Raw genomic sequence first — 166,193 nt, 5'->3', positions numbered from 1 at the left:
CTCAAGTCGACGTGCGAAAGTGAGTCGGGCATTCTTATGGGTGTTCATCCGGCTGGGTTCCTGGAAGGTTGGGTGTTTGGCGACTTCCAGTCTCCCAGACTCAGTCCGGATGAACCATCGATACAACCTATTGAAGCTTCACATCTAGCCGGTCGTGCAGATGAATTCGATACCCGGTTCAAATACAGGACTACATATCATTGGTTCGATTGACGCGCAGCGTCATCCTCACACGCCGACGGCGCGACTTCAGGACGTGCAGGAAGCGTTCAGCGCAGCCTCGTCGGTGGACAGCATTTCGGGTACGCATTCACGCAGAAAATCGACGAACGTGCGGATTTTCGCATCGAGATACTGGCGCGATGCGTACAGCGTGTAGACGGTCAGCTTCTGCAAGCGGTAGTCGGGCAGCACGCGCACCAGCGCGCCGCTCGCCAGCGCGGGCAGTGCCGACGACATCGGCAACGAACCGATGCCGAGGCCGGCGCGCAATGCGGCGCCGAGCGCATCGGCGATGTTCACCTGGAAATCCGGCAACGGCAGGTCGAACGTCTCGGGGCCGTCGGGGCCGTCGAGATGCCAGCGATCGCGCGGAAATACGGGCGTGACGATCTGCAGGCACGCGTGGCCGTCGAGCTCGCGCACCGTACGCGGCGTACCGCGCTCCTTCAGATACGCGGGCGACGCGCACAGCACGCTGTGCACCTCGCCGAGCCGCTGCGACACGAGCCCCGAATCGGGAAGCTCCGTCGCACTCAACTGCAGCGACACGTCGTAGCCTTCGTCGATGATGTCGGGCACATGCTGCGACAGCGTGAGCTCGACCGCGACCGACGGATAACGCTGCCGGTAACGCACGACCGCGGGCACCACGTAGGCCTGGCCGAAGCTCGTCGTCGCATGAACGTGCAGCCGCCCGGACGGCTTCGCCTGTGCATCGGCCGCCTCGGCTTCCGCTTCGTCGATATAGCCGAGGATGCGCTGGCAACGGTCGAGATAACGCTGCCCGGCATCGGTCAGTGCGATGCGGCGCGTGCTGCGGTTGAGCAAGCGCGTGCGCAGATGCGTCTCGAGCTGCGCAACCGACCGCGATGCATAGGCCGTCGTGATGTCCAGGCGCTGGGCCGCGCTCGTGAAGCTGCCCTCCTCCGCAACCCGGACGAAAATGCGCATCATCTGTAACGTGTCCATCGACCTGTCCCCGGGATTGAGATCACGTCGCGCCACCGTGCGCCCATGGTGCCGGCGGTTCCGGCGCGGGCCGGTCTGGCGCGAATTGTGCGGAACAGTACAGCAGCGGTGCAGACGTGTCCAGTTCGCCGTACGCGGCATGATCCGGATGCCGAATCGTGTCGCCGAGCCGCCATGCACGCGTCGTCCGGTTCGTGTGCATGACGTCCGGACGCGCCGGCAAGCTAACCGCGCCGAATCGGCAAAAACTACCCGGCGACCACGGTGTCGCCGCACGATTCACGTCATGTATGACGGATCAGGCCGTGGCGGCCGCATCGAACGGATTGCGCAACACGATCGTGTCGTCGCGCTCCGCGCCGGTCGTGATCATCGATACCGGTGCGCCCGCGACCGCTTCGACGCGCGCGATGAAATCCTGCGCAGCGCGCGGCAACGCCGCGCGTTCGCGTACCCCTTTCACAGTGCCGCGCCAGCCGTCGAACCGCTCGTACACGGGTTTCGCACGCGACTGCGCATCGAGGCTTGCAGGCAGATGATCGACCCGCACGCCATCGAGTTCGTAGCCGACGCACAGCTCGATCGACTCGAAACCGTCGAGCACGTCGAGCTTGGTGAGCGCCAGCGAATCGATGCCCGAAATCCTGACCGCCTGACGCAACTGCGCGGCATCGAGCCATCCGCAGCGGCGCGGCCGGCCGGTATTCACGCCGAACTCCTGCCCGCGCGCGCGCAGCGTTTCGCCAGTCGCGTCGGACAGCTCGGTGAGGAACGGGCCGCCGCCGACCCGTGTCGCATACGCCTTGGTGACGCCCAGCACGTGGCCGAGCTTCGACGCGCCGAGCCCCGTGCCGGCCGCCGCCGCCGATGCAACGGTTCCGGACGACGTCACGAACGGATACGTGCCCCAGTCGATATCCAGCATCACGGCTTGAGACCCCTCGAACAGGATGCGCTCGCCACGGTCGGTTGCGTCGTTGAGATCGGCCCAGACGGGGCGGACGAACGGCAGGATTCGCGGCGCGAGGTCGGCGAGCGTCGCCAGCATCGCATCGCGCGAATGCTCGTCGAGCCCCAGGCCGCGGAACCACGCGTTGTGATGGTCGACGAGCACATCCAGTTTGGCGGCAAGCCGGCCCGGTTCCGCGAGATCGCCGACGCGCAGCCCGCGACGCCCGACCTTGTCCTCGTAGGCTGGCCCAATGCCGCGCAGCGTGGTGCCGATGGGCTCGCGGCGCAGACGCTCCTGAGCCTGGTCGATCGCGCGGTGGATCGGCAGCACCAGCGTCGCGTTCTCGGCGATCGACAGGTTGTCCGGCGTCACCGACAGCCCGAGTTCGGCCATCCGCGCGATTTCCGCGAGCAAGGCTTCCGGATCGAGCGCCACGCCGTTGCCGATCACGCCGCGCTTGCCGCGCACGATGCCGCTCGGCAGGAGCGCGAGCTTGTATGTCTTGCCGCCGACGACCAGCGTATGACCTGCGTTGTGGCCGCCGTTGTAGCGCGCGACGAGATCGGCCTGTGCCGCCAGCCAGTCCACGACGCGTCCCTTACCTTCGTCGCCCCATTGGGCGCCCACGACCACCACGTTCGGCATGCTCCGCACTCCATGTGAGAAATTCAGACAATCGTTCGGCCGAGCCGGCCGTTTGTGTGCCATATTGGCGGAGCTTGAGCACCCGATCAAACGATTAAACCTGAACCATCGCGTGAGTAAATATCACGCGAAACGATGCAATGGCCCGACGCCTCCCTCCGTTGAATTCGCTGCGCGCGTTCGAAGCCGCCGCGCGCCACGGCAGCTTCACGCTGGCCGCCGACGAACTGTGCGTGACCCACGGCGCGATCAGCCGGCACGTTCAGCAACTGGAGGCGTGGCTCGGACGGCCGCTGTTCGAACGCCATAACCGGCGGGTCGAGCTGACCGACGCGGGCCGCGCGTATCTCGCCGAGGTCGGTGCGTCGTTCGACCGGATCGCGCTCGCCACCGCGCAGCATTTCGGCCATGCGCAGCAGCGCGTGCTGCGCGTCAGTGCACCTGCTACGTTTTCGCTGCGCTGGCTGGTGCCGAAGCTGTCGTCGTTTCAGGTCGCCCATCCAGCCATCGAGGTACGGCTGTCGACGTCGAACGAGCCGATCGACAAGCTGCGCGACAAGGTCGACCTGATTGTGCGCGGCGGCTCGCAGGCCATCGACGGCTACGTTGCCGAGGAATTCCTGTCGGAAGTCCGGCTACCGGTATGTGCACCGAAACTGCTGGAAGGGCGACCATTGCATACGCCCGCCGATCTCGCCGGCTTCACGCTGCTGCACGCGGCCACTTATCCCGGCATGTGGCCTGAATGGCTCGCGGCAGCCGGACATCCGAATCTCGTGCCGCGCCACTCGCTCACGCTCGAGCATTTCTACCTGACGCTCCAGGGCGCGCTCGACGGGCTCGGCGTCGCGATGGGGCCGATCGCGCTCGTCGCGGACGATATCGCCGAAGGTCGGCTCGTGCAGCCGTTCGGCGAACCGGCGCTGCCGCCGTGGCGTTACTTCACGTACGTCGCCTCCGCACGCGCGAACGACGACGCCGTACGGGCGTTCAAGGACTGGCTGAGGGTGACGGGAAATGCGGCTGCGCCGGGCGGGCGGAACTGACCGCGTCGGTGTACAAATGGCACGCGCCGTGAAATGCAGGAATACGAATCAAATGACGCAAGCGACTGGATTGCGTATTGCCTATTGTCGATAGCGGGATTGCTGCGTTCGATGTGCGCCGTGGAACGGCGACGCATGCGGCAAGCCGCGGATCGATCCGTGGCTTGCCGCCGGACGACGCTTACTGGCTTGCGCCGATGCCGGCTTTTTTCTCCGCGTTCTGCAGGTTCTGCGGATAGTTCGGATCATTGGCCGCCGGCTTGTAACCGGCATCTTCGAGTTTCTTCAGCTCGGCGTTGTTCTTCGCACGCGCAGCCTTGTGCTCTGCCTTGCGCTGGGCCCTGGCCGCCTTGCGTGCCTGGCTCTTCGCTGCCTTGGCGTCCTGTGCAGCGGACGCGCTGGCGTCGGTCTGCGCAAACGCGGGAACTGCCGAGCCGAACAGGAACGCGGCTGCGGTAGCAGCCAACGTGAGTTTTCTGATCTGGATTCGCATCGCTGAACTCTCTTTTCTGGTTTATCACGGATTGAAAGACCATCGAGATACCGCCCCTGCCCCGGTCGGTTGTCATGCCGCATCCGGGACCTGTGCATCATAACCGCGTCGTGAAAAATATGGCGTCAACGTGCAACGGAGTTCGGGGATACACGTATGGGAGAAAACGTGGACGGCACTCGACCGGGACGGTCACTGACAGGACAGGAATTGTGGATCGCGCCATTGCGGAAGCCGGACACCCGCGATGTACCTGCGCCTTGAAGACGCGGACGAGTGATGTATGGAGGTGTGATGCGAAATACCCATGACTGTTTCATAGGCGGGGTTGCCGGCACGCTCACCCTGGACGTGATCGTCATTCGGCCAATCACGATCACCGCGGTCGCAGCAGTCGAACTGTGTGTCACGTTGCCGGTCGACGTGGCTCAAGCGACGGTTCCTCCCATAAATGACCACGATTCGGTGTTACGGACATCAAGGCAAGCACGATTGCATCGTACACAGCGTGTGCAGTTCGATCAGGCAACCCATCGCGGAACTGTGACCCCAGGGGCTGCCTTAGTGGGCAAATACGGTCGCCGTGTGGTCCGTATGACGAAAGGCGTGGACGTTGACAGCGGTGAAGACATCGGCCGGGACCGCTTCACGATTGATTGCGCTGACGGCATCGCGCGGATGTCACCACGGTCGTCGGGCGAATGTGGTCCGTGGAAATGATGTCGCCGTGACGTGTGATCCGGCCGATTCAGCGCAGGAACGCATCGGACGGCGTGTCCGAAACACAGGATTTTCATTCCGCGACCATGGCCGCAACGCATCGTGGCGATGCATTACCGCCCGCACAGCATGCCGATACCTGCGGCCTCGTCAGGCCGGTGGGCTTTTACGAGATCCGAAAGTGTCGGAAGGTGAGAATGTTCGGGATCATCGCTCGAATTCGATTGTGGTGAGCCTCGTGATCCCTCCCATCTTCACGTTGGCTCCCAACGCATGCTGGATCGACCCAGAACCCGGTGAAACGTGCAAATGATGCCGCCCCCTACTTGATCTCAGGAAAGCCGTTCTAGGTCTCTCGTTGTCGACGGGAGGCACAGCATTGATTTTCGGTTGATGGAGCGAAAGGTAGAAAGTTGGACGCCCCCCGGTCGCGGCGAAGCGAGTTGCGTCGATTTCCTCTGTGCACAGCCGACAGGCTAGGTTTGGCCAGAAGCACAAGCCGACGATCGGAGAACTTTCTTCACAGACAAGGAGGCCTGAGTGCAAAAATTCCTTCGCCGGCCGTAGCGGATGATTTCAAACTGCTGTGAACGAAACCGAAGAGATCTATGTTTCCGGTCGCCGATCGACTTTGCCGGTCGATAACGTTCATTCGCGAAGCTGCGGGGACGGTTTTTCGATCCCATAAACGGGAACCTGTACCTGGAAACGGGCAGTTTCCCCCCGTATTTCTCCCATAAGTTTCTACGTTTCAGCCGATGTGAGTATGTACTCACCTCTTCTGAAAGCCTTGTTGGGCCTGGAACTTTTGCAGAACGAGGAGCTAGGTCACTGTTTTCCAAGCCTGAATCGAAGCTTTGAGGTGCTTGCAACACCATAGACGGCTACTCAATGGTAGCGGTTTATGGGGTTCGTCTTTCTGTGGACGCGCACGTGTGTTTACATCTTTTGTTAACGACGTTTACTTCTTTAACTACTTTTAGACGGCTCACAGCCTTATCCCACAAGGGTTTGACAGGTGTTCGGTACCCATTTATGGGAGCACAGGTGTAAGGGTCTGGGGTTTCAGGTCTGTGGATTTGGGGTTTGGGGTACCGAGTTGTGGGGAGTCAGGGTTGTGGATATGGGGCAAGCGTACCCGGTTATGGGAAATCGGCCACCGAACACGTTGGGTAGTCGTCTATGGGAACGCATGTAGGTAGCCTTTTATGGGGCATTTTTTTGATCCCTAGACGCCTGAATGCACAGTGATTTTTCTTGGGTAGCCGGTTATGGGGCGCTTCAAAGGTACCCGGTTATGGGTGCCATCCGGGGCTGCGCGACTGCCTTTTTCCAGGTTTTCCAGTGGTTGGTTCCCATGGACAGGATCGATGGCACGGACAGGTAACCTTTTATGGGGAAAGCAGAGGGTTGCCGTTTATGGGAGCGGTATGTGGCATCCATGCAATCAAGACCGGTTGAAAGGTACCCTCCTGTGGGAATCGATGAAGGTAGCAAGTTATGGGGGGAAAACGAGACTGTGCTGCACGGCACCATGAATGTGCCCAACGATCTCGGTTCTGCACATCTGTTTCCCATGGATGGTTACCTTGGCGAGGGCAAATCCCGTGCCGGGTTTCCGTGACCGGGTATGAAAGGTAGCAGCTTGTGGGAAGCATTTTGATCGAAAGGTAGATGGATATGGGGTCCCGCAAAGATCGTTTGATCGAATATTTTCCTTTTGGATCTGAAGGTTAGCCGAGATAGTGCAAGTAAAGCAGGAACAAGGGCGTTGCCCCTCGCCGCGAAAAGGTATAAAGTCCGCTCTCAACAAGGTGACCTTATCCGGACATTACGATGCCGCGCAAGCCCGCAAGCAAAGGCTCAGACAAACAGGTTTCGTTGTTTCAGACACCCGAGCCTCCCGACTTGCTGCGCAAGGCGGTCCAGGCGATTCATATCGCGCCCAAGTCCGGAAAGATCGGGCTGCAGCAGCGCAAGATGTTCAGCTCGCTGATCAAGAACGCGCTTCGGCAGGAGGCGTTCGAGCCGGGCCGGACGAGCTTCTCGATCTCGATCGCGTCGCTCTCGCACGAGAGCGGGTTGAACAGCAACAACACGAAATACGTGAAGGACACGGTCAACTCGCTGATCAGTACCGTCGTCAACTGGGACTATCTGGCCGCGGATCGATCGACCGTCTGGAAAGCGTCAGGCCTCCTCGCCGGCGCGGAGCTCGAGCAATCGGTGCTGAAGTACAGCTTCTCCGACCAGATTCGCAGCGAGTTGCTCAACCCCGAGATCTACGCATTGATCGATATGCGGATCGCCCGCGAGTTCCGGCGGTCGCACTCGCTCGCGTTGTGGGAAAACACGGTGCGCTACGAAGGAATCGGCATCACCGCGAAGATCCCGCTGCCGAAATTTCGTGACCTCATTCTCGGCCAGGACAAGGCGTCGCAGTCGTACAAGGAATACAAGCTGTTCAAGAGCAAGGTCCTGGTGCCGTGCATTCAGGAGGTGAACGAAGTTTCGGATCACACGCTCGAGCTGATCGAACACAAGTCCGGCCGGAGCGTGGAAGCCGTCCAGTTCAAGGTGACGCGCAAGCAGAGCGCCGATACGGTGGAGGACGGCGACGTCAAGAACGAAGCGCTGGTCGAGGAGGTCGCCAAGTTCGGCATTCCACGTTCGGAAGCGCGCCGGCTGATCACGCAATACGGCGTGCAGCGCATCAAGGCTGCAATTGCCTACACGCTCAATCGGACTACGAAGAAGAATGCGGCGCCGGTCGACAACGTGGCCGCGTACTTCCGCAAGGCGTTGACGCACGGCTATACGCTGGCCGACGGGCAGGGAACGGAGGCGGCCGCACCGGCGAAGGAATCCGCGCAGAGCAAGCAGGAACAGATTCGCGACAAATATCTGGCGGCGAAGGTCGAGGAGGCAGGCGCGTATTTCCGCGAACTGGAGATCGACGACCAGACCAAGCTGATCGAGCGTTACAACGAGACGGTGGCAGGCTCGAAGGATCTGACGCTGTCGCCGAAGAAGAAGGCGAGCAAACTCGCGCAGACCAGTTTCTTCCGATGGCTCGCGCTGGATACGTGGGGCGAACCGACCTCGGACGACTTGCTGGAATTCTTGCTGAAAAGCAGTCTCGCAGGCAACTGAACGAGGCCTCGCAGCCGGGTGCGCGTCGCGTGCCGGACGTCGTCGTCCGGCTTCGCGATGAAACGCGGATGTGAGGCCTTCTGCTTTTCGCGCGTTACTTTTGCGTAGCCGTTGCCAGCTCGGCAACGTACGCGTCGATGACGGTCTTCAGTTTGTCGGCGAGCGCCTCCTGGTGCGATGCGTCGACGCCCTTGAGCTGCAGATCCAGGCGGCCGTCCGGATAGGTCTTCAACTGACCGATCGCTTGCGATTCGAGCGCGAAGTCGTGCCGAACGCTGTAACGGGTGCGTCCTGCCTTCTTGCTGCCGTCGCTCTGCGTACGCAGGAAATTCTCGAGATCACGAACCGATTTTTTCCGGTCGATCACGGCCGTCAGCAGCCGGTCGGCCGTCGGTTCGCCCAGGCGTTCGAAGATCAGCTTCAGGAAATACGCCGCCTGTAGGCCGACCACGTCGTTCGCGCTCGCCATCCGTTCAAGGAGTGTGTTCGGGAGTGCGTTGAGCGACAGCGTCTTGCTGATCGATGCCTTGTCCTTGCCGATCTTTTCCGCCAGCGTGTTCTGGTCGGAAAAGACCTTCTCGTCGAGGAGACGCTTCCACGCGACCGCATCGTCGAAGATCGTCTGGCGTTCGTGGTCGTGGTTCGCGCGATACGCGATCGTGTAGAGCTGCTCGGGCGTGTGATCGGTGCGGAACGTGGCGTTGATGGTTTCGTCGCCGTTGATGCTCGTCGCGCGAAGCCGGCGTTGCCCGTCGATCACGACGAGCTTGCCGGGAAACTCCGGCAGCCGCGTCACCTTGATCGGCTCGATCTGCCCTTCCCGTTTCAGCGTCAGGGCGAGCTCGTGCAGGCTCGACTCCGAGTAGAACACGCGCGGATTGAACGGGTTCGGAATGCAATCCTTGACCAGCACCTTCTGTGGCGCGCCAAGATCGGCCGTACCAGCGGGTGCGGCCGCGGGCGGAGCGCTGGCGGGCGCCGATTCGCCGATGGTGCTCGGTGCGGCCGCCGGTTCGGGCAGCCGCGTTTCGAGCGCCGCATTTTCCTGCGCGAGCCCGCGCAGCAGGCCGGCTGCGAGATGCAGGTTGCCGGTCGGCTTCTTGTCTTTCGAGGTGTCCTTAGCCATGGGCGGCTCCGGTAGCGCGCGTCGACGCGATGTATTGGGCCATTTCCGTGACCAGCTTTTCGATTTCCGCTCGGGCTTCTTTCAGGCCCTTCAGGTACCGATTGTGATGATGGATCGTGGTGCCGAGTGCAAACGTCTGACGGTAGACCTCGCGTTGCGCGATCTGGCTGTCGAGCAGATGCTCCCCTATTTCTTCTGCCCTTAGAATTTTTAAAATTTCTTCACGCATTTTAGTTTTTCCATTAACGCTATTCAGCATTAATGCGGAAGATAGATTTGGGTTACGGACGGATCGCATCGATTCGATCATGCGGATCATCGCGACGGTGCTGTAGAGATCGGCCGGCGACGGCGACAGCGGCACAAGGCAGAAATCGGCAACTTCGAGTACCGATGCGATTCGCGGATCTTCGAGGTTGCCGGGGCAGTCGACGACGATCACATCGAAGTTCGCGTCTTGTTTTTTGATTTCACCGCCAATGCCGCGGCCGGCAGGGGCCAGCGAAAGCACCGTCATCGGCAGCGTGTTCTCGCCGCTCGTTACCCACCGGACGGACGTGCCTTGAGGGTCGGCATCGATCAGGGCGACCTTATTGCCGCCTGCTTCGAACGCAGCCGCGATATTGACGGAGATGGTTGTCTTCCCAGTCCCACCTTTTTGATTACTGACGGCGATCTTGAAAGCCATTAAATTCCTCCACGGAGTTTTGCGTAATATATGCAGTTATTATCTAAATGTCCAGAAAAAGCCGTCGATGCGATGTATGTCTTAGTGACCGATTGGGTTGTCACGTGACAAGTAGCCGAATGGCTAACGAGTCAGCGATGGGCGATGATCGAGTAAAAATAAAATCGACGATCTTGCTCGAAATGCACGTACAAAGATCGCGGGAAAGTTCGACGAGCTTTAACGGTGGTGACGGATTGACGCCTTGGAGGCTGGCCGCTTGATCTTGCGGAGCTCTCGGCAAAACTCTTAGTGACTTCGGTAGGTCGGCTTAGAGAATGTCGTCGGGAAGCTCAGTTGTCACGTGACAAGACGTAGAAATTTGGCACTTTTCGATGCGGTCCGACACCGAGAAATATTTGGGTAGATCGCGGTTACGACATCGGTGAGATCATTTCAATATTTGATCGTTGGTTTCGCACGATTACCTCGCAGCGAGGTGAGTTGTCACGTGACAATCGACCCAGAACGTCCAGCAACGACCGCTCTGAGTCGTTTTTGATCCCTGTTGCGACCAAACCCCGCTGATTGAACAGATAGATCGGTAAAGGGATGATTCGTCACTGTTGGCTCGTCGCGAAAGGCCATTCTCCGGGGCGGTTGTTTACTGAGTTGTTACGTGACAACTGGAGTGTTGTTTGAAGAGCGTGTGTGTCGGATGGCACGTTACCCTGCACGTCGGTCGGCACACACAGTATCGAAGAGTTTGATGCATCGATTGATCGCAGATTCCGCCCCTTCGTCGCCGGCAATCCGCATTCATACCCCTGAAAAACGGAGGGGCCCGCTTTACTGGAACAGCACTCCGAGCGCATACGGTAAGCATCATTGATGTGTCCCCATTTTGAGGGGGACGTTCAGTTGTATTTTCATCGAACGCTAGCCAGCAGGGGAGGGCGAGGCTTTGTCGTGCCTACCCCGTTCCCGCCGGCGCAGTATCAGCGTTTGCGCGACAGCCGTGTGTGCGAGGCTCCGATTTGCGACAAACCTCAGATTGAAGGTCGCGTGATAACTCAAACGGGCCAGATCGTGAAACAATTCCAAGAAATTCGATGCTCGTGGAAGTCCTTATCCAGCAACGAGTTGCGCAATATTCTTCATGTTGTTTCACGCAATATCGACAAGATTGCGCCTTTAAATGGGGGCGCATGATCATTTCGTGCCCCGCGTCCGGCAGCGCGCATAAAGACGCATCGATGTGTATTTATTGATACGTATTATGTAGTGTTTGAGATTTATGTAGCCCGCCCAGGTAGCTGAGACAAATCGAATTTCGCGGATCACATACACCGCGACACGCTGTCGAGTCTCTGATCGGATGTTCGCGCCAATAATCGGCGCGAGTTGTCACGTGACAACGCGCATTGGTTGCTCAACTCGTTGGATTACAGAGTGACGCGAGAATCCCGGCGCCAAAGAATTTTTGGCCGAGCGCTGGGAAGGCCGCCAAGGGACTTGGTCGTTGAAGAGGGGGGCGAAGTCATCACCGGCTCATGAGAGCGGCATGGAACGAACTGCTTGTATCTGTACTTTGCTCGCGAGTTGGGGGAAACATCCGACTTCGAGGGGCAGTCACGCATCACTCGATACTCAATTACAAGTCGCCAGGCGGCCGCCGAGCCGTCAGTCCTGAGTCGGCAAGAAATCGAGAGGCGCGCGTCCCGCTGCAAGCGTGTGACTCGCCCTGACCAAGCGTGAAACCGATCCAACCATTCCGCGGATACCGCCAAAATCGGTATCCTGCATCTTCGGTACGACTCCGGCGATCAGTACGTTGCCGCCACCGACAGAACGACATCCGTTCCGCTGCGCAGGTTATCGATATCTCTTCGCGGCGAATTACCGAACAACCGACTGTATTCGCGGTTGAACTGGGTCGGGCTCGCATATCCAACCCGGAACGATGCCGACGTGGCGTCGAGTCGCTCGGACAGCATCAGCCGACGTGCTTCGTTGAGTCGTATCCATTTCTGGTACTGCAGCGGACTCATGCCAGTGAGCAGGCGGAAGTGGTGATGGAAAGTCGAACTGCTCATCTGAACCTGCGTCGCCAGATCGTCGACTCGCAGCGACTCGTCGTAATGGGTTCGCAACCACTGGATCGCCCGCGACACGCGGTTGCCCTGACTGCCGGCGGACGCAATCTGACGCAGGCGGCCACCCTGGTCGCTCGTCAGCAGCCGGTAGTAGATTTCCCGCTCGACGTACGGAGCGAGAACTGCAATGGCGTTGGGATCATCGAGCAACGCCAGCAACCGGTTGACTGCGTCATAGAGCGGTTCGGTCATATCGCCGACGACGAGGCCGCGACCTGCGGGGGCATCCTCGTGATCCGGTGCGACCTGCGCCATCAGTTCGGCCATGACGCGAAAATCAAGCTTGAGCCCGATCCCGAGAAACGGCGTTTCTCGGCTGGCCTCGATGACCTGCGTTGAACCAGGCAAGTCGAGCGACGTGATCAGAAAACGGTTGGCATCGCATAGATACACATCGCCGCTTTGAATGATCCGCTTCGTGCCCTGGACGACGAGCCCGAAGCTTGGCTCGACCATGCAGTCCATCGGCTGCGTTGGTGTCTCCCTTCGATGGAGGCTCAGGTTCGGAATGGCCGTAGTGAGGTGGTCAACACCGTCTGTCCACCTCGCGACGCGCTCTGCGAGTGTCAGCCGCAGGTCGCTCTCCCGGCTCTGGCGGGTCGGTCGGGGGGAGACGGGGTTGAATGCAGCAATGGTGGCGGCGTCGACCTGTTGGCCGGGGGAGTATGGGGCAGGTGCCGGATGCATGACTTCTCTACTCGGGTAATCGGGTCTACAGGCGGGCCCATCGACATGCAGGTACGCCGGAAACGAGCTTCCCGGAGGCTCGGCGTTGCCGCGCTCCCGGGAAAATGCGCAATGTCCGGTGTACCTACTTCGTCGCTTGCGACGTGCAAAGTGGCCAGCGGCGTGATTTCGTGGCAACGGATGGCGCGCGCTCGTCCACAGTGCGCCACCACCGCTCGCCGCGATGCGGCTCGTCCAGAGCGAGGCGCTCGCCCATCCTGGGCGTCGACAGTTCGACGCCACGCACGATCGCCAGCGCCGTGACGCGCTCGAACGGTTCTTGCCAGCGGTGCATCGCGAGATCGAACGTGCCATTGTGGATCGGGACCAGCCAGCGTCCGCGCAAATCGATGTGCGCCTGCACGGTTTCTTCCGGCTGCATGTGGACGTACGGCCATTGCGCATCGTATGCGCCTGTCTCGATCAGCGTGACGTCGAACGGCCCGAGGCGCTCGCCGATCGTCCGGAAACCATCGAAGTAGCCCGTGTCGCCGCTGAAGAACACGCGCAAGTCGTCGTCGACGATGACCCAGGATGCCCACAGCGTGCTGTTGCCATCAAACAGGCTGCGCCCGGAAAAATGCTGGGCAGGCGTGGCGGTCAGCGTCAAGCCGGCTTCGTCGACACTCTGCCACCAGTCGAGCTGACGGACTTTCTTCGCGTCGATTCCCCACTCGATCAGGCGGTCGCCGACACCCAGCGTTGTCACGAACACACCGGTGGTTGCCGCGAGCGCGAGCACCGTGTCGCGGTCGAGATGATCGTAGTGATCGTGCGACAGGATCACGCCGCGCAGCGGCGGAAGATCTTCGAGTGCGATCGGAGGCGCATGGAAGCGCTTTGGGCCGACGCGACGAAACGGCGACGCGCGCTCGGCAAAGACGGGATCGGTTAGCCAGAATTCGCCGCGCAGCTTGAGCAGCAGCGTTGAATGGCCGAGCCGGTACAGGCTGCGATCGGCGGCCGCGTCGAGTTCCGCCCGGGTCAGCGAATCGACGGGCAGCATCCCTGCGGGCACGGTATTGCGCGGCTTGTTGAACAGCATGTTCCACGCGATGCCGAGTGTCTTGCCCAACCCCTCGGCCGGCCGGGGCGCGACATTGCTGAAGCGCTCGCCATTGTGCTGCGGCGAGCCGCCAGACAGCGTGCGGCCGCGTCGGGCGGCCGCAAAACCCAGAATGCGATGAATCAAAACGAGAGGCGATGCCATGTAGGTTCGTCCGGAGAATAAAGTACACTAAACAGTGTAGTTTATTTTTTGGGTAAGTAAACTACGCGGTGTAAAATTTCCGAATGGATACCAGCACTCCCCCTCAGCGCCTGACCGATCGAAAGCGCGCGGCCATCGTCGACGCGGCCATCGAGGAATTTCTCGCGTCGGGTTACGACGCGACCAGCATGGATCGAATCGCCGCGCGCGCGGACGTGTCGAAACGTACGGTCTACAACCACTTTCCGGGCAAGGAAACGCTGTTCGCCGCGATCCTGCAAAAATTGTGGGATGCGACTCGAACCGGCAGCTCGCCCACCTATCGTTCCGACGTGCCGCTGCGCGAGCAATTGCTCGCGTTGCTGGAGCGCAAAATGCGCTTGCTCGGCGACGAGGCATTTCTCGCGCTCGCACGTGTCGCGATCGGTGCGGCCATCCATTCGCCGGAACGCGCGCGCGACATGGTCGAGCGTCTCGGCGAGCGCGAGGAAGACATGACGGTCTGGGTGCGAACGGCCGCGGCGGCCGGACGCCTGTCGGTCACCGATCCGGTGTTTGCCGCGCATCAGCTGCACGGTGTCGTGAAGGCATTCGCGTTCTGGCCGCAGATCACGATGGGCCAGCCGCCACTCGCGGCGCCGGAGCAACTAAAAGTCGCGGAATCCGCCGCAGACATGTTTCTCGCGTACTACGCGCGACCGGAAGACTCCGACGCATCACGCGCCGCAGCGGACTGATCGTGCATCCGGTCGATCATGCGCGAAGCGAGGCCGGCGCAATGCGCATGTTCGACGCGTGCCCTGGCCCGACGAGCCGGCAAACCGGCAGATCCACGGATGCAGAACCGCCTCATATGATCGCTGGCCATCCAGCGGAACCCGGCGATGCTGCCGGCTTACCTGAAGCCGAACGCGAGTGACGACGCATGAAGACACTGTTGATCGTCTATCACACGATGACCGGAGGCACGCAACAGATGGCCGAAGCGGCTGCTGGCGCGGCGCGTGAGCAATCCGGCGTCGACGTCCGGCTGCAGCGCGCGGACGCGACGAGCGCAGACGATGTGCTGGACGCCGATGCCTATCTGTTTGCGACACCTGAGAATCTCGCGGCGATGTCCGGGCTGATGAAGGACTTCTTCGACCGCTGCTACTACGCGGCGCTCGATCGCGTGAACGGCCGCCCGTATGCGGTGATGATCTGCGCGGGAAGCGATGGACAGAACGCCTTGCGCCAGATCGACCGGATCGCGACAGGCTGGCGGCTGAAGAACGTGGCGCCGGGCCTGATCGTCTGTACGCATGCGCAGACGCCGGAACGCGTCCTCGCGGCCAAGACGATCGACGGCGACGATCTCGCGCGCTGCGCCGAATTGGGCGCAGGTCTTGCAGCGGGACTTGCACTGGGCGTTTTCTGATCACTCAGGCCGCCGACAGCGTCGGCCGGTCGGCGTGAGGCCGGACCGAAGTACGTTCGTGCACATGACACGTGCACACCGGTGCGGTACCGATCCTGCGGTGCGGGCACTGGACTGGCGCGACTGCCTGGCGCTTAGCTGCCTTTTGTTTGCGCCGAAGGCCGGTGGTATTCGGGCCAAAGGCGTTTCACCAGATCGCGCGATGCGCCATATGCATGGCAACTATCGATCTTGAGCGGCTTTCCGTCGCTGTCGCGCTCCTCGAGCGATGACTTCCGCATGCCGACCATTGTCTGATAGGCCGTGGTGGCGATCGGGCCGAGCAATTCCTTCAGGTGCGTGCACGTATCGCACGACGGCAGGCGCTTGCGAACCTCGCTGTTCCAGCCGGCGCCGATGCGTAATCCGACGAGCGCCTGCAGCGAGTCGCCGCCACCCGGACACTGCGCATACGGATGTGACCGGAGGAACGTGGATACGCCGCGGACGATCATGTCGGCGTCGAAGACCAATGTCACGCCGAGGTCGTGGATCGGCGACAGCGCAGCGACCGTCCGGGTGCCGCCCGGCGGTGCGAAATCGAAAGTCTTGCGATCCGCGAGGCAGGCTGTTACTTCGAACTGGCCGTCGCTGCGCCGATAGCCGCGCATGTCGATCTGCCGGTGGTGTATTTCCTCGCGCGTGATGCCGTCGTGCGGGATGTCGTGTGGGGGAACCATGTATCTGCTCCGTTTCGTGCAACCGGTTCTTTTCGCCGGCAAGCGAAATGTCGACGGCTGGCCCGGTGCGCAGCGAAACGGGCCGAGGGATACCGCCGCCGACATCGATCCGGCCATACTACGCACTTTTCGGCATCTTCGTACGCGACGGGATCGATGCGGACGCAACGAGTCGAGTATGGAGATCGATGCGATCGACGGAGGCATTAGCATGTCGCGATACACGCGCCGATCCGTCGCCGGGTGCTTCACATTGGCGCAATCGTCGATTTACACGCAACCGACGGCGCCGCCCGGGATCGCGAATGAGGACCTAGGTTCGCGGCGCATCGATGCGGCACGATCGCGGCGGCGCCGCCAAGGCGGAATACCTCTCGTGGGGCGTCGGCCAGTGCCGCCGCCGGGGCAATCGCGGCGCGCAAGATGGCCCCGATTTCCGCCGACGAAGGTGAACGACGTGACTTCCGGAGACGTATCCATATAATGCGCAACACGACCGTACGGATGCATTTCCGGTACCCCGAATCGGGTCAATGCAGACCAGTGAGTCAACCGGCCGTCGCGCGTACCGGTATACTTCCACTCCTGCCTTGTCCGGCATCGTGGCCGGGTGCCTGAAAACAGAGTGGCGTGCGCGATGCGGCCCCGTAGTGTTCCGCCTCGGCGGCAGACGGGTCGCATGCATGGCGGCGAAGCGGGTGCGCCGCGCGGTGTGACCGCACGAACCACACCTTATATTCCTGGTGGATTGAATTTATGGGTTTTGAACAACTTGCCGAATTGCGGGCGCAGCTCGCAGCGAAGGCCAAGCAGGAGCGCAACGCGAAGCGGCCGGCAGCGCCGGCGGACACCGGCGCGAAGCCGAAGTCCGGCGACCAGCCGCAGCGTGGCGCCAAGCCGGCTGCGGCCGGCGGCAAAGCACCGCATCGCGCGAAGCCTGCATCGGCGAAGCCGTCGGCGCCGGTCGATCCGGTCATCGTTGCGATCGGCAAACTGCAGCGTAAGTTTCCGCGTGCGTTCCCGAAGAATCCGGCCCCCAAAGTGCCGCTCAAGGTTGGCATCTGGGACGACCTCGCGCGCGAAGCACAGGCCGTCGGGCTCAACGAAGCCGAACTGCGCGAAGCGATGTCGACGTGGTGCCGCGGCAACCGCTACTGGTCGTGCCTCGTCGAAGATGCCGTGCGGGTCGACCTGCAGGGCAACGAAGCGGGGCGCGTCACGCATGACGACGCAGCGCGGGCGCGCCGGCTGAAGGCTCGCCGCCCCGGCAAGGGCGCGGCGCAATCCGCCAAGGGCGCGCAGCAGCAGCCGAAGGCCGAGCAGCAGGCCGAGGCGGCCGCCGAGCCGCAACCGGCGAACGTGGAAGCGCAAGCCGACGCAGTGCCGCAGGTCGAGCAGCAAACGGCCGGAAACGAGTAACCGGCAGCGCGCGGCTGCATGCCGCGCGGCGCTGACCCGCATGCACATCGCCTGCGGCGAACGACACGACTGACTGACCTGCCTCGACAGAGGCAGGCCAGGACTCCTCCCACCGGCGCCTGACGCGCCGGGTTCTTATCTATCCCGCCTCGAACAGACCCTGCAACCGGACGAAGAAAGTTCGTCGATCGGTGCTGCACGCGCGATGTCTCGACTGTGTCGTTTGGGCGTGGACGGTACGCATGTCCGGAACGCGACGACGCTTCATCCAGTTAATTCGGTTTCCTAAAATGGCGCAATGCCGGAAGCATCGACACGGCGTGAGCGCTCGCGCCCGGTCGTCCTGACACGTTGACGCGCGATAATCTCGCCGGGGCACGTCGGTTCGTTCGCAAGTTGACGGGTGCGATGCAGCTTGCATTCAGAAAGGTACTGAACGCCAACTGCGACACAACCCGAAGCCGCTACCGGCGCCATTCAACGTCAATCTAGTCCGATCATGCACTCGAGACATTCCGCGATTCTCGTCGCGCTCACCGCTGCCGCGCTGTTCGGCGCCGCGACACCGCTTGCCAAGGCGCTGATCGGCGCGATGTCGCCGTTCATGGTCGCCGGCCTGTTCTATCTCGGCAGCGGCGTCGGGCTCGGTATCGGTATCCTGCTTCGCCGCCTGCACAACCGTCACGCACCGGCCGCAGACGCCGCGCCGCTGCAGCGCGCCGACCTGCCGTGGCTGGCCGGCGCGATCGCGGCGGGCGGGGTGGCCGGGCCGGCCTTGCTGATGCTCGGGCTATCGAGCACGCCGGCGGCGACGAGCGCGTTGCTGCTCAATCTCGAAGGCGTGCTGACGGCCGTCATCGCATGGGTGGTGTTTCGCGAGAACGTGGATACGCAAGTGTTCCTCGGGATGGTCGCGATCGTCGCCGGCGGCACGCTGCTGTCGTGGACGCCAGGTCGGGCCGGTGTGCCGGTCGGCGCGTTGCTGATCGTCGGCGCATGCCTGTGTTGGGCGATCGACAACAACCTGACCCGCAAGGTGGCCGCGAACGATGCGATGGTCATCGCGTGCGTGAAGGGGCTGATTGCAGGGCCCGTGAACATCGGCATCGCGCTGGCGACCGGCGCGACGCTGCCGGCTCTCCCGGTCACGGCCGCCGCGATGCTGACGGGGCTCGGCGGCTACGGGATCAGCCTCGTGCTGTTCGTCGTCGCGCTGCGTCATCTCGGCAGCGCGCGCACGGGCGCGTATTTCTCGATCGCGCCGTTGTTCGGCGTCGTGCTGTCGCTGCTGATTTGGCCCGCGCTGCCGCCCGCGACGTTCTGGATCGCTGCCGCGCTGATGGCGCTCGGTATCTGGCTGCACGTTCGCGAGCGGCATGAACATACGCATACGCACGAGCGGCTCGAGCACACGCACCCCCATCGGCACGACGAACATCACCAGCATGCGCACGACTTTACGTATGACGGCAACGAACCGCACACGCATCCGCACGTGCATCTGCCGATCACGCACAGCCATGCGCATTTTCCGGACATTCATCACCGGCACCGGCATTGACCGCGCCACAAGCGGCGGACGAAGCGGCGCGTAAGGTAACCGTTTATGGGGCGTGCGCTGCATCGCGCTCGCATCTGTTGGCAGCGCTGCCGGGTCGCGGTCGCAACAACGGGGACGAGCCTGGTCTTCGCTCTGGATCAACCGGGGCGGCAATCTGTCCGGATCGATCGGTGCGTCAACCCTGCCGCCTCAGGCTTCGCGCTTGGGCCGGCGCACGCGCGGTCAACCGGTCGTTTGTTCGGGAATGCCGGCTGCGAGCACATCGTCGAAGAGCGTGCGGAAGTTCGCGAGCCGGAAGCGGCGACTGAACCAACTCGTCGCCGCATTGAATTTGCGATGCGGATGGAATTCCGGCAACGGGTCGCGGCGCTCGATGTGTATCCAGCCGCGGTCGTGCCAGGTTTCAACGAACCCCGGTTTTTCGTAGAAGCGGAAGGCGGCTTCGAAGCCGCACGATGGCAGGCTGGGGGCCGCAATGCCGGCCAACGCGGCTTCTTCGGATGGCGATGCGACGAATCGAATCGGCAGCACGGGCTACCGTGGCGACTATCGCGCTTGAGGAAAGCAGGAGCCGAAATCCTCGCAGCCCGGGCACCCTGGCGCCGGGCCCGGCGGCACGTCGAGCGATGCCGCCACTTCCTGCGCGAAAAATTTCTTCCAGCGCAGGTGAGCGACGTTGCGTGCGGCAAGCGCGGGGAAATAGCGACCAAGCATCGCGGATACCGCGTCGCGCCCGTCGAGTCCGAGATCGCGCCACAGATGATCGGGGCGCAGGCAGGCGTGCGCGATGATCGACGCGAGACAGCCGGCGTCGTCGCGGTCGACGGCGGGATTCGCGTCGTCCATCAGCCGCGCGTGCAGCGTCGCGACAAACGCAGCGTGGGTGGATGGCAGCAGCGCTGTCGCGGCCGTCGGCACGAGAGCCGCGGCGTCGGCCGCAGGCAGACGCGGAAACTGCCGCGCCAGCACGGCGGCCAGTTGCGGATGAGACAGGCCGAGCAGCCCGAGTTCGTTGCGGCGCGCACGTGCTGCAACGAGCGTGCCGAACAGGCGTGCGTCGGGCGTGTCGGCGTTTGCGGCTGCGGACAGCAGCGACTGCCGCGCCCGTTGTCGAGCGTCATCGAACGCGGCGGTCATCGTCGGCATCGGCGCGACAGCCGCACGGTGCGATCCGCATGATCCGCACGAATGCGCGGTGCCAAACGGATCGCCATCGCCATCGCGATCGTCACGCGTTCACTCGACGCCGACGATCACGCTCGATGCCTTGAAGATCGCGGACGCAGCCGTGCCGCTCGCGAGGCCGAGGCGATCGACGCTGTCGTTGGTGACGATCGCGACGATCTCGGCGCCGCCCGCGGCCTTGACCACGACTTCCGAATTGACCGCCCCTTTCGTGACCGACGATACGGTGCCCGCGACGCAATTGCGGGCCGACACCTTGCTGCTGTCGACGTCGACCATCACGATGACCGAAGACGCCTTCACGAGTGCGAACGCCTTCGAGCCGGCCGCGAGGCCCAGCGAAGCCGCGCTGCCGTGGGTGATCACGGCGACGATGTCGAGTCCGTCCTGCGTCCGGAGCGTGATTTCGTCGTTGACGGCGCCGGTCTTGACGGCGCTGACCTGGCCGGCGAAATGGTTGCGGGCGCTGGTTCGCATGATGGATCTCCGGAAAATGAACCGCCCGGCGGGCGGCGAGTAAGAGACGGAAAAGTGCGGACGAGTTTACCTTCAATGCCGGCCCAATGCGGCTCGGGTTTGCGATGCCCGGCATTCCGGTTTCGCACGGTCGCACGGCTGCCCGGGGCGCCATGCGTCGGACGCTTCCGGAGAGCCCAGGCTGGCCGCGCGCGCGTCACCCGGCGAGATGATCAGCGAATGGCGCGCGTAGCGCGGCAAACGCGCTCCTAGTTCTTCACCGGCAGGTTACTCGGCTGCGGTCACGGCGGCCGAGGCCGCCGACGCACCGCTTGCGGGTGTCGGCTTCGGTGTCTGTTTCGATATCTGTTTCGACGCGTCGGATGCCGCATCGTCATCCCATCCGCCGCCGAGCGCGAGGAAGAGCCGCACCTGGTCGGCCGCGACCTGGCCTTCGGCTGCCGCCACCTGCGCCCGCACGCTCGTCAGCGTGCGCGTCGCGTCGAGGTCGGAGATGAACGACTCGCGGCCGGCCACATAGAGACGATGCGTTTCGTCGGCGGAACTGCGTGCCGATTCATAAGCCGTGCGCAGTGCTTCCGTGCGCTGCACGTCGGCCGCGTAGGTCGCGAGGCTCGACTGCGTCTCGCGCAGCGCGTTCAGCACGACACCGTCGAAGTGCGCGAGCGCGCCGCCCGTCGCGGCTTCGGCTTCGCGCACTCGCGCACGCTGGCCGTTGACGGGGAACGACCAGCTGATCAGCGGGCCGAACGACCAGCGATTCGTGTTGGACGAGAACAGGTCGGCTGCGACACCGACCGAGCCGGCCGACGCACCGATGCTGATCGACGGGTACAGCGCGGCGGTCGCCACCCCGATGCGCGCAGTCGCGGCGGCGAGTTGCCGCTCGGCTTCGCGCACGTCCGGGCGGCGGCGCAGCAGCGCGGCGCCGTCGCCGATCGGAATCGGCTGGCGCAGCTTCGGCAGGCGCTCGCATTCGGCGACGGCCTTCGGCAGGTCGGCCGGCGAGCGCGCGAGCAGCGCGGCGAGCTGGTATTGAGCGACCTTGCGGCGGCCTTCGAAGCGCGGGATATCGGCGGCGAGGGTGCGCACCTGCGTCACGCCGCGCGTCACGTCGGTCTGGTTGCCGCGCCCGGCATCGCGCAGCCGCTGCGACAGCGCGACGCGCTGCTTCTGCAGCGCGAGCGACTGCTTCGCGATGGCCAGTTCGTCGCCGGCCGAGCACGATTCGACGTACGCGCGCACGACGTCGGCGACGACCGTGATGCGCGCCAGGTCGCCGGCGGCCCTGACGGCCTCGCTGTCCGCGCGCGCGGCTTCGACGCCGCGCCGCAGCTTGCCGAACAGGTCGATCTCGTACGACACATTGATGCCGACCGCGCCTTCGTTGACGACCGGCAGCTTGTTCTCGAGCAGGTATTGCTCGGCCGATTCCTGCGCGCGCTGCACGGCGGCTTCCGCGCCGCCCGAGAAGCCGCCCTGCTGGCTCGCGACTTCCAGCGCCGCGCGCGAGCGCGCGAGGTTGGCCGCGGCGACGCGCAGGTCGGTGTTCGACTTCAGTGCATCGCGCACGAGCGCGTTAAGCACGGGATCGTCGTAGAGCTGCCACCAGTTGCCGGGCACGGCATCGCGCGACACGAGCGTGCCGTTCGCGTCGTCGAGCGCGTGGTTCGCGAGCGGCGCATTCACGTACGCCTGCTGCGGCAGCGTGTAATCGGGGCCGACGGACTTGCACGCGCCGAGTGCCAGCGCAAGCGGTGCGAGCGTCGCGGCGAGGCGCAGACCATGCCGCTTCATTGCGATGCTCCCGTTGCGCTGGCGGCCGTGGCGGAAGCCGTCGAACCCGGCGCGACGGCCGACGCCGTGCCGGCGCCTGCCGGTTTCACGTTGTCGTTGCGGCGCGTGTCGGCTTCGCGCATCGAGACGGTCGCGGTGCGGCCCGCGATCATGCGGAAATCGTCGGGCACTTCGTCGAGCACGACGCGCACCGGCACGCGTTGCGCGAGACGCACCCAGCTGAATGCCGGGTTCACGTTCGGCAGCAGGTTCGCACCCTGCGTGCGGTCGCGATCCTCGATCGCGGCGACGATGCTCTGCACGTGGCCGCGCAGCGTATGCGGTTCGCCCATCACGATGATGTCGACCGGCTGGCCGATATGGATGCCGCGCAGCTTGGTTTCCTCGAAGTAGCCGTCGACGCGGAACGAATTGCGGTCGACGACCGACAGCACCGCGCGGCCGGCCGGCACGTATTCGCCGATGCGCGGCGCGCGGTCGTTCAGGTAGCCGTCTACGGGACTGACGATCGTCGTGCGCTGGAGGTTCAGCTTCGCGGTGTCGAGCGACACCTGCGCATCGGCGACGGCGGCTTCACCCTGTTCGACGCGCGTGCGGCTTTCCTCGACCTGTTCGCTCGCGACCAGGTTGCCGAGCTGCAGGTTGCGCGCGTATTCGCGCTTCGCCTGGGCGAGCGTCGCACGGCGCTGGGCGAGCGTGGCTTCGGCGAGGCGTTCCGCGAGCGTGTAGCGGGCCTGGTCGATCACGAACAGCACCTGGCCGCGCTTGACCTCCTGGTTGTCGGCGACCTGCACCGACGTGATGAGGCCCGCCACGTCCGGCGCGACCTGGATCACGTCGGCGCGCACGTGACCGTCGCGGGTCCACGGCGAGAACATGTAGTAGTTGACGATGCGCCACAGCACGACGGCCGCCACGACGACGACGATCAGGGTAAGCAGGATTTGCCCTGCCGAGAGCCAGGTTTTTTTCACGGTTAGCTAGCCACGAGATGGTGGGAAACGATCACGACGGCGGCAAACACGAACACGTAGATGCCGAGGTCGAAGATCGAACGGTGCCAGACGAGGCGGTAGAAGCCGACGCGCTCGAGCACGGCGCGCACGACGATGTTGATCAGGTAGGCGATCAGCATCAGCACGAGCGGGGCCGGCACGAATACGCCGAAGATGTCGATTTCGCCGATCATGGTCGCGGTCGGAAAGACGGATGGGAAAGCGGGGTCATGCGCGTGCTCCGTCGGGCGCCTGCGGCGGCTGCCCCGCCGCGGCCGGATACAGCGACAGGCGCAGGCCGACGAGCGCGTGCAGCGTGTCGCGCAGCCGGCGATGCGTGACGGGCGTGGCCGGCGCAGCGGGCGCGGCGCCGTGTTCCGCCGGCGTGGCGCCCGGCAGGTTGCGGCCCGCGACGCGCTGCAGCGCGTCGTCGATGGTCGCGAGCAGCGCGGGCGGTGCCGGCTGGCGCGCGTTCGCGGCCGCGCAGCGTGCGTAGTGGTCGGTGACGCCGGCCAGCACGCGGTCGATCGCGTCGGGCACGTCGCCCGACAGCCGGCGGCGCGAGCGGCGCAGGTCGAGCGCATTCAGTGCGATGCGCAGGTCGCGGAAGCTTTCGATCGACGGATGACGGTGATCGTCGGACGCGCCGAGACGCGGCAGCAACTGCGTGACGCGGTCGAGCATCCGTGACGCGTGGTTGCGCTGGTCGTCGAGCGGCTGCGTCGACGCGGAGCGCGCGACGTCTTCCCAGCCCGAGCGCAGCAGGCGCCGCACCGCGAGCTCGGCGCCGAACGGCCGCGTCGCACGCGTCCACACATACGCGAACAGCAGCCCGGCGACGCCCGCGAGGTTGCTGTTCAGGAACACGAAGAAATCGGCATCGTACGCACCCTGGATGCTGATGAAGGTGGCCGTGTTCACGGCGACGAGCATCGTCACCATGTTGAACTGCGGGCGCGGCAGCAGCGTGCCGATCAGGATGAACGGGCCCGCGAACATCACGACGAGCATCGCGAAATCGTGCACGTGCGGCAGCACGACGAACAGGTACAGGCCCGCGAACACGACGCTCGCGGTCGTCGCGAGGAAGAACTTGAACACCAGCGGCGCCGGCTCGTCGAGCGCGGCGAAGAAGCTGCACGACACGGCCACGAGCGTGACGGCCGCGGCGCCGTCGTGCCACCCGGACGCGATCCACAGCCAGCTCGCGAACACGATTGCGGCGGCGACGGTCAGCGTCGAGAACAGCATCATCCCGCGATCGAAGAAGCGCTCGGTGCCGCCGAGCCGCCAGTGCCGGTAGCGCGGCTGCCAGACGCCCGATTCGTTGCCGATCAGCGCGCGCAGCGAGCGGCAGTCCTGCCAGATGTCGATGACCTGGCGCAGCCGCCACAGCGCGTTCGACAGCAGCGCGCCGTCCCAGCTCGCGAGCGCGTCGTCGGCCGGCTGCAGCGCGGCAATCCGTTCGCGCAGGCGCTCCGCGACCGGGTCGTCGGTCATGTCGCCGTCGTTGCCGGCCTTGACCGCCGGCAACGGTGCGTCGAACCATTTCGCGGCATCGGCAAGCAGGTCGTCCAGCCCGGCCGGCCGGATATGCAGGTCGCGCATCAGCGCAATCAACGGATCGGCGAGCGACGACATCAGCGGCAAGAACAGCTGCATCCGGCCCGCGAGCGCCTGCGCACGCGCGAGGATGCGCGGATGCGCATGGTCGTAGCTCAGCTGGCTCAGCAGGAATTCGAGGCCGGTGATGGTTGCCGCGAGCCGTTGCCGGCACGCGGACAGCGCCTTGCCGGCAAGGTGCCCGGACAGCGTCTCGCGGCCGTAGAACGCGGCGTCCTTGAACCACGCATCGGTGCGCTCGATCAGCGTCGGCGCGAGCCGGTTCGGGAAGATGGCGCTGCCGACCACGCTCGCGCAGACGATGCCGAGCACGATCTCCTCGGTACGCGCGATCGCGACGTCGAACACGGTGGACGGATCGGTGACGGTCGGCAACGCGACGAGCGGCATCGTATAGCCGGCGAGCATGAACACGTAGCTGCGCGCGGTGCGGTCGGAGATCGCGAGGTAGAGCAGCGTGCCGCACCAGGTGGCGACGATGATCGCGAACAGCAGCGGCGTCTCGACGAACGGCGGCACGAAGAAGATCGCGGCAGCCGCGCCGAGCGCGGTGCCGAGCGCGCGATACAGCGCCTTCGAGCGTGTCGCGCCGACGAACGGGTTCGACACGATGTAGACGCTCGCCATTGCCCAGTACGGGCGCGGCAACTGGAAATACAGGCCGAGGTACAGCGCCAGCATCGACGCGGCGAACGTCTTGCCCGAGAACAGCCAGTCGCGAAGGCTCGGATAGGTCATGACGTGGCGTTGCCGGTGCGGGATGCGCGCGCGGCGGGTGGGGGCGATTCGGGCGCATTGAATGCGTCGAGCACGCGCAGCGTTGCTTCGAGATCGGCGCGCGTGACACCCTTGAGCACCTGCGCACGCAGCACGCGCAGGTCTTCCTCCATCTTCGCGGTGACCGCGCGGCCGGCGGCCGTCAGCGAGATCGTCTTCGCGCGGCGATCGTGCGGATCCTCGTCGCGGCGCGCAAGGCCGGCCGCGCACAGCTGGTCGAGCAGGCGCACGAGCGACGGCCCTTCGATGCCGACGTGTTCGGCGAGCGTGCCTTGCCGCACGCCTTCGCCGAGGCGCCCGGCGATCAGCAGCGGTGTCGCGCAGGCCTCGGACACGTTGTACGCGTTCAGTACGCCGTCACTGGTGCGGCGCCACTTGCGCGCGGACAGCACGAGCAGGCTGCTGACGGCGAGGCGGAGGTCGTGCAGATTGGTCATGGGCGAGATGATAGGGGCAAAATAATTCGATAGCAAACTATCGTTTTTGTCACCCGTACGACACGTCGCGGCCGGCCCGTCTGAAGCAATTTAGGCGGCGTGCCGGCGGTGGTCAAGCCGCAAGGATGTCGGCCCGGCCCGCGCGCGGCGAGCGCGATCGAATGATCGGACGAAAGCCGTCCGGCGCGGCCACGCGGCGGGGGAGGCGGGTTCGAAGCCGGGAATCTGGAAGGGATTCGGGAAATCCGGCTTCGCGAAACGGCGCGCGGCGTGCATATTGAAGCCGTTGCAAGCCTCCCGGAGATTCCGCACGTGTCCACCCCATCCTCGCAGCCGTCCGCCCCGGCGTCGCTCGACGCGTGGCTCGGCAAGACCGAAACGCTCGGCGACGACATCACCGCGTTCCCGCTGAACGCGCTGGCCGCCACGCTCGACCGCCCGTCGCCCGGCGACGTCGTGCCGCCGATGTGGCACTGGCTCTATTTCCTGCCCGTCGCGCCGCTGGCCGAACTCGGCCCCGACGGCCACCCGAAGCGCGGCGCCTTCCTGCCGCCCGTGCCGCTGCCGCGCCGCATGTGGGCCGGCGGCCGCCTGACGTTCCACGCACCGCTGCGCACGGGACGGCGCGCGATACGCGAATCGACGATCGTGAACCTCGAGGACAAGACGGGCCGCAGCGGCCGGCTCGTCTTCGTGACGGTGCAGCACCGGATCGAGTGCGACGGCGTGCCGTGCGTCGAGGAGGAGCACGACATCGTCTATCGCGATGCGCCGCAGGCGGGCGCACCCGCGCCGAAGCCGATCGCGGCGCCGGCAGGCGAGGCGTGGTCGCGCACGGTCACGGCCGACGCGGTGATGCTGTTCCGCTATTCGGCGCTGACCTTCAATGGCCACCGCATCCACTACGACCGCAGCTACGTGACGCAGGAGGAAGGTTATCCGGGGCTCGTCGTGCACGGCCCGCTGATCGCGACGCTGCTCGTCGATCTCGTGCGCCGCGAACGGCCCGATGCCGCGCTCGCGAGCTTTGCGTTCCGCGCGGTGCGCCCGACGTTCGACGGGGAGCCGTTCACGCTGTGCGGCAAGCCGTCGGACGACGGCAAGACGATCGAGCTGTGGGCGAAGGATCGCGACGGCTGGCTGACGATGCAGGCCACCGCGACCGTTGCGTGACGGGCGCCGTTTCCGTTCGTCCGCGTCGCGGCAGGATCCGTACGCGGACGACCGGTGGTGCCCGCCGCAGCTGCTCGGGCGAGCATGCGGCGGGCCCCGGCGCTCGTCGCGAAACCGCTGTAAGCTGCGAGCAGGCCGCGTGCCGTCCTGCCCGACGGTGCGGTGGGCGGCCGACCCTTCCACCTTCCATGCATCGCATCAGGAGCACGTATCTTGGCCACCTACATTGTGTTTACACGTGAAAGCACGCAGGACCAGCACGAACTCGACGTCTACCAGAGCAAGGTCGGCGCGACGCTCGCCGGGCATCCGGTCAAGGTGCTCGCCGCCTATGGCCCGCAGGAAACACTGGAGGGCGAAGGCCCGGAAGGTGTCGTGATCGTCGAGTTTCCGTCGAAGGAAGCCGCGCACGCGTGGTATCACGGCCCCGAATACCAGGACGTCGTCCAGCATCGTTTCAAGGGCGCGCGCTATCGTGCCGTGCTGGTTGAAGGCGTCTGAACGACCCGCATCGGGCGCCCGGCACGACCATGAACACATCGACTCCCGCCACTGCGACCGTCCGACCGCCGATGGGCCGCGCCACGACCGTGCTGCTCGCGATCAGCGTCGTGCTCTATCTGGTCGCCATGTTCACCGTGCCGTTCCGCACGGGCGCACCCGATCCGCATTCCTGGGCCGACGGCTGGCAGGTGCTGCTGACCGGCTGGATGGGCCTTTTCTTCGGCATCTTCGCGTGGCTCGCGAACCCGCTCGTGTTCGCGGCCTGGTGGCTGATCGCGAAGCGCCGGCGCACGCAGGCGGTCACCCTGGCCGTGCTCGCGCTGCTGTTCGGGTCGAGCTTCCTGACGCAGCATCGGATCGTCGTCAATGAAGCCGGCGGGGTCGAGCCGGTTCATCTCGATGCAATCGGCTACTGGTGCTGGCTCGCGAGTTTCGGCATGGCCGCAATCGGCGCCGCGCTGCTGCCGGGGCGAACCGGGACGCGTGCGGCAGGTTGATGCGGGCGGCCCGCATCAGCCTGCCGCCACCGCTTATCGCACGTGCGGCTGCAATGCGCGCAACCAGTACGACACCGCCACCGCACCGCCATCCGGCGTGCCGATCGCACGCTCGCCGAGATAACTCGCACGCCCCGCGCGCGGCGTCATCTGCGCGGTTTCCTGCGCACCCTGCTCGGCGGCTTCGACCGCCGCCGCCCATGCGCCCGCGGGATCGCGATCGTTGTCGAGCGCCCGTTCGAATGCCGCGACGGCCGGCACCAGCGCATCGAGCATCGTCCGGTCGCCGGCGTGCGCGCCGCCCAGTTCGCTGATCGAGTCCACCGCGCCGTGGAACGCCGCGGCCCAGTCGCGTGCCGACGGCTCGGCGACATCGGCCAGCCGGCGGGATGCGCGCAGCAGCGCGGTCGCGTAGAACGGCCCCGAACTGCCGGCGATGGCGCGGCGCAACGCGGCGCCGAGCGCCGCGAGCACGCCGGCCGGCGAGCCGTACGCGGTTTCCGGCAGCGCGAGGATCGCCTGTGCGGCGCGCAGCATGCTCGCACCGAGATCGCCGTCGCCGGCGGCCGCATCGAGGTCCGTCAGCGTCTGCTCATGATCGATCAGCGTCTGCGCGACCGCATGCAGTGCCGGTTGCAGGCGCGCTGCCCACGCGCGGCCGGTCGCATCGAGCGGCGGCAGCGGCGCTTCTTGCGCAGCGGCCTCGGCCACGCGGATCTGCGTATTGACCGCGCCGCCGCCCGGCCATGCGCGCGCCTGCGTCGGCGCGTCGAGCAGCACCGCGCGTTCGTCGTTCAGCCGCAGCACGGAAATCGAGCAGCCGGGCATGTTCAATGCCGACAGGAACGTGCCGGCCCACGCGCGTGAGACGACGATGCCGCGCCGCGTCAGGTTGTCGTGCGCGGCGCGCAGCACGATGGCGAGTTCCATGTCCGGCGTCGCGCCGAGGCCGTTGACGAACAGCGCGACGCGTTCGCCGCGGTCGAGCACGAGATCGGCGACGATGCTCGACAGCAGCGTGTCGGCCAGCGCATCGGCCGGCAGCGGCGCGCGGCGTTCGACGCCTTTCTCGCCGTGGATGCCGAGGCCGAGTTCGATCTCGTGATCGCCAAGGCTGAAGCCCGACTTGTCGGCGCCGGGGATCGTGCAGCCGTCGAGCGCGACGCCCATCGTGCCCAGCTCGGCCGCCGCGTCGCGCGCGATGGCCGCAACCCGTGCGAGCGGCAGCCCGCGCGCGGCAGCCGCGCCGGCGAGCTTGTGGATCAGCACGGTGCCGGCGATCCCGCGCCGCTGGCCGCGCTCGACGCGGCCGCGCAGCGAGACGTCGTCGGCGACGATCACCGTCTCGACCGGAATGCCTTCCGCGCGCGCGAGCTCGGCGGCGAGCCCGAAATTGAGCCGGTCGCCCGTGTAGTTCTTCACGATCAGCAGTGCGCCGTTCGGGCCCGCGCTGGCGCGGATCGCGGCGAGCACCGCGTCGGTGGACGGCGACGTGAACACTTCGCCGCAGACGGCCGCGCTCAGCATCCCTTCGCCGACATAACCGCCGTGCGCGGGCTCGTGGCCGCTGCCGCCGCCGGAGAGGACGGCGACGGGGCGCTGCGCCGGCTCGGGCAGCGGCTGGCGGACGAGCACGTGCTCGTCGCCGAGGATCGCGACATGCGGCGACTGCCGCGCGATGCCTTCCAGCATTTCTCGGACGACATCGGACGGGCGGTTGACAAGCTTTTTCATGGCGACGGGTTCCGGACGGGTGAACGAGGCACGGCCGGGCCCGCACGGGCGCCGGACGGCCTTTCGTGTTGCGGAGGATCGTGCGTGCGCCCTGTCGCCGGGCCCGGGCGATCATGCAACGGACGACCGGATGCGGGAGGGGAACGAGGCGCGCGCATCGCGCCACGATACATCAGGTTCGAACCCTGCCGCACGGATCGCGGCGCGAAACGCGCCGGAGCGGGGCGGCGGCGTGCTCCCATGCGCGGCTACTTCATTGCCGCGATCTCCTTCGCGCGAATCAGCCTGGCGCGCAGCACGTTGCGGCTGATGCCGAGCAGCCGTGCGGCCTGGATCTGGTTGCGGTGGCTGAATTCGAACGCGACGCGCATCACGGTGTCCTCGATGCGCTCGAACAGGTTGCCGTGATCCTCGTCGAACAGCGCACGCAGCGCGCGTTCGAGTGCAGCCTGTGCGCCGGTTGCCGGGTCGGGTTCCTGCGCCTGTGCATGCTCGGCGGCGGCCGTCGCGTCGGGCGACGCGAGATGCAGGTCGGCCTCCTGCAGTGCGTCGTGGCGGCTCACGAGCAGCGCGTGATGGATCACGTTCTCGAGTTCGCGGATATTGCCGGGCCAGCCGTATGCCTGCAGCCGGCGCTCGGCGCGCGGGTCGATGCTGCGCGGCCCGTAGCCGAGGCGGCTCCGGTAGTCGTCGAAGAAGTGGCGCGCGAGCGGCAGGATGTCGCCGGGGCGCTCGCGCAACGTCGGGACCGCGAGCTGCACGACGTTGAGCCGGTAGAACAGGTCGCCGCGAAACTGCCCGTGCGCGACGGCCTGCTGCAGATCGACATTGGTCGCGGCGACCACGCGCACGTCGATCGGCACGCCCGTGCGCGAGCCGAGCCGCACGACCTCGCGCTCCTGCAGCACGCGCAGCAGCTTGACCTGCATCGACAGCGGCAGGTCACCGATCTCGTCGAGAAACAGCGTGCCGCCGTTCGCGGCTTCGAACCAGCCGGGCTTCGCGCTGAACGCGCCCGTAAACGCGCCCTTCTCGTGACCGAACAGTTCGCTTTCGACGAGCGTCTCGGAGAAGGCGCCGCAGTTCACCGCGACGAACGGCCCGTTGCTGCGGCGACTGAGGCCGTGCACGTGCCGCGCGATCAGTTCCTTGCCGGTGCCGGTTTCGCCGACGATCAGCACGTTCGCGTCGCTCGGCGCGACCAGGCGAATCCGTTCGAGGAGCGCGACCGAGCGCGGATCGACGAACACCTGCGCGCGGGCGCGAATGGACGTCGCCAGCGCGGGCCGGTCGGGCAGCGTGAGCACGGGCGCGGCGTCGGGCCACGCATCGGAAGGGGAGCGGTTCACGAGTAGAAGCCCGGCGTCGGCCAGGTTCGCTTGAGCGCCCATTCGCCGATCTCGCGAATCTTGTACGCGAGCGGATCGTGGAGCGTATGGGTGCGCAGGTTGCGCCAGTGCCGGTCGAGCCGCAGCGCGCCATGCGTCGCGCGCGCGCCGGCGACGTCGAACATGCGCGTGCAGAGATCGAGCCCGGTGCGGGTGGCCGACACCTTTGCAGCGGCCGTGGCGAGCGCGACCTCGCCGCGCTCCGCATGCGTGAGCGCCGCATCGCGCGCCCACGCGGCGTCGAGGCGATCCGCCGCGCGGTCGGCGAGCACGCGCGCGGCTTCGAGCCCGACCCAGAATTCGCCGTACTGGCCGAGGATGTATGGATCGTCGCCGGTGCTCGCGACTTGCGCGCCGGGCCACGGCCGCGCTTCGTGCAGCGTGTAGTGCCGCGCGTCGCTGAACGCGGCTTCGGCGATGCCGAGATACACGTTCGTCAGCACGAGCTGCGCGACGAGCGGGCGCAGGCACGCGAACGGCGTCGACAGCGGGCCGGGGTCCGTCAGCAGTTCGTGTTCCTCGACGCGCACTTTCTCGAACGTGACCGTGCCGCTGTCGGTCTGGCGCTGGCCGATGTTGTTCCAGTCGTCGGCGATCGAGATGCCGCTGCGCTGCGTCGGCACGGCCGCGATCAGGAACGCGCGCGTCTGCGCGTCGTGCGCGGACGCGATCAGCATCTGCGAATCGAGTGCCCCCGAACAAAAGCTCTTCTGGCCGCTGAACTCGTGCCATGCGCCGCGCGAACGGCTGACCGTGCGTTCGTCGAGCGGATTCAGCGCATTGCCCCAGAACCACTGCTGGCGCGCGGTTCGCTCGAACCACGATTCCCACTGCGCGGGCGTGCCGAACAGCCGCACGGTCGCGAGCATCAGGTGATGGAAGCCGAACACGTGCGCGAGCGAACTGTCGGCGGCCGCGAGCACGCGGACCGCGTCGAACGTCGTGCGCCAGCTTGCGCCGAGGCCGCCGTAGGCGGCGGGGATGCTCAACGCGAGGAGGCCGCTGTCGCGCAACTGGTCGCGCTCGGCCTTCGGCGTGCCGCCCTGCTGGTCGCGTTCGGCCGCAGTTCGTGCAAAGCCGGCCGCCAGGCGCCCGGCGGTTTGCAACGCGTCGGGAGGGGCCAGTTCGTCGCGGGACGGCGCGACGACGCGCAGGCTTTCCGCGCGGGGCGATACGGAAATGGATGTCATGGCGATGAATGCGTCGGGTCGCTGCACGAAAACGGCCAGGCTGCATCGGGCGTTACCGACCGGGTGCTGCGTGATCAGCAGAGTGTTCAACGTTTTGCGCAACGCGGGAAACATCGATTTCTGATAACCAATGCCGGATTGCTGCGCTGGACGCTGCGCGCCTGCCGGAATCCGTGCGGAAGCGGAAAAATGCGTCCGCCGCGCACCGCGCTGCTGATTACGCAGCAGTGCATCAGCAGCGCTGTTTCCCCCAGTTCATCGTGCTGCGGAATATGGTTGTGATGCCGTGGCTGGCACGCTTATCAACGTGTGTCGATCGGCGGGTGTGCCACGACAGGCCGTCGATCGCGATGCATTTCGTCATGCAGACGATCGATTTTTCATCGCCTTCGTCGAAATGGCACGCTCCTTGCTGACCCATGACGTGGCGGGTGCATCGGCACCCGATTCGACAATGGGAATGCAACCGATGAGCAATGCAATCAACGTGGTCGCGATATCGGGCGGCCTGCAACGGCCGTCGCGCACGCTGGCGCTGACCGACGCGATCGTCGCGGCACTCGGCGCCGCGCTGCCGATCGACACGCGGCTGATCGAACTCGGCGAGATCGGCAGCCGGCTGGCCGGCGCGCTGACGCGCGCGCAGGTGCCGGCCGACCTCGACGCGCAGATCCGTGCGATCGAGACGGCCGATGCGCTCGTCGTCGCGAGCCCCGTGTATCGCGCGTCGTACACGGGCCTCTTCAAGCACCTGTTCGACCTTGTGCATCACGAGGCGCTGGTCGACGTACCCGTGCTGCTCGCCGCCACCGGCGGCAGCGAGCGTCATGCGCTCGTGATCGACCATCAGCTCCGGCCGCTGTTCAGCTTCTTCCAGGCACGCACGCTGCCGATCGGCGTGTATGCGTCCGAAAGCGATTTCGACCAGTACCAGATCGCGAGCCCGGCGCTGCGTGCGCGCATCGCGCTCGCCGTCGATCGCGCGGTGCCGCAGCTGCGCCCGCATGCGCTTTCCGTCGCGGCCGCCTAGGCCGCCAGCGTTTTCCCTTCCGACCAGGACACACTCATGAGCCATTCCGACTCTTCCGCCGACGGCGTCAAGTTCGCCTACTGGGTGCCGAACGTCAGCGGCGGCCTCGTCGTCAGCACGATCGAGCAACGCACCGACTGGAGCCTCGAATACAACCAGCAGCTCGCACGCACGGCCGAGGCGGCCGGCTTCGAGTACGCGCTGAGCCAGATCCGCTTCACGGCCGGCTACGGCGCCGAATACCAGCACGAGTCGGTGTCGTTCAGCCAGGCGCTGCTGCACGCGACGACGAAGCTCAAGGTGCTCGCCGCGATCCTGCCCGGGCCGTGGCACCCGGCCGTGGTCGCGAAGCAGCTCGCGACGATCGATCACATCTCGAACGGACGCATCGCGATCAACGTCGTGAGCGGCTGGTTCAAGGGCGAATTCACCGCGATCGGCGAGCCGTGGCTCGAGCACGACGAACGCTACCGGCGCTCGAAGGAATTCATCCAGGCGCTGAAAGGCATCTGGACGCAGGACAACTTCACGTTCAAGGGTGATTTCTACCGCTTCAACGACTACACGCTGAGCCCGAAGCCGGTGCAGAAGCCGCATCCGGAGATCTTTCAGGGCGGCAGCTCGCGCGCGGCGCGCGACAACGCGGCGAGCGTGTCGGACTGGTATTTCACGAACGGCAATACGCCGGAGAACCTGAAGGCGCAGATCGACGACATCCGTGCGAAGGCGGCGGCGAACAACCATCGCGTGCGCATCGGCGTCAACGCGTTCGTGATCGCGCGCGATACGGAGGAAGAGGCGCAGGCCGTGCTCGACGACATCATCCGGCACGCGCACGTCGAGGCCGTGCACGCGTTCGGCGATGCGGTGAAGCAGGCCGGCAAGGCGTCGCCGGAGGGGGAGGGCAACTGGGCGAAATCGACGTTCGAGGATCTCGTGCAGTACAACGACGGCTTCCGCACGAACCTGATCGGTACGCCGCAGCAGATCGCCGAACGGATCGTCGCGCTGAAGGCGATCGGCGTCGATCTCGTGCTTGCGGGGTTCCTGCATTTCATCGAGGAGGTCGAATACTTCGGCCAGCGCGTGCTGCCGCTCGTGCGCGAACTCGAGGCTCAACGGCAGGCGGTTGCCGCGTGACGCGGGGGCCGGTGCGCGGCGGGCACGTACACGTGCCGCGCACCGGCCGATCGAAGGGGCGACACCGGCGGTTCTCGCGGGTCGACCCGGTTTGACGTTTCGGATATCGAAACAGGAGGTCGGCGGATGCTTCCCGGCGCTGCCGGCCGGTTCATGAGCTTTGCCGGAATCGACATGTCTACGGAAATCATCGAAGAAAACGTGCAACCGCAAGCGGGCGCCACGCCCGTTCCCGTCATCGGCTCGGATGCCGAGGCACTCGACGTCGCGCGTCAGGTCGCGGCACGGCTGGCCGAGCACGCCGCGCTGCGCGACCGCGAGCGGAAGCTGCCGTTCGACGAGATCGAACTGTTCTCGTCGAGCGGGCTGTGGGGCATCACCGTGCCGCGCGAATACGGCGGCGCGGAGGTGTCGAACGTGACGCTCGCGGAAGTGATCGCGATCGTTTCAGAGGCGGACCCGTCACTCGGCCAGATCCCGCAGAACCACTATTGCCTGATCGAGGACATCCGCCTCGAGGGCAGCGATGCGCAGAAGCGCTTCTTCTTCGATCTCGTCCTGAAGGGCACACGCTACGGGAACGCGTTTTCCGAAGCCGGCGGCAAGAACGTGCTCGATATCCGGACGCGCGTGCATCGCGACGGCGACGCGTTCGTGCTGAACGGCCGCAAGTTCTATTCGACCGGCACGCTGTTCGCGCACTGGATTCCGGTACTCGCGCTCGACGAGTCGGACCAGGCCGTGCTCGCCTTCGTGCGGCAGGGTGCGCCGGGGCTGACCGTCGTGGATGACTGGAGCGGCTTCGGGCAGCGCACGACCGCGAGCGGCACGGTGATCGTCGAGAACGTGCGCGTGAGCCCGTTCGAAATCTTCCACACGCAGCGTTCGTACGATCGCCCGACCTTCGCGGGCCCGTTCGCGCAGATCACGACCGCCGCGATCGACCTCGGGATCGCGCGCGCCGCGCTGCAGGACACGATCGCGTTCGTGCAGCAGCATGCGCGCCCGTGGATCGACAGCGGCGTCGAGCGCGCGAGCGAGGACCCGCTGACGGTCGCGCAGATCGGCGACATCGCGTACCGCGTGCACGCGGCCGAAGCGCTGCTCGCGCGCTCGGGCCGCTTCGTCGACGCGGCGAAGCGCGAGCCGGGCGAGGAAACGGTTGCGCAGGCCGCGATCGCGGTGGGCGAGGCGAAGATCGCGACGACCGAGGTGGCGCTGCTTGCCGCGAGCAAGCTGTTCGAGCTCGGCGGCAGCAAGTCGACGCTGGCGAAATACAACTTCGACCGCCACTGGCGCAACGCGCGGGTGCATACGCTGCACGACCCGGTGCGCTGGAAGTATCACGCGATCGGCAACTACTACCTCAACGGCGTGAAGCCCGCGCGCCATTCCTGGAACTGACCGGCTCGCGCCGGCCGCCGTCACCACCCTCACCATCACCACCACCACCGCCGCGGACGGCACGCACGCGGCGCCGCTTCATTCCTGACGAGGTCAATCGATGAGTCATCCAGCAAGCCCCGCGCAGGCACTGCCCGCGCAGCATGCCGCACCGCCGGCGGGCGGCCTGCGGCGCAACTACCTGAGCCTGCCCGAACTGATTGCGCAGTCGATCGGCCTCGTCGGCGTGTCCGGCGGGATCGGCGTGCTGATCCCCGCCGTGTTCGCGACGGCCGGCAACGGCACGTGGCTCGCGTACCTGTTCGCGATCGTCGCGCTGCTGTTTGCGTCGTGGAGCATCTCGGTGTTCGCGCGCGATTCGGCGTCGCCGGGGGCGCTGTATGCATACGTGTCGGCCGGCATCGGGCCGGTCTGGGGCGCGATCTGCGGCTGGTCGCTGCTGATTGCCTATGCGGTGGCCGCCGCGGGCATCCTGCAGGGGACGATCAACACGTTTCTCGTGCTGGGCCGCGAGACCGGGCTGCTCGGCGGCGCGACGCCGCTCGGCGCGGTGCTCGGGCTCACGGTCGTCACCGCGTTCGCCGCGTGGTACATCGCGTTTCGCGACATCCGGCTGTCCACGCGTTTCACGCTGTTCGTCGAACTCGCCACGCTGTTGCTGATCGCCGTCGTCGTGATCGGGACGATCGCGTTCGGCGGGCATCCGGTCGATCGCGCGCAACTGACGCTCGAAGGCGTGAAGCCGACCCAGCTGCAGCTCGGGATGGTGCTCGCGTTCTTCAGCTTCACGGGGTTCGAGAGTGCGACCGTGCTCGGCGCGGAAGCGCGCGACCCGTTCCGCGCGATTCCGCGCGCGGTGCTGATCAGCGTTGTCGGGCCGGCGATCCTGTTCGTGATCGGCGCGTACGGGATGGTGAGCGCGTTCCACGGGCAGACGCCGCCGCTCGACCGGGTCGACGGCCCGCTCGCGGTGCTCGCGCATCGGCTCGGCGCCGGCTGGGTCGGCGTGCTGATTGACGCAGGCGTGGCGTTTAGCTTCTTCGCGGCGTTCTTCTCGTCGATCAATGCGGCGGCGCGGATCGTCTATACGTTCGGGCGGCAGGGCATGCTGCATGCGTCGACGGGCCACGCACACAAGCGCAATGCGACGCCGCACGTCGCGGTGGCGCTGATCGCGGTGCTGGCGCTGGTCACCGCGCTGGTATTCACCGCGCGCGGCACCGCGCTACTCGATTCGTATGGCTATCTCAGCTCGATTGCCACGTACGGCTGGCTGCTTGCATACGTGCTGGTGGCGATCGGCGCGCCGCTCTATCTGCGCCGCCAGCGCCGGCTTCGCGCGCGGCATGTGGCGATCAGCGTCATTGCGGTCGTGCTGCTCGCGATTCCGCTGGCCGGCAGCGTTTATCCGGTGCCGGAGGGCGTGTATGCGTGGCTGCCTTATGTGTTCGTCGCGCTGCTGGCGATCGGGCTCGGGTGGTTCCTGGTGCTGCGCGTCCGGTTTCCGGAGCGGTTGCGCGAGCTGGAGGCCGAGTTGCTGACGAAGTGACGGGGCGCGCCGTCGGACTTCGGCGCGCCGGTCGGCTGGACGGTGCTTATTCGGTCAAGTCGAAATCTTCTTCGCGGCCGTTCAGTATCGCGGTCAGTGTCCGCAGCCCGGCGTCGAGCTGGTCCATGGTCGGCGCGGCCAGTGCGAGCCTTACCGCGTTCGGTGCATGGCCGGACGAGACGGCAAACGTGGTCGACGGCGTCAGCCCGATGTCGCGCCTGGCCGCGGCCGCGACCAACGCCTGTGAGCGCCAGTGTGCCGGCAAGGTCAGCCACAGGTGGTAGCACTTGCCGTTGGTCCGGATATCGAAACCCGCGAGACGATCGATTGCCAGCGCCTGGCGCTCGCTCGCATCGATGCGCTTGAGTTGCGCGAGCTCGGCCACGGTGCCGTCGCGCATCAACCGCTGCGCGGCCGCGAACGCGAATCCCGAGGCGGTCCACCCGCCCGAGCGTACCGATGCCATGACGCTTTCGCGTAGCCGCGGCGGCGGCACGATGAATCCCAGGGTCATGCCGGGCGTGACCTTCTTGGACAGGCTGTCAATCACGATGCAGGTGTCCGGAGCGAGCGCGGCCAGTGGCGGTTCGTCGCCGAGGAAGCCGTACACGTTGTCCTCGATGACGGGAATGTCGAGCTTTTCGACCACGCGTAACAGTTCGGCGCGACGCGCGGTGCTCATCGTCATGCCCAGCGGGTTCTGGATGGCCGGCTGGATATAGATTGCCGACAGCCTGGCTTCACGGTGCGCCTTTTGCACTGCGTCGGGACGCACGCCGTCGTCGTCCATCGCCAGCGGTACCAGCGAGATGCCCAGTTTGGCGGCGATGCCCTTGATGAACGGGTAGGTCAGCGCTTCCACGCCGCAGCGCCCGCCGGTCGGAACGACCGCGGCCACGGCTGCGGCAATGCTTTGCCGCCCGTTGCCGGTAAACACGAGCTGGTCCGGCGACGGCGACCATTCCGGTTGCGACAGATAGGCGGCGGCTACGTTTCTGATGGTCGCGGTGCCGATACTGGTGGCCTCGCGCAGCGCGGCATCGAGTTCCGCCGGTCGGTGCAATCCGCTCAGGCTTCGTGCAATCAACGCCGTTTGATCGGGGACGCTCGGATAGTTGAACTCGAGATCGATCCGTACGCCACGCGGCTCCCCGGGCGCCGCCGCCCCGCGCCGCGTCTCGCCCGACACGAAGGTGCCGCGGCCGACTTCACCTACCACCAGCCCGCGTCGCAAGAGCTCCGTGTAGACCCGGCCCGCCGTCGATGCGGCGATTGCATGCTGGTCGGCGAAAAGACGCTGGGGAGGCAGGCGATCGCCGGGCGCCAGTGTGCCGTCGGCGATTTGCGCGGCAATCGCGTCGGCCAGTTGCAGATACTCGGATTTGGACATGGATTGCACCGATAACAATGATTATTGCACCGAGGTCAATGTTTTTATTGAACTGAGATATGCGGCGGTGCATTCTGATTTCGTCGAGTCGATTGTACCGGGGCTGCAACGCTTGTACGACTCGGGCGGCAGGCAGCGCACCTGACCGGCGCACTGCATCGCCCCGGCATACCCATTGGAGAGGCAGTATGCATGGAACGCGTTCAACCCTGATCGCTCGCATGGCGGCGACGCAGCTACGGGCCGGCTCGCGGCAGCCCGCCGTGTGGCGTTCCGTGTCGGTGAGTCGGTCATGACGGCCGCACCGGTCGCGGTGGGGCTGCAACTGACGCTGACCACCATCCTGATCGCGTTCGCGGGCGTGTTCGTGATCGCGTTCATGCGCGGCGCATTCGGCGGTGGATTCGCGATCATCGGCATACCGCTGCTGTCGCTCGTGATGGACCCGGTGACCGCCGGCGGTCTGCTCGCTCCGCTGTTCATCGCGATGGATCTGTTCGCGCTGCGGTACTGGAAGCCTTCGACATGGTCGAAGCCGGATCTCGTTCTGCTGCTGCCCGGGCTGGTGATGGGTATCGGATGCGGCTATCTGGCATTTCGGTTTCTCGACCATCGGGCCATCGAACTCCTGATGGCGGCGGTCACGCTGATATTCGTCGGCCTGTGGGTGGCCGGCGGCGCGCAGCTGACGGTCCGTCCGCGTTCGCGACCGAAGGCCGTGACCGCCGGTCTCGCGTCGGGCGTCACGACGATGGTCGCGCATTCGGGCGGGCCGCCGCTCGCGATGTACCTGCTGCCGCTCGGTCTCGGCAAGGAGATGTACGCGGGAACGACGAGTCTTTTCTTTACCGTGGGCAACGCGCTCAAGGCGGTGCCGTGGATGCTGATCGTGCGGCCGACCATGAACGTCTGGGCATTGATGGCGGTCTGCCTGCTCGCCGTTCCGGCCGGCGTGGTATTGGGCTGGCGGCTGCACGGCAGGCTGGACCAGCGCCTGATCTATCGGATCTGCTACGGGTTGCTGGCGGTGACCGCGCTGAAACTCTTCTGGGACGGCGTTTCCGGCTATCTCGCGTGAAGCGGGCGCACTGGCGCCCGTTCCCGGTGCCGGTGCGAAGTTCTTGCGAACGACCAGTAATCAGTAGTGCAGATGTCGTTCATCCGACCAACAGGAGCGTGTATGTCGACTGATACTTCTTTGCGGACGCCGTCGCGGCGTCATTTCATGGGCGTAGCCGCGACCGCCGCGGTGGCAGGTTCGTTGAGCCGCCTCACGTTTGCCGAAACCGAAACCGAAACGAGCCGGGCCGTCGTGGGCGTTGCCCGACCGGCCGGCGGCGACGCGTCCGCCGTGCGCCCGCTGCGGGTGCATGCGCCGGACGTGCAACTTGCCGAGCTGCGGCGGCGGATCAACGCAACGCGCTGGCCCGAACGGGAAGCGGTCGCCGACGCATCGCAGGGCGTGCCTCTCGCGACGATGCAGAAACTCGCGCGCTATTGGGCGACCGACTACGACTGGCGCAAGGTCGAAGCGACGCTGAACGCACTTCCGCAGTTCGTCACCCGGATCGACGGGCTCGACATTCATTTCATCCACGTTCGCTCGAAACATCCGGATGCGTTGCCCGTCATCGTCACGCACGGATGGCCCGGCTCGATCATCGAGCAACTGAAGATCATCGGGCCGCTGACCGATCCGACGGCCCATGGCGGCACGGCATCGGACGCGTTCGACGTGGTGATTCCATCGTTGCCGGGCTACGGGTTCTCGGGCAAGCCCGCTGCGACCGGCTGGGATCCCGTGCGCATTGCGCGTGCGTGGATCGTCCTGATGAAACGCCTCGGATACCGGCGTTACGTGGCGCAGGGTGGCGACTGGGGTAATGCCGTGACCGAGCAGATGGCGCTGATCGCGCCGCCGGAGCTCGTCGCGATTCACACGAACATGCCGGCCACGGTGCCGGACGACATCGCGAAGGCACTCAAGTCCGGTGAGCCCGCGCCCGCCGGTTTGCCGCCGGACGAACGGCACGCGTACGAGCAGCTCGATCGTTTCTACAGGCACGGCCTCGGTTATGCGCAGGAAATGGCGAACCGCCCGCAGACGCTGTACGGCATCGAGGATTCACCGGTCGGGCTCGCCGCATGGATGCTTGACCACGACGCGAGCGGCCTCGCGCTCATCGCGCGCGTTTTCGATGGCCATACCGAGGGACTGACGCGCGACGACGTGCTCGACAACGTCACGCTCTACTGGCTGACCCGCACGGGCGTCTCGTCGGCGCGCCTGTACTGGGAGAGCAAGCTCGAATTCTTTGCGCCGAAGCATGTGACCATTCCGGTGGCCGTGAGCGTGTTTCCGGATGAAATTTACGCCGCGCCGAAGCGTTGGGCGCAGGCCGCGTATCCGAAACTGATTCACTACAACCGGTTGCCCAGTGGCGGGCATTTCGCGGCCTGGGAGCAGCCGAATGCGCTGTCGGAAGAACTGCGTGCGAGCTTCCGGTCACTGCGCTGAACGCATTCGCCCGATCGTATGATTCGCGGATCACGCCACACCTGCCATCCTCGACGCATCGACCACCATCTGCACACCAAGCCCGCCGAGGATGAGCCCCATCGCCCAGCGCTGGGCGAGCAGCAGCGTCGGGCGTCCGTGCAGGAACTTCGCGATGCTGCTGGAACAGATCGCCACCGTCCCGTTCGCGCAGGCGAATGCGGCGATCAGCAGCGAACCGAGAAACAGCGACTGGCCGAGCACGCTGCCGTTCCGGTAGTCGATGAACTGCGGCAGCAACGAAATGAACAGCATCGCGAGCTTCGGGTTCAGCACGCTGGTCGTCGCGCCCATCGCGAGCAGCCGCAGCGGCCGCTCGCTGGGCAACGCCCGCACCTCGAACGGCGAGCGGCCGCCGGGCCTGACGGCCTGCCATGCCAGATACAGCAGGTACGCCGCACCGACCACGGCCAGCCCGCTGCCCGCATAGGGCACGCTCATGAACAGCGTCGTGATGCCGAACGCCGCGCCGAACATGTAGAACAGGTACCCGATCATCACGCCGCCGAGTGAAATGAGCCCCGCCGTGCGGCCCTGCGCGATCGAGCGCGACATCACGTAGACCATGTTCGGCCCGGGCGTGACCGCGAGCATGCCGCCGATGACGAGAAACCCGTAGAGCGATCCGGACGTATGCATGTCTGACGATTCCTGCAACGAGTGAGTGCTGACGGGAGTCATTGTCCGATCGTGGAGGTGAACAGTAAAACGGGATAAACTGAATCGATTGATCAGTTTTTCTGAATACGATGAAAAAGCTCGACCTCGATGTGCTCGCGATGGTGGTGGCCGTCGCCGAATCCGGATCGTTCGCTCAGGGCGCGCAGGCCGTGCACCGGTCGCCGTCGGCGGTGAGCATGCAGATCAAGGCGCTCGAAGATGCGCTCGGCAAGCCCCTCTTCATCCGCGACACCCGCAACGTGACGCCGACCGGCGAAGGCACGATGCTTGCGGAATACGGCCGCCGGATGCTGGCGATGCGCGACGAGGCCTGGGCGTCGGTCGTGCGCCCGGAGATTCGCGGCCGCGTGACGATCGGCGTGCCCGACGACTACATTTCGTCGCTGCTGCCGCAGGTGCTCGGCAAGTTCGCCGCGATGCACCCGCGTGTGGAAGTGCGCGTGATCGGCCAGCCGAGCAGCGCGCTCGTGCCGATGCTGAAGGACAACACGGTCGACCTCGCGTGCCTCACGCGGATCAAGGGCGTGACCGGCGAGCTGATCCGGCTCGAACCGCTCGTGTGGGCCGGGTCGCCGAAACGCAACGTATGGGAGGAGCGGCCGCTGCCGGTAGCCTTTTTCACGCACGGCGGCAGCATGGCGCGCGATCAGGCGGTCAAGGCGCTGAACCGGCGGAAGATCCCGTACCGGATGTCCTACGAGAGCCCGAGCCACCTCGGCCTCCTCAGCATGGTGGAGGCCGGGCTCGCGGTCGCGCCGCTGGCGCGCTGCTGCATTCCCGATCATCTCGTGCAGCTGTCGGAAAGCCACGGGCTGCCGCCGCTGGGCGAACTCGAGGTCGTGCTCGCGCGCAGCGCGCAGTCCGCGCGCCCGCCGTGCGACTACCTGGCCGAGCAGATTCTCGGCGAATGGCGTACCTGAACGCGGGCAGCCCGCCGGCGGCCGAGTTTCAGCACGATTTCAGCAGCCATTCGCGGAACGCGACGAGCGACGGCAGTGTCTCGTTCCCCGGCGGATAGACGAGGTAGTAACTGCGCTGGCTGGTGATCGCGTCGCCGATCGACACGAGTTCGTTGCGGCCCAGCTCGTCTTCCACCAGCACCTTCGGCACCAGCCCGATTCCCATCCCGGCCCGCACGGCCTGGATCAGGTGCGACGTCAGCTCGAAGCTCGGGCCGATGCGCATCTGCCGATGGTCGAGCCGATAGTGCGAAAACCACTCGGCCCACGCCTGCTGGTTGCTCGTCACGCCGAGCAGCGTCTGTTTCGCGGCCCACGCCGGCGAACGCGCGTCGGCCTTGCGGCGGCTGCCGGTGTCCGGCGGCGCGATCGCGATCAGGAACTCGTTGTACAACCGGTGCGCGTGCAGGCCCGGCCAGTCGCCCGCGCCGACGGTGATGGCCGCATCGAGGTCGTCGTTGAGGAAATCGATGGCGCCGATCCGCGAATGGAGGTGCACGGTCACGCCCGGATGCGCGGTGTAGAAGTCGTGCAGGTGCGGCAACAGCCATTTCGAGCCGAACGTCGGCAAGGTGGCGAGCCGCAGCGTGCCGGCGCCCGCCTGGTGGGACATCGCCTGCAGCGTCGCGCCGCGGATGCGCCCCAGTGCGCCGCTCAGCTCGGCGAAGTAGCGGCGCCCGACCTCGGTCAGCTTCACGGAGCGGCCCTCGCGCCGGAACAGCGGCACGCCGAGTTGATCCTCGAGCGTCTGGACTTGCCGGCTGATCGCGCTCTGGCTCAGCGACAGCTCCTCGGCCGCGCGCGTGTAGCTTTCATGCCGCGCGGCGGCCTCGAACACGAGCAGCAGCGACATGGACGGGGTGAGGCGACGGTAATTCATGAGTTTTATGCAATATTCGCCGGGTGAGAATTCGTTTGTTTATCACGGAAATTCCAAAGATACTGGAATTCCCGGTCGCGCGGAAACTTGCCAAAAAATCATGTTTCGGAGCGCGCGAACCGGCCGGCTCCACCCACACTGCGCTTTTGCCCCATGTCGATCGCCTCGTTGCCCCGTCCCGCCAGCCCGCCCGCGAATGCGTACCGTGACTTTCTCGCCGCGCTGCGGGCCGCCGGATTCGCCGGGGAGATCCGCGCGGACCATGCGAACCGGACGGTGCAGGCCACCGACAACTCGATCTACCAGCGCCTGCCGCAAGCGGTGATCTGCCCCGCGCATGCCGACGACGTCCAGCTGCTGGCACGGCTGCTCGCCGAGCCCGCGCATCGCGACGTCGCGGTGGCCGCGCGCGGCGGCGGCACGGGCACCAACGGGCAGTCGTTGACCGACGGCGTGGCCGTCGACCTGTCGCGGAACATGAACCGGATCCTCGAAATCGACGTCGAGCGCCGCTGGGTGCGCGTGCAGGCGGGCGTCGTCAAGGATCAGCTCAATGCGGCGCTGAAGCCGCACGGGCTGTTTTTCGCGCCGGAACTGTCGACGTCGAACCGCGCGACCGTCGGCGGGATGATCAACACCGACGCGAGCGGGCAGGGCAGCTGCACGTACGGCAAGACGCGCGATCACGTGCTCGAACTGGATTTCGTGCTGATGGGCGGCGAGCGGCTGCACAGCGACGCACTCGATGACGAAGAACTGGAGCGCCGCTGTGCGCGGCAGGACCGCATCGGCAAGGTGTACCGCACCGCGCGACGCATCAGCGACGACAAGGCCGCGCTGATCGAAGCGAAGTTTCCGAAGCTCAACCGCTGCCTGACCGGCTACGACCTCGCGCACCTGCGCGAACCCGACGGCCGCTTCAACCTGAACAGCGTGCTGTGCGGCGCCGAAGGTTCGCTCGGCTTCGTCGTCGAGGCGAAACTCAACGTGCTGCCGATCCCGAAGTATTCGGTGCTGGTCAACGTGCGCTACGCGGGCTTCATGGATGCGCTGCGCGACGCGCGCGCCCTGCTCGCGCACGAGCCGCTGTCGATCGAGACGGTCGACTCGAAGGTGCTGATGCTCGCGATGAAGGACTTCGTGTGGAGCAGCGTCGCCGAGTATTTCCCGCAGGACGACGCGCGTCCGACGCTCGGCATCAACCTGATCGAATTCAGCGGCGACGACGCGGACGACGTCGACGCACGCGTGCGTGCGTTCGTCGACCATCTGCGCACCGATACCGGCGTGGAGCGCCTGGGCCACACGCTCGCGGCCGGCGACGACGCGGTGAAGCGCGTGTATGCGATGCGCAAGCGCGCGGTCGGCCTGCTCGGCAACGTGCAGGGCGAGGCCCGCCCGCAGCCGTTCGTCGAGGACACCGCGGTGCCGCCCGAGAACCTCGCCGCGTACATCGCCGAATTCCGCGCGCTGCTCGATGGCCACGGGCTGCAGTACGGGATGTTCGGCCACGTCGACGCGGGCGTGCTGCACGTGCGCCCGGCGCTCGACATGAAGGACCCGAAGCAGGCGGCGCTGGTGCGGCCCGTGTCGGATGCGGTGGCCGAGCTCACGCAGCGCCACGGCGGCCTGCTGTGGGGCGAGCACGGCAAGGGCGTGCGCTCCGAATATGCGCCGGCGTTTTTCGGCGAGCTGTATCCGTCGCTGCAGCAGCTGAAGGCCGCGTTCGATCCGCACAACCAGTTCAACCCGGGCAAGATCGCGACGCCGCCGGATCACACGATGCGGCTGCTGAAGATCGACGAAGTGCCGACGCGCGGCGACCACGACCGGCAGATCGACGAGCGCGTGTGGCAGAGCTACGGCACGGCGATGCACTGCAACGGCAACGGCGCGTGCTACAACTTCGATCCGGACGACGCGATGTGCCCGTCGTGGAAGGCGACGCGCGAACGCGTGCAGTCGCCGAAGGGGCGTGCGTCGCTGATGCGCGAATGGCTGCGCCTGCAAGGGCAGGCCGGCGTCGACGTCGTCGCGGCGGCGCGCGCACGGCAGCCGTTCCTGCGCGGCCTGGCCGGGCGCTGGCGCAACAGCCGCGCGGCGCGCAACGGCGAGGCCGATTTCTCGCACGAGGTGTACGACGCAATGGCCGGCTGCCTCGCGTGCAAATCGTGCGCCGGGCAGTGCCCGGTCAAGGTCAACGTGCCCGAATTCCGCTCGCGGTTTCTCGAGCTGTATCACCAGCGCTACCTGCGGCCGGTGCGCGACTACCTGATCGGCTCGCTCGAATTCACGATGCCGTGGATGGCGCGCGTGCCCGCCCTGTACAACGGGCTGATGCGCGCCGGCTGGGTGCGCACGCTGCTCGAGCGGCACGTCGGCATGGTCGACAGCCCGCTCCTGAGCCGCTTCGATCTCGCGGCCGTGATCCGCGAATGGCGCGTGAAGCCGGCCGACCCGCAGGCGCTCGCCGCGCTGAGCGACGCGCAGCGCGCACGCAGCGTCGTCATCGTGCAGGACACGTTCACGCGCTATTTCGATACCGAGCAGCTGGCGACACTGATCGAGCTGGCGGCGCGCACGGGTTTTCAGGTGTGGCTCGCGCCGCTCGCGCCGAACGGCAAGGCGCTGCACGTGCAAGGCTTCTTGCGCGCGTTCGAGAAGGCGGCGATCCGCAATGCAGGGCAACTGGCGGCGCTGGCGCGCTCGGGTGTCGCGCTGGTCGGCCTCGATCCGGCGATGACGCTCACGTATCGGCAGGAATACCTGAAGGTGACGGGGGTCGCCGATGTGCCGAAGGTGGCGTTGCCGCAGGAATGGTTGTTGCAAGCGCTGCCGGAAGCGGCTGCGGGCGGCGTGCCGCGCGTCGCCGGTTCGTACCGGTTGCTGCCGCACTGCACCGAGAAGACCAATGCGCCCGACAGCGGCAAGCAATGGGCACAGGTATTCGCGCGACGCGGGCTGCGTTTGCAGGTGCAGGCAACCGGGTGCTGCGGGATGTCGGGCACCTACGGGCACGAAGCGCGCAATCTCGAGACGTCGAAGACGATCTATGCGCAGTCGTGGGCGGCGCACGTCGATGCGGCGGATGGGGAGGGCGAGGCGCTGGCGACCGGCTATTCATGCCGCAGCCAGGTGAAGCGAATGTCTTCGAAGCAGGTGCGCCATCCGTTGCAGGCGCTGCTCGATCACGTGCGGGCGGCGGGAGGATGATCGGGCGTCGCATGGCGCGGTGCCCGTGAGACGACTTCCGTTCCGGCGTTGAGCGACAAGCGGCAAGCGTTGAGCCGCTGTCGACGCATGCCCGCGCTCAGGCGTCGGTCTTCGTCGTTTTTCTGGAACGCGGCTTGTCCGCCGCAGGAAATACGCCGCCGCCGCGCGGCCGTTTCGGTTCGATCCGCATCTGCCGGATCACGCGCCGGAAATCGATCTCGTGCGCGGCCAGCGTGCCGATCAGTTTCGCGATGACCGCGAGGTGGGACGGGACGGTGCCCTTGCTCGAATAGTTCGTGATCGAACTTTCGTTCATCCGGATCAGGCGGGCGAACTCGCGCGCCGTCAACTGTGCCTTTCTCAACTCCTGTTGGAATTCCGCATACGCCATTGCGCACATGATGCTTCGTCTCCGTGAATCAGAAATCGGCCCGCGCGGCGCCGGCGCCGACGGGTGGCGTTCCCGTCGTGCCGGCGCCGCGGCGGGTTACATCTTCACCTGGTCGAGGAAGGTCTTCTTGCCGCTCTTGTAGCCGTAGATCGAGATGATCCCGTGCGTCAGGTCGCCCTTCGCATCGAAGGTCGTCGTGCCGATCACGCCGTCGTACTTCGTCGCCGGCATCGCCGCGAGGATCTTCGCCGGGTCGGTCGAGTTCGCGCGCTTCATCGCGTCCACAGCGATGTAGACCGCGTCATACGCGAACGGCGCATCGAACTTGATGCCCTGGTTGAAGCGCTTCTGGTACTTCGCGAGGAAGTCCGCGCCGCCCGGCATCTTCTCGAGCGCGGCGCCTGCCTGCGAGCACAGCACGTTGTCGGCCGCCGCGCCGGCCAGTTCGGCCAGCGAGTCGGTGCACACGCCGTCGCCCGACAGGATCTTTGCGCGCAGGCCGAGCTGCTTCGCCTGCTTCGCGAGCGGGCCGCCGGTGGCGTCCATGCCGCCGTACATGATCGCGTCCGGGTTCTCGCCCTTGACCTTCGTCAGGATCGCGCGGAAGTCGACGGCCTTGTCGTTGGTCGCGTCGTGCGACAGCACCTTCAGGCCGAGCGCCTTCGCCTTCTTCTCGAACTCGTTCGCGAGGCCCTGGCCGTACGCGGTCGAATCGTCGATCACCGCGACGCTCTTCACGCCTTTCGCCTGCGCGTAGCTCGCGAGCGCCGGGCCTTGCTGCGCGTCGGTCGCGACCACGCGGTACGTCGTCTTGAAGCCCTGCTGCGTGTAGGTCGGGTTCGTGGCCGACGGCGAGATCTGCACGATGCCCGCGTCGCTGTAGATCTTCGACGCCGGGATCGACGTGCCCGAGTTCAGGTGGCCGATCACGGCGACGACCTTGTCGTCGACGAGCTTCTGCGCAACCTGCGTGGCCTGGCGCGGGTCGGCCGCGTCATCCTGCGCATCGAGTTGCAGCGTGATCTTCTTGCCGCCGATCGTCAGGCCCTTCGCGTTGATTTCCTCGACCGCGAGGCGCGCGCCGTTCTCGTTGTCCTTGCCGAGGTGCGAGATGCCACCCGTCGTCGGTTCGACGCTGCCGATCTTGACGACCTGGTCGGCCATCGCGCCCGACGCGGCCGCGAATGCGGCGGCAGCCAGTGCGACGGTGATCAGGGGTTTGCAGCGCATGCCGACAGTGCTTCGTTCCATCTGCCATCTCCGATTTGAATGATCTTTCTATTGGACGTCTCGACCGTCCGACGGCGAGGCCGGGGCGATCGGATGAGTCTCCATACCCGTCATGGGTTTCACTTGCATCGTGTCCTGCCCGTCGGCGTGATGCCCGGATGAGCGGCCCGGGGCCTGACAGCGCGCAATTCGTATGAATATATATGAAGCCGATTTTGCGCGCTGCAGCGAATCGCGTCACGGGGCCGGCGCGGCAAGGCCGGCGCCCGAAATCCGAAGGCGCCGGATGCCGGAAATCGTGCGCCGCGGCACGCGATGGATTGCGATTCGCTGTCGACGGCCTTACGGCTGCATCCATTATTCGGCCGGCGGCCGGGGCGAAGCCATGGACACTGATGCGCGGTCAATCCGGAACTGTTCGGTCGATTTGTCTGCACAGTTTGGAACGTTGTGATTGCGCATCCGGTTGAGCTGCCGGGTTTCATCGGGATCGATGCCCTATTTATGCAACTAACGGTCGAGCCCCGGCGGCGCTGGCGAACTGGCGCGAGTCGACAGCCCGCGCCATCCGATCGGCTTTGCAGATGCTGGGGTTCATCCGACCGGTTCGCTTGCGGATCGTCGGGCCGACTGTGCCGGCCCGATGCGGCATTGCGCCTAAGCGCGTCCGCGCAACGCCACGAAGATCACGCCGGCGATCGCCAGCAGGCCGCCGCACACCGTCTCGATTCCGGGCCGCTCGCCCGTCAGCGCCATCGACAGGGCCGTCGCGACCGCCGGCGTCAGATAGAGGAAGTTGGCGGCGCGTGCCGCGCCGAAGTAGCCGAGTGCGAAGGTCCAGGTCGCGTAACCCAGCGCGGCCGGGAAAATGCCGAGCATCAGGACGGCCAGCGTCGTGTCGCGCGATCCGCTCTCCAGCGCCCCGAGCGCGCCGGGCAGCCACGGCGTGAGCAGCAGCGCGCCGGCCAGCAGCGTGTAAGCGGTGCAGGCCAGCGCGCCGTATACCGGAATCAGCCGCCGCTGCAGCACGAAATAGCTGGCCGAACACAGGGCCGCGCCGAGAATCAGCGTGCTGCCCGCGCCGAGGACGAGGCCGCCCGGCTGCCCGCGCGCGATTACCGCGATGCCGGCGAGGCTGACGAGCGAGCCGAGCCAGCCCCAGCGATTGAAGCGCTCGCCGAGAAACACGGCAGCCAGCAGGGCCGTGAAGATCGGCAGGGTGTTCACGATGAAGCTTGCCGCACCGGCCGACACGGTCTGCTCGCCGGTATTGAGCAGCGCGTTGTACAGCGCGATGCCGAGAAAGCCGCACAGCAGGAAGCGCAGCGCATCGCTCCGGGTCGGCACGCGCGGCCGTCGCGCCACCAGCCACGCGACGATCAGCACGGCCGCGGTGGCGAAGCGTGCCGCCGCGAGCTGAAGCGGGGTCAGGCCATGCAGGCCGATCCGGATGAACGGGAAAGCGGACGCCCACGAAACGATCGTGAAGGCGACCGCGCCGGCCGCGACCAGCGGCTGCCGCGCAGCGCGCGACGACGGTGTGGAGAGTGTGTTCATGCGGCGATGATGCGGCGTCGCGAGATGTTAAGCTAGCGCACAGATCAGCATCCGGATATGAAGATGATTCACAGCTCGAGCCGGCGGCCGGTCGGCGCTTCGCCCCGCGCGAAGCGTGGCGCGCCGGCGTTGCCCGCCGCGGCGCCAACGCCGGCGCCGGGTTCGCGGCCGCCGCTCGCGAGCCTGGAGACGGTGTGCACGGTCGCGCGCGAGGGTTCGTTCCTGGCCGCCGCCGACGTCTCCGGCGTGACGCACGGCGCGATCAGCCGGCGGGTGGCCGCCGTTGAAAACTGGCTCGGCCTGAAGTTGTTCGAACGTCATGCGCGCGGCGTGCGCCTGACGCCGGACGGGCAGCGCTTCGTCGGCCGGATCGAACAGGCGTTCGCGATCATCGACAGTGCGGCCGATCAGTGGCGTTCGCCGCGCGCGCCGCGACTGGTCAGGATGAGCGTGGTGCCGGCATTCGCGCAGCTATGGCTGTTCGAGCGGCAGCATGCGCTCGAGAGCGAGGCGCCCGCGTTGCAGATCGAACTCGGCATCGATCTTCGCAACGTGGATATCGCCGGCGGCGAAGCGGACCTGTCGATCCGGTACGGGCGCGGCAACTGGCGCCAGCTCGAAACCCGTGCGTTCATGCCGGAGCGGCTCTATCCGGTCGCGCATCCGCGGCTCGCCGCGCAACTGGCTGCAGAGCGCCGCCGGCGCGGCGATGCCGCGTTGCTCGACATGCCGTTGCTGCACGATTCCGATGTGACCGGCTGGCGCACGTGGTTCGATGCGTTGGGCGTGCCGTTCAAGCCGCGCGCGCAGGATCGCCGGTTCGAGGATTACAACCTCGTGCTGGCCGCGGCCGAGGCCGGGCTCGGGGTGGCGCTGGCGCGCGTACCGCTTGCCGACGCCTATCTCAAGCGCAGCGAACTCGTGCGCGTGAGCCGCCGCGAGGTCGATTCGGTGCTCCGGTATTACTTCGTGCACGCGAAGGGGGAGAATCGGCCGGAGGTGCTGGCGTTGATGGAGCGGATGCGGGCGGCGGTGGCGGCAGGCAACTGAGCGAAATGGAAATGGTCGTGGCGACCCGCCACGGCGGGCCGGCTGCTGCGAAGGACGCGGTGTGCGATTCGAGGCACTAGGCCGGCGGCGCCGGATCGACGACAATGCGTCCGCGAAAAACGATGAGGTGGAGAGATGAACGAAAATCGAAAATGTATGCATCCGTGCGGGTGCAAGCGAGGTCAACAATGAACAGGCCGGACAAATCGTCGAAAGCGCGTGCAGCGCTCGACCAGCTGTTTTCGGGCATGGCGCCCACGGACGAGACGCGCGCATCGCGTCCCGGCAACCCGTTCGAAGCGAACGCAAACGAGGCATCCGCCGGCACGGGCGTGCGCGGCGGGATCGAAGTCACGCTGTCGACCCGGATTCAGCTGCGCGGTTATCCGAATGCGGACGCATTCATGAAGCGCATGGCCGAAGCGTGGGGGCTGGATTGGGGGATGTACGACAGCGTCAAGGCCATCGCGACGCTGCCCGCCGGATGGCGAGCGCGCCGGCTTCCGGAAGTCACGCAGATCGTCGACGGGCACGACGTGCTGCGCGCGGAGAGCAGCCTGCAGGGCGGCGAGATGTCGTACCTGAAAGTGCATCCGCGGTACTACATCGACGCACGCAAGGGGTTCGGCTGGGGCAAGTCGTCGAAGGCGTCCGACGATCCGGATCTCGACGGCCCCGACTGGAACTGCTTCGTGGTCGATCGCGAGAAGTCCGTCGAAGTGCATGAATTGACGACCTCGTCGCTGAAAGCCGACATGGACAACGCACGGGCGACGTTGCTGAAATGGCTGGACGAAAACTATCCGAAACATCGCGATCCGTTCGCTTACTGGACGGATTGCGAACGGGCGTCGTGATGTGGCGTGGCTGCCCGGTTCGGCATCGCGGGCACATGCTGCCTGACCGGCGCCGGAGCGGGGGCGGCACACGCTGCTTCGATTCCTCGGCCGGTTGCGCCGGGGGCGCCAATTGAAACGCGCCAGTGTCGTCCCGATTCTCTGGGCGGCGTTCGCCGCGGCGGTCGGCTCGACCGTCGTCGAACTGCTGCTCTGGCCGATCGCCGGCGATGATGCGATCGGGAACCTGCTGCGCGACGCACGCCTCACGGCCGCCATCGTGATGGGGCGCCGCGTGCTCGACGCGTCCGCCGGCTTCGATCCGCTGGTCATGGCGGTGGCGACCCTCGTGCATATGGTGCTGTCGCTGGTCTATGCGGCCGTGCTGGTGAAAACGATCCGCACCTTGTCGTTCGCGGCCGCGCTACTTGCAGGCGGCGCGTTCGGCCTCATCCTGTACGGCGTCAACCTGTACGCCTTCACAGCGATCTTCCCGTGGTTCGTTCCGGTTCGTGGTGCGATCACGCTGGTGGCCCATCTGGTATTCGGGATCACGGCGGCAGCGGCCTACCGCTTCGCGAGGCGCTAGGCCGGCGCCAGCCGCCAGCCGCCAGCCGCCAGCCGCGGCATCGACTGTCGAAGGTTCCCGCGTTGATCAATCGCACCAGACCCCTGGAATAAGCAGGTGCGCCGCATCGTTTAGCCGGCAGGAGACCCTGTACGTAGCGGCGGCGCGTTACCGCCGCGTGGTGAATCGTGCGTGAGCAATCCGATGTGTCGGGCGCCGTCAGCGGCGCCATGCGATCGAGTGGTCGGGGGCAATCAGGCAGGAGCCGATCATGTGCAACTTGTTTCGATCCGGGATAGGTATCGTCTGTCTCGGCTGTTCCGCGGCGGTCTTCGCGCAAACGTACGACGATCTGGCGGACGACACGGCCAGCTGCCGTGCAGTCGTCGCGCGAGCGAACATCGACGGCACGGACCAGCAAATCGTGGGGCGTGCGTGCCTGCAGGACGACGGCACATGGCAGTTCGTGCAGAGTCCCGATGGTAGTGTTTTATGGTATCCGGCGGTGGACTACCCGTATGCCGACCTGGGGTACTGGGGGCCGCCGCTTTTCATCGGCGCGGGCGTGGGCTTCGTCTTCATCGATCGTTTCCACCACTTCCACCATTTCCACCATTTCGATCCGGTCGTTCACGTCAACGGGATGGAACATCGCCGCTTCGGCGTGCCGACCGGTGCCGGTTTTCACCATGGCGCGTTCCCGGTCGGCGCGCATCGCGAATTCGGAGGAATGCATGGGTTCGGCGGCATGGGCGGGGCGGGGGGCATGCGGCGACATTAGGCTCGCATTTCCGGCTCGATCGTGCGCCTTCTTCCAGCTGCGTCAGGCATGGGGGCGCTTACAGGATCGACGCGAGTCTCGGCACCCGGAGCAGGAGGCCGGCAATCAGGTAGCACGTGACGCAAGCGACACCGCCGGTCACGGCGAATTTCAGGAACGGCGACACCGGCACGGTTCGCCATACGAGGGCGATACCCACCAGCACCGGGGGATGGATGATGTAGATCGTGTACGCGCGCCGGGACAGCGACTGCCATGCGCCCGTCAGTCGATCGAAGCGCCGCTGGAAACGGCTGGCAAGAAACAGGCTCGTTCCCCACGCGACCAGCGGCTCCCAGAATGCGTAGATCACCTCCTGCGGGTGGCCGCGCAATGCAGGAACGTGCTTGGCGAGCAGGTAAGCGACCGGCAGGACAGGGAGTGCCAGCAGAGCGATGCGCCACCACAGTCTGACCTGCCGTGCCGGCAGATGCTCGATCCAGTGCAAGCGCGCGGTCCGGTACCCGGCTGCGTACAACACGACGTAGCTCGCGAAGTAGCCGAGCTGTAGCCCCCATACGTTGATACCTACCGGCCATCGGGACCGCAACGCCAGTGCCGCGATACCCGTGAGCAACGCCGCGGCGGCCAACGTCCTGTCGGACGGAAAGGGGTTCCGGTCGGGGCGGTTCGTATCGCGCGCCACGGTGCGCCGGAAGGCGATGTGCCAGAGTGCTGCAGCTGCGCTGAACATCAGCAGCGCCTCGGCGAACCACATCGGGCCGTTCTCGAACGTGCCTTTCCGCCACAGGCGGCCCAGCGTATCCGCGAACGGGTGGCCTGCGCCCGATTGCGCCAGGGCGATCGTTGCCGGGCCGATCACGAAGCCGTACACCAGCAGAGGCAGGCCGAGCCTGATGAACCGGTCGGCGAGGAAACGGGCGGCGCCCTTTCGATCGATGGATGGCGACGTGTAATAGCCGGCCAGGAAAAAGAACAGGCCCATGAAAAAGGCCTGGTTGATCGCGCAGAAGAGCGTCAGCAGTGCGGATTCCACGGACGGGCGGGCAGCCACCTCGTGGTAGTACCACCCGCCGAGCGCGCCGTATGTGATCGCGCAGTGGTGAAAGACCACCAGCAACGTCAGGCACGCGCGCAACGCGTCGAGGCCGGCGTTTCGATGGACGGCTGCCGCCGTGTCCTGCCGAGAAGCGAAGTCGACCGGGACGTCCTGAGCGCTCATCACGTTGCCTGCGTGGTTGGTCAGCGATGACCCGCCTGGCGACGATCCTGGTCGCGACGACGCATGCGAATCCGGCGGGCGTACAGGTTGGCACCCTACACCGTTGTTCTTACAACCATCCAACAAGCCGCCCCGCCGTTGGCGCGGCGCCCGCTCAGTCGAGCTTGCCGCGCAGGTCGTCGAACGGAATCATCACGTGCGTGCGATATGCGGGCCGCGCTTTCAGCCGTTCGTACCACGCTTGCACGTGCGGCAGGTCCGGCCGGGCGATGTCGAGCTCGAAATAGCGATACAGATGCGTGCCGGCCGCGATGTCGGCGAGCGTGAGCGTGTCGCCCGCGAGAAACGGTTGCCCGGCCAGCACCGCATCGAGCGTCCGGAAGTATTGCGCGCACTGCGCGATGCTTTGCTCGACGCGCGCCGTGTCGCGCTGCTCGGGCGGCGTCCGGTAGAAGCCCCGGAACACGCCGTTCAGGAACGTCGGCTGCAGCGTGGTTTGCGACCAGTCCATCCAGCGGTCGGCGCGCGACTGTTCGGCCGGACCGTCGTGCCAGAAACCGGGGCGCCCGTAACGCGCGGCGAGGTAGCGCAGGATGCTGTGCGATTCCCAGACGACCGTGCCGCCATCGTCGATCACGGGCACGCGCCCGTGCGGGTTCATCGCGAGAAAACCGGGCGTGTCGAGCACGCCGAACTGCCCGCCGGCCGGCACGTGCCGATGCTCAAGCGCGAGCTCGTCGACGAGCCACATCACCTTCTGGACGTTGAATGCATTGCGGCGCCCCCATACGGTCAGCATGCCGGCCTCCTTGTGTCGTGCGGAACTTGAACGCGGACAGTGTAAACGCCGCAGGCGCGCACCGCGGTGCGCGCCTGCCGGCTGTCGTCCGTCGCTGTCGTCGCCTGGCGGCGACGCGATCAGAACTTGTGGCGAATCCCGACGATCGCGAGTTCCTGCGTATCGGTGCCGGAGTTCACGCCGTACGAGCCGACCGACGCGGCGGCCTTCACGACCGCACCGTTCGCGTTGAGCGTGTTGCCGCTCGCCTTCTGGTAGCCGAACAGCGCATACAGGTCGGTGCGCTTCGACAGCGCGTAGTCCGCGCCGAGGTTGACCTGGTTGTAGTGCGCGGAAGACGGGCCCGTCAGCGACGTGTAGTTGTAGCCGACACCCGCGCGCAGCGCCGGCGAGAACTGCCAGTTGAAGAACGCGGAGCCGTTGTTGAACTTCGCGTTCTGGCTGAACGCCGACAGCGTGTCCGCGCCGTACTGCGTATTCGAATACGCGAGGCCGAAGGTGGCGGGCCCGGCCACGTACTGGCCGGCCACACGCACGATCTGGATCGACTTCGCGCTCGAGAAACCCTGGTTGATCACGGTGTTGAACAGCGTGTCCGAGCTGCTCGACCACGTGCGCACGCCGTTCGTGACCGAGGAGCCGCCGTTCGCGTAGAAGAAGCCGGCGCCGAGCGACAGCGGGCCGTTCGCGTAGCTTGCGCCGAAGCTGTACGTGCGGCCGCTGCCGGTGGCGCCCGCGACGCCGCCGAAGCCGTACAGGCCCTCGAACTGGAAGCCCGAGATCAGCGGGCTCGTGTATTTCACAGAGTTGCTGACGCGCAGGCTGTTGTCGTAGTTGTCGAGGTCGCCCGGCGTCGCGAACACGCCGCCGAAGTAGTTGTCCTGCGTGAGGCCCTGCACGAGGTCGACGACCGGATCGTACTGGCGGCCGAGCGTGACGGTACCGTACGTGCTGCTTGCGAGGCCGACGACGGCCTTGCGGCCGAATTCGCGTCCGCCCTGGCCGAGTGCGCCCGTGCCGATGTTGAAGCCGTTCTCGAGCTGGAACAGCGCGGCCAGGCCGCCGCCGAGATCCTCGGTGCCGCGCAGCCCCCAGCGGCTGCCCGACAGGTTGCCGCTGCTGAACTTGACGAGGCTCGACGCGTTGCTGCCGTTCGCGTTCTGCGCGTTGTGGACATAGGCGATGCCCGCATCGGCGATGCCGTACAGCGTGACGCTGCTTTGCGCGTGGGCGCCGGCGGCGAAGAGCGCGGCCGGCAGCGCGAGCAGTGCGAATGAACGGACTGGATTCATTGTTGGATTCCCCGTTGGTCGATTGGTCTGACGAGTCGGTGAACGATACGGACAGCACATCGTCGAGGGAACCAATAAATTGTCGGATCGTTATGAGGCGGCGCGGAGATGGATGCGCGCGCAACCGGCCGGTGGCCGGTGCATGGAGACGTTATGCGTCATACGCTGGATGAACGATGCGCACATGCGCATCGCGACGTCGGCTGCAGGGCGTTCACTGTGCGCGCGATCCTGCGCGCGGGTCAGTGGTGTTGGTTGCCGGCTCCGAACAGGCGCGGCTGCGCGGCGTTCAACGCGTCGTCCGCTTCCGGCTGCCACGGGAAAACTCCGTCGCGGTCGGGCCACAGCAACTGGACGCACGGGAACGCATCGTTGCCGTAGAACCAGCGGTTCCAGCCGAGATGGGCTTCGTAGTGCGCCTTCTCGACCGGCATCAGCAGCGCGTTCGCGTTGCCGAAGACGGAATCCGTGACCTCGCCGACCGGCGGCGGTGTGCCGGCTGCGACCATCCGGTAGACGTCCCACAGCACGTCATGGACGATGCGCGCCGGCATCGAGAACACGATGAGTTCCGGAAAACCGTGGTTGACCCACAGCCCGGTCGTGAAAGAAAACCCGGGTGCGTCCCCTTCCGCAAACACTTCCGTGCGAAACCACCCGTGCTGACGAATCCGCTGCACGAATCGCTGCTCGTCTTCCTCGAGCACCGAATCGGGCGCGTCGAGCGCGGTGGCGATATCCGGTCGCGTGGTCATGCGGGGCTCCTCGGGTTTGCGTCGGGCGGAGGGAAGCCGGGGGCTGACATCCCGCCGGCGGGAATGCGACCGTGGCCGAACCGGCCGGCGATCGCCGTGCGCCATGTTGCCACAGCGGTCCCGCCTACTGCTCCGCCTTCTCCACCTCCGCCGTTTCGCCGAGGAACCCGCCGCTCTGGTGCGCCCACAGCGCCGCATAGATGCCGCCGGCCTGCAGCAGTTGCTGGTGCGTGCCTTCCTCGACGATGCGCCCTTCGTCGAGCACGATCAGCCGGTCCATCGCCGCGATGGTCGACAGCCGGTGCGCGATCGCGATCACCGTCTTGCCGCTCATCAGGCCGTCGAGGCTGCGCTGGATCGCGACTTCGACCTCGGAATCGAGCGCACTGGTCGCTTCGTCGAGCACGAGGATCGGCGCGTCCTTGAGCATCACGCGCGCGATCGCGACGCGCTGCCGCTGGCCGCCCGACAGCTTCACGCCGCGTTCGCCGACCTCGACGTCGTAGCCGCTGCGGCCGTGGCGGTCGCGCAGCCGGTCGATGAATTCGGACGCCTCCGCGCGCACGGCGGCATCGTGCATCTCGCGCTCGGTCGCGTCGGGGCGCCCGTACAGGATGTTCTCGCGCATCGTCCGGTGCAGCAGCGACGTATCCTGCGTGACCATCCCGATCGCGCCGCGCAAGCTGTCCTGCGTGACGTGCGCGATGTCCTGCCCGTCGATCCGGATCGTGCCGCCGCCCACGTCGTAGAAGCGCAGCAGCAGGTTCACGAGCGTCGACTTGCCGGCACCCGAGCGGCCGATCAGGCCGATCCGCTCGCCGGGCCGGATCGTCAGGTTCAACCCGTCGAACACGGCACGGTCGTTGTCCTCGTGCGCGAACTGCACGTTGTCGAACACGATCCCGCCGCGCTGCACCGCGAGCGGCTTCGCATCGGGCGCGTCGACCACGCTGCGCACCTTCGTCAGCGTATTGATGCCGTCCTGGATCGTGCCGACGTTCTCGAACAGCTCGGTCATTTCCCACATGATCCAGTGCGAATAACTCGACAGGCGCAGCGCCATCGCGATCACCGCCGCGACGACGCCCGCGCTCGCCTCGCCGTGCATCCACAGATACAGCGCGAGGCCGGTCGAGCCGACCAGCAGCAGCGTCGACAGCAGGTGATTGACGATCTCGAACGCGCTGACGAGGCGCATCTGCGCGTCGCCGGTCGCCTTGAACGCTTCCATCGCGCGCCGCGCGTGGTCGGCTTCCCGTCGCGTGTGCGAGAAGAGCTTCACGGTCGTGATGTTCGAATACGCGTCGGTGATGCGGCCCGTCATCAGCGCGCGCGCATCGGCCTGGCGGCTGCCGACGGCGCCCAGGCGCGGCACGAAGAACGCACATGCCGCGCCGTAGCCGAGCGCCCACAGCGCGAGCGGGATCATCAGCCGCCAGTCGAAGCTGGCCGCGAGCGCGAGGATGCCGATCAGGTACGCGGCGACGCCGATCACGACGTCGACCGACATGAACAGCGCATCGCGCACCGCGAGCGCGGTCTGCATGATCTTGGTCGTCACGCGGCCCGCGAATTCGTTCGCGTAGAACGACAGGCTCTGGTCGAGCATCAGCCGGTGAAACAGCCAGCGCAGCCGCATCGGGAAGTTGATCGCGAGCACCTGGTGCTTGACCATCGTATGCAGCGCGATCAGCAATGCGCTGCCGGCGAGGATCGCCGCGAAAGCGGTGAGCGTGCCGAAGTGCCGGCTGCCGAAATCCGCCGGCGTCGCGGACGCGAGCCAGTCGACCACGCGGCCCATCATCGCGAACAGCGCGGCTTCGTACGCGGCCAGCGCGGCCGACGTCAACGCGATCAGCAGGATCCAGCTGCGCGCGCCTTTCGTGCACGCCCAGACGAACGAGAAGAATCCCCTCGGCGGCGTGACGGGATCTTCGAGCGGGAAAGTCGGCAGGCGCCGTTCAAACCACGAAAACATTGAAACCTCTCCTTGATGCGGCCACGCCTGCCGGCGCGGCCGTATTGCCTGTTTCAGGTGCGGCGCCTTCGCGGCGCCGCGGTACTGCACACGTGTTCACTGCGACCGGATCCACGCCTCGATCGGGGCGAGCGTGTCGGGCGCATACGCATGGCGGCCGAGCGCCATGTACAGCCATGTCTTCCACGTCGGCCAGTCGGACTCGAGCTGGTAGTCGAACCAGCCGGCGCGCAGCAACCCATGCGTCGCACCGGGCACGACCACCACGCGCCGGTCGGGCCGGTTCGCGAAGGCATGCGTGTAGGCAGTCGCCTCGTCGACCGGATCGACATTGCGATCCTGCGCGCCCCACACGGCCAGCACGGGCCCCTGCATCGCCGCGAGCGCCTGCGACGAATCCTCCAGGTAGTTGCGTGCGATGAAGCCGAAGCGGCGCGGCTCGATGTCGGGGCGCCGGCGCGGATCGGCGGGTATGTCCGTCCGGCCGAAGATTTCGTCGTTGTCGCGTCGCTCGGCGGCCAGTGTCGCATCGATTCGATCCGGCTGCAGGCCCGTTGCCTGGAGCTGCTGCCGCGTCAGGTAGGTGCCTTGCCGCCGCCAGCTGACGGCGCCGCCGACGATCACCGAGAACGCCGGCCGCACCGCATTCGCGACGCGCGGCACGACCCAGCCGCCTTGCGAGAAGCCGAGCAGGCCGATCTTGTGCGCGGGGCCGACGACGGCGCGCACGCGCGCCATCGCGGCGAGCGTTTCGTTTGCACGATCCTGCATCGATTGCGCGAGCCAGTCGCCGCCGCTGCGGCCGGTGCCCTGCTTGTCCCATGCGAACACGCCGATGCCGGCGTCGAGGAGGCTGTTGACGAGCGGCAGCATCGCGTCGTCGGAGAAGCGGGTGCGCGGCCCGTCACCGTGCACGAGCAGTACGATCGGCGCGCCGGGCGCATGGGCCGGCAGCGCGAGCGTGCCGACGAGGCCGGCGCCGTTGGCGCGGAACGTGAGCGACGATACATTCGCGCCCTTCAGCTCGAAGTCGGCGAGGCCGCGCAGCACGAGCGCACCGGCCGCGACGAGCACGAACAGGGCGAGCGCGATGCCGGCAATGACGATTCGTTTCAAGAGGCCCTCGGTACGGTGGCGTGAGCGGATGCCGCAGGCGGCATGTGCGGGGGCACGCTGCCTTGACGCCTGCAGGACGTCGCCACGATAATAGATCGATTAATCAGTCTAATAAAGATTCGAGTCATCGTCGAGTCATCGTCGAGTACGGAGTGCCTGTTGAGAAAGATCGATCCTGAAAGAGTGGAAGCGAAGCGGCGCCAGATCCTGGATGCCGCGATCGACTGTTTTGCGCGCGACGGCTTCCATGCGACGTCCACGGCCGCGATCTGCAAGGCAGCCGGCATGAGCCCCGGCAACCTGTTCCACTATTTCCCGACGAAGGCGGCGATCATCGAGGCAGTCGCGCAGGACGACCAGCGCGAGATGGCCGAACTGTTCGCGCGGTACGCGGACGCCGACGACGCGCTGGCCGCGATCGAGGAGATCGCACTGACGTTGATGGAACTGTCGAGCGATCCCGTCTATGCGCGCATCTGCGTCGAGACCGCGGCGGAGGCGACGCGCAATCCGGACGTCGCCGCGCTGTTCGCGGCGAACGAGGCGCAGGTGAAAGGGCGGATGGTCGCGCTGATCAAGCGCGGTGTGGCGCAAGGGAAGATCGACGCAAGCCTGAAGCCCGATCTTGTCGCGACGTGGCTGCTCGCGCTCGCGGAAGGCGCGGTTGGGCGCGTGGTGTTCGAACCGGGGTTCAAGCCGCGCGCGCATCGGGCGATGTTGCGGACGATCATTCAGCGGATGTTGAAGCCGCAGTGAGGATCGCGGGTCCGGCTTGACGCCCGCCCGGTTCGGGCGCAATGCGCCGCACCGAACCGGATGCGGGCATCCGGCGGCCATTGGCCGGCGAGCATGGACAAGGCGTTCGGTGCACTACGCATTGCGCCCTTAAAAAAGTCCTTGACTGTCTATCTATGAGTAGATAAAGTTCGCTCCATGGAAACGAAACCGACCGTCCGCGAACAGATTCTCGACCATGCGACCACGCTGATGATGCTGCGCGGTTACAACGGCTTCAGCTATCGAGACCTGTCCGACCTGGTGGGCGTGAAGACGTCGAGCATCCACTACTACTTCCCGTCGAAGGACGACCTCGTGCTGGAAGCGGTGGCGGCGTATAGCGACGAAGTCCTCTCGGCCATGCGGGCGATCGATCCGGCGTTGCCGGCCGACGTGAAGCTGAGCCTGTACACGAAGATGTTCGGCCGGACGCTCGGCGACGGCAACCTGATCTGCCTGTGCGGGATGCTCGCGGCCGACATTGAAACGTTGCCGGAGAATGTGCGACAGGCGGTGCAGGCGTTCTTCAAGGCCAACGAAAGCTGGCTGGCGGAATTGTTGAAGCAGGGTGCGCGGGAAGGCACGCTGCAGTTCAGCGGCGAGCCCGAGACGGCCGCGCGCACGTTGTACGCGGCGTTCCAGGGCAGCGTGCTGGCCAGCCGGCTGTTTCATACACGGGCGCGCCTCGAAGATGTCGAGGCCGTCTGGAAAAAGCGGTCCTGACGGAGCGCGCATGCAGTGAGGCGGTTCGCCGCCTTTTTATTGAATCTCACTGTCTATCTATAGGTAGATAGAGTTCTGGCGCAGATGGCTCGACCATCTGCATTTTTGGGGATGTTTATCTATCTATGAGTAGATAAATAAACGCGATGCGGGCAGCAAGGCTGTCGGCACGCGGTCCCCGGTTCGAAGGCTGTTTCATTCATTTGCTGAAAAGGAGTCTGTCATGTCGATCGAAAAAGTGCTGTACCGCGCCCATGCAAAAGCCACCGGCGGCCGTGACGGCCGTGCCACGGTGCCCGAGAGCAACCTCGACCTGAAACTGACCACGCCGCGCGAGCTCGGCGGCGCGGGCGGCGCAGGCGCGAACCCCGAGCAACTGTTCGCCGCCGGCTACAGCGCGTGCTTCATCGGCGCGATGAAGTTCGTCGCGGCCCGCGACAAGATCGCGATGCCCGCGGACGCTTCCATCGAAGGCAGCGTCGGCATCGGCGCGATCCCGAACGGCTTCGGCATCGAAGTCGAACTGACGATCTCGCTGCCGGGCCTCGATCGCGACATCGCGCAAACGCTGATCGACCGCGCGCACGTCGTGTGCCCGTATTCGAACGCGACGCGCGGCAACATCGACGTCACGCTCACGCTTGCCTGATCAGTCGCACTGCGAATCATCCATCGTCATTTACCGCCTGAAGCCAAGGAACACCATCATGAAGATCGTCAAGCCGCTGCTGATCGCTGCCGCCGTCGCCGCTGTACTGTCCGCCTCGACCACCGCATTCGCCGCCGGTGCCGATACCGTCCGTCCCGATACGGCGACGAGCACTTTCCTCGCCGCGCTGAACGGCCAGAAGGGCCCGGGCCTCGAAACGCTGAGCCCCGCGAAGGCGCGCCAGGTGCTGGTCGACGCGCAGAACGGCACGAAGGTCGATCTGTCCGGGATCGACGTGTCGAACCGCACGATCGAACAGGACGGCCTGTCCGTGCCGGTCACGATCGTCCGCCCGCAAGGTGCGACGGGCACGTTGCCGGTGTTCGTGTTCATCCACGGCGGCGGCTGGGTGCTCGGCGATTTTCCGACGCATGAACGCCTCGTTCGCGATCTCGTCGTGCAATCGGGGGCCGTCGCGGTGTTCGTGAACTACACGCCGTCGCCGGAAGCGCATTACCCGGTCGCGATCAACCAGGCGTATGCGGCGACGAAGTGGGTGGCCGCGCACGGCGCGGAGATCGGCGTCGACGGCAGCCGCCTCGCGGTGGTCGGCAACAGCGTCGGCGGGAACATGGCGGCCGTGGTGGCGCTGATGGCGAAGGACAAGGGTGGCCCCGCGATCCGCTTCCAGGGGCTGATGTGGCCGGTCACGGACCACAACTTCAACACGGGTTCGTACAACGCGTATCAGCAAGGGCACTTCCTGACGCGGCCGATGATGAAGTGGTTCTGGGATGCCTATACGAAGAACGAAGCGCAACGCAACGAGATCTACGCGTCGCCGCTGCGCGCAAGCACCGCGCAGTTGAAGGGCCTGCCGCCCGCGCTGATCCAGGTCGCGCAGTTCGACGTGCTGCGTGACGAGGGCGAAGCGTACGGCCGCAAGCTCGACGCGGCCGGCGTCGATGCGACGACCACGCGCTACGACGGCACGATCCATGATTTCGGTTTGCTGAACGCGCTGGCCGGCGACGCGCCGACGAAGGCCGCGACGAAGGCGATGGCGAATGAACTCGCGACGCGACTGAAGTAAGCGACGGGTTCGCACTCGCGCTGCCCGTGAGGCCGGGCAGCGTAAGTGCATATGACGACGAGGCGGGCGCATGCCCGCCTTTGTTGCGTGCGGCGCGTGAACCGGGCGAACGTGTCGGCCTGCAACCCGCACGTCCCGCACGCCCCGATCGCCCGCGATTTTTCGTCCCGGTTCGGCAGCACGAGCTCCGTCGCGAATCGCGCCGCATCGTCGGCTTCGCGTGGTGCTTCACGGCGTGCCCGCGACCACCCGCATCGTTGGCCCCGGCGCCCGCTGGGCCCCGCGCCGCGGGCATTGTTGGTACGATCGCGCGTATCGTCCACGCCGGCGCCGCAAGCCGCCGGCCATCGGTCGCGCGGCCGTACGACAGCGCGGCCTCGTTCGGGAGAAGCGTTTCATGCTGCAGGCGTTCGCGGTCTTGCTGACCTTCCAGTGTCTCGGGGAAGGCGTGTCCTACCTGTTCGGCCTGCCGGTGCCGGGCCCCGTGATCGGCATGCTGCTGCTGTTCGGCTTCGTGATGCTGCGCCCGCAAGTGGCCGACACGATCGAGCCAACCGCGCTCGAGCTGTTGCGCCACCTGTCGCTGCTGTTCGTGCCGGCCGGCGTCGGCATCATGGTGTCGGCCGATCGCGTGCGCGGCGATGCGCTCGCGGTCGTCGTCGCGCTGGCCGTCAGCACCACGCTCGCGATCGCCGTGACGGCGCTCGTGACGCGTGCACTGCTGCGGCGCCAGCGGCGCGCGGGCGATGCGGTGGAGGGCACGCAATGACGGCCTTCCCGAAACTCGGCGCGATCTGGGTCTATCTCGCCGCGAGCCCGCTGCTGGGCCTGACCATCACGCTGATCGCGTATCTGTTCGCGCAGGCCGTCTATGCGCGGGCGCGCTTCAACCCGCTCGCGAACCCGGTGCTGATCGCGGTTGCGCTGATCGTCGTGCTGCTGACGATCACGCACACGCCGTACCCGACGTATTTCGAAGGCGCGCAGTTCGTCCACTTCCTGCTCGGCCCCGCGACCGTCGCGCTCGCGCTGCCGCTGTACCGCCAGTGGTCGAAGCTGCGCCGCGCCGCGGTGCCGCTGCTGGTCGGCCTGCTCGCGGGCTCGCTGACCGCGATCGTGTCGGCGGTGGGCATCGCGGCGCTGTTCGGGGCGTCGCACCAGACGATCGCGTCGCTCGCGCCGAAATCGGCGACGACGCCGATCGCGATGGCCGTCGCGGCGGAAATCGGCGGGATTCCGTCGCTCACCGCGGTGCTCGTGATCTCGACCGGGATCTTCGGGGCCGTGTGCGCGCGCGGGATCCTCAACGCACTGCGCGTCGACGAACCGGCCGTGCGCGGGTTCGCGCTCGGCGTCGCGTCGCACGGGATCGGCACCGCGCGCGCGTTCCAGGTCAGCGAGGAGGCCGGCGCGTTCGCCGGGCTCGGGATGGGATTGAACGGCGTGCTCACCGCCTTCGTCGTGCCGGTCCTGCTGCCGGTGCTGTCGCGCTGGATCTGAGCGCCGGCCGGGCCAGGCCTGGTTATCGGTTTCCCTGATGGCGCGGGCGACGCGCCGGAACGACGGCGTACGCGGTGCCCACGTATCGTTGCCGTTATCGGGAGAATTCAGGAACGCACAAGGACAAGTACATACTGTTCGGCTAACGTTGCATCGGCGCCGTTGTCGCAAGCGGTCGTGTGCGCGCCGGTGTTCTATCCACAATCAACAATCGACAAGGAGGTCCGGCCATGAAGAAGTCTCGCGTGGTTTCGGTGGCAGTGGCAGTAACGGCGTCGTTCGGTCTGCTGTTGGCAGCCGCGCCGGCGGCATATGCGCAGGATCCGGCGTCCGCGCCGACGCAGAAGCAGATCGACAAGGCGCAGAAGAAGGCGGCCCGCAAGGCCGCCCGGGCGCGTCACGCGTCGGACCTGAAGGCGATCGGCACGGGCAGCGGCTACCGGCTGACCAACGACCAGAGCAACTACCCGCAGAACGCCGCGCAGAAGGCGCCCGCGACGAAGGCGGCGCCCGCCGCTCCGGCGTCGGGCCAGTAACGGCCGGGCCTGGGCACAGCGCATACGGCGCCGGGTCGACCGGCGCCGTGTGCGCGTGTGCGGGGCCGCGAAGGCGGCCTGTTACGACGCGAGCTTGCTGGCGAGTTCCGCGACGTGCTTGCCTTGATAGCGCGCGATGTCGAGCTCGTTCGCGCTCGGCTGGCGGCTGCCGTCCGCGCCCGCGAGCGTGGTGGCGCCGTACGGCGTGCCGCCGGTGATTTCGTTCATGTTGACGAGGCCGCTGCACGCATACGGCACGCCCACGATCACCATCCCGTGGTGCAGGAGCGTCGTGTGGAACGACGTGATCGTCGTTTCCTGGCCGCCGTGCTGCGTGCCGGTCGACGCGAACACGCTGCCGATCTTGCCGACGAGCGCGCCCTTCATCCACAGGCCGCCGGTCTGGTCGAGGAACGTGCGCATCTGGCCGGCCATGTTGCCGAAACGGGTCGGCGTGCCGAAGATGATCGCATCGTAGCCGGGGAGTTCGTCCACGGTCGCGACCGGCGCAGCCTGGTCGACCTTCACGCCGATCGCCCGGGCCTGGTCGACGGGAATCGTTTCCGGCACGCGCTTGAGCGTGACCTCGACGCCGGGCACCGATTTCGCGCCTTCCGCGATGTGCTGCGCCATCGTTTCGACGTGCCCGTAGGACGAGTAATAAAGAACGAGTACCTTGGCCATGTTGCGAATCTCCGATTAAAAGGGCCCCGCGTTCAGCGGGGCCCGGTTTCCCGAACGGGCTTTATGCCCACTCGGCCGTTACTTCGACCGGACGCAGGTCGAACACCAGCACTTCGGCATCCTTCCCGTCGGCGAACGTCAGCGTCCGTTCGTCGCGGATGCGCACGCCGTCGCCTTCGCCGAGCGTCACGCCGTTGACCGACACGCTGCCGCGTGCCACGTGCACGTACGCAAAGCGGTCCGGCGCCAGTTCCAGCGTCGCGCGTTCGGCGCCGTCGAACAAGCCCGCGTAAATCCGCGTGTCCTGCCGGATCTTCAGCGAACCGGCGTCGCCGTCCGGCGATACGACGAGGGCGAGCTTGCCGCGCTTGTCGTCTGCGGTGACATTCGTCTGCTGATAGCGCGGCTCGGCACCCTTCTCGGCCGGCCCCACCCAGATCTGCAGGAAGTGGACCGGCAGTTCCGGCGAGTGGTTGAACTCGCTGTGGCGCACGCCCGTGCCCGCGCTCATCAGCTGCACGTCGCCCGGCACGATCACCGAGCCGGTACCCATCGAGTCCTTGTGTTCCAGCGCGCCGTCGAGCACGTACGACAGGATCTCCATGTCGCGGTGCGGGTGCGTGCCGAAGCCGCGGCCCGGCGCGACGCGGTCGTCATTGATCACCAGCAGGTCGGAGAAGCCGACTTGCTTCGGATCGTAGTAATTCGCGAACGAAAACGAATGACGGGAGCTGAGCCAGCCATGCTCCGCACGGCCACGTTGGTTTGCTGCACGGATTTCGATCATGATTTTTGTTCCTCAAGACGCCGGACCTCGGAAGTGGGACCGGCCGTTCGTTGAGGTGAATCTTAGGTCAATCGATTTGACAAATAAATGGCTGTAGAGATAATGACTGTCGCTATGGAGTGGACAATATGGAAATCAACGACCTGAGGATCTTCGTCGCGACGGTCGATGCGGGCAGCTTCACGGCGGCGGCCGATCAACTGATGCTGTCCAAGCAGTTCGTCAGCCGGCGCACGATGGCGCTGGAGGCGTCGCTCGGCGTGCGGCTGTTGCACCGGAACACGCGCAACCTCGCGGTGACCGAATCGGGGCAGGAGTTCTATGCGCGCGCGCAGCGGATCCTCGCGGAAATCGCCGACGCCGAGCAGGCGATGTCGGTGCGCAGCACCGAGTTGCACGGGTCGCTCAAAATCAGCGCGCCGCTGTCGTTCGGGATCACGCACGTGTCGCCGCTGATCGCCGAATTCCTGTCCGCGCACCCGGCCGTGCGGCTGAACCTCGACCTGACCGACCGGCGCGTCGACCTGATCGGCGAGGGCTTCGATCTCGTGCTGCGGATCGGCTCGCTCGAGGATTCGACGTTGATCGCCCGCCCGCTGGGCGCGTGGCGGATGGTCGCGTGCGCGAGCCCCGCCTATCTGAAGCGGCAGGGCACGCCGCAGACGCCGGCGGATCTCGCCGGCCACACGTGCCTGCTGTACGGGCGCGAGCGGCGCATCGGCTGGGAATTCCGCGTCGACGGCGCGGCGCGCACGTTCGACGTGCAGGGGCCGCTCGTCGCGAATAACGGCGAAGTGGTGCGCGACGCGGCGATCGCGGGGCTCGGCATCGCGCTGCTGCCGCACTTCATCGTCGGCGCGGCGCTCGACAGCGGCGCGCTCGTGCCGGTGCTCGACGCGTATGCGCCGTCGCCGATCACGCTCAACGCGGTGTTCCCGCAGCATCGGGAAGGATTCGTCACGCTGCGCACGTTCATCGGGTTTCTCGCGGAACGGCTCGGGGAGGCTGCGCCCGCGGCGAAGGGCGGGGCGGGCCGGGCGCGGTAGCGGGCCGGTTTGCGGGGAATGGAGGCTTTATTCTCCGCATGATTTGCGGAGAATGTTGAGCCATGCGGTGAATCGGTGGGATAATCTCCGCATCATGAGCGGAGATTACACCTTCATCTGGGCGTCGGCCGACTGGCCCGCATGGCGCTTCGACCTGCCTGCACTGGCAACGCCACTCGCCGACGTCAGCCGTGCGCAAGGCATGCTGGCCGGGCGGCTGGCGGACGTCGGCCTGGCGCTGCGCGACGAGGCCAGCCTGGCCGCGCTGACGGAGGATGTCGTCAAGACCAGCGCGATCGAGGGCGAAAGCCTGAACGTGGCATCGGTGCGGTCGTCGATCGCACGTCGGCTCGGGGTCGATATCGGCGCGCTGGCGCCGGTCGACCGCCACGTCGAGGGCGTCGTCGACATGGTGCTGGACGCGACCACCCATGCGGCGGCGCCGGTCACCGAAGCCCGTCTGTTCGGGTGGCATGCGGCGCTGTTCCCGACCGGCTACTCGGGGATGTCGCGGATCACGGTCGGTGGCTGGCGCACGGATGCGACCGGGCCGATGCAGGTCGTGTCGGGGCCGATCGGCCGGCAGCGCGTGCATTTCGAGGCGCCGCCCGCCGCGCGCCTCGCCGACGAAACCGGGCGCTTTCTCGCCTGGCTCAATGCCGCGCCGGTCGAGCCCCTGCTGATCCGGGCCGGTCTGGCCCACCTGTGGTTCGTCACGCTCCATCCGTTCGACGACGGCAACGGCCGCATCGCGCGCGCGCTCGGGGATCTGGTCCTGGCGCGTGCCGACCGCAGTCCGCAACGCTTCTATAGCCTGTCGGCGCAAATCCAGCGCGAGCGCAACGCGTATTACGACGTGCTGGAGCGTACGCAGCGCGGTTCGCTCGATGTCACGGAATGGCTCGCGTGGTTTCTGACCGCGCTCGGCCGGGCCATCGATCACGCGCATGCGACGCTCGATGCCGTTCTGGTCAAGGCGCGCTTCTGGCAACGATGTGCCGGCGTCGCGATGAACGAGCGTCAGGCCAAGGTCATGAATCGCCTGCTCGACGGCTTCGAGGGGAAGTTGACGAGCACCAAGTGGGCGGCGCTCGCGAAGTGCTCGCAGGATACGGCGCTGCGTGACATCACTGAACTCGTCGAGCGCGGCGTGCTGCAACGCTCGTCGTCCGGCGGCCGGAGCACGAGTTACGAGCTGGTGCCGTTCGACGGCTGACCGCTGTATTGCGTCGGCCCGCAGATCCGGAAGGCCGGCAGGCGCCACAACGCGATCACGCTGTGCGGCCTGTGCAAGGGGCACCACGCGAGCCGCGGGCTCGATTGATCGTTGCGTGCGCATCGATCATTTCAGTCGATGCCGCCATGCAAGCCGCATTGCGCGACGGTTGCGCCGACATCGAACGTCGATTGATCGGCGTCGCGCATTCGGGTTAGGCTTCGGCGAGCCACGGCATGCGCTCCATGCCGGGCCGGGCGTTTTTACCCCGAATGCCGCGTGCAGGTAGCTTCTACAGGCGCGCGATCCAGCGACGATCCAAGCCGATGATCCTCCAGAACCAATTGAATGCTCGCGTGAAAACCGCGATTTCCGCCGGCGATGCATTGCACATGCGTGTGCGATCCGTCGCGGCGGCCGCGCTGCTGACGCTGTTGCCGACCGCCGCGCACGCGGCCGGCTTCGACTGCGCAAAGGCCGCTTCGTCAACCGAGAAGACGATCTGCGCGGATGCCGCGCTGTCGAAGCTCGACGGCGACCTCGCGGCGGCGTGGAAGCAGGCGCTCGCGAAAGGCGGCGATACGGCCGCGCTGAAGGCCGCGCAACTGAAGTGGCTCAAGCAGCGCGACCGGTGCGGCGCCGACGAATCGTGCCTCGGCGACCGCTACCGCGAACGGCTCGCGAGCCTGAACGGCAGGCCGCTGGCCGCCGATCGCTGGCAGCAGACGTGGTACATGAAGAGCGCCAACCCGTCGTTCGGTGGCGTGCTGACGTTCACCGGCACGCCGCCGCGACTGCATTTCGAGCTGGCCGGCAACAATGGCGCGAATACGGGCGGGCTCGACGGCGACATCGTGCTGCACGGCGACGTCGGCACCTACCGCAAGGACAAGTGCCGGCTCGAGTTCGAACGGAAGGGCGGACGCGTCGGCATCACGCAACACGGCGCGGATTCCGACTGCGGGGCCGGCATGGGTGTCTTCTACGGCGGCGAGTACTTGACTGCGTCGCAGTTCCAGGCCGCGCCGGCGGCCGACCTGCTGAGCCTCGAGGTCGTCGCCGACCCGACGCAGAACGCGACCGCGCACAAGCTGCTCGGCGCCGATTACCAGACGCTCGTCGACACCGCCAATTACAGCACCGACGAAAAGGACCTCGACGGGCTGAACGCGCACGTGACGTCGTACTGGGTGCGCGGCATCGCGACGACGAACGCCGCGATCGTGATGCGCCGCGGCAACGATCTGTGGATCGGGCTGCTCGTGTTCGACGCGCAGAGCAACGTCCGGATGCGCTATTACTCGAACGTGCCCGCGTGGAAGAAAACCGTGCCGAAGACGATCCAGGCGTGGCACGACAATCTCGACAAGACGCTGCCGGTCGACGTGATGCAGTGACGAGTGGGCCGGGCAGCCGAAGCCGCCTGCCACGGCTTCATTTCTTTCCCGCTGCGCGCGCGTGCGCCGGTGGCGCAGCCGATCCCCGCGTACGCAATTCGGGCAGGACGGCATGACCGGGCCCCGTCGCGCCGTTCTCGAGCGCATCGAGCAAGGCCTGTGCGGCCTGGCGCCCGATCGCGTCGGTGTCGACCCACATCGTCGTCAGCGGCGGCTGGATTTCGCGCGCGAGCGCGACGTCGTCGAACCCGGTGATCGACAATTGCGCGGGCACGTCGATGCCGAGCGCCTGCGCCTCGAGCAGCGCGCCCAGCGCGAGCGCGTCGTTCCCGCAGATCACGGCTGTCGGCCGCGTCGCCGCATCGCTGTTCGCGATCGCGCGCAGGCTCGCCCGCCCGAAGGCGATCGTGGCCGCGCCCTCGTGCTGATGGACGGGACGCACCGCGAGCCCGCGCGCGGCGAGCGTGTCGTGAATGCCGCGCAGGCGGGCCTGCACGCGGTCGTTGTCGGCCGACGGCTGCATGATGATCGCGAAATCGCGATGGCCGAGATCGAGCAGGTGGGTGGTGAGCCGCGCGAATGCCGCGCGGTTGTCGAAGCCGATGCAGCAGTGCGGGCTGTCGTCGCGATACGCATAAGTGACGACGTACGGCACGCGGTGCATCGCAAGGAGTTCGAACAGTTCCGGCGGATACGCTTCGCCGACCAGCGACACGGCCTCCACGCCGCGCGACAGCATCGCGCGCACCTGGGCCAGCGCCTGCGCGGGATCGTAATTCGAGCAACCGAGGAACAGCGTGATGCCGTGCTCGGCCATGACCGTCTGCATGCCCGCGACCTGCGACGCGAACACCTGGTCGTCGAGTGTCGGAATGATCGCGCCCGTGATGTGGGTGCGCGTGGACGCGAGCGCGCGGCCCGCCGCATTCGGAATCCAGTTCAGCGCGCGCGCCGCGTCGCGCACGCGCTGCTGCACGTCGGCCGACACCTTGCCGGGATCGTTGTACACACGCGAGACGGTCGCGGTCGATACGCCGGCCAGCTTCGCGACATCGCCGAGCACCGAGCGGCCGCTGCCGCGGCGCGCCCGGGGCGCGCCGGCACGGGACGGAGGCGTGCTCATCGGCCGGCTCCCGGCGGGGCGGCAGTGACGGCGCCCCGCGTTGTCAAATGCGTCATTGTTTACCCTCGATTCGTGGTGGCGCCGCTTGCATTCCCGCTCGACCCTGTGAGAATGTAAGCGCTATCTTGGCGTGCTTCCGCATTATGTCAGACACATATTCTATCCATATCGTGAGATTTTCATCGACGACGGCCGATTCGGCCATTTTGTCCGCTGCGAATGTAAGCGATTACATTGCAAAATGAGCGATATCCTTTCACCGCGCATCGCCGTCGTCGGCAGCGTGAACATCGACCTCGTGACGCGCGCGCCGCGCCTGCCGGTGCCGGGCGAGACGCTGCTCGGCACGGACTTCCAGACCGTTCATGGCGGCAAGGGGGCGAACCAGGCGGTCGCGGCCGCGCGGCTGGGCGCGTCGGTCGCGATGATCGGCTGCGTCGGCGACGACGCGTTCGGTGCGCGCCTGCACGATGCGCTGGCGGCCGAACGCATCGACGTGACGCACCTGGGCCGGATCGGCGGCACGGCGACCGGGGTGGCCACGATCACGGTCGACACGGGCGGCGCGAACAGCATCGTCGTCGTGCCCGGCGCGAATGCGCGCCTCGACGCCGACCGGATCGACGCGGCGCGCGATGCGATCGCCGAGGCCGCGCTGCTCGTGTGCCAGCTCGAAGTGCCGGTTGCCGCCGTCGCGCGCGCCATCGCCTGTGCATCCGCGCACCACACGCCGGTGCTGCTCAACCCCGCGCCCGCGCAGCCGCTGTTCGACGCGCTGCTGGCACGGGTCGACTACCTCGTCGTCAACGAAACCGAAGCCGAATCGCTGACCGGCATCGCCGTCGGCGACGACGCATCGGCCGTGCGCGCCGCCGATGCGCTGTGCGCGAAGGGCGTCGGCAACGTGCTGGTGACGCTCGGCGCGCGCGGCGTCTGCTGGCGCGGCGGCGCCGGTAACGGCCGCCTGCGGGCGATGACGGTGGCCGCCGTCGATACGACCGCGGCCGGCGACACGTTCGTCGGCGGATTCGCGGCCGCCCGCGCGGGCGGCGCGTCGATGGACGACGCGATCGGCTTCGGCCAGCGCGCCGCCGCGATCAGCGTGACGCGCCACGGCGCGCAGACCTCGATTCCGACGCGCGACGAAGTGGCGCGCCTCGAACCCTGAATGCCGCATCAGACGGACAGGCCGGAACCGGCCGATACCAGTGACATGGAGACAACCGCAATGAACGAAACCCCGACCGTCCCGCCCGCACCGCCGCGTATCCGGCGCGGGCAACGCATCGCGCTCGCGCTGTTGATGGCGAGCGGCATCGTCAACTACCTCGATCGCGGCACGCTGGCCGTCGCGAGTGCGGCGATCCGCGGCGATCTCGGCTTGTCGCTCGCGCAGATGGGGCTGCTGCTGTCGGCCTTCTCGTGGAGCTATGCGCTGTGCCAGTTTCCGGTCGGCGGGCTCGTCGACCGCATCGGGCCGCGCCGGCTGCTCGGCGTCGGGCTGATCGTCTGGTCGTTCGCGCAGGCGGCGGGCGGCATCGTGTCGACTTTCGGCTGGTTCATCGTCGCGCGCATCGTGCTCGGCATCGGCGAGGCGCCGCAGTTCCCGTCGGCCGCGCGGGTGGTGAGCAACTGGTTTCCGCTGCGCGCGCGCGGCACGCCGACCGGGATCTTCAACGCCGCGTCGCCGCTCGGTACCGCGCTCGCGCCGTTGCTGCTGTCGATCCTCGTCGCGTCGTTCGACTGGCGCTGGGCGTTCATCGCGACGGGGGCGCTCGGCCTCGTCGTCGCCGTCGTCTGGTTCGCGCTGTATCGCGATCCGGTGCGCGCGCAACTGTCCGCCGCCGAGCGCAACTACCTCGATGCCGACGCGCAAAGCGTGGCCGCGACACCGAAACTGACGTTCGTCGAATGGCGCAGCCTGTTCTCGCACGGCACGACCTGGGGGATGCTGATCGGTTATTTCGGATCCGTGTACCTGAACTGGGTCTACCTGACCTGGCTGCCGGGCTACCTGACGATGGAACGCCACATGAGCCTGATCCGGACGGGCTTCGCCGCGTCGGTGCCGTTCCTGTGCGGGTTCGTCGGCTCGCTGGTGGCCGGCTGGGTGTCGGACCTGATTACGCGCCGCAGCCGTTCGCCGGTCGTGAGCCGGCGCAATGCGGTGGTGGTCGCGATGCTCGGGATGGTCGTCTTCACGATCCCGGCCGCGCTCGTGCAGAGCAACACGGTGGCGCTCGCCTGCATCTCGGTCGTGATCTTTCTCGCGAACGCGGCGTCGGCCTGCTCGTGGGCGCTCGCGACGGCGGCCGCGCCGCCGAGCCGCGTCGCGTCGCTCGGCGCGATCCAGAATTTCGGCGGCTTCGTCGGCGGTGCGCTTGCGCCGATCCTGACGGGCATCATTGCGCAGAAATGGTCGTTCGTGCCGGCGCTGCTGACCGCGGCGGCGATCGCGTTCGCGGGTGCGATCGCCTATCTGCTGCTGGTGCGCAAGCCGATTCCCGAGCAGGCCGCGAACGCCGCGCCCGGGCCGTTGCCCGCGTGAGCCTACCCCCCGCATTCACTGAAGCAAGGAGAAACAGATGCAACAGCAGCAAGCGAACGTGACCATCGAAGGGATCGTCCCGGTGATGCTGACGCCGTTCGACGATGCCGGCGTGATCGACTACGCAGGGCTCGAGCGGCTGATCGAGTGGTATCTCGCGCACGGCGCGGATGCATTGTTCGCGGTCGCGCAATCGAGCGAGATGCAGTTCCTGAGTCTGGCCGAACGCGCGGAGCTCGCGCGCTTCGTGGTCGAGCGGGTAGCCGGGCGCGTGCCCGTCGTCGCGTCCGGGCACATCAGCGACGATCTCGACGCGCAGGCCACGGAGCTGTGCGCGGCGGCCGAATCGGGCGCGCAGGGCGTCGTGCTCGTGACCAACCGCCTCGATCCGCAGCGCCAGGGCAGTGCCGCGTTGCTCGACCACCTTCACCGGCTGCTTGCGCGATTGCCGTCGGACCTGCCGCTCGGGCTGTACGAATGTCCGGCGCCTTACCGGCGGCTGCTGTCGGATGACGAACTGCGCGCGTGCATCGACACGGGCCGGTTCGTGATGCTCAAGGACGTGAGCTGCGACCTGGAAACGGTGAAGCGGCGGGTCGCGCTCGCCGAGGGCTCGCCGCTGAAGATCCTCAACGCGAATGCCGCGATCGCGCGGGATGCGATGAAGGCGGGTTCCGCCGGCTTCAACGGCGTGTTCACCAACTTTCATCCGGATCTGTACCGGTGGTTGCGCACGCAAGGGGATGCGCATCCCGAACTGGCCGACGAGCTTTCGACGTTCCTGGTCGTCTCGGCTGTGTCGGAGGCGCTCGGGTACCCGGCGCTCGCGAAGCTCTATCACCAGCGGATCGGCACCTTCGCGTCGATCCGCTGCCGTGCGATCGACTACGACGTGCGTGAACGATTCTGGGCACTCGATGCGGTGCTCGACAAGATCGTGGCCGGCACCGAGCATTTCCGTCGTCGGATCGCTGCGCGATAGGGTATGTGGTGTGCCGTCCGTGTTCTGCGGTGCGCGACGGCATCGCGTGCCGTGCAGGCGGATGCTTGCGCGTGCGGGCGTCGGGAGGCGCAGGGCGGCGCACGGTGGCTGCAAGCACGGTCGGTTTGTCGCGATGCGTTGCGTTGTGTACGCGTCGCGACAAGCGGTGTTGGTGGCGTATCCGCGATCGCCGATGATGTGAACCCGGCGCGTGCTCGGCCCCAACGTATGGCGCGGCGAATCCATCGGCGTTTCTATGCTGTCGAGGGCGGCAAGGGTACCTGTCGCGGCGGGGCCGCTGCATTCGTCGACGGTCAGCGTTGCCCGTCGTCATGAATGACGATGGGCTGTCGATACGGCACCGACGCGCGGTCCCACCTTCATCCATTTCATCGCACTATCCCGTCGGCGAGCCGCGAGCCGCGAGCCGCGAGCTGTGAGCCGCGAGCGCCGAGCCTCAAGCCTCAAGCCTCAAGCGCCGGTGCCGAGCCAAGCCAAGCCAAGCCAAGCCAAGCCAAGCCAAGCCAAGCCAAGCCAAGCCAAGCCCCAACCGCGCCGCCGCCGCTCGTCCGTCCGACGCGTTGCGTCCCGCGATCTGCCGCCACCGGCTGACCGGTGCATGTTCACATCGGGCGACAAAAGCACACAAATCTGATCATCCCCCCTCATCGTTTCTTGTAACGATTCGTAATATCGCGCCGCCGAGCGCTTTTCCCGACGAACCGTTGAATCCGCATCCGCTTCCCATGCAACACGTCACGACGACAAGCCAGCCACCGATCCTGGCGGCACCGGTAGATCCCATGCTGCATGCCGTGATCGATGAGGTCGTCCACCGGAGCGTGTCGGAAGCGACGACGCGCAGCGGCTACATGCGATGTGCCGACTACGCGATCGTCGGCGCGCAGGTGCTGACGCTGCTGACCGGCAAGCCGTACCGGCCGTTCGCGGGTGGGGAGGTGCTGGATTTCGGCGGCGGCAACCTGTATGCGCTGTGCACGACGCGCGAGCGGCGCCGCACCGCGCGGCACCTGTCGCAGCTCGCGAGGTATCACTGCTGGATCGAGGCGCGTCATGCCGATATCGGCGGCCGTGCGCGCAAGGAAATCGTCGATTTCACGCTGCGCCACGACGAGACCGTGGCGAGCCATCTGGGGATGCCGTACGCACGTGCGTACCAGGCGTATTTCTGGGGCTGGGACGACGAGCACGCGGTACCGGCCGAACTGCACGGTCATCCGGTCTTCGCGAAACAGGGCCCCGTGTGGCGCTGGGCGGAGCGTGAATGCACGTCGCTGCTGCGCGCATACGAGCGCGAACGGCCAGGCTATTTCGGGCGTCAGGTGTCGCGTGCGATCGATTTGTTTGCCGATCGCGTCGAAGGTCTCGGCTGACGGCACGGCCTGCCGTGACGGAGCGAACCGCGGAAGGGCGCCCGGCGCATGCTTGCGCACCGCCGGCGTCTGCGTGATGTGCCCAGGCGGGACGCCGTGCGCGGCGGCGCGAGCCGGTCGATCCATTGACCGGCAGCCGCCGCCGCGATCATCCGGCGGCCCGGGCGCGCATTACTTGTTCGCCAGCGTGCCGCTGCTGTTGGCGCCGCCGAACAGCCGCGTCAGGTATTGCGTGTTGGAATTCATCTTGGCCATCAGCGTGTTGAGCGCCGTGAACTGCGCCTGATACTGCTTGGTCAACTGCGCGGCGTAGTCGGCCAGATCCGTCTGCTGCTGCGTGACACGCTTCAGGTTGGCGCTCAGCGCGTTCGTGCGCACTTCGATCATCCCGCCTTTCTTCGTGAAGGGCGCGATCTGGTCGGTCAGTTGCTTGCCCATCCCGTTCGTCGAGTTGAACAGGCGCGCGACCCCTGACGGGTTGTTGGACAGCGCACTGTCGAGCTTCGCGCTGTCGGCCTTCAGCGTGCCGTCCTTCTCGAGCGAGATGCCGATCGCCATCAGGTTCGTGTGTCCGTTGCCGTTCTCGTTCACGACACCGCGCGCGACGATCGACGCGAGCGAGTTGCGGATCGTGTTCAGCGTCGAATCGCCGATCAGCGCACCCTGTGAACTCGCCCCTTCCGTGTAGCTCGACAGCGCGCCCATCGTCTTGACGACGGTGTTGTACAGGTTCACGAAGTTCGTGATCGTGGCCGCCTGCGACTTCGTATCGGTGCTGACCGTCAGCGTCTGCGTGTCGGTCGCGCTGACCGCGGCCGCCGACAGGTTCAGCGTGACGCCGCTCAGCACGCCCGACACCGTGTTGCTCGCGCTGGTCGACGCGATGCCGTTGAGCGTGAACTTCGCGTCCTGCGCGACGGCGCTTTGCCGCCACGCGGCCGCGCTGTTCGCCGATTCGATCTTCGACGCGCCGCCCGTCGTGTCGGCCGTCGACGTGACGCCGAGGTTCGACAGCCCGTTGTCGTTGGCCACGTTGCCGACCGCGACGCTGATCGCGTTCGCCGAGCCCGTTTTCGTCGACGCGAGCACGAGGTGCGCGCCGTCGGTGCCGTTGATCACGGTCGCGCTGATCCCCGGGTTGTTCGCCGCGGAGTTGATCGCGGCCGCGATGCCCGACAGCGTGTTGTTCGTGCCGGTGACGTCGACCTTGAACGACTGGCTGCCGAGCGACAGCGTCAGCGTGCCGGTGCCGAGCGCCTTGCTCCCGTCGAAGCCCGACGAAGCCAGTGCCTGCGCGGTCGCGGTCTGCGTGACGCCGATCGTGTAGGTGCCGGCCACCGCGCCCGCGCCCGCCGTCGCGGTCAGGCCCTTGCCGCTCGCGACCGCGGTGAACGTCGACTGCAGCCCGCCATTCGACAGCGAGGCGAGGCCCGCCTCGAGCGCACCCAGCGCCGACGACAGCGCGCCGAATGCGGAAATCTGCGTCGTGCCGGTGGTCTGCGACGCGGCGAGCGCGGCGGCCCGGCCGGCGGTTTTCGCGTTCACCAGCGTCTTGACGAGCGTGCCGACGTCCATCGACGGATTACCGGTCGAGCCGTTGATGATCGATTGCGCCGCCTGTTGCAACAGGCTGTTCGTGTTCGCGCCGCTGGTCACGGGCGTGTTCGTTGCCATGGGTGGTCTCCGGTTGAATAACGATCCCGTGACGAGCGGCTGCCGGGTCGGCCTGCGGCGCTTCGAAGGCAGGGCGCGTCCGGCGCGACGCGTTCCCGGGGTTCACGGGAGTGTCGGGAAAACGTAAGGACGTGCGCTATCGTATATTTAAATCGGTATTGCTTGGTAATTTTTTGTAATGCATGTTGAGAAAAATGCAGGCGGGAACGGGGTGTTTGAGTGAGGGCTAAAGGTCTGCGATTTTTTGCCGTAAACACACCGTTTTGGCTGTATTTATTCAAGCATTTTTCACGGTGTTGAAAACTGGCAAAGGGCGAGAAGGATTGGTCGAGGTTTTGCGCTGATTCTGCTAAACATCGGATCGATCGACGGTGTGTGGAAAGGGTGTTTCCCGGTCGATGACGGGCTGAAATCCTTGTCTGACGGACGACATGCGTCACCGGCGATTCCAGTCCGCCTGCCCGCGAAACGTTTTCGCATTGCGGATGTTCGTTTCCGGGCCATGAGATTTTTTATGAAACAGAATGCCCGGTCGATTGCAATGCGGGTCGAGTTGCGGGAATCAAGTCGGCCTTTGTGAATCGATATTGAACCCGCCGTTTAATGACAGGTTCGATATGCGCGGTTGTGACCGATTTGTGTCAATTGAAGCCGAAAATATCGATTGAATACGGTGGCCTGAAAGAAGCAGAGCGTTTCCGTGTTCCGGAAACATTGAGCGGGTTGATTTGCACTGCCTGCCGACCTTTGCCTGTCGGCGTGTTTACCTTCGATTGTCCACTTGAACGGGACAGCGAATCCTTCTTTGGCGGATTGATGATTCCTGGCGAGACAGTAGACTGCACCCGTGCTTCGCCAGAACCGATCGGAAGCGCGCCGGGAACGGCGCAACCCGACGGATTCTTCGGCGGCGAGCCCTCCGGCCTGCTGTCCGATCGTGCGAGGAGTGATTCGGCGCCTCCCGGCACCGGATGCATCAAACCGTCAATTCAAGGGTGATATTGCTATGCGTTACGTTTCGCTGGAGTCGAAGAAGGACGAGCTGCTGCTGGCGGCTCGCGTGCTGTTGATGATCCTGTTCGTGCTGTTCGGCTGGCAGAAGCTGAACGGCTTCTCGGGCACCGTCGCGTACATGGCGTCGACGGGGAACCCGGCGCCCGAACTGGCCGCGGTGATCGCGGTGGCGGTCGAGCTGGTCGGCGGCCTGCTGATCGCGGCCGGCTTCTATACGCGTCCGCTCGCACTGGTGTTCGCCGCCTATACGCTCGCGACCGCGCTGATCGGCCATCGCTACTGGGCGCTGCAGGGGATGGAGCAATACATGGCGATGATCAACTTCTACAAGAACGTGAGCATCATCGGCGGGTTGCTGTTGCTCGCACTGACCGGGCCGGGGCGGTATTCGCTCGACCGGAAGTAAGGTGGGGCGGCGTTTCCGTTCGGCTCGGAGCCCGGTGCACGAAAGTGCGCCGGGTTTTGTTTTTGTGGGCGGGGCGTGACGTGTGGCGTGGGTGCTGCGTTGCCAAACGAACAGGTTCCGGACATGATTGCGCGTGCACAGTGACGCTGTTCACGCCGCGTTGACTCAGGTGTTTTCGCATCGCGTTTCAATGTGCTGCCCATGTTCTGCCCTCGCATTCGGACGATTCCGGTGACGCGCGCGAGGCCGCAGCGCACACGCATTGCTGCTTGCAATGCGTATCGGCAGCGACCGGGCGCACGACCGCGGCGTCTCGCATAAATCGTCTGCTTCAGGACATTGCCGACGGAGAACGACGACGTATGAGTCCGGAAGACTTGCTGTCCTACTACGAACGGGAACTAACCTTCCTGCGGCAATACGTGCGCGAGTTCGCCGCGCGCTATCCGAAGATTGCAAGCCGGCTGTCGCTGACCGGCGGGATGGACAGCGGCAGCATGGACCTTCACGTCGAGCGTCTGGTCGAGTCGTTTGCGTTGATGGCGGCACGTACGGCCCGCCATATCGACGACGACTATCCGCGGTTTACCGAGGCATTGTTCGAGACGCTGTACCCGCACTACTTGCGCGCGTTTCCGTCATGTTCGATCGCGCACTTCGAGATGGATAGCGGCCGGGCGGCACAGATGTCCGCCGCCGTCACAGTGCCGCGCGGTACGCAGCTTTACAGCCGGCCGCTCAACGGATCCAAGATATTGTTCCGGACTGCGTATGACGTCACGCTTTCGCCGTTGCAGCTGACGGGGGCGAAGTTCCGCTCCATAGCCGACGTGCCGCGCACGTTGCGCCTGCCTGCCGGTGCGACGGCGCTGATCTCGCTGACGTTCGCGATTCAATCCGCCCATCTGTCGATCGCCGAGCTGAACGTGGATTCGATACGGCTCTACACGCAAGGCGCGCCCGGCTTGACCGCGGCGCTTCGCGACGCGCTGTCGATGAAGGCGTTGCGCGCCTATGTCGAGCCGGCTCACGGCGGCCGGTGGATCGAACTCGACGGTACGCCTTGCACTGCGGCAGGCTTGGGCCGTGCGGACAGTCTCGTCCCGTATCCCGAATCGGCGGACCCGGCCTACCTGCTGCTGACGGAGTTTTTCGCGTACCCGGAAAAATTCGGCTTCTTCGACTGCGATCTGCGTCAGGCCGGCCGACTGGGCGGCAGGCAGTTCGGCATTCATGTCGTGTTGAAGGACATTCCGGCCGAATCCGCCGCCGCGCAGGTACTGGCGGCGCTCGACGCGAGTCACCTGGTGCCGGGCTGTACGCCCGTCGTCAACCTGTTCGAGGCGGTGGGCAAACTGGGCGAGCGATCGAGCACGTCGGACGCTGCCGACGCATACGCGCTGGAGGCGGATGAGCAGAGTGCCCATGCGTGCACGATCTATTCGGTGGACTCGGTCGCGCAGGTGAAGGCGTCGCCCCAAGGCAACCAGGCCGTGGTGCTCGACCCGCTGCATTCGCTGCGCCATGGGCGGCATGCGGGGGCGGAGGCACTCTACTGGCAAGCCGTCCTTAATCGCCGGGCGACGCCGGGCAGTCCCGGCGAGGACGCGACGCTGACGTTCGTGAGCGGTGACGTCGAGCGCCGGGCGCCGCCACCGGCACTCGACATCAGGCTCACCTGCAGCAATGGCGATCTGCCCGAGCGGCTGGGTTACGGATCGCCGATGGGAGACCTGATGATGGAAGGCGGCAGCCTTGCGCGGCGGATTACGTTGCTGCACCGGCCGACCCGGTCGTTGCATCCCCGGCAGGAACGCGGGGCGCAGTGGCGACTGATTTCGCAACTGTCACTCAATGCCGTGTCGTTGACGGGTGGCGCGGGCCCTCTCCGCGACTTGCTCGCGCTGCATGATCTGCAACGGTCGACCTCATCGGTCCGGCTGATCGACGGCGTCGTGAAGCTTGCGCAGAAGGCAGTGACGGCGTGGGTCACCGAGCGAAACTTCGCGGGTATCGTCCGCGGTATCGAGCTTCACCTGACCGTCGACGAAGACGCATTCGTCGGCACGGGTACCGGCATTCATGCATTTGCGCAGGTCGTGGACAGGCTCCTGCGCCTGCACGTGACGACGAGCAGCTTCACCCAGTTGATCGTCTTCTCGAGCCGTACCGGTGACATGTTGCTGCGCTGCCCGCGCCGCGCCGGCAACGGATTCCTGACTTGAGCGCACCTGTGTACCTGCGCCGGTGCCGCCACGCATGAAGAAGGCGGTCTTCCGTCACGCATGAGCCGAGCCGCCGGCCGCGTCGGGTGCGATGTCATGGCTGACGACGATCGCGCCGCGCATCAGCGGATCGCTGATCGAAACGGCCAGCGTTGGCCGTTGCGCATCGACTGCGTGAGCACTGGCGGCGGCGATCAGGCCGAGCGCCAGCGCGCCGCCGCCATCGCCATTCGCGATGCCAAGGTGACGGCAACGCAGCCGGACGTCGGGGTCGTCGGGCCACGTGCGCTGCGCCGCATCGCCGATCTCCGTGCGACGGCTGCTGCGTTGGTCCGCGTCGCTCACCAGTGCGCAGCCGGTCATGGCCGGTTCGGCGTCCGACATGCGGGCGACGGCCTGCCGAAGCAGCCCGGCCACTGTCTCGCCGTCGGGCTGCCCAGTCGACGAGCGCTGTTCGGCGGTCACGAGCCGATGAATCAGCGGCGCGCCCGGCGTGCCGGCCGACATCGGCAGCGCGAGCAGGAGTGCGCACGCGCCTTCGCCGAGTACCTGGCCGTCGGGGCGATTGTGCGCGAACAGCCGGTCGGCATGGGCGAGTGCGGTCACCGTCGGCTGGCTTAACGTCGAATCGCACGCCAGTACGAGATGTCGGGTCGTCGCGTGCGACCGGTGAAGCGCGACGTTCAGCGCATCGAGCGCGGCGAGTGCTTCAACCGGATGCGCAATGAAGGTGACTTGTGCCGGCTCGACGGTCGGCCGCCAGCGACCGCGTTCGAGATGCCGGTCGAGCCAGGCCGTGAGTGCCGGCGCATCGGCGCGCCAGCGCTCGGGCAGCAGAAGGTGCAGCGCAAATGGCGGTACCGCGCCCTGCGACGTCACGCCGGGCGGCGTGACGGGCGTGGTGGCATGGCGTGCCATCAGCTCGTCGATCGCTTCGGCTACCAGCATCATCGCGCGGCGCTGCTCGTCGTTGTCGCTTGGCATGACGTCGAGCGACAGCATGCCGTCGTCAGGGGCGTCGCTCCAGATCGACGCGGCCGTGGCCGCGAACACCTTCGTGCCGTCAGGTCGCTGCAGCGTCGGGTGCAGGCCGACGACCCGCCCGTCGCGGGCAAGCGCGAGCACGTCCTCGGCATGCATGCCCGCCGGCAGGCGCAGGCTGGCGTCGAGCAGCGCCATCGTCCACGTGAGCGACGGATCCTCGGCAGCCGCTTCGGCCGGCACGCCGGAAGCTTGCGGTCCGGGCCTCGGTGCCGGGCTCGGCACGGGTGCGAAGCCCCTGCGGAGGCTGGCCACCCCGATGACGAGCAATAGCGGCACCCCGACGCCGCCCATGAACAGTTCCTTCAGGCTCGGCACGTGGCCGGTCGCTTTCCAGTACGCACCGGCCATCAGCCAGACGGAGACGAACGCGGCGGCCACCCGGACGGCCGCGCGAACCGGCGATCGCCCGCCCGGGCGATCAGCCGGAGAGTCGGGCGCCGTGCTCATTCGCTGCCGGTATTCGACTGGCTGGCGATCAGGATCGCGCCGCACTGCGTCTTGTGGCCATCCCGGGCGACGGCGCGACTTTCGATAATCGCGGTGTCGTCGCCTTCAGCGATGAAATTGACGCCATGAAGCGGGCAGGTAACCGTGTCGTCGCGACGGGCAATTCCCTTGCCGTCGATTTTGGCAATGCCTGACGCACTGGTCACGACGCCGCCGTGGCTGTGTTTGTCCCCAAGAACAATAAACGGGCGCGTCATATTGAGGCCTCCTGCTGTTTTTGAATATGCCGCTTCGAGCGATCGGTATTTAATTCGAGGTTTACGACGACCGATGGATGGTGGTCGGTAATTAATGCTGTTTTGTGGCGGCTCCCACCGCTGAATACGTCCGGCACACGCCGGATCGAGGGAGAAAGGCAAATCAGGGTTGGTGTGCCATTCTATCCGAGTTCCAATCCGGGGTTGGCACTTGCTATCAAGCTGATGATATTCTAATTGCCATGGCGCCATAAAATAGGGTTGCATCATTTGGCGCAGAATGATTTTACATTTTTATGTCATTTTAAAAACGAATGCCGGGCCAGGTTCATTGGTATTCGTTGTCGCAGTTTCGAGAGAATAAGTTTTTGCGCCGCGGCACACTTAATAGAAAAACGTAACAGGTGAGAGAGACCCGCATGGATGTCAATTCGCAACTGTCGTCTCTATTCAGCGCTTTGAATCGTCTTCACGTACTTGACGGGCCGGGTTCGATCTCGTCCTTGCAGATCGAGCGCTGGAGTGGCCGCGAAGCGCTTTCGGACATCTATCGCTGGGACGTCTACGCGCTCGCCACCGATCCCGGGCTCGACCTCGATGCGATGGTCGGGCAGCGCGTGACCCTCACCACCACGCTGGCGAACGGATCGGCCACGATCCGCAGCGGCCTCGTGGCCGAAGCCGGATGTGTCGGCTATGACGGCACGCTGGCTCGCTATCATCTGCAATTGGTGCCGTGGCTGGAGGCGCTCGCGCATGGCCGCGATCAGCGTACGTTCGTGAACCGGACTGTCGCCGAGGTGCTCGACACGGTGTTCGCGGCCTACCGCGGTAGCGCCAGCTGGCGTTGCACCGCCGATGCCAGCCAGCGTATCGATGCGCTCGGGCCGTGCGAATACCGCGTGCAGTACCGAACCCACACGCACCTCGACTTCGTCCGTCACGTGCTGGCGGAGGCCGGGCTCGGCTTCTGCTTCGTCGAGGACGACGACGCGCCGGCGGGCCATACGATGCTCGTCTTCGACGACAGCGCACAACTTCCCGAGGATGACACCTCGCGGCGTCTCGGCGGCCTGCCGCTTCGCTTGAACGGCATGGCGGTCGGCACGGGCGACGTGATTCTGGGCATGGGCCAGGTCGTCTCGCTGACGGCCGACCGGCTGACGCTGATCAGCAGCGACTATCGCGGCAACCAGTCGGTGACGGCAACGGCGAGCCTGGGCAGCCCGGCCGGCTTTCGCGAGCTGTACGACGACGTCGGGCCGGAAGCGTTCACGACGCTGCGCGCGGCCGAGTACACGGCGCGCCGGCAGGCCGACGCGATCCTGTCCGAGGCGCGCTGCTGGGCGGGCTGCAGCACGCTGCACACGGCGCGGGCCGGACGGGCGCTGCGCGTGGCGAACGCGCCGTGGACGCAGATGCGCGGCTCAGCGGAAACGCCGGACACCTTTCTCGTCACCGAAGTGACTCACGTCGGCATCAACAACCTGCCGCGTACCATGATGGACGCGCTTCAGCAGACGCTCGGCACGCTGCCGCAGGACGATCTCGATCCGCGCGTGCTGAAGGAAGCGGGTATCGGCGGTTACGCGAACCGTTTCACGGGGGTGCCGCGCGAGCAGGTCTGGCGCCCCACGCTCGAGGACGGGACGGGCCAGCGGCTGAATCCGGTGCCGACGGCGCTGGGCGCGCAATCCGCGATCGTGGTCGGCCCGCAGGGCGAGACGCAGCCGGGCGCCGCCGGCCCCGTTCATACGGACGCGCAGGGCCGGTTGAAGCTGCGCTACCACTGGCAGGCGGACGGCGACACCGGAAGGGTCGCGACACGCGCGATGCAGCGTCTGGCCGGCGACGGCCACGGGTTGCAGCAGACGCAGCGGATCGGCCACGAAGTGCTGGTGCAGTTCATGAATGGTCTCGTGCATCGGCCGGTGATCCTCGGCGGCTTGTTCAACGGCCGTGGCGAAGGTGGCGAATCGCCGACGCCGGGCGGCGAGACGGGCCAGCCGCTCGACGAGTCGATCTACGCAAAGGCGGCCGATCACGTGCCGAGCGCGCAGGGCAATCAGGTCGGCGGTTACAGCCCGGCATGGCACGGCGGCGGCGCGGGCGCGCAGCGGCACAACCATGCCGGCGCGTTGTCCGGCTTCAAGAGCCAGGGATTCGACACGCAGGGCCACAATCAGCTGGTGATGGACGACAGCGACGGCATGGGGCGCCTGCAGATGGCGACGACGCACGCCGCGACCCAGCTCAATCTTGGCCATCTGCGTCACCAGGCCGACAACTATCTCGGCAGTTTTCGCGGCCAGGGTGTCGAGCTGCGTTCCGACGCCTATGGCGCCGTGCGTGCGACGCGCGGCGTCCTGATCTCGAGCTATGCGCCGGATCCTGCGCAACCCGCCGGTGACGTCGCCGCGCTGAAGTCGTTGCTGGCGCAACAGGTGGCGCTGGCGCGCACCTTCGACAAGGCCGCCGACACGCACCGCACGTTGCCGCTTGCCGCGCAGCGTGGCGTGCGCAAGGCGGGCCGGTCGTCGCTCGACGGCGAGGCCGCACCGCTCGACGCGCTGTCGCGCAGCCTGGCGACCACGGTGAGCGCGAACGGGTTCGAGCAGGCCACGGCCGATGCCGCGCGCCGCGGCACCGGCAACGCGCTGCCGCATACGGGCGACGCGTTGCTTGGCATCGCCGCCCGCGGCGGCCAGGGGCTGTTCGCGGGCCAGGCGCTGCAGTGGGCCGCCGGTGAAACGCTGACGGTCGGCAGCGGCGGCGACACCAACCTGGCGGTCAGCCGGTCGTTGCGGGTTCACAGCGGCCAGGGCATCGGCTGGCTGGCCGGCGCGAACGGGACGGGCGCGGCGAGCGACGCCGGCCTCAGCCTGGTCTCGGGCAAGGACAACCTGGATCTGCAGGCGCAGCACGGCACGCTGGCACTGCGCGCGAAGGACGACCTGACGGTGGCCGCGACGAAGAGCGACGTCGAACTGGCCGCCGGGCAGGCATTGCGGCTCGCCGTGAGCGGCGGCGCGTCGCTGCTGATCGAAGGCGGCAACGTCACGTTCGAGTGTCCGGGCAACCTGACGGTTCACGCGGCCGACCATCAGTTCCAGGGGCCGACCGACCTGGACAAGGCGAAGGGCGCGTGGGGCGATCATGGGCTTTACAACGAGTACTACTGGCTGCGCGACGCGCAGACGGGCAGCGCGGTGAAGGGGCTGCCTTACCGGATGGTCGGCCCGAATGGCGATGCGCTGGCTGCACGCAGCAGCGCCGGCGACGGCCGGACGGCGACCTATTCGACGAAGGCCGCGGCGAAACCGATCCGGGTCGAATACACCGGCAACGAGGACATCGATCATGGCTGGAGCTGATACGGTCGCCGTCCCGAAGGTGCTGACCCAGACCGACAGCACGCCGATGGCGCAACAGGACGGGCATGCGGTCGCGGTCGATCTGGTCAGGCTCGTGGAGTACACGGTCAATATCCGTTCGTTTCATCCGAACAAGAAGTTCGAGCGGTTGGGCTTCCGCTTTCACGGCGACACGCGCGGCTTTTCGCTGGGGGAGAGCTTTCACCCGAGCTACCTGGCTCGCCAGACCGGCAAGGTGACGTCACGCGTGTGGCAACTGTACTCGTGCAATCTGGCGGCAGGCAGCAAGGACAAGTTCCAGGACCGGCTGAGGCGCTCGAAGTACGCGGCGTCCAACACGTCCTCGGGGCCGTGGTGGGCCTCCGACGGCCCGGAGCCCTATACGGAGAAGAAATATCAGCCCGATGGAACCGCCGATGCGAACGCGTTCGAGCAGGGGCATGCGGGGGAGCAGATTGCCGAAGTGACGTCGTGGTACGGGGGCAAGAATTTTGCGTTCCTGGGATCGCGGCTGGACTGGAATACGCTTCACACCACCGTCGTTCCGACGCTCGATGCGCGCGGGCATCTGTGGATCAGGGTCGAGCGCGTGCGCCGCTGGATGGACATCTGCATGCTGGTCTATGGCGACGGGTTCCCCAACTGCGAATCGTTCATCGAGGATCCCGCGGGCAACAAGCTGTTCCTCGGTACCCACGTGCGGATCGGCACGCCCGCCACCCATCTCGCCGGCGACAACAGGCGCATCATGTTTGCCAACGTATTGCGGGTGGAACTGACGCTCGACGGCAACTTCGGATCGAAACTGTGGATCTTCACGCAGGCTCTCGGCGGTACGCCCGACCGGCGCGACGACTATCCGGCGATCGGCGACATCAAGACCGCGCCGGGCACGCCCGCCCGCCGCATGAGTGACCCGGATCCGTCGGCATGGTCCGGCGTGCCGGGCGACGGGCCGCCGGTCATCCTGCCGGGCATGGACGTCGTCGCGTGGCCGGCCGATCCGATCAGCAAGATCGGCGACGGCGTGAGCGGCGGCCTGGGCAAGCCTTTGCATATTTCCGCCTACGAGGACGTGGGGGCTGTCTGGCAACGTCTGCAGGACAGCTTCAAGCGACCGCCGGCCACCCGTGACACGACCGTTCAGGCCTGGAATGACTATCACCTTCATCGAAACCCCAACGAGGGCCGCGCGCCCGATAGCGAAGACCTGGATCCCAAGCTATGGAAGAAGTAGTGCCACCGCCATCGGGGCGTCGCGTGAGGTGGCGCTACGTCGTGTTGCTCGCTGTCGTGCTGCTCGCGGCAATCGTGTTCGGACTTGATAGGAGTCGGCGCATGCCATTGATCTACGTGATTCCGGAGGGCTATGTCGGCCCGGTGGTCGCATTGTTCGACCAGCCCGACGGTGTCGAGCCGCTCCATGCGAAGGAAGGGCTCGAGGTGCGTGTGCCCGCGAACGGCATCGTCAAGATAAAGGGCAACCCGAAGCTGGGCCATTCGGAGGCGTTCCCGAAGAGCACGGTGGTGTTCGAGCTGGAGAAGCGCGATGGCAGCCGCGAGGTGCTCCAGGAAGCGATCAACCCGTGGCAGGAGTACGACCGGAACGACGATCCGCACTGGAAGGTCGGCATTCGCGATGCGCAGGGAAATCTGCGCACCATTGCCGTTTCCGACCGGAAGGACGGCTTCGTGTTCGACGATTTTCCCGACCCGGATCGCAGCCGCGTCATGGTTTTCTGGCACGAGTCCTGCCAGGACCGCGTGTTCGGGCCGGAGTCGGACGCGTATCTCGCCGGCGAAAAGTCCGCCGAGGAACTGCACGTTCCGCCGTGCGGCGAGTTCGTGGTGGGTGCCTTCGATCACATCCGGCAGTGGCCGGAATGGATGTTCCTGCGCGGCAAGGGCAAGCAGGAAAAATCCGGCGTCAGGAATCCTACGTACAGCTCGATCCAGGAACTGGTCGACGAGGCGAATGCGCGGGCTGCCAGAAAGAAGACCGACGCGATCAACTGAGCGAATCCGCGTGACCGGCAACGGGCATCGCGGCCGGTGTGACGCAAGAGGACGGAATGGACATTGCTGCTGCATTGAAGGGCTATTCGCAAGCGACTCGCCAGATCCAGGTCGATACGGCGATGCCGGGCGCATTCGCGGTCGAGCGGTTTCACGGCCGGGAAGCGATGGACGAGTCCTTCCGGTTCGAGATCGACGTGCTGTCGAGCGCGTCGTTCCTCGACCTGAATCCGCTGCTCGGCACGGCGATCCGCCTGCGCCTCGCGACCGGCGCGGGAGAGCGCTGCTGGAACGGGTACGTCGTGCGGGCCGCGTACAGCGACAGCGACGGCGAGATCACGCGCTATCGGCTGACGATGGCCTCCTGGCTCGAATTGCTCCGGCTGCGCCGCAATTGCCTGTATTTCGTCGGCCTCGATACCGAAGGTATTTGCGAGCGCGTGTTCGGCGACTATCCGGAGGCGCGTCGACGCTATGAACTGAAGGAGCCGTTGCGTACGTTCGATCTGCGTGGCCAGTATCGCGAAACCGACTTCGACTTCGTGACGCGCCAGTTGTCCGAGGCCGGCCTGTCGTTTCGCATCGAGCACGCGCAGGACGCGGGCGAGAAGCCGTCCGGCGACCATACCGTCGTCGTGTTCGACCGGCGCGCCGAACAGCCCAAAGGCAGCACCGTCGCCTACAACCGGCAGGACGTGGGCGACCCCGACGGCGTGATGACCTATTTCACGACGCGTCACCAGATGGTCCCGGATCACGTTACCGCCGCGAGCTGGAAAGCCGGCAATCTCGTCGCGCTCGCCGGGCATGCCCAGGCCGAGGCCGATCGCGACGCGCCCGTCATGCCCGTACGCGAAGTGCTGGACGCGCAGCGCGCCGGCCGCTTCGAAACGTCGGACCAGGCGCAGCGCTACGCGTCGCAGCGTCTCGACGCGCTGCGCCTGTCGAAGCGGATCCACTATGGCGCCGGATCGTCGCGCACGCTGGAGATCGGCAAGGTTCACACGCTGACCGGCTACCCGGACGGAACGGTGTCGTTCGTCCCGCTGACGCTCGAGCACGAGGCGGTCAACAATCTCGGCGCCGATATCGCGCAGCTGCTCGAACACGGCGAGCTGGAGCAGGGGCTCTATCGCAACCGCTTTGCCGCGGTGCCGCCCGGCGTGCCGATCGTGCCGCCCTATCGCGACCGGCCGGTCGTGCAGGGCGTGCAGACCGCGACCGTCGTCGGCGAACCGTCGAACCGGGTGAGCAGCACGCGCGACCACCAGGTGCGCGTGCAGTTTCCGTGGATGCGCGGCACGGCGCCGCTACCCGGCGGACTGACCGACACGGCAAGCCGGTCGAACCCGCAGGGGCATGCGCCCGGCGACCATCGATCCGGCGTGGTCGCGCGCATCGCCGAGCAATCGGCCGGCCCGAACTTCGGCCACAGCTTTACGCCGCGCGTCGGCGCGGAAGTCCTGGTCGGCTTCGACTCGGGAAATATCGACATGCCGGTCGTGCTGGGCCAGCTGTACGGCGGCCGCGTGCAACCCCCGTTCGCGGCCGGTGAAGGCAGCAGCGCGAATCACGCGGGCGTGCTGACCGGCATGCAGACACAGAAGCTCGACGGGACAGCGGGCAGCCGCTGGGTGATGGACGATTCGTCGGGCCAGTTGCGTCATGAACTGGGCAACAGCGTCGCGAACAGCCGGCTTGCGCAAGGCTATCTGGTCGATCAGCAGGGCGCGGTTCGCGGCGCCTATCGCGGCGAAGGATTCGATCTCGCGACCGAAGGGTGGGGCGTCGTGCGCGCGGGCGAAGGCGTGCTGGTGTCGGGCACCGCGCGCACGGAAGCGGCTTCGACGCAAATGGACCTGGGAGAGAGCGTTGCCCAGTTGAAGCAGGCGGTGAAAACCGCACAGGGGCTCGACGAATCGGCTGCGCGCGCGGGCGCTGGCCGGCTGACGGCGAACGCCGCGCAGTCGGATTTCCTGAAGGCGATCGATCCCGCCCAGGACGGCAAGTACACGGGTGCGGTGAACGGGCAGAGTGCGACCAAACCGGCCGCCGGCGGAGCAGGCGGCAGCGGGGACCCGGTCGAACGGTTCGCGGTGCCGGCCGTCGTGCTGGAGTCGCCGCAAAACGTCGTGATGAGTACCGGCAACAGCGCGGTGTCCTATGCGGAACAGCACGTGCATCTGACCGCACAGGGCGATGCGCACCTGGCCGCCGGCGCGACGGTCGCCGGCGCGTCCGGCGATGCGGCGAGCCTGTATGCGGCCGCGGGCGGGATCAAGGCCGTGGCCGGCCACGGGCCGCTCAGCGTCGAGGCGCATGCGTCGTCGATGCAGATCCTCGCGGACCAGTCGGTGCGCATCACGTCGTCGGATGACCGGATCGACGTGCTCGCGAAGGATGCGATCGTGCTGCAGCAAGGGCCGAGCCGGATCACGCTGAAGGGCGCGGACATCCTGGTCGAGACGCCCGGATCGTTTTCCGTCAAGGCGGGCGCCCATCCGTTCATGGGACCGGGTGCGCAGTCGCCGGTGCTGCCGGCCCTGCCGATACCGGTGCCGCTCTCTCTCTACGACGAGCAACTGCGATTCGTCAACGAAGATGGCGTGCCGCTGTCGAAGGTCGCCTATCAGTTGAAGCTGGCCGACGGCACCACGGCGTCGGGCGTGACCGACGACGCGGGCAGGACCGAGCGCGTGGCATCGGCAAGCCCGCTGGGGATCCTGTCCGCGCTGCTGACGCCGACCCAACTGGTGGACTGCTGCGGGCGCACGTCGGGCACGCCGCCACCGCCGGTCGAGGTCAAGATCAAGGGCGTGCAGACGAACCAGTTTCAGTTGGGCGAATCGGAGAAGTCGGTGACGGTCAAGGGACACGATCGGCCGTTGACGGCGGGCGAGATCGAGATGGCCCGGACCGTCTTCAAGGACGGCATCGATTACGACAAGGTGCGGGTGCACCGGGGGAGTTACTTCTGGTTCGACATGCAGCGCAAGAGAACCGCAGTCACCCCTAACGGGCACATGTATTTTCGCGACGAGGACTTTCTCGAGGACTTCTCCGCCGAATCGGTGGCGGAAGGCGACAAGTCATGGTTCATGCACGAGATGACGCACGTCTGGCAATACCAGCTCGGATATTCGGTGCGCTGGCACGGGTTGACCGTCACCATTCGCGGCGAGAGTGCCTATCAGTACACCATCACGCCTCAGAACGTTTTTCACGACTACAACATGGAACAGCAGGGAAACCTGGTCGCAGATTATTTCGCGATTCATGTGCGCAAGACATACCAGGCGATCGGGCACCGCGGATACGTCGGGTCGCCGGAAGAACTCAACTGGGTGCTCGCGCCATTGCTTCGGGATCCAAAGAATGCGGACAATTTGCCGAAGTAGCGAGACAGGCGCCGTCGCGCGGTGGTGATGTTTGAATTCCTGATCAACTCGAGTGGCTTCAATGCCACGATGAATGGATTCGAAGCATGAGGAAAATTTTGTTGGGCAGTGCGGTGGCATGCATATCGAGCCTGGTTTTTACCGCCTGTGCGGTTGCCACGTCGCACGGTCCGATTCGCCTGGACATCAGGCAGATCGACGGAAAGCCGGCTGCTTGCCTGCCGGCAAGTGACGACACGGGTTCCGACCCGATCCAGATCCGCGGGGTCGATGTGACGAGACAGACCGGCCCGGTCAGTCCCGTTGTCACGTATTGGGCGCTGGAGGTTCCGGGGAGTGCGCCGCCGGTTTATCTGAAGCGAGGCGAGTGTCTCGTCTATGGCCAGACCGTGGCCGGTGCGGTTGTGCGTGCGGCGCCGAGGGCGCTGGACATCAACAAGTTCTACAGCATCTCGATCGTACCGGGGGGGGACTATGGCCCGGTGTACAGCTCGGCGTTTTGCGTGATCAGGCAAGCGGGGGGCGGTGTCCGCATTGCGACGCCGGGGCAGGAGGGGAACCCGTGCGCGTCGGCAGGACACTGAGCGGTGCAACGGGCTCCGAGTCGTGGCGTACCGGCCGCGGATGATGACGCGGCCACGGTCGTGCCGAGCGCCGTTGCCGGGTTTCGATCATGGTGATGTCGGGCCACCACGAGTGCTCGATCACGTACTTGTGCCGTTCCGGGAGGATCCAGGGAATGCGGACACGCTTCCGAAGCAGCGCGCCGGGCCTGCTCGCGTCGCTGTCGTGCGCTGTCGCGCGCGATGGCAGCGTCGGAGGCGCCCGTCGAACCGGAGATCAGGCAGGTCGACGGAAACCCGGCCGCCTGCCTGTGAGTGACGCACGGGCCACGGGCAGAAGGCCTCATCCGGATCCGCTCGGTGGGTGTCGCCAGACCAACCGAACCGGCGAGTCCCGATGTGACTGCCCGGTGGTTCGAGATGCCGGCCGGGGCCGAACCCGTTTACCGGAGGCCTGGCGAGTGTCTGGTGTACGGGCAGACGGTGAAGGGTGCAATCGTTCGCACGCCGCCCAGACCGCTGGATCTCGGCCGGCCCTGCTCCGTCTCGATCATTCCGGGCGGGGATTCCGGCCCGGTTTATGGCGCGGCGTTCTGTGCGCTCAGGCAGGCCGGTGGAGGTGTGCATATCGCAGTGCCGCAGCAAGGCCGGAATCCATGTGCCGTCGCTCAGTGACCGGCTTGCGGGAATGAACCGTTGTCCGTTGGCCACGACACGAGGCGGAGCGAACCGCGTGCGTCGTACCTAAAACGAACCCATTCATGTCGATGAATATGGACGTTCTGAAAAAACTCGCCGGAGGCTGGTCGCAGCACGACCGGTTTCTCCGGGTCACCACGCCGCTGGGCGCGGACGCGCTGGTCGCCGAGAGCCTGCTGGGGTGGGAGGCGGTCGATCACGGCGGCTACCGGTTCCAGTTGACGGCATTGTCGGGAAACGCGGCGCTGCCGCTGGAGCGGCTGATCGGCGCGACGATCCTGATCGAATGGCGGGCGCGGGAAGGCAGCGACGTCCGCCGCCCCGTGCACGGTCACATCATTGCGGCGGAGCGGATCGGCCACAACGGCGGGCTGGCCCGCTTTCGCCTCGAGGTCGAGCCGTGGCTCGCGGTGCTCCGTCAGCGCGTCGATCACTACAATTTCCAGAATGCCAGCGTGCTCGACATCAGCGAGCAGATTTTCGGCTATCACAATGCGGGCAGCGTGGTGCCCGCATGGCGCTGGGCCCTGACCGATCCCTCCAGATACCGCAAACGGAGCCTGACCACTCAGGCCGGCGAATCCGATTTCGATTTCCTGAAGCGCCTGTGGGCCGAGGAGGGCATCTTCTACTGGTTCGAGCATGCCGGTGACGCCCACGCGTCCACCCTCGGCAAGCACACGCTCGTGCTCGCCGATTCGAACCAGCACTTCACGCCGGACAAGCCGAAGGTCATCGGCTTTCACCAGGCGAGCGACGGCGATCCCGCGGGCAGCATCCAGCACTTCATGACCGCACGTCGCTGGCGTATCGGCCGGGTTGCCCGCGCCAGCTGGGATCACCGTACGCTGTCGAACCGGTTGACCGGCGCGCAGGCCGACGGCGTCGCGATGGCCGGCGAAGACCGCGACGTCGCCGGCCCTTACGCGTACCAGACCGCGGCACTCGGCGATCAGCGCGCGCGCCAGCAACTCGACGCGCAGCGCGTCGCCGCGACGTGCAGCGAAGGACGCAGCACCTGCATGACATTGCATCCGGGAATGCGTTTCGCGGTCGACGGGCATCCGGCGCTGAAGGCGTCGGATGCATTCGTGTGCCTGCGCGTTCAGCACAGCGTGCGCGCGAATGTCGATGCCGACGTTCACGCCGCGATCGGGCAGACGCTCGGCGACATACCGCCGATGCTGGATACCGGCGTGAACGAATACGGTGTCGCCGATGCGCTGCACGCCTCGCTCGGCAGCGGGACGCACGACGGCGCGCCGCTGGTGGGCAACGAAGCGGTCTATGCGAACAGCTTCGTCGCATTGCCGGCCGGACAGACGTACCGGCCGCTGATCGACGGCGGTCACGGCGCGCGCTCGCACCCGGTGGTGGCCGTACAGGGCGCGCAAACGGCGATCGTCGTGGGCGCGGGCGATCCGGTTCACACCGATCGCGATCACCGCGTCCGGATCCAGCACCATGCGCAGCGCGGGCAGAAGGCCGCGAGTCTCGCGGATCATCCGCACGTGGCGAACGCGCCTGCCGATCGGAATGCCGGTACATGGACGCGCGTGCTGACGCCGGTCGGCGGCGACAATTGGGGCGGCGTGAGCGTGCCGCGCGTCGGGCAGGAAGTATGGGTCGAATGGCTCGAGGGACAACCGGACCGTCCGGTGGTGGTGGGCTCGCTGTACAACGGCCAGGGCAATGCCGATGCGCAGCACAATGCGCAAGCGGGCGGTCCGGCCGGCAGTACCGGCAATGCGGCCGCGTGGTTCGCGGGCAACGGCCACCCCGCGGCACTGACGGGCATCAAGACGCAGGACCTGAACCTGAGCCAGCAGGGAACGGGCGGTTATCGCCAGTTCCTGCTCGACGACACTGCCGGCGAGGCGAGCGCGCGTCTTTATACGACGGATCACCGCAGCGGGTTGACGCTTGGGCATCTCAAGCAGATACAGGACAACCGGCGGCAGGCCGATCGCGGGTATGGCATGGAGTTGACGACCGACGCTGCCGCCGCATTGCGCGGTGGCTCGGGCATGTTCGTCAGCGCGGCGCGCGGCGTCAGCCAGATGGATGCGAGCGCGTCGGGCCAGGTGCTGACGCAGAACCGTCAACTGCTCGACGGTCTCGCGGAGGCGGCGCGCGCGCAAGGCGCCGAGCCGATGCAGCCCGCCGCGAGCGTCGGCGCCGGGCCGGAAGATACGGGGCACGCGACGGGGGCAGGCGCGTCGACGCAATCGGCTGCCGTGGCCGGGTTGCGGCGGAGCGAGCAGGCGCTCGCCGCGACGCGCGACGGTCGAACGTCCGCCCAGGCCGGCGGTGGCGGCGGTCGCGCCGCGGCATGGTCCAGTCCGCATGTCGTCGCGCACGGCGCGGACGGTCTCGCCGCCGTGACGCCAGGCAGCCAGGTCTGGGTGTCCGGAACCGAGACCGTGCTGAGCGCCGGCCAGGATCTGCAATGGACGGCCAAGGGCAAGACGACCCTGGCAGCGACGCACGGCATTGCGTTCTATACGCAGGGCAACGCCGCGGACGAGCGCCCCGTCGCCGGGCAAGGCATCGCGTTGCACGCGGCCTCCGGCGCGGTGAACCTGCAGGCGCAGAATGCGGGCACGCTCGGCGCGGCCGCGCAGCAGGCGGTCGTGTTGTCGAGCAGCCAGGGCGCGGCGAATCTGCAGGCGCCGAAGCGTCTGCTGCTGAACGCCGCGAAAGCGTACCTGAAGATGGAGGGCGGCAATATCGAGGTCGGCGCGCCGGGGCGGGTGGAATTCAAGTCGGCGCAGCGCGAACTGACCGGGCCGCGCGGCGCAGGAGGGCAAACCTCGCTCGGCAGCAGCAACGCGAAGGATTGCCAGTTGCGCCTGTCGGGAGCGGCCGCGAGCCATGACAGCATCGTCATGCTGCCGGCGGGCTGACGATGGAACGTATCGACTTCGATGGTCACGCGCTCGATGCGCGCCATGTCTTGCTGCTCGACCCGTTGCAGGGCGACGAGGACGCGATGGTGGCGTGGCAGGACTTTCCGTTGCGTGCGCTGGCACCGCCCGGGTTCGACGCGCAGTCGCGGCAGTTGCCGTCCCTGCTGGCCTGGGGCGACTTGAGCGACGCGCAGCGCACGCAGGCGTTGCGCCTGCTGACCGATCGCGACGAGGCGATCGCCGCGTCGTCGTGCGTCGGGCTGCTGCAGTCCGATGCGGTGCCGGCCCATGTGCGCGCGCATCTGCGGCAATTGCTCGTGCCGCATTTTCCCGATGGGGCGCGCGGCGTATTCCGCTTCTACGATCCGGTCGTGTTCCTGCACCTGGGCTGGATGCTCGATGCCGGCCAGCGGTCCGTGCTGTTCGGGCCGGTATCCGTGTGGACGTTCCCGTCGGGCGGTGCGTGGTTTGCGCAGTCGACGCCGTCGCAGGGATCGCATCACGTGCGTTTCGCGCCGGGCGAGCCCATGTGGCGCCGTATCGGGCGTATCGGGGCGGTGCACGCCGTGCTCGAAACCGAGCCCGCGTGGCGCGCCGAGCCGGTGCTGTACGGGCCGCAGGTCGAAGCGTGGCTCGTCAAGGCCGAAGCGCGTGGCCTGAGCGAACGCGACGACCTCGTCGCGTTCGCGCGGCACGGGATGTTGAAGCATCCCGGATTCGATACGCATCCCGAAGTCATTGCCATGTTGCAGCAGTGTGCGGGGCACCCCACCCGTTACCGGCGCCTCACGTCGCTCTGGAGCGATGATGACTGGCAGGCCATCGTTCGGGATCTCGAGCGAGCGGCCGATGCGAAACGCGTTGCACCGGCGAATACCGATCACTCGACGCAAGGAGCGAGTTGATGACGACACCCTGCCCCTTCTGTGAAAAGAAAGGCCTGCCGATCCTGCCGATCCGCTACGGCATCGCACCGACGAAGACGTTCGGGAGCTACAAGGTCCCCCACCAGCCACCCGACGCGACAGCGCTGCTGGGGCCCGCGGAGGTGCCGCTGAACGTCAGCGAGACCCTCTATACGGGGCGCACGTTGCGCCCTGGCTACCTGTACCTGTTCTACGAGACGCACCATTACTGGGAAGCGTACGCCGTCGATGAATCCGGAGTCCTGTCGATCGTGCCGCTCGTAGACGACAGGCCGCCGGGCGGCGAGCGTTTCCACGAGAGCTGCAAACGGGATGCGATCAAGCTGGCCAATGCGTCGGTGGTCACGATCCAGGATCCCGACAGCGCGGGAAAGGTCTGGTTCGGGTTTTCCGATGCGTGGTGGACCAAGGCGATTCGCGACAAGAATGAGAAATTGCTCGCGAGCGAACGGGAGAAGTTCATGCGTCTCGTCGATATCGCCGCCTGGTACAACGACGGCAAGCCCCGGGCGCCGCAACCCGCTCACGCGTTCCAGATCTACCAGGTCGACATGATCGTCGCCGAATATGCGATGAAGCTGGTCGACGAGGTCAGCGCGTTGCGATGGAGCCCGTTCCTGTGTCGCGACATCCTGTCCGCCACGACGCTCAAGACGGTGTGCGACGGGTTGGCGCCCGCGAAGGGGCTGGTGCTGGCGCTTCAGGATCCGGCCGGCATCGCGCAGGAAATTCCGGCGTACATGAATGCGCGATGGGAAGGGTTCTCGGACCAGTGGAAGCGGCCGACCGACCTGGATACCAACCTGACGAACCTGCAGGCCGCGGTCGAACGTCAGGCCGAGATGAATCTGTACAACAGCCGGGTTCGGAAATCGCAGGACGATTACAACCAGCTGGTCAATAGCGGCGGGACGGCTTTCCTGCTCGAAAGTTATCGCAAGCAAATGCAGCCGCTGCTCGACGAGGCCAGGAAAGTGAAGTTTACGGCGGCGGACCTCGAGCACGCGCGCAATGAGGCGTGGGGCAAGTACGACAAGCTGATCAATCGCAACCTGCGCAACACGTATCGGCAGCAGTACGCGAAGGCGTCCGACGAATACGACAACCGGATCATGCGGCCGCTGGCGGAAGCCCACGTGGCGTGGATGCGAAGCGCCGGCATGACGACGGTGTTCGATTACCACTTCGACGCGAAGGACATCAACACCGGGGTCGGCTTCACCGCGCTGTTTGCTGCGTGTGTGATGGGGACGGGCGGCTACGGGCCGTGCGTGAAGCTCTACGACGAATGGTTGAAGGGCGGCATGGCGGCTCACAACCTGATATGGCGATCGCTGTTCTTCAACCATTCCGAACTGAAGGCCCACGCTGCGCAGGTCAGCGGGGGCGCGCAGAAGGACGACGGCAAGACGGCCGATACGGCCAACCATCTGCCGAATCCCGGTAAATGGTCGAAGCTGTTTTCGCTGTACAAGACCGTGATCAGCAAGCTCAAGATGGCGGGGGAAAACGCGTACAAGACCATCGACAGCAAGAATACGCTGCCGGAACTGATCGTGGAGCTCGGGCCGAGGATGGTGGCCGTGATCAAGGGACGCGATCCGGCGTCCGAGGACCTGAAGACGGTACTGGGGATGCACGCAGGCATGCCGGTCCAGCGGTTGCAGGTGGTGGGCACGCGGCGCGACGTGTTCAGCGCGATGCACCAGGCACTGGAAACCCTGCAGCCTGCCGCGAGCGGTCCGGACAAGGCCGATCGGGCGATGATCGTGCAGGCGCGGATGGCCATCCTGGAAGAGGAGGCGAAGAAGGCCGGCTACAGCCTCGACGAGGAAGTCAGGTCGTGGAACCTGCTGCTGGACGCCAGCGAGGCCGACAAGGATGCGTTGTATCGGCTGCCTTCCGACGCGCAGGGCAAGCTCGCGGCCGACCGGGTGCTGTCGCTCGGGAAGGCGCCGGGCGCGGAGGTGGTCACGAAGATACCGGTCAACAGCTATATGGGTACGGTGCTGCGCTATGCGCGGTCGCCCGGCATGCTTGCGTCGGTGTCGCTGGTGTTTTCGACGCTGGGGTGGGCGACTGCCCAGGACGCGATGGGGACGGCGCTGAAGAGCGAGGACGGGCGTGTGGGATGGGCATTCAGGTCCGCGACGGTCGGCCTGGTGGGAGGCACGCTGGATCTGGTCAGCACAGGCATCAAGTCGGCCGGGGTGAGGCGATTGCCGTTGCTCGGGCCGGTGGCGAAGAGTCTGGGGGGCGGGTTTCTGCGCTATGTAAAAGTGGGTGGCGCGGGTGCGAGTGTTGTCGTGATGTGGATTGCAGCGGGTATAGATGCCGTAAGCGCCTGGGAGGCAATCAAAAACAAAGAGTTCGGGATGCTTTCCTTGTATGCGGTACGCGGTGGCCTGGAGGTCGCACTTGCAGTGTCATTGACGCGAGTTTGGATCGTTGCAATCATCAGTGGCGCTGAGGTGGAGGCATTAGGCCCGCCAGCATGGATTGCGACAGCAATCGTTCTGGTGCTTAGCGTGGTGATCGACCTTTTCAAGGATCCGCCCACCTTGACATGGACGCGAAATTGCATGTGGGGGCCGGCCAATAGCTATCAGGATGGCCCGGAGGAGCAAGACAACTTCCAGAAGGCAACAACGGGATAGGCTGTATGAGCGATGAATCGTCGATGAAGGCCTACTGGGGCCAGTTGTTTGATAAGCGCTACTGGCGGGAGGTGGTCATTGGTTTGCCGCCGAGGGATCCTTGGGCCCCGACAGCCGAGATGCTTGCTTACGTCCTCAATAAAGCAAAGCCAACGAAAGTAGATTGCCCACCGGCTTCGCTGGACATGGTAGTCATACGCAACGAAACCTACATGGAAGTAGCCGACAGTCAGTATGCCCGGCGTGGTTTCGGTGGATTGATATTTTCATTGTTTGAATTGCCAATTATTTCTTTCCTGGCTATCCCTTTTTATGGATTTTTGAAATATGAAATAACACTTCCTCTGGTTTTGGCTTCCTTGCTGATTTTTCTATTGTTCGTCCCTTTGTCGATATGGGTGGGATATCAATGGAAGCAAGACATGTTGGGCTACACCTACAAGCCGATTCGGCTGGTGCGCTCGACACGCACGGTTCATGTTTTCCAGCACGCCGGCCCCGGCGGCACCTGGTCTCTGGATTGGGATAAGCTGGTGTTCTGCCTGAAGAAGAGCGGGCTGAACTGGGGTGTGCTCGGCTATTTGCCGGACGAGAACGGTCAGGCGACGCATGCTTTTTATCTCGGCAACGTCATGCCGGTTCACCCGAGCGGTATGCGAGCGGACGAACCGTTGCTTGCACACTGGGAATACTTCCGCCGCTACATGGAGGAAGGGCCGGCGAGTGTGCCTGCTCCGGATTATCTGCTGCCGATCGAAAACCGGCGCGAGCCGTTCCTTTACGGCGTGTACCGCCTATGGCAGATGTTCGGCCCGTTCGCGGTGTTGTTCGCACCGATCACGACGCTGGCGGGCCTGTTCCGCTGGGTGGCCATGCGCATGAGCCGTTTGCCGCGCTGGCCGGCGGAGGTGGTCGCGCAATGCCAGGTGTCCCCGGATGATGCAACCGCGCCGCCCAAGAAGAAAGCGACGGACAACAGCGTGTCCGTTGCCATGGGTGTCGTGCTGATGCTGGCGCTGGACGTCGTGTTGTTCTGGTTGCTGTTTACACGCGTGTTCGAAATCGATCGTCTCTTTACTTGAAGCTCCTGAATTTCGAGCGGCGTCACCGATCAAGCAGACAAAAACGCGGGCACCGACATGAGCGACGACGCATCAGCAAAGGCCTATTGGGGCCAACTGTTCAGCAAGCGCTACTGGCTCGAAGCCGAGTTCGGAATGCTGCCGAAGGAACCATGGGCGCCGACGGGCGAAATGCTGGCGTACGAACTCGGCAAGACGAAGCCAGCACGGATCACGGGGCAGCCGACGTCGCTGGATATGGCCGTGTCGTACAACGCAACCTATCTGGAAGTCGCCGATAGCCGATACATGCGACGCGGCTTCGGCGGGATGGTGTTCACGCTTTTGCTGGCGCCACTTCTGTTTGTCGACATGCTGGTATTGATCTCGGTCTTTACCAACCGGTTCGATTCGATTGCTCTTTCGCTGGTGCTGCTGGCGTTGCTTGTGATAGTCGGCGCCCCATTGCTCCTCATGATCGGCTATCAATGGAAGCAGGACATGTTGAGCTACACCTACAAGCCGATCCGGTTGGTGCGCTCCACACGCAAGGTGCACGTGTTCCGGCATAACGGCCCCGGCGGCGTATGGTCGCTCGATTGGGACAAACTGGTGTTTTGCCTGAAGAAGGGGGGACTGAACTGGGGTGTGCTCGGTTATTTGCCGGACGCGGACGGGCAAGTGACGCATGCGCTCTACCTGGGCGCGGTCATGCCGGTTCACCCGAAGGGTATCGGGCCGGACGAGCCCTTGCTCGCGCACTGGGAATACTTCCGCCGCTACATGGAGGAAGGGCCGGCGAGCGTGCCTGCTCCGAATTATCTGTTGCCGATCGAAAACCGCCGTGAACCGTTCCTTTACGGCGTGCATCGCCTATGGCAGATGTTCGGCCCGTTCGCGGTGCTGTTCGCGCCGCTCACGACACCGGCCGGCCTGTTCCGCTGGCTCGGCATGCGCATGAGCCGTTTGCCTCGCTGGCCGGCGGAGGTGGATGCGCAATGTCGAGTGGCGCCGGAGGACGCAATCGTGCGGCCGGCGAAGAAGACCTACAGCCGTGTTTCGGTCGCGCTGGGTACGGTGGCGATGCTTGCGCTCGATGCGATATTGCTGTGGCTGCTGTTCACGCAGGTGTTCGGCGCCGATCGCCTCCTTGCCCACGGTTCCTGAGAAGGCGGGCATGCAGCCGACGTGTCAGGGGAGTCGACATCGGATGCCTGTTCTTGTATAGATTGGGGAATCCCCGTTCTCCTTTCACAGATGGCTACCGTACCGCAATCGACCGTCCTTCTCATCGGCGCCGCCGGCCTCCTCGGCCGCGCGGTTGCCGCATCGCTGTCCCGCGAGTCTTCGTTAAACCTCGTCGCGACGATCCGCAACCCGCACGGCGCAGGCGCAAAACGCCTTGCGTTGCCGGCGGAAAACCTCGCCGAACTCGACGTCCTCGACGAGCCGGCCCTCGAACACCTTTTCGCCACCCGCCAGCCGGCCGCCGTGATCATCTGCGCGGCTGAACGCCGCCCGGACGTCTGCGAACGCGATCCTGACGGCGCACGCGCAATCAACGTCACCGCCCCAGCGCGCATCGGCGCGCTCGCCGCGCGCCACGGCGCATGGACGCTCGGCATCTCCACCGACTATGTCTTCGACGGCAAGGCCGCTCCGTACCGCGAGGATGCCACCCCGAATCCGCTGAACATCTACGGCCGCACGAAGCTGGAAGGCGAGGCGGCGCTCCTCGCCGCGTCGCCGCTGTCGTGCGTGCTGCGCCTGCCGCTGCTGTACGGCCCGATCGTCGACTGGAGCGAATCGGCCGTCACGAGTCTCGTGCCGGCGATCGCCGCGTCCGCACGGCCGGGCGCCGACGCGGTCGGCATGGACGCCTGGGCGATCCGTTACCCGACCTATACGCCCGACGTCGCGGACGTCATCCGCGACCTGACATTGCGCCATCTCGCGGGTGCGTCGATCACGGGCATCCGTCACTGGTCGGGCGAGGAGCCGATGACGAAGTACGACATTGCGCAGCGGATCGCGGCCGCGCTCGGCATCGAAGCATCGCTCACGCGGATCGACCAGCCGACCGACGCGACGCCGCGTCCGTACGATTGCCATCTGGACGCATCGCGCGTGCGTGCAGCCGGGATCGATCACGCGACGCCTTTCGATATCGCGCTGCGCGCCGTGCTGCGCGATGCGCCGCAGACGCTGTAGGATCGGGCGCCGCGCCGCGCCGCGTGATCCGCAGCCGTCCATGGCGGCAGCCGCGCGCCGGAGGCGGCCCGCGCGCACCGGCCGGCCCATCATCGCCCACCCAGGAGCCCAGCCATGCAACTGAAATGGCTCGAAGACTTCGTCGAACTCGCGCGCACGCGCAGCTTCACCCGCGCGGCGGAGAACCGGTTCGTCACGCATCCGGCGTTCGGCCGCCGTATCCGGTCGCTCGAGGAGTGGGTCGGCGCGCGCCTGATCGCGCGCACGAAGCCGCTCGAACTGACGGCGGCGGGTACCGTGTTTCTCGATGCGGCATCGAACGCGCTCGACGTCCTGCACGGCGCCCGCACGCAACTCCAGGAAGCGTCGCCGGTGCTGGAGAACAACCTGCGAATCGCGACCGGCCGCACGCTCTCGGCCACCTTCTTCCCCGACTGGTACGACGAGACCGTCGCGCGCGCCGGTTTTTTTACGGCGACCGTGTCGACCGGCAGCGCGGAGGAAGCGATCCTGCAGCTCACGGCCGGCGACGCCGACATGCTGATCGTCTATTCGAGCCCGCATACGCGGCTGCTGATCGACCGCGACCGCTTCGACTGGCTGTCCGTCGCGCGCGAAGTGCTGGTGCCGGTCAGCGCGTTCGATGCGCGCGGCAGCGTGCGCTACCGGCTGCCGGCCGGGCAGGCGCCGGTGCCGTGGCTCGCGTTCGCGCGCACGCTGACCCTGCGCGCGGTGCTGGCACGCCATCTCGCCGAAATGCCCGGCCGCCCGACGCTGCGGCCCGTGTACCAGGCCGACTCGTACGAAGCGATCCTCGCGATGGCGCGCCGCGGGCTCGGCCTGGCGTGGCTGCCGCAGCGGCTCGTCGCCGACGACGTGCGGCGCGGCGAGCTCGCGATCGTCGGGGGCGCCGACTGGCAGATCGGCTTCGACATTGCGCTGTACCGGCGACGGAACGACCCGCACCCGGTACTGGACGCGATCTGGCGCACCGCGCCGGCCCGCGACGACGGCGCCGCATAGCCTCCGCGTGCAGCGCCCGCGCGGCCTGCGCGCCGATCGGCACGATTGCGTGCCGAAACGGCACGAACGCCCGCCCCGCGTTGCCTACACTCCGCGCTTGACTGGCCCGAACGGCCGCCGGCAAAGCCGCGCGCCGTCTTTCAAAATCCTGACGGCCAGCATTACCGGAGGAGCAAAGGGATGACCCGCACTACACACGGCGCGACGCCGGCCCCGCATAACCCGTGGCGCGAGATCTGCGCCGCGAGCATCGGCAACGCGCTGGAGTTCTACGATCTGCTGATCTACGGTTACTTCGCGATCGTCATCGGCCAGCTGTTTTTCCCCACGCACGACGCGGCGACTTCGCTGCTGCTGTCGGTCGGCACGTTCGGCATTTCGTTCGTCACGCGTCCGCTCGGCTCGATCGTGCTCGGCAGCTACGCCGACCGCGCAGGCCGCAAGGCATCGCTGACGATGTCGATCGGGCTGATGATGCTCGGCACCGCGATGATCGCGTTCGCGCCGACGTATGCGCAGATCGGCATCGCGTCGCCGTTGCTGATCATCGTCGCGCGGATGCTGCAGGGTTTCTCGACGGGCGGCGAATTCGGCGCGGCGACCGCGTTCATGGTCGAGCAGGCCGATGCGAAGCGCCGCGGCTTCTTCGCGAGCTGGCAGATGTCGACGCAGGGGCTCGCGACGGTGCTCGCGGCCGGCGTATCGGCGCTGCTGAGCCTGCTGCTGACGACCGACCAGCTGCACACGTGGGGCTGGCGCGTCGCGTTTTCGGTCGGGTTGCTGATCGGCCCGGTCGGGCTCTACATTCGCCGCAACATCGACGAACCGGCCGATTTCCGCCGGCTGGGCGAGCAAGGGCGCGCGAAGTCGCCGCTGCGCGACGTGTTCGTGCGCGATCGCGCGAACATGCTGCTCGGCGCGGGGGTGGTCGCGACGGCCACGGCCTTCAACTACGTGCACAAGCTGTACATGCCGACGTACGCGGTCAAGCAGCTGCATATCCCGGCCACGTCGTCGTATCTCGGCGCGGTCGTCACGGGCGCGATGCTGATGGTCGCCGCGCCGGTCGTCGGGCATCTGTCGGACCGTTTCGGCCGCATCCGCGTGATGCTGATCGCACTGATCCTGGTCGGCGTGACGACGTGGCCGCTGTTCGTCATGCTGAACCGCTATCCGACGGTCGAGACGCTGCTCGCGGTCCAGGCGCTGGTCGGCCTGCTGATCGCGGTGAGCCTCGCGCCGCTGCCGGCGCTGCTCGCCGACATCTTCCCGACGAGCACGCGCGGCACGGGCCTCGCGCTGTCGTACAACTTCTCGGTGACGCTGTTCGGCGGCTTCGCGCCGCTGATCGTGACCTGGCTGATCGACGCGACGCACAACAAGCTGGCGCCGAGTTTCTACGTGATGGCGACGGCCGTGCTCGGGATCACGTCGGTGATTTCGCTCGGCCGCCGGATGCGCGGCACGGCGGCCGCCGCCGCGCCATCGACACGCGCGACCGGGGCGTGACGCGCCGGCCGCAAACCCGATTCCGGCGCAGCCGGCACACGCCGGCCGTGCCTTTCCCGAACCTTGTTGAGCCTTTCCGACATGACCACGCTTGAAGCCATCCGCGCCGCCTTGCCGGCCTATCCGATCGAAGTGGCCTTCCCCGACATCTCGCGCTGGCGCGCGGGCAATACGGGCATCGACTATCTGCATACGTTCGACAGCGGCCGGCCCGGCAAGCACGTGATGATCCTCGCGCTGACGCACGGCAACGAAGTCAGCGGCGCGATCGCGGTGGATACGTTGCTGGCCGCGGGCCTGCAGCCGGTTGCGGGCCGGCTGTCGCTCGGCTTCGGCAACGTGGGCGCCTACGAGCACTTCAGCGCGGAGAACGCCGATGCGACGCGCTACCTCGACGAGGACATGAATCGCGTGTGGACGCCGGCCGCGCTCGACGGCACGCGCGACAGCCGCGAGCTCGCGCGTGCGCGCGCGATGCGTCCGCTGCTCGATACGGTCGACCTGCTGCTCGACATTCATTCGATGCACGAAGCGTCCGCGCCGCTGATGATGACCGGGCCGCTCGAGAAGGCGATCGCGCTGGCGGCCGCAATCGGCACGCCGGAGCACGTGATCATTGATCGCGGCCATGCGAACGGCACGCGGCTGCGCGACTACGGCGGCTTCGGCGACGCGGCGAGCGCGAAGAATGCGCTGCTGATCGAGACGGGCCAGCACTTCGCCGCGAGCGCGCGTGACGTCGCGCTCGACAGCGCGGCGCGCTTCCTGCTGCATGCGGGCGTGGTTGCGCGCGACGACGTCGCGGCCTTCCTCACGCAGGCCGTGCCGGTGCGGCAGAAATTCGTCGAGATCACGGAGCCGGTCGTCGCGCGTTCGATGGATTTCCGGTTCTCGCAACCGTTCACGGGGCTCGAGGTGATCGGGAAGGCCGGCACCGAAATTGCCCGCGACGGCGACCATGTGATCGTCACGCCGTACGACAACTGCGTGATCGTGCAACCGTCGATGCGGCATCTCGGCGTGAACGTCACGATGATGCGGCTGGGGCGCTTGCTGGATCGGTGACGTCGCCGGTGGCGGACCGCCGGGAGGCGGCCCGCGCGGTCGCGCTTCTCAGCCGATGCGTGGTGGGCCATGCCGCATGCGATTCACGCATCGGCGAGGGCGGCGCAGACCGAACAGCCAGGGCGCCCGTGCATCGATGTGCTATGCGTGTCGCTTCGGGTTCCACGCCTTGTGTACGAATTCGAGGCGGTTGCCGTCGAAGTCGGCTACGTTGGCGGCGTAGTAGCCGGGGGCGAAGTAGGTACGATCCGCCGGTTTCCCCTCGTCAATCCCGCCGGCCTTGATCGCGGCGGCGTAGGCAGCGTCGACCAGTTCATTGGTATCGCAGACGATCCCGACGTAAAGCCCGGTCTCGCCGGGATGACGTTTGCGCAGCCAGATGCTCGATCCGACTCCCGCTCCCTTGCCGTACACGTCGTCGCCGATGCCGTAAAGATCGGGGACGCTTTCCGGGCCCGAGGCGGAGTCGTAGTTGCCGAAAATGCTCCAGCCGAGCGGCTTCAAGGCTTCAGCGTAGAAGGCCAGTGATTTTTCGATGTCGGTGACTGAGATGTAAACGTGGTCGATCATTGGGCGCCTTCGACGGGGATGGGTACGGTCTGCGCATGGCGATATCCGACAGCCGGGCGTCTGCTCGTGGCCGGGCCCCGACGGTCGCCGACGCAGGGATGCCTGATGCTACGGCCGTGCATGCGCTTTCACAAGCCGCACATGGAATCACGCGCGAGCCTGGCGCAACGAACCGGGCATCCGGCTCGGCGTGAACGTCACGATGATGCGATGGAGGCGACAAACGCCGGACGACGCCTGAATCGCAATGGCAAGCCGGCCGGCTTCGTCGGTACCCGGACGGGAATGGCAGATGGATGAACAGGTAGCGGGCATGCAGGTGCGATGTCGCGCAGTATCGGCACCCCAGCCCGCGGTGGTGCTGGATTCAGACCGTCAATCCAGCACCGGGCTTCACGTATCGATAATCGTCGAGCGCTTCAAGATCGATTAACGAATCGCAAAGCGGGTCGCCGGTGAGCCATTCGCGCAATTATTTCCATAGATAAAAAGATTTCTGTTTTCAGAATATGCCTGGTAAATAATCGAATAAACTTCCTTGGCACTGAACGAGTAGACGCCATCGTTGATCGTCACCAGCAGGTTGCCGGTGGTGTCGGTTTCGATCTTGTCGATCTTGCCGGCTTTGCAAAGCGCCTGTGCGGACGCGCACGTGGAGGCGAGCATCAGTGCTGAAAACAGCACGGTTGCAATCTTCTTCATGACTTTCCTTTGGAATTGAATGAAATGATGCGATCTGACGACGTCGGCCACGTCCGGAAAGACATGTCTGTCCTTCCGGATTGCTGATTCGCAAGCGTCTGGAAATCAACGGGGCCTGGCAAGCTGGAACTTTGCGACAAAGCACGAATGAAATGATTCGTGCTGCGCCTCCGTTACCTCTTTGATTTTTGAATCGCGGTGTTGCGGCGCACAACACAGACTATTTATTTGGGTTTGAGGGCGCCAATCGAATTAATTTATCGTTAATGGAATTCGATAATTTTTGTTTGAATTTGATTTAGTTGAATTCTGGGTGGAGTTGTTTTTATTTTTTGATTGTTTCGATATTCAAATAATCGGCGACGAATATTGAGGCGATGATCGATGGTGGTGCCGGCGCGGCAGGCGAAGCGCATGGGCGTTCATGGGGTTCGATTGATCGAGCGCGGGAGGAATCCCTGGCACGAAGCGACTCGTGCCCGAACGGAAAGGCGCTACACTGCGCGGGTTCCCGGGCACACCGGGCGCGCCGGGGCGTCGGGCACACGGTTTGCCGACACGCGACGATGGTTTCGCCCGCACCCCGGCTCATTCGAACAAATCACGAGAGCAAGAGAGGGCCCATGCTGACACGTCTTCGTATCGGTCTCGATCGTGCGCGCGACCTGCGCGAAGCGGGACGACCGTCTCCCGTCCACCCACGGCCGCAGGCGAGCGAACTGGTCGACCTCAGCGCGCAGCGCGCGATGTGGCGTGTCGCCGTTCCGGGCCAGGCCGACTGCTACATGGCGGCGACGCCCGCCGAAACGGAGCGCTACGTCGTGCATCTCGACGCGCAGACGTTCTACGGCCTGTGGCTCGGCACGAGCCCGAGATTCCCGCAGCCGAACTCGCAGGACTGCGTGCCGCGCCGCGTCATGCCGCTCGACAGCAAGTACGCGTCGGCCGCCGCCGCGTTCCGGGCCGGCCGCCTCGAACCGGTGGCGCTGCCGCCGGTCGGCTACTGGATCGAGGGAGGCGGGTACGAAGTCGCGATGAGCAATGGCATGACGCGCACCTTCTGGCTGCTCGCCAACCGCGTGCGGTCGTTTCCGGTCAGCGTCGACAACGCGACCTGGGCCACGATGCTGAACAACATGGCCGGTGTCGGCGTCGCGCCGATTGCGTACCGCGAACTGTTTTCCCGGCGCGCGTAAGTCGGTCGTCGCGATCCGGCCGCGCCGGATCGCCCCGGTTTGACACGCCGCGTTCGCGGCCTTTAAAGTCGCATCGCGGGCCGGTGGGTCAAGCTCACGCCCGGAACAGGCAGCCGATGTTCCAGGACTACGGGGCTACCCCGTGGATCAGATCGACATCCCGATGCGTCGCAAGGAGCGCCGTTGCGCGTTGCGCAACGTGACTCCTCGCAGTACCCGTCACGTTGGCTCATCGTCCCGCCCATCCTTTTCCATGTCTTCATCCCTGCGCGATACCACCCGCACGATTGCCGAGGCGATGCTGGCCGGTGCGCCCGAACGTGCCGGCGTCCTGTCCCGGATGGCGGCGGTGCTCGGCGGCGCGCCGCCGTGGACTCACGAAGTCGCGGACACCGCGCTCTTACGCTTCGGCGCGCGCTGGGCCGATGTCGACATCGATGCGCTTGCGGCGCACCTCGCCGATGCGCCGCCGTTCGTGCTCGCGTGGTACGGCAGCGACCGGCCCGCCGCGATCCGCGTCGTGCGGCTGCCGCTCGTCCAGCTGCCGTTGCCGGCGCCGCTGGCCGGCTGCGACGTGCCGCAATGGGCGACGCCCGGCGATCTCGCCGACTGGCTCGGCGTGCGCGTGCCGGAACTCGACTGGCTGTCCGACCATTGGCGCGTCGACGCGCGCAGCGGCGCCACGCCGTTGCATCACTACACGTACGTGGCGCACGACAAGCGCAGCGGCGGGTGCCGCCTGGTCGAGATCCCGAAGGGCCGGCTGCGCGAAGCGCAGCGCCGCATCCTGCACGGGCTGCTCGACCGCATCGCGCCGCACGGAGCGGTGCACGGTTTTCGCAAGGGGCACGGGATCGTGTCGTTCGCGGCGCCGCATGCCGATCGCGATATCGTCGTCCGTTTCGACCTCGCGGATTTCTTCGTATCGATACGCGCCGCGCGCATTCACGCGCTGTTCGTCACGCTCGGATACCCGGCCGAAGTCGCGCGCACGCTTACCGGGCTGTGCACCAACCGCGTGCCGTCCGCGCGGCTGCTCGCACCGGATCTGCGCGACCGGTTCGACTGGATCGGCCGCCAGCGCTACCGCGAACGGCATCTGCCGCAGGGGGCGCCGACGTCGCCGGCGCTGGCGAACCTGAGCGCCTTCCGGTTCGACATGCGGCTCGCCGCGCTCGCGCGTTCGCTCGATGCAACCTACACGCGTTATGCCGACGATCTCGCATTTTCCGGCGGCGGTGCGCTGGCGCGCGACGTCGAGCGGCTGCAGGTGCGCGTTGCCGCGATCGCGCTCGAGGAGGGCTTTGCGCTGCACCTGCGCAAGACGCGCGTGATGCGGCGCGGCATGCGCCAGCAACTCGCCGGCGTGGTCGTCAATCGTCATCCGAACCTGGCGCGCGATGAGTTCGATCTCCTGAAGGCCATCCTGACCAACTGCATCCGGAGCGGGCCGGCGGCGCAGAATCGCGATGCGCGTCCGGACTTCCGCGCGCATCTCGCCGGGCGCGTCGCGCATGCGGCCGCGCTGAACGCGGCGCGCGGCGCGAAGCTGCGCACGCTGTTCGACAGGATCGCGTGGGACGCCTGCGACGTCGGTCTGTAAGCGGCTGAAAAGCGATCGACGAGCGGCCGAAAAGCGACCAAAAAGCGGCCGGGTCCGGATCGACGCCGGCCGACGACTTCTGCATCGCGATGCCGTGCACTGCTATCATTCGCGCCATGCCGCGCCAGTGCCTGGTGCGGCGCCTACTTGCCGCAGTCGTTCGCCCGTGCCTTCGTATGCGGCGGGCTGCGCGTTGCCGGGCCGGTTCAGTCTGTCATCGATTGACGCGCGACGTCGTTTAGTGCGTATCGCGCAAGCCACGCCGGCTCAGGCAAACGATACATACATTTGACAGCACCCATCGGCGGAACTTCGTGGTAGGTTCCGCCATCGGAGCTTTTTGCGAAAACATGCCCAAAGAGGATGAATACATGACCCAGGCCCTGCAGGAACTCGAAGCACAACTTCGGGACCTGAATATCAAGCTGTCGGATGCGAAGCAGAAGGAGAAGCAGGCCGCGCTCGCGGCATTCAAGGAACAGGTCGAGCTTTTGGGAATTTCGCAGCAGGAAGTGCTGAGCGCGCTCGGTTATATCGTCCAGCGAAAACGCAAGGCGCCTGCCAAGTACTACGATCCGACGACCGGCCGCTCATGGTCGGGCCGCGGCCCGCGGCCGAAATGGCTCGAAGGCAAGGATCTCGACACGCTCGCCGTCGACCGCGAGGCCAAGACCTGGTGGCCCGGAGACGACCAGGGCTGAAGCCGGCCAGGCTGCCGGACCCTCCGGCGCCCTCCGGCTCGCGCAAGCGGGCCGGCCGGCAACCTGCTCCCCCCCACGTAGTCGTTCATCCGGTGTCCGGCCTGGCCGCGACATCGCCGGCTTCACCGCCGACACCGGCCCGCCGTTTTTCCCTCCCGTTCATGACCCGCAGGTTGCCGCCATGCCGTCCCGCAGGCGGGTGCCGGCGCGCGCGGACCCTCGCCACTGGCCGACCTGCCGGCCCTTCGTTCGCGGGCACAGGCCTTAGAATGTCGCCGGACAATCGTGGCGGGACACCATGGCAGCAAACATGAAATCTCCGACGCTCGGCGGCCCGTCGGCCCCGCGCGTCGAGCAGGTCGGCGCGTACGCGTGGAAAGCGCTGGCCGGATCGGCGATCGGCTATGCGATGGACGGCTTCGACCTGCTGATCCTCGGCTTCATGCTGCCGGCGATCACGGCGGCGCTGCACCTGACTCCCGGGCAGGGCGGCGCGCTCGTCACCTGGACGCTGATCGGCGCTGTCGCCGGCGGCATCCTGTTCGGTGCGCTGAGCGACCGCTACGGGCGCGTGCGCGTGCTGACCTGGACGATCCTGCTGTTCGCGGTCTTCACCGGGCTGTGTGCGTTCGCACAGGGCTTCCGGGATCTGCTCGTCTACCGCACCATCGCGGGCATCGGGCTGGGCGGCGAGTTCGGGATCGGCATGGCGCTCGCGGCGGAAGCGTGGCCGGCCAGCAAACGCGCGCGCGTGTCGTGCTACGTCGCGCTCGGCTGGCAGGCCGGCGTGCTGTTGGCCGCCCTGCTGACGCCGTTTCTGCTGCTGCACATCGGCTGGCGCGGGATGTTCCTGGTCGGCGTGCTGCCCGCGCTGCTCGCGTGGGCAATGCGCAACAAGCTGCACGAGCCGGAAGCGTTCGTGCAGCGCGCGGCGCAGCCGAAGGCCAACGCGTTCCGCCTGCTCGTCGCGGACGGCCGCACCGCGCGCACGAGCCTCGGCATCGTGATCCTGTGTTCGGTCCAGAACTTCGGCTATTACGGGATCATGATCTGGCTGCCGACCTTCCTGTCGAAACAGATGGGTTTCTCGCTGACGAAGTCGGGGGTGTGGACGGCGGTGACGGTCGTCGGGATGATGATCGGCGTCTGGGTGTTCGGGCAACTGGCCGACCGCATCGGGCGCAAGCCGACGTTCCTGCTGTACCAGCTCGGCGCGGTGGCGACGGTCATCGCGTATGCGCAGCTGTCGGACCCGACGGCGATGCTGTGGGCCGGCGTGCTGATGGGCATGTTCGTCAACGGGATGGTCGGTGGCTACGGGACGCTGATGTCGGAGGGTTATCCGACGGCCGCACGCGCAACCGCGCAGAACGTGCTGTGGAACATCGGCCGCGCGGTGGGCGGCTTCGGCCCGGTCGCGGTCGGCGCGCTTGCCGCGCACTATTCGTTCCAGACGGCCATCGCGATGCTCGCCGGCCTCTACGTGCTCGACATGGTCGCGACGCTGTTCCTGATTCCCGAGCTCAAGGGCGTCGAGCTCGAATGAGCGCGGCGATCGCGCGCAATCCAACCCCTTCTCCGGAAACCACGATGCAGCAGAAGAACAGGACGATCGGCGTGATGGGCTCGGGCAAGGAGCCGTGGCTCGAGTTTTCGGAGCCGCTCGGCGCATGGCTCGCGCAGGCCGGTTTCAACCTGCTGACGGGCGGCGGGCAGGGCGTGATGCTGGCGGTCGCGCGGGCGTTCGCCGGCGTGCCCGGGCGGGCCGGGCGATCGATCGGCATCCTGCCGACGCAGGCCGATCCGCTCGCGGGCTTCGTGCCGCTCGACGGCTATCCGCATCCGTTCGTCGACATCCCGATCCTCACGCCGCTGCCGCGCCGCGAGCCGGACGCCGAGCCGCACACAATCAACCGCAACTACGTGAACGTGCTGAGCAGCGACCTGATCGTCGCGCTGCCGGGCGGGCACGGCACGGCCGAGGAGATTGCGCTCGCGCGGCGCTGGCGCAAGCCGCTCGTCTGCTTCGGGCCGGAGGGGGCGTTTCGTGTGCTCGCGGCGGGCGCCACGTGTACGTCGTCGCTCGACGACGTGATCCGGTTCGTGGAAGACGCGTTTTCGGCGGAGCACGCGAAGCGATAGTTCATGCAATCGGCCTCGGTGGAGATCGGACCCGCTCGTGTCCCGGCCGGTCGTCCCGCATGCCGAGTGCACGCTCACTGTCGAATGGCAGCCATTGCATCATGGTCGAGCCGCGCGCAGAGGCATGACCGATGGTCTCGTACCACATCTGGCCCAGGCGCCACGGGGGGGCGCCGGTCGACATGTTGGTAGATGCGGTTCACGTCGTGACGGTGTTCGTGGCGGTGACATGCAACACGGTGGGGCGTGCGGCTCCGGCAGGAGTACCCCTGCCGGGCGAGGCGCCGACCGGCAAACCAGTCCGTCAAGACGTGATTGCCGGTGAAATAAAACAAAGAGACTGATTTTTTAGAATATATAAAAGAGATCCGTTGATTGTTGTTTTTGGCATATCACACCTAGAATAATCCTGGTTAGGGCCTGGATTTTAGATGGGTTGATCGTGTTGATTAAACGGATTGAAAAATGAACGAGATTGTTTATATCGTCGCGGAGCGATCGGGGTACTTTCTCGGTAAATATTTGGGCTGGCTGATATACCCCTATCTCGTGATATTGAAAGGCGGCGCCTGGAATATTCAGCAAAGTTTTGAAGGGCTCGGACTTGTCTCGTCGAATTTTGTCGAGCAGGATGCGCAGGGGCAGGTCGTTTCGAGTTATTGGTCGCCAGGCGAAGCGATGCTGCCGATTCTGGTCGTGCTCTGGATACTCTTGCTGGTATTGGCGTTCCTCTACATCACGACGGGATATGTGCTCGCCAGGAAGAAGGGGGCCCTGGTTGCATTGTCAATTCTTTTGCTCCCGGGGTTGCTGGTACTGCAGGGCTGGTGGCCCTTGATTTCGCTTGTGCCCGATTCGTTCGTCATCGGCGGGAGCGGTGTGCTGGGCAGCGGTTGGGGCATGCTGACGCTGGTAGGCTTAGGGCTGGTCGCGGGATGGTGCGGCGTGCTTGTGCTCATCGACCTCCTGCCGATCGGCGACGGTTTCGGGCATGTCTACGATCATGTTTGGTACGCGGCCGCGTTGCTCGCGGGCATTTTTTTCGTGTTCGACTCGCAAGCGAACCGGCATGTCCAGTCTCTGCAGGAGAGTTCGCGCGATACGCAGAGAGCAAGCGCCTATCTGTTGAAGCAGGCGGAACGGTATGAATCGTGGTGCGCGCAGAACAGGCTGGGGGAGAGCCTGTCATGCCGCTGGGCGTCGAGCTTGCAGCAAACACTGCTCGATTACTCGGCAGAAGATCCGGCTGTCTTTGTCGTCACGGGGCCGCATGCCGCCGCGGATATGTATCAGATCAACGGGCGACGTCTGACACCGGAGCAAATTACGTCATTGCGAAACGAAATTGCGACATACAACGAGGACATGTGTCCTGTTACGCGGATCAACGATAGGGTCAGCGTGATGCCGCCGTCATCGTCGCGGTGCCTGAGAACCCCGATACAGTTCTGCGCGTCGTTTCCCGAACGGCTTGACGGGCGAGACGTCAGGCACGATGCGTTCAATCCGGCATCGCTTGCAAGCGAATGTGTCGTTTCGACACTCGTCGCGTTTCGCGACCAACAAGAGAAACTGCTGACGCAGGTCAACGACGATCGTCGGTCGAAGCACTATCGATGGATCTACTACGTGCTTTTTTCCATTGTCATCGGCGGGAAAATCGCGCTGGCGACGGCCAAGACGGCGGGCTTGAACAAGCGCACGCCGACCGACAGGCGGAGAAGCCTGCACTGGGTTAGTCGTCTCTGGCAGATTTCATGGAGAGGATTGCAGATCATCTGGTGGGTGATCGCAGGGAGCGCGGCGATCTGCGTGGCATTACTGCGATTCGCGATGCCCCGGAGCGGAAAGCGATAAGTCGAGACCAGCTGGCCTTTGCGACAGCCCGATTGACGGTAGCCTTACGCGGAGAGTCGCGCGACCGTCCGTCGCGAAGCCGATGTCTGACGAGGGCTCGTCGGTCAACTGGGGCGGGCGGTCGACGCCTTGTCGGATAGGTCGACTATTCCGCAGCCGATCGGAACAGTGCCTGCGGCGCGAGCCGCCGCAGGCACTGTTCAGTCCCGCGGTGCGACGCTCATCGCCCCGTCTTCAACTGCGCCCACAGCCGGTTCTGCAGCCGGCGAATCTCGGGCGGCATCGGCTTGAGCAGCGTCATCCTGCTCAGCACCTCGTCGGCCGGATACACCGACGGGTCGCGCGCGATCGCGGGCTTCACATACTGGCGCGCGGCCTTGTTCGCGGTCGGATAGAACACCGCGTTGGTGATGCCGGCGTTGACCTTCGGATCCTGCAGGTAGTTGATCCACTTCAGCGCGGCGTCGCGGTTCGGCGCATCCTTCGGGATCACCATCATGTCGAACCACAGCAGCCCGCCTTCCTTCGGGTTCGCGAAGCGGATCTCGTACGGGCGCTTCGCTTCGGCGGCGCGGCGGTGCGCAATGCCGACGTCGCCCGAATAGCCGAACGACACGCACAGGTCGTTGTTCGCGAGATCGTTGATGTAGCCCGACGAGTTGAACTGCGTGATGTACGGGCGCACCTTCTTCAGCACCTCGTACGCCGCGCGGTAGTCGGCCGGGTTCGTGCTGTTCGGGTCCTTGCCCATGTATTGCAGCGTGGCCGCGAACACGTCGACGGCCTGGTCGAGGAACGATACGCCGCAGCTCTTGAGCTTCGCCATGTTGGCCGGGTCGAACACCAGCGCCCAGCTGTCGACCGGCGCCTTGTCGCCGAGCGCCTTCTTCACCGCCTGCACGTTGTAGCCGATGCCGTCGGTGCCGTAGGCCCATGGCACGCCGTACTGGTTGCCCGGATCGGCGTCGGCGACCATCTTCATCAGCAGCGGATCGAGGTTCGACAGGTTCGGCAGCTTCGACTTGTCGAGCGGCTGGTAGACGCTCGCCTGAATCTGCTTGGCCATGTAGTTCGACGTCGGCACGACGATGTCGTAGCCGGAATTCCCCGACATCAGTTTCGCCTGCAGCGTGTCGTCGCTGTCGTAATTGTCGTAACGCACGTGGAGGCCCGTCTGCTTCTGGAAGTTCGGGACCGTGTCCGGTGCGATGTAGTCGGACCAGTTGTAGATGTTCAGTTCACCGGCCGCGTGGGCGGTCGTGCCGGCGGACGCGGCGGCCGACAGGGTGGCGGCGGTTGCAATGCTGCGGGCAAGCGTGCGGATTCGCATGACGAGGTCTTCCATTTTCAGGGCGCGTGTCGATCCGCGATGCGCGGGCCGGTGCGCGACGGTTCATCGGATGAAGCGGGCGTGCGCGAGCACCGCTCGCGGTGAACGAGCGTGGTGCGCGACGATCAGGAATCCGTTCGATTGCGGGCCGGCTCGCACGGAAACGAAGCGCGAGCGGATTCCGTCACCGGTCGGGCGACACGGCGGGCAGGTCGAACGGATGCAGGGAAAGGGGGGGAAGCGCTAAGGCAGCAGCGAGGCCACGTCGTCGGTATGGATCGCGACGTACGCACGCGCGGCGACGGCGTTGTGGCGGCGAACGGAGCGGCAGGACAGGATGGTGTAGATCGACAGATGCAGGCGAGGACTTTGCCAGCCGTCACCACTGTCGTCGGTGGACGCGATCGCGGCGCGCAGGTTTCGCGCATCGCCTCGTCTCCACCGCACCAGCGGGCCACGGAATCTCACGTTTACTCTCGACCGGGTTGTTGAAAGTATTGAACACCTGACGATTCGCCAGCGACTGCCGTTTCAGGCCGCGGTCATCGAATTTGCCGCGATGCGTCATCGGTTTCGAGACGCGAACTGAAAGCTTGGCGGACCGCTGGATCGCCGAAAACATGACGCTTCCGTGAATCATCAGGTAAATCGCTGTAAGGATGTCTCGGGATTTTCCCTAGTGATTCGCAGGCCGATGCAGGCGTTCGGCGTGATCGCGATAACGGATGAACCGCGCACGCGACGCGGCTCGAGCGGTCATGACGGGCGTCAAGTGATGAGAATATTCGACGGCATGCAGCCCGTCGACCTTCAGCCGCCGGATGGCCCGGGCCGGCTGAAGCGCTGCTCGACCACCTCGGTGCCCCATTGCGTGCCCGCGGATTCGCTCGTCAGCGTGAAGCCGAACGACTCGTACAGGTGGCGTGCCGAATCGAGGCCCTTGAACGTCCACAGATAGGTTTCGCGAAACCGCTGTGCGTCGACGAAGCGCATCGCTTCCGTCATCAGGCGGCGCCCGATGCCGGAGCCGCGCAACGCATCGTTCACGATGAACCATCGCAGGTGCGCGACGCCCGTTGCCGGGTCGCCGTCGATCGCGAGCGACGCGAGCGTCCGTCCGTCTTCCTGGCACAGCCAGAGCGCCTTGCCGTCGGCCGGCAGCGCACCGGCGAACTCGGCCAGCTCGGTCGCCACCCGCTTTTCGAAAAAGGCGCCGAATCCCCAGTGTTCCGAATAGAAGCGCGCGTGAAGGCCCGCGATATCGCCGATGCAGCCCGGCTGGTAGCCTTCGCGGATCGATGGCGCATCGGGTGTCGCGGCGCTTGCCCTGGCGGCATTGTCCTGCGCGAGCGCATCGGCATACAGCGCGAGCGAGCGCAGCAGCGCCTGTTGATCCGCCGGCACCATGCGGCGCAACGCATTCGACACTTGATCCGTCGCGAACGCGTCGATTCTTTTCTGGAGCTTCTTGCCGTCGGCGGTCAGGTACAGCTCGGTCGCGCGCGCATCGTCGCTCGACACGCGCCGTTCGACGATGCCGGCCGTCTCGAGCCGCGCGAGTTGCCGGCTCGTGTTCGACTTGTCCAGCCGCAGGATGTTGCCCAGATCGCGGGCGTTGATGCCGGGCGCCATCCCGATCTCGAGGATCGCGTGAACCGCCGAAGGCGCCCAGTCGCTGTCGGCCAGCGTCGCGCGCATGAAGCCGAGCTCGCGAACCAGTTTGCGGGAGAAGTCGCGAAGCTCGAGGATGGTTGCTTCGCGAGGCTTGGCGGGAGCGTCGATGAGGTCCATGGTCAGCCCGGAAAGGTTGCGGATCGCAAGCAATAATAGTTGCGGGTCGCAACTTGATCAAGGCGGATTTTCATCGGGACGCGTCGTGCCGAGCGGTGCTTGCGGGGCCGGCGCCGGCGCGGATCACGGGGACGGATGGGCGGGCGGTGAGTGGTATTGGCGCGGATGGCGGAGTGCCGGGCACCGGACGCATACTCGGTGCATCCGGACGCCCCGCCATGCGAGCGCGGGTGTCGGCCGGTCATCGATCCGCGGCGGCGGACAACGGAGCCCACCATGAACAATCTGAAGCCGATGACGATTGCGTTGCTTGCCGGGTGCGGGATCGGTGCCGGTGCCGTTCACGCGGCCGGCAGCATGGATGCGCCGCCCTGCAGCGCGGCGCATGCGGCGGATCAGGGCGGGATCGCCGCGATGCCTGGCACGTCGGTGCGCAGCTTTTCGACCGCCGGTTGCTCGGGCGCGGTGCTGCAGGGCGACCGGGCCACCGCGACGGTCAACGGCGACCGGATCGAGCTGCGGGACGGCATCGTCTACGTGAACGGCCGTTCGTACGGCGCCGTCACACCGGCGCAGACGGTCGAATACGAAGCCGCGCACGACCGGCGTACGTTGAAGGTCGACGGGAAACCCCGCACGCCGGTGCGCTGAGTACGCGCCCGGGCCCGCGGCAACCGCGCCGCGCCTAGTCGACCAGCGTCAGCCGGCCGTCGCTGAGTTGCACCTCGCGCCCGATCCACGCCGCGTCGACGCGCGGCAGCACGGCCGACGGCTTGCGCAGTTCGCGCAGCAGCGTCGCGCCGTGCGACAGCCGGCCGCCCATGCGCGCGATCACCGCGCGCGCGGCCTGGTACTGCGCGTGCCGGCCCGGGTCGAGCGTGTCTTCCAGCAGGATGTCGCGGCCGAGCACGCCTTGCGTGTGGCCCGGATAGATCATGAAGCCGGCCGCCTCGTCGGTGCCTTCGCTGCCGTCCTGCCAGAAGCTGCCGTTGCGTTCGCGGCGATCGGGATGGGGCGCGAACCATGCGTCGCGGTCGGCGGCCGGCATCGCGTGATGCAGGCGGAAGAACACGCGCATCAGGTTGTCGCGATACCACTCGCGCACCTGCAGATACCAGCCGCGCATGCCGGGCGCGCCGAGCGCGTGGAGCACGCGGACGGGCAGCGGCCAGTCGGGAAACGCCTGCAACGGCAGATCGGCGGGCGCGGGCCGTGCGGTGCCCGGATCGGTTTCCCACGGCAGGCGATGCGGGCTGTTCTCGAGCCGGCCATACGCGGTCGGCGGACGGCCCCAGAGCGCGCCGCCGCTGCTGGCCAGCGATGACGCGATGCACAGGTTGCCCTGCACGACGAACACGTAGAAGCGCGTGAACCAGTCGGCCAGCTGCCGGCCGTCGGCGCGTTGCTCGACGAGCGTCGCGAGTTCCCGGTCGAAGCGCTGCAGGCCGCGTTCGAGCGTCGGCAGATGCCCGCGTGCGGCGCGCAGCATGCGCCAGAACACCGGCAGCGAACGCAGCAGCCGCAGCGGGCGCCAGCGCAGCGGCGGGGTCGCGCCGCCGATCTCGCCGCTGTAGTTGCCGGCCGATACGCCCCAGTCGGCGAGACGGGCGAGGAACAGGTCGTTGTTGATGTACGACGCGCCGCCATAGAGCGCGGTGAATGGTTCGTTGTCCTGCAATACGCGCGCATCCCAGCGCGCCATGATGGCCGGGATGCTGCCGGCCGCGCGCCGTTGGGCGTACTCGACCAGCCGGCTGGGCTGCGGCGGCAGGATCTCGGCGATGTTCGCGGCGGTCAGGTGCCGGTGCCAGCCGTAGCTGCTGATCGGGCGGTATTGCAGCAGCCACAGCTGCGTGCCGTCCCACGCCCATTCGACATCGCCCGGCACGTAGTGGAACGCGCGCAGCACGCGTTGCAGGAAGGTCCACAGTTGCGTCGCGTCCAGGCCGTGCGCGCCCGGGAACGTGCCGCGTTGCCAGGGCTCGCCGAGCCGCGACAGGATCGCGCGTTGCGGGCTGGTCTGGCCGTCGGCGAGCGATTCGAGGTGGCCTTCCACCCATTCGACTTCGACCGCGAGATGCCGCACGAACGCGATGCCCGACAGCACCGGCGTGATGAAGCGCTGTACGACCGTTTCCTCGAGGCCGCCGTCGAGCAGTTCGGCCACGCGCGCGGCTGCCTGCGAGGCCGGTACGCGCAGGAACGTGGTGTGCAGGCCCGCGTTGGCCGCATCGGCCTGGTCTTCGCCATGGCTCGACGAGCGGATCGCCCACTCGGCGTCGGGCTGGCTCGCGAGAAAGCCGGGCAGGCGCGGATCGTCGGCGCGGGTCAGCGACAGCGCGGGCGGCACGGGCAGGCCGGCCATCGTGGCCAGCGCCAGGCGCCCGCCCTTGGTGTGCGCGACGAAGCCGGCGTCGCCCGCTTCGAGCCACTGCGCGAATGCCGCCGGCGCGTCGATCCACGGATAGTGTCCCCAGCCGGCCTGCAGCGTGACGGTGAGCTCGGCGCGCGCGAGGATGGCCGACCATGCGGCGGCCTGGCGCACGCCGAGCACGGCGTCCTGGTCGCCCCACACGAGTTCGATGCGATCGGTGACCCACTCGAGCAGCGGCAGCGCGGTATCGGCGCGCACGAGATCCCAGTGCGGCAGGAACGCTCGGCAGCGCGCGTAGCCGGCGCCCATGCGGCGGTACTGCGCGCGTGTCCAGGTCAGGTTCGAGAACTTGCGGGCGAACAGCGCCGGGTAGTGCGCGAGCAGCCAGTGAATGGTCTTGCGCAGCGGCTTCGGCGCCATCAGTTTCGGCAGGCGCCGTTCCCACAGAAATGCACCGACAGGCGCGAGCAGCACGCTGCGGCCGAAGTGGCCGGGGCGCCGTTGCAATGCGTGCAGCACCAGCAGCGCATTCACGCCGACCGCCATGATCGCGTGGCCCGGTTCGGTCGCGTCCAGCAGCGCTTGCGCATACGCGGCGAGATCTTCGCAGGGCGGCGCGGGATTGTCGCCGAAGCCCGGCAGTTCCAGCGGCACGGGCCGGTAACGGCGGAAGTGGGGCAGCGTGTCGTCCCACCAGTCGGCCGCGCTGCCGTTGCCGGCGAGGAGGTACAGGATCGGTTTGCTCATGGAGGCTTCGTCGGCGGGCGATCGTCGCGGTGGCGCGCGCCCGGTTGGGGCGGCGCGGCCCGCGGATGCCGCTGCGCATGTTTGTGTCGTCTTGTTCGCGTTGGGCCGGTGCGAGTGGAATGGAAGCGTGGCCCCGCTCGGCTTGATGGTTGCGCGCATTCTACTTGAGTCGACCCGGACGATAACCGCCATCTCGAACGCGACGCCATGCAGACGCAGGTCATGCATGACGTGTGCGGGAATGGCCGATGCCGTCAATGAATCCGGCTCGTGATCGTTCGGCGCGAAGGCTTGTGCGGCGGGCCTTTTAACCGCGCGCCCATGGCGCGTTACGTGTCGGACTCGGCGCCGGCGCGCGGCGGGTGCCCGGTCCAGCGTCGATACGCATGGCGGAAGCTGCGCGGCTCGCTGTAGCCGAGACGTTCCGCAATGGCCGCGACCGTCAGCTCCGGATCGTCGAGCATCCGCACCGCCTCGTCGCGGCGCACGTCGTCGAGCAGCGACTGGAAGGTGAGACCGTCCTTGTCGAGCCGACGGCGCAGCGTGCGCTCCGTCAGGTGCAGCGCGTTCGCGAGCGACGTCATCGACTTGAAACGTGTGAGGTCGCGCGCCATCAGCTCCTTCGCGCGATCGGCGAAACGCGTGCCGACCGACGCGGCCCACTGCCGTTCGAGCGCCTCGCACTGGCCGTGCAGCGCATTGAAGCTGACTTCGTTCGCGAGCAGCGGCATCTCGGTGCCGTTCACGGACGTGAACACGAGCCGGTTGTCACCGGCATTGAACGCGACCTTGCAGCCGAAGTGGCGCGTGTAGTCGGCCGCGTTGCGTGGCGTGCGGCGCGCGAGCTGTACCTGCGCGGGCCAGACCGGCTTGCCGACGAGGTCGGACACGATCAGGCGCAGGCTCGACAGGCACATGTCGACCTGGAACACCTCGAGATCGGGCTCGCCGTTGTAGCGGCTGATGGTCACGCTCATGCCGTCCGCATGCGCATCGATACGCACGTCGAAATACAGGCCCATGAACAGCGGAAACTGGCTCATGCACCGGAATGCCTGCATGACGGAGCCGCTGATCAGCATCGCGTAGCCGGCGAGGCCGAGTGTCGATACGTGCAGCCGCGCGCCGATCGACAGCCCGATCGACGGCACGCCGCTGCGCTGCAGCAGGTTGCGGAAGCAGCGCTGCTCCTGGCCGCGATTCACGTGCAGGTTCGGCGACGCGACTTCGTCCGCGCCGAGCCCCGTGCCTTCGAGCAGCGCGGCACCGTCGATGTGCCGCACGCGGCACTCGTCCAGCGCGACCGCGATCGCGTGGACGGTGGCGGGAATGTCCTCCTGGCGTCCGGCCGGGCGCGCGAGGCCGAGCGACGAACGCAGGCTGCGCTCGGCCCGGCTCTGGTTTCGATGAGATCGGGTGTCCATGGTGCTGACGGGGCGGCTGGGTCGCGTAGAACATAGCCGGAATGTCCGCAAAACGCCAGTGCGGCACAGCACCATGCATGACGCGCCGGCGCGATACGCGGCCGGGTGTCCGGAAATATCCCCCGATTACGTCCGCATTTCTCATTCGTGGCGGAATTTTTGGCGCACCACACTTTCTTCCAGTCGTGCGCTGCCGGCCGTGCCGGGCGAACGAGTGTTGAAGCCGTGAACGCCACCTACGTGAGGACAGCATGGACAACGACAGCCCCGGTCGATACGCATCGGCCGCCGCGACACAGGACTTCGCAGCGCACGCGTTTCGCAGCGACGCGGACGATCGCCGCAAACCGCACCTGCTCGGCCTCGCGACGCTGGTGATCTTCGGCCTCGCGTACATGCTGCCGATGACGGTGTTCACGACCTACGGGCTCGTCACGAGCGAGACGAACGGGCACCTGACGGCCGCGTATGCGGTCACGCTGGTCGCGATGCTGTTCACCGCGCGCAGCTATGGCCACATGGCGCGGCTGATGCCGAGCGCCGGGTCCGCCTATACGTTCGCGAGCCGCAATTTCGGCACGTCGGCCGGCTTCATGGTGGGCTGGGCGCTGCTGATGGACTACCTGTTCATCCCGATGATCAGTTACCTCGCGATCGGCATCTACATGAAGCAGATTTTTCCGATGGTGCCGGCCAGCGTGTGGATCGTCGGGAGCATAGCGCTGATCACCGGGCTGAACATCGTCGGCATCCGGCTCGTCAATCGCGTGAACCTGATCCTCATCGCGAGCCAGCTCGTGTTCATCGCGATCTTCGTCATCGCATCGGCGCGGGTCGCGGCAGGCGAAGGGCTGTCGATGGCCGTCGCGTTGCCGTCGTCGGGCGATGCGCGCGCGATCTTCGCCGGGTCCGCGATCCTGTGCCTGTCGTTCCTCGGCTTCGACGCGGTCACCACGCTGTCGGAGGAAACGCGCGAGCCGAAGCGCACGGTGCCGCGCGCGATCCTGCTCTGCACGCTGGCGAGCGGCGTGCTGTTCATGCTGATCGCGTACGTCGGGCAGGTGGTGTTTCCCGACTGGCACGCATTCAAGGATCTCGATTCGGCCAGCCTCGAGCTGATGCGGCGCATCGGCGGCGGCACGCTGTCGGCGTTCTTCGTCGCCGTGTACGTGGCCGGCTGTTTCGCGAGCGCGATGGCCGGGCAGGCGAGCGTGACGCGCGTGCTGTTCGCGATGGGCCGCGACCGGGTGTTGCCCGAACGCGTGTTCGGCCACCTGCATGCGCGGCTGCGCACGCCGGTGCGCGCGACGCTCGCGGTCGGCGTCGTGTCGCTGTCCGCGCTGTTCGTCACGCTCGATCTCGCGTCGACGATGATCAGCTTCGGCGCGCTCGTCGCGTTCGCGGTCGTGAACCTGTGCGTGATGCGCAGTTATCTGTGCCGCGCCGAGCATCGCCGCTTCGCGGGCTGGATCACGTTCGGCGTGATGCCGGCGCTCGGCTTCGCGATGAACGTGTGGCTCTGGTCGGGGCTGTCGCGCCAGACGTTCTACGTCGGCATCGGCTGGCTCGTGCTCGGGCTCTGCCAGCTCGCATGGCTGACGCGCGGCTTCACGCGCCCCGCGCCGACGCTGTCGATGAACTGAATGACCGGGCGCGCCGCGCCGGACCTGAAACCCTGAAGGAGGAGTGAACCATGAACGCTGTTGACGTCAATCTCGATGCGGACCTGCAGGCGCTCGGCAAGCGCCACCTGCTGATGCATTTCACGCACGCCGATGCGTATCGCGACCACGCGCTGACCGTGTTCGACCGCGGCGAAGGCTGCTGGCTCGTCGACCGCCACGGCAAGCGCTACTTCGATGCGCTGGCCGGGCTGTACTGCGTGCAGGTCGGCTACAGCCACGGCGCGGAAATCGGCGACGCGATCCGCGAGCAGATGGTGCGGCTGCCGTTCGCGACCAACTGGGGTGTCGGCCACGAGCCGGCGATCACGCTCGCGCACAAGCTCGCGACGCTCGCGCCGGACGGGCTGAACCGCGTGTTCTTCACGTCGAGCGGCTCGGAGTCGAACGAAGCGGCGATCAAGCTGGTGCGCCAGTATCACCAGTCGCGCGGCGAGCCGCAGCGGCGCAAGTTCATCGCGCGGCGCGTCGCGTATCACGGCACGTCGTTCGGCGCGCTCGCGCTGAACGGGATGACGAACTTCCGCAAGCATTTCGAGCCGCTGATGTCGGGCGTGCGACACGTGGGCAACACGAAACGCTACGGCCGCCCGGCGGGCGAGACGGAAGCGCAGTTCACGCGCCATCTGCTCGACGAGATCGAGTCGCTGATCGTGCAGGAAGGCCCGGATACCGTCGCCGCGATCGTCGTCGAGCCGCTGCAGAACGCGGGCGGCAGCCTGACGCCGCCGGCCGGCTATACGGCCGGGCTGCGCGACATCTGCGACCGGCACGGCGTGCTGCTCGTCGCCGACGAAGTGATCTGCGGGTTCGGCCGGCTCGGCGAATATTTCGGCTCCGCGCGCTACGGACTGAAGCCGGACATCATCACGTTCGCGAAAGGCATCGCGTCGGGCTACGTGCCGCTCGGCGGCGTGATCGCGAGCGACGCGGTCGTCGAAACGATCCTCGACGGCCCGCAGCAGATGTTCCTGCACGGCGCGACTTACGGCGGCCATCCGGTCGCGTGCACGGCCGCGCTCGCGAACCTCGCGATCATGGAGCGCGAAGGCGTGCTCGAGAACGTCCGAACCAACGAAGCGGTGTTCCGCCAGACCCTCGACGGCCTGCTCGAACTGCCGTGCGTCGGCGACGTGCGCGGCGACGGCTACCACTACTCGCTCGAACTCGTGACGGACAAGGCCGCGCGCCGCTGGGCGGCAGGCATCAGCGCGCAGGCGTTCGTGTCGACGCTGCTCGCGCCCGCGATCTTCGACGCGGGGCTGCTGTGTCGCGCGGGCGTCGATCACGAAGGCACGCCGATCGTGCAGTTCTCGCCGCCGCTCGTGATGTCGCGCGACGAAATCGTGTGGTTCGTCGCGCAGATCCGCGACATCCTCGTCGACACCTTCGCGCGCGCGACGCGCTGAGCACGACACCGGCATCCGTCACAACAGGAGCATTCGATGCGAACGTCACAACAGTCCTATATCGACGGCCAGTGGCTCGACCCGGCCGATGCGAAGGCGATCGACGTGATCGACCCGAGCACGGCGCGGCCGTATGCGCAGCTCAGGATCGGCGGCGCGGCCGACGTCGACCGTGCGGTGGGCGCGGCCAGGCGGGCCTTCGACACGTATTCGCGCTGGCCGGTGAGCGAGCGCGTCGCGCTGCTGCGGCGCGTGCTCGAGATCTACCAGCGCCGCTACGAGGAGGTCGCGCGGACGATCAGCCAGGAGATGGGCGCACCGATCGCATTCGCGCGCGCGATGCAGGCGGCGGTCGGCACCGCGCACCTCGAGCAGACGATCCGCGCGCTGCAGTCGTTCCGCTTCAGCACGCAGACCGATTCGCTGCTGGTGTCGCACGAGCCGATCGGCGTGTGCGCGCTGATCACGCCATGGAACTGGCCGATCAACCAGATCGTGTGCAAGGTCGCGCCGGCGCTCGCGGCCGGCTGCACGATGGTGCTCAAGCCGAGCGAGATCGCGCCGTTCAGCGCGATCCTGTTCGCGGAGATCCTGCACGAAGCCGGCGTGCCGCCGGGCGTGTTCAACCTCGTGCACGGTTACGGGCACGAAGTGGGCGACGCGCTGTCGCGGCATCCGGACGTCGACATGGTGTCGTTCACCGGTTCGACGCGCGCGGGTGTCGAGGTCGCGAAGGCGGCCGCCGATACCGTGAAGCGCGTGCACCAGGAACTCGGCAGCAAGAGCCCGAACCTGATCCTGCCCGATGCCGACATCGAGGATGCGGTCACGCGCGGTGCGCGCAGTTGCTTCAGCAACAGCGGGCAGTCGTGCAACGCGCCGACGCGGATGTTCGTGCATGTCGACCACCTTGCCGCAGCCGAGGCCGCGGCGCGCAACGAGGCGGCGCGCACCGTCGTCGGCGATCCGCGTTCGACGGAAACGGGTATCGGGCCGGTCGTCAGCCGCACGCAGTTCGACCGCATCCAGCAGCTGATCCAGTGCGGGATCGACGAAGGCGCGACGCTCGTCGCCGGTGGCACCGGTCGGCCCGACGGGCTCGGAGACGGCTTCTACGTGAAGCCGACGGTGTTCTCGAACGTCACGCCCGGCATGACGATCGCGCGCGAGGAGATCTTCGGGCCGGTGCTGTCGATCCTGACCTACCGCACCGAGGACGAGGCGATCGCGCTCGCGAACGATTCGGTCTACGGGCTTGCGGCATACGTGCAGACGAAGGACCTCGAGCGCGCGCGCCGGGTCGCGGCACGGCTGCGGGTCGGCAACGTGCACATCAACTATCCGGCGTGGAATCCGGCCGCGCCGTTCGGCGGCTACAAGCGTTCGGGCAACGGCCGCGAGTATGCGGAGTTCGGCCTCGTCGAATATCTGGAGACGAAGGGCACGACGGGGTACACGGAAGGCGGCGTGCGCTGACGATCCCGATCGCCCGGGTACACCACGAGACGAATACGTTCCGGCCGGTGCCGACGCCGCTCGCGGCGTTCGGCCGCAACGGTGCGCAACGGCGCGTCATCGGCATTCGCGGCGCGGTAGGGGTATTCAGGCCGCCGCGAAGCAGTCGGCCTTGAATCGACCGCGCCGGCCGACGCTCAGTCCTCTTCGGGATCCGTTGCGGCCGCATCGGGTCCCGCAATGTGAGCGGCGGCCCGCCTGCGGATTTCGGAGTCGAGGATCAGACGCCCGCGCAGCTTGCCTTTCATCCGCTTCACATGCTTGGGGGCCTCGGTCATGTGCTCGACCATCAGCGCCCGCACGCGCTCTGCGTCGCGCTCGCGTGCGGCCTGCAGGATCGCCTTGTGGATCGAAACGTTTGCTTCGCCGAACCGCTTGTGCTCGACGAGCGGCGTGTCGTTCCGGAACTCGATCAACTGCCGGATCATCTCGTTGATCAGCTCGCAGCTGAATCGCAGGAACGGGTTCGGGTTCGCGGCTGCGAGGATGTCGTGGAACGTCGTGTCCTCCTGCCGCTGGCGCAGCATGTGGCCGCGGTCGTGCATACCCGAGCCGCCATCACAACACGCGATGTTCGCCTCCAGCGCCGCGAAGTCGCGCTCGGTCAGGTGCGGCACGGCGCCCGCCGCCAGCTCGGGTTCGAGCAGTTGGCGCACCGTATAGATGTCGTCGATCGTCACGTCCTTGAAGAACAGGTAGTTCTGCAGCAGCTGCAGCGTGCGGTCGAGCGGCACCTCGACGACCATCCCGCCGCCCGTCGGCCCCGTCGTGACCTTGATGAGCCCCTGCACCTCGAGCGACTTCAGCGCCTCGCGGATCGTGCTCTTGCTCACCGCATAGAGCTGCTGCAGCTCGGCTTCACGCGGGAGGCGGTCGCCCGGCTTCAGGTCCTTCTCGGTGATCAGCCGCTTGATCTCCTCGGCGACGAGGTCGGCCCGCTTCGGCTGCTTGATTTCGACTGCGAGGCCCGCCCTGGCTCGGTCCATGACCATCTTCACGACTCCTTTGTCTGACTGCGCGCCGCGTCATCGTCGACGATCCGTTCCGGCGCGAGTACGGAATTTTGCCTGATTGACACTAATTTTGATCAACTCTAGCATCAGGTTCATTCTATTTATCATGATAAATAGGATCAACCGGCGGCGCGCATCCTGCAGGGCGTGGGCACGGTTTGGCAGTCGGTCGCATCGCGTGTGTCCCCCTTTATCAGGAGCGTCAACTTGAATCGCCGAGAACTGTTGAAACTGGCCGCGCTGTCGGCCGTGCCGGGTGCGCTCGGCAGCATGTCGTCCCGTGCCGCGTTCGCGCAGGGTTCGCCCATCCAGCTGGCGTGCCCGGTGCCGATGTCGGGGCCGTTCGCCGCCAACGGCAAGTACGCCGATCTCGGCATGCAGCTCGTCGTCAAGCAGTACGGCAAGGTCCTCGGGATGCCGCTGGCCTATACGGCGCTCGACACCGAGGGCAAGCCCGCGACCGCTGTGCGGCGTGTGCAGGAGATCGCGCAGCAGAAGGGCGTGCGCTTCTTCGCGGGCGGCATCCTGTCGTCCGAATCGCTGGCGATGGGCAAGGAAGTCCAGAAGGCGGACGGCGTGTTCATCACGACGGCCGGCGCGGACGAAATCACCGGCAAGGATTGCAATGCCGCGACGTTCCGCTGGTCGGTGCCGACCTTCGGCGCGATCGAGCAGACCGTGCGCCCGTTGATCCAGATGCTGCCGAAGGCGAAGCGTTGGTACACGATCACGCCGCAATACGTGTTCGGCGACGGCCTGCTGTCGGCCGCGAAAGCGATCTTCAAGGAGAAGGGCATCGAGCATGTCGGCAACAGCTACCACTCGCTCGCAGAGAAGGAATTCAGCGGCTACCTGACGAACGCGGTGGCCGCGCAGCCGGACGTGCTGCTGATCCTGAACTTCGGCTCGCAATCGTCGGATACGTTGCGCCAGGCCGTCAGCTTCGGGATGAAGCGCAACTGCACGATCCTGCTCGCGTGGGCGTCGGGCCTGGAACAGTTCGAGGCGCTCGGGCCGGACATCTGCGATGGCGTGTATTTCGGCGCGCAGTACTGGCACGGGATCGATTCGCCGCTGAACCGCGACCTCGTGAAACGCACGAACGCCGCATTCAAAGCCAACCCGAACTACAGCCTTGCGGGTTCGTACATCTGCTCGAAGATCTTGGTCGACGCGATGTTGAAGGCCGGCAGTGCCGATCCGAAGAAGGTCGTTGCGGCGATGGAGGGCATGAAGTACGACGGCCTCACGGGCCCGGAGGAAATCCGCAAGGGCGACCACCAGGTGCTGAAGAACTATTACCTGCTGAAGGGCAAGCCGAAAGGCCGGATGAAGAGCGCGGACGACTATGCCGACATCGTCAGCTCGGGCCAGTCGTTCCTGCCGATCGACAAGACGGGCTGCAAGCTCGCGTGACGCTATGCATGCGTCCGCGGCCGTCGTGCGCCGCGGACGTCCGTTACCTTCCTTTCTGACACGGAAGCCATGAACGTCTATCTGCTGCAGATCGTCAACGGCATCGGCGTGGGCATGCTGTATTTCCTGCTCGCCGTCGGCCTGTCGATCGTGTTCGGCCTGCTGCGCTTCGTGAATTTCGCTCACGGCGCGTTCTACCTGCTCGGCGCATATCTCTGCTACCAGGCGCTGCAATGGTCGGCGAATTTCTGGGTCGCGCTCGCGGTCGTGCCGCTCGTCGTCGGCGCGTTCGCGTGGATCGTCGAGAAGCTCGTGCTGCGTCACGTGTATGCCCAACAGCACGAATTCCACATCCTCGCGACCGTCGGACTCGCGCTCGTGCTGCAGGAGTGCGCGATCCTCGCATGGGGTCCGCTCGGCGACAACGTGCCGCCGCCCGACGTGCTGAACGGCGTCGTGATCTGGGGCGGCTTCGTCTACCCGAAATACCGGCTGTTCGTGATCGGGTTCACGGCCGTGCTCGCCGCGTTGCTGTGGTGGGTGCTCGAAGGCACGCGGCTCGGCAGTACGGTGCGCGCGGGCAGCGAATCGACGGAGATGGTATCGCTGCTCGGCATCAACGTGACGCGCGTGTTCAGTCTCGTGTTCGCGCTCGGCGCGGCGACGGCGGCGCTCGCGGGCGTGCTCGCCGCACCGATCCGCGGCGTCGATCCGTTCATGGGCATCGAGGCGCTCGGCGTCGCGTTCGTCGTGGTCGTGGTCGGCGGGATGGGGAATTTTCTCGGAGCGCTCGTGGGCGGGTTGCTGGTCGGTATCGTGCAGAGCCTGATGAGCACGCTGTGGCCGGAAGGCGCACGGCTGATGATCTATGTCGCGATGGCGGCCGTGCTGCTGTTGCGTCCGAACGGGTTGCTGGGGAGGGCCGCATGATCGAATCGTCGAAACCGCTGCCGTCGGGAGCGGCAGTCTCGCAGCGCGTGCCTGCATGGCGCTCTGCGTTGCAACGCCCGGAGGGCTGGCTCGCGGTGGCCGTCGTGTGCGTGCTGCCGGTCGCGCTGAGCTCGGGCTCGCTCGCAACCGAAGTGCTGGTGTTCGCGCTCGCCGCGCTCGGCTGCAACCTGCTGCTGGGCTATACGGGGCTGTTGTCATTCGGGCAGGGCATCTTCTTCGGGCTCGGCAGCTACGCGGCGGGGCTGGTGCTGACGCACGGCGTCGCATCGGTGACCGCTGCGCTCGCTGCAGCCACCGTGCTCGGAGCCGTCGCGGCGGCGCTCGTCGGCTGGTTCTCGATCCGGCAGCGTGGCACCTACTTCGTGATGCTGACGCTCGCGTTCGGGCAGCTGTTCTACTTTCTCGCCTACACGACGCCGGACGTCACGGGCGGCGACAACGGGCTGCTCGACATCCCGCGTCCCGCGCTCGCCGCGTTCGGGCATCCGCTCGTTTCACTCGATTCGCCGTGGCGCTACTACGGCTTCGTCGCGGTGCTGTTTGTCGCGGTGTTCTGGCTGCTGTTGCGCGTGTCGCGCTCCGTGTTCGGCCGCACGCTGCTCGCGATCCGCGACAACGAGGCGCGCGCGGCGGCGGCCGGCTACGACGTGAAGCGCTTCAAGCTTGCGGCGTTCGTGCTTTCGGGGGCGGTCACGGGTTTCGCGGGTGCGCTGCACGCGTTGATGACGGGCATCGCGCCGCTGTCGAACATCGACTATCACACGAGCGAAATGATCCTCGTGATGACGGTGATCGGCGGCACGGGCAACCTGTTCGCGTCGGTGCTCGGCGCGGCATTCTACGTGCTGTTCGCGGACTGGCTGTCGACGCTGTGGCCGCGCTGGCTGCTGCTGCTCGGCCTCGTGCTGATCGCGGTCAGCCTGTTCATGCAGCGCGGGTTGTGGGGATTGGGTGAACGCGTCGTGGCGTCGCTGCGGCACGGCGGACGCACGGAGCAGACGACCGAGGAGCGGCAATGAGCGAAGCGATTCTCGAAGCGCGCGGCATCGTCAAGCGCTACGGCAAGTTCACGGCGCTGGGCGGCGTCGATCTGCGGATCATGCCGCGCACCGTGCATTCGGTGATCGGGCCGAACGGCGCCGGCAAGACGACACTGTTCCATACGTTGACGGGCACGCTGCCGATCACGTCGGGCTCGATCCTGTTCGACGGTCACGACGTGTCGCGCGAACCCGATCACAAGCGCGTGCGGCGCGGCATCGCGCGCTCGTTCCAGGTGACGAGCCTGTTTCCGAACCTGAGCGTGCGCGAGAACCTGCGGGTTGCCGCGCAGGGCGTCGAATCGCGGCGCGCGCTGAATCCGTGGACGCCGCCGCGCGGTGCGCTTGCGCACGACGGCATCGTCGACGACGTGCTCGAGCGGCTCGGCCTGCAGCGCTTCGCCGATACGGCGGCCGGCGTGCTGTCGCACGGCCAGCAGCGCCGGCTCGAGGTCGGGATGGCGCTGGCGGCGCGACCGCGCGCGATTTTTCTCGACGAGCCGACCTCGGGCATGGGGATCGACGACCTCGACGACATGAAGGCACTGATCCGCGGCCTGCGCGACGACTACACGGTCGTGCTGATCGAACACAACATGGGCATCGTGATGGACATCTCGGACACGATTACGGTGATGCAGCAGGGCCGCGTACTGGTCGAAGGCAAGCCGGATGCGATTCGCGGCGACGAGCGCGTGCGCAGCGCGTATCTCGGCAACATGATCACGGGAGGCCGCGCATGATGCTCGACGTGAAGGAGGTTCATGCGTACTACGGCAAGAGTCACGTGCTGCAGGGCATTTCGCTGAACGTGAACGAAGGCGAGACGGTGACGCTGCTGGGGCGCAACGGTGCGGGCAAGTCGACGACGCTCAAGACCATCGCCGGTGTCGTGGCACCAACCGGCGGCACGGTGACGTTCGTGGGCCGTTCGCTGTCCGGGCAGCCCGCACACCGGATCGCCACGCGCGGGCTGTGCTTCGTGCCCGAGCATCGCGGGATTTTCCGGCTGCTGTCGGTCGAGGAAAACCTGCTGCTCGGCGCGCGCCGGGATTCGCCGTGGCAGCTCGACGACATCTACCGGATCTTTCCGCGCCTGAAGGAGCGCCGCCGCAACGGCGGTGCGCAGCTGTCGGGCGGCGAGCAGCAGATGCTCGCGATCGGCCGCGCGCTGATGAATCACCCGCGGCTGCTGATGCTCGACGAGCCGGTCGAGGGGTTGGCGCCGGTGATCGTCGAGGAGATCGTCGAGCAGTTGAAGCGGATCAAGGCGGCCGGCGTCGCGATCCTGCTCGTCGAGCAGAACCTCGAAGTGTGCACGCAACTCGCGGACCGCCACTTCGTGATCGAACAGGGCGTGATCGTCTACGAAGGCAGCAACGCGGAATTCGCCGCCGATCACGAGGTGAAGGACCGTTACCTGGGCGTCGGCGTCGCGTAAGCGTCGCGCTCTTTCATTGCGAGGAAATCCATCGATGCAAGTTCAGGATTCGACACCGGGCGTCGCGGCGTCCGGCTTGCGCGTCGACGGCGCGCGGCTGTGGGACAGCCTGATGCGTCTCGCGCGGATCGGCGCGACCGACAAGGGCGGCGTATGCCGCCTCGCGCTCACCGAACTCGATCGCGAGGCGCGCGACCTGTTTGTCGCATGGGCGAAGGAAGCCGGCTGTACGGTGCGTGTCGATGCGATCGGCAACATCTTCGCGCGGCGTGCGGGTGAACGCGACGACCTGCCGCCCGTGGCGACGGGCAGCCATATCGACACGCAGCCGACCGGCGGCAAGTTCGACGGCAACTACGGCGTGCTCGCGGGCCTCGAAGTGCTGCGCACGCTCGACGACGCGGGCGTGCGCACGCGTGCGCCGCTCGAGGTCGCCGTCTGGACCAACGAGGAAGGCTCGCGCTTCGTGCCCGTGATGATGGGCTCCGGCGTGTTCGCGGGCGCGTTCACGCTCGACCATGCGCTCGCGCAATGCGACCGCGACGGCGTGTCGGTACGCGACGCGCTGGTTGCGATCGGCTATGCGGGCCGTGCGGACGGCGGGCACGGCGCGCATGCGGTCGGCGCGTATTTCGAAGCGCATATCGAGCAGGGGCCGGTGCTGGAGGCGCACGACACGACGATCGGCGTGGTCGAGGGCGCACTCGGGCAGCGCTGGTACGACGTGACCGTGCACGGGATGGAGGCGCACGCCGGCCCGACGCCGATGGAATTGCGGCGCGACGCGTTGCTGGTCGCGGCCGATCTCGTGCGTGCGGTGAACGCAATCGCGCGCGCGCATCCGCCGCACGGGCGCGGCACGGTCGGCTGGGTCGACGTGCACCCGAATTCGCGCAACGTGATTCCCGGCCGCGTGACGCTGACCGTTGACCTGCGTGCAGCCGACGACGCGACGCTGGCGGCGATGGATGCGCAACTGCGCGCGGCGTGCGCCGACCTGGGCGCAGCGGCCGACATGCGGATCGACGTCGAGCAGGTCGTGTATTTTCCGCCGCAGCCGTTCGATGCGACGCTGGTCGAGCAGGTTCGCGCCGGCGCGAACGCGCTCGGGCTGTCGTCGATGAACGTGATCAGCGGCGCGGGCCACGACGCTGTGTATCTCGCGCGCGTTGCGCCGACCGCGATGATCTTCGTGCCGTGCAAGGACGGGATCAGCCACAACGAGATTGAGGACGCCGATCCGGTGCATCTGGAAGCCGGCTGCAACGTGCTGCTGCAGGCGATGCTGGGCGCGGCCGGGATCGCGAAGGGCAGTACACGATGAAGATCCTGATCGCCCGGATGAACCACGAGACGAACACGTTCTCGCCGGTGCCGACGCCGCTCGCCGCGTTCGGCCGCAACGGCCCCGACTGGGGCGACGATGCGTATCGCGCGAATCGCGGGATGCGCACCGCGATGGCCGCGTTCCTCGACGCGGCCGAGCGTGAAGGCGCCGGGATCGTCACGCCCGTATCGGCGGCCGCGAACCCGAGCGGGCCGGTCGCGGCCGACGCGTATGCGGCGATCTGCGATGCGATCGTCGCGGCCGCACCGGGTTGCGATGCCGTGATGCTCGACCTGCACGGCGCGATGGTCGCCGAGCAGAGCGCGGATGGCGAGGGCGACCTGCTCGAACGTGTGCGTGCGGCGCTGCCCGGCGCGCCGATCGCGGTTGCGCTCGACCTGCACGCGAACGTCACGCAGAAGATGATCGATCACGCGGACGTGATCGTCAGTTTCAAGACTTATCCGCACGTCGACATGTACGAGACGGGCGAGCATGCGGCGCGCGTGCTGCTCGATCGTCTCCACGGTCGCACCCGGCCCGTGCTCGCGTGGCGGCAGCCGCCGCTGATGACGTCGACGTTGCGCAGCGCGAGCGCGGAAGGCGCGATGAAGCGCGCGGTGGAGGCCGCGCGCGCGGCCGAGGCCGACGGGATGCTCGCGGTATCGGTGCTGCCGGGTTTCTCGCTCGCGGACATTCCCGCGCCGTGCATCAGCGTCGTCGTCGTGGCCGATGGCGACCGCGCCGCGGCCGACGCGGCGGCCGAGCGCATCGCACGGCAGATCTGGGGCGAGCGCGACGAATTCGTCTATCGCAGCGCGTCGCTCGCCGAATCGGTCGCGCAGGCGGCGGCGCTCGCGCGCGACGCGGATCGCCCCGTGCTGATGCTCGATCACGGCGACAACTGCATGTCGGGCGGCCCGTGCGACACGATGGACCTGCTCGAGGCCGCGCTCGGGCACGGGCTCGACGGCATCGTCAGCGGGCCGCTGTGCGACCCGCAGGCCGTCGCCGCGCTGATCGACGCGGGCGTCGGCGCGACCGTGACGGTGCCGGTCGGCAACCGCCTGCCGTCGCACGGCGGCGTGCGGCGCGAGCCGTTTCGCGCGACCGGCGTCGTGCGTGCGCTCACCGACGGCGAATACGTGATCACGGGGCCGACTTACACGGGGCAGCGCGCGTACATGGGCCGCACGGCCGTGCTCGATATCGGCGCGGCCACGCTCGTCATCACCGAGCGTACGCAGGAGCCGTGGGACCTCGGCGTGTTCGAGAGCGTCGGCGTCGATCCGCGCCGCGCACGCTTCCTGCTGCTCAAATCGCGGATGTATTGCCGACCGGTGTTCGTGCCGATCGCGGCCGCGCTGGTCGAGTGCGACAGCCGCGGCGTGACGGGCTCGGACTACGGGCTGTTTCACTACGAGCGGCTGGCGCGGCCGGTGTATCCGCTCGATGATGTCGGCGAGTGGTCGTCCGGCGCGCGACGGACGGGTTGACCGAAACGAACCGGGTGCGGGACGCCGGATTCGGCGGCTTTCGGGCATCATGCGGTGGTTTCGACCCGTCGAGCAGCAGGGTCGAGCCATCCATTGCATCCGCAACCGATCCGGAGAACCGACCGCCATGCATTCGAATCCTTTCCGCCCGCGCAGCGCGCGCCTGCTCGCCGCGCTGACCCTCGCCACGACGGCCGTTGCCGTGCACGCCGCCGACTGGATCGTGTCCGGCAACGACGGCAAGTACCAGCGCGTCGAGGGCCGCGACACCTATCTCGCGTCGCCGCCCGCCGACACGCTGACGCTGCTCGACGCCAGCACGTTCCCGCCGAAGGTCGCGCGGCAGATCGACGTCGAGAACGGCATCCAGGGGCCGCCGCAGGCCGTCGCGATCACGCCCGACGCGAAGCTCGCGCTTGTCGGCGCGCCGACGCGCTACGACACGGCCGCGAAGCAGCTCGTGTTCGACACGTTCCTGCAGGTCGTGAATCTCGACGCCGCGCCGCCGTCGGTCACGCGCATCGAGCTCGGCACGCATCCGCAAGGGATCGCGATCGACCGCTCGGGCAAGCTCGCGCTCGTCGCGAACGTCGACGGCAGCGTGTCGATCCTTCGCATCGACGGCACGCAGGTGACGCTCGACGGCAGCCTGAAGATCGGCAAGAAGCGGCTGGCCGGGATCAGCTTCACGCACGACGGCAAGCATGCGCTCGTGTCGCTGCGCGACGAGCAGGGCATCGCGGTGCTGAACGTCGACGACGGCAAGGTGACCGACAGCGGGTCGCGCCTGAGCACGGGTGTCGCGCCTTACACGATCGACGTGTCGAGCGACAACCGCTGGGCCGTCGTCAGCAACGTGGGGCTGGCCGGGCTGCCGGGTTATACGGGCACGCTCGCGGGCGATGCCGATTCGGTCGCGCTGATCGACGTGTCGCGCGTGCCGTTCCGCACGGTCCAGTACCTGACGGTGCCGTCGCTGCCGGAAGGCGTCGCGATTTCGCCGGACGGGAAGTGGATCGCCGTGCAGGCGATGGACGGTTCGAACCTGACGGCCGACAATCCGGGCCGCCACAAGATCGGCAAGGTGCTGCTGTTCGAAATCCGCAACGGGCAGGCCGTGAAGGTGAGCGAGGTGCCCGGCGGCGAAGCCGCGCAAGGCATCGTGTTTACCGCGGACAGCCGGCACGTGATCGTGCAGTTCAACGTCGAGCGGCAGCTGGCGTTCTATGCGGTGGAAGGCGGCAAGCTGCGCGATACGGGCAAGCGGATCGCGCTGACGGGCGGGCCGTCGTCGCTGCGGACGTTGCCGCGCTGACGCGCACGGCATCCGTTCGTCCCGTTCTTCACGTTCATGCGGCGCCCGGGTTCGCCGGGCGCCCGTCAATGCACCTCCCGGTGCGCCGCCGTTGCAACGCAACAAATGGCGGGAATGCTTACCCAAAGCTGATTAACGCCCGATTGTTTAGTTAAACAAACTGAAAATTCGGGAAACTTCTCGTGGTGAATAAACAGTCGTTACGGCACTGTAAGCCCCTGGGAAGGATGTGACGTTCCCGGAGACAGGGCGGTGAGGCGACGGTTGCGGCAGCAACGATCGTCGCGGGGTATTCGCATGTAACGAGTCAGCGTGACGTCGCCTAGGGGGCCAGTCGACGTCACGCCGCGCGGCATCAATGTGCCGCACGGCGTGCCGGATGATCGCGGCGCCGGAACAATCGTTTTGATTAACGGTACTAAACGAAAAAATGAGACATCCACGACTCTTGCTCGTCGCCGCGCTGACTTGCGCGGCGCTTGCCGCGTGCGGCGGCGACGACGTGAACGGTGTTAAGACGGCCAGCAACGGCGCGGGAGACACGCCGTCGACCGTGCCGCCGACTTCGGAACCGTCCCGGCCGTCGCAGCCCGATCAGCCGGCGCCGCCCAGGCGCACCAACATGCAGCTGACCCGGTTCGTCAATCCGCTCATCGGCACGCAGGTCAACTCGGACTCGGGCTACGCGGGCAACGTGAGCCCGGGCGCGATGGTGCCGTTCGGGATGGTGAATTTCGGGCCCAACACGCCGCGCTACAACTTCAACGGCTCGGGCGGCTACCTGTCGACGGGTGGGGCGGGCGGCACGATCGACTTCTTCAGCGTGACGCACTTGAGCGGTGTCGGGTGCCCGGGGCAGGGCACGGTCGCGATGCTGCCGGCCGATGCGGCGAAGGCGATCGCGTCGGGCGGCCGGCCGACCGGAATCGGGTACAGCTATGCGGATGAAACGGCCGAACCCGGGTACTACAAGGTCCGCCTCGCGAACGGCATCGTCACGGAGCTGAGCGCGACGGCGCGCTCCGGCATCGCGCGCTTCACGTACACGGACAAGGACAAGGGCTTCTTCTCGATCGACGCGAAGCTGAACGGCAACAGCGATTCGGGCAGCACGAAGGTCACCGCCAGCAACGTCGCGCTGGCGCTCGCGAGCGACGGCAGGTCGATGAGCGGGCAGGCCGTCGCGCCGGCGTTCTGCACGCCGTACGGCACGGTGTGGAACGCGCCCGTGTATTTCTACGCGACCTTCGACAAGCCGCTGCGCAAGCAGGCGGGCACGTCGGCGGTGAATACCGTCAGCAACGGCGCGGCGACGCTGCAGTTCGACCTGACCGACACCGACCGCACCGTCACCGTGAAGGTCGGGGTCTCGTCCGTCAGCATCCAGAATGCGCAGGCCAACCTGAAAGCCGAAGGCGAAAAGCTCGCGTTCGACGACGCGCGCAACAACGCGTCCGGCTTGTGGAACGACCGGCTCAACACGATCCAGATCGACCAGGCCGCCGCGCCCGCATCGCTGAACGCGACGCAGAAGGCGAACCTGACGAAGTTCTACACCGCGCTCTATCGCGTGTTCGGCACGCCGACGCTCTACAGCGACACGAACGGCGAATTCCGCAGCATGCGCCAGCCGAAGAACGCGAGCGGCGGCTATCCGGCGTCGGTCGACCAGACCGGCACCGTGCCGCAGCGCGCGACGGCAAAGGTCGGCGACTACGCATTCCGGCGCACCGACGGCTCGCAGGGCGGCGCGGGCAACCACTACACGGGCTTCTCGCTGTGGGATACGTACCGGTCGCAAACGCAGTTGCTGGCGCTGCTCGCGCCAAAGGAAACGAGCGACATGATGCAGTCGCTCGTGGTCGACGGGCTTCAGTGCGGCGCGTTCCCGCACTGGGTCGACGGCAGCGACGACTCGACGCCGATGGCCGGCGACAACGCGCTGAACGTGATCGCCGGCGCGTACAAGTTCGGCGCGACCGATTTCGATCTGGTGTCGGCCGCGCGGCTGACGAAGCAGTCGGTGTTCGATCCGTCGAGTGCATGCAACGACCGCACGAGCGCAGCGGGCCTCGCCAACTTCCTGACGGCCCACTACCTGTCGCAGGGCGACGACGGTCACTCGTCTTCGGCCACCATCGAGCGCGTGCTGAGCGACCGTTCCGCGGCCGCGTTCCTGCAGGCATTGCCCGCCAGCGTGCTGAACGCGCCGTCGGTCGGCGTGACGCCCGACAACATCGGCACGCTGTACACGCGGGCCGGGTGGTGGCGCAACATCTTCGACTACACGAACAAGGTGATCGCCGCGCGCAATGCGCCGCCGGCCGGCTCGGCGCCCGGCACGCTGGGGACGCTCGTGCAGGGTTCGTTCCATGAATCGACCGAGCCGAATTACTTCTGGACCTTCGCGCAGGACTGGAGCGCGCTGATCGACGCGATCGGCGGCAAGCAGGCGGCCGTCGCGCGGCTGAACACGCTGTTTGCGATCACGACGCCGTTCTCGACCGTGCCGGCCTCCGGCGACCTGAACGGCGGCGAATCGTCCACCGGCCTGTACATCGGCAACGAACCGTCGTTCCAGTCGCCGTGGGGCTACAACTGGGCCGGGCAGCCGAGCGGTGCGCAGTACATCCTGCCGATCATCATGTCGAAGGCGTTCACGACCGCGCGCGACGGGCTGCCGGGCAACGACGACATGGGGGCGACGTCGAGCTGGTACGTGTGGGCGGCACTCGGCATGTTCCCGGTGATTCCGTCGGAAGCGGGGCTCGCGCTGTCCACGCCGCAGTTCAGCGGGATCACCGTCTGGTTCGGCAACGGCAAGACGCTGCGGCTCGAAAGCGACAAGCAGGTGGCGATGGACGGTGCGGGGCACCCGTCGTTTGCGTATATCCAGTCGCTGAAGGTGAACGGCGCGGACTACGCGGGCTCATGGCTGCCGCTGGGCAAGATCGCCAATGGCGGCACGATGAGCTACACGCTGTCGGCGGCGCCGACGCAATGGGCGGCCGCCGACAACCTGACGCCGCCGTCCGGGCCGAACGCGGACTATACGCAGATGACGGCCGGCAGTCCGTCGACGGTGATGCGCATGCGCCGGGCCGGCGCGCAGTGAACGTGACCGGCGCGCGCATGGTCTCGCACCGCGCGCGTGCCCGCGACGATGTCGGCATCATCAGGGAGACAACCACATGACGTCGAAAGAACGCCGGAAATTCCTGTCGTATGGCGCCGCGCTGGTCGGCACGAACTGGCTCGCCGGCTGCGGTGGCGACATGGATGCGCCCGCCGGCGCGTCCGGCACGCCCGGCGCCGACGGCCCCGCGACGGTCATGCCCGTCGTGCCGGGTGACCCCGAACACAGCCTGCTGGCCGCGCAGGATCTCACGACGAACTGGACGTTCGCCCCGGCGAGCAGCCTGCCGGGCGCCGGCGGCGCGCAACTGTCGGGCGCGGCCGGCGTGACGGACATGGCGCCGGCGACGGTGCCCGGCACCGTGCTGAACAGCATGATCGTCAACGGCAAGTATCCCGACCCGTTCTACGGCCGCATCGTCACGGACACCATTCCCGACACGCTGAAGGACACCGACTACTGGTACCGGACGACCTTCACGGCGCCCGCACGGCAACCGGGGCAGCGGCTGTGGCTGCGTTTCGGCGGCGTCAACTACTGCGCCGAGGTCTGGCTGAACGGCGCGCCCGTCGGCCGGCTCGAAGGTGCGTTCAAGCAGGGGACGTTCGACATCTCGAGGCTGGTGCCGCAAGCGGGCGGCGCGGCCGGTCTCGCGGTGCGCGTCGTCAAGCCGGATTTCTCGGAAGGGCCGCTGCTGCCGAGCTACGCGAGCGGCGTCACGCGCGGCGGACGCAACGGCGGCCCGACCGGCGTCACGCTGAAGAACGGGCCGACCTTCTTCTGCTCGGCGGGCTGGGACTGGCTGCCGACGATCCCCGATCGCGAACTCGGCATCTGGCAGCCAGTGGCATGGTTCACGACCGGCACGGTGCGGATCGCGGCGATCAACATCGCGCACACGCTGTCCACCGACCTGTCGCACGCCGAGTTGCGGCTCGATCTCGAACTGGACAACGGCTCCGGCGCGGATCTCGTCGCGACCGTCGTCGGCACCGTCGGCAACGGCGCGCCGTTTCGCCACGACATCGCGATTCCCGCATCGAGTACGACGACGAAGGTGTCGCTCACGTCGTCGGATATCGCGGCGCTGTCGATCAGGCAGCCGAGCCTGTGGTGGCCGAACGGGTATGGCGAACCGAACCTCTACGCGGTGACGGTCGGCATCGAGGTGGCGCGCAGGCGCTCGGACGAGCGCACGCTGAAGGTCGGCCTGCGCCGCATCGAATACGTGCGCGACATCGGCATGGGGCCGCAGTTGAGCGTCACGGTCAACGGCCTGCCGATCCTCGTGATGGGCGGCAACTGGGGGCTCGACGATGCGCTGAAGCGCATTCCGCGCGAACGGCTGTTCAACCAGGTGCGGCTCCATCGCGACGCGAACCTCAACCTGATCCGCAACTGGAACGGGCAGAGCACGAGCGACGATTTCTTCGATGCATGCGACCGCTACGGGATCCTCGTCTGGCAGGACTTCTTCTTCTCGACCGAAGGCGACGGGTCGGGGCCGGCCAACGTGCCGCGCGATCTCGACAACATCCGCGACGTGATCGCGCGCAACCGCCATCGTCCGTCGATCCTGCTCTGGTGCGGCGGCAACGAAGGTGCGCCGCCGCCGGCACTCGTCAAGGGGCTCGACGCGCTCGTCGCCGAACTCGACCCGCAGCGCCTGTGCCTCACGAGTTCGGCCGGCGATACGGGCGCCGGCGCGGTGAACGGCTATTCGTCCGGCGGCCCGTACAACTGGGCCTCGCCGCAGGCGGCATTCAGCCGCGGCTACGGCACGACGTCGATCGCGTTTCACAACGAGGTCGGCTCGCATTCGATCCCGACGCTCGAATGCGTCGAATCGATGCTGCCGCCCGGCTCGTACGAATGCCCGGACGACTTCTGGGCCGACCGCGACATGAACGGCAACGGCGCGTACTACCCGTCGGTCGGCAAGCAGGGCGGCGCCGGCTACATCGCGATGACGGCGCAGCGCTACGGCGCGATCCGCAATCTCGCGGACTTCGTGCGCAAGGCGCAGATGATGAACTACGAATGCGTCCGCTCGATCTACGAGGCGAACGCGGCCGTGATGATCGGCCCGGTGGCCGGGAAGATCACGTCGCCGGCCACCGGCGTGATCATGTGGATGACGAACCCCGCGCAGCCGAGCTTCGTGTGGCAGATGTACAGCCACGACCTCGACGTGCATGCGTCGTTCTTCGCGGTGCGGCACGGGTGCCGTCGCGTCAATGCGATCCTCGATGCGAATACCGCCGACGTGACGATCGCGAATCACACGGCGGCGGCCGTCACCGGCCGCGTCGAGATGCGCGTGTACAACCTCGACGGCACGTCGAGCAGCCGGACCGTCGCGGACGTCGGCGGCGTCGCGAAGGCATCCTATCGCGTGGTGGCGAACCTGAAGGCGGCGATGGCCGCGGCGAAGTCGGACGTGTGCATCGTGTCGCTCGTGCTGATCGACGCAGGCGGCAATCCGCTCGCGGAGAACGTGTACTGGCGACAGCGCGACGGAGGCGACGCCGCGTATACGTCGCTCGATACGATGCCGGGCGCGGCGGTTGCCATCGGCGCGGCATCGGCCGAGACCGACGACACGACGACGCGCATCACGGTCGACGTCGCGAACATCGGCACGACGTTCGCGTTGATGACGCACTTGCAGGTATTCGATTCGTCGACCGGTGCGCGCGTGCTGCCCGCGTTCTACAGCGACAACTACCTGAACCTGATGCCGGGCGCGAAGCGGCAGGTCACGATCGATTTGCCGCATGCGAGCGGTGTGCCGGTGCCGCGCGCCGCGCTGTGCGTCGACGGGTGGCGGCTCGACCGCCCGAACTGCAGGCTCGGGCTCGGCGGCGTGCCGGTCGTGTTCAACGAGCGCGCGCTGGCGGTCGATCCGGCGGTGCCGACGTTCGGGGCATGCTGACGGGGCGGCGTGGGCGTGGGCGCGACGCCGTGCAAGCGGCAGCGAGCCGTTCAAGCGCCGCGTAACGGCACGCGGCGTTCGTCGCATGCCCGATCGCCGGCACGCCGTTACGGCTTGAGAAACCTGTCGAGCCAGCGCGGTGTCGCCGCCCGATCGAAGACGACGTGCAGCTCGGGACTGAACGCGCCGTATTCGAGCCCGTGGCGTTGGGCAAGCAGCGTCAGGGACTGCGGCGTGTGAAACGAGATGTGCCCGTTGCGCGGCACGCAGTACCACCACTGCTCGATGCCGCGCTCGATGATCTCCCGGCTGATCAGCGACGTCTGGAACAGCAGCGCGCCGTCGCGTTTCCGGTAACGCATGATCTGGTCGAAGAGGTCGAACGGCGCCGGATGATGCTCGAACACCTCGAACGACAGGATCGTGTCGAACGTGCCTTCGGGCGGAACCGGGTGCGAGAACGGATCGTACGACGTTACGTCCGTGAAGCCGCGCGACGCCAGTTTCCGTTCCAGCAAGCCCAGCCCCGAGCCGAAATCGAGAATCCGGCCTTCCCGCATTTCCGCGAAACTGGTGCAGATCAGGTCGGCATGCTGCTGCGGACGGACCTCGAGATACTCGGGATCGTGGCGCGCATAGTCGGCGTTATAGACATGCTGCGCGAAATCGTCGTGGGTCCAGCTGTCGAACATGGGCGCCCACGTGAAGCCGCATTGCTCGCAAGCATGGTAGTAGACCGGCACGCCCGCATACGGGTCGACTTTCTTCCCGGCAATGAAGTCGGCGCCGCAGCGCGAGAAATCGACCAGCCCGCAGATGGGGGCGCGGGCCGAACACACCTTGCAGGCGAGGGCGGCCGGGTGGCGGTTCGAACCATGATTCAAATTCCGTTCTCCTGGTTGCCGACGAGGCGTGCGCGTGACAGACGGTGCGGGAGAGGCTATCACAGTCGTGCCGGCCGTCGCGACCGGGCGCGGCCGCGTGGCCCTGCGCGCTTACGGACGCAGCAGGTCGAATCCGCCGAACACGACGACACCGCTCAACACGATCATCGCGACGGAATGCTGGCCGAAGTAGAGAATCGCGGCGGCAAGCCACGTCGTGATGCAGAAGGCGCCGATGCGGGCCATCGTGTGTTCCTCGAATGCGTGATGAAGTGAGCGCGCGCCGGACGGCGTTCGCCGCTTGAAGCGGCGAGCGGGGCACGCAGGCGAACGGAAAAAGCGACCCGCGCAGCCGCGACCGCGGCGTCGGCACGTGTCGCGTGCCGCGCCCGGAAGGGCGGGAGTCGATACCGGCGGCGTTGCGCGCTCGCGCCCCGGGGCAGCGGGCGCGCGACTTCCGCCGGCGAAGCCGCGATTTTATCAGCGCTGCGGCGCCGCGAATCTGGCCCTTTCGCGACTAAAACCGGCGATCTTCAGCCAAATCGGTCGGGCCCCGATACTCAAGTTTCGTGTGACGAATGCCGTAAACGAATTGGAAGGCAATTTTGCCCCCCAGCCACGATTCGTTTACCGACACAGGGACCGACACGATGCAGATCGATTTCTCCACGACCACGCGCACCTCGCTGGCGGACGCGAGTCCGGGCGCGAACGCTTCGTCGGCCGCGCCCGCCGCGACGTCATCCACCGATGGCGCGACGAATGCCGCGGGCGCGACGGGTACGACGAGTACGGCAGGCACGTCCGGTGCGCAAGGTTCGACCGGTGCCACCGGCGAAACGCTCGGCGCATCGGGCGCGTCGTCCGACGATCCGGCGGTCGCGCAGCTGAAAGCGTTGATCGACCGGTTGCAGAAGCAACTGGCCACGATCGAGCGCCAGATGGCGAGCGCGGCGCAGCGCGCGAAGGACGACCCGGCCGCGGCGGTCGAACAGCAGTCGCTGAGCGCGGAAGCCGGTGCGATCGCGGGGGCGCTGGCGACCGCGATCGCGCAACTCGCGGCGGCCGTCGAGAAGACGGGCGGCTCGTCGGCGGGCGGGCTGGTGTCGACGCAGGCCTGAGCGGATGCGGCCGCGTCGGCCGCACGCATTACAATCGCAAGCACGTCTCCCTCGACAGGACGGCAGAACGATGCATGCGGAACTCGATGACGACGACCTCGTCCGCTTCGACGCGCAAGGCGGCACGCCGCTGCCGGCGGCCGACGAGCAAGGATGGCTCGAACACGACGGCGCGCGCATCTGGCACGCGTCGTTCGGCCACGGCCCGCCGGTCGTGCTGCTGCACGGCGGCCTCGGCCACGGCGGCAACTGGGGCAACCAGGTGCCGGCGCTGCTCGCGGCCGGCTACCGCGCGATCGTGATCGACAGCCGCGGCCACGGCCGCAGCACGCGAGACGCGCAACCCTATTCCTACGAACGCATGGCGTCGGACGTGCTCGCGGTGCTCGATGCGCTGCACGTCGACCGTGCGCGCTTCGTCGGCTGGAGCGACGGCGCGTGCATCGCACTCGTGCTGGCCGATCGCGCGCCGGAACGTGCGGCCGGCGTGTTCTTCTTCGCATGCAACATGGATCCGGGCGGCACGAAGGAGATCGTGCCGGGCCCGCTGCTCGACCGCTGCTTCGCGCGGCATCGCAAGGACTATGCGGCGCTTTCCGCGACACCGGGCGAGTTCGATGCATTCGTCGCGGCCGTCAGCGAAATGATGCGCACGCAACCGGATTACAGCGCGGAGGATCTCGCGGCGATCGCCGTGCCGGTCACGATCGTGCTGGGCGAGCATGACGAATTCATCCGGCCCGAGCATGCCGCGTACCTCGCGCGTACGATCCCGGGCGCGACGCTGACGATCCTGCCCGGCGTGAGCCATTTCGCGCCGCTGCAGCGGCCCGCGCGGTTCAACGCGGCGATCCTGGCGTTTCTGGACCGGTTGCCGGGGTGACGTGCTCGAGCCTCGTGTTGTCGGCGCCGTGACTCGCTTGTACGGCAACGTCACCGACGTGTCGCGTTCGTGGCAGTGCACTTGACGGTGCTGCCCGACGTTCCCCGCAAACCATCGAGCACGCCGCGACGACGGCAGCGGTCATCCACGCCTTCGCCAATCCCATAAGTTTTTCTTTAGGCTCGATCAACATAACGTCGATTGTTGACGGACGGCTTACAGCGGATAGTCCTGCTTCGGCAGGCCGGCCGCTGCGATTTCCGCATGGCGCGACCGGATCTGTTGTCCACGCAACCATCGCAAATCGAAGGAACCGCAACCATGCGATTCAACGCGACACGCTTCGCCGCGACCCTGCTCGTCGCCGCGTGCGTCACCGCCACGGCCGGCCGCGCGGCCGCCGCTACCCCGGACGACCTCCACGACACCGTGACCCGTCACATCGCGCCGCTGATGAAGCAGTACGCGATTCCCGGCATGGCGGTCGGCGTCGTCGCCGACGGCAAGCCCTACGTGTTCGACTACGGCGTGATGTCGACGCAAACCGGCAAGCCCGTCACCGGCGACACGCTGTTCGAAATCGGCTCGGTCAGCAAGACGCTGACCGCGACGCTCGCGGCCGACGCGCAGGAGGGCGGCGAACTGTCGCTGGCCGATCCGGTCGGCAAGTACCTGCCTGCCATGCAGGGCAAGCCGTTCGGCGTCGTGACGCTGCTCGATCTCGGTACGCACACGTCCGGCGGCATGCCGGTGCAGGTGCCGGACAGCATCCGCGACGACGCGGGGCTGATCCGCTATCTCGACGCGTGGCGGCCCGCGCACGCGCCGGGTACATACCGGACGTATTCGAACGTGTCGGTCGGCATGCTCGGGTGGCTCACCGCGAAGGCGATGCACAAGGATTTCGCGGTGCTGATGGAGCAGCGGCTCTTTCCCGCGCTCGGCATGACGCACACGTACATCAACGTGCCGGAAGCACGTCGGGCCGACTACGCACAGGGTTATACGCAGGACGGCAAGCCGATCCGGATGACGGGCGGCATGCTGTGGCAGCCGGCCTACGGCGTGCGGACCACGGCGGCCGACCTGCTGCGCTTCGTGCAGGCGAACATGGGGCTGATCGAAACCGCGCCGCGCCTGCAGCGCGCGCTCGAACGCACCCACACCGGCTATTTCCGCGCGGGGCCGCTGACGCAGGACCTGATCTGGGAACAGTATCCGTATCCGGTCGCGCTGCCGACGCTGCTCGAAGGCAACTCGATGAAGATGCTGCGCGACGGGTTGCCGGCCTCCGCGATCAAGCCGCCGCTCGCGCCGAGCGCGGATACGTGGATCAACAAGACGGGCTCGACCAACGGCTTCAGCACCTATGTCGCGTTCGTCCCGTCGAAGCGGATCGCGATCGTGATGCTCGCGAACCGCAGCTTTCCGAACGAGGACCGCGTGAAGGCCGCGTACGGGATTCTCGGGGCGCTCGACGGCCGGCGGTAACGTTTCAGCCGGCGGGCCGGTCGTGCCGCACGGCCGGCGTGCCGAGCTGTCGGGAAGGCGACCGATGCGGTCGCGACGAACCCGGACGAACGATGGCACACGGCGGCGATGCCGCGCGGCTGGCGGATCGCCGACCTGTCGTGCAATGCCGCATCGATCGCGCCCGCCCGCCGCTCATTCGGGCGGCTGCTCGTCGTACGCGACGAAGATCTTCCGTGTGCGTTCGACGACTTCCCACGTGCCGCGAAAGCCCGGCGGAATCACGAAACGATGGCCGGCGCGCAGGGTCTTCCGGTTGCCTTCGAGGTCGGTGATCACCGACGTGCCTTCGAGGATCTCGCAGTATTCCGCTTCGGTGTACGCGACGTGCCAGCAGCCTGGCGTGCTTTCCCAGATGCCGGTCGAGAAGCGGCCGCACGGACTCGCGAAGCCGGGGGTGAGCGTGTGCAGCGGATCGCCGGAAATCAGTTTCTCGGGCGATACGCGGTACTGCGTCGGCTCGCCGCCCGGGGCGAACGCGTCGGTGATGGAGGAAACGTCGATCATGATGAGCATGCTTCGTCGGGGTGGATGGATCGGGTGCGCGTGTGGCGCGCCCGTGCGAGGCGATCGCGATGCGTGGCCTCGCGCCCGACATCATCGCAGATCGACGCGCCTGTGCGGGCAGCGGCCGGATCGGACGCCGGGGAATCCCGGCCCGACGCAGCACCGCGCGATCGCGCAGCCGCGACGAACGCTTATGATGGGCGATCGACGCGGTCACGCGAACGCGACACACGAGGAGATCCGGTTGAGCATCACATGGGACGGCATCACGGGCGCCGACGTGCTCGGCGACGCGCAGGTCGCGACCCGGCACGCGCTGGCCGACGCGGCCAGGAACGGCGACTGGGCGACGATGCTCGCGCTCGTCGCGAAGGAGCGTGCGCTCGTCAACGCGACCCGGCTCGGCGGCACGTCGCTTCGTGCGCCGCTGCATCAGGCCGCCCGCGGCGGCGCACCGAAGGAGGTCGCCGCCGAACTGTTGCGGCTCGGTGCGTGGCGCATGCTGCGCGATGCCCACGGCGAGCGCCCGGTCGATATCGCCGGGCGGCGCGGGCATCGGCATCTGGTCGACCTGCTGGCGCCGCAGCCGCGACGCTTCGTACCCGACGCCACGCTGTTCGCCATCCAGCGCCATTTCCACGCGATGATGCTCGGCCGCATCGCACATTTGCGTGTCGACGCGCTGCGCCTGCCCGAACTCGAGCCGCTACTCGAACTCGACGCGCAGGCCGAACGCATGTGGTTCGCGGTGCCGGGCATGTATGGCGGATTCGGCTATGCGCTGCACACGGACGGCGATGCGGCGATGCTCGTGTCCGAAAGCTGGAGCCGCGTGGCCGGCGGCTCGGGCCAGCGGCACGAGATCACCGCGGACGGCTGCACGCTGGTCGACGAGGGGTTCGTCTGACGCGGCCGATCATCCCGTTGCGCTCAAAACTGTTTTCGCGACGCCGCCCTTCCGCGTGCAACGCCGGCCGCCGATACTGCGACGCACGACATTTCGCGAGACGTCTGCCGTACCGGCTGTCTCGCTCTCGGAGCAGCAGATGAAAGGCATCAGAATATTCGTGACGGGCGCGAGCGGCTACATCGGCGGCTCGGTGGCCGCGCGGCTCGTCTCGGCGGGGCACGTCGTCACCGGCTTGACGCGCGACGGCGACAACGCCGCGAAACTCGCGGCGGCCGGCATCATGCCGGTCGTCGGCACGCTCGACGACTCGGCGCTGCTGCATGCGTTCGCGCGCGACGCGGACTGCGTCGTCAACGCGGCGAGCAGCGATCACCGCGAGGCCGTCGAGGCGATCATCGGCGCGCTGAGCGGCTCGGGCAAGACGTTCGTGCATACGAGCGGCACCAGCGTGATCGCGGACGACGCACAGGGCGCGCATGGCGATGCCCCCGTATTCGACGAGACGACGCCCGTCGTCAAACCCGCGAAGGCCGAGCGCCGCGCGATCGACCGGCTCGTGATGTCGTCGGCCAATCTTGGCATCCGTTCGGCCGTGATCTGCAACAGCATGATCTACGGCAACGGCCTCGGCATCCGCCGCGACAGCGCGCAACTGCCGCTGCTCGCGGCGATCGCGCGCGATGCCGGCGCGGCGCGCGTGATCGGCAAGGGGCTGAACCGCTGGTCGAACGTGCACGTCGCCGATGTCGCCGATCTGTATTTGCGCGCGATCGATGCCGCGCCGCCCGGTGCGTTCTACTTCGCGGAAAACGGCGAAGCGTCGTTCGCGGAAATCGGCCATGCGCTCGGCGAGCGGCTCGGCCTGCCGTCCATCGTCGAATGGGACATCGCGGATGCGGCGCAGGCGCTCGGCCATTCGCGCGCGCATTACTCGCTCGCGTCGAACAGCCGCGTGAAGGCGTTGCGCGCGCGGCAGGAACTCGGGTGGGCGCCGACGCACGGCGCGATGCTCGACTGGATTCGCGACGAGATGCCCGTCGCGGCCTGACACGGCGTTGCCTTGTCTGACGAAAAGCGCGCCCGCCCGGGCGCGTTTGCGTATGTGGCCTCCGGCTTCATGCCGGATTGTTCGGACCATATTCGTCGCGAATCATTGAATCGAAATCAACTGTGATTCGCGCGCGCGCCGGCTTATCAAAGCGGCGCGGCGGCACTATCGTGGCGGTTTCTGAAACTGCGGAAGACTGCCGACCATGAAGACGACCCTCGACGAGATGCTCGCGTTCGTGACCATCGCCGATACCGGTTCGCTGACGGGTGCGGCCGACAAGCTGCATCAGCCGACCTCGGTGATGAGCCGGATCCTGAGGCGCCTCGAGGAGAAGCTCGACACGACGCTGATCCGCCGCACGACGCGCCGCCTCGAATTGACCGACGAGGGCAAGCTTTTTCTCGACTACGCGCGCGACATCATCGCGTCGGTCGAATTTGCCGAGGAACAGATCGTCAGCCAGCGCGAGACGCCGTCCGGGCGCTTGCGGATCAACGCGGCGATGCCGTTCATGCAGCACGTGATCGCGCCGATGATGCCCGGCTTCCGCGAAGCCTATCCGGCGATCACGGCCGAACTCCATACGAGCGACGAGATCATCGACCTGCTCGAACAGCGCACCGACGTGGCGATCCGGATCGGCGAGCTGCGCGATTCGACGCTGCATGCGCGCCGGCTCGGCAGCAGCCGGCTGCGCATCCTGGCGAGCCCGGCCTATCTGGAGAAAGCCGGCGTGCCGACGAGCGTCGCCGATCTCGCGAACCATGCGCTGCTCGGCTTCGTGCAGCCGGAAACGCTGAACCACTGGCCGTTGCATACCGCCGACGGCGGCGTGTACCGGATTCATCCGGCGCTGCAGGCGTCGAGCGGCGAGACGCTGCTGACGCTCGCGCTCAGTGGCGCCGGCATCGTGTGCCTGGCCGACTACATGACGGGCACGCATCGCCGCGACGGCAGCCTCGTCGAACTGCTCGTCGACGATACCGTCGAGTTTCGCCAGCCGATTCACGCGGTGTTCTATCGGAACGCGACGTTGTCGTCGCGCATCGTCAGTTTTCTCGACTACTTGAGCGCGCAGTTGAAGGAAGGCGGCGACATCGACTGAGCCGGTACCGCACGCAGCCGGCCAAGCAACATGCAAAAGGGCGGCGGGTTCGAATCACATCGAACCCGCCGCCCTTTGCGTATCGACCGATGCGCGGCAGCGGTCGAACCTGAACCGCGCGCCTACTGCCCCAGCGCAGTCATCAGCCTGACCCGGCCGAGCATTTCCTCGGTGCGCGCCTGCGCGAGCGAATCCTCGGCCGCGAGCAACGAACGCTGCACCTCCAGCGTATCGATGAACGCCGATTCGCCGCTGCGCCACGACCGGTTGATCTGCGTATAGGCGCGGCGCGCGTTCGACACCGCGCGTTCGAGGCGCTCGGTCCGGCTGTGATCGCGGGCGGTGGCGGCAATCGACGTCTCGACGTCGCCGACGGCCGTCAGCACCGTCGAGCGATACGCGGCGACCGCCTGTGCGGCCTGCGCGCGGCGCAACGCGACGACGCTGCGCCGGCGCCCGCCGTCGAACAGCGGCGCGCTCGCGCCGGCGCTGGCCATCCAGGCGAGCGACCGCGCGAGCGTCGCGCCCGAGAAGCCGTCGATCGCCGCACCGAGCACACCGATCAGTTGCAGGTGCGGCTTCAGGTCGGCCTCCGCCACGCCGATCCGTGCATAGGCGGCGACAACGCGCGCCTCGGCCGCGCGCACGTCGGGCCGGCGGCGCAGCAAGTCGGCCGGTGTGCCGACGCCCGGCGCGGCGGCTGTCCACACCGGTTCCGGCGCGGGCGGATCGACGCGCGCGTAGATGGCCTGCGGCGTGGACGCGGTGATGATCGACAGCCGGTGGATCGCGGCCTGCCGCTGAAGTTGCAGCGCGGGCAGCTCGGCCAGCGTCGTTTCCGTCTGTGCGGCGGCGCGGTCCACGTCGGCCACCGGCACGACGCCTGCGTCGAACAGGCGCCGCGTCGATTCCTCGGTGCTGCGCTGGCTCGACGCGTTGGCCTCGACCAGCGCGAGCCGCTGCTCGAGCCCGCGCACCGTCACGTAGGTGCGCACGGTTTCGTCGATCGTCGCGATCCGCACGGCCGCCGCATCGTTCTGCGCGGACGCGATATCCGCATCGGCGGCCGACACGCCCTGGCGGATGCGCCCGAAGATGTCGATTTCCCACGCGAGGCTCGCATTCAGGTCGAACGCGTTGCCGGTCGTCGGCGTATCGGTCGGGAATGCCTGCGAGGCGGAGAGCCGCTGGCGGCCGGCGCCCACGTTCAGGTCGACCGAAGGGAACCACTGCGACGCCGCGCCGATCCGCACCGCGCGCGCCGCGTCGATGCGTGCGACGGCAGCCTGCAGGTCGAGGTTGTTCGCGAGCGCCGTGTCGACCAGCCCGTCGAGGATCGGGTCGTGGAAAGTGTGCCACCACGCGCCGGTGTCGGCGGCCGGGCCGCCGGCCGCGAGATCCGCGTTCGCATAGGTCGCGGCCAGCGGCGGCGGCGTGACGGTGGCGACCGGCGCGCTCGTGCACGCGGTCAGGACGGCCGCCGCGGACAGCGCGGCCACGAGTCGAACGAACTTCATTGCACCACCTCCGTCGCGACGGTCGCGACAGCGGCCTTGCGCAACGCGAGCCGGCGAACCATCACATAGAACACGGGCGTAAACAGCAGCCCGAAGAATGTCACGCCGATCATCCCGAAGAACACGGCCGCGCCGACCGCCTGGCGCATTTCCGCGCCGGCGCCGTCGGAGATCACGAGCGGCAGCACGCCGAGGATGAACGCGAGCGACGTCATCACGATCGGGCGCAGCCGCTGCACGCAGGCTTCGACGACGGCCTCGACGAGTTCGGTGCCGTCGGCCTCCAGCTGCCGCGCGACCTCGACGATCAGGATCGCGTTCTTCGCGGCGAGCCCGACCAGCACGATGAAGCCGATCTGCGTGAGGATGTTCACGTCCTGGCCGAGCGCGCGCACGCCGAGCGATGCGGCGAGCAGGCACATCGGCACGATCAGCAGGATCGACACGGGCAGGCTCCAGCTGCCGTACTGCGCGGCGAGCACCAGGTAGACGAGCAGCACGCACAGCGGGAACACGAGCAGCCCCGTGTTGCCGGCCGTCGTCTGCTGATACGACAGATCGGTCCATTCGAACGAAATGCCGGGCGGCAGCACCTGTTTCGCGAGCGATTCCATCGTCTTGATCGCGAAGCCGGAACCGAGGCCCGGTGCCGTATCGCCGTTGATCTCGGTGGCCGGATACAGGTTGTAGCGCGGCGCGCGATCGACGCCGAGCGTGTCGTCGATGCGCGTGACGCTGCCGATCGGCACCATCTCGCCGTCGCGGTTGCGCACCTTCAGCCGCGCGAGATCGGAAGCGCCGACGCGGAACGGCAGGTCGGCCTGCGCGGTCACGCGATAGGTGCGCCCGACGATGTTGAAGTCGTTGATGTAGGTCGAGCCGAAATACGTCTCGACCGCATCGTTGATGGCCTGGCTCGGCACGCCGAGCATCTCGGCCTTTTCGCGGTCGAGCTCGACGTGCACCTGCGGGCTCGTCGCGGAGTAGGGCGTATAGACGCCGACCATGCCGGGCGTGCGGTTCGCGGCCGCCACCAGATCCTGCGTCGCCTTCGCGAGCGCGGCGGTGCCGAGGCCGTTGCGGTCTTCGAGCCGCATCGCGAAACCGCCCGTGCTGCCGAGGCCCTGCACCGGCGGCGGCATCGCGACGACGATCGACGCCTCGGTGACGGCCGCGAGCCGCTTGCGCATCTCGGCGGCAATCGTGTCGATCGTCAGGCCGCGCGCCTTGCGTTCGGGCCAGGGCTGGAACACCGGGAACAGGCCGGCGCTGTTCGCCGAGTTCGTGCCGGTCGCAGCGTTCACGCCGGAGAACACCGGCACGCGTGCGACACCGGGCACCGACAGCGCGATGTCCTCGATCTTGCGCGCGACGGCGCTTGTGCGTTCGAGCGTCGCGCCGTCGGGCATCCGCACGAGCACGACGAGGTAGCCGCGGTCCTGCGCGGGAATGAAGCCCTTCGGGCTCGACACGAGCAGGTAGCCGGTCGCGGCGATCAGCACCACGTACAGCGCGCCCATCGCCGGGATGATCCGCACGACCTTCCTGACGAGCCGGCCATACGCATCGGACAGGCGCTGGAACACGCGGTTGAACGCGTTCGAGAAGCGCCGCGCGACGCGCATCGCCGGCGCGAACGGCGCGGCCATGCGCGATGCCGGTGCGGGCACGTCGTGATCGCGGGCGTGCGCTTTCAGCATCATCGCGGAGAGTGCGGGCGCGAGCGTCACCGACGTGAAGAACGAGATCGCGGTCGACACGGCGATCGTCACGCCGAACTGGCGGAAGAACTGGCCCGAGATGCCCGGAATGAACGAGGTCGGCACGAACACCGCGCACAGCACGAGCGTGATCGCGAACAGCGCGCCGCCGACTTCCTTCATCGTCAGCAGCGTCGCGTCGCGCGGCCCGGCGCCGGCCGACAGGTGCCGCTCGACGTTCTCGACCACGACGATCGCGTTGTCGACGACGATCCCCACCGCGAGCACGAGGCCGAACAGCGTCAGGTTGTTGATCGAGTAGCCGAGCGCGGCCATCGCCGCGAACGTGCCGACGAGCGACACCGGAATCGACAGGATCGGGATGATCGACGGCCGCCAGCCCTGCAGGAACAGCAGCACGACGAACACGACGAGCACGACGGCTTCGTAGATGGTCTTGACGAGTTCGTGGATGCTGTCGCCGATGAAGGCGGTCGGGTTGTAGCCGATGTTGTAGACGATGCCCTTCGGGAAGTCCCTGGCCAGTTCGGCCATCTTCTTCTCGACCGCATCCATCGTCGCGACCGCGTTCGCGCCGGGCTGCTGCAGCACCTGCAACGCGATCGTCGGGTGGCGCAGCATGTAGCTGTCGGTCGCATACGCGAGTGCGCCGACCTCGACGCGCGCGACATCCTTCAGCCGCACGAGCCGCCCGTCCTTGCCCTGCTTGACGACGATGTCGCTGAAATCCTCGGGGCGCTTGAGCCGCCCTTCGAAGATCAGGTTCGGCTGGAACGCCTGGTTCGTGATCGGCGCCTGCGCGACCACGCCGCCCGCGAGCTGCGTGTTCTGCGCCCGCACCGCGGCGATCAGGTCGCCGGGGCTCAGGCCGAACGACGCGACGCGCTCGGGATCGAGCCAGATGCGCATCGAGTATTCGCGCGCGCCGAGCGGGTTGATGTCGCCGACGCCTTCGATCCGCTTCAGCACGTCCGCGACGTTGCGGATCGCGTAGTTCGACACGTACAGCGGATCGTAGCGCTGGTCCGGCGAGTACAGGAAGATCGTGCCGAGCTGCGTCGGCGACGACTTGCGCACCGATACGCCGCTGCGCTGCGCGGGCTCGGGCAGGCGCGGCGTCGCGAGCGCGACGCGGTTCTGCACGAGCACCTGCGCCTTGTCGACGTCGGTGCCGGGCTTGAACGTCACGGTGATGTTCAGGCTGCCGTCGGACGTCGCCTGGCTGTACATGTACAGCATGTCTTCCACGCCGTTCACTTCGAGTTCGATCGGCGTCGACACGGTTTGCGACACCGTTTCCGCGGACGCGCCCGGATAGGTCGCCTGGATCACGACGGTCGGCGGCGCGATGTCCGGATACTCGGACACCGCGAGCGAGAAATAGGCCAGCGCACCGGCGATGGTCAGCACGATGGACAGGACGATCGCGAGCACCGGTTGCTGGACGGACAGACGGCCGAGGTTCATTGCGCGCTCCCGGTCGTGCCGCTCGCCGCGCGGGCCAACGTGGCGGCTTCGATCGCGCGCGGCACGGCCTTGACCTTGTCGCCGGCCTGCACGCGCTGGAAGCCGTCGACGATCACGCGGTCGCCCGCGTTCAGCCCCGCATCGATTTCGCGCAGGTTGCCGTACAGGCGGCCGGGCGTCACGGGGCGAATCGCGACGGTGCCGTTCGCGTCGACGAAATACAGCACGCGGCGCGTCGCATCGGTCGCGACGGCCGCATCCGGCACGAGCAGCGCGTGATGCGCGACGCGGCTCGACAGATAGACGCGGCCGAACTGGCCGGGGCTCAGGCGCCGGTCCGGATTCGCGACGCGCGCGCGTTGCCGCAGCGTGCCGGTCGAGTCGTCGAGGCGGTTGTCGACGAAATCCATCGTGCCCGTCAGCGACGGCTGCGCATCGCCCGGCAGCGCGATCGCGACCTGCCGCGACGACGCGCTGCCGCCGCTTTTTTGCGCCTCGCGCGTATAGCGCAGGTAGCTTTCCTCGTCGACATCGAAGTAGATGTCGATCGGGTCCTGCGACACGATCGTCGTCAGCACGGTCGCGTCGCTGTCGCCGCCTTTCACGAGGTTGCCCTCGCTGACGCGCTTGCGGCTGATACGGCCGGACATCGGCGCGACGATGCGCGTGAACGACAGGTCGAGCCGCGCGCGTTCGAGCGCACCTTGCGCGCTCGTCACCTCGGCCTGCGCGCTTTGCACGGCCTGCCTGCGCTGGTCGTAGAGGCTCTGCGCGATCGTGTCCGTCCTGATCAGGATGCTGGCGCGTTCGAAATCCTGCCGGCTCAGCTTCAGTTGCGACTGCGCGCGTTCGAGCGTGCCTTGCGCGGCCGTGACGGCCGCTTGATACGGGCGCGGGTCGATGACGAACAGCAGGTCGCCCTTGCGGACGGTCGCGCCGTCCTGGAACGCGACCTTGTCGAGATAACCGCTCACGCGCGGGCGCACGTCGACGGTGTCGACCGCTTCGAAGCGGCCCGTATAGACGTCGACGTCGTTGACGTCGCGCGCGACGGGCGCGCTGACGATCACGTTCGGCGTCGCGGCCGGCGCCTTGTCGTCCGACCGGCAGCCGGACAACGCGACGAGCGCGGCCAGTGGAATGGCGGCCAGCACGGCCGGTCGCGCGATGCGCTTCAATCCTGGATATCGATTCATACGTGTGTGCGAAATATCGAGTGGGGCGCCTGGCGCCGGATGGTGCGCAGTATCCGGCGCGGCGCGCGGCGGATAAACGGATGAAGCGGCATAAGAACTTGTACTGCGCAGTCACGAATCGGCGTACGCGGTGACGATGTGCGAGCGGGTTTCGCGGGGCAGGGCGGGGGAGAAAAAATGCGGCGACGACACGCGGCCCGAATGCCTGTTCAGGCGATTCGGGCCGGCCATGCGGAAGGGCGGGACGAGCGGTGGCGCGTATCGGGAGGCGGGCGCGCTTGCGCGTCGGCGCGGCTCAATGACCGCGATAGATCGAGTCGCGGCCGTTGATCGTCGTCACGCGGCCGGATTCGCCGGCGGTGCGCGCTTCGCTGCCGTAACCGGACGTCGCGGCGGCCGGTGCGGTGCCCGGCGCATTGTGTGCGACGGCGTTTTCACGCACGCGCTTTTCGGCGGCGAGGATCGCGACCGGGTACTGGTTGTGGTCCAGCGCCGGGGTGTAGCCGACGGCCGCGAGGCGCGCCATTTCGGCCTTCACTTCGGCGCGGGTCAGTTGATGGTCGGCCTGCTGCGCGAACGACAGCGCCGGTGCGGAAAGGATCAGTGCGGAAAGCGTGGAAGAAATCAGCGTTTTCATCATGGGTACCTATTAGGTCGAGTGAACCGCAACCACGTCGATGTCGTTGCGAGTGCAGCCAATATAGGTATCGCGGCGCCCGGGAAAAACGGCTGCCGGCCCAAATGATTTTTGATCTGGAATCACGAATCAGGTGTGGATTCGGTCGAAAGCCTTGCCGGTCGGGCGTCCTGCCGGAACGGGGTATCGGGGCGGGGCATCGAGGCAGGCCTTGAAACGGCCATTCAGACCTCCTGGGACTCAAGTGTGTCGAATTCCGTCTTGGACAGACTTAACCGACGTACCTAGACTGAACCCGCTTTCCCTCATTCCCTGGAGAAAATCATGAGTCTCAAAGACAAGCTGCCCGGTAACAAGATCCTTGGTTTCGGTACGGCCCCGCTCGGCAACATGTTCCGCAACATCCCCGACGCGGAAGCCGCGGCCACCGTCGAAGCGGCATGGCAACACGGCATCCGTTATTTCGATTCGGCTCCGTTCTACGGCGCGGGCCTGGCGGAAATCCGCCTCGGCGATGCGCTGGCGAACCACCCGCGCGACGAATATGTCCTGAGCACCAAGGTCGGCCGCGTGATCCTCGACGAAATCGAAGACGTGTCGGCGCGCGATCTCGGCGAAAAGGGCGGCCTGTTCGAACACGGCCGGCCGAACCGCATCGTCAACGACTACACGGCCGACGCGACGCTGCGTTCGATCGAGGACAGCCTGAAGCGCCTGCGCACCGACCGCCTCGACATCGTCTGGGTCCACGACATCGCGCAGGACTTCTACGGCGACGAATGGCTCGCGCAGTTCGAAGTCGCGCGCAAGGGCGCGTTCCGCGTGCTGGGCAAGCTGCGCGAAGAAGGCGTGATCAAGGCATGGGGCCTCGGCGTGAACCGCGTCGAGCCGATCGAACTGGTGCTGGACCTCGCCGAACCGCAACCGGACGGCATGCTGCTGGCCGGCCGCTACACGCTGCTCGACCACGAGCGCGCGCTGCAACGCGTGATGCCGGCGGCTGCCGCGCAGAACGTCGGGATCGTCGTCGGCGGCCCGTACAGCTCGGGCGTGCTCGCGGGCGGCACGCATTTCGAATACCAGAAGGCTTCGCCGGACATTCTCGCGAAGGTCGAGCGGATCAAGGCGATCGCCACGCGCTACGACGTGCCGATCAAGGCCGCCGCGCTGCAGTTCTCGATGTCGCATCCGGCCACCGTCGCGGTGATTCCGGGCGCGAGCCGCCCGGAGCGGATCGCGGAAGACCAGGCAGCGCTGAACGTGGTGATCCCGGCCGACTTCTGGCGCGAAATGCGTGAGCAAGGTCTGATTGCGGCGAACGCGCCGCTGCCGGCCGGTCGTTGATCCTGACGTCAATTCTGAAAGGTGATGACATGGCACAGGCCAATGCAAGCATCGAACTCCCGGCTTCGGCCGGGACGATCTGGCAACTGATCGGCGGCTTCGGGTCGCTGCCCGACTGGCTGTCGTACATTCCGGCCAGCGAACTGAGCGAAGGCGGGCGCGTGCGGCGTCTCGCGAACCCGGCCGGCGAGGCGATCGTCGAGCGGCTGGTCGCGTTCGACGAAGCGCAACGCAGCTACACGTACGCGATCCTCGAAGCGCCGTTTCCGGTCGTGAACTATCGCTCCACGCTGCGCGTGCGCGAAAACGGCCCGAACGCGTCGACCGTCGAATGGTCGGGCACGTTCACGTCGCACGGTGCGACCGACGACGACACCGTCAAGCTGTTCCGCGGGATCTACGAAGAGGGCCTCGCGGAACTGGCGAAGCGGTTCGCGGCGGCCTGACGGCAGCGCGACTCGACGCATCGCATCGTGCGAGCAGGAGCTTGGCGATATCGGGCTCCGTCAGCGCCTTCGTCGCGGGTTCAGGCTCGTGCCGAAGGCGTTGCCATGTTTGCTTCGCATGCGCGACGGCGCCGATGTGCAGGCCCCCCGGCCATCCGCGGCGTTACTTTCCGGCCACCGCGACGACCTCTTCGCCGGTCAGGATTTCGCGGAAGATGCCGACCAGCGGCCGCAGGTTGACCTTGTGCCACGCGGCCCACAGCGGCGTGCGGTAACTGAACCACGGCAGCTCGCGCAGCACGACGCCTTCCGGCACCTGGTGACGCAGGCTCTGCTGGATCATCGTCACGCCGAGCCCGGCGGCGACGAGCCCGAGCGCCGCGAGCGGCTCGGTCGCTTCCACCGAAATGTCCGGCGAAAAGCCGGCTTTCGCGCACGCCGCGACGAACGCGCCGTGACGCGGCGCGCTTTCGTGCTGCGTGACGCCGATCCACGCCTGCGCGGCGAGATCGTCGGCGACGAGCGTTTTTTTCTTCGCGAGCGGGTGCCCGTCGGGCATCGCGAGCAGCATCGGATCGTTCAGTACCCGCATCGAATCGAGTTCGGGATCGTCAGGTGCAGGCGGCTCGGTGACGAGCGCGATGTCGAGGCTGCGTTCGCGCAAGCCTTCGAGCTGCGCGGCGGATTGATAGTTATACAGAGCGATGTGAACGGACGGGCGATCGGCACGCAGCGTCTTCAGCGCGCGCGGCAGCACGCCCGAGTGCGTGGCCGTTTCGAGGTAGCCGATGCACAGGCCGCCTTCGTCGCCGCGGCCGAGCCGGCGCGCGAGCGATTCGAGGCGGTTCGCGTGACGCAGGAACGCGTGCGTTTCACTGAGGAACGTGCGGCCGTCACGCGTCAGACGAATGCGCTGCTGGCTGCGTTCGAACAGCGTCAGCCCGAGCTTTTCCTCGAGCTGCGCGATCTGGCGGCTGAGCGGCGATTGCGAAATGTGCAGGCGTTCGGCCGCGCGGCCGACGTGTTCCTCTTCCGCGACCGCGATGAAATACTGAAGCTGGCGGATGTCGAGCATATAAGACCTTCGGGGACTCAAGTTCGACGAATTATGTCTTGGACAGACTTATGTGTGCAACCTAGACTGGGTTCACTTTCCTGTCAGACCCGGAGCAACTGATGAGTCTCAAAGACACGCTGCCGGCCGACAACCGGCTCGGTTTCGGCGCGGCGCCGCTCGGCAACATGTTCCGCGACATTCCCGACGAAGAAGCGATCGCCACCGTCGAAGCCGCGTGGGCGCGCGGTATCCGCTACTTCGATACCGCGCCGTCGTACGGCGCCGGCCTGGCCGAAGCGCGCCTCGGCGACGCGCTCGCCGGCCATCGCCGTGGCGACTACGTCATCAGCACGAAGGTCGGCCGCATCGTGCTCGACGAAATGGAAGACGCGAAGACCCGCGACTACGGCGAAAAGAGCGGGATCTTCGCGCATGGCCGCGCGAACCGGCTGGTGAGCGACTACTCGGCCGACGCGACGCTGCGCTCGATCGAGGACAGCCTGAAGCGCCTGCGCACCGACCGCCTCGACATTGTCTGGGTGCACGACATCGCGCAGGACATCCATGGCGACGAATGGCTCGCGCAGTTCGAGGCCGCGCGCAAGGGCGCGTTCCGCGTGCTGAGCAAGCTGCGCGAAGAAGGCGTGATCGGTGCATGGGGCCTCGGCGTGAACCGCGTCGAGCCGATCGAACTGGTGCTGGATCTGGCCGAACCGCAACCGGACGGCATGCTGCTGGCCGGCCGCTACACGCTGCTCGACCACGAACGCGCGCTGCAGCGCGTGATGCCGGCGGCTGCGGCCCGCAACGTCGGGATCGTCGTCGGTGGTCCGTACAGCTCGGGGGTGCTCGTCGGCGGCGCGCACTTCGAATACCAGAAGGCGCCGCCCGACATCGTCGCGAAGGTCGAGCGCATCCGCGCGATCGCGGTGCGCTACGACGTGCCGGTCAAGGCGGCCGCGCTGCAGTTCGTGCTCGCGCATCCGGCGACGGCCGCGGTGATTCCGGGCGCGAGCCGACCCGAGCGGATCGCGGAAGATTCAGCGGCACTGACGTTCGATATCCCCGCCGATTTCTGGCGCGAGATGCGCGAGCAGCAGCTCGTCGCGGCCGATGCGCCGCTGCCGATCGATCGCTGAGCGCCGGGCGGCGCGCGATCGTTCAGGCGACGACCGTGTCGGCCGCATCGACCGCCGTGGGCGCTGCCGCCGCCGCGCCCGCCAGCCGCCGGTAACGCGCGAGCGCCCACAGCGGGAAGTACGCGGTATAGCCGTGATACTTCAGGTAGAAGATGCGCGGGAAGCCGGGTGCGTTGTGCGAACGATGCCACCAGAAACCGTCTTCCTGCTGCACCGACTGCAGATACGCGATGCCGCGCTTCACCGAATCGGATTCGCAGTCGCCGAACGCCATCTGCGCGAGCAGCGCCCACGCGGTGAAGTTCGACGTGCTCTCGCCGCCATTGGTGCCGCCCAGCTTCGGGTCGATGTAGCTGTCGTTCGTCTCGCCCCAGCCGCCATCCGCATGCTGCCGTGAACGCAGCCATTCGATCGCGCGTGCGATATACGGCTGCGACTTGTCCTCGCCGGCGAGCGCGAGGCCGGCCAGCACGCTCCACGTACCGTAGATGTAGTTCGTGCCCCAGCGGCCCCACCAGCTGCCGTCGGGCTGCTGCGTGCGCTTCACGTATTCGATGCAGCGCGCGAGCGACGCGCGTTCGTCCGCGCGTTTCGTCACGCCGAAGCACAGCAGCACGCGGCCCGACACGTCCTCGGTCGGCGGATCGAGCAGGGCGCCGTGATCGGCGAACGGGATCGCGTTCAGGTACATGCGGTCGCAGTCGGCGTCGAACGCCGCGAAACCGCCGTTGCGCGATTGCAGCCCGCGCATCCAGTCGAGCGCGCGCGCGACGCGCGGCGCATACGGGTTCGTGCCGTCCGCGTTGCAATGCGTGCGGCCGCGGCGATCGAGCATCGCGGTGACGACCGCGGTGTCGTCGATGTCGGGGTAGTACGGATTCGCGTACTGGAACGCCCATCCGCCCGGCTGGACGTCGGCCGGCGCGTTCTCGATCCAGTCGCCGCGCAGGTCGTTCACCTGGCGTTCGGCCAGCCAGTCGTACGCGCGCGCGATGCGTGCGTCGAGTGCGCGCCGCGCGTCGTCCGGCTCGCCGTCTTCCGGCACCGCCACGCCGCGTGCCTGCTCGAGCGCCATCGTGCTCCACGCGGTATCCCACACCGGCGACAGGCACGGCTGGCAATACATGCTGCCGTCCGGCCGCGTGACCAGCAGCTTTTCCAGCGCGTTCTCGCAATCGCGCCGCAGCGGATGATCGTCCGGGTAGCCGAGCACCTGCATCATCTGGTAGCTGTACACGATCGGCGGGAAGATCCCGCCGAGCCCGTCCTCGCCGTTCATGCGCTCCGCGCACCACGCTTCGGCGTGGCGGATCGCGCGCTGCCGCAGGCCCTTCGGCATCAGCGGCTCGACATGACGCACCGTGCGGTCGAGCGCGAGGAACAGCTTGCGCATGCCGCGCGCGGGCGGGAAGTACCGGCGTTCTTCATCCGGCGGCGTGACGAACAGCTCGCGGATCGAGACGTTGCGCGGATTGCGGGCGCGCGCCTTCAGCGAGCACAGCACGAGCAGCGGCACCATCGTCGTGCGCGCCCAGTACGCGACCTTGTACATCGAGATCGGCACCCACTTCGGGAACAGCACGAATTCGATCGGCATGAACGGCGCCGCGCGCCACGGCACCTGGCCGAACGTCGCGAGCAGGATGCGCGTGAACACGTTCGAGCGTGCCGCGCCGCCGAGCTTCAGGATCGCGTCGCGCGCGCGGACCATGTGCGGCGCGTGCTCGCTGTCGCCGGCCGCCTTCAGCGCGAAGTACGCCTTCACGCTGCACGACACGTCCGGATCGCCGTCGACGTACAGTGCCCAGCCGCCGTGCGTGTCGAGCCGCTGGTTCGCGCGCAGGTAGCGCGCCATCCGCTCCTGGCGGAGGTCGTCGATCTTGTCCATGAAATGCATCATCAGGATGTATTCCGCGGTGATCGTCGCGTCGGATTCGAGTTCGAAACACCAGCTGCCGTCGGGCTGCTGGAGACGCACGAGGGCGTCGCGTCCACGGGCGATGGCGGTGTCGAGCGCGGACCAGGGGGAGGGGGTGGATCGAGTCATGCGGCGGATCATACCATCCAGCCGGAATGTTTATATCGAGACGCCCGGTGCTAACATCCGCATCATGAAAAAGCACCTCGAACCCGCGCCGCACGATGTGGCCGAGCCTGTCGAACCGGCTGCCGTGGCCGGTGCGCGGGCGCCTGAAGCATCGTCGGCGCCGGCCGTCGCCACCGCCGGCGTGCGTCGAAAAAAAGCTCCGGACCAGGTGCGCGCGCAGCTGCTGGCG

Annotated in this window: 142 protein-coding genes (1 of these 142 only partly in view); 87 read left to right on the top strand and 55 right to left on the bottom strand. The window is 66.7% G+C overall.

The window, feature by feature from the left end:
• On the top strand, positions 1 to 213 hold a 213-nt coding region (locus ACTJLD_RS29790), incomplete at its 5' end, for a hypothetical protein (RefSeq protein WP_440660326.1).
• Positions 214 to 249: 36 nt separating this feature from the next.
• On the opposite strand, the gene ACTJLD_RS29785 is transcribed toward ACTJLD_RS29790, so the two are convergent.
• Complete coding sequence (locus ACTJLD_RS29785; protein ID WP_027792207.1) at positions 250 to 1,191, bottom strand: LysR family transcriptional regulator; 942 nt, start codon at positions 1,189 to 1,191, stop codon at positions 250 to 252.
• A gap of 298 nt (positions 1,192 to 1,489) precedes the next feature.
• Positions 1,490 to 2,788 (bottom strand): adenylosuccinate synthase, encoded by a 1,299-nt coding sequence (locus ACTJLD_RS29780; RefSeq protein ID WP_059551834.1) that lies wholly within the window; start codon positions 2,786 to 2,788, stop codon positions 1,490 to 1,492.
• Positions 2,789 to 2,928: 140 nt separating this feature from the next.
• Between ACTJLD_RS29780 and gcvA the strand changes: the two genes are divergently transcribed.
• Positions 2,929 to 3,834, top strand: a complete 906-nt coding sequence (gene gcvA / locus ACTJLD_RS29775; RefSeq protein WP_440660325.1) for a transcriptional regulator GcvA — start codon at positions 2,929 to 2,931, stop codon at positions 3,832 to 3,834.
• A gap of 181 nt (positions 3,835 to 4,015) precedes the next feature.
• Here the strand turns inward: gcvA and ACTJLD_RS29770 are convergent, their stop codons facing one another.
• Positions 4,016 to 4,327, bottom strand: a complete 312-nt coding sequence (locus tag ACTJLD_RS29770) for a hypothetical protein (protein ID WP_021163674.1) — start codon at positions 4,325 to 4,327, stop codon at positions 4,016 to 4,018.
• Positions 4,328 to 4,621: 294 nt separating this feature from the next.
• Here ACTJLD_RS29770 and ACTJLD_RS29765 point away from each other — a divergent pair, with 294 nt between their 5' ends.
• Both ACTJLD_RS29765 and ACTJLD_RS29760 read left to right on the top strand, forming a co-directional pair.
• Complete coding sequence (locus ACTJLD_RS29765) at positions 4,622 to 5,047, top strand: hypothetical protein (RefSeq protein ID WP_440660323.1); 426 nt, start codon at positions 4,622 to 4,624, stop codon at positions 5,045 to 5,047.
• A 1,836-nt stretch (positions 5,048 to 6,883) separates the two neighbouring features.
• Complete coding sequence (locus tag ACTJLD_RS29760; protein ID WP_021163671.1) at positions 6,884 to 8,200, top strand: replication initiation protein; 1,317 nt, start codon at positions 6,884 to 6,886, stop codon at positions 8,198 to 8,200.
• A gap of 94 nt (positions 8,201 to 8,294) precedes the next feature.
• On the opposite strand, the gene ACTJLD_RS29755 is transcribed toward ACTJLD_RS29760, so the two are convergent.
• Positions 8,295 to 9,326, bottom strand: coding sequence for a ParB/RepB/Spo0J family partition protein (locus tag ACTJLD_RS29755; RefSeq protein ID WP_027792202.1), 1,032 nt, complete (start codon positions 9,324 to 9,326; stop codon positions 8,295 to 8,297).
• Positions 9,319 to 10,014, bottom strand: a complete 696-nt coding sequence (locus ACTJLD_RS29750; RefSeq protein WP_011350423.1) for a ParA family protein — start codon at positions 10,012 to 10,014, stop codon at positions 9,319 to 9,321. Before ACTJLD_RS29750 ends, ACTJLD_RS29755 begins: the two co-directional genes overlap by 8 nt.
• Positions 10,015 to 10,962: 948 nt before the next feature.
• Here ACTJLD_RS29750 and ACTJLD_RS29745 point away from each other — a divergent pair.
• The gene (locus tag ACTJLD_RS29745) at positions 10,963 to 11,205 is read left to right on the top strand and encodes a hypothetical protein (RefSeq protein ID WP_138143340.1); all 243 of its coding nucleotides are present in this window, start codon (positions 10,963 to 10,965) and stop codon (positions 11,203 to 11,205) included.
• Between the two features lie 614 nt (positions 11,206 to 11,819).
• Here the strand turns inward: ACTJLD_RS29745 and ACTJLD_RS29740 are convergent.
• A complete protein-coding gene (locus ACTJLD_RS29740; protein ID WP_440660322.1) occupies positions 11,820 to 12,836 on the bottom strand; it encodes an AraC family transcriptional regulator N-terminal domain-containing protein in 1,017 nt (338 codons plus the stop codon).
• A 124-nt stretch (positions 12,837 to 12,960) separates the two neighbouring features.
• Positions 12,961 to 14,085 carry an MBL fold metallo-hydrolase gene (locus ACTJLD_RS29735; RefSeq protein WP_119337925.1) on the bottom strand — a complete coding sequence of 375 codons (1,125 nt, stop codon included), beginning with the start codon at positions 14,083 to 14,085 and terminating at the stop codon, positions 12,961 to 12,963.
• Positions 14,086 to 14,168: 83 nt separating this feature from the next.
• On the opposite strand from ACTJLD_RS29735, the gene ACTJLD_RS29730 reads away from it, so the two are divergent.
• Both ACTJLD_RS29730 and ACTJLD_RS29725 read left to right on the top strand, forming a co-directional pair.
• The gene (locus ACTJLD_RS29730; protein ID WP_059693701.1) at positions 14,169 to 14,822 is read left to right on the top strand and encodes a TetR/AcrR family transcriptional regulator; all 654 of its coding nucleotides are present in this window, start codon (positions 14,169 to 14,171) and stop codon (positions 14,820 to 14,822) included.
• Positions 14,823 to 15,010: 188 nt separating this feature from the next.
• On the top strand, positions 15,011 to 15,502 hold the full coding sequence (locus ACTJLD_RS29725; protein ID WP_060085822.1) for a flavodoxin family protein: 492 nt from the start codon (positions 15,011 to 15,013) through the stop codon (positions 15,500 to 15,502).
• 134 nt (positions 15,503 to 15,636) lie between these two features.
• Here the strand turns inward: ACTJLD_RS29725 and ACTJLD_RS29720 are convergent, their stop codons facing one another.
• Positions 15,637 to 16,221, bottom strand: coding sequence for a DUF2889 domain-containing protein (locus tag ACTJLD_RS29720; RefSeq protein ID WP_440660332.1), 585 nt, complete (start codon positions 16,219 to 16,221; stop codon positions 15,637 to 15,639).
• Positions 16,222 to 16,977: 756 nt separating this feature from the next.
• Between ACTJLD_RS29720 and ACTJLD_RS29715 the strand changes: the two genes are divergently transcribed.
• Both ACTJLD_RS29715 and ACTJLD_RS29710 read left to right on the top strand, forming a co-directional pair.
• Complete coding sequence (locus tag ACTJLD_RS29715; RefSeq protein WP_021163663.1) at positions 16,978 to 17,640, top strand: ProQ/FinO family protein; 663 nt, start codon at positions 16,978 to 16,980, stop codon at positions 17,638 to 17,640.
• Positions 17,641 to 18,139: 499 nt separating this feature from the next.
• Complete coding sequence (locus tag ACTJLD_RS29710; RefSeq protein ID WP_060311411.1) at positions 18,140 to 19,201, top strand: DMT family transporter; 1,062 nt, start codon at positions 18,140 to 18,142, stop codon at positions 19,199 to 19,201.
• A gap of 222 nt (positions 19,202 to 19,423) precedes the next feature.
• On the opposite strand, the gene ACTJLD_RS29705 is transcribed toward ACTJLD_RS29710, so the two are convergent.
• The 8 genes from ACTJLD_RS29705 to ACTJLD_RS29670 all read right to left on the bottom strand — a co-directional run bounded on the left by ACTJLD_RS29705 (position 19,424) and on the right by ACTJLD_RS29670 (position 26,492).
• Positions 19,424 to 19,732: a bleomycin resistance protein gene (locus ACTJLD_RS29705; RefSeq protein ID WP_440660319.1), complete on the bottom strand. Its 309-nt coding sequence runs from the start codon at positions 19,730 to 19,732 to the stop codon at positions 19,424 to 19,426.
• 15 nt (positions 19,733 to 19,747) lie between these two features.
• The gene (locus tag ACTJLD_RS29700; protein WP_321842571.1) at positions 19,748 to 20,338 is read right to left on the bottom strand and encodes a nitrogen fixation protein NifQ; all 591 of its coding nucleotides are present in this window, start codon (positions 20,336 to 20,338) and stop codon (positions 19,748 to 19,750) included.
• Positions 20,339 to 20,437: 99 nt separating this feature from the next.
• The gene (locus tag ACTJLD_RS29695) at positions 20,438 to 20,863 is read right to left on the bottom strand and encodes a TOBE domain-containing protein (protein WP_027792193.1); all 426 of its coding nucleotides are present in this window, start codon (positions 20,861 to 20,863) and stop codon (positions 20,438 to 20,440) included.
• Between the two features lie 267 nt (positions 20,864 to 21,130).
• The gene (locus ACTJLD_RS29690) at positions 21,131 to 22,660 is read right to left on the bottom strand and encodes an efflux transporter outer membrane subunit (protein WP_440660318.1); all 1,530 of its coding nucleotides are present in this window, start codon (positions 22,658 to 22,660) and stop codon (positions 21,131 to 21,133) included.
• Positions 22,657 to 23,634, bottom strand: a complete 978-nt coding sequence (locus tag ACTJLD_RS29685; protein WP_440660317.1) for an efflux RND transporter periplasmic adaptor subunit — start codon at positions 23,632 to 23,634, stop codon at positions 22,657 to 22,659. Before ACTJLD_RS29685 ends, ACTJLD_RS29690 begins: the two co-directional genes overlap by 4 nt.
• A 2-nt stretch (positions 23,635 to 23,636) precedes the next feature.
• Positions 23,637 to 23,849 carry a DUF1656 domain-containing protein gene (locus ACTJLD_RS29680; RefSeq protein ID WP_027792190.1) on the bottom strand — a complete coding sequence of 71 codons (213 nt, stop codon included), beginning with the start codon at positions 23,847 to 23,849 and terminating at the stop codon, positions 23,637 to 23,639.
• A gap of 34 nt (positions 23,850 to 23,883) precedes the next feature.
• Positions 23,884 to 26,016, bottom strand: a complete 2,133-nt coding sequence (locus tag ACTJLD_RS29675; protein WP_440660315.1) for an FUSC family protein — start codon at positions 26,014 to 26,016, stop codon at positions 23,884 to 23,886.
• Positions 26,013 to 26,492 carry a MarR family winged helix-turn-helix transcriptional regulator gene (locus tag ACTJLD_RS29670; RefSeq protein WP_060349515.1) on the bottom strand — a complete coding sequence of 160 codons (480 nt, stop codon included), beginning with the start codon at positions 26,490 to 26,492 and terminating at the stop codon, positions 26,013 to 26,015. The genes ACTJLD_RS29675 and ACTJLD_RS29670 overlap by 4 nt, the downstream gene beginning before the upstream one ends.
• Before the next feature lie 312 nt (positions 26,493 to 26,804).
• On the opposite strand from ACTJLD_RS29670, the gene ACTJLD_RS29665 reads away from it, so the two are divergent.
• From ACTJLD_RS29665 to ACTJLD_RS29655, 3 genes are all read left to right on the top strand, one after another.
• A complete protein-coding gene (locus ACTJLD_RS29665; protein ID WP_334068985.1) occupies positions 26,805 to 27,665 on the top strand; it encodes an FAS1-like dehydratase domain-containing protein in 861 nt (286 codons plus the stop codon).
• Positions 27,666 to 27,878: 213 nt separating this feature from the next.
• Entirely contained in the window at positions 27,879 to 28,166 is a 288-nt protein-coding gene (locus ACTJLD_RS29660) for a DUF1330 domain-containing protein (protein WP_021160733.1), read from the top strand.
• A gap of 29 nt (positions 28,167 to 28,195) precedes the next feature.
• Positions 28,196 to 28,666: a hypothetical protein gene (locus ACTJLD_RS29655; protein WP_176114775.1), complete on the top strand. Its 471-nt coding sequence runs from the start codon at positions 28,196 to 28,198 to the stop codon at positions 28,664 to 28,666.
• A gap of 33 nt (positions 28,667 to 28,699) precedes the next feature.
• Here the strand turns inward: ACTJLD_RS29655 and ACTJLD_RS29650 are convergent, their stop codons facing one another.
• From ACTJLD_RS29650 to ACTJLD_RS29635, 4 genes are all read right to left on the bottom strand, one after another.
• The gene (locus ACTJLD_RS29650) at positions 28,700 to 30,400 is read right to left on the bottom strand and encodes a dihydroxyacetone kinase family protein (protein ID WP_060197418.1); all 1,701 of its coding nucleotides are present in this window, start codon (positions 30,398 to 30,400) and stop codon (positions 28,700 to 28,702) included.
• Between the two features lie 248 nt (positions 30,401 to 30,648).
• Positions 30,649 to 31,791: a sigma-54 interaction domain-containing protein gene (locus ACTJLD_RS29645; RefSeq protein WP_175810968.1), complete on the bottom strand. Its 1,143-nt coding sequence runs from the start codon at positions 31,789 to 31,791 to the stop codon at positions 30,649 to 30,651.
• Positions 31,746 to 32,978, bottom strand: coding sequence for an acyl-CoA dehydrogenase family protein (locus ACTJLD_RS29640; RefSeq protein ID WP_440660313.1), 1,233 nt, complete (start codon positions 32,976 to 32,978; stop codon positions 31,746 to 31,748). The genes ACTJLD_RS29645 and ACTJLD_RS29640 overlap by 46 nt, the downstream gene beginning before the upstream one ends.
• A gap of 232 nt (positions 32,979 to 33,210) precedes the next feature.
• Positions 33,211 to 33,399 carry a hypothetical protein gene (locus tag ACTJLD_RS29635; RefSeq protein WP_185735306.1) on the bottom strand — a complete coding sequence of 63 codons (189 nt, stop codon included), beginning with the start codon at positions 33,397 to 33,399 and terminating at the stop codon, positions 33,211 to 33,213.
• A gap of 48 nt (positions 33,400 to 33,447) precedes the next feature.
• Between ACTJLD_RS29635 and msuE the strand changes: the two genes are divergently transcribed.
• The 4 genes from msuE (at position 33,448) to ACTJLD_RS29615 (ending at position 38,101) form a co-directional block, all read left to right on the top strand.
• On the top strand, positions 33,448 to 34,008 hold the full coding sequence (msuE, locus tag ACTJLD_RS29630) for an FMN reductase (protein ID WP_042975766.1): 561 nt from the start codon (positions 33,448 to 33,450) through the stop codon (positions 34,006 to 34,008).
• Between the two features lie 36 nt (positions 34,009 to 34,044).
• Entirely contained in the window at positions 34,045 to 35,148 is a 1,104-nt protein-coding gene (gene sfnG, locus ACTJLD_RS29625) for a dimethylsulfone monooxygenase SfnG (protein ID WP_027792181.1), read from the top strand.
• A gap of 174 nt (positions 35,149 to 35,322) precedes the next feature.
• Positions 35,323 to 36,552 (top strand): SfnB family sulfur acquisition oxidoreductase, encoded by a 1,230-nt coding sequence (locus ACTJLD_RS29620; RefSeq protein ID WP_042975765.1) that lies wholly within the window; start codon positions 35,323 to 35,325, stop codon positions 36,550 to 36,552.
• Between the two features lie 100 nt (positions 36,553 to 36,652).
• Positions 36,653 to 38,101 carry an APC family permease gene (locus ACTJLD_RS29615; RefSeq protein ID WP_091922644.1) on the top strand — a complete coding sequence of 483 codons (1,449 nt, stop codon included), beginning with the start codon at positions 36,653 to 36,655 and terminating at the stop codon, positions 38,099 to 38,101.
• A 46-nt stretch (positions 38,102 to 38,147) separates the two neighbouring features.
• On the opposite strand, the gene ACTJLD_RS29610 is transcribed toward ACTJLD_RS29615, so the two are convergent.
• The gene (locus ACTJLD_RS29610) at positions 38,148 to 39,491 is read right to left on the bottom strand and encodes an aminotransferase-like domain-containing protein (protein WP_301825022.1); all 1,344 of its coding nucleotides are present in this window, start codon (positions 39,489 to 39,491) and stop codon (positions 38,148 to 38,150) included.
• On the opposite strand from ACTJLD_RS29610, the gene ACTJLD_RS29605 reads away from it, so the two are divergent.
• The 3 genes from ACTJLD_RS29605 to ACTJLD_RS29595 all read left to right on the top strand — a co-directional run bounded on the left by ACTJLD_RS29605 (position 39,490) and on the right by ACTJLD_RS29595 (position 42,009).
• Entirely contained in the window at positions 39,490 to 39,636 is a 147-nt protein-coding gene (locus ACTJLD_RS29605; RefSeq protein WP_440660311.1) for a hypothetical protein, read from the top strand. The two genes, ACTJLD_RS29610 and ACTJLD_RS29605, sit on opposite strands and share 2 nt — an antisense overlap.
• Positions 39,637 to 39,783: 147 nt before the next feature.
• A complete protein-coding gene (locus ACTJLD_RS29600) occupies positions 39,784 to 40,569 on the top strand; it encodes a sulfite exporter TauE/SafE family protein (protein WP_059814847.1) in 786 nt (261 codons plus the stop codon).
• Between the two features lie 102 nt (positions 40,570 to 40,671).
• A complete protein-coding gene (locus tag ACTJLD_RS29595; protein WP_440660310.1) occupies positions 40,672 to 42,009 on the top strand; it encodes an epoxide hydrolase family protein in 1,338 nt (445 codons plus the stop codon).
• A gap of 30 nt (positions 42,010 to 42,039) precedes the next feature.
• Here ACTJLD_RS29595 and ACTJLD_RS29590 read toward each other — a convergent pair whose 3' ends face one another.
• The gene (locus tag ACTJLD_RS29590; protein WP_021160723.1) at positions 42,040 to 42,687 is read right to left on the bottom strand and encodes a LysE family translocator; all 648 of its coding nucleotides are present in this window, start codon (positions 42,685 to 42,687) and stop codon (positions 42,040 to 42,042) included.
• 110 nt (positions 42,688 to 42,797) lie between these two features.
• Here ACTJLD_RS29590 and ACTJLD_RS29585 point away from each other — a divergent pair, with 110 nt between their 5' ends.
• Positions 42,798 to 43,649 carry a LysR substrate-binding domain-containing protein gene (locus tag ACTJLD_RS29585; protein ID WP_027792175.1) on the top strand — a complete coding sequence of 284 codons (852 nt, stop codon included), beginning with the start codon at positions 42,798 to 42,800 and terminating at the stop codon, positions 43,647 to 43,649.
• Between the two features lie 28 nt (positions 43,650 to 43,677).
• On the opposite strand, the gene ACTJLD_RS29580 is transcribed toward ACTJLD_RS29585, so the two are convergent.
• Positions 43,678 to 44,568, bottom strand: a complete 891-nt coding sequence (locus ACTJLD_RS29580; RefSeq protein ID WP_027792174.1) for a LysR substrate-binding domain-containing protein — start codon at positions 44,566 to 44,568, stop codon at positions 43,678 to 43,680.
• Between the two features lie 153 nt (positions 44,569 to 44,721).
• Between ACTJLD_RS29580 and ydiJ the strand changes: the two genes are divergently transcribed.
• Positions 44,722 to 47,781, top strand: coding sequence for a D-2-hydroxyglutarate dehydrogenase YdiJ (ydiJ, locus tag ACTJLD_RS29575; RefSeq protein WP_440660308.1), 3,060 nt, complete (start codon positions 44,722 to 44,724; stop codon positions 47,779 to 47,781).
• A gap of 97 nt (positions 47,782 to 47,878) precedes the next feature.
• On the opposite strand, the gene ACTJLD_RS29570 is transcribed toward ydiJ, so the two are convergent.
• The 3 genes from ACTJLD_RS29570 to ACTJLD_RS29560 all read right to left on the bottom strand — a co-directional run bounded on the left by ACTJLD_RS29570 (position 47,879) and on the right by ACTJLD_RS29560 (position 50,959).
• Complete coding sequence (locus ACTJLD_RS29570; RefSeq protein ID WP_059685469.1) at positions 47,879 to 48,181, bottom strand: hypothetical protein; 303 nt, start codon at positions 48,179 to 48,181, stop codon at positions 47,879 to 47,881.
• An 87-nt stretch (positions 48,182 to 48,268) separates the two neighbouring features.
• Positions 48,269 to 49,423 (bottom strand): branched-chain amino acid ABC transporter substrate-binding protein, encoded by a 1,155-nt coding sequence (locus ACTJLD_RS29565; protein ID WP_440660306.1) that lies wholly within the window; start codon positions 49,421 to 49,423, stop codon positions 48,269 to 48,271.
• Between the two features lie 636 nt (positions 49,424 to 50,059).
• The gene (locus tag ACTJLD_RS29560) at positions 50,060 to 50,959 is read right to left on the bottom strand and encodes a DMT family transporter (protein WP_027792171.1); all 900 of its coding nucleotides are present in this window, start codon (positions 50,957 to 50,959) and stop codon (positions 50,060 to 50,062) included.
• 57 nt (positions 50,960 to 51,016) lie between these two features.
• Between ACTJLD_RS29560 and ACTJLD_RS29555 the strand changes: the two genes are divergently transcribed.
• The 4 genes from ACTJLD_RS29555 to ACTJLD_RS29540 all read left to right on the top strand — a co-directional run bounded on the left by ACTJLD_RS29555 (position 51,017) and on the right by ACTJLD_RS29540 (position 54,194).
• Entirely contained in the window at positions 51,017 to 52,009 is a 993-nt protein-coding gene (locus ACTJLD_RS29555; RefSeq protein ID WP_226187635.1) for a LysR substrate-binding domain-containing protein, read from the top strand.
• 188 nt (positions 52,010 to 52,197) lie between these two features.
• The gene (locus ACTJLD_RS29550) at positions 52,198 to 52,866 is read left to right on the top strand and encodes a hypothetical protein (protein ID WP_027792169.1); all 669 of its coding nucleotides are present in this window, start codon (positions 52,198 to 52,200) and stop codon (positions 52,864 to 52,866) included.
• Positions 52,867 to 52,978: 112 nt separating this feature from the next.
• Entirely contained in the window at positions 52,979 to 53,434 is a 456-nt protein-coding gene (locus tag ACTJLD_RS29545; RefSeq protein WP_440660303.1) for a sodium:proline symporter, read from the top strand.
• Between the two features lie 250 nt (positions 53,435 to 53,684).
• Positions 53,685 to 54,194, top strand: a complete 510-nt coding sequence (locus tag ACTJLD_RS29540) for a hypothetical protein (protein ID WP_440660302.1) — start codon at positions 53,685 to 53,687, stop codon at positions 54,192 to 54,194.
• A gap of 58 nt (positions 54,195 to 54,252) precedes the next feature.
• Here ACTJLD_RS29540 and ACTJLD_RS29535 read toward each other — a convergent pair whose 3' ends face one another.
• The 6 genes from ACTJLD_RS29535 to ACTJLD_RS29510 all read right to left on the bottom strand — a co-directional run bounded on the left by ACTJLD_RS29535 (position 54,253) and on the right by ACTJLD_RS29510 (position 61,356).
• A complete protein-coding gene (locus ACTJLD_RS29535; protein ID WP_440660300.1) occupies positions 54,253 to 55,416 on the bottom strand; it encodes an acyltransferase family protein in 1,164 nt (387 codons plus the stop codon).
• Between the two features lie 154 nt (positions 55,417 to 55,570).
• Positions 55,571 to 56,215 carry a glutathione S-transferase family protein gene (locus ACTJLD_RS29530; protein WP_226255623.1) on the bottom strand — a complete coding sequence of 215 codons (645 nt, stop codon included), beginning with the start codon at positions 56,213 to 56,215 and terminating at the stop codon, positions 55,571 to 55,573.
• A 119-nt stretch (positions 56,216 to 56,334) separates the two neighbouring features.
• On the bottom strand, positions 56,335 to 57,507 hold the full coding sequence (locus tag ACTJLD_RS29525) for a porin (protein ID WP_440660298.1): 1,173 nt from the start codon (positions 57,505 to 57,507) through the stop codon (positions 56,335 to 56,337).
• Between the two features lie 242 nt (positions 57,508 to 57,749).
• On the bottom strand, positions 57,750 to 58,262 hold the full coding sequence (locus tag ACTJLD_RS29520; protein ID WP_060085843.1) for a DUF4262 domain-containing protein: 513 nt from the start codon (positions 58,260 to 58,262) through the stop codon (positions 57,750 to 57,752).
• A 124-nt stretch (positions 58,263 to 58,386) separates the two neighbouring features.
• Complete coding sequence (locus ACTJLD_RS29515) at positions 58,387 to 60,240, bottom strand: ABC transporter ATP-binding protein (protein ID WP_060349528.1); 1,854 nt, start codon at positions 60,238 to 60,240, stop codon at positions 58,387 to 58,389.
• A 96-nt stretch (positions 60,241 to 60,336) separates the two neighbouring features.
• A complete protein-coding gene (locus ACTJLD_RS29510; protein ID WP_440660295.1) occupies positions 60,337 to 61,356 on the bottom strand; it encodes an alpha/beta hydrolase family protein in 1,020 nt (339 codons plus the stop codon).
• A gap of 159 nt (positions 61,357 to 61,515) precedes the next feature.
• Here ACTJLD_RS29510 and ACTJLD_RS29505 point away from each other — a divergent pair, with 159 nt between their 5' ends.
• The 7 genes from ACTJLD_RS29505 (at position 61,516) to ACTJLD_RS29475 (ending at position 66,634) form a co-directional block, all read left to right on the top strand.
• Entirely contained in the window at positions 61,516 to 62,112 is a 597-nt protein-coding gene (locus ACTJLD_RS29505) for a TetR/AcrR family transcriptional regulator (RefSeq protein ID WP_059693653.1), read from the top strand.
• Positions 62,113 to 62,289: 177 nt separating this feature from the next.
• On the top strand, positions 62,290 to 62,856 hold the full coding sequence (locus ACTJLD_RS29500; protein ID WP_027792159.1) for a TetR/AcrR family transcriptional regulator: 567 nt from the start codon (positions 62,290 to 62,292) through the stop codon (positions 62,854 to 62,856).
• Positions 62,857 to 63,079: 223 nt separating this feature from the next.
• Positions 63,080 to 63,505 (top strand): organic hydroperoxide resistance protein, encoded by a 426-nt coding sequence (locus tag ACTJLD_RS29495; protein WP_059678157.1) that lies wholly within the window; start codon positions 63,080 to 63,082, stop codon positions 63,503 to 63,505.
• A gap of 58 nt (positions 63,506 to 63,563) precedes the next feature.
• Positions 63,564 to 64,598 (top strand): alpha/beta hydrolase, encoded by a 1,035-nt coding sequence (locus ACTJLD_RS29490; RefSeq protein ID WP_124535082.1) that lies wholly within the window; start codon positions 63,564 to 63,566, stop codon positions 64,596 to 64,598.
• Positions 64,599 to 64,995: 397 nt separating this feature from the next.
• Positions 64,996 to 65,367: a CidA/LrgA family protein gene (locus ACTJLD_RS29485; RefSeq protein ID WP_027792156.1), complete on the top strand. Its 372-nt coding sequence runs from the start codon at positions 64,996 to 64,998 to the stop codon at positions 65,365 to 65,367.
• The gene (locus ACTJLD_RS29480; RefSeq protein WP_048028849.1) at positions 65,364 to 66,098 is read left to right on the top strand and encodes an LrgB family protein; all 735 of its coding nucleotides are present in this window, start codon (positions 65,364 to 65,366) and stop codon (positions 66,096 to 66,098) included. The genes ACTJLD_RS29485 and ACTJLD_RS29480 overlap by 4 nt, the downstream gene beginning before the upstream one ends.
• 230 nt (positions 66,099 to 66,328) lie before the next feature.
• A complete protein-coding gene (locus tag ACTJLD_RS29475) occupies positions 66,329 to 66,634 on the top strand; it encodes a hypothetical protein (protein WP_027792154.1) in 306 nt (101 codons plus the stop codon).
• An 81-nt stretch (positions 66,635 to 66,715) separates the two neighbouring features.
• Here the strand turns inward: ACTJLD_RS29475 and wrbA are convergent, their stop codons facing one another.
• Both wrbA and ACTJLD_RS29465 read right to left on the bottom strand, forming a co-directional pair.
• Positions 66,716 to 67,318, bottom strand: a complete 603-nt coding sequence (wrbA, locus tag ACTJLD_RS29470) for an NAD(P)H:quinone oxidoreductase (RefSeq protein WP_027792153.1) — start codon at positions 67,316 to 67,318, stop codon at positions 66,716 to 66,718.
• 61 nt (positions 67,319 to 67,379) lie between these two features.
• Positions 67,380 to 68,105, bottom strand: coding sequence for a pirin family protein (locus ACTJLD_RS29465; protein ID WP_059693649.1), 726 nt, complete (start codon positions 68,103 to 68,105; stop codon positions 67,380 to 67,382).
• A 128-nt stretch (positions 68,106 to 68,233) separates the two neighbouring features.
• Here ACTJLD_RS29465 and ACTJLD_RS29460 point away from each other — a divergent pair, with 128 nt between their 5' ends.
• From ACTJLD_RS29460 to ACTJLD_RS29450, 3 genes are all read left to right on the top strand, one after another.
• On the top strand, positions 68,234 to 69,151 hold the full coding sequence (locus tag ACTJLD_RS29460) for a LysR family transcriptional regulator (protein ID WP_021160675.1): 918 nt from the start codon (positions 68,234 to 68,236) through the stop codon (positions 69,149 to 69,151).
• Positions 69,152 to 69,245: 94 nt separating this feature from the next.
• Positions 69,246 to 70,367, top strand: coding sequence for a Fic family protein (locus tag ACTJLD_RS29455; RefSeq protein ID WP_196486122.1), 1,122 nt, complete (start codon positions 69,246 to 69,248; stop codon positions 70,365 to 70,367).
• Between the two features lie 392 nt (positions 70,368 to 70,759).
• Entirely contained in the window at positions 70,760 to 71,764 is a 1,005-nt protein-coding gene (locus tag ACTJLD_RS29450) for a lysozyme inhibitor LprI family protein (protein ID WP_440660290.1), read from the top strand.
• Between the two features lie 37 nt (positions 71,765 to 71,801).
• On the opposite strand, the gene ACTJLD_RS29445 is transcribed toward ACTJLD_RS29450, so the two are convergent.
• Positions 71,802 to 72,887 (bottom strand): LacI family DNA-binding transcriptional regulator, encoded by a 1,086-nt coding sequence (locus tag ACTJLD_RS29445; protein ID WP_027792149.1) that lies wholly within the window; start codon positions 72,885 to 72,887, stop codon positions 71,802 to 71,804.
• A gap of 241 nt (positions 72,888 to 73,128) precedes the next feature.
• Here ACTJLD_RS29445 and rbsK point away from each other — a divergent pair, with 241 nt between their 5' ends.
• The 4 genes from rbsK (at position 73,129) to ACTJLD_RS29425 (ending at position 77,811) form a co-directional block, all read left to right on the top strand.
• Entirely contained in the window at positions 73,129 to 74,055 is a 927-nt protein-coding gene (gene rbsK, locus ACTJLD_RS29440; RefSeq protein ID WP_440660288.1) for a ribokinase, read from the top strand.
• A gap of 60 nt (positions 74,056 to 74,115) precedes the next feature.
• On the top strand, positions 74,116 to 75,435 hold the full coding sequence (locus ACTJLD_RS29435; protein ID WP_060085970.1) for an MFS transporter: 1,320 nt from the start codon (positions 74,116 to 74,118) through the stop codon (positions 75,433 to 75,435).
• Positions 75,436 to 75,472: 37 nt separating this feature from the next.
• Positions 75,473 to 76,417: a dihydrodipicolinate synthase family protein gene (locus ACTJLD_RS29430; RefSeq protein ID WP_440660286.1), complete on the top strand. Its 945-nt coding sequence runs from the start codon at positions 75,473 to 75,475 to the stop codon at positions 76,415 to 76,417.
• Between the two features lie 746 nt (positions 76,418 to 77,163).
• Positions 77,164 to 77,811, top strand: coding sequence for a hypothetical protein (locus ACTJLD_RS29425; protein WP_124814944.1), 648 nt, complete (start codon positions 77,164 to 77,166; stop codon positions 77,809 to 77,811).
• Positions 77,812 to 77,982: 171 nt separating this feature from the next.
• Here ACTJLD_RS29425 and fliD read toward each other — a convergent pair whose 3' ends face one another.
• A complete protein-coding gene (fliD, locus tag ACTJLD_RS29420; RefSeq protein WP_060357854.1) occupies positions 77,983 to 79,485 on the bottom strand; it encodes a flagellar filament capping protein FliD in 1,503 nt (500 codons plus the stop codon).
• Positions 79,486 to 80,130: 645 nt separating this feature from the next.
• Here fliD and ACTJLD_RS29415 point away from each other — a divergent pair.
• The 3 genes from ACTJLD_RS29415 to tssF all read left to right on the top strand — a co-directional run bounded on the left by ACTJLD_RS29415 (position 80,131) and on the right by tssF (position 83,130).
• Entirely contained in the window at positions 80,131 to 80,484 is a 354-nt protein-coding gene (locus ACTJLD_RS29415) for a hypothetical protein (protein WP_322078593.1), read from the top strand.
• A 7-nt stretch (positions 80,485 to 80,491) separates the two neighbouring features.
• Positions 80,492 to 80,905 carry a DoxX family protein gene (locus ACTJLD_RS29410; protein ID WP_027792143.1) on the top strand — a complete coding sequence of 138 codons (414 nt, stop codon included), beginning with the start codon at positions 80,492 to 80,494 and terminating at the stop codon, positions 80,903 to 80,905.
• 377 nt (positions 80,906 to 81,282) lie between these two features.
• Positions 81,283 to 83,130, top strand: coding sequence for a type VI secretion system baseplate subunit TssF (gene tssF / locus ACTJLD_RS29405; RefSeq protein WP_440660284.1), 1,848 nt, complete (start codon positions 81,283 to 81,285; stop codon positions 83,128 to 83,130).
• 54 nt (positions 83,131 to 83,184) lie between these two features.
• Here the strand turns inward: tssF and ACTJLD_RS29400 are convergent, their stop codons facing one another.
• Together ACTJLD_RS29400 and ACTJLD_RS29395 are read right to left on the bottom strand one after the other, a co-directional pair.
• Complete coding sequence (locus ACTJLD_RS29400; RefSeq protein WP_334035270.1) at positions 83,185 to 84,621, bottom strand: hypothetical protein; 1,437 nt, start codon at positions 84,619 to 84,621, stop codon at positions 83,185 to 83,187.
• Complete coding sequence (locus ACTJLD_RS29395) at positions 84,618 to 84,878, bottom strand: PAAR domain-containing protein (protein ID WP_059492511.1); 261 nt, start codon at positions 84,876 to 84,878, stop codon at positions 84,618 to 84,620. Before ACTJLD_RS29395 ends, ACTJLD_RS29400 begins: the two co-directional genes overlap by 4 nt.
• A gap of 419 nt (positions 84,879 to 85,297) precedes the next feature.
• Here ACTJLD_RS29395 and ACTJLD_RS29390 point away from each other — a divergent pair, with 419 nt between their 5' ends.
• The 14 genes from ACTJLD_RS29390 to ACTJLD_RS29325 all read left to right on the top strand — a co-directional run bounded on the left by ACTJLD_RS29390 (position 85,298) and on the right by ACTJLD_RS29325 (position 108,289).
• Complete coding sequence (locus ACTJLD_RS29390; RefSeq protein ID WP_124535069.1) at positions 85,298 to 88,252, top strand: type VI secretion system Vgr family protein; 2,955 nt, start codon at positions 85,298 to 85,300, stop codon at positions 88,250 to 88,252.
• Entirely contained in the window at positions 88,239 to 89,489 is a 1,251-nt protein-coding gene (locus ACTJLD_RS29385) for a hypothetical protein (protein ID WP_059555181.1), read from the top strand. The genes ACTJLD_RS29390 and ACTJLD_RS29385 overlap by 14 nt, the downstream gene beginning before the upstream one ends.
• Before the next feature lie 56 nt (positions 89,490 to 89,545).
• Positions 89,546 to 90,268 (top strand): hypothetical protein, encoded by a 723-nt coding sequence (locus tag ACTJLD_RS29380; RefSeq protein ID WP_224052572.1) that lies wholly within the window; start codon positions 89,546 to 89,548, stop codon positions 90,266 to 90,268.
• Between the two features lie 56 nt (positions 90,269 to 90,324).
• Positions 90,325 to 93,666: a type VI secretion system Vgr family protein gene (locus ACTJLD_RS29375; RefSeq protein WP_124535067.1), complete on the top strand. Its 3,342-nt coding sequence runs from the start codon at positions 90,325 to 90,327 to the stop codon at positions 93,664 to 93,666.
• A gap of 86 nt (positions 93,667 to 93,752) precedes the next feature.
• Positions 93,753 to 94,250 carry a hypothetical protein gene (locus ACTJLD_RS29370; RefSeq protein WP_059489278.1) on the top strand — a complete coding sequence of 166 codons (498 nt, stop codon included), beginning with the start codon at positions 93,753 to 93,755 and terminating at the stop codon, positions 94,248 to 94,250.
• Between the two features lie 740 nt (positions 94,251 to 94,990).
• Positions 94,991 to 97,834: a type VI secretion system Vgr family protein gene (locus ACTJLD_RS29365; protein WP_440660281.1), complete on the top strand. Its 2,844-nt coding sequence runs from the start codon at positions 94,991 to 94,993 to the stop codon at positions 97,832 to 97,834.
• A gap of 2 nt (positions 97,835 to 97,836) precedes the next feature.
• Positions 97,837 to 98,742 carry a DUF4123 domain-containing protein gene (locus tag ACTJLD_RS29360; protein WP_059492506.1) on the top strand — a complete coding sequence of 302 codons (906 nt, stop codon included), beginning with the start codon at positions 97,837 to 97,839 and terminating at the stop codon, positions 98,740 to 98,742.
• A complete protein-coding gene (locus ACTJLD_RS29355; protein ID WP_060349544.1) occupies positions 98,742 to 101,420 on the top strand; it encodes a T6SS effector BTH_I2691 family protein in 2,679 nt (892 codons plus the stop codon). Before ACTJLD_RS29360 ends, ACTJLD_RS29355 begins: the two co-directional genes overlap by 1 nt.
• A 5-nt stretch (positions 101,421 to 101,425) precedes the next feature.
• Complete coding sequence (locus ACTJLD_RS29350) at positions 101,426 to 102,502, top strand: DUF6708 domain-containing protein (RefSeq protein WP_081052582.1); 1,077 nt, start codon at positions 101,426 to 101,428, stop codon at positions 102,500 to 102,502.
• Between the two features lie 57 nt (positions 102,503 to 102,559).
• The gene (locus tag ACTJLD_RS29345; RefSeq protein ID WP_440660278.1) at positions 102,560 to 103,648 is read left to right on the top strand and encodes a DUF6708 domain-containing protein; all 1,089 of its coding nucleotides are present in this window, start codon (positions 102,560 to 102,562) and stop codon (positions 103,646 to 103,648) included.
• 90 nt (positions 103,649 to 103,738) lie between these two features.
• On the top strand, positions 103,739 to 104,692 hold the full coding sequence (locus ACTJLD_RS29340) for a dTDP-4-dehydrorhamnose reductase family protein (protein WP_048029145.1): 954 nt from the start codon (positions 103,739 to 103,741) through the stop codon (positions 104,690 to 104,692).
• Between the two features lie 114 nt (positions 104,693 to 104,806).
• Complete coding sequence (locus ACTJLD_RS29335) at positions 104,807 to 105,715, top strand: LysR family transcriptional regulator (RefSeq protein WP_027792138.1); 909 nt, start codon at positions 104,807 to 104,809, stop codon at positions 105,713 to 105,715.
• Between the two features lie 180 nt (positions 105,716 to 105,895).
• The gene (locus ACTJLD_RS29330; protein WP_060198804.1) at positions 105,896 to 107,224 is read left to right on the top strand and encodes an MFS transporter; all 1,329 of its coding nucleotides are present in this window, start codon (positions 105,896 to 105,898) and stop codon (positions 107,222 to 107,224) included.
• 81 nt (positions 107,225 to 107,305) lie between these two features.
• Positions 107,306 to 108,289 carry a succinylglutamate desuccinylase/aspartoacylase domain-containing protein gene (locus tag ACTJLD_RS29325; protein WP_059489286.1) on the top strand — a complete coding sequence of 328 codons (984 nt, stop codon included), beginning with the start codon at positions 107,306 to 107,308 and terminating at the stop codon, positions 108,287 to 108,289.
• A 141-nt stretch (positions 108,290 to 108,430) separates the two neighbouring features.
• Here ACTJLD_RS29325 and ACTJLD_RS29320 read toward each other — a convergent pair whose 3' ends face one another.
• Positions 108,431 to 108,859, bottom strand: a complete 429-nt coding sequence (locus ACTJLD_RS29320; RefSeq protein WP_027792136.1) for a VOC family protein — start codon at positions 108,857 to 108,859, stop codon at positions 108,431 to 108,433.
• Between the two features lie 292 nt (positions 108,860 to 109,151).
• Here ACTJLD_RS29320 and ACTJLD_RS29315 point away from each other — a divergent pair, with 292 nt between their 5' ends.
• Entirely contained in the window at positions 109,152 to 109,292 is a 141-nt protein-coding gene (locus tag ACTJLD_RS29315; protein ID WP_155253152.1) for a hypothetical protein, read from the top strand.
• Here the strand turns inward: ACTJLD_RS29315 and ACTJLD_RS29310 are convergent.
• Positions 109,289 to 109,561 carry a hypothetical protein gene (locus ACTJLD_RS29310; protein WP_021160117.1) on the bottom strand — a complete coding sequence of 91 codons (273 nt, stop codon included), beginning with the start codon at positions 109,559 to 109,561 and terminating at the stop codon, positions 109,289 to 109,291. The two genes, ACTJLD_RS29315 and ACTJLD_RS29310, sit on opposite strands and share 4 nt — an antisense overlap.
• 623 nt (positions 109,562 to 110,184) lie before the next feature.
• On the opposite strand from ACTJLD_RS29310, the gene ACTJLD_RS29305 reads away from it, so the two are divergent.
• The 6 genes from ACTJLD_RS29305 (at position 110,185) to ACTJLD_RS29280 (ending at position 117,060) form a co-directional block, all read left to right on the top strand.
• Positions 110,185 to 110,757 carry a plasmid fertility inhibition factor family protein gene (locus ACTJLD_RS29305; RefSeq protein ID WP_027792134.1) on the top strand — a complete coding sequence of 191 codons (573 nt, stop codon included), beginning with the start codon at positions 110,185 to 110,187 and terminating at the stop codon, positions 110,755 to 110,757.
• Between the two features lie 253 nt (positions 110,758 to 111,010).
• Entirely contained in the window at positions 111,011 to 112,360 is a 1,350-nt protein-coding gene (locus ACTJLD_RS29300) for a reverse transcriptase family protein (RefSeq protein ID WP_440660275.1), read from the top strand.
• Positions 112,361 to 112,731: 371 nt separating this feature from the next.
• Positions 112,732 to 113,061 carry an H-NS histone family protein gene (locus tag ACTJLD_RS29295; protein WP_027792132.1) on the top strand — a complete coding sequence of 110 codons (330 nt, stop codon included), beginning with the start codon at positions 112,732 to 112,734 and terminating at the stop codon, positions 113,059 to 113,061.
• Positions 113,062 to 113,359: 298 nt separating this feature from the next.
• Positions 113,360 to 114,607: an MFS transporter gene (locus tag ACTJLD_RS29290; protein ID WP_440660273.1), complete on the top strand. Its 1,248-nt coding sequence runs from the start codon at positions 113,360 to 113,362 to the stop codon at positions 114,605 to 114,607.
• Positions 114,608 to 114,651: 44 nt separating this feature from the next.
• Positions 114,652 to 115,203, top strand: coding sequence for a DNA-binding protein (locus tag ACTJLD_RS29285; RefSeq protein WP_440660271.1), 552 nt, complete (start codon positions 114,652 to 114,654; stop codon positions 115,201 to 115,203).
• Positions 115,204 to 115,668: 465 nt separating this feature from the next.
• Positions 115,669 to 117,060, top strand: coding sequence for a hypothetical protein (locus ACTJLD_RS29280; RefSeq protein WP_440660270.1), 1,392 nt, complete (start codon positions 115,669 to 115,671; stop codon positions 117,058 to 117,060).
• Between the two features lie 220 nt (positions 117,061 to 117,280).
• Here ACTJLD_RS29280 and ACTJLD_RS29275 read toward each other — a convergent pair whose 3' ends face one another.
• The 3 genes from ACTJLD_RS29275 to ACTJLD_RS29265 form a co-directional block, all read right to left on the bottom strand.
• Complete coding sequence (locus ACTJLD_RS29275) at positions 117,281 to 118,390, bottom strand: polyamine ABC transporter substrate-binding protein (protein WP_042975491.1); 1,110 nt, start codon at positions 118,388 to 118,390, stop codon at positions 117,281 to 117,283.
• A gap of 243 nt (positions 118,391 to 118,633) precedes the next feature.
• A complete protein-coding gene (locus ACTJLD_RS29270; RefSeq protein WP_081057161.1) occupies positions 118,634 to 118,858 on the bottom strand; it encodes a hypothetical protein in 225 nt (74 codons plus the stop codon).
• Between the two features lie 342 nt (positions 118,859 to 119,200).
• Positions 119,201 to 120,181 carry a bifunctional helix-turn-helix transcriptional regulator/GNAT family N-acetyltransferase gene (locus tag ACTJLD_RS29265; protein WP_440660268.1) on the bottom strand — a complete coding sequence of 327 codons (981 nt, stop codon included), beginning with the start codon at positions 120,179 to 120,181 and terminating at the stop codon, positions 119,201 to 119,203.
• 276 nt (positions 120,182 to 120,457) lie between these two features.
• Here ACTJLD_RS29265 and ACTJLD_RS29260 point away from each other — a divergent pair, with 276 nt between their 5' ends.
• Complete coding sequence (locus ACTJLD_RS29260) at positions 120,458 to 120,832, top strand: hypothetical protein (protein WP_059693619.1); 375 nt, start codon at positions 120,458 to 120,460, stop codon at positions 120,830 to 120,832.
• A gap of 34 nt (positions 120,833 to 120,866) precedes the next feature.
• Here ACTJLD_RS29260 and ACTJLD_RS29255 read toward each other — a convergent pair whose 3' ends face one another.
• Both ACTJLD_RS29255 and ACTJLD_RS29250 read right to left on the bottom strand, forming a co-directional pair.
• Positions 120,867 to 123,302: a PEP-utilizing enzyme gene (locus tag ACTJLD_RS29255; RefSeq protein ID WP_440660266.1), complete on the bottom strand. Its 2,436-nt coding sequence runs from the start codon at positions 123,300 to 123,302 to the stop codon at positions 120,867 to 120,869.
• A 329-nt stretch (positions 123,303 to 123,631) separates the two neighbouring features.
• Entirely contained in the window at positions 123,632 to 124,726 is a 1,095-nt protein-coding gene (locus ACTJLD_RS29250; protein WP_059693615.1) for an AraC family transcriptional regulator, read from the bottom strand.
• Positions 124,727 to 124,977: 251 nt separating this feature from the next.
• On the opposite strand from ACTJLD_RS29250, the gene ACTJLD_RS29245 reads away from it, so the two are divergent.
• From ACTJLD_RS29245 to ACTJLD_RS29235, 3 genes are read left to right on the top strand one after another with little or no spacing between them, the layout of a single operon-like run.
• Positions 124,978 to 126,369, top strand: coding sequence for an APC family permease (locus tag ACTJLD_RS29245; protein WP_175810745.1), 1,392 nt, complete (start codon positions 124,978 to 124,980; stop codon positions 126,367 to 126,369).
• A gap of 50 nt (positions 126,370 to 126,419) precedes the next feature.
• Positions 126,420 to 127,817, top strand: a complete 1,398-nt coding sequence (locus tag ACTJLD_RS29240; protein WP_060349555.1) for an aspartate aminotransferase family protein — start codon at positions 126,420 to 126,422, stop codon at positions 127,815 to 127,817.
• Positions 127,818 to 127,853: 36 nt separating this feature from the next.
• Positions 127,854 to 129,293: an aldehyde dehydrogenase family protein gene (locus ACTJLD_RS29235; protein ID WP_146252985.1), complete on the top strand. Its 1,440-nt coding sequence runs from the start codon at positions 127,854 to 127,856 to the stop codon at positions 129,291 to 129,293.
• A gap of 176 nt (positions 129,294 to 129,469) precedes the next feature.
• Here ACTJLD_RS29235 and ACTJLD_RS29230 read toward each other — a convergent pair whose 3' ends face one another.
• Entirely contained in the window at positions 129,470 to 130,324 is an 855-nt protein-coding gene (locus ACTJLD_RS29230) for a FadR/GntR family transcriptional regulator (protein WP_060170137.1), read from the bottom strand.
• Positions 130,325 to 130,552: 228 nt separating this feature from the next.
• Between ACTJLD_RS29230 and ACTJLD_RS29225 the strand changes: the two genes are divergently transcribed.
• From ACTJLD_RS29225 to ACTJLD_RS29180, 10 genes are all read left to right on the top strand, one after another.
• Entirely contained in the window at positions 130,553 to 131,761 is a 1,209-nt protein-coding gene (locus ACTJLD_RS29225; RefSeq protein WP_027792119.1) for an ABC transporter substrate-binding protein, read from the top strand.
• Positions 131,762 to 131,830: 69 nt separating this feature from the next.
• Positions 131,831 to 132,691 (top strand): branched-chain amino acid ABC transporter permease, encoded by an 861-nt coding sequence (locus tag ACTJLD_RS29220; RefSeq protein ID WP_059693607.1) that lies wholly within the window; start codon positions 131,831 to 131,833, stop codon positions 132,689 to 132,691.
• A complete protein-coding gene (locus ACTJLD_RS29215) occupies positions 132,688 to 133,731 on the top strand; it encodes a branched-chain amino acid ABC transporter permease (protein ID WP_440660263.1) in 1,044 nt (347 codons plus the stop codon). The genes ACTJLD_RS29220 and ACTJLD_RS29215 overlap by 4 nt, the downstream gene beginning before the upstream one ends.
• Complete coding sequence (locus ACTJLD_RS29210) at positions 133,728 to 134,495, top strand: ABC transporter ATP-binding protein (RefSeq protein ID WP_027792116.1); 768 nt, start codon at positions 133,728 to 133,730, stop codon at positions 134,493 to 134,495. Before ACTJLD_RS29215 ends, ACTJLD_RS29210 begins: the two co-directional genes overlap by 4 nt.
• Complete coding sequence (locus ACTJLD_RS29205) at positions 134,492 to 135,193, top strand: ABC transporter ATP-binding protein (protein WP_226230208.1); 702 nt, start codon at positions 134,492 to 134,494, stop codon at positions 135,191 to 135,193. The genes ACTJLD_RS29210 and ACTJLD_RS29205 overlap by 4 nt, the downstream gene beginning before the upstream one ends.
• Before the next feature lie 34 nt (positions 135,194 to 135,227).
• Positions 135,228 to 136,517, top strand: coding sequence for a Zn-dependent hydrolase (locus ACTJLD_RS29200; RefSeq protein ID WP_440660260.1), 1,290 nt, complete (start codon positions 135,228 to 135,230; stop codon positions 136,515 to 136,517).
• Positions 136,514 to 138,016, top strand: a complete 1,503-nt coding sequence (locus ACTJLD_RS29195; protein ID WP_440660258.1) for a M81 family metallopeptidase — start codon at positions 136,514 to 136,516, stop codon at positions 138,014 to 138,016. The genes ACTJLD_RS29200 and ACTJLD_RS29195 overlap by 4 nt, the downstream gene beginning before the upstream one ends.
• Positions 138,017 to 138,143: 127 nt before the next feature.
• The gene (locus ACTJLD_RS29190; RefSeq protein ID WP_440660257.1) at positions 138,144 to 139,331 is read left to right on the top strand and encodes a beta-propeller fold lactonase family protein; all 1,188 of its coding nucleotides are present in this window, start codon (positions 138,144 to 138,146) and stop codon (positions 139,329 to 139,331) included.
• Between the two features lie 430 nt (positions 139,332 to 139,761).
• Positions 139,762 to 142,446, top strand: a complete 2,685-nt coding sequence (locus ACTJLD_RS29185) for a GH92 family glycosyl hydrolase (RefSeq protein WP_124673398.1) — start codon at positions 139,762 to 139,764, stop codon at positions 142,444 to 142,446.
• Between the two features lie 76 nt (positions 142,447 to 142,522).
• Entirely contained in the window at positions 142,523 to 145,402 is a 2,880-nt protein-coding gene (locus ACTJLD_RS29180; protein WP_440660255.1) for a glycosyl hydrolase 2 galactose-binding domain-containing protein, read from the top strand.
• 107 nt (positions 145,403 to 145,509) lie between these two features.
• On the opposite strand, the gene ACTJLD_RS29175 is transcribed toward ACTJLD_RS29180, so the two are convergent.
• Entirely contained in the window at positions 145,510 to 146,286 is a 777-nt protein-coding gene (locus tag ACTJLD_RS29175) for a class I SAM-dependent methyltransferase (protein ID WP_060147466.1), read from the bottom strand.
• A 111-nt stretch (positions 146,287 to 146,397) separates the two neighbouring features.
• On the bottom strand, positions 146,398 to 146,532 hold the full coding sequence (locus tag ACTJLD_RS29170) for a hypothetical protein (protein WP_006767081.1): 135 nt from the start codon (positions 146,530 to 146,532) through the stop codon (positions 146,398 to 146,400).
• A gap of 404 nt (positions 146,533 to 146,936) precedes the next feature.
• Here ACTJLD_RS29170 and ACTJLD_RS29165 point away from each other — a divergent pair, with 404 nt between their 5' ends.
• From ACTJLD_RS29165 to ampC, 3 genes are all read left to right on the top strand, one after another.
• On the top strand, positions 146,937 to 147,407 hold the full coding sequence (locus ACTJLD_RS29165) for a hypothetical protein (RefSeq protein WP_059682918.1): 471 nt from the start codon (positions 146,937 to 146,939) through the stop codon (positions 147,405 to 147,407).
• Between the two features lie 70 nt (positions 147,408 to 147,477).
• Complete coding sequence (locus tag ACTJLD_RS29160) at positions 147,478 to 148,290, top strand: alpha/beta fold hydrolase (protein ID WP_440660252.1); 813 nt, start codon at positions 147,478 to 147,480, stop codon at positions 148,288 to 148,290.
• A gap of 321 nt (positions 148,291 to 148,611) precedes the next feature.
• A complete protein-coding gene (gene ampC, locus ACTJLD_RS29155; protein WP_440660250.1) occupies positions 148,612 to 149,781 on the top strand; it encodes a class C beta-lactamase in 1,170 nt (389 codons plus the stop codon).
• Between the two features lie 174 nt (positions 149,782 to 149,955).
• Here the strand turns inward: ampC and ACTJLD_RS29150 are convergent, their stop codons facing one another.
• Positions 149,956 to 150,327, bottom strand: a complete 372-nt coding sequence (locus ACTJLD_RS29150) for a cupin domain-containing protein (protein WP_021163834.1) — start codon at positions 150,325 to 150,327, stop codon at positions 149,956 to 149,958.
• Positions 150,328 to 150,571: 244 nt separating this feature from the next.
• Here ACTJLD_RS29150 and ACTJLD_RS29145 point away from each other — a divergent pair, with 244 nt between their 5' ends.
• The 3 genes from ACTJLD_RS29145 (at position 150,572) to ACTJLD_RS29135 (ending at position 153,393) form a co-directional block, all read left to right on the top strand.
• The gene (locus tag ACTJLD_RS29145; RefSeq protein ID WP_440660248.1) at positions 150,572 to 151,234 is read left to right on the top strand and encodes an ankyrin repeat domain-containing protein; all 663 of its coding nucleotides are present in this window, start codon (positions 150,572 to 150,574) and stop codon (positions 151,232 to 151,234) included.
• 139 nt (positions 151,235 to 151,373) lie between these two features.
• On the top strand, positions 151,374 to 152,285 hold the full coding sequence (locus tag ACTJLD_RS29140; RefSeq protein WP_440660247.1) for an NAD-dependent epimerase/dehydratase family protein: 912 nt from the start codon (positions 151,374 to 151,376) through the stop codon (positions 152,283 to 152,285).
• A gap of 205 nt (positions 152,286 to 152,490) precedes the next feature.
• Positions 152,491 to 153,393, top strand: a complete 903-nt coding sequence (locus ACTJLD_RS29135; RefSeq protein WP_027792102.1) for a LysR substrate-binding domain-containing protein — start codon at positions 152,491 to 152,493, stop codon at positions 153,391 to 153,393.
• 122 nt (positions 153,394 to 153,515) lie between these two features.
• Here the strand turns inward: ACTJLD_RS29135 and ACTJLD_RS29130 are convergent, their stop codons facing one another.
• The 4 genes from ACTJLD_RS29130 to ACTJLD_RS29115 all read right to left on the bottom strand — a co-directional run bounded on the left by ACTJLD_RS29130 (position 153,516) and on the right by ACTJLD_RS29115 (position 159,934).
• Positions 153,516 to 154,910 (bottom strand): efflux transporter outer membrane subunit, encoded by a 1,395-nt coding sequence (locus tag ACTJLD_RS29130; protein ID WP_440660245.1) that lies wholly within the window; start codon positions 154,908 to 154,910, stop codon positions 153,516 to 153,518.
• On the bottom strand, positions 154,907 to 158,098 hold the full coding sequence (locus ACTJLD_RS29125) for an efflux RND transporter permease subunit (protein ID WP_440660244.1): 3,192 nt from the start codon (positions 158,096 to 158,098) through the stop codon (positions 154,907 to 154,909). The genes ACTJLD_RS29130 and ACTJLD_RS29125 overlap by 4 nt, the downstream gene beginning before the upstream one ends.
• Positions 158,095 to 159,294: an efflux RND transporter periplasmic adaptor subunit gene (locus tag ACTJLD_RS29120; protein ID WP_440660242.1), complete on the bottom strand. Its 1,200-nt coding sequence runs from the start codon at positions 159,292 to 159,294 to the stop codon at positions 158,095 to 158,097. The genes ACTJLD_RS29125 and ACTJLD_RS29120 overlap by 4 nt, the downstream gene beginning before the upstream one ends.
• Before the next feature lie 295 nt (positions 159,295 to 159,589).
• On the bottom strand, positions 159,590 to 159,934 hold the full coding sequence (locus ACTJLD_RS29115) for a DUF4148 domain-containing protein (RefSeq protein ID WP_322072713.1): 345 nt from the start codon (positions 159,932 to 159,934) through the stop codon (positions 159,590 to 159,592).
• Positions 159,935 to 160,255: 321 nt separating this feature from the next.
• Here ACTJLD_RS29115 and ACTJLD_RS29110 point away from each other — a divergent pair, with 321 nt between their 5' ends.
• Positions 160,256 to 161,275 carry an aldo/keto reductase gene (locus ACTJLD_RS29110; RefSeq protein ID WP_060085902.1) on the top strand — a complete coding sequence of 340 codons (1,020 nt, stop codon included), beginning with the start codon at positions 160,256 to 160,258 and terminating at the stop codon, positions 161,273 to 161,275.
• Positions 161,276 to 161,304: 29 nt separating this feature from the next.
• Complete coding sequence (locus tag ACTJLD_RS29105) at positions 161,305 to 161,721, top strand: SRPBCC family protein (protein WP_440660239.1); 417 nt, start codon at positions 161,305 to 161,307, stop codon at positions 161,719 to 161,721.
• 163 nt (positions 161,722 to 161,884) lie between these two features.
• Here ACTJLD_RS29105 and ACTJLD_RS29100 read toward each other — a convergent pair whose 3' ends face one another.
• Complete coding sequence (locus tag ACTJLD_RS29100) at positions 161,885 to 162,796, bottom strand: LysR family transcriptional regulator (RefSeq protein ID WP_021160208.1); 912 nt, start codon at positions 162,794 to 162,796, stop codon at positions 161,885 to 161,887.
• A 101-nt stretch (positions 162,797 to 162,897) separates the two neighbouring features.
• Between ACTJLD_RS29100 and ACTJLD_RS29095 the strand changes: the two genes are divergently transcribed.
• Complete coding sequence (locus ACTJLD_RS29095; protein ID WP_440660237.1) at positions 162,898 to 163,917, top strand: aldo/keto reductase; 1,020 nt, start codon at positions 162,898 to 162,900, stop codon at positions 163,915 to 163,917.
• 22 nt (positions 163,918 to 163,939) lie between these two features.
• Here the strand turns inward: ACTJLD_RS29095 and shc are convergent, their stop codons facing one another.
• On the bottom strand, positions 163,940 to 165,976 hold the full coding sequence (gene shc / locus ACTJLD_RS29090) for a squalene--hopene cyclase (RefSeq protein WP_440660235.1): 2,037 nt from the start codon (positions 165,974 to 165,976) through the stop codon (positions 163,940 to 163,942).
• Positions 165,977 to 166,028: 52 nt separating this feature from the next.
• On the opposite strand from shc, the gene ACTJLD_RS29085 reads away from it, so the two are divergent.
• On the top strand, positions 166,029 to 166,193 hold the 5' portion of the coding sequence (locus tag ACTJLD_RS29085; protein ID WP_124545615.1) for a TetR/AcrR family transcriptional regulator. The gene runs 537 nt beyond the window's last position; the window shows 165 of its 702 coding nt (coding positions 1-165); its start codon is at positions 166,029 to 166,031; the stop codon falls past the right edge of the window.

Source organism: Burkholderia sp. 22088 (assembly GCF_052045915.1).
GTDB lineage: Bacteria > Pseudomonadota > Gammaproteobacteria > Burkholderiales > Burkholderiaceae > Burkholderia > Burkholderia cepacia.
Note: the sequence above shows the minus strand (reverse complement) of the source record. Positions and strands in the feature narration are given on the sequence as shown.

Bases quoted from the DNA above. Each gene is read 5' to 3' on its own strand.
- ACTJLD_RS29235 (WP_146252985.1), top strand. From the start codon at position 127,854: ATGCGAACGTCACAACAGTCCTATATCGACGGCCAGTGGCTCGACCCG.
- ACTJLD_RS29515 (WP_060349528.1), bottom strand. From the start codon at position 60,240: ATGTTTTCGTGGTTTGAACGGCGCCTGCCGACTTTCCCGCTCGAAGAT.
- ACTJLD_RS29140 (WP_440660247.1), top strand. From the start codon at position 151,374: ATGAAAGGCATCAGAATATTCGTGACGGGCGCGAGCGGCTACATCGGC.
- ACTJLD_RS29615 (WP_091922644.1), top strand. From the start codon at position 36,653: ATGAGTCATCCAGCAAGCCCCGCGCAGGCACTGCCCGCGCAGCATGCC.
- ACTJLD_RS29695 (WP_027792193.1), bottom strand. From the start codon at position 20,863: ATGCGAACCAGCGCCCGCAACCATTTCGCCGGCCAGGTCAGCGCCGTC.
- ACTJLD_RS29280 (WP_440660270.1), top strand. From the start codon at position 115,669: ATGAACGAGATTGTTTATATCGTCGCGGAGCGATCGGGGTACTTTCTC.
- ampC (WP_440660250.1), top strand. From the start codon at position 148,612: ATGCGATTCAACGCGACACGCTTCGCCGCGACCCTGCTCGTCGCCGCG.
- ACTJLD_RS29220 (WP_059693607.1), top strand. From the start codon at position 131,831: ATGAACGTCTATCTGCTGCAGATCGTCAACGGCATCGGCGTGGGCATG.
- ACTJLD_RS29620 (WP_042975765.1), top strand. From the start codon at position 35,323: ATGTCTACGGAAATCATCGAAGAAAACGTGCAACCGCAAGCGGGCGCC.
- ACTJLD_RS29215 (WP_440660263.1), top strand. From the start codon at position 132,688: ATGATCGAATCGTCGAAACCGCTGCCGTCGGGAGCGGCAGTCTCGCAG.
- ACTJLD_RS29250 (WP_059693615.1), bottom strand. From the start codon at position 124,726: ATGGACACCCGATCTCATCGAAACCAGAGCCGGGCCGAGCGCAGCCTG.
- ACTJLD_RS29110 (WP_060085902.1), top strand. From the start codon at position 160,256: ATGAGTCTCAAAGACAAGCTGCCCGGTAACAAGATCCTTGGTTTCGGT.
- ACTJLD_RS29495 (WP_059678157.1), top strand. From the start codon at position 63,080: ATGTCGATCGAAAAAGTGCTGTACCGCGCCCATGCAAAAGCCACCGGC.
- ACTJLD_RS29350 (WP_081052582.1), top strand. From the start codon at position 101,426: ATGAGCGATGAATCGTCGATGAAGGCCTACTGGGGCCAGTTGTTTGAT.
- ACTJLD_RS29565 (WP_440660306.1), bottom strand. From the start codon at position 49,423: ATGGAACGAAGCACTGTCGGCATGCGCTGCAAACCCCTGATCACCGTC.
- ydiJ (WP_440660308.1), top strand. From the start codon at position 44,722: ATGTCGATCGCCTCGTTGCCCCGTCCCGCCAGCCCGCCCGCGAATGCG.
- ACTJLD_RS29200 (WP_440660260.1), top strand. From the start codon at position 135,228: ATGCAAGTTCAGGATTCGACACCGGGCGTCGCGGCGTCCGGCTTGCGC.
- ACTJLD_RS29340 (WP_048029145.1), top strand. From the start codon at position 103,739: ATGGCTACCGTACCGCAATCGACCGTCCTTCTCATCGGCGCCGCCGGC.
- ACTJLD_RS29305 (WP_027792134.1), top strand. From the start codon at position 110,185: ATGCTGACACGTCTTCGTATCGGTCTCGATCGTGCGCGCGACCTGCGC.
- ACTJLD_RS29355 (WP_060349544.1), top strand. From the start codon at position 98,742: ATGACGACACCCTGCCCCTTCTGTGAAAAGAAAGGCCTGCCGATCCTG.
- ACTJLD_RS29130 (WP_440660245.1), bottom strand. From the start codon at position 154,910: ATGAAGTTCGTTCGACTCGTGGCCGCGCTGTCCGCGGCGGCCGTCCTG.
- ACTJLD_RS29535 (WP_440660300.1), bottom strand. From the start codon at position 55,416: ATGAGCGCTCAGGACGTCCCGGTCGACTTCGCTTCTCGGCAGGACACG.
- ACTJLD_RS29740 (WP_440660322.1), bottom strand. From the start codon at position 12,836: ATGCATCCGGCACCTGCCCCATACTCCCCCGGCCAACAGGTCGACGCC.
- ACTJLD_RS29500 (WP_027792159.1), top strand. From the start codon at position 62,290: ATGGAAACGAAACCGACCGTCCGCGAACAGATTCTCGACCATGCGACC.
- ACTJLD_RS29710 (WP_060311411.1), top strand. From the start codon at position 18,140: ATGCACTCGAGACATTCCGCGATTCTCGTCGCGCTCACCGCTGCCGCG.
- ACTJLD_RS29425 (WP_124814944.1), top strand. From the start codon at position 77,164: ATGCAACACGTCACGACGACAAGCCAGCCACCGATCCTGGCGGCACCG.
- ACTJLD_RS29275 (WP_042975491.1), bottom strand. From the start codon at position 118,390: ATGCGAATCCGCACGCTTGCCCGCAGCATTGCAACCGCCGCCACCCTG.
- ACTJLD_RS29285 (WP_440660271.1), top strand. From the start codon at position 114,652: ATGCAGCAGAAGAACAGGACGATCGGCGTGATGGGCTCGGGCAAGGAG.
- shc (WP_440660235.1), bottom strand. From the start codon at position 165,976: ATGATCCGCCGCATGACTCGATCCACCCCCTCCCCCTGGTCCGCGCTC.
- ACTJLD_RS29480 (WP_048028849.1), top strand. From the start codon at position 65,364: ATGACGGCCTTCCCGAAACTCGGCGCGATCTGGGTCTATCTCGCCGCG.
- ACTJLD_RS29720 (WP_440660332.1), bottom strand. From the start codon at position 16,221: ATGGTTCCCCCACACGACATCCCGCACGACGGCATCACGCGCGAGGAA.
- msuE (WP_042975766.1), top strand. From the start codon at position 33,448: ATGAGCAATGCAATCAACGTGGTCGCGATATCGGGCGGCCTGCAACGG.
- ACTJLD_RS29650 (WP_060197418.1), bottom strand. From the start codon at position 30,400: ATGAAAAAGCTTGTCAACCGCCCGTCCGATGTCGTCCGAGAAATGCTG.
- ACTJLD_RS29555 (WP_226187635.1), top strand. From the start codon at position 51,017: ATGAAGATGATTCACAGCTCGAGCCGGCGGCCGGTCGGCGCTTCGCCC.
- ACTJLD_RS29115 (WP_322072713.1), bottom strand. From the start codon at position 159,934: ATGATGAAAACGCTGATTTCTTCCACGCTTTCCGCACTGATCCTTTCC.
- ACTJLD_RS29120 (WP_440660242.1), bottom strand. From the start codon at position 159,294: ATGAATCGATATCCAGGATTGAAGCGCATCGCGCGACCGGCCGTGCTG.
- ACTJLD_RS29205 (WP_226230208.1), top strand. From the start codon at position 134,492: ATGATGCTCGACGTGAAGGAGGTTCATGCGTACTACGGCAAGAGTCAC.
- ACTJLD_RS29245 (WP_175810745.1), top strand. From the start codon at position 124,978: ATGGACAACGACAGCCCCGGTCGATACGCATCGGCCGCCGCGACACAG.
- ACTJLD_RS29560 (WP_027792171.1), bottom strand. From the start codon at position 50,959: ATGAACACACTCTCCACACCGTCGTCGCGCGCTGCGCGGCAGCCGCTG.
- ACTJLD_RS29750 (WP_011350423.1), bottom strand. From the start codon at position 10,014: ATGGCTTTCAAGATCGCCGTCAGTAATCAAAAAGGTGGGACTGGGAAG.
- ACTJLD_RS29430 (WP_440660286.1), top strand. From the start codon at position 75,473: ATGCAACAGCAGCAAGCGAACGTGACCATCGAAGGGATCGTCCCGGTG.
- ACTJLD_RS29180 (WP_440660255.1), top strand. From the start codon at position 142,523: ATGACGTCGAAAGAACGCCGGAAATTCCTGTCGTATGGCGCCGCGCTG.
- ACTJLD_RS29760 (WP_021163671.1), top strand. From the start codon at position 6,884: ATGCCGCGCAAGCCCGCAAGCAAAGGCTCAGACAAACAGGTTTCGTTG.
- ACTJLD_RS29520 (WP_060085843.1), bottom strand. From the start codon at position 58,262: ATGACCACGCGACCGGATATCGCCACCGCGCTCGACGCGCCCGATTCG.
- ACTJLD_RS29780 (WP_059551834.1), bottom strand. From the start codon at position 2,788: ATGCCGAACGTGGTGGTCGTGGGCGCCCAATGGGGCGACGAAGGTAAG.
- ACTJLD_RS29150 (WP_021163834.1), bottom strand. From the start codon at position 150,327: ATGATCGACGTTTCCTCCATCACCGACGCGTTCGCCCCGGGCGGCGAG.
- ACTJLD_RS29460 (WP_021160675.1), top strand. From the start codon at position 68,234: ATGGAAATCAACGACCTGAGGATCTTCGTCGCGACGGTCGATGCGGGC.
- ACTJLD_RS29635 (WP_185735306.1), bottom strand. From the start codon at position 33,399: ATGGGTCAGCAAGGAGCGTGCCATTTCGACGAAGGCGATGAAAAATCG.
- ACTJLD_RS29550 (WP_027792169.1), top strand. From the start codon at position 52,198: ATGAACAGGCCGGACAAATCGTCGAAAGCGCGTGCAGCGCTCGACCAG.
- ACTJLD_RS29595 (WP_440660310.1), top strand. From the start codon at position 40,672: ATGTCGACTGATACTTCTTTGCGGACGCCGTCGCGGCGTCATTTCATG.
- ACTJLD_RS29735 (WP_119337925.1), bottom strand. From the start codon at position 14,085: ATGGCATCGCCTCTCGTTTTGATTCATCGCATTCTGGGTTTTGCGGCC.
- ACTJLD_RS29770 (WP_021163674.1), bottom strand. From the start codon at position 4,327: ATGCGAATCCAGATCAGAAAACTCACGTTGGCTGCTACCGCAGCCGCG.
- ACTJLD_RS29300 (WP_440660275.1), top strand. From the start codon at position 111,011: ATGTCTTCATCCCTGCGCGATACCACCCGCACGATTGCCGAGGCGATG.
- ACTJLD_RS29675 (WP_440660315.1), bottom strand. From the start codon at position 26,016: ATGACCTATCCGAGCCTTCGCGACTGGCTGTTCTCGGGCAAGACGTTC.
- ACTJLD_RS29310 (WP_021160117.1), bottom strand. From the start codon at position 109,561: ATGAAGAAGATTGCAACCGTGCTGTTTTCAGCACTGATGCTCGCCTCC.
- ACTJLD_RS29295 (WP_027792132.1), top strand. From the start codon at position 112,732: ATGACCCAGGCCCTGCAGGAACTCGAAGCACAACTTCGGGACCTGAAT.
- ACTJLD_RS29725 (WP_060085822.1), top strand. From the start codon at position 15,011: ATGAAGACACTGTTGATCGTCTATCACACGATGACCGGAGGCACGCAA.
- ACTJLD_RS29530 (WP_226255623.1), bottom strand. From the start codon at position 56,215: ATGCTGACCGTATGGGGGCGCCGCAATGCATTCAACGTCCAGAAGGTG.
- gcvA (WP_440660325.1), top strand. From the start codon at position 2,929: ATGGCCCGACGCCTCCCTCCGTTGAATTCGCTGCGCGCGTTCGAAGCC.
- ACTJLD_RS29400 (WP_334035270.1), bottom strand. From the start codon at position 84,621: ATGAGCACGGCGCCCGACTCTCCGGCTGATCGCCCGGGCGGGCGATCG.
- ACTJLD_RS29680 (WP_027792190.1), bottom strand. From the start codon at position 23,849: ATGATCGGCGAAATCGACATCTTCGGCGTATTCGTGCCGGCCCCGCTC.
- ACTJLD_RS29465 (WP_059693649.1), bottom strand. From the start codon at position 68,105: ATGATCGAAATCCGTGCAGCAAACCAACGTGGCCGTGCGGAGCATGGC.
- ACTJLD_RS29485 (WP_027792156.1), top strand. From the start codon at position 64,996: ATGCTGCAGGCGTTCGCGGTCTTGCTGACCTTCCAGTGTCTCGGGGAA.
- ACTJLD_RS29785 (WP_027792207.1), bottom strand. From the start codon at position 1,191: ATGGACACGTTACAGATGATGCGCATTTTCGTCCGGGTTGCGGAGGAG.
- ACTJLD_RS29590 (WP_021160723.1), bottom strand. From the start codon at position 42,687: ATGCATACGTCCGGATCGCTCTACGGGTTTCTCGTCATCGGCGGCATG.
- ACTJLD_RS29655 (WP_176114775.1), top strand. From the start codon at position 28,196: ATGAACACATCGACTCCCGCCACTGCGACCGTCCGACCGCCGATGGGC.
- ACTJLD_RS29330 (WP_060198804.1), top strand. From the start codon at position 105,896: ATGACCCGCACTACACACGGCGCGACGCCGGCCCCGCATAACCCGTGG.
- ACTJLD_RS29195 (WP_440660258.1), top strand. From the start codon at position 136,514: ATGAAGATCCTGATCGCCCGGATGAACCACGAGACGAACACGTTCTCG.
- ACTJLD_RS29165 (WP_059682918.1), top strand. From the start codon at position 146,937: ATGCAGATCGATTTCTCCACGACCACGCGCACCTCGCTGGCGGACGCG.
- ACTJLD_RS29435 (WP_060085970.1), top strand. From the start codon at position 74,116: ATGAACGAAACCCCGACCGTCCCGCCCGCACCGCCGCGTATCCGGCGC.
- ACTJLD_RS29185 (WP_124673398.1), top strand. From the start codon at position 139,762: ATGAGACATCCACGACTCTTGCTCGTCGCCGCGCTGACTTGCGCGGCG.
- ACTJLD_RS29360 (WP_059492506.1), top strand. From the start codon at position 97,837: ATGGAACGTATCGACTTCGATGGTCACGCGCTCGATGCGCGCCATGTC.
- ACTJLD_RS29475 (WP_027792154.1), top strand. From the start codon at position 66,329: ATGAAGAAGTCTCGCGTGGTTTCGGTGGCAGTGGCAGTAACGGCGTCG.
- ACTJLD_RS29230 (WP_060170137.1), bottom strand. From the start codon at position 130,324: ATGGTCATGGACCGAGCCAGGGCGGGCCTCGCAGTCGAAATCAAGCAG.
- ACTJLD_RS29395 (WP_059492511.1), bottom strand. From the start codon at position 84,878: ATGACGCGCCCGTTTATTGTTCTTGGGGACAAACACAGCCACGGCGGC.
- ACTJLD_RS29320 (WP_027792136.1), bottom strand. From the start codon at position 108,859: ATGATCGACCACGTTTACATCTCAGTCACCGACATCGAAAAATCACTG.
- ACTJLD_RS29455 (WP_196486122.1), top strand. From the start codon at position 69,246: ATGAGCGGAGATTACACCTTCATCTGGGCGTCGGCCGACTGGCCCGCA.
- ACTJLD_RS29370 (WP_059489278.1), top strand. From the start codon at position 93,753: ATGAGGAAAATTTTGTTGGGCAGTGCGGTGGCATGCATATCGAGCCTG.
- ACTJLD_RS29375 (WP_124535067.1), top strand. From the start codon at position 90,325: ATGGACATTGCTGCTGCATTGAAGGGCTATTCGCAAGCGACTCGCCAG.
- ACTJLD_RS29730 (WP_059693701.1), top strand. From the start codon at position 14,169: ATGGATACCAGCACTCCCCCTCAGCGCCTGACCGATCGAAAGCGCGCG.
- ACTJLD_RS29240 (WP_060349555.1), top strand. From the start codon at position 126,420: ATGAACGCTGTTGACGTCAATCTCGATGCGGACCTGCAGGCGCTCGGC.
- ACTJLD_RS29385 (WP_059555181.1), top strand. From the start codon at position 88,239: ATGGCTGGAGCTGATACGGTCGCCGTCCCGAAGGTGCTGACCCAGACC.
- ACTJLD_RS29190 (WP_440660257.1), top strand. From the start codon at position 138,144: ATGCATTCGAATCCTTTCCGCCCGCGCAGCGCGCGCCTGCTCGCCGCG.
- ACTJLD_RS29700 (WP_321842571.1), bottom strand. From the start codon at position 20,338: ATGACCGCCGCGTTCGATGACGCTCGACAACGGGCGCGGCAGTCGCTG.
- ACTJLD_RS29290 (WP_440660273.1), top strand. From the start codon at position 113,360: ATGGCAGCAAACATGAAATCTCCGACGCTCGGCGGCCCGTCGGCCCCG.
- rbsK (WP_440660288.1), top strand. From the start codon at position 73,129: ATGAGCGATATCCTTTCACCGCGCATCGCCGTCGTCGGCAGCGTGAAC.
- ACTJLD_RS29325 (WP_059489286.1), top strand. From the start codon at position 107,306: ATGACCACGCTTGAAGCCATCCGCGCCGCCTTGCCGGCCTATCCGATC.
- ACTJLD_RS29095 (WP_440660237.1), top strand. From the start codon at position 162,898: ATGAGTCTCAAAGACACGCTGCCGGCCGACAACCGGCTCGGTTTCGGC.
- ACTJLD_RS29260 (WP_059693619.1), top strand. From the start codon at position 120,458: ATGAACAATCTGAAGCCGATGACGATTGCGTTGCTTGCCGGGTGCGGG.
- ACTJLD_RS29345 (WP_440660278.1), top strand. From the start codon at position 102,560: ATGAGCGACGACGCATCAGCAAAGGCCTATTGGGGCCAACTGTTCAGC.
- ACTJLD_RS29490 (WP_124535082.1), top strand. From the start codon at position 63,564: ATGAAGATCGTCAAGCCGCTGCTGATCGCTGCCGCCGTCGCCGCTGTA.
- fliD (WP_060357854.1), bottom strand. From the start codon at position 79,485: ATGGCAACGAACACGCCCGTGACCAGCGGCGCGAACACGAACAGCCTG.
- ACTJLD_RS29410 (WP_027792143.1), top strand. From the start codon at position 80,492: ATGCGTTACGTTTCGCTGGAGTCGAAGAAGGACGAGCTGCTGCTGGCG.
- ACTJLD_RS29585 (WP_027792175.1), top strand. From the start codon at position 42,798: ATGAAAAAGCTCGACCTCGATGTGCTCGCGATGGTGGTGGCCGTCGCC.
- ACTJLD_RS29600 (WP_059814847.1), top strand. From the start codon at position 39,784: ATGACGGCCGCACCGGTCGCGGTGGGGCTGCAACTGACGCTGACCACC.
- ACTJLD_RS29645 (WP_175810968.1), bottom strand. From the start codon at position 31,791: ATGGGCGCTCAAGCGAACCTGGCCGACGCCGGGCTTCTACTCGTGAAC.
- ACTJLD_RS29445 (WP_027792149.1), bottom strand. From the start codon at position 72,887: ATGAGCACGCCTCCGTCCCGTGCCGGCGCGCCCCGGGCGCGCCGCGGC.
- ACTJLD_RS29160 (WP_440660252.1), top strand. From the start codon at position 147,478: ATGCATGCGGAACTCGATGACGACGACCTCGTCCGCTTCGACGCGCAA.
- ACTJLD_RS29525 (WP_440660298.1), bottom strand. From the start codon at position 57,507: ATGAATCCAGTCCGTTCATTCGCACTGCTCGCGCTGCCGGCCGCGCTC.
- ACTJLD_RS29690 (WP_440660318.1), bottom strand. From the start codon at position 22,660: ATGAAGCGGCATGGTCTGCGCCTCGCCGCGACGCTCGCACCGCTTGCG.
- ACTJLD_RS29210 (WP_027792116.1), top strand. From the start codon at position 133,728: ATGAGCGAAGCGATTCTCGAAGCGCGCGGCATCGTCAAGCGCTACGGC.
- ACTJLD_RS29315 (WP_155253152.1), top strand. From the start codon at position 109,152: ATGGATGAACAGGTAGCGGGCATGCAGGTGCGATGTCGCGCAGTATCG.
- ACTJLD_RS29715 (WP_021163663.1), top strand. From the start codon at position 16,978: ATGGGTTTTGAACAACTTGCCGAATTGCGGGCGCAGCTCGCAGCGAAG.
- ACTJLD_RS29105 (WP_440660239.1), top strand. From the start codon at position 161,305: ATGGCACAGGCCAATGCAAGCATCGAACTCCCGGCTTCGGCCGGGACG.
- ACTJLD_RS29390 (WP_124535069.1), top strand. From the start codon at position 85,298: ATGGATGTCAATTCGCAACTGTCGTCTCTATTCAGCGCTTTGAATCGT.
- ACTJLD_RS29335 (WP_027792138.1), top strand. From the start codon at position 104,807: ATGCAACTGAAATGGCTCGAAGACTTCGTCGAACTCGCGCGCACGCGC.
- ACTJLD_RS29265 (WP_440660268.1), bottom strand. From the start codon at position 120,181: ATGGACCTCATCGACGCTCCCGCCAAGCCTCGCGAAGCAACCATCCTC.
- ACTJLD_RS29610 (WP_301825022.1), bottom strand. From the start codon at position 39,491: ATGTCCAAATCCGAGTATCTGCAACTGGCCGACGCGATTGCCGCGCAA.
- ACTJLD_RS29580 (WP_027792174.1), bottom strand. From the start codon at position 44,568: ATGAATTACCGTCGCCTCACCCCGTCCATGTCGCTGCTGCTCGTGTTC.
- ACTJLD_RS29570 (WP_059685469.1), bottom strand. From the start codon at position 48,181: ATGTGCGCAATGGCGTATGCGGAATTCCAACAGGAGTTGAGAAAGGCA.
- ACTJLD_RS29540 (WP_440660302.1), top strand. From the start codon at position 53,685: ATGTGCAACTTGTTTCGATCCGGGATAGGTATCGTCTGTCTCGGCTGT.
- ACTJLD_RS29765 (WP_440660323.1), top strand. From the start codon at position 4,622: ATGCGAAATACCCATGACTGTTTCATAGGCGGGGTTGCCGGCACGCTC.
- wrbA (WP_027792153.1), bottom strand. From the start codon at position 67,318: ATGGCCAAGGTACTCGTTCTTTATTACTCGTCCTACGGGCACGTCGAA.
- ACTJLD_RS29670 (WP_060349515.1), bottom strand. From the start codon at position 26,492: ATGACCAATCTGCACGACCTCCGCCTCGCCGTCAGCAGCCTGCTCGTG.
- ACTJLD_RS29100 (WP_021160208.1), bottom strand. From the start codon at position 162,796: ATGCTCGACATCCGCCAGCTTCAGTATTTCATCGCGGTCGCGGAAGAG.
- ACTJLD_RS29605 (WP_440660311.1), top strand. From the start codon at position 39,490: ATGGATTGCACCGATAACAATGATTATTGCACCGAGGTCAATGTTTTT.
- ACTJLD_RS29365 (WP_440660281.1), top strand. From the start codon at position 94,991: ATGTCGATGAATATGGACGTTCTGAAAAAACTCGCCGGAGGCTGGTCG.
- ACTJLD_RS29640 (WP_440660313.1), bottom strand. From the start codon at position 32,978: ATGACATCCATTTCCGTATCGCCCCGCGCGGAAAGCCTGCGCGTCGTC.
- ACTJLD_RS29170 (WP_006767081.1), bottom strand. From the start codon at position 146,532: ATGGCCCGCATCGGCGCCTTCTGCATCACGACGTGGCTTGCCGCCGCG.
- sfnG (WP_027792181.1), top strand. From the start codon at position 34,045: ATGAGCCATTCCGACTCTTCCGCCGACGGCGTCAAGTTCGCCTACTGG.
- ACTJLD_RS29125 (WP_440660244.1), bottom strand. From the start codon at position 158,098: ATGAACCTCGGCCGTCTGTCCGTCCAGCAACCGGTGCTCGCGATCGTC.
- ACTJLD_RS29755 (WP_027792202.1), bottom strand. From the start codon at position 9,326: ATGGCTAAGGACACCTCGAAAGACAAGAAGCCGACCGGCAACCTGCAT.
- ACTJLD_RS29255 (WP_440660266.1), bottom strand. From the start codon at position 123,302: ATGAGCAAACCGATCCTGTACCTCCTCGCCGGCAACGGCAGCGCGGCC.
- ACTJLD_RS29450 (WP_440660290.1), top strand. From the start codon at position 70,760: ATGCGTGTGCGATCCGTCGCGGCGGCCGCGCTGCTGACGCTGTTGCCG.
- ACTJLD_RS29135 (WP_027792102.1), top strand. From the start codon at position 152,491: ATGAAGACGACCCTCGACGAGATGCTCGCGTTCGTGACCATCGCCGAT.